Consider the following 230,686-nt stretch of genomic DNA (forward strand, 5'->3'; position numbering starts at 1 on the left):
CAGGCCCTCGCGCCGGTAGGTCTCCCGGAAGGCAGGCCGCGCCTTCATCCGCTGGGCATGCGCGTGCAAGGCGGGCCAGGTATCCGTGGGTTTGGGCATATTGCGCGACCAGCGCATCAGCATGGTCAGCAGGAAATCGGCCGCCGACAGCGTGTCGCCCAGCAGATACGGGCCGTGCGCCTGCAGGTGCGCGTCCACCTGCGCCCAGGCCGCCTCCAGCTTCTGCCGGGCCTGCGCTTGCGCCGCATCGACCTGCTCAGCGCCGGCCGGCTCGTCCGGGTAGAACCAGGCGCGATACGCCGGCTGCAAGGTGTTGGCGCAGAAGAACATCCACTGGTAGTACGCCGCACGTGCCGGCGTTCCCGGCGGCGGTGCCAAGCCCGCCTGCGGGTGCAGGTCGGCCAGGTGCAGCACGATGGCCGCCGCTTCGGTCAGCACCTGCCCCTCCAGCACCAGGGTCGGCACCACGCCGGCCGGGTTGAGCGCGAGATACGCGGGGGATTTCTGCTCGCACCGGTCGAAGTCCAGTGGATGCAGCACATGCGGCACCTGCAGTTCGATCAACATCCAGTGCACGACCAGGGCGGCGGTGCTGGGGGCGTGGTACAGCGTCGTGGTCATGCAGGCTCCCTCATTAGGTGGGACAGGACTAGTTGGTACAGGAACGCAAACAGGCAAGCTTGTGCGGTTCACAGCGATTGACATCGCTCTGCTGGGTGCAATCGAACACCTGCGCCATGCAATTGGCCCGCTGCGCCGGATTCTGGGTTGCGTCGCAGCTCTTTCCGCGCGGTGCAACCGCCATGCGGCAACTGCTTTCGCTTGGCCGGTCGGCGTTGCACTGCGCGGCGCTGCGGTTGCACTGCGCGATGCAGCGCTCCATCACCGAGGGGCCGTCAAAGCGCGTCGTGGTGTCGCTGGGCTTGAGCGGCTTTTTCTCGGCAAACGGCACCGGCGCGGTGGGCTGCGGCGCGTAGTTGCCGGAAGGAAACAGCACGGTGGGCTGGGTCTTTTGCTGCGCTGCCAGCGGCAGGCTGGCGCACACCAAGACGGCAAGGCAGATAAGGCGGAGCATTCCTGTTCTCCTGAGGGTGCTGGCATGTGCACCCCGAGCATAGCCCGTTCCTGTTGGGCCGTCCTGCCACGTAAGACACGCATGCAGGCATCTTTTTTCCAGCGCACAAACACCGCGTGCGAATGACAGATATACGCGGTGCCCAAACTGAAAACGGCGACGCAGTGGGTGTGCGTCGCCGTTCCAGGTTTGCTTATTCCACCACTACCGGAATCTTGCCGATGCGCGACTGCCATAGCCGCGGGCCGGTCTTGTGCACCGATTCGCCGGTGGAATCCACCGCCACCGTCACCGGCATGTCCTTGACCTCGAATTCGTAGATCGCCTCCATGCCGAGGTCTTCGAAGGCCAGCACGCGTGCGGCCTTGATCGCCTTGGACACCAGGTACGCCGAGCCGCCGACCGCCATCAGGTACACGGCCTTGTTGTCGCGGATGGCGTCGATCGCCGCATCGCCACGCTCGGACTTGCCGACCATGCCCAGCAGCCCGGTTTGTTCGAGCATCTGGCGGGTGAACTTGTCCATGCGCGTGGCGGTGGTCGGGCCGGCCGGGCCCACGACTTCGTCGCGCACCGGGTCGACCGGGCCAACGTAATAGATGAAGCGGTTGGTGAAGTCGACCGGCAAGGTCTCGCCGCGGTTGAGCATGTCGATCATGCGCTTGTGTGCAGCATCGCGGCCGGTGAGCAGCTTGCCGTTGAGCAGCACCACTTCGCCCGGCTTGAAGCTGGCCACTTCTTCGCGGGTGATGGTGTCCAGGTTGACCCGGCGCGCGTTGGTCGGGTTGTAGGTGAGCTTGGGCCAGTCTTCCAGCGACGGCGGGTCCAGCATCACCGGGCCGCTGCCATCCAGGGTGAAGTGCGCATGGCGGGTGGCCGCGCAGTTCGGGATCAGCGCCACCGGCAGGTTGGCGGCATGGGTCGGGTAGTCCTTGACCTTGATGTCCAGCACCGTGGTCAGGCCGCCCAGCCCCTGGGCGCCGATGCCCAGCGCGTTGACCTTTTCGTACAGCTCCAGGCGCAATTCTTCGGCGCGATTGGAGGCGCCACGGGCCTGCAGGTCGACGATGTCGATCGGCTCCATCAGCGCTTCCTTGGCCAGCAGCATGGCCTTTTCGGCGGTACCGCCAATGCCGATGCCGAGCATGCCCGGCGGGCACCAGCCGGCGCCCATGGTCGGCACGGTCTTGAGCACCCAATCGACGATGGAATCGGAGGGATTGAGCATGGCGAACTTGCTCTTGGCCTCCGAGCCGCCGCCCTTGGCCGCCACGATCACCTCAAGATGTTCGCCCGGCACGATCTTGGTGTTGACCACCGCCGGGGTGTTGTCCTTCGTGTTGGCGCGCTTGCCGGCCGGGTCGGCCAGCACGCTGGCGCGCAGCTTGTTGTCCGGGTGGTTGTAGGCGCGGCGCACGCCCTCGTTGACCATGTCTTCCACGCCCATCGTGGCGTCGTCCCAGCGCACGTTCATGCCGATTTCCAGGAACACGGTCACGATGCCGGTGTCCTGGCAGATCGGGCGGTGGCCTTCGGCGCACATGCGCGAGTTGATCAGGATCTGCGCGATGGCGTCCTTGGCGGCCGGCGATTCTTCGCGCTCATAGGCAGCGGACAGATTCTTGATGTAGTCGACCGGGTGGTAGTAGCTGATGTACTGCAGCGCATCGGCGACGGACTGGATGAGGTCTTCCTGCTTGATCGAGGTCACGGCTGGCTCTACGGCTGGCGGGGGTGCAATCCGGCCATTTTAGAGCAAACCGCCGGCCAGGCCGGCGCAGCCAGGAGAAGGCAGCGTTGCACGCGGCGATCACGTGGCGCGTGGCGCGTGGACGCGTGGGCACTCGCGGCGCCGCGCTTGATCGCGGGCACGGGCGGGCAACGTACAACCGCCCTGCTCCGCTGTGGCGCCCCAACACCCCCAGCGCACGCGGCCCCCGGCACACTATGCCCATGTCAGCATCCCGACCCGGCGCCAGCGCGCCCGCCCCCCGTACCGGCCCCACCCTGCGCGAGCGCTTCGACGCGCTGCGCAACCTGCCGCCCTTCCTGCGCCAGATCTGGCAGACCAGCCGCTGGTTGAGCGCCAGCAGCATCGGCCTGCGCGTGCTGCGCGCGCTGATGCCGATCGCCACGTTGTACATCGGCAAGCTGATCATCGACGAGGCGATCCACTTGGTGGGCCAACCGCCGGCATTCGATTCGTTGACCCAGGCATTGGCCAGCGGCCGGCTCAACCGGCTGCTGGAGTTGCTGGCGCTGGAACTGGCGCTGGCGATCGGCTCGGACCTGCTCGGCCGCCTGGTCGGCTACGCCGATGCCTTGCTGTCGGAGTTGTTCAACAACGCGGCCAGCGTGCGGCTGATGGAACACGCCGCGCAGCTGGATCTGGAGGATTTCGAAGACCCCGACCGGCAGGACAAGCTGGATCGCGCACGCCGCCAGACCATGAACCGCATGAACCTGATGAGCCAGTTGTTCGGCCAGGTGCAGGATGCGATCACCGTGGCCAGCCTGGCGGTTGGCCTGCTGGTGTATGCGCCCTGGTTGATCGTGCTGCTGGCCATTGCGTTGATTCCGGCCTTCATCGGCGAGGCGCATTTCAATGCGCTGGGCTATTCGCTCAACTTCCAGTGGACCCCGGAGCGCCGCCAGCTCGACTACCTGCGCCAGGTTGGTGCCAGCGTCGAAACCGCCAAGGAAGTGAAGATCCTCAACCTGCACCGGTTTCTGATTACGCGCTACCGCCGGCTGGCCGACAAGTTCTTCCAGGCCAATCGCGCGCTGGCGCGCAAGCGCGCGCTGTGGGGCGCGCTGCTGGCGGCACTGGGCACGCTGGGCTATTACGCGGCCTATGGCTACATCGCCTGGCGCACGGTGCGCGGCGATTTCAGCATCGGCGATCTGACCTTCCTGGCCGGCAGCTTCCTGCGCCTGCGGCAATTACTGGAGGGCCTGTTGATCGGGTTTTCGCAGGTCGCCGGGCAAGCCTTGTATCTGGACGATCTGTATTCGTTCTTCAACATTGTGCCGGAGATCCGCTCGCGCCCGAACGCGCTGCCGGTGCCGCGGCCGATCCGCCAGGGCTTCGTGTTCGAGGACGTGGGCTTCCGGCACCCGGAGGCCGAACACTGGACGATGCGGCATCTGAATTTCGAGCTGCGCGCCGGCGAAGTGCTGGCCCTGGTCGGCGAAAACGGCGCCGGCAAAACGACTTTGGTGAAACTGCTGGCGCGGCTGTACGACCCGGACGAAGGCCGCATCCTGCTCGACGGCCACGACCTGCGCGATTACGACCTGGACGATGTGCGCGCCAATCTGGGCGTGATCTTCCAGGACTTCGTGCGCTACCACCTGAGCATCGGCGAGAACATCGGTGTGGGCCAGGTGGATGCGATGGACGACACCGATCGCATCCGCACCGCCGCGCAACGCGCGATGGCCACCGAGCTGATCGACAGCCTGCCCGATGGCTACAACCAACTGGTGGGGCGGCGCTTCAAGAACAGCGTGGACCTGTCGGGCGGGCAGTGGCAGAAGATCGCCATCGCGCGCGCCTACATGCGCGATGCGCAGCTGATGATCCTGGACGAGCCCACCGCCGCACTGGATGCGCGCAGCGAGTTCGAGGTGTTCCAGCGTTTCAAGGAACTATCAGACAACCGCACCGCGGTGCTGATCTCGCACCGTTTTTCCAGCGTACGCATGGCCGACCGCATCCTGGTACTGGCCGATGGCCGCATCGAAGCAAGCGGGACCCACGCCGAACTGATGGCACAAGGCGGGCGCTATGCGGAGCTGTTCGAGCTGCAGGCGGCGGGGTATCGGTGATTGGGGCGGGAATCGGGAATGGGGATTCGGGAATGGGTAGACGCAGCTTCCCGCGGCTGAGAGGGACTGAGCGTGCTGATCCAACATGCCCGGCCCACTCGCTCACTGCACCGACTCCCGATTCCCGATTCCCAACTCCCGGCCAAATGAGAGTTCATCTCATTTGGCCAGCTTGAGGTAGAATCGGCGGGCACTCTTCACTACGACACTAAACGGCATGTCTTCCGCTTTCGGCGCCGAAATGGTGCTTGAGGTCCGCCACTGGACCGACGCCTACTTCAGCTTCACCACCACCCGCGATGCCGGCTTCCGGTTCGAGAATGGTCAGTTCGTGATGATCGGCCTGGAGACCGAGACGCGGCCGCTGCTGCGCGCCTACTCCATTGCCAGCGCCAACTGGGAAGAACACCTGGAATTCTTCAGCATCAAGGTGCAGGACGGCCCGCTCACCTCGCGCCTGCAGCACATCCAGCCGGGCGACAAGGTCCTGGTGGGCAAGAAGCCCACCGGCACGCTGCTGATCAGCGACCTGCATCCGGGCCGCAACCTGTACCTGTTGGGCACCGGCACCGGCCTGGCGCCGTGGCTGTCGATCATCAAGGACCCGGAAACCTACGAACGCTTCGACAAGGTGATCCTCACCCACGGCGTGCGCTTCGAAAAAGACCTGGCCTACCGCGATTATTTCGAGCGCGAGCTGCCGCAGCATGAATTTTTGGGCGAGCTCCTGCACGACAAGCTGCTGTATTACCCGGCAGTCACGCGTGAGGCGTTCGCCAACCAGGGCCGCCTGACCGAGCTGATGGCCGACGGCCGCATGCAGCAGACGCTGGGGTTGCCGGCGCTGGATCCGGCCAACGACCGCTTCATGATCTGCGGCAGCCCGCAGATGCTGGCCGACCTGCGCACCCTGCTCGACGCACGGGGTTTCGAAACTTCGCCACGCATCGGCACCCCCGGACATTACGTGTTCGAGCGCGCGTTCGTCGAGAAGTAAGGGCAACCACGCGAAGACCTCGCGCGGTGCGGCGTTTTATCTGGCTGCTGCGCGAGCAAGTCGCATCGTCACAGGAGCGCACCCGGGCGCGATGGGGCGTTCCCGGTAACGCTTCATCGCGCCCGAGGGCGCTCCTACGGTAGGCCGCAACTTACCGACTCACGCACCGAGCGCGCGCTCGATATCCGCCGCCAGCGCCTCCGGTTTGGTGGTCGGCGCATAGCGCTCCAAAACACCGCCGTCGCGGCCGATCAGGAATTTGGTGAAATTCCACTTGATCGCTTCCGAGCCCAGCACGCCGCGTTTTTCGTGTTTGAGCCATTGCCACAGTGGGTGGGCACCGCTGCCATTGACCTCGACCTTGGCCGCGAGCGGAAAATCCACCGCGTAGTCCAGCGAGCAGAACTGGCGGATGTCCGCCGCCTCTCCAGGCTCCTGATGACCGAACTGATCGCAGGGAAACCCGATCACCACCAGCCCGCGGTCGCGGTAGCGCTGCCACAGCGCCTGCAGGCCAGCGTACTGCGGCGTAAAACCGCATTTAGAGGCCACGTTGACCACGAGCACCACCTTGCCGGCGTACTCGGCCAGCGACTGGGGTTGACCGTCCAGGGCGGTGAACTGGTAGGTGGAGAGCGTGGTCATCGGCAGGTCCGCAACGGAAACCGCAAGCCTAACGCAGCGCAGCCCACAGCCAGGAAATGGCCCACCTCGATGTCTCGCCACGCTCGCGTCTGCCTGGCGGCCATGCCTTTTGTCACACGCCTGTCCCGGCCGGCTGCGCTAGCCTCGGCGGTTCGCACTTTGGAGTAACGCTCTTGACCACCCGTCTTGCCTTTGCCCTGGCCGCTTCCCTGGGACTTGCCATGCCGTCCTACAGCATCGCCGCACCCGCCGCCGCCCAGGCGACCGCGACCGCCAACCCGTTCTTTGCCGACAGCACGCTGCCGCTGCACTACCCGCAGTTCGACAAGATCAAGGACAGCGACTTTGCGCCTGCCTTCGATGCCGGCATGGCCGCGCAGTTGAAGGAAGTGGACGCGATCGCCAACCAGAAGGCCAAGCCGACCTTCGACAACACCATCATTGCGCTGGAAAAGAGCGGCGCCACGCTGGATCGCGCCACCACGGTGTTCTTCAACCTGGTAGGCGCCGACACCAACGATGCGCGCAAGAAACTGCAGGCCGACTACTCGGCCAAGTTTGCCGCGCACCGCGACGCAATCTCGCTCAACGGCAAGCTGTTCGCGCGCATCCAGACCCTGTACGACCAGCGCAGCAAGCTCGGCCTGGATGCGCAAGGCGTGCGCCTGGTCGAGAAGTACTACAGCGATTTCGTGCGCGATGGCGCCAAGCTGTCCGATGCCGACAAGACCACGCTCAAGGCCATGAACGCCGAGCTGGCCAACCTGGGCACCACCTTCAGCCAGAACGTGCTGGCCGAGGTCAACGCCGCGGCCGTGGTGGTGGATGACGTCAAGCAGCTCGATGGCCTGTCTGACGAACAGATCGCCGCCGCTGCCGAAGCCGCCAAGGCGCGCAAGCTCGACGGCAAATACGTGATCGCCCTGCTCAACACCACCGGCCAGCCGCCGCTGACCCAGCTCAAGAACCGCGAGCTGCGCAAGAAGATCTACGCCGCCTCGGTGTCGCGTGGCAGCCATGGTGGCCAGTACGACAACACCGCCCTGGTCTCGCGCATCATGACCCTGCGTGCCAACAAGGCCAAGCTGCTGGGATTCCCCACGTACGCTGCGTATTCGCTTGAAAACCAGACTGCCAAGACGCCTGAAGCGGTCAACGCGATGCTCGGCAAACTGGCACCGGCCGCGGTGGCCAACGCCAAGCGCGAAGCCGCCGACCTGCAGGCGATGATCGACAAGGAACAAAAGGCCGCACGCAAGCCGACCTTCAAGCTGGAAGCCTGGGATTGGGCGTACTACAGCGAGAAAGTGCGCCAGGCCAAGTACAACTTCGACGAGTCGCAGCTCAAGCCGTATTTCGAGCTGAAGAACGTGCTGGAAAACGGCGTGTTCTATGCGGCCAACCAGGAATACGGCCTGACCTTCAAGCAACGCACCGACCTGCCGACCTACCGCGACGACATCACCGTCTATGACGTGTTCGACGCCGACGGCAAGCAGCTGGCGATCTTCATTGCCGACATGTATGCGCGCGAATCCAAGCGCGGTGGCGCCTGGATGAACTCCTACGTTTCGCAGTCGGAGCTGACCGGTTTCAAGCCGGTGGTGGCCAACCACCTCAACATCCCCAAGCCGCCGGCCGGCCAGCCGACGCTGCTGACCTGGGATGAGGTGACCACCATGTTCCATGAGTTCGGCCATGCCTTGCACGGCATGTTCTCGGACGTGAAATACCCGTATTTCTCCGGCACCAGCGTGCCGCGTGACTTCGTCGAGTTTCCCTCGCAGGTCAACGAGATGTGGGCCGACGAGCCGTCGATCCTGAAGAACTACGCCAAGCATTATCAGAACGGCACGCCGATGCCGCAGGCATTGCTGGACAAGGTGATTGCCGCGTCCAAGTTCAACCAGGGCTTTGCCACTACCGAGTATCTGGGTGCGGCCATGCTCGACCAGAACTGGCACCAGATCAGCGCCAACCAGGTGCCGGACGCCGCAGGCGTGATGGCGTTCGAAGCCAAGGCGCTGGCCGATGACGGCATCGCCTACCCGCCGGTGCCGCCGCGCTACAAGACCCCGTATTTCAGCCACATCATGGGCGGCTATGCGGCCGGCTACTACGCCTATATCTGGTCCGAAGTGCTGGATGCCAACACGCAGCAGTGGTTCAAGCAGCACGGCGGATTGAGCCGCGCCAACGGCGACCGCTTCCGTCAGACCCTGCTTTCGCGCGGCGGTAGCGTGGATGCGATGGAGTTGTTCCAGAACTTCGCCGGGCATGCGCCGCAGATCGAGCCCTTGCTGGAGAAGCGCGGCCTCAGCGCACAGGGTGGCGACGGCGCCACGCCGGAAGCGCCGCAGTCCAAGCCGTAACGGCTTGAGATTCGGTTGAGAGCAACTATCAAAACGACTGCGCAGCCGCCAGGCGGGCGCGGCCGGTGCTCGGAATCGGCATGTGCCCACGTACACTCCGGTTCCTCCGCGCCGTCCGCACCCACCTGACGGCTGCTCGCTACGTTTTTGTTAGCCGCTCTAAAAACAATGCCGCCTGGTACTGCCAGGCGGCATTGTCGTTTGAAGCCCGCAAGCAGCGATTACTGTTCGACTGCGTCCACGCCGGCGAGCAATTTCTTCAGCAGTTTCTCAAGGCGCACCTGCTCGGCCTCGCTGATCTGCGCGGTCTCCGCATCCAGCAAGGTGCAGGCCTCCGGCAACAGCCGATCGATCAATGCCAGCCCAGCCGGCGAGAGCGTCAAGGTGATCTTGCGGCGGTCGTCCGGGCTGCTGGCGCGCGCAATCAGCCCTTTCTCGTGCAATTGATCGGTCAGCCGGGTGATGTTGGCCGGCTTCTCACTGGCCGCCTCTGCCACTTCGGTTGGCGTGATTGCCTGCCCCGGCGTCCCATACAACATCATCAGGATTTCGTACTCCGGCGGGCTGATGCCATGCGGCTTGAGCCGCACGCAGGCCTGGGTGTGCAGCCGCTTGTAGAGGTGCTTGATCAGCCGCACCAGGACGGCCGGCTCCCGGGGAAAAGGCGGGTAACGCTCGCAAGTGTGGTCGACGCGTTTAGCGGTTGGATCAAAGCTACTCATGGCACCGTTGATTACATTACTGAATGGCTAAACCATTCAAACACATCGTCGGCGCGTGCACGTATCAGCGTGCGAAGAGATGTGCATATTCCGGCGCTACCCATGTCAGCAATGTTGCGGCGGGAATCTCGGCCGTTTGCGTGCCGTCCGAATACGGGCCCACCTGATACGGCGGAAACACGAAGCGCAGTGCGCTGATCTTGCCGGCGGAATTCAACACCGGCACGAACTGCGCAAAGTTATCCGCCTGTGCAGCAGTGCCCTCGGCAATCATGCGATCGGCCGAGGCCACCTGTTCGGCTTGCTCTTCCGCCGGCACGCGGTCCGCTTCCACGCGTTGCTCGGCGGCCGCATGCAGGCGCTGCGCCACCGCCTGCCCGATCTGCTCCCAGCCGGCCGGATCCGGAATCAGGGCCTGCGCGGTGAGCTGCTTGCGCTCCTTGATCAGCCAGACGAAGCGCGCCACCAGCGGTTCGCCATGCGCGCCGCCGGTGTAGCGGCTGCCGTCGGCCGACACCACGATGAGATCGGCGCTCTGCAGCACCTTCTCAAATGCCAGCGATAGCTCGTACGGGGCAGCGGGCTTGTCGTTGCCCAGCCCCGACACTGCCTGCATGAGCTCGCTGCGTGCGTCCTGCGCATAGCCACGGATCAGCGCCTGCAATTCGGGATGCGCCTCCAGCCCGGGGGGGTAGCTGATACCAACCATGTAGGCGGGCGCGTGTTCGATCACATCCTGCAGCGGCCCTTCTGCCACCGGTTGCACTGCCGGCTCGGCGGCCGCGGCCGGTGCCTGCTCAGCCGCAGGTTGCGCGGCCTCCGGCGTTTGCTGATTGCAACCTGCCAACAGCGCCAGCACCAGCAAGCCCTGCACCCCACCACCTACGTTCGACCACCGCATTCCCACCTACTCCCCTGACGACACCCGGCTGCTGACGATCAGGCCAGCAGCGCTTGAAATTGCGGATGCCGGCGCATGTAGGCGTCGGCATAACTGCAGGCGGGGATGACCTTCAACCCCGCCTCACCTGCAAAACTCAATGCCGCCTCCACCAAGGCGGCAGCCACGCCGCGGCCACCGATGGCGTCCGGCACCCGCGTGTGCGTGATGGTCAGCACCGCGTCCTGTTGCTCGTAGGCCAACTCGGCGGTGTTGCCATCGAGCTCGACCGTGAACCGCTGATGGGCGGCGTCGTGCGTCACGTGCAGGTGTGCGGCATCCATCTGATCTTGATCCGGCGTTATTTCCTGTACCAATTCTGACCAGCGGCGCGCCGTGTCTGCGTGAAAGGCAAGCCACACCGTGACCTGCTGCCCAGCCTGCTGCGGCGGGGCTAAAGTTCGCCGCGACGACGCCGATAGCCAACGCGAAGGCGCTCGCAACAGCTGCTCGACAGCGACGCACCGGCGCCTTCGCCCTACCCGCCAGGAGCGACAGCATGAACAACGATTCGTCAGGACACGGCGCAGAGAGTGATAGCTCGTTGCTGGAAGGCCTGTTCCAGTTCGCCATCAACGGCAACACCCAGGGCCAGGAATTCGCCCAGCTCAACGACACCGTCTACGAGCGCCTGCAGCAGGCCTACGGCACCGTGTCCGGCAGCGGCAGCCTGATCGACCACGAGCGCAACGCGGCCTGAGGCCTTGCGCTGATCGCAACACTGCAGGGCCGCGCCCTGCCCAACGCAATCACGCTGCGGCAACCGTGCCGCAGCGAACGCCGCGCAGGCACATCATTCAATACGTGCACTTTTGGCGTGACGCAGGCCAGGCACATCGGCCAGCAAGCTCATCACGCCAGCCCATGTCACGTCCCGCAAGCACCTTGCGGCAAGACCCGCCTGCTCAACCGAAGCGCGGGTTCGACAATTGCTCCAGGAACACCTGCAGCACGCGCGGTTCCATGATCAGCATGAACATCACGCCGAACGCCGCGCCCGCCAGGTGCGCGCTGTGGTTGATGCGGTCGCCGCCGCGGCGGTCCATCCACAGGCTGTAGCCCACATAGAACACCGCATAGATGATCGCCGGCGCCGGAATGAACAGCACCAGGATGATCGTCCATGGCTTGAGCAGGATGAAGGCGAACAACACCGCCGACACCGCGCCCGATGCGCCCAGGCTGAGGTAGTTCGGGTTCTTCTGGTTCTTCAGATAGCTGGGCAGGATCGAGACGACCAACGCGCCCAGATAGAACAGCGGATAGGTCAGCACGCTGCCGGTCAGCCGTGTCATCACGTCTTCGATGTACCGGCCGAAGAAAAACAACGTGATCATGTTGAAGACCAGGTGCCCGAGATCGGCGTGGATGAAGCCGTAGGTGATCAGGCGGTCGTACTGCTTGTGCTTGTCCAGGGCGGGCGGCCACAACACCAGCCGGTCGGCCAGCTTGCGGTTGTTGAACGCCATCCACGAGACGATGCCGGTGATGGCGATCAGGATCAGGGTAATCATGCAGACCTCAGGCAGGACGGTAGTTGTCGACCATGCGATACCGGCGCGCGTACAGGCCGAAGGCCAGTGCTGCCAGGAACGCGAAGGCCGCGAAGAAGAACATCAAAAACGCCGCTTCGCTGAGCCCAGTATCGGCGATATGCGAGGTCACCGTATCGTTGCGAACCGCCACATTCGAGAGCAGCACCCACAGGTTGCCGACCGTGGTGGTCAGGTACCAGAAACTCATCACCACGCCCTTCATCGACGGCGGCGCCTGGCTGTAGGCAAACTCGATCCCGGTGGCCGACACCAGCACTTCGCCGAAGGTGAGCAAGGCGTAGGGCAGGATCTGCCAGGCGATGTGCATCGGCTCGCCGCCATCCATCGCCACCTGGATCGCACCGACCGCAATCCACGCCACGCCGCTGAAGGCGATGCCGCTGGTCATGCGCCGTAGCGAAGTGGGCTCCCAGCCCAGGCGACGCAGCAACGGATACAGCACCAGGTTGTTGAAGGGAATCAGCAGCATCACCAGCAGCGGATTCAGCGCCTGCATCTGCGAGGCAGTGAACCACGCCGGCATCGTCATCTCGCGCCCCTGCAGCACCCAGGTGGAGGCCTTCTGATCGAACAGCGAAAAGAACGGCGTCACCAGCGCGAAGATCACCAGCACCCGCAGCAACGCGCGTACGCCATCGACCGCCGCATCCGGATGCGTGCCGCGGGCACGTTCCAGCTGCCACCACGTACCGCCGCCGATGCCGGCCAGCAGCAGCACCAGCGCCATGCACAGGCAGATCACCAGGCCTAGCTGCTCGGTCAATCCCAAACAGGCCAGCGCCAGCAAGACGCTGATCGCCGCCAGTGCCAGGCCCGGCCGCCCCTGGCCCGGCGCATGCGCCAGCAACGCACTGCGCACCACGGCGCCGAATCCATGCGGGTCCTTGGGTGGCAACGGCACCCGAACGTAGCGCTTGCGGCCCAGCCAGAACACCGCCGTGGCGATGAACATCAAGATGCCGGGAATGCCGAATGCCCACGACGGGCCCAGGTGCTTGAGCGCCAACGGGATCAGCAACGAGGCAAACAGCGAACCGAAGTTGATGATCCAGTAGAAGGCGTCGAACACCACCTTGGCCCGATGCTTGTTGGACTGGTCGAACTGGTCGCCCATGAACGAGGCCACCAAGGGTTTGATGCCGCCGGCACCGAACGCGATCAGGCCCAGGCCGACAAAAAACCCGCTGCGGCTGTCTTCGAACAACGCCAGGCAGGCGTGGCCGGCGCAGTAGATCAGGCTGAACCAGATGATGGTGGTGTACTTGCCGAAGAAGCGATCGGCCAGCCAGCCGCCCAGCAGCGGGAAGAAGAACACCCCGATCATGAAACTGTGCAGGATGTGCTTGGCTTCGGCATCGCGCTCCGGCGCGCCCACCTCCTGCAGCAGCAGCGAGGTGATCAGGAACTGCACCAGGATGTTGCGCATCCCGTAGAAACTGAAACGCTCGCACGCCTCGTTGCCGATGATGAAGGGGATCTGGCGCGGCAGCCGCGCATCGGCGGCGGGCGCCGGCAAGGTGGAGGTCGTCAAAGGCAGTCCGGTCGAGCAGAAAACGTGCCCTATCGTACCGGCGGCGGCCTGTTGCCCGCCATCGCGCAGCACTGGGTTGCTGGTCCGGAACGGGCCACAGGCTGCAGCACTTGCGTGCGTGTGGCGGCGAGGCGACCGATGCGGCAGCAGGAGTGGCGTGCTGGGTGATGCAACCGCCGCAGTTGGCCGCACAGCGTTGCGCGCTGATCGCACAGCACCAGCATGTGGTCGACGGCCTGCAAGCGTGGCGGCCAGCCACTGCGCGTTTGGCAACCGCACCCCGTGGCGGCAGACCACATGCCAGATACCCGTTGCTGATTGAGCCGAATAACAGGCCAAAAAGCCCGAGCGAACGCGACCACGCCACTATGTCGCAGTTGCAGACTTTGACGCAGTGCAGATTGGCCTGCCAGGCTGGCTCGGCTACATTGCAAACGTTTTCCTGGAACACCGGACCGCTGGATGCCCCGCTTCACCCGCCTCGCCCTGAGCTTGCTGCTGCTCACCTCTGCCCCCGCCGCCCTGACTGCCGAGCCACTGACCACCCTGGCCGAGCGCAGCGGTTTTGTGCAGACCGGCCGCTTTGATGAGGTCATCGCCTTGTGCGATGCATTCGCGCAGCGCTACCCGCAGGCGGTGCGCTGCATCAGCTTCGGCACCACGCCTGAAGGGCGGCCGATGAAGGCGTTGGTGGTGTCCACCAGCGGCGCGCTGGATGCGGCGAGCGCGGCGCAGCGCACATTGCCGGTGGTGCTGGTGCAAGGCGGCATCCATGCCGGCGAGATCGATGGCAAGGACGCGGGCTTCCTGGCCCTGCGCGAGTTGCTTGATGGCACCGCCGGCAAAGGGGTGCTCGACAAGGTGGTGTGGATCTTCGTGCCGGTGTTCAATGTGGACGGCCATGAGCGCTTCGGCGCCTGGAACCGCCCCAACCAGCGCGGCCCCGAACAGATGGGTTGGCGCACCACCGCGCAGAACCTCAATCTCAACCGCGATTACGTCAAGGCCGACGCGCCGGAGATGCAGGCGATGCTGCGGCTGGTGCAGCAGTGGGACCCATTGATGTACGTGGACCTGCACGCCACCGATGGCGCGCAGTTCGAACACGATGTGTCGGTGCAGGTGGAACCGGTGCACGCGGGCGACGCGGCGTTGCGCAAGGACGGCACCCGCTGGCGCGATGCGGTGATTGCCGATCTGGCCAAGCAGGGTTCGTTGCCACTGCCGTACTACCCGTCGCTGGTGCGCGAGGACGACCCCAGCTCGGGCTTCGCCGACGACGTTTCGCCACCGCGGTTCTCGCACGGCTATTTCCTGCTGCGTAACCGCTTCGGCATGCTGGTGGAAACCCACTCGTGGAAGCAGTACCCGGTGCGCGTGCGGGTGACCCGCAACGCCATCGTCTCGGTATTGCAGCAGGCCGCACGGCACGGCACGCACTGGCTGGCCGACGCGCATGCCGCCGATCGGCGCGCCAGCGCATTGGCCGGTCATCGCGAGCCGTTGAGCTACGCGGCCGGCCCGGGCACGCGCACCGTCGCGTTCCGCGGTTATGCCTACACACGCACGCCCTCGCCGGTATCCGGTGCGTTGATGACCCGCTACGACGAGCGCACACCGCAGATCTGGAAGGTGCCGCTGCGCGACCAGATCGCCCCGGATGTCACCGTGGAGGCGCCGCGCGGTGGCTACCTGGTGCCGGCGGCGCAGGCCGCCCTGGTCGCCGACACACTGCGCCTGCACGGCATCACCTTCCAGACCCTCACACAGGCAGACAACCGCGCGGTGCAGAGCTTCCGCGCCGACACTGCCACCTTTGCGGCGCGCTCCAACGAGGGCCACCAGGGGCTCGCCGTCAGCGGCCAGTGGCGTGCTGAGACGCGCGCGGTGCCGGCAGGCTCCTTGTTCGTACCGATTACCCAACCCAAGGCGCGGCTGGTGATGGCGATCCTGGAGCCACAGGCACCGGATTCGCTGCTGCAGTGGGGCCTGTTCAATCTGGCCTTCGAGCGCAAGGAGTACATGGAAGACTACTTGGCCGAAGACGTGGCGCGCGAGATGCTCGCGCGCGACCCGGCCCTGAAGGCGCAGTTCGAACAACGCCTGGCCAGCGACCCGGCATTTGCCGCCGACCCGCAGGCGCGCCTGGAGTTTTTCTACCGGCTGCATCCGTCCTGGGACGAGCGCTACCGGCTCTACCCGGTGCTGCGTACCGACCAGAGCGCATTTTGAGCGCGCCGACGCAGACGCGCTGATTCAAGGCGCAGTCGGCGCCACCCATTCGGGCACCGCGGTGCCCTCTCCCGATCCGTTACCGCACCACAAGGACCACGACGTGCCACACCTCGATATGAAAACGTTTACACCCGCCGCTCCCCGACCGCGCCCACTGGCGCTGGCCCTCGCGCTGGGCCTGGGCATTGCCCTTAGCGCGCCGCTGGCCGCGCAGCAGGCCAGCGCCGCACAGCCGTGGATGGACACCGCGCTGAGCCCGGACCAGCGCGCCGCGCTGCTGCTGACGCAGATGACCGACGACGAAAAATTCCAGATGCTGCGCAGTTACTTTGGCCTGGGCACCGACAAGATTCCCAAGCCCGAAGGCGCACTCGGCTCGGCCGGGTATGTGCCGGGCATTGCGCGCCTGGGTATCCCGGCGCAGCAGCTGGCCGATGCCGGCGTGGGCGTGACCAATCCCGGCGGCATCCGCAAGGGCGACTTCGCTACTGCGATGCCGTCCGGCCCGTCCACGGCGTCGAGCTGGAATCCGCAACTGGCCTATGCCGGCGGCAAGACCATGGGCCGCGAATCCTGGCAGCAGGGCTTCAACGTGCTGCTGGCCGGCAGCGTCAACCTGCAGCGCGACCCACGCAACGGCCGTAACTTCGAATACGCCGGCGAAGACCCGCTGCTGGCCGGCGTGATGGTGGGCGAATCGATCCGCGGCGTGCAGAGCGAGCACGTGCTGTCGACGATGAAGCACTTCGCGCTCAACGACATGGAAACCCGGCGCAACTTCCATAGCGCGCAGATCGGCGAACAGGCGATGCACGAATCGGACCTGCTGGCCTTCGAGATCGCGCTGAAGATCGGCGACCCGGCATCGGTGATGTGTTCGTACAACAAGATCAACGGCATCTACGGCTGCGAGCACGACTACCTGCTCAACCAGGTGCTCAAGCAGGAATGGAAGTACCCCGGCTATGTGATGTCCGATTGGGGCGGCGTGCACAGCGGCTCCAAGGCCGCGCTGGCCGGGCTGGACCAACAGTCGGCCGGTGAAGTCTTCGATGCGGCGGTGTTCTTCGATGCACCGCTGCGCATGGCAGTCGGTGCCGGCGTGGTGCCGCGCGCGCGCTTCGACGACATGGTCACGCGCATCCTGCGCAGCCTGTTTGCGCATGGCGCATTCGACCACCCCACCCAGCGCCAGCCCATCGACGGCAAGGCCGGCCAACGCGCCGCGCAGCGCGTGGCCGAAGAAGGCAGCGTACTGCTGCGTAACGAACAGGCCACCTTGCCGCTGTCAAAGGACGTGCGCCGTATTGCGGTGATCGGCGGTTATGCCGACAAGGGCGTGATGTCCGGCGGTGGTTCGTCGCGGGTGGACTACACCATCAACGGCGGCAATGCGGTGCCCGGGCTCACCCCGACCACCTGGCCGGGCCCGGTGATCATTCATCCCTCCTCGCCGTTGCAGGCGCTGCGCGCGGCGTTGCCGAACGTGCAGATCGATTACGTGGACGGCAAGGACCGCGCGGCGGCCGCACGCGCAGCCAAGGCGGCAGATGTGGCGATCGTGTTCGCCACCCAGTGGGCCGCCGAGTCGGTGGACCTGCCGGACATGCAGTTGCCTGATCGCCAGGACGCCTTGATCGACGCGGTGGCCAAGGCCAACCCCAAGACCACCGTGGTGCTGGAAACCAACGGCCCGGTGCGCATGCCGTGGGCCGAGCGCGTGCCGGCGGTGTTGCAGACGTGGTACCCGGGGATTGGCGGTGGCGAGGCCATCGCCAACCTGTTGACCGGTGCGGTAAATCCCTCCGGCCATCTGCCGGTGACCTGGCCGGTGGATGAGTCGCAATTGCCGCGCCCGTCGATTCCGGGCCTGGGCTTCAAGCCGGCCAAGCCGGGCGAAGACACCATCGATTACGCCATTGAAGGCGCCAACGTTGGCTACAAGTGGTTTGCCGCGCGCAACCTGACCCCGCGCTATCCATTCGGGCATGGCCTGTCGTACACGCAGTTCCGCATGGGCGGCCTGCGTGTGGAGGCTGCCAACGGCCAACTGACTGCCAATTTCGAGGTGGAAAATACCGGCCAGCGCGACGGTGCCGCCGTGCCGCAGCTCTACGTCACCTTGCCCAATGGCCACGCCACACCGTTGCGCCTGATCGGCTGGCAGAAGGTCGCGCTCAAGCCCGGCGAGAAGCACACGGTGCAGGTCGTGGCCGAGCCCAAGACGCTGGCCGACTTCGACGCCAAGGCACGTCACTGGACGATTGCCGCCGGCACCTATCGCGTGCAGTTGGCACGCTCGGCCACTGACCCGGTGGAGAGCGTGGAGGTCGCGCTGCCGGCGATGCAGTTGCCGTAATGCGGCATGGCGGACGCACGCACCTGCGGCGTCCGCCACTGCGTGTTTGGGCATGCGCATCTACCCGCGCGCGCGCCCAACTTTTTTTGTGCAACTGCGTTGACAGCCGCGCCGCCAGCTTGCACAATTCGCCCCCTGAGTCGCCCAGGTGGCGGAATTGGTAGACGCACTAGCTTCAGGTGCTAGCGGGGGCAACTTCGTGGAGGTTCGAGTCCTCTCCTGGGCACCACGACTCACGGTAGATCGTAAAAAACCTCGCTTCGGCGGGGTTTTTTGCGTTTGGGCGATCGCAGTGTGTGCGGTGCCGATGGTGCCCACTGTCTGTGGCTGACGCTGCTTGGCGTCGCGCGTTGTCGCTGTCCGTGGCTGACCACCCGGGGCGCTGTGCTTTTAGGCAATCACGGTCGTCGCGATGCGTCACAGGCGATGCGAATGGCACGCCGTGCAGCCGGAGTCGCTAGCGGTGTGTTCGGCTGTGCACCGCCAAGCGATGGCCTGGCGTCGATGCAGATGACTTGGTCCGCGACGTTGGAGCTTGCACGTGACCGCAGACCGCGCAGAAGTCTCCACGGTGGTTAGCGCCAGATGAGCCACATCGCGACAGGCACTGTCGTCATTGCCTGTCGCGACACCACGCGCCCTACTTGGCGGCAGCCTGTTCCTGATAATCGGTCAGGTAATGCTAGGCGGTGATCTGCTCGGAGGCAGCAGCGTCGTATCCCACCTGTGCAGCCTTCTGTGCGCCAGGCAGGTACAACTCGCCAGTTCCGGCATTGAGGATCAGCAGCACGTACGGCCGCCCGCGCAGTTGCACCGTGTAGCGGGTGTCCTTCTGGGTCGCGGCGGTGCTGGCCAACAGGATCTTGTCGTCGATCTCGCTATCGGCACCGGTCACCTGGACCAGCGCCTGGTTCTTCTCGCGCGGGCCATAGCGCAAGGTCGATACCTTGATGCCATCCCTGGAACTGTAGGCCTTGGCCTGTTTGGCAACCTCCGGGCGTGCGGCAGCGGCCTGCGTCTGCGCAACGGCGACCAGCTACAGCAAGGGAACGAGTACAGCGGCCGCAGACAGGCGGCGCAACTGAGATCCAAACATCATGAAGCTTCCTTGTTGAGTGAGAACACGGGCAGCATGCCCATGCCATGCGCCACGCACTGCATTGTTCGAACACCTCAGCACGCGTCGCTGCGCCGCACGCTACTGCACGCGATTGCACGATCGGCAATGCCCGGCGCACTGACCTCGCTGGTAATTCACTAAAAGGCGTCAACACGACGATCGAGAGGCAACCAAGCTTCATGGATGTCCTCACACATGACCGCGCATCTCGGAGCGAATGCAGATCCTGCGCAGTGACTTTCGACACGCGACCGTGCATGGCAACGAAGCGGACCATGTGACATGACACCACCGCGCATGGCCCCGTCGATGCGAAGCTCCTTTGCGCTCGTTCTCTTGCTTATAGCTTCCAGCGTCCACGCTCGCGGCCAGGACGACGACGCTAGCGCGGGTGGGCACGGCCATCGCGTGCAGCTCTCGTCTTCGCGCTGCAGCCTCAGTACGCCATTCAATGTGCTCGCCGACAGCGGCGGCATCTGGCTGTATCGCGCAGACGGACTGCCGCGCGAGATCTTCTTCCATGCAGGCGAACTGAGTGTCGACCACCAGTTGCAACAGATCAGCGCGGACGATGCGCAGCGGCTGCAGGCGATGGAAACGCAAGCACGCCAGTTGATGCCACAGGTCGCAGCGATTGCGCATGACGTGATCGACCTTAGCTACGACGCGCTCGGGGGTGTGGTCGAGGTCATGACCGGTAGTTGGCTCAACGCCCGCAAAATCGAACGCCTGCGCAAGCGCGCTAGCGTCTACGTCGATGACACGCTCGGCAAGGGGCGCTGGGACCAACAGGCCTTCGATGGCAACTTCGAGCGCTACGTCGAGCAGGAAGCCGAGGCATTCAAAGGCAGCATCGGGCGGCACCTGATGTGGCAGATCATGACGGGGCGTGCGGATGGGATCGACCAACGTGCCCAAGCGATGGATGGCCAGCGGGATGCCAAGCTCGACGCGCGAGCGGCCACGATCGACGTCAAGGCCAATGCACTCTGCACTCAGGTGCAATCACTGCGTCGTCTACAGGACGCGCTGCAGTACCGCTATCAAGGCAAGCCGCTGCAGATGCTGACGCCGTTGCATGAGGACACCTCAGCCAAGGCCGCCGAAGCGGCCACAACGGCACCTTACACCGCGGATGCACCTGCCGGCACCGCGATCGAAGTGCAGCAGGCACACCACAACTGATGCGCGCTATCAGCTGCGCTCAGTGCCCCCCGGCCGCCGCTGCGCCGCCGGCACCGGCGCCGAACGGTGGCTTGGCCAGCCACAGGAAGAAGATGATGCCCAAGAAGGTCCAGCCGAGCAGATAGAAGATGTCGTTGAAGCCCATCTGCGAGGCCTGGTGATTGATCATGTTGTTGAGCGAGGCCGCGCCGCGTTGCAGGTCGCCCTGCCCCATTGCGGTGACCTGCTCCTGCATGCCGGGCGTGTACACCGAGATGTGTTCGGTGATGTGCGCATGGTGCACCTGGGTGCGGCGCGCCCACAGATACGTGGTCAGCGATGCAGCAAAACTGCCGCCCAATGTGCGCAGGAACGTGGCCAGGCCGGAGCCGGCCGCGATCTCGCGCCCATCCAGATCCGAGAGCAGGATCTGCAGCACCGGCATGAAGAACAAGGCCACGCCCACGCCCATCACCAGCTGGATCGTCGCCACGTGCGCGAAGTCCACCTGCAGGTTGAAGTTGGAACGGAAGAAGCTGGTGAACGACATGAAGATGAAGGCAATGGTGGCGAGCATGCGCAGATCGAAACGCAACGCGTACTTGCCCACGAACGGCGTCATCAACACCGGCAGGATGCCGATCGGTGCGGTGGCCAGGCCCGCCCAGATCGCGGTGTAGCCCATGTCGCGCTGCAACCACTGCGGGATCAGCAGACTGACGCTGAAGAACGCCGCGTAAGCCACCACCATGGCGAGCGTGCCGGCGCGGAAGTTGCGGTGCCGGAACAGCTTGAGGTCGACGATGGGGTCCTTGTCGGTGAGCTCCCAGATCACGAACACCACCAGCGCCACGGCCGCGACACAGGCCAGCACCACGATCTTGTCGGAAGAAAACCAGTCTTCGTCGTTGCCCAGGTCCAGCACCAGCTGCAGCGCGCCCACGCCGACCACCAGCAGGATCAGGCCGATGTAATCCATGCGCGGCCGTTCCAGCTGTTCCGGGCGATGCCGCAACTGCGAACCGACGATGCTGCTGGCGATGATGCCCAGCGGCACGTTGATCAAGAAGATCCATTCCCAGCTGTAGTTGTCGGTGATCCAGCCGCCCAGGATCGGGCCGGCGATCGGCGCCACCACCGTGATCATGGCCAGCAAGGCCAGCGCCTGCCCGCGTTTTTCGCGCGGATAGATCGACACCAGCAGACTCTGCGTGATCGGGTACATCGGCCCGGCCACGAAGCCCTGCAGCGCGCGCGCCACCACCAGCATGCCCATGCTCTGGGCGAGGCCACACAGCAGCGAGGCGATGGTGAAGGCCAGCGTGGACCACACGAACAGCTTGGTTTCGCCGAAGCGACGGCTCAGCCAGCCGGTCAGCGGCAACGCGATCGCGGTGCTCACCGCGAACGAGGTGATGACCCAGGTGGCCTGCTGCGAACTGGCGCCGAGATTGCCGGCGATGGTCGGCAACGAGACGTTGGCGATGGTGGTGTCCAGCACCTGCATGAACGAGGCCATCGCCAGGCCTACGGTGCACAGCGCCACGCTCGCCGGGCGAAAGCCCGCGGCGGGCGCCGGTGCCGAAGGGCCACCGGGCGCGGTGGGAGCTTGCGAAGACATGGTGGCTTAGCCCGCCTTGGTGGCAGCCTGCGTCGGCAGGTTGTCCTGGATGATGCGATGGATGTCGGCGTCGGCGGCCTTGAGCTGCTGCGCGTAGACATCGGTGGAGAACACCGCGCCGCTGGCAAACTTGGTCGGCAGCACACTGCCCTGCTGGTCGTGCAGGTTGACGTCGACCTTCATCGACAACCCCAGACGCAGCGGGTTGGCCGCCAGTTGCTTGGGTTCGATGGCGATACGCACCGGCACGCGCTGCACGATCTTGATCCAGTTGCCGCTGGCGTTCTGCGCCGGCAACAACGAGAACGCGCTGCCGGTGCCCAGGCCCAGGCTTTCGATCCGGCCGGTGTAATCCACGCCACCGCCGTACAGATCCGAATGCAGTTCCACGGTCTGGCCCAGACGCATGTGCTTGAGCTGGGTTTCCTTGAAATTGGCCTCCACCCACATCTGCTCCGGCGGCACCACCGCCATCAGCACGGTGCCAGGCTGCACCCGCTGGCCTACCTGCGCCGAACGCCGCGCGACATATCCGGACACCGGTGCTACCACGCCGGTACGCGCATGGTTGAGGAAGGCCTGGCGCAACTGCGCCGCGGCGGCCTGCACGTCGGGCTGGGTGGCCACTTCGGTATCGTCGATCAACGCGCGATTGCGCTCGAAGCTTTCGCGCGAGCCGCTCACCGCCGCTTCGGCGGCAGCGAGTTCATCGCGCGCATGGGCCAGTTCTTCGTTGGAAATCGCGCCGCTTGCAGCAAGGTCCTTGCGGCGTGCGAAGTCGGCACGTGCGCTGCGCAATGTCACTTCGCGTGCGGAGAGCTCGGCCTGCGCACCTTCCACGCTGCGGTACAGACCACGCACCTGGCGCACGGTCTTGGCGAGGTTGGCTTCGGCCTGCTGCAAGGCGACCGCGGTGTCGGACGGGTCCAGCTGCACCAGCAGCTGGCCGCGCTCCACACGCATGCCGTCTTCGGCGCCGATGCTCACCACGGTGCCACCCACCATCGGGGTGATCTGCACCTGGTTGCCCTGCACGTAGGCGTCGTCGGTGTCTTCAGCCCAGCGCCCGATCAGGAAGTACCACACCACCAGGCCGATGACCGCAAGGATCACCAGGATGGCGACGATGCGCAGCAGTGTACGGCGCTTGCTCGGTGCGCCCGGCGCGGGATGCGAAGATGTAGGAGTCGTCTGGCTCATCGTCGATGTCTCAGGAATGCGGTTGTGCGGAAGATGTCGCGGTGTGTGCGGTGTCGTGCGCTGGTTCCGGCGTAAAGCCGCCGCCCAGCGCACGGCGCAACTTCACCGAGGCCATGAGTTGTTGGGAGTGCAGCCCGGCCATGCGCTGGCGCGCGGTGAGCAATTGCTCCTGCACGCTCAGCACTTCCAGATAGCTGCCGATGCCGGCGCGGTAGCGCTGCTGGGCCAGGCCAAAGGCGGCGCTGGCGGTCTGCACTGCGTCGTTCTGTGCGCGTGCACGCTGCTCCAGCGAGCGCACCGCGTTGACCTGGTCGGCCACTTCACGCAGGGCGTCGAGCACCTTCTGGTTGTAATCGGCCACCGCCAGGTCGTACTGCGCATCGCTGCCGGCCAAGCCGGCGCGCAGCCGGCCGCCATCGAAGATGGGCAGGCTCAAGGCCGGGGCCACCACACCGAGGACCGAGCCGCTTTCCAGCAGCTTGCCGACATCGGAGTTGATCACCCCGCCCAACGCGGTGAGGTTGAGGCTGGGATAGAAGCGCGCCTTGGCGACGGCAATGTCCTTGTCAGCCGCTTCCACGCGCCAGCGCGCCGCCACCACATCGGGGCGACGGCCGAGCAGATCGGCTGGCAAGGCGCTGGGCAGTTGCGGCGGCAGGCTCTGGCTCAGCACCGGGCGCGCGATGTCCAGCCCGCGGTCCGGGCCCTGCCCGACCAGCGCGGCCAGGGCATTGCGTGCTTCGTCGATCTGCTGCTGCGCCGATTGCACCTGCTGCTGCGCGGCGGGCACGCGGGCCTGCGCCTGACGCACCTGCAATTCGCTGTCGATGCCGGCGCCGCGGCGGCGCTGGGTCAACTCCAGGGTTTTCTGCGCACGTGCCAGCTCATCGTTGGCCACGTCCTGCAGATCCCAGGCGTAGGCGAGCTGTGCGTAGCCTTCGGCGATGGCCGCCGACAGGTTGAGGCGTGCCGCCTGCGCGTCCACCTCGGCGGCATGCGCCTGGTCCACGGCTGCTTCCCACGCGGCGCGCTTGCCGCCCCACAGGTCCACGCCATAGCGGAAGTCCAGCACCACCTGCGCGCTGCCGGCATAGCTGCCGCCGCGCTCCTCGCCCACCATCGATTCGGGCAATTGCCAGCCGGCGTAGCCGCCGGAAACCGACAGGCTGGGGCCGCGATCGGCCTGGGCAGTGCCGGTGCGCGCCTGCGCCTGGCGCAGCCGTGCATCGGCAGCGGCCAGGCTGGGGCTGTGCTGCAGGCCTTCGGCGATCAGCGCGTCCAGCTGCGGGTCGCCCAAAGCGCGCCACCAGTCACTGGCCGGCCAGGCGGCCGGGCTCAGCTGCGCCTGCCCGAAGGTGCGCTCGGCATGCACGGCGCCGGGCTCCAGCACGGTGCCTTGCGGCGCCAGGCCGCGGCTGCTGGCACAGGCGGCCAGCGCCAGGGCCAGCGTGGTCACAAGGATCGGCCGCAGCCTGCGCACTGCGCGCGGGTGCCGCCTCTGAAGGAAGGAACTAGCAGCGTTCATGAGTTGAGTGCATCGCGGACACGGATGAGAAGAGAGGTGAGTTGCTCGCGCTCAGGCGCCGACAGGTCGCGCAGGCCATGCTCCATGGCGCGTTCGCCGCGCAGCCGCAGGCGCTCCCACAGCGCTACGCCCTGTTCGGTCATGACGATCTGCAGCGCGCGGCGGTCCTGCGCATGTGGCTCGCGCCGCACTGCGCCCAGCGCCTCGAGCTTGTCGAGCAGGCGCGTGACCGCGCTCGGGGTCTGGTCCAGCGCCTGGGCGAGCTCGTTGGCGGTACACGGCGAGCGCACTGCCAGCACTTTCAGGCCGACGTAATGGCTGAAGCCGAAGTCGGGCAGCTCGCCCTTCATCTCGGCATCGAGCTGGCGCATCAGCGCGTCGCGCACCTGGCGCAACAGCAAGCCGAAGGTCGGCGGCGTGGTGGCTGTGGAGTCGATCATGGGGCGTTATTTTGTTCCGAAAAATATATTTGTCAACGCAAATATGTCATCCGGGATAAAGCCAATTGCAAGGATCGAGGACGATACGCGCCCCGCCAGCTGGCCCGGTAATACAATCTGGCCAATGAATAACGAAAACCGGCCAACCGAGATCGATGCGCTGCCGCCTGGCGCGCGGGCCAGCTTCGAATGGGCGGATGGCCCGGTGGTGGTCGCCTTCCGCGCCGACCTGCGCGCGGTGTGGGCGCCGGAGACCGCCTGGCATGCGCATATGCGCGGCCAGCTGATGTATGTCGAACAGGGCGTCTTGACCGTGCACACCGAACACGGCACCTCCTCGCTGCCGCCCGGCTGTGCCGGCTGGATGCCGCCCGGCCAGCAGCACACCGTGGAGCTGGCCGGGCCGCTGCGTGGCTGGGGCGTGGTGGTGCGGCCGGATGCCTGCACCGGCCTGCCGGCGCGCAGCGGGGTGATCCGCCTGAGCGGGCTGGCCCGCGAGGTGATCATGCGGGCGGCCAGCTGGCCGCTGAGTGAGATGCTGGGCGAACCCGTCGATCCGGCCCGGCAGCGCCTGGCGGCGGTCCTGCTGGACGAGCTGTGCCAGGCGCCGATCGAGCACCTGCATCTGCCGATGCCGGCCGACCGGCGGCTGCTGCGCATCGCCCGGCAGCTGCTCGACACCCCCGCCGACCCGCGCCCGCTCGACGCCTGGGCCACCTGGGGCGGGCTGTCGCCGCGCAGCCTGAGCCGGCACTTCCGCGACGAGACCGGGCTCAGTTTTGCGCAATGGCGGCAGCAGGCGCGTCTGGCCGAGGGCCTGCGCCGGCTCAGCCAGGGCACCGCCGTGGCGCAGGTGGCCGACCAGCTCGGCTACAGCAGCCCCAGCGCCTTCGTCAGCGTCTTCCACCGGCATTTCGGTGCCCCGCCGGCCCGTTATCTGGCCGGCGGCCACGCGCGCGGCTTGGCATCCCCCGCCGCATCCGGATAATCGGCGCTCTTCGAGCCCGCGCGCTGGCGCGGGTTCTTCTTTCGTAGGACCTGGCTTCGCATGACCGATCTGACCCGCCCCACCTTCCATGGCTTCGAGCAGCTGCCGCTGCGCGAGTACGCCGAACGCGCCTATCTCGATTATTCGATGTACGTGGTGCTCGACCGCGCCCTGCCGTTCCTGGGCGACGGCCTGAAGCCGGTGCAGCGCCGCATCATCTTCGCGATGAGCGAGCTGGGGTTGAACGCGGCCGCCAAGCCCAAGAAGTCCGCGCGTACCGTGGGCGATGTGATCGGTAAGTACCACCCGCACGGCGACAGCGCCTGCTACGAAGCGCTGGTGTTGATGGCGCAGCCATTCTCCTACCGCTATCCGTTGATCGAAGGCCAGGGCAACTTCGGCTCCACCGACGACCCCAAGTCGTTCGCGGCGATGCGCTACACCGAATCCAAGCTCACCCCGATCGCCGAAGTGCTGCTGGGCGAAATCAGCCAGGGCACCACCGACTGGGCGGCCAACTTCGACGGCACCCTGGAAGAACCCACCTGGCTGCCGGCGCGCCTGCCGCACCTGTTGCTCAACGGCACCACCGGCATCGCAGTGGGCATGGCCACCGACGTGCCGCCGCACAACCTCAACGAGATCGTCAGCGCGCTGCTGCACTTGCTCGACGACCCGGACGCCACGGTGGCGCAGCTGTGCGAACACGTGCTGGGCCCGGACTACCCGACCAGCGCGGAAATCATCACCCCCGTTGCCGATCTACGTGCCATCTACGAGACCGGCCACGGCAGCGTGCGCGCCCGCGCCACGTACAAGAAAGAACACGCCAACATCGTCATCGACGCGTTGCCCTACCAGGTCTCCCCGTCCAAGGTGATCGAGCAGATCGCCCAGCAAATGCGCGCCAAGAAGCTGCCGTGGCTGGAAGACATCCGCGACGAATCCGACCACACCAGCCCGGTACGGGTAGTGCTGGTGCCGCGCTCCAACCGCGTGGATGCCGAGCAGCTGATGGGCCATCTGTTCGTCACCACCGATCTGGAACGCAGCTACCGCGTCAACCTCAATGTGATCGGCCTGGATGGCCGCCCGCAGGTCAAAAACCTCAAACATCTGCTGAGCGAATGGCTGACCTTCCGCAGCGACACCGTCACCCGCCGCCTCAACCATCGCCTGCAGAAGGTCGAGCGCCGCCTGCACCTGTTGGAAGGTTTGCTGATCGCCTTCCTCAACCTGGATGAAGTCATCCGCATCGTCCGCAGCGAGGACGAACCCAAGCCGGTGCTGATCGCCCGCTTTGCGCTCAGCGAAGAACAGGCCGAATACATCCTGGAAACCAAGCTGCGCCAGCTGGCGCGCCTGGAAGAAATGAAGATCCGCGGCGAGCAGGAAGCATTGGCCAAGGAACGCGCGCAGCTGATGGCGATCCTGGAAAGCAAGACCAAGCTGAAGAAGCTGATCAAGGACGAGCTCACCGCCGACGCCAAGAAGTTCGGCGATGCGCGCCGCTCGCCGCTGGTGCAGCGCGGTGCCGCCCAGGCGATCGACGAGACCGAGATGGTTGCCAGCGAACCGATGACGGTGGTGCTGTCGGAGAAGGGCTGGGTGCGTGCAGCCAAGGGCCACGAGGTGGATCCGGCCGGCATGTCGTACCGCGACGGCGACGGCCTGCTGGCCGCCGTGCGCAGCCGCAGCACCTACCACGTGGCGTTCCTGGATTCGGACGGCCGCGCCTATTCCACGCTGGTGCATACCCTGCCCTCGGCGCGCGGCAACGGCGAACCGCTGACCGGGCGTTTTTCACCGGCCTCCGGCGCCTCGTTCCAGGTGCTGGCCAGCGGCGAGAACAATGCCCGCTTCGTGCTGGCGTCCTCGCACGGCTACGGCTTCGTGACCCGTTTCGAAAACCTCACCGGCCGCAACAAGGCCGGCAAGGCAATGCTCAACCTGACCACCGGCGCGCATGTGCTGACGCCAGCGCAGGTGCTCAACCCGCAGACCGACCGCATCGTGGCGGTGACCAGCGCCGGCAACCTGCTGGCGATCACGGCCTCGGACCTGCCCGAACTGGACAAGGGCAAGGGCAACAAGCTCATCGAGATCCCCAAGGCCAAGCTCGGCACCGAGCGCGTGGTCGCCGTGGCCGCGGTCGCTCCGGGCAACACCTTGCTGGTGCGCAGCGGCGCACGCGTGATGAGCCTGTCGTTCAAGGATCTGGACACCTATGTGGGCGCGCGTGCAAGCCGTGGCGCGTTGTTGCCGCGCGGGTGGCAGAAAGTGGACGGGTTAGAAGTGCAGTAAGGATGATTCACGCATTCGGCGCGCGGCGGCGCGTTCGACACTGTCAGCGCCTTGGTTTGACTGAGGCGCGGCAGAAAGTGGATGGACTGGAAGTGCAGTAAGGATGATTCACGCATCCGGCGTGCGGCGGCGCGTTTGATGCTGTCGTCGCGCCCTCGGTTAGTTCGGCCTGAAATATGCAAACGAGGCTGAAGCTCAAGCTCTGTGTCTCATTGAGCGGTCATCGAACGGTGTGGATGCGTCGGTTGTAGAGCAGATGATCTGCGGCTTGGCTGCAGGGCCCTTGCCGGCCACCATCGCGGGACACGCTGCAAGTACGTCCTTGTAAGCTCTTACGCAGCATCCATGCCGCGTAAGGTCCCGCGACGGTAGGCCGGCAAGGACCAGTCGAGATGGTCGGTGTGCATGGTGCAAGCAGTGCATCGCGGCTGTCCGATGCGTTGCTGTTTGATCGGCTCCTTCTCGATCTGCAATGTCACTGCCATCCCCGACATCACCTCACTCGTCAATGCAAGGCAACAAGACAACATCATGGATACAGATTTCTGGTTGCAACGTTGGCAGGACGGTCAGACCGGCTTCCATCAGGACGAGGTGATGCCGCTGCTGCAAAAGCATTGGCCGGCACTGCAATTGCCAGCGCATGCCCGTGTACTGGTGCCGTTGTGCGGCAAGACGCTGGACCTGCATTGGCTGGCCGCGCAAGGCCACCGCGTGCTCGGTGTGGAGATATCGCCATTGGCCGTCACGCAATTCTTCGATGACGCAGGCCTGCAACCGCAGCGACACACCAGCCGCGCAGGCGAGCACTGTATCGCCGGCCCGATCGAAATCATCTGCGGCGACGCCTTTACGCTGGATGCGAGCGTGCTGGGCGACTGCACCGCCGTCTACGACCGCGCCGCACTGGTCGCCTTGCCTGCGGCGTTGCGCCAGCGCTATCTGGAAACCGTTTATGCACGTCTGCCTGCAGGGTGTCGCGGTCTGCTGATCACGCTGGACTATCCGCAAGCCGAAAAAGCCGGGCCGCCCTTCTCGGTGGATGCTGCCGAGGTACACGCATTGTTCGGCACGCAGTGGAAAGTGCAGGAACTGGAGCATCGCGACATTCTCGATCAGGAGCCGCGCTTCCGTGCCGATGGCGTCACTGCATTGTCGACCGGCGTGTATCGCTTGCAACGCGATTGACTACCGCGAGTGAACATTGCACGCCGCTCCAGCAGGCGGCGACCTGTTTCGCGCGAGTGGTGCGCCGCTAGTCGATCAAACCACGCGGCATTGCGCCGTGCGGTGGTTTTACAAAACTGCGTAACGCGTCAGGCAACCAGCCGCAACGAACAGCCGGCGGGCGATGCAGACCACGCGCAAAAACCGCAGTACAAAAAACCGCAGTACATCCGTGCAACCTGTCGATTCCAGGCACACGCTGCGCCAGCATGGCGGCGGCGCAGCGTTGAGTCGCCCGGCTTCAGCCGGCCACGTGGCCCTTGTCGATCTTCGAGGTCTGGTACAGCTCCAGACCAATGCGCTTGATCAGGCCAAGCTGCTGCTCCAGCCACCATGCATGATCTTCTTCAGTGTCCTGCAACTGCTTGAGCAGCATGTCGCGGCTGACGTAATCGCCGTGGTCTTCGCACAGCTTCATGCCAGCGGCGAGCGCAGCACGTACTTCGTATTCGACAACGAGGTCGCGCTCGAGCATCTCCACCACGGTCTTGCCGGGCGAAAATTCGGCCGGGCGCATGTCCGGGTCGCCTTCCAGGAACAGGATGCGCCGCAGCAGGGCGTCGGCATGCTCGGTTTCCTCTTGCATCTCGTGGTTGATGCGCTCGTACAGCGCCATCAGGCCCTGATCCTCGTAGCGACGCGAATGCAGGAAATACTGGTCGCGTGCCGCCAGCTCGCCGCGCAGCAGCTGCTTGAGGTAATCGACGACTTCGGGATGGCCTTTCATGGTGTGCTCCAGCAACGCAATGCGCGCATGGTGCCCGAAGCGGGCGGGCAATGATCTAATCGGAATCACTTTCAGTTGCGCTTGCAGGCGGACCGGCAACGGTCACGCACCGGCGCGACACTGGTCACAGATGAATCGCTCAAGGAATCGATGATGCGCAAATGGCTGCGCCGGCTGTTGCTGGCCCTGGTGGTGCTCACCCTGCTGGTCACGCTGGGGCTCTACCTGGCGGTGCGTGGCAGCCTGCCACGGCTGGACGGCGAGACTGCGCTACGTGGCCTGGGCGCGCCGGTCAGCGTGCTCCGCGATGCCGGCGGCGTGGTCACCATCGACGCCACCAGCCAACGCGATGCGCTGCGTGCGCTGGGGTACGTGCATGCGCAGGAGCGCTATTTCGAAATGGACCTGATGCGCCGCGCGCCAGCTGGCGAACTGTCCGAACTGTTCGGCCCTGCTGCGCTGGATCTGGACAAACGCAACCGCGTGCACCGCCTGCGCGCCCGTGTGCAAGCCAGCCTGGATGTGGCCGCCGGCAGCGAACGTGCGGCACTGCAGGCCTATACCGAGGGCGTAAACGCTGGGCTGGCGGCCTTGCGCGTGCGGCCATGGCCGTATCTGTTGCTGCGGCAGACCCCGCGCGCCTGGACCCTGGACGATTGCATCCTGACCGGCATGGCGATGTACGCCGACCTGCAGGACAACGACAACCAGACCGAACTGGCCGCTGCGCGCATCCGCGCGGTGGTACCGCCGGCACTGGCCGCCCTGCTCGATCATCAGGGCTCCAGCTGGGATGCACCGCTGTTCGGCCCGGCGCTCGGCGATGCGGTGTTGCCGGATGCTGACGCCGTCGACCTGCGCCGCCTCCCGCACCCGTCCACCGCGCCCGGCGCCGAGGCCCCCACGCCCGGCAGCAACAACTTTGCCGTGGATGGCAGCCTCACCGCCGATGGCCGCGCCATCGTCGCCGACGACATGCACCTGGGCCTGCGCGCACCCAATATCTGGTTCCGCGCGCGCCTGCGCTATCCGGATGCACGCGCGCCCGACGGCAAGGTGGACGCCACCGGCTTCACCCTGCCCGGCCTGCCGGCAATAGTCGTCGGCAGCAACGGGCATGTGGCCTGGGCGTTCACCAACAGCTATATCGACACGGCCGACTTTGCGCAGATTCCGCCCGCCACACCGGGACATCCGCAAGCGCTCACCACGCATGTCGAAACCATTCGCGTGGCCGGCGCCGCGCCGGTCAGTTTTCCTGTCCGCGAGACGGCCTGGGGGCCGATACTGCACGAGAATGCCGACGGCAGCTTGCTCGCACTGCGCTGGGCCGCGCAGCTGCCCGGCGCGATCCGGCTGGATTTCGCGCAGATGAGCAGCGCGGCCGATCTGCAGGCGGCATTTGCGGTGGCGGATCGCTCGGGCATTCCTGCGCAGAATCTGCTGCTGGCCGATCGCAGCGGGCGCATCGCCTGGCGGTTGATCGGCGCGCGCCCGCTGCGCAATGCCGGGTGCAGCCCCAGTGGCATTGCCGAACTTGCAACGTCGCCGCAGGCGTCGAACCAGGCGTTGCCTGCGGCTGCCGGAGCGGCGGCATCAGAACCGGCGCCGACCGGCTGTCTGCCATGGCCCGTGCGCAGCGACGAGGCGCCGGCCCTGATCGATCCCCCATCGCATCGACTCTGGACCGCCAATAGCCGCATCGTCGATGAACAGCAGCTGGCAACGCTGGGCAATGCCGGCTACGACCTGGGCGCACGCGCGCAGCAGATCCGCGACGATCTGTTCGCCAGACAGCGCTTCAACGAACGCGATCTGCTCGCCATCCAGCTCGACGATCGCGCCGTGCTGCTCACGCGGTGGTGGCAGTTGTTGCGTAGCGTGGTCGAACACAGCAATGACCCTGCGCTGCAGCAGATCGAGATCGCCACGCGGCAGTGGGACGGGCACGCCTCCACCGGCTCGGCGAGCTATCGCATCGTGCGCGGTTTTCGCAGCATGACCATCGATGCCGTGCAAGCCGGACTGCTGGCGCCGGCCAAAGCTGCGCTGGGCGAGGACTTCCTGCCGCCGCGTCGCGCACAGTTGGAAGGCATTGTATGGCCGATGCTGCAGCAACGCCCCGCCAATCTGTTGCCACCGAACGTGACAAGCTGGGAGCAACTGCTAGCCGATGCCGCACGCGATGCGCAGATGGATCTGGCCGCGCAAGGCGAGCAGCCTGCCGAACGCACCTGGGGCGCACGCAATACCGCCGCCATCTGTCATCCGATTGCGCGCGCCTTGCCCGCCCTCGCCAAGCACTGGCTGTGCATGCCGCCCGACCAACTCCCGGGCGATCGCGACATGCCACGCGTGCAAGGCCCCGCCTTCGGCGCCTCCGAACGCATGGTGGTCTCGCCCGGCCACGAGCGCGACGGCATCGTGCACATGCCGGGCGGCCAGAGCGGGCATCCGCTGTCGCCGTTCTGGGGCGCCGGGCATGACGATTGGGTGCATGGCCGGCCCACCCCGTTTTTGCCGACTGCTACGCGCTATACGCTGGAATTGCGCCCGGAGTAGGCACGCCGGCGTTGTCTGCTCTGTCGGGTACAGGCATTGAAGAATTCGCCCTTCGGGCGCCTTCTCCCGATGGAAGAAGGACAGCGAGCGCGGGATGCCTGAGAAGCCCCTCTCCCGCCGGGAGAGGGGTTGGGGTGAGGGTACGGGTATCGAGCAATGCTGGATTGCGCGCGGCACGGCTCCGGCTCCATCCATTCGAGTCCAACAGCGCTAGGCGCGGACGAACACGAGGCTTCGCCCGTACCCTCATCCGCCCTCCGGGCACCTTCTCCCGGTGGGAGAAGGGATGCTCTGCATTTCTGCACTTCTGCACTTCTGCACTTCTGCACATTTGCACGCGCATGCATCCATGCATCCGCAAGGCTGGCCATCCGTTCAACGACGCACGTATCGCATGCTAAGATGCATTTGATAACCATTCCCATTAGTAACCAATGCGCCCCACGCTTCTTGTCACCGCGCTCGCCGTTGCGCTCGCCCTCCCCGCGCCATCCGCTTTCGCTCAGCAGACCAGCACCTCGCCTGCCGTCACCGAACTCGATGGCGTCAATGTTGTGGGCCGTGCGCAGACGCTCTACAAGTCCGAAGACGCAGCAGTCGCCACGCGCACCGATACGCCGCTGGCGCTGGTGCCGCAGTCGGTGCAGGTGCTGCCGCGCGAATTGATCGACGACCAGGCGGCACGGCAGATCACCGATCTGTATCGCAGCATCAGCGGCATCAGTTTCTTCAGCTATGCCGGCGTCACCTTGCGTGGCTTCCGCCAGGAAAACGTGCTGTATGACGGGCTGCGTGGCGACCCGTACGCCGGGTTTTCGGTGCCGCAGCTGTTCAATATCGAACGCGTGGAAGTGCTCAAGGGCCCTGCCGGCGCGCTATATGGCGGCGGTGAGCCGGGCGGTGTCATCAACTACGTGACGCGTAAACCCAGCCATCAGGCGTTGCGGCGGGTGGAGCTGCAACTGGGCAACCAATCGTTTGGCGCGGCATCGTTCGAAGCCACCGGCCCGGCGCGCGAGGATGGCCGCATCCGTTACCGCATCGGCGCCTATGCCGACGGCGAGGACGGGTTCCGCTGGAACACCGACAGCGAAAGCCAGATCGGCGATGCGTCGGTGGCATTCGATATCGGCGAGACCGGCGAGCTCACGTTGCAATACACCGACATCACCCAGAACCTGGGCGGCAACCGCCTGCGCGGCGTGCCGGTGGACGATGACGGCAACTTCCTGACCAACCGGCGCTGGAATCACAACGAGTCCACCGACTTCCTGGACATGCGCGCCAAGGTCGCCTTCGCGCAGTACAAATTCGCCCCCTCCAGTGCGTGGGACGTGGACATGGCGCTGCGTTGGTTCAAGAACGACGAGCACCAGATCTACCACGAGCCCATGGGCCTGATCGACCGCGATGGCAACGGCATCGCCGAGTGGATGACCCGCCAGTTGCGTAACCAGTACCGCGACAACGACGCGCTTTCCAGCAACGTCAACGCGGTGTTCCGCACCAGCACCGGTGCGATCGGCCATAAGCTGCTGATGGGCGCGGACTACTACCGCCTGGATGCGGATTTCCGCGCACAAACCGCCAACACCGCCGACACCGGGCGCACGCGCGGGCCGGTGCCCGGCATAGATCTGTTCAATCCGGTCTACGGCCGCAGCGGCTTTTACGACTACGGCCTGGACACGCTGCCCTGGCGCGCCACCAGCACCCGCAGCCAACGCTATGGCGCCTACCTGCAGGACGAACTCACCCTCACCGAGCGCTGGTTCGCGATGGCCGGGCTGCGCTGGGATGGCTTCAAGGACGACAACCTTCTGGATGGCTCGCGCATCACCGGCAACGACCTCAGCTGGCGCGTCGGCAGCACCGTCGTGTTGCGCGAGGGCATCAACGCCTACGCCAGTTACGCCAGCGGCTTCCTGCCGCAGGATGCGGCCAACCAGGACAGCAGCGTCGGCGGCCCGTTCGATCCCGAGCGCAGCACGCAGTGGGAAGTGGGCCTGAAGACCGCGCTCAACGACGGCGGGCTCACGCTCAACACCGCGCTGTATCGCATCGAGCGCGCCAACATCGTGCAGGCCAACGGCAGCATCGTCGATGGCGTCAACCAGCTCTCGGCGCTGGGCCTGGTCCGCAGCGAAGGCCTGGAAGTGGATCTGCTGGCAGACCTCACCGAGCATTGGGTGCTCAACCTCACCTACGCCTACAACGATGCGCGCGTGCTGGATGCCGGCACCAACGGCATCACCAATGCCTCCGGTGATCGCTTTGCCAATGCACCGCGCAATACCTTCGGGTTGTGGACGCGCTATGAGCTACCGGCGTGGAACTCGGCCGTTGCGTTCGGCGCCGATTACGTCGGCGAGCGTCTGAGCCTGGAAGGTCAACGCGTCAAACCGTATGCCATCTTCGACATCAGCTGGCAGACCCAGTGGGATGCGTGGAAACTGCAGGTCAACGTCAAGAACCTGTTCGACAAGGTGTATGCGGCCAGCGGTTTCACCGAACGCACCGGCCACTTCCCCGGCGAGCCACGCCGCATCTATGCGCAGCTGGCCTACAGCTTCTGAGCATGCTGCACAGCGCTGCTGCGCGGCCACGGAGCCACGCAGCAGCGCGCTAGAATCAACATCGCAGATGCGCTGCATCGCACGGCGCTGCAAGCGCATCGTTGCGCTGCGTGATCATCAATCGCGACCCTGCCGCATCACAGCGCCAACGGCGCGGCAGCAGAGTGCGCATCCGCGCACAGTTGGCGCACCGCCACCTTGACCGCCATGAACCTGCGCCGACCATGCGGGCCGATGTCGGCTGGAACTTAACGCCTGGTGCGACACACTAGAGGCCGTCGCGATTGGACGCTGCATCGCACCTATCGCCCTCCTCCCCTCACTGACCGGAATCCGCATGCCTCTGCTTGCCCGCTCCGTTTCCGCCCTGTTGCCCCTGGTCTTTGCGACCGCTTGCTCGGCTGCACCGCCAGCGCCTGCCGGCCCCCCTGCGGCGCCTGTCGCCAGCTGCACCGCCAAGGTGCGGCCGGGCCAGGACCTGCAAAAAGCCATCGACAAGCTGCCGCAAAGCGATACGCCTGCCGTGCTGTGCCTGGAAAAAGGCGAGTTCCCGCTCAGCGGGCTGGTATCGATCCACCGCGGCAACCTCACTCTGCGCGGCAAAGGCCCGGCCACCGTGCTGCGCATGGCCGATGGCGTGCAACAGCCGGTGCTGGTGGTTGGCGATTACGAGAACCAGCAGCCCACCGGTGTGATCCGCAACGTCAGCATCGAAGACATGCAGATCGTGGCCAGTACCGGCGACAAGGAATTCATGCCGGAGCGCCCGTACCTGAGCAATAGCGCGGTGGTGGTGCGTTCGGGCCAAGGGATTCGCCTGGCCGGTCTGCAGGTCAACAAGTGCCGCAGCGCGTGCCTGCTCAGCGAATACGACACGCGCGAGATCACCATCGAACGCAATGATGTCTCCGGTGCCATCTGGGACGGCGTGTCGTTCAATCGCACCGCCAAGGTGACGATGATGAATAACTACATCCACGACAACGTGGCTGCCGGCCTCACCACCGAGCATCTGGAAGACAGCGAGATTCGCGACAACCGCTTCGAGCGCAATGGCAGCCAGGGCATCTATCTGTCGGATGCGCGGCGCAACCGCTTCACCAACAATCAGTTCGATGGCAACAAGGTGGCGGGCATCTTCCTGGCCTGCGCCATCCGCTATCGCACGCCGGAAATCCTGTGCTGGGACAACAGCATGAGCCAGGACAACCTGTTCGAGAACAACCGCTTCACCAGCAACCCGTTTACCTACACCATCGGCGTAGACCGTGCGGCCAACTGCAGTGCGGCCGACTTCAAGCCCAACGTGTGGCGCAACAACCAGGCCGATGTGGCCGGCGTGGATATCGAGCCGCAGCGCTACGGCTACTGCGTGCGCCACGAGTAAGCGCAGCGATCAAAACCGCTGCGCAGCCACCAGGCGGGCGTGGCCGGTGCTCGGAATCCGCATGTACACGTACGCTCTGGTTCCCCGCGCCGTCCGCACCTACCTGGCGATTGCCCGCTACGTTTTCTGATCGGCCCGAATCAACGCACTGGCATGGCCGGCACCCTTGGGCTGCCGGCCATGCTGTAGCGCAGTCGTTTGATCAGGACGCCAACGCCTGCGCGTGCACGCCGGCAATCGCACGGCCCGACGGATCGGCCATCGCCGCAAAGCTCGCGTCCCAGGCAATGGCCGTCGGCGACGAACACGCGATGGATTTACCGCCCGGCACCGTCTCCGCAGCGGCCTGGCTTGGGAAGAACTGCTCGAACAGACTGCGGTAGAAATACGCTTCCTTGGTCTGCGGCGGGTTCACCGGGAAGCGCCGATCGGCCGCCGCCAGTTCGCGATCGCTCACGTGCGCGGCGGCATGTGCCTTGAGGCCGTCGATCCAGCCATAACCAACGCCATCGCTGAATTGCTCCTTCTGCCGCCACAGGATCGATTCCGGCAGATAGCCGGCAAATGCCTCGCGCAAGATGCCTTTCTCGATGCGGGTGGCACCGGTGCTGGTCTTGTCGATCATCTTGAAGCGCGCGTCCATGCGCATCGCCACGTCCAGGAATTCGCGATCCAGGAACGGCACGCGCGGTTCCACGCCCCAGGCCATCATCGACTTGTTGGCGCGCAGGCAATCGTAGTTGTTGAGCGCATCGAGCTTGCGCACCAGTTCTTCGTGGAATTCGCGTGCGTTCGGTGCCTTGTGGAAGTACAGGTAGCCACCGAAGATCTCGTCGCTGCCTTCGCCGGACAGCACCATCTTGACGCCCATCGCCTTGATGCGCCGCGCCAGCAGGAACATCGGCGTGGACGCACGAATCGTGGTCACGTCATAGGTTTCGATATGGCGGATCACTTCCGGCAACGCATCCAGGCCTTCTTCAAAGCTGTATTCGAAGCCATGGTGCACGGTACCGAGCGCGGCGGCGGCCACTTCGGCAGCGGCCAGATCCGGCGAGCCGGTCAGGCCGATTGCGAACGAATGCAGACGCGGCCACCAGGCTTCGGTGGTGTCGTTCTCTTCGATGCGATGCCGCGCGTAGCGTGCGGCCACCGCTGCCACCAACGACGAATCCAGGCCACCGGACAGCAGCACACCGTAGGGCACGTCGGTCATCAGCTGGCGATGCACCGCGCGCTCGAACGCCTCGCGCAGTTCCTGCAGCGGCACCTGCACGTTTTCCACTTCGCTGTATTCGCGCCACGAGCGCTCGTAGTAGCGGCTCAATGCGCCGGTGGCGCTGTCGTACCAATGACCAGGCGGAAACTGCGCGGCATCGGCGCAATCGTCCACCAGCGACTTGAGTTCGGACGCCACGCGCAGGCGGCCTTCGCGGTCGTGTCCCCAGTACAACGGCACCACGCCAATCGGGTCGCGCGCGATGATCACCCGCCCCGCGGCCTTGTCCCACAACGCAAAGGCGAAGATGCCATTGAGGCGGTTGAGATAGGAGGCCGGCGCATCTTCGCGGTACAGCGCGTTGATCACTTCGCAGTCCGAGCCGGTCTGAAAAGCGTACGGCTGCAGTAGCTCGGCCTTGAGTTCGCGATGGTTATAGATCTCGCCGTTGACTGCCAACGCCAGGCTGCCGTCCTCCGACAACAGCGGCTGCGAACCGCCCGCCGGGTCGACGATGGCCAGGCGCTCGTGCACCAGGATGGCACCGGCATCGACGTACACGCCGCTCCAGTCCGGCCCGCGATGGCGTTGCCGCTGCGAACATTCCAGGGCCTGCCGGCGCAGGGCCTGCAGGTCGTCGCCGGGTTGCAGGCCGAAGATACCGAAGATGGAACACATGGAAACACTCCTGGAAAAGTCGTGATGGGCGGCCGAAGGATCAACGCGGTGCAAGACGTCACCCATAAAAAAACCCGCATCGGCCGATGCGGGTTTTCTGGAAACTGGGCGTGTGTGTTGGTACTTCGCCTAGTCGCAGACCCGCATCGGCCGCGCACGATTATTCGCGCGCAGATTGCTGCGGTGATTGGCGTTGGCGACGTTGGACAGAAACGATGTCATGGGCCGACCGTATCCCGCTTTCAGCGGCGACGCAACTGTTGCGATGGCAACCAAGCAGGGCCGGCAAGCCCGGCATTCAAAGGCCGCCGCGCGATCGCGGACGCGTTGCGCGGATAATGTCGCCCCCCCCGTCGTCGAAGGCCTCTGCAATGACCCCACGTATCGGACGCCTGGCGTTTGCGGCCCTTATCCCACTCTTGCTGCTGCAAGGGTGCAGCACGACGGCGCCGCGCACCGACCCTGCCAAACTGCGACAGCTGGAGCAGACGGCTGCCGATGGTAGTTTCGACAGCATCTGGGAGGTGGCCAGCCAACTGGAGAGCCGCAACGATCCGCGCGCCATCGGCTGGTATGAGCGTGCCGCCGCGACCACGCCGTGGACCTTCCGCAATGCCCTTGCCGAGCTGGCACTGGGGCGGATCTGGGCAAGCGGGACGCTCACGCATGCAGACAGCCCCTATATCGACCAGCGCGCGGCGTTGCGGGCATCGCCGCGCAAGGGCGAACGCTGGTATCTGGCGGCGGCCATGCACGGCAGCCCGTATGCCATTCGCGAGCTCGCCAAATTCCACCGTGACCGCGGCGAAGCGGCCGCCGCGTTGCGCTGGGATCTGCGCGTCGCGATCTACGAGCGCGCCGCCTCCGGACCGTCAGGGCTTCCCGCCACCATCGCGCCACGCAACGGTGACATCCATCCGCTGGTGCGCGACATCCAACGCCGTGCGCGTGGCGGTGACGCTGAGGCGCAGATGGATCTTGGCGCGCTCTACGAAAAGGGAATGGGCGGCGTGAACAGGGATGGTGCCGAAGCGCTGCGCTGGTATCGACGCGCGGCCGACCAGGGCAATGTGTATGGACAATATTTCTACGCCCTACTGCTGGGACGCGGCAGCAGTGGGGTAACGCGCGACGAGGAAACCGCGGCGATCTGGTTTGCCAAGGCGTCCGCACAGCGGTTCTACATCGCCGACGCATCGCATTGGCGCGAGGCGATCAAACCGCCGTTCTGGACCTTCGACTAGGCACTCTCGCTGGTGCATTCGTACGGCGCGACAGCATGGCGCGGTGTAACCGAGATGCCGCTGCAGCACCAAGTCCGCAGCGCACACTGCTTGACGCGCACACCGGGATCTAACTGCCACGCATCGCTGCCGGCAGTGACGAGCGTCGCGCACCGCGCGCGTCACAATGTCGGCCTGAAGCGTCTGCAACACCTCAGACCAGCAGACGCTCGACGAGCGTGCGGTACAGCGCCGGCAGCGCTTCCAGATCGGCCACGCGCACGTGCTCGTCCACCTGATGGATCGATGCATTGACCGGGCCGACCTCGATGCATTGCGCACCCAGCGGTGCGATGAAGCGCGCATCGGAGGTGCCGCCGCCGGTGCTCTCCTCCGGCGGTGCACCGACAAATGCGCCGAGCACTTCGCGGGCCACGCGCCGCAGCGTGCCTTCGGGCGTGTAGAACGGCTCGCCGCTGCGATGCCAGGCCAGCGTGTAAGTCAGCGCATGCCGCTCCAGCAGCGCGACGATCTCGCGCTCGAGCGTTTCGGCATTCCAGTGCGGCGTGTAGCGCAGATTGAAGGCCACCTGCAGCTCGCCGGGAATCACGTTATTGGCGCCAGTGCCGGCGTGGATATTTGAAATCTGCAGGCTGGTAGACGGGAAGCTTTCGAAGCCATCGTCCCATTGCCGCGCGATCAATTCGGCCAGCGCAGGCGCCGCCAGGTGGATCGGATTGCGCGCCTTGTGCGGGTACGCCACGTGGCCTTGCACGCCCTTGACGATCAGGTTGCCGGACAGGCTGCCACGGCGGCCCACCCGCAGCAGATCGCCCAGCCGCTCGGTGGACGATGGCTCACCGGTGATGCACCAGTCGATCTGCTGGCCGCGCTCGGCAAACAGCCGGGCCACATGGCGCACGCCGTCGATGGCGTCCCCTTCCTCGTCGCTGGTCAGCAGCACCGCCAGCGTGCCCGGATGCTCCGGATGGGCAGCCACAAACTGCTCGGCAGCCACCACGAACGCAGCCACGCTGCCTTTCATATCGGCCGCACCGCGTCCGTACAACACGCCATCGCGCACCTGCGGCGCGAATGGGTCGCTGGCCCAATCGCTCGCCGGCCCGGGGGGCACCACGTCGGTGTGCCCCAGCAACACCAGCACGGGCGCGCCACTGCCGTGCGTGGCCCACAGGTTATCGACGGCGCCCAGCCGCAGGTGTTCGCACGCGAAGCCGGCAGCGCTCAGGCGATCGGCGATGAGCGCCTGGCAGCCCGCATCGGCAGGCGTCACCGAGGCGCGTGCGATGAGGTCGCAGGTCAGTTGCAGGACGTCGCTGGTCATCAGGGTCTCTTGGCAAGGGACTGCATGCAGCGCATGCGTGGGAGTGCAGCATGCGGCAACGCGCACCACCGCGCGGGCCGCCAGGCGAAGCGATGTTGCCGCGCAGGTTCAACCCACGGCGAAGCGCGCCTTGAAGCCGTTGTCGGAGAACCCCTGGCTCAGCGTGCCATCGTCGGTCAGCACCACCGGCCGACGGATCAATTGCGGGTACTCGCGGAGCAGCAGCTTCCACTCTGCCTCCGAGCCGGGCGTTTTCTTGTTGTCGGGCAACTGCCGCCACGTGGTCGAGGACTTGTTGATCAAGGCATCGAATCCACCGGCTTTACCGGCCCATTCCAGCAAGGTGTCCGGTGCGGGCGTGTGCTCGCGGTAATCCACGAACGTGTAGGCAACGCCAAAGCGATCCAGCCACTTGGTGGCCTTTTTGCAGGTATCGCAGTTCTTCAATCCATATACCGTGGTCATGTCGTCATCTCTTCAACTGCCTGGCGCGCGTCTGCACGCGCCAGCAGGGTGGTAGCCAACGCGGCGGAGCCTCGCCCGTGCGCAGGCAGGAACACCACCGGTATGCGCTCACCGTGGAATTTCAATGCCAGCCGCGCCGGCGGCATCACCCAGGCGGGATCGACCGCACGCAACTGCGCAAGGTCCACACGCTGCGATCGTCCCTGCTGCACGATCTCCAGCGCATCGCCGGCATCGCGCACCTGCGCCCATCGCCTGCACAACACGAGGTACCGCACAGTCAGCCCCACCATCGCGACAGGCGCCAGCCAGCGCAACGCATCCAATTGCTGCGGGACGCCGTCGCGCACCAGCGAGCCCGCCACGTAGACCGCAACCCAACACAGCCACAGGGCCGGGATGCCCCATCGGATCCAGCCACTGGCCGGACGCGACAGCAGGGTGCCGGCGTGTGCGTGTGCTGTACTCAATCGGCAAGACCGCGCAGCAATTCATTCACGCTGGTCTTGCTGCGCGTGCGCGCATCCACCTGCTTGACGATCACTGCGCAATACAGCGAATGCGAGCCATCCTTGGATGGCAGCTGGCCGGACACCACCACGCTGTACGGCGGCACGTAGCCGTAGGAAATCTCGCCGGTCGCGCGGTTGTAGATGCGCGTGCTCTGGCTGATGAACACGCCCATGCCGATCACGCTGTGATGGCCGATCACCACGCCTTCCACCACTTCCGAACGCGCACCGATGAAACAATGGTCTTCGATGATGGTCGGGCTGGCCTGCAGCGGTTCGAGCACGCCACCGATGCCGGCACCGCCGGACAGGTGGCAGTGCTTGCCGATCTGCGCGCACGAGCCCACCGTGGCCCAGGTATCGACCATGGTGCCTTCGCCGACATACGCGCCGATATTGGTGAAGCTGGGCATCAGCACCACGTCCTTGCCGAAATAGCTGCCGCGCCGTGCGACCGCACCGGGCACCACGCGCACGCCGGCCTGGCGGAACTCGGCCTCATGGAAGCCGGCAAAGCGCGACTCCACCTTGTCCCAGAACGGCGCCGGCTGCGCATCGATCACGGCCATCTCGTTGACGCGGAAGTACAGCAGCACTGCCTTCTTCAACCACTCGTTGACGGTCCAGCCGCCCTGCCCGTCCGGCTCGGCAACACGGAACTCGCCGCTTTCCAGTCCATCGATGACACGATTGACGATTGCCCGCGTGGAGCCTTCGATCTCGTCGATGGTTAATGCCGCACGGCGTTCAAACGCGCTTTCGATACCGAACTTGAGTTCGTCACTGCTGACCTGCGCGGTGGGCTGCACGGCCTTCTTGGCGATCGGCAGCTTCTTGGCCGCTGCGGCCTTCTTGGCGGCCGGTGCAGCCACCACGGTGGTCGCCTTCTTGGCAACGCGCGGCGCCTTGGTGGCCGCTTGCTTCGGCTGCGCTGGCGCGGCGGTGGCGTTACGGCGCGCGCTCTGCTTGGCGACGGCAGCGGTGCTGGCGGCCGGCTTGGTTGCCGGCTTCTTGGGGGCTGCAGCCTTGGACGCGGCCGCGCGCTTGGGCGTTGCGGAAGATGCGCGCTTGGCGGCTGCGCTGGCGGGAGGCGCGCGCGGCGTGCGCGCAGGCTTCTTGGTGCTCATGGGGGCTCTCCGGGAGGAACTCAGGTGGGGTCGAGACAGGCGCACAGCGCATCGCGTAGCGCCTGCCGGGCAGCATCGGGCAACGGGCGATCGTGCTCGTCGGTGATCTGGAACTGGTCTTCGGCGCGCTCGCCGAAGGTGGCAATGCGGGCGTCGTGCACGCGCAGGTGCTGCATGCGTAACACGTGCGCCACGTCGGCCAGCAGGCCCGGGCGGTCAGGCGCCACCAGGCTGATGCGGGTGCGCCTGCCACCGGCACTTTCGCTGAATTCCACCCGCGGGGCGAAGCGGAAATGCCGCAACTGACGCGGCACCGCGCGCCGTGACGGGCGCACTTTGAGCAGATCGCCCGCCAGTACCTGGCGCAGGGCGGCGGCCAGGCGCTGCGGGTCGCCATCGGCGGAACTGTCCTGCGGCAGCACTTCGAACACGTCGAAGATCGCATCGTGTGGCGCGTCCAGCACGCGGGCGCGGTGGATGCCGTAGCCCTTGCGGTCCAGCGTGGCCACGATCGCCGAAAATAATCCATCGCGGTCGGGCGAATACACGAACACTTCCAGCGCGTCGTTGTCGGGCACCGCGCGGCGCGCCTTGACCAGCGTCTGGCCGATCTGCACCTCGATCAACGAGGCCGCTTGCCAGGCCAATTGCTCGGGCCGGAAACGCAGGAAATTCTCGTCCGGCATGCCCGCAAACTGGCGATCGATGGTGGCATCGTCATGGCCTTGCGCCTGCATCAGCGTGCGTGCGGATTCGCGCGCTTCGCGCAGGCGTTCCTCACGCGGCGGCGGGTGTTCCAGACCTTCGCGCAAGGCGCGGCGTGCGGCGAAATACAGATCCGCCAGCAACCGGTCCTTCCAGGCATTCCACAGTTTGGGGCTGGTGCCGGCGATGTCGGCACAGGTCAGCAGATACAGGTAATCCAGGCGCTCGCGCGTGCCCACCAACGTGGCAAAGCGGTGAATCACCTCCGGGTCGGAGATGTCCTGCTTCTGCGCGGTGACCGACATGCGCAGGTGCTGCTCCACCAGCCACGTGACGAGCTCGGTATCGCCTTCGCTCAACCGATGCGCCAGGCAGAACGCGCGCGCATCCACCGCGCCGAGTTCGGAATGATCGCCGCCGCGGCCCTTGGCAATGTCATGGAACAATCCCGCCAGCAACAACAGCTCCGGCTTGCGCAGGCGCGGCCAGACTTCATGAGTGATCGAAAATCGCTCGTCGGCGCGGCCGGCGGCAAACAGCGCGATGTTCCGCAGCACCATCAAGGTGTGCTGATCCACCGTGTAGACATGGAACAGGTCGAACTGCATGCGCCCGGACACACTGGCGAACGCGGGAATCCATTGACCAAGCACGCCCAGCCGCGCCATGCGGTTGAGCGTTTCCACCGCACGCGGGCCGCGCAGCAGCGCCATGAACCGGTCGCGCGCGATGGCGTCGGCAACGTCGTACGCAGGGAGATCGCGCAACACTTCGGCCAGCGCGCGCGCAGTCAACGAATGCAGCCCACGCACCTCGCGGTGGGCCGCCCATTGCGCGAACAACGCAAACACCTGCAGCACATCGCCATCCGGCCAGGTGTCGGCATCGGCGGTGAGATAGCCGCGGCGCAGGCTGAAACCGGCGTCCAGTTGCACCGGCACCGCTTCGCCATCGAACTGCTCTTCGAAGCGCTGCAGCAGGCGATCGCTGATCCGGCGAATCAACGCAGCGCTGCGATAAAAGCGCTGCATCATCTTTTCCACGCCCAGGCTTTCCGGGTCGTCGGCAAAGCCCAGCCGCTCGGCCAGGGTCTTCTGGTAATCGAAACGCAAGCGTTCTTCCGGCCGGTTGGCGACCAGGTGCAAGCCGTAGCGCAGGCGCGCGAGTTCTTCGCGTTCGCGCCGCAATGCGGCCGCTTCGTCCATGCCGACATGGCCCAGCCCGACCAGCGCTTCCAGGTCCTTGACCCCGAACGCGCGCAAGGCCATCCAGCCCAGCGTTTGCAGGTCGCGCAGGCCGCCGGGGCCGTCCTTGATGTCCGGTTCCAGGTTGTCGGCGGTGTCGCCGAAGCGCTGATGCCGCGCGTGTAGTTCCTCGCGCTTGGCCTGGAAGAATGCGCGCAGCGGCCACACCTGCTGCGGCGCGATCGCTGCGGCCAGCGCCGCACGCGCCTGCGCATCGGCCACCAGCGGGCGCGATTCGATCAGTGCGGTGAGCACGGTCTGGTCGGCGGCCGCACTTGTGCACTGTGCCGGCGAGCGCACCGCATGGCTGATCGGCAGGCCCACATCCCACAACAACGCAAACAAGCGCGCCAGCGCCTGCTCGTGGCGTTGTTGCGCAGCGGTTTCGCCCAGTACCAGCAGGTCCACATCCGAACGTGGAAACAGTTCACCGCGCCCGTAGCCTCCCACCGCATGCAAGGACAGCCCGGCGTCGGCAGGGATACAGCGCGTCCACGCATTGCGCATCAATTGATCGACGGCGCGCGCGCGCAAGGCGAGCAGGCGCTCGGTCGGCTCGCCCTGGTCGAAACGCTTGCACAGCCGCATGTCCGCATGCACCAGCAGCGGACGGGCCTCGGCGGCCCAGTCGGCGTCGCCGGCGACGCTCGGATCGGGTCGGTCCGCCGGCGTTGCGGTCATGCCGGCGCGGAGGCGTTGGGCGACAGCGTCAGCACATCCACGCCGTCTTCGGTCACCGCCACCATGTGTTCCCACTGCGCGGACAACTTGCGGTCCTTGGTCACCACGGTCCAGCCGTCCGGCAGGGTCTTATGGTGATAGGTGCCTTCGTTGATCATCGGCTCGATGGTGAAGGTCATGCCCGGCTTGAGCACCAGGCCCTCGCCCGGCCGGCCGTAATGCATCACCTGCGGTTCGTCGTGATAGACCTTGCCGATCCCGTGGCCGCAGTAATCGCGCACCACGCTGAAGCGCTCGGCCTCGGCGAATTTCTGGATGGCATGGCCGACATCGCCCAGCGTCGCGCCCGGCTTGACCGCACGGATGCCGCGCCACATTGCCTCGTAAGTGGTTTCCACCAGGCGCTTGGCCATCACCGACGGCGTGCCCACGTAATACATGCGGCTGGTATCGCCATGCCAGCCGTCCTTGATGACGGTGACATCGATATTGACGATGTCGCCTTCCTTCAGGACCTTGGCCGCGCTCGGGATGCCGTGGCAGATCACGTTGTTGACCGAGGTGCACACGCTCTTGGGAAAGCCGCGGTAGCCGACATTGGCCGGGATGGTGCCCTGCACATTGACGATGTGGTCGTGGCAGATGCGGTCCAGCTCGGCAGTGGTCACGCCTGGTTTCACATGCGGGGCCACCACGTCGAGCACCTCGGCGGCCAGACGGCCGGCGACGCGCATCAGTTCGATTTCTTCTTTGGTTTTCAGATTGACGCTCATGTGGCGGATTATCGCCGATTCCGAGCGAATCTGAATGACTCCACGCTTTGCGCGGCACGCTCGCGCTCGCCGGCGGAAATCCGGCGCAAGGGGGCCGGAATTGTGACGAAGGTCTTCACGCGTCAAAACTGCGTGAAACGGAGTCATCCGTAGGACATCGCATTTTTTGCTAAAGACCCAAAAAAAACAGCGGGATAGCTAACCGATTCATGGTTATCTTTGGCACGGCGGATGCATTACGAGGAGGGCGACGACTTGGTCGCGTCATCAATGACCTATTCGGTCAAGGAAATGTCCATGCGTAATGTCCGCCCTGTCTTACTCTCTCTCGGCCTGCTCTCGACCGTCGGCATCGCGACAGCAGCAGACACCACCACCTTCAACGTCAAGATTGCCGTGACCAAGGCCTGCACCATCACCGCGGCATCGGCCACGGACGTCGACTTCGGCTCGGTGCTATCCACCTCTACCGCCAATGCCGATGCAAACGGCAGCGTCACCGCTCAGTGCACCGCATTGACGCCTTACAACATCGCCCTGAGCGCGGGTAGCAATGCCGGGACGGCCAACGATGTGACCACCCGCCGCATGAAGAACACCGATGCACTGGTCACCACCAACAACTTCGTCGCTTATCAGCTCTACCAGGACCTGGGCCTCAGCACAGTGTGGGGCAGCACCAGCGGCACCAATACGCTGAGCCGCACCGCCACCGGCATCAATCAGATCTACCCGGTGTACGGCCGCGTGACCAACCCGTCCGCCGGCAACCCAGCCACTGGTACCTACCAAGACACCATCACCGCCACGATCATCTATTGAGCCCACGCATGCCGCTATCGCTGCTTTCGCCACTGCGTCCGTTGTTGTTGCTGGCTTTGTCCGGCCTTTGCCTGGCTACCCAGTCGACCACAGTGCGCGCCGCCAGCCTGCAATTGGCGCCCACCTCGCTCACGCTGACCGCCCAGCAGAGCGCCGATGGATTGTGGCTGAGCAACAGCGGCAGCGCGCCGGTGCAGGTGCAGACCCGCGCCTACCGCTGGACCCAGCGCGAAGGCCAGGATCAGCTCGATCCCACCCAGGAACTGCTGATCAGCCCACCCATGCGCACGCTGGCCGCTGGCGAGCGGCAGTTGATCCGCGTGATCCGCGCCGGGCCGCCGCCACGTGGTGAAGAGGTGTGCTACCGCATCATTGTCGACGAACTGCCCAGCGTCGACGCAGACCGCAACGGCATGCAGTTCGTGCTGCGTTACTCGGTGCCGATCTTCGTGCTACCGCCCGGCATCGCCGCGCCCACGCCGCGGCTGGACACGCAACTGGTGGCCGGCAGCGACGGCAACGCGCAGATCCAGATCCGCAACACCGGCAACGGCCATGCACAGGTGGCCGATCTGCGGCACCTGATCGATGGCAAGGCCAAGACGGAGTTGAACGGACTGGTGGGCTACGTCCTGCCCGGCCAGACCATGCGCTGGTCGCTCGGCGCGCCGCTGGCACAGTTTGGCCGCGGCGCCATCACCGCAAGGATCAATGGTGAGGCTGACGAACGCACCCTGCTGGCCGCGCCGTGATGTGGCGCGGCTGACGATGACGCTGCTTGCCGCCGCCATCGGTCTGCAGAACACGGCAGCCGCCGATCTGGCAGATGTGGCGTCCTTGCCGGATCCTGCACCGCAGACCGGTGTCTTGGCCGCGCAGACCTTGTATCTGGATGTCAGCGTCAACCAAGCCGATCGCGGCCTGGCACCGTTCGAGCTGGTGGATGGAAATTTGCGTGCGTCGGTGCAGACCTTGCGCAAACTCGGCTTCATCCTGGACGGTCAAGCGCCCGAGGCGCTGGTCGACCTGGACCGCATGCCCGACGTCGAAGTGCGTTATGACGCCGCCCTGCAGCGGCTGGCCCTGCAGGTCCCGCTGGCGCAGCTCTCGCTGTCCACCACGGTGTTGAAGAGTGAGGAAGTCGCTCCGCCCAGTGCCACCGCCTCGCCGGGCGCGCTGCTCAACTACGACCTGTATGCCAACCGCAACGCGGGGGCCAGCAGCGTCTCGCTGGCCACCGAACTGCGCGGCTTCGGTCTGGGCCGGGGCATGGTCGAAAGCACGGCCGTGTTCCAGACCTACAACCGCGCGCAAGACCGCGGCTGGCGCGGCGAAGCCGTACGCCTGGACAGCGCCTGGCAGATGGATTTCCCCGACACCGCCACCAGCCTGCGGGTGGGCGATTTCTATAGCGGCTTCGTCGACTGGAGCCGGTCGATCCGCCTGGGCGGCATCCAGATCGGCCGCAACTACGCCCTGCAGCCGTATCGCGTGCTGACCCCGACGCCCAGCTTTCTCGGCGAAGCCGCGGTGCCGTCGACGGTGGAGCTGTACGTCGATGGCCTGCGCCAATACAGCGGCCAGGTCCCGGCCGGCCCGTTCCAGCTCGCCGCACAGCCCGGCATCAGCGGCACCGGCCAGGCGCAGATCGTGGTGACCGATGCGTTCGGCCGCGTGCGCCGGCTGGATTTCGCGTTCTACGGCACTCCGCAGCTGCTGGCGCGCGGCATCTCCGAGTGGTCGGCTGGCATCGGCCACCTGCGTCGCGATTACGGCGTGCGCTCGTTTTCTTACGACAGCCGGCCGGTGGCCAGTGCCAGCCTGCGCAAGGGCGTGCGCGAGGATTTCACCATCGAGGCGCATGCCGAAGCCGGCGGCGGCCTGGTCAATGCCGGCGCCGGTGGCATCTGGTTGCTTGGTGTCGGCGGCGTGTTCAACGTGGCCTACGCGCACAGCCAGATGGGCGGCTTGCACGGTGGCCAATACGTGCTGGGCTACGCCTGGAACAACCGCCGCTTCAATCTCAACTTCGCCACCCAGCGCACCCATGGCGACTATCGTGACCTGGGCGCCCTGCAGGGCAGCCTGCCGGCGAGCGTCAGCGACCGCGCGGTGTTCGGTGTCAACGTCAACCCGCTCGGCTCGCTCGGCACCAGCTACGTCCGGCTGAGCTATCCGCAGGGCGACACCTCGCGCTACGCCAGCGTGTTCTGGTCGCGCAGCTTCGGCCGCAACTGGGCCGCCAACCTGTCCGGCAACCAGAACCTGGATCTGCGCCGCGACCGCAGCCTGTATCTGTCGCTCTCCACCACCTTCGGCGGAATCCGCCAGGCCAGCGCTTCGATGCAGCGCAACGGCAACCGCACCGGCTTTGTGGCCGATGTCAGCCAACCGCTGCCGGGTGACGGCGACCTGGGCGGTGTGGGCTGGCGCCTGCAGGCACGCGCCGGCGACGACGCCAGCGGCGGGCTGGCGGAACTGGGCTGGTTGAACCGCGTCGGTCGCTACAGCCTGGGCGCTGCCACGCAGGACGGCGACACCTTCGGCTATGCCAGCGCCAGCGGCAGCCTGGTCTGGATGAACGGGCGCGGTTTCGCCGCGCGTGACGTGCAGGATGCGTTCGCGGTGGTTTCCACCGATGGCCAGCCGGGCATCCCGGTGCGCCTGGAAAACCGCCTGATCGGCGTGACCGACGCCAAGGGCATGTTGCTGGTGACCCCGTTGCAGTCGTGGCAACGCAATCAGCTGTCGATCGATACGCTGGCACTGCCGGCCAACCTGCGCGTGGACCGGGTAGACACCGCAGTGACCCCGCGCCAGCAATCCGGCGTGGCGGTGCGCTTCGGCATTACGCCCGTGCGTGCAGCCATGATCGTGCTGCACGACGCGCAAGGTGTGCCGTTGCCGGTCGGCAGCGTGGTATGGCGCGAGGGCGATGCCGAACGCGTGGTGGTCGGGTACGACGGCGAAACCTATCTGGACAATCTGCAGCAGGAGAACCGCATCCTGGTCGACCTGCCCGACGGCCGCTGCAGCGCGCAGTTCACCTACCCGGTCAATCCCACCGACATCCCGCGCGTCGGCCCGCTGCCGTGCATCGCAGAGCCGGCGCCATGAGCCTGACAGGCCTTGGCCGTTTGTTGTTCGCGCTGGCGATTGCCACGCTGTGGCTGGCCCCAAGCCAGCGCGCGCACGCGGACACAAACTGCACCGTCACGCTCGGCACGCCGCTGGCGTTTGGCAACGTGGCCGCCAACGGCACCACCGACGCGGTGGCAACGCTCAACGTGTCTTGTGCAACTGCCGCGCTCAGCGTCCTGGGCTATGCGCACGTGAGCCTGTGCCTGGATCTGGGCCCCGGCAGCGCCAGTGCCGGACTGTATGCGCCGCGCCGCATGCTCAACCCCACCAGCGACAGCCTGGATTTCCAGATCTACTCCGAGGCGACCCGTACCCAGGTCTGGGGGGCCACTGGCTCGACGACGCCCTCGCCGCGCGTACTGACACTTTCGTACGGGGTACCGCTGATCACCGGCGGCTCGCAGACCACGTCGGTCACGCTGTACGGCCGCATTCCAGCCAATCAGACCCTGTCGGTGGGCAACCACACCAGCACTTTCAGTGGCGCCGACACCGTGCTGCGGTATGCCTATACCGAAAGCCTCATCGGCATTCCGCCGGCCCCCAGCAGTTGCACGGCCGGCGGCAGCGGCGCCAAGACCGCCAGCAACGCCTTCCCGTTCACCGCCTCGGCCAACGTGCCCGCCCGCTGCAATACCTACGTCACCACCGACCTGGACTTCGGCACCATCGCCGGCAGCATTACCAGCAACATCGACCGCACCTCCACCGTCAGCCTGTCGTGCACCAACCGGACCGCGTGGAACATCGGCCTGGGCAACGGCGTGAATGCCAGCGGCAGCACCCGCCGAATGCGCCAGGCCAGCAGCAGCAACTACATCACCTACGAGCTCTACCGCGATGCGGCGCGCAGCAACCGCTGGGGCACCACCATCGGCACCGACACCCTGAATGGCACCGGCAACGGCGTCGCCCAGACGGTCACCGTCTATGGGCGTGCGCCGTCGCCACAGCTACCGGCCGCTGGCGCCTATACCGATACGGTGACCGTCTCGATCACTTACTGATGGTTAATTAAGTTCGCATCGGGCACGTCGTTATTGGCTACGTCTCCAATGCAAACGATTGCCTTCATGACGCCGTTCAACCTTCTGAAGTGCTCTGCATTACTTGCGCTGGCCTGCGCCGCCTCCACTGCCGAGGCGGCCGGCACCAGCCAAGGCCTGGAAAATTCCACCCTGCATATCGGCTTGCGCGTGCTCAGCGGCTGCGAACTGCGCACCTCGCCGGCACGCGCCAACTGCTCCAAGGGCACCCCGGCGGCGATCGAACCGGCTGCCAGTGCTGCCCCCGGCACCGCTGGCACTGCCGCCAGCGCAACCGGCCAGGTCGCCAGCGCCTTGGCCGGCCCGGCGCCGACCGGTGCTGCCCGTATCACCACGGTGGCTTTCTGAGATGGCCGGCGCCTGGCCACTGACGCGTTGGCTTGCCACGGTTCTGGCCGCTGGCATGCTCCTGGTCATGTCCACCCCGGCCCTTGCTGCCGAGATCACAATCGCGCCGACCACGGCGCGCATCCCGGCCGATGCCGACCAAGCCACCGTGTGGCTCAACAACCAGGCCGGCAAACCGTGGCGTGCAGAAGCAAAGCTGTATCGCTGGCGTCAGGACGGCGAGCGCGAGGTGCTTGAACCGGCCATCACTGCCACTGTCAGCCCCAGCCAGTTCGAAATTCCCAGCCAGGGCCGCCAGCTGCTGCGGGTGATCCGGCTCGGCCCCAGCCCGGCCACCACCGAAGACAGCTATCGCTTGGTAGTGACACAGCAGGCGAGCGCCGAGGAGCCCGAACTGCTGCGCTATTCCATTCCCGTCTTCACCCTGCCCAGCCAGGCCAGTGAGGCAAAACCGAAGCTGCACGCTCACTTACTCCAGTCCGGCACCGAAAGGGCATTGACGCTGCACAATGCCGGCCTTGGCCACGCCCGCCTGGCCGACCTGGCCTACATCGGTGCCAGCGGCACCCGGCTGAACATCCGCAACGACCTGGCCGGCTATGTTCTGCCCGGGCAGACCCGACGCTGGACGCTGCCGGCCAGCCTGCCTGCCGGCAAGGGCCGCTTCGTGGCCCGTATCAATGGCGACACCGAGAGCACCCTGGTGCTGGAGCCATGATCCGGCGCTGCACGCACCGCGGCCCCTGAGTCACATTGCATCGCCCTGCCCCGGCGGCTATACTCCGCCGGCTGTCTTGCGTTTCATGCGCAGCGCGCCGTCCACGTCGGACGTCATCGACGAATTCACACCTGCCGCCGCCATCCGTGCCGGGGTGCCCCGCAAGGGGTTCGTCACGGAGGCGACAGGGAAGCCCAACCCCGGAATTACGTGCGTCCCCGCCAGGGCTCGCACAGTCATGCGCAGGTTTTCAAACCACAGCCGCGCACGGCAATTCCGCTATCAGGAGTTTTTTCAATGCCTCAGGTCACCATGCGTCAGATGCTGGAAGCCGGCGTCCATTTCGGCCACCAGACCCGCTACTGGAACCCCAAGATGGCGCCGTACATCTTCGGCGCGCGCGGCAAGATCCACATCATCAACCTCGAGAAGACCGTTCCGCTCTTCAATGACGCGATGAACTTCCTCTCCTCGATCGCGCAGAAGCGCGGCACCGTGCTGTTCCTGGGCACCAAGCGCAGCGCGCGCGAGTCCATCAAGGAAGAAGCCGAGCGCTGCAACATGCCGTTCATGACCCAGCGCTGGCTGGGCGGCACGCTGACCAACTTCCGCACCGTGAAGCAGTCGGTTGCCCGCCTGAAGGAACTGGAAGCCGCTGAAACCGACGGCACCTTCGAAAAGCTGGTCAAGCACGAAGTGCTGGGCCTGCGTCGCGAGCGCGAGAAGCTGGACGCGTCGCTGGGCGGCATCAAGGAAATGAACCGTCTGCCCGACGCGATCTTCGTGATCGATATCGGCCATGAAGACATCGCCATCAAGGAAGCCAAGAAGCTCGGCATCCCGGTGATCGCCGTGGTCGATACCAACTACGATCCGGCCCTGGTCGATTACGCCATCCCGGGCAACGACGACGCCATCCGCGCCGTGCAGCTGTACGCACGCGCCGCTGCCGACGCCGTGCTGGAAGGCAAGGCTGCTGCGCCGAATTCGGCGTCGGTTCGCGAAGAAGAGTTCTCGGCTGAAGCCGGCGACGAAGGCAAGGGCCGTCGCGCTCCGGCCAAGAAGGCCACCGAGAAGAAGGCCGACGCACCGGCCGCTGCACCTGAGGCACCGGCTGCCGAGTAATCGGCATGCAATGCGGCCGCACCATGCTGTGCGGCCGCAGCCCCGACGGGACCCTCGCGTCGCGTCGCTCGGGCCATTGAAGACACCCACGGGGGCGGCCAGCACGCTGCACCGTCTCCTCATTGGCGGAACACTTCCGCCGCACGTATTCGTCCATACGAGGTAATTCCATGGAAATCACTGCTTCCCTGGTTAAAGAACTGCGCGAGCGCACCGGCGCCGGCATGATGGAGTGCAAGAAGGCACTCGTCGAAAACGCAGGCGACATCGACGCCGCGGCCGAATGGCTGCGCAAGTCGGGTCTGGCCAAGGCTGACAAGAAGGCCGACCGCGTTGCCGCCGAAGGCCGCATCGCCACCGCACAGGCTGGCGGCAAGGCAGTGCTGGTCGAAGTCAACTCCGAGACCGACTTCGTCGCCAAGGACGAGAACTTCCTGGCCTTCACCGACGTCGTCGCCAACGCTGCGCTGAACTCTGACGCGGCCGATGCCGACGCCCTGAAGAGCGTCAAGCTGGACAGCGGCGAGACCATCGAAGAGCGTCGCGCTGCGGTCATCGCCAAGGTTGGCGAGAACCTGCAGGTACGTCGTCTGGTCCGCATCGACAGCGCCAACAACGTCGCGGCCTACGTGCACGGCGGCCGCATCGGCGTGCTGGTCGAGCTCAAGGGCGGCGACGCCGAGCTGGCCCGTGGCATCGCGATGCACATCGCTGCGATGAACCCGCCGCACGTCAAGGCCTCCGACGTCCCGGCCGAGTTCGTTGCCAAGGAAAAGGAAATCGAGCTGGCCAAGATGTCCGAGAAGGACAAGGCCAAGCCGGCCGAAATCCTGGAAAAGATCATCAGCGGCAAGATCAGCAAGATCGTCAACGAAGTCACCCTGTACGGCCAGCCGTACGTGCTGAACACCGAACAGACCGTCGAGCAGGCGGTCAAGGCCGCCGGCGCCGAAGTGATCGGCTTCCAGCGTCTGGCCGTTGGCGAAGGCATCGAGAAGGTGGTGGAAGACTACGCTGCCGAAGTGATGAAGCAGGCCGGACTGGCCTGATTCACCGCGTTCGATGACGAAAAAAGCCGCGGCATGCCGCGGCTTTTTTTTTGCCCGCACTACGCGCTGGCGCAGCGCTGTTTGCCGCCAGGCCGCCTGCATGCGCGGCGTATGCAACCGGCCGCAACGCTACAGATGCGCGTGCCGCTGCCGCTAAAAACGAGATGCCGACCAGGCTTTCCAGCGCCCATTGCGCCTGCGTTGCAGCGCGGCGACTGCACTGCGTGGCGTGCCCAACTCAACGACCGCGGCTGTATGCTTGCGATCACTGTCGGCGATGAACCATGCAACCAGACCTCCAGGCCGCCCTGCACTACTGCCGCAACCTGCCCTCGCCGCCGGGCGTGGCGCTGCGCATCATCGAGCTGGCGCAAGACCCCGACGTCGACATGACCACCACGGCCAACGTCATCGGCATGGACATGGCGTTGAGCGCACGCATGTTGCGCGTGGCCAATTCCCCGCTGTACGCCAGCCGGCGCCGCATCGACAACCTGGGCCAGGCACTGACCATGCTCGGCCTCAATGCGACCTTGAGCCTGGCGCTGGGCTTTTCGATGGTCCACGGCGTGCGCAGCACGTTCAAAACGCATCCGCTGCACGAGCGCATCTGGCGCCGCGCCGGCCTGTGTGCGCTGGCCAGCCGCATCCTTGGCCAGGCCTATGGCATCCGCAAGCCGGAAGAGCTGATGCTGGCCGGCCTGCTGCAGGACATCGGCAAGCTGGCGCTGCTGCAGGGCACGCCGGAGGTGTACGCCCCACTGCTGGAACAGGCCCCCGATAACGCCGCACTGCTGGACGCCGAACGCGAGCATCTTGGCGCCACGCATGCCGAGGTCGGCGCCTGGCTGGCGCATCAATGGCAGCTGCCGCCGTACCTGCAGAACGCCATCGCCCAGAGCGAAGAAGAGCCGGCAAGCCTGGAACCCTTCATGGCCTGCGTGGCGCTGTCCGGGCGGCTGGCCGATATCTGGCTGTCGGCCAGTGCGGCCACCGCTACCGAGCGCGCGCAACAGCAGGCGCAGGATGTGCTGGAGCTCGATGCCGAGCGCTTTGAAAAGGTGATCGAGCGCATTGCCGAATCGCTGCCCGAACTCGAAGCCCTGTTCGATATCCGTGTGCCGCAGCCCGAGCACATCCAGCTGATCTTCGAACAGGCACGCGAGCTGGCCATGCTGCGCAGCCTGCGCGAGCTGCAGGACGTGGCCGAGGCACGCCGGCATGCCGACGAATCGGAAAACCGCATGCGCCACCTGGCCGAACAGGCCAGCCGCGATGCACTGACCGGCGTGTTCAACCGCCACCAGCTCGGCACCGCGCTCGCGCATGAGTTCGAACTGGCCACCCGGCAGGCGTGGCCGCTGTCGATCGCCTTCATCGACCTGGACGACTTCAAGCGCGTCAACGATGCGCATGGCCACCTGGTCGGCGACGAGGTGCTGCGCAACTTCGCGCAGACCCTGCAGCGCATGGTGCGTACCAGCGACCTGGTGGCGCGCTACGGCGGCGAAGAATTCCTGGTGATCCTGCCCAACACCACCGCCGAGGCCGCGCTGATGGTGATCGAGCGCATCCTGGCCGAAACCGCACGCACACCGATGGCGCAATTGCCCGGCGGGCCGCTGCACATCACGTTTTCTGCGGGATTGGCCACGCACGGTGGCGGCGACCGCCAATTCGAAAGCATCGAGCATCTGTTGCAGGCCGCCGACACCACGCTGTATCGCTCCAAGCATCGCGGCCGCAACCGCGTCACCGCCTACGATGCGACCGAGGTGCCGGCGCAACCGACACCACGCGCGCACTGAGCAACACGGCACGCATCGCGCAACAAAAGAATTTTTACCACGCCCGGTGACAGGCTTCCGCTAGAATTGCCGGCGTTTGTCGATCCCCCACCCCCGAGGCCTGCCCCATGTCTGAACTTTCCTATCGCCGCATCCTTCTCAAACTTTCCGGGGAGGCGCTGATGGGGGATGGGGATTACGGCATCGACCCCAAGGTCATCAATCGCCTCGCGCATGAAGTGATCGAAGCCCAGCAGGCCGGCGCGCAGGTTGCGCTGGTGATCGGCGGCGGCAACATCTTCCGCGGCGCCGGCCTGGCTGCCAGCGGCATGGACCGCGTCACCGGCGACCACATGGGCATGCTGGCCACCGTGATCAACGCGCTGGCCATGCAGGACGCGCTGGAAAAGCTCGGCGCCAAGGTGCGCGTGATGAGCGCGATCAAGATCAACGACGTCTGCGAAGACTTCATCCGCCGCCGTGCGATCCGTCACCTGGAAAAGGGCCGCATCGCGATCTTCGCCGCCGGCACCGGCAACCCGTTCTTCACCACTGACTCGGGCGCCGCGCTTCGTGCGATCGAGATCGGCGCCGATCTGCTGCTGAAGGCGACCAAGGTCGATGGCGTGTACGACAAGGATCCGAAGAAGCACAGCGATGCGGTGCGTTACGACAGCCTGACCTACGACGAAGTGATCATGCAGGGCCTGGAAGTGATGGACACCGCCGCCTTCGCACTGGCCCGCGACAGCGACCTGCCGCTGCGCATCTTCGGCATGAGCGAGCCCGGCGTACTGCTGCGCATCCTGCACGGCGCGCAGATCGGCACGTTGGTACAGGGCCGCAGCTGAGCGACACGGTCGGGCCCGGCTGAGACACCGCGGCTCGCCAGACAGTGACCACACAGCCGCCTCCGGGCGGCTGTGCTGCATTTTCACGATGCACAGTGGGTAGCACCCGCCCGCCCGGGCCGTGCGCGCCCATGAATCCCGGCGGGCGCCTGCCGGGCTTTTTGCTGCGCTGCGCCGGCTGTCGGCGCCGCTGGCGGCTATAATCGATCAATTACGATTCACCAGGACGTTCGGCGATGCTCAACCAGATCAAACAAGACGCGCAGACGCGCATGACCAAGAGCATCGATGCTCTGCGCCATTCCCTGACCACCGTGCGCACCGGCCGCGCCTCGCCGGCGCTGCTGGACAACATCAAGGTCAAGGCTTACGGCACCGACACCCCCCTCAATCAGGTCGCCAGCATCAGCGTCTCCGAAGGCCGCTCGCTAGTCATCAGCCTGTTCGACAAGGGCATGATCAAGGACGTCGAGAAGGCAATTTACGCCTCCGACCTGGGCCTGACCCCGACCGTGGTCGGCACCGTGATCCGCCTGAACCTGCCGCCGCTCACCGAAGAGCGCCGCAAGGAGCTGAGCAAGTCGGTGCATGGCGAAGGCGAAGACGCCAAGGTCGCCATCCGCAACATCCGGCGCGATGCCAACCAGCAGGTCAAGGATCTGCTCAAGGACAAGCAGGTCACCGAGGACGAAGCGCGCGGCGCCGAAGACGATATCCAGAAGCTCACCGACAAGGCCATCAAGGACGTGGATGAGGTCGTCAAGGGCAAGGAACAGGAATTGATGACGGTCTGACCGTGGCGTCCACTGCCATGCATTCGGAGCCCTCCGCTGTCGCGGTGCCGCGCCATCTTGCCATCATCATGGATGGCAACGGGCGCTGGGCGCAGCGTCGGCGGCGTCCGCGCGTGATCGGCCACCGTGCCGGCGCGCGGGCGGTCAACCGCACCATCGATTTCTGTCTCGATAAGGGCGTGTCGGCACTGACCTTGTTCGCGTTTTCCAGCGAGAACTGGGGCCGCCCGCAGGACGAAGTCGACGCACTGATGAAGCTGTTCCTGCATGCACTCGATCGTGGGGTCGAAGAGTTGCAGCGGCGTGGCGTGCAGGTGCGTTTCATCGGCGACCGCAGCCGCTTTACCGCGCCACTGCGCGACCGCATGGCCGGTGCCGAGCGCATCACCGCGGCTAACACGCGGCTGGTGCTGAGCATCGCCGCCAGTTATGGCGGCCGCCAGGACATCGCCATGGCCGCGCGTGCGCTGGCCGTCGAGGTCGCGGCAGGCCGGTTGCAGCCGGAGCAGATCGACGAAGCCTTACTGGCCAGCCGGGTCGCGCTGGCCGACCTGCCGGCGCCGGATCTGTTCATCCGCACCGGCGGCGACACCCGGATCAGCAATTTCCTGTTGTGGCAGCTCGCCTACACCGAGCTGTGGTTCACCGAAACCCTGTGGCCGGAGTTCGACGCCGGCGTGCTGCAACAGGCTCTGGACGACTACGCCGGGCGCGAACGCCGCTTCGGCCTGACCAGCGCCCAGATCGCCGAGAAGGCGACGGAGACGTCTTCCGCATGACCCAGACCCGTGTGATTGCCGCGCTGATCATGGCGCCGCTCGCCATCTGCGCGATCGTGCTGCTGCCCACCCAGTGGCTGGCGGCGCTGGCGGCGATCCTGTTCCTGACCGGGCTGTGGGAGTGGCTCAAGCTGTCCGGCATCGACGACAGCCTGCCGCGCACCGTGCTGCTGATGCTCAACCTGCTGCTGATGGTGCTGATGGTCTGGGCATCGGTCGGCTCGATGGTGCTGTTCCAGATCGCTGCCCTGGTGGGCGTGGGCTGGTGGCTGGTGGCGCTGCTGTGGCTGCGGTTCTTCAACTTCGGCGCCGACCACGGCAATGGCCAGGCACGCGCGCTCAAGCTGGCCGCCGGCACGCTGGCGGTCCTGCCGGCCTGGGCGGCGCTGGTGCTGCTGCACGCCAATCCCGACAAGGGCAACCTGTGGCTGCTGACCGCGCTGACCATGGTCTGGGCGGCCGACTCGGGCGCGTATTTCGCCGGGCGGCGGTTCGGCAAGCACAAGCTGGCACCGCGGATCAGCCCCAACAAGACCATCGAAGGCCTGCTGGGCGGGCTGGTCGCCGGTATTGCAGTGGCCTGCGCCTTCGGCTGGCTGGCCGGGCTGACCCTGGCGCATGTGCCGCAGCTGGTGCTGGTGGCCGCAGTCGCAGTCCTGGCCTCGGTGCTGGGCGATCTGTTCGAAAGCCTGCTCAAGCGGCATGCCGGCGCCAAGGATTCGGGCACGGTGATTCCCGGCCACGGCGGCGTACTGGATCGGATCGACGGCGTGCTCGCCGCGCTGCCGGTGTTCGCGCTCGGCAAGGAAATTCTCGGATTCTAGGCATGTCAGGTTCTTCTCTTCGTCGGGTCGCCGTGTTTGGCGCAACCGGCTCCATCGGTGCCTCGGCACTGGACGTGATTGCCCGGCATCCGGAGCGGCTGCGTGCCAGCGTGCTGTCGGCCGGCAGCAAGGTCGATGCGCTGCTGGCGTTATGCGTGCGGCACCGCCCCGCCCATGCGGTGATCGCCGACGCCGCGTTGTATCCGGCATTGCGCGACGGTTTGCGCGCCGCCGGCCTGACCACCCAGGCGCATGCCGGTGATCAGGCGTTGGATGCGCTGGCGGCCAGCGATGCCTGCGACACCGTGGTGGCGGCGATCGTCGGCGCCGCCGGCCTGTCGTCCACCCTGGCAGCCGCGGCCGCCGGCAAACGCCTGTTGCTGGCCAACAAGGAATCCCTGGTGCTGGCCGGCGAGCTGCTGACCCGCACCGCGGCTGCGGCCGGCGCGGAGATCATTCCGATCGACAGCGAGCACAGTGCGATCTTTCAGTGCCTGCGCTCCTGCGACGCCAGCCGCGGGGTGCGGCGGGTGATCCTGACCGCCTCCGGCGGGCCGTTCCGCGGCCGCCAGCGTGCGCAATTGGCCGAAGTGACGCCCGCCCAAGCGGTGGCGCACCCGAAATGGTCGATGGGCCCGAAGATCTCGGTCGACTCGGCCACGCTGATGAACAAGGGCCTGGAAGTGATCGAGGCGCACCATCTGTTCGGCCTGCCCGGCGAGCAGATCGACGTGCTGGTGCACCCGCAGAGCCTGGTGCATTCGTTGGTGGAATTCGTCGACGGCTCCACCCTGGCCCAGCTCGGGCTGCCGGACATGCGCACCACCCTGGCGGTCGGCCTGGCCTGGCCGGAGCGCGTCGAGTCCGGCGTCGGCGGCCTGGATCTGCTGCAACAGGGCCGGCTGGACTTCGAAGCTCCCGACACCGGGGCGTTCCCGTGCCTGCGCCTGGCCTGGGACGCCTTGCGCGCCGGCGGCACCGCGCCGGCCATCCTGAACGCGGCCAACGAAGTGGCTGTTTCAGCGTTTCTTCAGGGCAAGGTGGGTTTCCTAGCCATCCCTGCGTTGGTCGAACACACGCTGACAACGCTTCAGCGGCAGAATGCCGATACCCTGAATACTCTCCTTTTCGCCGATGCCGAAGCACGGCGAACCACTGAACGCGCCCTCGCCCATCATTCCCTTCATGCCTGATCGAACCACGCTGCCGAGTTGCATCCATGGGTGATTTCATCGGTTCGGTCTGGTGGATGATCGTCAGCCTGGGCGTGTTGGTGACCTTCCACGAATTCGGGCACTTCTGGGTCGCGCGCCGCTGCGGCGTCAAGGTGCTGCGTTTTTCGGTCGGTTTCGGCAAGCCGCTGTGGATGCGCCGCGACCGCCACGGCACCGAGTTCGCGATCGCCGCGATCCCGCTGGGCGGCTACGTGAAGATGCTCGACGAGCGCGAAGGCGAGGTGCACCCGGCCGAGCGTGAGCAGGCCTTCAACCGCAAGACGGTGTGGCAGCGCATCGCGATCGTGGCCGCCGGGCCGATCGCCAACCTGCTGCTGTGCATGGTCATGCTGTGGGCGATGTTTGTGATCGGCAAGCAGGATTACTCGGCCACCGTCGGCCGCGCCGATGGGCTGGCCGCCGCCGCCGGGCTGGTGCCGGGCGAGCGCATCGTGCGCATCGATGGCCGCAGCGTCAGCAGCTGGAGCGATGCCAGCATGCAGCTGACCACCGCGGCCATGGACCGCCGCGACGTGCAGGTGCTGACCGCAGCGGAGGAAGGCGGCAACAGCGAGCACACGCTGCGCCTGTCGCAGCTGCCGGCGGGGTTCGACGAGCGCCGCGTGGCCACGCTGGCCGGCATCGGCTGGCAGTTCATGCTGCAGCCGCCGGTGGTGGACAAGGTGGTCGCCGGCTCGGCGGCCGACGGCGTTCTCAAGCCGGGCGACCGGATCGTGGCCATCGACGGCCAGCCGATCCGCTCGGCCGGCGAAGTGCCCGCCCAGCTCCAGGCGCTGGGCACGCAGGGCGGCACCGGCATGATCGAGGTCGCGCGCGAGGACGACCGGCTGGCGCTGGAAATTGCCCCGCGCAAGTCGCCCGAAGGCCAGTGGATGCTGGGCGTGGGGTTTGCGGCCACCGCGGCGCCGGCCTACGACAGCCGCCAGCAATACGGGGCGTTTGCCGCGGTACCCGCCGCGATCCGCGAAACCGGCAAGATGACCGCCGATTCGCTGGGCATGATGAAGCGCATGCTGACCGGCCAGGCCTCGGTGAAGAACATTTCCGGCCCGGTCACCATCGCCCGCGCCGCCAACGCCTCGGCCGAACGCGGCGTGGACTGGTTCCTGTATTTCCTGGGCCTGCTCTCGCTCAGCCTGGCCATCATCAACCTGATGCCCATCCCAATCTTGGACGGTGGGCACCTGCTGTATTACCTTATTGAGTTGGTCAAGGGCAGCCCGATCAGCGAACGGGCCATGATCGCCGGGCAATATGTCGGCCTCGCGGTCCTGGCAGGCTTGATGGGTCTGGCGTTCTACAACGACATCCTCGGCCTGGTTCCACGATGAAGCTGCTCCACTCTTTCCGCCTGTTGTCGTCGTCATACGCCGGCACCCAGCAACACCCGCAATCGACTCCAACCGGATGTGACATGACGCGTCTTCCCACTCGCCGCCTGCTTGCCCTCGCTCTTGCCGCCGGCCTCAGCCTGCCAGCCGCCGCAGCCCTGGCCGCCGAGCCGTTCGTCGCCAGCGACATTCGCGTGGACGGCCTGCAGCGCATTGCATCCGGCACCGTGTTCACCTACCTGCCGGTGAACCGTGGCGATACCGTGGACGATGGCAAGGTCGCCGACTCGATCCGCGCGCTGTACCGCACCGGCTTCTTCGAAGACGTGCAGCTGGATCGCCAGGGCAACATCCTGGTCATCACGGTCAAGGAACGCCCGGCGATCAACAAGCTCACCGTGACCGGCAACAAGGACATCAAGTCCGAAGAGCTGCTCAAGGGCCTGGGCGACATCGGCCTGACCGAAGGCGGCACCTTCGACCGTCTGAGCCTGGACCGCGTGACCCAGGAGCTGACCCGTCAGTACAACAACCGCGGCAAGTACAACGTCGAGATCACCCCGACGGTCAGCCCGCTGGACCGCAACCGCGTCGATGTAGCCATCGCGATCAAGGAAGGCAAGGCGGCCAAGATCCGCCACGTCAACCTGATTGGTACGGAAAAGTTCGCCAACGAAGACATCCTGGAAAACTGGGAATCCAAGGAGCACAACTGGGCCTCGTGGTACCGCCGCGACGACCAGTACTCCAAGGAAAAGATGTCCGGCGACCTGGAGAAGCTCAACTCCTGGTACCTGGACCGTGGCTATGTCGACTTCAGCGTCGACTCCACCCAGGTGTCGATCAGCCCGGACAAGCGCGACATGTTCGTCAGCGCCGGCGTGACCGAGGGTGAGCAGTACAAGATTTCCGAGATCAAGGTCACCGGCGACACTGTATTGCCGCAGGCCGACATCGAGCGCCTGGTGATCCCCAAGGCCGGCGACATCTTCTCGCGTGCCTTGCTGGAATACACCTCCGATGCCATCACCAACACGCTGAGCAACGTCGGCTACGCCTTTGCCAAGGTCAACCCGATCCCCACGCCGAACCGCGAAGACCGCACCGTTGCAGTGAACCTGCAGGTCGTGCCGGGGCCGCGCGTGTCGGTGCGCCGCATCCTCTACAAGGGCAACAGCCGCACCTCCGACGAGGTCTTGCGCCGCGAAATGCGCCAGTTCGAGAACACCTGGTACTCGCAGGCCGCGATCGACCGTTCCAAGATCCGTCTGCAACGCCTGGGCTACTTCGAGAGCGTGGACGTGGAAACCCCCGCGGTGCCGGGCAGCAACGACCAGGTGGACGTGGTCTACAACGTCAAGGAAACCACCTCAGGCAGCTTCGTCTTCGGCCTGGGCTTCTCGCAAGCGTTCGGCGTGACCACCTCGGTGCAGCTGTCGCAGAACAACTTCCTGGGCGGCGGTAACCGGGTGGCAGTGGAAGCCTCGCGCAGCACCTTCCAGCAGCGCTATGCATTCTCCTACACCAATCCGTTCTTTACCGACGACGGCGTGTCGCTGGGCTACAACCTGTCGTGGCGAGAGCTGGACTATTCTGACTTCAATACCGCCCAGTTCAACAGCACGAATGGGTCGGCACAGGTGGTGTTCGGCGTGCCGATCACCGAGAACGATACTGTCTCGGCGATGATCGGCGTCGATAGCAATCAGATCACTACCTTCCCGGGTACGACGCCGCAGGCAATTGTCGACTACATTCAAGCGATCGGCACCGATACTTTCAAGGCCGTGCGGACTGAGTTCGGTTGGGCGCGTGATACTCGCAACGACTTCTTTATGCCGACGCGCGGCATGTATCAGCGTGTTGGCCTGGAAACCACGCTTCCTGGTTCCACGGTGGAGTACTACAAGCTTAATTATCAGATTTCGAACTACTGGCCGATCATTCCTGCGATTGTTCTCAATACGCGGTTTGAGTTGGGCTATGGCGACAGCTACGGCAAGGACAGTTCTGGCGTAATCACCAACGCCGACGGCACCACGCGTCCGGTCACCGCCACCGGCCTGCCCTTCTACGAGAACTTCTACGCTGGCGGTACCAATTCGGTGCGCGGCTTCGAAGACAACACGCTGGGACCGCGCTCGGAGGCGATCAACGGATTCAACCGTGGTCAGCCACTCGGCGGCTCGTTGAAAACGGTGGGCTCGGTGGAAATGTATTTCCCGAAGTTGTTCGACAGCCCGTCGGCGCGCATCTCGGCGTTCTTCGACTTCGGCAACGTTTACAGCGACGTGGATGCTTTCAAGGCCAATGAGCTGCGTGCCTCAACCGGTGTCGCACTCCTGTGGCGCGCCCCGGTCGGCCCGATTTCGATCAGCTATGCGTTCCCGCTGAAGAAGGAAGACAACGACGAAATCGAGCGTCTGCAGTTCACCTTCGGCGGCCAGTTTTAAATCGTACGCAGCAAAACAATGGCGGCCCGACTACTCGGGCCGCCATTGTTTGTTTACACCAGGTCTGTTTTCGGCACTGACTCAGTAGGTGCTGAGGTAGTTGCTCCACACGGTGCCCAGGCAGTCGGCGGTGCCGCTCCAATCGGAGCTGTTGACGCACTGGACCTGCTGGTCCCACAGGCTCTGCGCATTGGCTTGCTGTTCCGAGAAGTCATACGCGGAGGCGGTGCTGACCGCACCCAGCAGGACCAGGCTTCCGAAGACGGAGAGGACAGTTTTCATATGCTTCTTCCTAGGTGTGCCGCACGATTGCGACCACGCAAGGGATACGCCCGGAGTTTTAGTCACTTGTTGGTTGCGTTTTCTTTTCGTAAAACCAGCGCCTTCATGTTTAGAAGAGGTTCACCTGATGCGTTTGACCGCCAGTGAGATTGCCGCGCAATTTGGTCTGACCGTTGTCGGCGATGGCGCCACCGAAGTCAGCGGTGTCGCCACCCTGGCGCACGCGGGACCAGGGCAGCTGAGCTTCCTGGCCAATCCGCGCTATCGCCCGCAGTTAGCCGAAACGCAGGCGTCAGTGGTGATCCTGCGCGCTGACGATGCCGAGTCTGCGCAGGGCACAGCCCTGGTTGCCAAGGACCCGTACACCGCATTCGCCAAGATCGCCGCGCTATTCGATGTCGCGCCGGTGCGTGCGCCCGGCATCCATGCCTCCGCGGTGATCGACCCGACCGCCACCGTGTCGCCAACTGCGCATGTCGGCCCGTTTGTGAGCATTGGCGCGGGCAGCCGCGTGGGCGATGGTTGCGTGATCGGCGCCGGCAGCATCATCGGCGAAGACTGCGTGGTCGATGACGGATGCGAACTGATTGCCCGCGTTACCCTGGTGACCCGTGTTCGCCTGGGCAAGCGCGTGCGCGTGCATCCCGGCGCGGTGCTCGGCGCCGACGGCTTTGGCCTGGCGATGGACGCTGGCCACTGGATCAAGGTGCCGCAGCTGGGCGGCGTGGTGATCGGCGACGATTGCGAAATTGGCGCCAACACCTGCATCGACCGCGGCGCGCTGGAAGACACCGTGCTGGAAGAAGACGTGCGCGTGGACAACCTGGTGCAGATTGCGCACAACTGCCGCATCGGCGCGCACAGTGCGATCGCCGGCTGCACCGGTATCGCCGGCAGCGCAAAGATCGGCCGCTATTGCCTGCTGGGCGGCCACGTTGGCGTGGTTGGCCATCTGGAGATCTGCGACAAGGTGGTCATCACCGGCAAGTCGGTGGTGCGCAATTCCATCCATGAGCCCGGCGAGTACTCGTCCGGCACCCCTCTCACCGACAATCGCACGTGGCGCAAGAATGCCGCGCGCTTCAAACAACTCGATGCGCTGGCAAGGCGCATTCTGGCTGTGGGCAAGGAGAACCAATGAGTCACCCCATTTACGAGCTGCCGATCGACGTCAATCAGATCCAGACGCTGATCCCGCACCGCTACCCGTTCCTGCTGATCGACCGCGTCATCGAGCTGGACCTGGAAGCCAAGCGCATCGTCGGGCAGAAGAACGTCACCATCAACGAGCCGTTCTTTCAGGGGCACTTCCCGACCCGTCCGGTGATGCCGGGTGTGCTGATCATCGAAGCGCTGGCGCAGGCCGGCGGCGTGATGACCCAGCTCGGCCTGGGCCGCGATGCGCTGTCCAAGCTGTTCTACATGGTCAAGGTCGACAACGCCCGCTTCAACAAGCAGGTGGTGCCGGGGGATGTGCTGATCCTGGAGGTGCAGATGAAGCGCCTGATCCGCAACATGGGATGCTATTACGGCGAAGCCAAGGTCAACGGCGAAATCGTGGCCAGTGCCGAAGTCATGTGCGCCGGCGCCAGGGAATAACCCGTTTTTGGAGGTGAGACGATGCGTGATCAGGCACCCTTGATTCATCCCACCGCTGTCATCGACCCTGCGGCGCGGCTGGCCAGCGATGTGCGCGTCGGCGCGTTTTCGCTGATCGGCGCAGACGTGGAGATCGGCGCCGGCACCGAGGTGGGGCCGCATTGTTCGATCCACGGGCCTACCCGGATCGGCAGCAACAACCGCTTCATCGGCCACGCCGCGATCGGCGGCGAACCGCAGGACAAGAAGTACGCCGGCGAGCGCACCGAACTGGTGATCGGCAACGGCAACGTGATCCGCGAGTTCGTCACCATCAACCGCGGCACCGGCGGCGGCGGCGGCATCACCGTGGTCGGCGACGACAACTGGATGCTGGCCTACACGCACGTGGCGCACGACTGCCACGTCGGCAATCACTGCGTGTTCTCCAACAACACCACGCTGGCCGGCCACGTCACCGTGGGCGACTACGTGATCATCAGCGGGTTTGCCGGCGCGCATCAGTTCTGCCGGATCGGCGCGCACGCCTTCCTGGGCATGGGCGCGCTGACCAATGGCGACGTGCCGCCCTTCACCATGGTGGGCAGCGACTCGCTGGGCCGCCCGCGCGGCATCAACAGCGAAGGGCTCAAGCGCCGCGGCTTCGATGCCGAGCGGATCTCCGCAATCAAGCGCGCCTACCGCACGCTGTATGTGGCCGGCCTGCCGCTGGCCGAAGCAAAGCTGCAGCTGGCCGAACAGGCCCGCGACAGCGACGACGTGCGAGGGCTGCTCGAGTTCATCGAGGCGGCGGAACGGCCGCTGCTGCGATGACCGGAATCGGGAATCGGGAACCGGAACACGGTGCAGGTGCGCACGTTGGCGCGGCCGTCTCCGTCCCGGATGCCGCATCGATTCCCCATTCCCCACTCCCGATTCCCGGCGCGCGCATGCGCGCTCCACGTATCGCCCTGATCGCCGGCGAAGCATCCGGCGACATCCTCGGTGCCGGCTTGATTGACGCACTGCGCCGCCGCTATCCCGATGCCGAATTCGTCGGTATCGGCGGCGATGCGATGCGCAGTGCCGGATGCCAGACCTGGTTCGACGCCAGCGAGCTGGCGGTGATGGGCCTGACCGAAGTGCTGCGGCATCTGCCGCGCCTGCTGAAATTGCGCAGCGCCTTTCGCGAGCGCGTGCTGGCGTGGAAGCCGGATGTCTTCATCGGCATCGACGCGCCCGACTTCAATCTGCCGGTGGAACGCTGGCTCAAGCAGCGCGGCGTGCGCACCGTGCATTACGTGAGCCCCTCGGTGTGGGCCTGGCGCGAGAAGCGTGCCGAGAAGATCGGCGTCAGCGCCGACCTGGTGTTGTGCCTGTTCCCGATGGAGCCGCCGATCTACGCCAGGCACGGCGTGGATGCGCGCTTCGTCGGCCACCCGATGGCCGATGCCATTGCCTACCAGGCCGACCGCGAGGCCGCACGCGCCAAGCTGGGGCTGTCGACCTCCAGCACCGTGCTGGCGGTGCTGCCAGGCAGCCGGCATGGCGAAATCAGCCGGCTGGGCGACACCTTCTTCCAGGCGGCCAGGCTGGTCTCCGAGCATTTGCCCAACCTGCACGTGCTGGTGCCGGCCGCCAATCCGGGCTGCAAGCAGTTGCTGGCCGAGCAGTTGTCGCGCAGTTCGTTGCCGGTGATGCGCTCGCACCTGCTCGATGGCCAGGCGCGCACCGCGATGCTGGCCGCCGACGTGGTGCTGCTGGCCTCCGGCACCGCCACCCTGGAAGCGATGCTGGTCAAGCGGCCGATGGTGGTGGGCTACAAGGTCGCGCCGCTCACCTACCGCATCGTCAAGACGCTGGGCCTGCTCAAGGTCAACCGCTATGCCCTGCCCAACATCCTGGCCAACGAAGACCTGGCGCCGGAGCTGATGCAGGACGACTGCACCCCGGAGCGCCTGTGCGTGGCCCTGCTGGACTGGTTCAAGCACCCGGAAAAAGTCGCCGGCCTGCAGTCACGCTATCTGGCCCTGCATGCGCAGCTGCGCCAGGACGCCTCGGCGCGCGCGGCCGAGGCGGTGGCTGAGCTGCTGACGCAGCGGGAATCGGGAATCGGGAATCGGGAATCGGGAGGAGCGGGGTCATGACGCGCTCAAGCTCCGACCGCGCGATCGTCGTTCCGGCGGCGCAGAACGCGCTGTTTACCGATTCCCCATTCCCGACTCCCGATTCCCGCCTCATTGCCGGCGTCGACGAAGCCGGCCGTGGTCCGCTGGCCGGGCCGGTGGCCGTGGCTGCGGTGGTGTTCGACCCGGCCAAGCCGCGCATCAACGGGCTGGACGATTCCAAGCAGCTCAGCGCCGAGCGCCGTGAGCAGCTGTATGCCCGCATCGTCGACCGCGCGCTGGCCTGGTCGGTGGTGCTGATCGACAGCGAAGAGATCGACCGCATCAACATCTACCAGGCCACCATGCTGGGCATGCGCCGTGCGGTAGAAGGCGTGGCACACGTGGCCGGGTTCGCGCGCATCGACGGCAACCGGGTGCCCAAAGGGCTGCCCTTCCCGGCCGAGGCATTGATCGGCGGCGATGCACTGGACCGCGCCATCATGGCGGCCTCGATCGTGGCCAAGGTCACCCGCGACCGGCTGATGCGCGAGCTGCATGCGCAGCACCCCGAATACCGCTTCGACCTGCACAAGGGCTATAGCACTCCGGCCCATCTGGCAGCCCTGCAGACCCACGGGCCGTGCCCGCAGCACCGGCGCAGCTTCGCCCCGGTGCGCCGCGCCCTGGGGCTGGAGACCGCCCAAACCGCCTGGGACGTGCCCTGCGCGCCTGCCGACGGACTGCTGCTGGCCGAGTAAGCCGATCCATTGCCGTCTGCCGGTCGCCGGTCGCCGGTCGCCGGTCGCCGGGTCGCCGGTCGCCGGGTCGCCACTACGAGGCTCTCGCGCTCGCCACGCAGCTTGCGCATCCACCCGCCTGCACACCGGCGCAACCCGCCGCCGCCTGAACCACCCGCGCCGCCCAGCCCCTGCCCCGCCTGGGCGCGGCGCGTGAACCATGCTGTCAAGCCTTGTTCCACCCGCCCGCCGTCGCTACCCTGACCGCGCATTATTCCGGTCTCGCATGTCCACTTCTCGCTTCGTCCATCTGCACGTCCACACCGAGTTCTCGTTGGCGGATTCCACCATCCGCGTGCCCGAGAAACCGGATCAGGCTGACCCGAAAAAAGCCAAGCAGGCCAACCTGCTGAGCCGCGCGGTCGAACTCGACCTGCCCGCGCTGGCGGTCACCGACCTGAACAACCTGTTCGCCCTGGTCAAGTTCTACAAGGCCGCCGAAGGCGTGGGCATCAAGCCCATCGCCGGCGCCGACGTGATGATCGCCACGCCGGACATGACGCCCTGGCGCATGACCCTGCTGTGCCGCGACCGCGAAGGCTACCTGAGCCTGTCGCGGCTGCTCACCCGCGCCTGGATGGAAGGCCACCGCCCTGAAGGCGGCGTGGCGATCCACCCCGAATGGCTGCAGGCCGGGCATGCCAACCTGTTCGCCCTGGCCGGCCGCGACAGCCTGGCCGGGCGGCTGTTCGCCGAAGGCCGCGCCGACCTGGCCGAGCAGCAGCTCGCCGACTGGCAGCGTGTGTTCGGCGACGGCCTGCACCTGGAACTGACCCGCACCGGCCGCGAGGGCGAGGAGCGTTTCAACCAGTTCGCGCTGCATGCGGCTGGCGTGCGCGGCCTGCCGGTGGTCGCCAGCAACGATGTGCGCTTTCTGTATGCCAGCGACTTTGCAGCGCACGAAGCGCGCGTGTGCATTTCCTCCGGCCGCGTGCTGGACGACCCCAAGCGCCCGCGCGACTACAGCGACCAGCAATACCTCAAGTCCAGCGAGGAAATGGCCGCGCTGTTCGCCGATGTGCCCGACGCCATCGACAACACGCTGGCGCTGGCGCAGCGCTGCAACATCGAAATGCGCCTGGGCACTTACTTCCTGCCCGCCTACCCGGTGCCGGAAGACGAAACCCTGGACAGCTGGATTCGCAGCCAGTCGCGCGACGGTCTGGCCGCGCGCCTGGAAAAGAATCCGATCGCGCCCGGCAAGACCCGCCAGGACTACGTTGACCGGCTCGAATTCGAGCTGGACACCATCATCAAGATGGGCTTCCCCGGCTACTTCCTGATCGTGGCCGACTTCATCCAGTGGGGAAAGAACCAGGGCATCCCGATCGGCCCGGGCCGCGGCTCCGGCGCTGGCTCGCTGGTGGCGTGGGCGCTGCAGATCACCGATCTGGACCCGCTGCCGTACAACCTGCTGTTCGAGCGCTTCTTGAATCCAGAGCGCGTGTCGATGCCCGACTTCGACATCGACTTCTGCATGGACCGCCGCGACGAGGTGATCGACTACGTCGCGCGCAAATACGGCCGCGAGCGGGTCAGCCAGATCATCACCTACGGCACCATGGCCGCCAAGGCGGTGGTGCGCGACGCCGGGCGCGTGCTTGGCTTCACTTACGGTCTGGTCGACAGCGTGGCCAAGCTGATTCCCAACATCCTGGGCATCACGCTCAAGGACGCGATGGGCGAAGGCAAGGACTCGGAGATGGCTTCGCCGGAGCTGATCCAGCGCTACCAGGTCGAGGACGATGTCCGCGACCTGATGGACCTGGCGCGCCAGCTCGAAGACCTCACCCGCAACGCCGGCAAGCACGCCGGCGGCGTGGTGATCGCGCCCGAACCGTTGAGCGAATTCTGCCCGCTGTTCGCCGAACACGACGAAGGCGGCCGCGGCAAGAATCCGGTCACCCAGTTCGACAAGAACGACGTGGAAGAAGTCGGCCTGGTGAAGTTCGACTTCCTGGGCCTGCGCACGCTGACCATCATCGATTGGGCGGTGAAGGCGATCAACGTGCGCCACGCACGTGCCGGCATCGACCCGGTCGACATCACCGCCATTCCGCTGGACGATGCGCCCACCTACAAGGGCGTGTTTGCCTCGGGTAACACCGGTGCGGTGTTCCAGTTCGAATCCTCGGGCATGCGCCGCCTGCTCAAGGACGCGCGCCCGGACCGCTTCGAAGACCTGATCGCGCTGGTGTCGCTGTACCGGCCCGGCCCGATGGACCTGATCCCGGACTTCAACGCGCGTAAGCACGGCCAGCAGGACATCATCTATCCCGATCCGCGCACCGAAGCGATCCTGAAAGACACCTACGGCATCATGGTGTATCAGGAGCAGGTGATGCAGATGGCGCAGATCGTCGGCGATTATTCGCTGGGCGGCGCCGACCTGTTGCGTCGTGCGATGGGCAAGAAGGTGCCGGCTGAAATGGCCAAGCACCGCGAAATTTTCCGCGAAGGCGCGGCCAAGGGCGGCGTAAGCGCGCAGAAGGCCGATGAAATCTTCGACCTGATGGAGAAGTTCGCCGGCTACGGCTTCAACAAGTCGCACGCCGCCGCCTATGCGCTGGTCAGTTACCAGACCGCCTGGCTCAAGCGTCACTATCCGGCCGAATTCATGGCGGCCACGTTGTCCTCGGATATGGACAACACCGACAAGGTGGTGGGCTTTCTCGATGAGGTGCGCAACCTCGGCCTCACCGTGCTGCCGCCGCGCGTCAATGAGTCGGCCTACATGTTCGAGGCCGCCAGCCCCGACACCATCCAGTACGGTCTGGGCGCGATCAAGGGCGTTGGCCAGGGCGCGTGCGAGGCCATCGTCGAAGAGCGCCTGCGCAACGGCCCCTACACCACGCTGCTGGATTTCTGCACGCGCGTGGGCACCGCAAAGCTCAATCGCCGCACGCTGGAAGCGATGATCAACGCCGGTGCGATGGACGGGCTGGGCAAGAACCGCGCCTCGCTGATGCTGCAATTGCCGGAAGTGATGAAGGCCACCGAGCAGATGGCACGCGAACGTGCCTCCGGCCAGAACTCGCTGTTCGGCGGGCCCGACCCGAGCGCGCCGGCGATGCGCCTGGACCTGCCCGAAAGCAAGGAATGGCCGCTGGGCCAGTTGCTCACCGGCGAGCGCGAAACACTGGGCTTCTACCTCAGCGGGCATCCGTTCGATCCGCATCGCGACGAAGTGCGCGAACTGGTCGGCTGCGACCTGAGCGCGCTCGACAAGATCCTGGCCTCGCAGCAGCGCGGCGGCGGCGGTGGAGGCGGCGATGGTGAAAAGCGCGCCTGGCGTCCTGAAGTCAGCGCCATCCTGGCCGGCCAGGTGGTGGGCGTGCGCCGCAAGGGCGACAGCCAGGTGTTCGTGCAACTCGAAGATGGCCGCGGCCGGGTGGAATGCAGCGCGTTTTCCGATGCGATGGCCGAGTTCGGCCACCTGCTCACCCGTGACCGCATCCTGATCATCAAGGGCGGCCTGCGCGAGGATGAGTTCAACGGCGGCTACAGCCTGCGCATCCGCCAATGCTGGGACTACGAGCAGATCTGCGCCGACCACGCGCAGCGGCTGTCATTGCGCCTGGATCTGCGCGAGAAACAAGCCTGGTCCCGTATCGACACGTTGCTGGCCAAGCACCGCCCCGGCAAGACGCCGCTGCGCCTGGACCTGCTGCTGCGCTCGCCGGCCGGCGGCGTGGCCGGCATGCTCGACCTCAACGGCAGCCACTCGGTGCGCATCGACCAGCAACTGATGGACAGCCTGCGCGCCGACCCGGCCGTGCGCACGTTGAAGGTCAAGTACAGCCCGCCGTGGGCGCAGTGAATCGGGAATCGAGAATGGGGAATCGCAACAGCAGAGCAGCCAGCCGCCCTGCTTTGATTCCCCATTCCCCATTCCCCATTCCCGATTCTCCCAACGCCCCCGTACGGGCCGCAGACACCGCTTCAGCTACACTCCCCGCCTTACGTTGACGACGCCATTGCATGAATCCTAACTACCTCGACTTCGAGCAACCCATCGCCGATCTGGAAGCCAAGATCCAGGAGCTGCGCAAGGCCAGCACCGGCCCTGCAGTGAATGTCGATGCGGAAGTGCGTGCCTTGCGCGACAAGCTGCGCGTGCGTACTGCGCAGATTTTTCGCGACCTGTCGGCCTGGCAGGTATCGCAGCTGGCGCGCCATCCGCAGCGCCCGTACACGCTGGACTACATCAACACCATGTGCGACGAATTCCAGGAACTGGCCGGCGACCGCGCCTATGCCGACGACAAGGCGATTGTCGGTGGCCTGGGCCGCATCGATGGCCGCCCGGTGGTCATCATCGGGCACCAGAAAGGCCGCGATACCAAGAGCAAGGTGGCGCGTAATTTCGGCATGCCGCGCCCGGAAGGCTATCGCAAGGCGCTGCGCCTGATGAAGCTGGCCGAACGCTTCCGCCTGCCGCTGCTGACCTTCATCGACACCCCCGGCGCCTACCCCGGCATCGGTGCGGAAGAGCGCGGCCAGTCCGAGGCGATCGCACGCAACCTGATGGAAATGGCCGAGCTGAAAGTGCCGGTGATCTGCACGGTGATCGGCGAAGGCGGCTCCGGCGGCGCGCTGGCGATCGGCGTGGGCGACCGCACCCTGATGCTGGAATACGGCACCTATTCGGTAATTTCGCCCGAAGGCTGCGCGTCCATCCTGTGGAAGGATGCCGCCAAGGCCAAGGACGCCGCCGAACAGCTCGGCCTCACCGCCAAGCGCTTGAAGGGCCTGGGCCTGGTCGACAAGGTGATCCGTGAACCCACCGGCGGCGCGCACCGCAATCCGGAACAGATGGGCAAGCGGCTCAAGGCCGTGTTGCTCAACGAACTGGACGCGCTGGAAAAAGTGCCGGTGGACGCGCTGATGCAGCAACGCTACGAGCGCCTGCGCAGCTACGGCGCCTACGAAGGGCATTGAGTCACAGGTCATGATCGCCGCGCGAATGCGCGGCCACGGAATGGAATCCTTGCACCGATGAGCCCTCTCCTGCTGCTGTCGCTGGTTCTGCAAGCCGCCTGCTGCGTACATGTCGTGCGCAGCGGCCGTCCGCTGTACTGGATCTTCCTGCTGCTGGCGTTTTCGTTGCTGGCGGTGCTGGTCTACGTGTTCGTGGCGGTGATTCCAGACCTGCGCAACGACCCGAACGCGCGTCGCAGCCTCGAACGCGTGCGTAGCAAACTGGACCCGCAACGCGAACAGCGCGACGCCTCGCGCCGCCTGGACGTGGCCGACACCCCGGAAAACCGCCGCCAGCTCGCCGAAACGCTGCTGGCCCAAGGCGATTACGCCCAGGCCGCCGAGCACTTCCAGGGCGCGCTGCGCGGCTTGTATCGCGACGATCCGCACCTGATGCTCGGGCTGGCCAAGGCGCAGTTCGGGCTCGGCCAGCCGGCCCAGACACGCCAGACCCTGGATGCGTTGATCGCAGCCAATCCCACCTTCCGCTCGCACGATGGGCACCTGCTGTATGCCCGTGCGGTAGAAGACAGCGGCGACATCGACGCCGCCCTGCACGAGTACGAAACGCTGGCGCAGGGCTACCCGGGCGAAGAAGCGCGCGTGCGGTATGCACAGCTGCTGCAGCGCACCGCGCGTACCGACCAGGCCAAGGCAATGTACGAGCAGGTGCTACGCCACGCTGGGGCCTCGCCCAAGCATTACCAGCGCGAACAACGCGGCTGGGTCGAGCTGGCGCGCAAGGGCTTGAGCGAGTTGGGCACTACGGCGTAAGCGCTGCGTTGCACTGTCCGCGTCAGTGCGGCAAGGCGATGCGTTGTGATCGCCCCACAGATCTGTCTTCTCGCAAGATCGATCACCAAGTCTGATGGCCAGGCGACGTCGCCGCCAGAGCCGCCCTCAGAACGGCTTGGCCAGCACCAGCCAGATCACGCCCACCAGCAACACCACCGGCACTTCGTTGAACAGGCGCAACGCGCGCCCGCTGGGCAGTGCCCGGCCCTGGTCCACGCCCTTCAACCAACGCCCGGCCACGATGTAGTGCGCCAGGATCAGCGCGACGGCAAACAGCTTGGCGTGCAACCAGCCGCCAGCCACCATCGTGGGGAAGTCCGGGATCACCCGGTAACCCAGCCACAGCACCGCGCCCAGCAACAGCGCCAGCCCAAGCATGCTGTGACCGAATTTGTAGAGCCGCCGCCCCATCAGCACCAGGCGCGCACGCACGGCGGTGTCGGTGCCGGCTTCGGCGATGTTGACCAGGATGCGGGGCAGATAGAACACCGCGGCCATCCAGGCGATGACGAACAACAGGTGGAAGGTCTTGATCCACAAATACAGGGTCATGCGCTGGCTCCGCTGGCTCGCGTAGGATGGCCCGCATTTTCACCTATCCGCTCGCGCGAAAGCGCATCTGCATGCACAAGCCCGACGACAAACCGTACGACGCTACCTACTTCACCCGCTGGTACCGCGATGCGGGGCTGGCAGACCCTGCGCGCCTGCGGCGAAAGGTCGCACTGGCCGTGGCCCAGGCCGAGTACTACCTGGAGCGCCCGATCCGCACCGTGCTCGATGTGGGCTGCGGCGAAGCCGCCTGGCGTGCACCACTGCTGGCGCTGCGCCCGAAGCTGCAGTACCTGGGGTTCGATAGCAGCGAGTACGCGGTGCAACGCTACGGGCGCAGCCGCCAGATCCACCCGGCCCGCTTCGGCGACTTTGCCTGGTTGCGTCCCTGCGCGCCGGTGGATCTGCTGATCTGCTCGGACGTGCTGCATTACGTGCCCACGCGCGAGTTCAACCAGGGCCTTCCCGGCCTGGCCGAGATGTGTGCCGGGGTGGCCTTTCTGGAAACCTTTGCCGAAGAGGACGCCTTCGAAGGCGACCATGAGGGCTTCCAGGCGCGGCCGGCACGCTGGTACCGGCGCCGCTTCGCCAGCGTGGGCTTCACTGCACTTGGCTCGCATTGCTGGCTGTCGCCGCAGTTGCGGGGCGAGGCGGCGGCGCTGGAGCACAGCTGAGCAGGGCCGCAGCGCACTCCACCCGACCGCACGCTGGCCGCGTCGCGTTAGCACAGTTGACTTGACGGCCTCTACCGTCCGCAGCCCCATTAAGGTGCAAATGCGCCAAACCGGGTATGCTGCGCGGCAGCAAAGAGCCGCACGGATGGGTGGAATGCTTTATCAACTGCATGAGCTGACCCGCAATCTGCTAGCCCCCTGGGTGTATCAGGCCCAGGCGAACGCCAAGATGTTTTCCGACCCCGACAGCCTGTGGGCCTCGCTCCCGGGCGCCGAGCGCATGGCGGCCAGCAACGAGCTGTTCCATCGTCTAGGCAAGGAATACGAAAAGCCCGCCTGGGCGCTCGACGATGTCGAGGTGGATGGCCACTCGCTGCCCATCATCGAACGCGAGGTGCTGAGCAAGCCGTTCTGCCGCCTGCTGCGCTTCAAGCGCTTCAGCGACCATGTCGAGCTGATCGGCACGATGAAGCAGCAGCCGGCCGTGCTGGTGGTGGCGCCGTTGTCTGGCCACCACGCCACGCTGCTGCGCGACACCGTGCGGACCCTGCTGCGTAACCACAAGGTCTACGTGACCGACTGGGTGGACGCGCGCATGGTGCCGCTGGAAGCCGGCGCGTTCCGGCTTGAGGACTACATCGCCTACATCCAGGAATTCATTCGCCACATCGGTGCCGAGCGCCTGCATGTAGTGAGCGTGTGCCAGCCCACCGTGCCGGTGCTGGCGGCGGTGTCGCTGATGGCGTCCAACGATGAGCCCACCCCGCGCTCGCTGGTGATGATGGGCGGGCCGATCGATGCGCGCCGCAGCCCGACCCAGGTCAACAACCTGGCGACCGAAAACGGCATCGAGTGGTTCCAGAACAACCTGATCCACACCGTGCCGTTCCCGTATCCGGGCCATGGCCGTCAGGTGTATCCAGGCTTCCTGCAGCACGCCGGCTTCCTGTCGATGAACCCTAACCGGCACGTGATGTCGCACTGGGATTTCTACACCGACCTGGTCAAGGGCGACCTGCAGGATGCACAGGCGCATCGCCAGTTCTATGACGAATACAACGCCGTGCTGGACATGCCGTCGGAGTACTACCTGGACACCATCCGCGTGGTGTTCCAGGAATTTCTGCTGCCGCAAGGCAAGTGGAAGGTGGATGGCCAGCTGGTGATGCCGTCGGCAATTCGCAACACTGCCTTGCTGAGTATCGAAGGCGAGCTGGACGACATCGCCGGCCTGGGCCAGACCGAAGCCGTGCATGATCTGTGCACCGGCATCGACGCGGCGCACCGTCGCCACTTGGTGGTGGAAGGCGCCGGCCATTACGGCATCTTCAGCGGCCGTCGCTGGCGCGAGGTGGTGTACCCGCAAGTGCGCGAGTTCATTGCCCGCTACGACGCCGACCCGGTTGGCAGCCGCGACCCGGCGACCGTCACGCCGATCCGCAAACGCGGCAAGCGCGCCTGATCGCCGCCATAGGCGCTCCCGGTCTTGCGATCGGGAGCGCTTTTTTATGCCTGTTTTCTAGCAACACTTCCGCGTGAGCGCGTTGATCTGCAGCATGCGTTTGGCTGCTGTCGATCGGGCTTCACAGTGCATGGTTGGTCGCGCATGGCCTGCAGACTGATCGCCTGGTTCTAGCGTCCATCAAACCATCGTAGCGGCGCTGGCTAAGAGCGGCTAACAAAACGTAGCGAGCAGTCGTCAGGTGGGTGCGCACGGCGCGGAGGAACCGGAATGTACTCGGGTACATGCCGATTCCGAGCACTGGCCGCGCCCGCCTGGCGGCTGCGCAGTCGTTTTGATAGCTGCTCTAAGTCGTCATTCGCGGCGCGTGCACTGTAGATCACTGCCCTGCACTGCAGGTCGCCCGTGGCCGTCGCTGCAAAAAACGTCAACAGCGACGCCAATCACCGCGGTGACCCAGGCATCGGCACTTCCGTCGCAAGCGCCATCGCACCTCTTCGCCGAATGCGAAACGACCTCACGCGCGAATGCACTCAGCCCTCGCCGCTCTTGACCAACAGATGCTTGGCCAGCATGCCGTGCAAGCTGCCAAGTCCACGCGCCAGGTGCAGCGTTGCGAACAACAGCAGGACGCCGAGCACGCACACCGGCACCGACAGCCATCCACTCGCATACGCCGTGTCGCCGAAGGAAAACAGCACGCCGGTATCCAGCAACGCCAGCAGCGGTGCTGCGGCAAAGCCCAGCGACAGTGACAACAAGGTCACGATCACGGTGAAGTAGAGGCTGCCCAGCGGCAGCATCAGCAGGAAGTACAGCATCGTGCTCCAGGTGCGCGCGTCGGTGAACATTGCGCCGATGCGCTGCAACCAGCTACCCGGGATGCCCGGATGTGGCGGCCGACGCGGCATGCGCACGCCCAACAGGGTTTCCACCACCCGCCCTTCCACCAGCGACAGCAGCCGCACCGAGCCGAAGAACAGCACCAGCAGCGGCACGCCAATGATCAAGATCAGCAACCCTGCCGACAGACTGGCACCGGTGACCACCCAGCTGAAATAGAACACGCCGGTGACCAGCGACAACAGCAGATAGAACAGCGCGCCATAGGTACGCGGATCGGCGGCCACGCCGAAGAAACTGCCGATCCACGAACTCCGCTTGGGCGGCAGTGGCGGGCGCAATGCACGTGTCACTGTGACTTCGGTTTCGCGGTAGATCTCGGCCACTTCGTCGGGCGCGCCGTAGCTGCCAGCCACACCGGCAATCACCTCGGCCTCGCTCTTGCCGGCTTGCTCGGCCAGTTCGGCGCGCAGGTATTCCTCGGCGTCGTAAAGCGCGTCCTGGAGCATCGCCGGGTCAGCGCCGGCCAACGCGTGACGCAACTGCGTGAGGTAATCGGGAATGGTGGTCGGCAGCGGACGCGGTGGCGTAATCGTGTTCATGAGTGGGTCCCTTCCAGCACAGAGTCGACGGAATCGCGGGTGGCACGCCAGGCGGCCGTCCACGCGCGCAGGCAATCACGCCCGGTTTCGGTAATGCGGTAATAACGACGTGGCGGGCCGGACGCCGATGGCTCGACATGGCTCTGCAACAGCCCGGCCCCTTCCAGGTTGCGCAGCACCGGATACAGCGCGCTCTGCTTGCCGCTGAGCACACCGTCCAGCCGCTCCAGCCGCTTGGCGATGAGGTAGCCGTACAGCGGCGCATCGGCCTGGGCCAGCACCGCCAGCAACGCCAACGACACCGTGCCGGCGCTGAGCTCCTTCTGAAATTTCTTCAGATAGGCATCCGGATCGTTCATTGCCACCTCCGCACTAGGTCGAAGGCAATGCTATGTAGAAGTTGGGTATAGCGAATGTGCCGGTAGTCATGTAGCCGGGAATTGGGAGTGGGGAATCGGGAATCGCAACGGCGGTGCACGTGATCTGCCAGTCGCGAGTCAAATCCACGCTTGTGATGTTCTGCCGCACACGCGCTTTATGTGCGTGAGCCCGCGTTCTTTTTAATCAGTCGACCTAGGCGACGACTGCACGCCTTTGCAATTCCCCATTCCCGATTCCCCATTCCCCATTCCCATCCCTGTCGCGCTCGCATTGCCAAACCCAAGTACGTTCATGAGCTTAGAACCTTTGGGTTACTGCCTTTCCTGTACGGCTCCACTACAGTCGGTGACCCCTGTGCCGATAAACCTCGCTCAGGTGGTTTTCACTTTTTGATGGGGTAACAAGATGCGATTTGCGCGTTCGGCACGGCCGTCCATGGCTGACACTTCCTTTGGCGCCACCAAGTGCCTGTGCCTGGCGATCGGGTTGTCGCTTTCGGGCGTGAGCATTGCGCAGCAGGCGCAGACAGCCGCGCCCGCGATCGAACAGCCGCAGGCCGAACCGGCCAAGACGCCGGCACCGCCCGCACCCACCGGTTATCCGCTGGAAGCGCAGGGCTGGGGGGCCAAGCAGGGCGGCAACATGTGGCAGGTGCGCTGGGCCGAAGACTGGTCGTATCTGAAAGATCCCTCCAAGCGAAAGAGCCCGTTTGATCCGCTCAAGTTCATTCCGTTGAGCGAGTCCGGCGATGTGTATCTGACGCTTAACAACGAACTGCGCGTGCGCAGCAATACCGTGACCAACCCCGGCCTGATTCCGGGCAGCCACTCGCAGCAGCAGTATCTGTTCCGTGCGTTCTTTGGCGCCGACCTGCACGTGGGCGAGCACTTCCGTCTTTACACGGAACTGGCCCATGGCAGCCTGGACGGGCGCAATGAAGGCGCCAAGACCGGCACGCAGGAAAACAACGCGATCCTGCAGCAGGTGTTCTTCGACGTGAAGGGCCAGGTTGCCGAAACCGACCTCGGCCTGCGCGTTGGCCGCCAGGTGTTTGTGGACGGGCCGACCACCTTGATGGCACTGCGCGACAACACCGACATCTTCGTGACCTTCAATGGCGTGCGCGCCTGGGCGATCGGCGAGAAGACACGTGTGGACGTGTTCGATTTCAACTTCAACCTGGATGGCACCGAGGGTTTGGGCGATGACCGCATCGACCGCTCGCGGCATTTCCGCGGCGTGGTGGGGGGCTATCGCCTGCCGACAGCCAAGCCGATGTATCTGGAGCCGTTCTTCTATCAATTTCGCAACGACAACCAGGTGTGGGGCCGCCAGACCGCCGAAGAAAACCGCAATTACTACGGCCTGCGGTTGTGGGGCAATGTGGGCAAGCTGCGCACCGATTCGTTCGTGACCGTGCAGCGCGGCAGCTTCGGCGGACGCGACCTGCGCGCCTACATGGCCAGCACCTCCAATGCCTGGACGTTGAGCGACAGCGGCTGGAAACCGCGCCTGGGCTTCCATAGCGAAATCGCCTCCGGCGGCGGTGGCACCTCCGGCACCGGCACCTTGCGCAACAACAATTTCCTCTACGGCAACACCATCTATTTCAGCTGGGCCACGTTCTTCGGCCCGGTCAATCTGGTGACCGCCGCGCCCACATTCACCTTCTCGCCCACCCCCAAGATCACCGTGAATCTGGAGTGGGAAACCCTGTGGCGGCAGACCACCAGCGATGCCATCTACAACAACCAGGCACGCGCCTACGCACGCACGCAGAACACCGGCGAGCGCCGTATCGGCACCATGCCGCGCATCAACGCCACCTGGAACATCGACCCGAACTGGTCGGTGACCTTCCGCGCCGAGCATCTGATGGCCGGCCCGGCACTGGAAAAAGCCGGCTACGGCGACTCCACTTTCGTGATGGGCTGGTTGAACTTCCGCTTCTAGGCAAGCGCGGCGCACCGCCGCACGATGCTGATCACACCGCGCAGCCGCCCGGAGCATTCCTGGCGGTTGTTGCGTGATCGGCAGCAGCGTTGTCTGGCGATGAGCAACACGGGCGCTGCGGTGATCGCCACGCAGTGCGCGTCAGCAGCGCGCTTGCACGCATCGATACCGAAGCCACGCAGTGCACGCACTGCCGCGATTCACTGCAGCGATACGGCCGGTGGATTCGCCAAGGCACTGCCGGCCATCGGGAACTGCAGGATCGCTTGCGTATGGCGCGCATAACGCGGCACCTGCACGGTCTGCCCTTGCGCTGCAATCGTGATGGCACGTGCTGGCCGCACCGGTTCGTCCGGGAGCTCCTGCAGGCGCTGCACGAGCGGGCGCGCATCAGGGTGCTCGCGTAGCCACAGCACCACGCCAATCAACCGCATCGCCGCGGCAGTGTCCTGCAACTGACGCTGATAATGCCACCATCGCTGTACTGGGCGTCCGCCAACACACACCCGACGGCGTTGGCCACGCAGGCAACATCCTTCGCAGGCGGCGGCGCCAGGGCACTGCCGTCAACCCGTGCATCCTGCACCAGCTGCTTGCGTACGGCATCGCTGCAGGCCCAGGTGTAGTTGGGCGCTGTCAGTGCACGCGTGCGCTCGGCATCGAAAAACAGCACAGCGCGGTCGTACCAACGCTGCGCGCGTTGGTCCATTTCGCCGTGCATTTGCGCATATACCGCATCGACGATCCTGGCCTCGCCATGCAGCGCGCCACACAGGCTGCTGTCCTCGACGCGCAACGGTGCAAACGCGCTGGCGCACTGCGTCGGCAGGGCCACGTTGACAGGCAGTTCGCTGAGCATGCTCGCAAACAGGTCGGCATTGCCGCGTAACATTGCCCCACCAATCATTGTGACGATCAAACTCTCGTCGCTGCGCAACAACACGCGCGCCACCTGTGCATCGCTGCAGACAGCGGCCACCGCCTGAACCTGGCGCCCCTGCACGAAGTCCAGCGCGTGCTGGGTCATCGACAACGTCAATCCCTGCAGTTCCGGCAGCGGCGAGTCGATGCGGCGCGGAAACGGATCGCGATAGTAGGCATGCTGCGAGAAACTCGCCATACGTGCCAGCAACGGCGCCTGTGGCGCCAGCGCAGCCGCATAGCTGCGCGATTGCGCTCGCACCTGGGCGAGGCATCCGGACGCGGCCCAACCGCATTGGGCGGCGCAGTCGCCGGCCATGCCGGCGCGCAGGGATAGCGGCTCAGTTCACTGCGAAATCCGCTTGCGACCGGGGTGCGCTGGAAGCGCTGCAGGTCGCGCGCCAGCACCGCTGCCTGTTCCTCATTCGGAATCGTGTACGGCGATGCCCACAGCGCGACAAACAGATTGGACCCCGCCGGCGGCGCGGGCCGTGGCTGACGCAGTTGCGCCAGCGCCTGCTGCTGGGCCTGCGGGATCGGCCAGCGCGCGGAGAGCGCATAGGCTCCCACCAGCAACGCAACCACCACACCCACCGACAGCAGGGCCCATTTCAAGCAAGAATGTTGCGAGCATGGCAGCCACCTTCCCTGGAGAAGGCTGGCATCTTGGCGGGGGCCATCTACCGGATGCGTTTGCCCGAATGGCGGCTGTACCGCACCACGCTGCCGACGCGAACGCGCCACGCGCTGGCCGAACCACACACCCACCGGCCGCAGGCGAATGCCTACAATGCGCGCATGTCTGAATCCTCTGCTCCGCATCGTCCCTCCGTGCAACGGGTCTTCCTGACCGGCCTGCTCACCTTGCTGCCGGTCTGGCTGACCTGGGTGGTGGTGAAGTTCGTGTTCTCGCTGCTGTCGGGCATCAGCAGCCCGTGGGTGGTGCCCTTGTCCGGACGCATCGCGGCCTCGTTCCCGCATTACCTGGGCTGGATCACGGCGCTGTGGGTGCAGAACACCATCGCGCTGATCGCCACGGTGGCGGTGATCCTGTTCGTGGGTGTCCTGAGCCGACGCGTGATCGGCCAGCGGCTGCTGCGCTGGTTCGAAGCGATCATGCGGCGCATTCCGTTGGCCAGCGTGGTCTACGACAGCGCGCGCAAGTTGCTGGACATCCTGCAGACGCAGCCTGGTAGCACGCAACGCGTGGTACTGATCGACTTCCCGCATCGCGATATGAAATCGGTCGGCTTGGTCACCCGCGTGATCAAGGAACAGGGCACCGGCCGCGAGCTGGCCGCCGTCTATGTGCCGACCACGCCGAACCCCACCTCTGGCTATCTGGAGATCGTGCCGGTGGAGCTGCTCACGCCCACCGACTGGACCGTGGACCAGGCGATGAGCTTCATCATTTCCGGCGGTGCCGTGTCGCCGGAGACCGTTCCATTTACCCGGACTGCGGACCGCTGACGCCATGACACACGTGCGTACCCTCGACGATCGTGCGGTACGGCTGTTCATCGCGCTGGCGGCGTTCTTTTGCGTCAACGCCGCGCTGGCGGAGTTCATCGGCGTCAAGATCTTTGCGCTGGAAGACACCCTCGGCATCGCGCCGTTGAACTGGAACCTGTTCGGGCAAACCGGCTCGCTCAGCTTCACCGCCGGCACCTTGCTGTGGCCGGTGGTGTTCATCATGACCGACACCATCAACGAGTTCTTCGGCAGCCGCGGGGTGCGTTTCATCTCTTGGGTGGCGGTGGGCCTGATCGGCTACGGCTTCGTGTTCGCGTTTGCGGCTATCGCGCTGGCACCGGCCGGCTGGTGGGTCACCGCCGCGCAGAGCCAGGGCGTGCCGGACTACCAGGCCGCCTTTGCGGCGGTGTTCGGGCAAGGCCTGTGGACCATCGGCGGCTCGCTGGTGGCGTTTCTGTTCGGGCAGTTGATCGATGTGGCGGTGTTCCACCGCATCCGCCGCGCCACCGGCGAAAAACACGTGTGGTTGCGCGCCACCGGCTCCACGGCGGTGTCGCAGCTGGTGGACAGCTTCGTGGTGATCTATATCGCCTTCGTGCTGGGCCCACAGCATTGGTCCATCGACCAGTTCCTGGCCGTGAGCACGCTCAACTACCTCTACAAGATGGGCTTTGCGATCGCGCTGATTCCGTTGCTGTATCTGGCGCGCCGCGCCATCGGCGCGTATCTCGGCGCCGAACGCGCCGAACAATTGCGCGAAGAAGCTGCCGCCGATTGAGCCAGGCGGCCGCGACGAGCGACCGAACCTGGTGCCGTCAACGCTTGCAGCACAAGCCGTGCGGCACGTTATCGCACCGCAGCATTTATTCCTCACGCGGCGCCCTGCCCGTGCCGTGCATGAATTGCACGCGCGGGCCATGACCCTGGTGGCTGGCCGTAACGGTGCGGATCGGGCAAGCTCCCCGCTCGCTTGTTTCCGGAGCCGGTAATGCCGCTTAGCTTTTCCCGCCTGCTGTCCCTGGCCATGGCCGCCGTGTTGAGCCTGTCGCTGGCCGCACCGGCCGATGCAGCCAAGAAGAAGACCGGCAAGGCACAGACCTCGCAAACGCGCGCGAAGGCGGGCAAGGCCAAGAAGTCCACCAAGCCGGCCAGGAGCACCAAGGCCAAGGCCAAGCCACGCGCGGTGGTGGCACCGGTGGTGCAGAGCAAGGCACAGCAACTCACGCTGCTGTACGACCAGTACTGGGATGCCTCGCTGAAGCTCAACCCGTTGCAGGCCACCTTCCAGGGCGAGAGCCGCTACAACGACCAGCTGCCCAACTTCCTGTCGCCTGCGTTCCGCCAGCAGTCGCACGACTTCACCACGCTGTGGCTGGCCAAGGTGGAGGCGATCGGCCCGGATGGGCTCAGCGGGCAGGACCTGCTCAGCTACCAGATCTTCGTGCGCGATGCGCGCAGCGCCCTGGCGGCCGAGCAATTCCCGAGCTGGATGTTGCCGATCAACCAGTTCTACAACATCGCCAGCATTGCGGTGGTCATGGGCTCGGGCACCGGCGCGCAGCCGTTCAACACCGTCAAGGACTACGACAACTGGTCGCGCCGCGCGCTCGGCATCCCGGACCTGTTCGACCAGGCCATCACTAACATGCGTGCGGGCATGCAGGCCGGGGTGGTGCAGCCCAAGGCCTTGATGGAAAAAGTGCTGCCGCAGCTGGACGCCATCATTGCGCGCAGTGCTGAAGAAAGCCTGTTCTGGGGGCCGATCCGCAACCTGCCCGCCGACATGCCCGAGGCCGACAAACAACGCATCACCGCCGAGTACAAGCGGATGATCGAGTTCCGCATCATGCCGGCCTACCGCGCACTGCGCGGCTTCATCGCCACCGAATACCTGCCGGCCTGCCGCGACACCGCGGGGCTGGCCGCGCTGCCCAACGGCGCCGCCTGGTACGCCTACGACGTGCGCCAGAGCACCACCTCCGACCTGACCCCGGCACAGATCCACCAGACCGGCCTGGACGAGGTGGCGCGCCTGCAGGGCGAGATCCAGAACGTGGCCAAGCAGGTCAAGTTCCGCGGCAACCTGCCCAAGTTCTACAAGTTCATGCAGACCGATAAGCGCTTCGTGTTCCGCAGCGAGTCCGAACTGCTGGACGCTTACCGCGGCCTGCAGAGCCGCGTGCAGGCCGCGGTCCCCCGCCTGTTCGCCACCCAGGGCATCCCGGCCCTGGACGTGCGCCCGGTGGAGCCACAGCGCGCGCAAGCGGCGGCCAGCGGCTCGTACATGCGCCCCAACCCGCACGACAACACGCCGGGCATCTTCTACGTCAATACCTCCAACCTGCCCGCGCGCCCGCGCTGGGAGGGCGAAAGCCTGTTCCTGCACGAAGGCGTGCCGGGCCATCACTACCAACTCGGCCTTCAGCAGCAATTGACCGACCTGCCCAAGTTCCGCCGCTTCGGTGGCGAGACCGCCTTCATCGAAGGCTGGGGCCTGTATGCCGAATCGCTGGGCCGCGAACTGGGGCTGTACCAGGACCCGTACAACTACTACGGCTACCTGCAGAACGCGCTGCTGCGCTCGATCCGGCTGGTGGTGGACACCGGCCTGCATAGCCAGGGCTGGACCCGCGCGCAGGCCATCGACTACATGTTGCAGAACTCGGCCGTCACCCGCGAAGACGCCGAGGCTGAGGTGGACCGCTACCTGGCCATTCCCGGCCAGGCGCTGGCCTACAAGGTCGGCGAGATGAAGATCAGCCAGTTGCGCGAACAGGCGCAACGCGAGCTGGGGCCGCGCTTCGATGTGCGTGCCTTCCACACCGAAGTGCTCAAGGACGGTTCGGTGCCGCTGGAGATCCTGCAGGACAAAGTGCAACGCTGGATCGCCACGCAGAAAGGCTGAGCACGCTCAGCCAGCCGTACGCGCCGCCACCAGTGCGGCGATGTCGGCCGGCGTGGTGCGGCAGCAGCCACCAATCAAACGCGCACCGGCCGCATGCCATTGCGCGCGTTGCGTCGCCAGTGAACACGCCACTGTGGTTCCCGCATGCCAGCGCTTGTCGCTGGCGTCGTAGTGCTCACCGGAATTCGGATACACCACCAGCGGCAAGCTGGTGAGCGCGGCCAGCGACTGCAGCGCGGCGGTGACCTGCTCGATCGCAATGCAATTGATGCCCACCGCGACCACCTGCGGGCACGCGTCCAGAGCCGGAATCACTTGCGCCAGTGGCGTGCCATCGCTCAGATGCGCGGCATCGCGCAGGGTGAACGAAAACCACGCATGCACCTGCGGGAACTCCTCCAGCAACAGGCGCAGCGCGGTGATCTCACTGGCCGAGGGCAAGGTTTCGCAGGCCAATAGGTCCACGCCGGCATCCACCAGCGCCGCGATGCGCGGGCGATGGAAGTCGAGCATCTGCGCCACCGGCAGCGCGTAGTCGCCGCGGTATTCGGAACCATCCGCCAGATAGGCACCATACGGCCCCACCGAGCCGGCCACCCACAGCGGCGCCGCCTGCGGATGCGCGGCCAGGTGGTCCGCGCGCGCCTGCGCCGCCAGCGCCACGCTGCGTGCAATCAACGCCTGCGACTGCGCCAGGCCCAGCCCGCGCGCGGCAAAGCCCTGCGGCGTGGCCTGGTAGCTGGCGGTGATCGCGCATTGCGCACCGGCGGCGAAGTAGTCGCGGTGCACCTGGTAGATCAGTTCCGGCTGCTCCATCAACACCTGTGCCGACCACAAGGCGTCGTTGAGATCACAGCCACGCTGTTCCAGCTCGGTGGCCAGCGCGCCGTCCAGCACCACCTCAGCGTCGCGCTGCAAGACATCACTGAAGGGCGCACCGACGCGCGGTTGGCGGGGAACAATAGTCATGGACGCACTCTCCGGGCTGCAAGCCGTTGGGTCACTGCATGGGCGCCGTAGCACAGCGCCACGAACGGAATCCCGCACCACAGCGCGATGCGCTGCTGCGGGTCAAACGCCAGCCCAGCGCAGGCCAGCACGCACAGCGCACCACCAATCAGCGGCGTCCACGGATACCACGGCGCGCGGTAGGCCAGGCTGTCCAATGAAATACCGTCACGCAGCAGCTGGCGGCGGAAACAGTAATGCGAGGCGCAGATGCTCAGCCACACCACCACCACCGCAAACCCGGAGACTGCAGAAATCGCCACGAACACGGTGTCGGCCGCGTACACACCGGTCAGCAGCGCCAGCAGCCCGCCAAGCATGCTCAGCACCAGCGCAGGCAGCGGGATGCCACGCCGGGTCAGCTGCGCAAAGCGGGCAGGCAAGGTGCCCTCGTTGGCCAACGACCACAGCATGCGGGCCGCCGCATACAACCCGGAGTTGGCCGCCGACAGGATCGCGGTGAGGATCACCGCGTTGAGCAGACCTGCGGCATACGGAATGCCCAGCAGCTCGAAGGCGCGCACGAACGGGCTGGTCTCCACCGCCGCCGCGTGCGCCGGCAGCAACGCGGCCAGCACCAGCACGGTGCCGACGAACAGCACCACCAGACGGATCAACGTGGTGCGGATCGCCAGCGGGATTGCGCGTGCAGGCTGTGCGGTTTCGCCGGCTGCGATGCCGATCAGCTCGGTCCCGGAGAAAGCGAAATTCACCGCCACCATTGTCATCAGGATCGGCACGGTGCCGTGCGCAAACCAGCCATCGGCGCGCAGATGGCGCACTCCCGGCGCCGGGCTGCCGTCGGCCAATGGCAGCCAGCCGACCACCGCCGCGGCGCCCAGCACGATGAACACCACAATGGTTACCACCTTGATCAGCGAAAACCAGAATTCGCCTTCGGCAAACCAGCGTGCCGACACCATGTTCAAACTGAAAATCAGCACGCAGAACAGCAGGCACCACGGCCACGCCGGGCTGTGCGGAAACCAGTACTGCATGCAGAACGCCGCAGCGGTGAGGCTGGACCCCAACGCCACCGTCCAGGTGAGCCAGTACAACCAGGCCACCACGTAGCCGGTGGCAGGCCCCAGATAGCGCGCGGCATGCACATGAAACGCACCGGTCTGCGGCATCGCCACCGCCAGCTCGCCCAGGCATTGCATCACCAGGTACACCACCAGCGCGCCGATCAGGTACGCCAGTACCGTACCCAGCGCGCCGGTGCTGGCGATGATGTAGCCGGTGTTGAAGAACAATCCCGTGCCGATCACGCCGCCCAGCGACAGCATCACCAGATGGCGCACCTGCATGCTGCGCTGGAACTGCGGTGCGTGGGTGGACGAGGGCTCGGACATGCGTGGTTCTGATCGGTGGCACCCCATCCTGCCACGCACGTGCAGGCGAGCACAGCCATGCGATGGTGAGCTGTGACGTGGCCCTGCCGCTCAGCGGCATGCGGGTATCCTGACGACTCGTTTTTGCCAGCTTGCCGCCATGCCCTCCTGTTATCGCACTTACCACGCGGGCTCCCGCATCATCGATGCCCTGCCGTTGCCGCGTGCAGTTGAATCTCGCAAAGTCTGCGCGCTCCGTGCTGCCGCTGCCGCGCGCTCCATCGAGCGCAAACGCCTGCGCACTGAACGCTGCGGCCTGTCGATTCTGTCGCCACTGGTTATCGCGCCGCAGGCCACCGCCAGGAGCGCCGCATGATGCTCGCCGGGATCCACCACGTTGCAATCATTGCCGGCGATTACGCACGTTCCAAGCAGTTCTATTGCGAGATCCTGGGCCTGCGGGTGCTCGATGAGCATTACCGGCAGGCGCGCGACTCCTGGAAGCTGGACCTGGCGCTGCCGGATGGCGGGCAGATCGAGCTGTTCTCCTTTCCGGGCGCACCCCTGCGCCCCAGCCGCCCGGAGGCGCGTGGCCTGCGCCACCTGGCCTTCCGCGTGCAGGATCTGGATGCGGCCGTCGCCCATCTCACCGCCCACGGCGTGGACACCGAGGCGGTCCGCGTGGACGAATACACCGGCCGCCGCTTCACCTTCTTTGCCGACCCGGACGACCTGCCGCTGGAGTTGTATGAGATGACGTGAGAGGAGTACTGATCGCTGCTGAAGCAGAACAACGGCAGGTAGTAAGCCCCGCCGGCCGGGTACGGTCGCGCCCGCCAGGCGCACCGACTTGGATGAATGCATGCCGCAGCGCGGCTTTCCGCCACCATACTCCACGGTATACATTCGCGATCAGGCTGCCGACGGTGGCCACTGCACTCCCTGGGAGGGGACACATGCGCAAGACCTTCAAGACCCTGATCATGGCCCTGCCGCTGGCCGCCGCCTCGCTGCTGGCCCAAGCCGCCGACTCGCCGGTGGGCCACTGGAAGACCATCGACGACGAAACCGGCAAGCCCAAGTCGGTGGTGCAGATCGAACAGCTCGCCAACGGCACGTTGAGCGGCAAGGTGGTCGAGATCCTGCAATCCAACCATGGGCCCAACCCCACCTGCGACAAGTGCGACGGTGCGCTCAAAGGCAAGCCGATCAAGGGCATGACCATCCTGTGGGGCCTCAAGCCCGACGGCACCGCCGTGTGGGGCGGCGGCTCGGTGCTCGACCCGGCCAAGGGCAAGACCTACAAGGCCAAGATCACCCTGACCGAAGGCGGCAAGAAGCTGCAGATGCGCGGCTATGTCGGCATCGAAGCCCTGGGCCGCACGCAGACCTGGGTGCGCGAGTAAGCCAGCGGACCTATGAATCCCGGTGGCGCGCAAGGCGCCACCGTTTGAATCGCAATGCGATCCAACAGCCGGAAGCGGTGCTGAGCCTGAAGACCGGCAGCCCTCCAGTAGACTCCCGCGAGCGCGAAGTACGCCTATCTTCTGCCACCCGCATATCTGGCGATCCGCCATCGGCGTGTCACTGCAGATGACTCCAACTGCTTGGCACCCAATCGCTTGGGACTGAACCGCTCGGACGCAAGACCTCCGCAGTTGTTCGCCTGCCAATCCTTCGCGCGCCACGCTTAGCCCCTGCTTTATGTCGCGCAGAAGGAACGAAGCAGCAGCCCGATATCCGAAGCAACCGCGTGATGCGCGCTTGCCAAGCGAGCGCAACAGTGAGATGAATTAACCGTGGGTTAACCAACCACTGAGGATTCATCGCGGTGGCGCAAAGCGCTCCCGCATCACTTTGTCACTTCGGAGAGAGAGAGCATGACCCATCACACCCGGCGGCTGACGCCGGCGCCGCTGAGCCTGGCCCTGGCTGCCGTGCTGTCCGCGTTTGCAGCCACGGCAACTGCGTCTTCGCCCGATCCACAGACCACCGCCGACCAAACCGCCCCAGATCAGGCTGGCGACGCGCCGGACGCCAAGCGGCTCGACAGCGTCATGGTGACTGGCTCGCGCATCGGCCGGGTTGGGTTTGATTCGCTGGAACCGGCCACCGTGGTGGGCGCCGAATATATCCAGGGGTACGGCTTTACCAATATTGCCGACGCACTGTTCATCCAGCCCAGCTTCGGGGCTGGCGCAACCTCCCGCGGCGACCAGTCAGGCTACGGCGCAGGTGTCAATTTCATCGGGCGCTTCGGGCTGGGCTCCAACCGCCAGCTAACGTTGGTCAACGGCAGGCGCTTTGTGACCTCCAACCCGCCAACCGTGTTCGGTCCATCTGGCGGCGGCACGCAGGTGGACCTGAATGTCATCCCGACCATCCTCATCGACCAGGTCGAGACGATCGGTGTTGGCGGTGCACCCACCTACGGCTCGGATGCAATTTCCGGCGTCAGTAATCTGATCTTGCGCAAAAATTTTGACGGCGCCGAAGTCCGTATGGGCTATGGGCTGACCGACCGTGGCGACAACGAGCGCTTCAATTATTCCGCCCTGCTTGGCAGCAATTTTGGCGGGGGCCGCGGCAACATCACCATTGCGCTGGATGCCGACAATAGCCAGGGCGTGCTCGGTACCGCACGCCGTTTCTACCGTGATGCCTACTCGACCCGCGCAAACCCGTCCGCCAGCGCGATCGCCAATTTCCAGCCCGGCCGCACGCCGGCTAACGACGGCCGCGTGAATCCTGGCATTGGCTTCAACACCGGCCCCAACGATGGCATCCCCGGACGCGTGTTGATCCGCAATCGCCGGATCAGCGACATGACGTGGGGTGGACTGTTGTTCCCGTCCGATGCGGGCACCGTGCGCGACGCCAGTGGTCAGCTACGCGGGTTTGGCGCCAATGAAGATCAATTCGTGCAGTTCGATCGCAACGGTAACCTGGTCAACTACAACCCTGGCACCAACTTCGGCATCAGTGATGCGTCAGGCGGCGACGGCGTGAACCTGCAGGAAACTACGCAGATCATTTCCGATCTGGATCGCAAGACGGTATTTGCACTCGGCAACTATGATTTCACTGACCAGGTCTCCGGTTTCTTCGAGGCCTCGTTCTATACCTCCACCGCACGCGAACTGGTGGACCAGAACGTTTACAACGCCACTGGATTCGGCGTTGGCTCCGTGGATGGCAGCGGCGATCAAAGCGGCTCGCTCAACTTCAACATCAACAACCCGTTCCTCACCGAACAGAATCGCCAGACGCTGCAAAACCTGGGCGTGGAGGACTTCGTTTTGTCGCGCTCCTCGCGCGACCTGGTGCAAAACCAGTCCAGCACCGACACCAACCTCTGGCGCGCTGTGGTTGGCTTGCAGGGCAGCTTCGATGCAGCAGGCCGCGGGTTCAACTGGGAAGCCAGTGTCAACCACGGCGAAGGCAACTTCGACTACTACAACGACAACCTGATCCAGCAGAACTTCATCAACGCGATCAATGTCACCCGCAATAGCGCCGGGCAGATCGTCTGCGACAGCAGCGCCGCAGGCACAACCGTCGATCCGAATTGCGCCCCCTTGAATTTGTTCGGCGAAGGCGTGGCCTCACGTGCCGCACGCAACTATGTGATTGCCCCGACCCACGCCGAAGCACAGATGAAGCAAACGGTCTTCAATGCCAACATCACTGGTGCAATCATCGACCTGCCCGGCGGCGAGTTGCGCTTCAATGCAGGGTACGAGCGCCGCAAGGAAGAAGGCAGCTTTACGCCCAGCACCTTCGAACGACTGGGCCAGGGCCGCTCGGTTCCCATCGCGGCCGCATCGGGTGAGTTCACCACCAATGAATACTTCGGCGAGATCCTCGCGCCGCTGGTGAATCCGGACGCCGGCATTCCCGGCCTGCACCGGCTGGACCTGACCGGCAAGATTCGCCGGGTCGAAAACACGGTCAACGGCTGGTTCAGCGCCTACACCTATGGGCTGCAGTACGAGCCTTTCCAGGGCGTCCAGTTGCGCGGCAACAAGACACGTTCGTTCCGGGCGCCATCCATCGCCGAGCTCTATACCAGCCAGCAGCCTGCGTATTACTTCATCCCCGAGCCCTGCAGTGCTGCACAGATTGGCAGTGGCCCTCGCCCAGGCGTACGCGCGCGCAACTGCCAAGCGTTCTTCGATTTCTACACCAATGCCGATCCTGCCTCGTTCGAAGAGGCGCCGAGCAGCCAGCTTGGTTCGGTCAGCGGCAATACACGCTTGCAGAACGAGCAAGCAGAATCGTGGACCGCCGGTATCGTGCTGCAGCCGGAATGGGTCAAGGGCCTGCGGATCGCGGCGGACTGGTACGACATCCAGATCACCAACTCGGTCACCACCCTGTCGGAGGAGGACATCACCTCAGGCTGCTTCGATAGCGACACCTTCAATGCCAATGACGTGCCCAACGCGAACAATTTCTGCAGCCTGATCACGCGCAATCCACAGACCGGGGTCGCCAACAGTATCCGGACCGAGTACACCAATGGCCCATACACCAATTTCCGCGGCTGGACCGCCGAAGTGAACTATCGCTTCGATCTGGCCGATGTGGACTGGGGCAAGGGCATCGTTGACCTGAGCTTCTACGGCTACTTCCCCAAGACCCTGGAAAGTGCCGCTGCGCCCGGGATCCCGCCGGACGAAGCGGTTGGCGAGATCGATAATCCCAAGCGTCAGTTCCAATGGAACGCGCGTTACATGACGAGCCACTGGAATCTCGGCCTCAGTGCCAATTACTCCAGCAGCGTGGTGTATGACCTCACCGATACCGTTGAGACACGCGCCCCACTGGGCGTCCCGAGCTATACGTCCTACGACGCAAACGTGGGCTACGCCTTCGATACGAACACCAGCGTCAATCTCGCAGCGCTGAACGTGACCGACAAGCTGGTCGCCTTCCCCAACGTCTACGACGGCCTGGGCCGGCGCTACATGTTCACGCTGAATCATCGTTTCTAGCAGTAGGGAGGCCCCAGCCACCCGGGGAATAACGCCCGGGTGGCTGGCGGTCGGGGCTGCTGCTCCCGGCAGTGGGCAACTGCGCCTGGACCCGTGCGCAGCCGTGCGATAATCACGTGTCCCCCGCATTACGCCCGCCATGACCCGCACCGCACTCGTCACTACCGCCCTGCCCTATGCCAATGGGCCGCTGCATCTTGGCCATCTGGTCGGTTATATCCAGGCCGACATCTGGGTGCGCGCGCGCCGGTTGCGCGGCGACAAGACCTGGTTCGTCTGCGCCGATGACACCCATGGCACGCCGATCATGCTTGCGGCCGAAAAGGCGGGCGTCACGCCAGAGGCCTTCATCGCCAACATCCAGGCCAGCCATGAGCGCGATTTCGCCGCGTTCGGGGTGACCTTCGATCACTACGATTCGACCAATTCGCCGGTCAATCGCGAACTCACCGAAGCCTTCTACACCAAGCTCGAGGCCGCCGGCCATATCAGCCGCCGCTCGGTGGCGCAGTTCTACGATCCGGCCAAGGGCATGTTCCTGCCGGACCGCTACATCAAGGGCATCTGTCCCAACTGCGGCAGCGCCGACCAGTACGGCGACAACTGCGAAGTCTGTGGCGCGACCTATGCGCCGACCGAGCTGAAAGAGCCCAAGTCGGTGATCTCCGGCGCCACGCCCGAGCTGCGCGATTCGGAGCACTTTTTCTTCGAAGTCGGCCATTTCGACGGCTTCCTGCGGGAGTGGCTGGATGGCGACGTGGCATTGCCGGGCGTCAAGGCCAAGCTCAAGGAATGGCTGGATGCCGAAGGCGGCCTGCGCGCGTGGGACATCTCGCGCGACGCGCCGTATTTCGGTTTCCAGATTCCCGGCCAGCCCGGCAAGTATTTCTACGTCTGGCTGGACGCGCCGATCGGCTACCTGTGCAGCTTCAAGACCCTGTGCGCGCAGATGGGCGAAGACTTCCAGGCGCATCTGGCGGCCGGCACGCAGACCGAACTGCACCACTTCATCGGCAAGGACATCGTCAATTTCCACGGCCTGTTCTGGCCGGCGGTGCTGCATGGCACCGGCCACCGCGCGCCAACCCGGCTGCACGTCAACGGCTACCTGATGGTGGACGGCGCCAAGATGTCCAAGTCGCGCGGCACCTTCGTGATGGCGCGGACGTTCCTGGATGTCGGCCTGGAGCCGGAGGCGCTGCGTTATTACTTCGCCGCCAAATCCTCCGGTGGCGTCGACGACCTGGACCTCAACCTGGGCGATTTCGTTGCGCGGGTGAACGCGGACCTGGTCGGCAAGTTCGTCAACCTGGCCAGCCGCTGCGCCGGCTTCATCGGCAAGCGCTTCGACGGCAAGCTGGCCGACGCGCTGCCCGATCCGGCGCAGTACGCGCGCTTTGTCGAGGCACTGGCGCCGATTCGCGAAGCCTACGAGCGCAACGACCCGGCCAGTGCAATCCGCCAGACCATGGCGCTGGCCGACGAGGCCAACAAGTACATCGACGACACCAAGCCGTGGGTGATCGCCAAGCAGGAAGGCGCCGACGCGCAACTGCAATCGGTGTGCACGCAGGGCCTGAACCTGTTCCGCCTGCTGGTGGCCGCGCTCAAGCCGATCCTGCCGCGTACCGCCGCCGAGGCCGAGGCCTTCCTGTCGGCACCGATGACCAGTTGGGAGGACGTGAGCCGCCCGCTCACTTGCCATGTCATCCAGCCCTACATCGCCCTGTTCACCCGCATTGACCCCAAATTGATCGACGCCATGACCGACGCTTCCAAAGACACGATGGCCGCACCTGCGGCACCGGCTGCGACCACCAAGCCCGCACCGAGCAAGGCCGACGCAGCGCCCGCCGCCGTTGCCAATCCCCAATCCCCAACCGCCAATCCCGGCTTCATCGGCATGGACGATTTCGCCAAGCTCGATCTGCGCATCGGCAAGGTGCTGGTGTGCGAAGCGGTGGAAGGCTCCGACAAGCTGCTGCGCTTCGAACTGGATGCCGGCGAGCTGGGCAAGCGCCAGATCTTCTCGGGCATCCGCGCCAGCTACGGCGAGCCGGAAACGCTGGTCGGCCGCAGCGTGGTGTTCATCGCCAACCTGGCCCCGCGCAAGATGCGCTTCGGCATCAGCGAAGGCATGATCCTCTCGGCCGGCTTCGACGGCGGCGCCCTCGCGCTGCTGGACGCCGATGCGGGCGCACAGCCGGGGATGCCGGTACGGTGAAGCAGGGAATCGGGAGTGGGGAATCGGGAATCGCAACGCACGCGGCCCTGTCCCTCACGCCTGCTCGGCTTCCACAGTGCAACGCAGCGCGAACGACGTTCTGACAGCAGACGACGCATTTCCCAATCCCGAATCCCCAATCCCCGCCCCAATGCAACTCGCCCTGTTCGATTTCGATCACACCGTGACCACCTGCGACACCTACGCGCGGTTCCTGCGCCAGGTGGCCAGCCCGGAACAGCGGGCGGCGGCACGGTGGCAGGTGGGTCCGTGGGTGGCGGGTTATCGGCTAGGGCTGGTGTCGGCGCCGCGCCTGCGCGCGCGGGTGACGCGGCTGGTGTTCACGGGCCGCGCCCTGGACGAGATGCAGACGCACGGCGCCAGCTATGCACGCACCGACCTGCCGGGCGTGTTGCACCCGGAGGTGATGCGACGCATCGACTGGCACCAGGCCCAAGGCCATGAGGTGGTGCTGGTCTCGGGATCGCTGGACCTGTACCTGCAGCCGTGGTGCACGCAGCATGGCCTCTCGCTGATCTGCAACCGGCTGGAGCACGCGGCCGGCCGGCTCACCGGCCGCTACGCCGATGGCGATTGCGGCCCGCACAAGGCTGCGCAGATTCGCCTGCGCTACACACTGGCGCAGTACGACTGCGTGCATGCCTATGGCGACAGCCGCGAAGACCGGCCCATGCTCGCACTGGCGCAGCAGCGCTGGTACCGCGGCCAGCAACTGCACTGACACGCCGCGTAATGCCCACCTCGCTCCCCACGCTGGTCGAACGTCTGGACCGCCTGTTGCCGCAGACCCAATGCGGCCAGTGCGGGTTCGACGGCTGTCGCCCCTATGCGCAGGCGATGGCCGAGGGCAAGGCCACGATCGACCACTGCCCGCCCGGCGGCGATGCGGGCGCGCGGGCGCTGGCACAGGTGCTGCAGGTGCCGGCGCGCCCATATGACCGCAGCCGCGGCACCCATCTGCCCCCGCAGGTGGCCTGGATCGTGGAAGCCGATTGCATCGGCTGCACCAAGTGCATCCAGGCCTGCCCGGTGGATGCCATCGTAGGTGGCGCCAAGCATATGCACACGGTGATCGCCCCGCTGTGCACCGGTTGCGAGCTATGCGTGCCGGCCTGCCCGGTGGATTGCATCGAGCTGCGTGTAGTCGGTTAAGCGCAGCGGTCGAAAACGGCTGCGCAGGTCCGCAGGCATAGTCCGCGCCTATTCGACGGTGTCCGCGCCCTGGCCGCCAACGGCGATGCCGAGCAGACGGAATGATGGCATCGCCCAAGCGCATGAACCACGCGCCCCAGGGCCCTCTGCGCCTTCGCCTCTACATGGCGACACGTCGTCAGATCCCCGAATGCCGAAGGGCACTGAGTGAAGCAGGGGGTGGCGAGGCGCACATCGTTGAACGCGGTTGTTCGCCCGCTCCAGGCATCAGTATCAGCACCAGCTCCCCACCCCCGCCAGCCAGCCCGCATCACCCCGACCGACACCCCGCACCGGCCACGTGCGCCGATCACTGTCACAGACGCTCGCCGCCCGCCCATCCTCCGACGTCAGGACCCCCCTGACGCCTCCCGCCGCATCCGTGCTGCGGACGCGCTCGTATGAGGTCAGGACTGTCATCGAGGAACGCGCCGATGCGCCTGCCCGCCGCCGTTACCAAGCTCGCCACGCTTTGCCGCCCCACACCGCCGTTGCTGCTATTGGTGCTGGCCTGCCTGCCGTTGGGCGCTGCCGCCGCGGTCACCCGCGTCGACGGCGATGCCTTCGATGGCGACAGCGGTGCGCTGCGCTACCGTGAGTCGCACTGGCTACTCGATGACGGCGGGCGGTTGGTGCTGTACCGCTGCAAGGACGGGCAGCCTTTCGCGCGCAAACAGGTCGATGGCGGCGGCAGTGCGCCCAATTTCAGCCTGGTCGATGGCCGCGATGGTTATCGCGAAGGGGTGCGGCAGCGCGACGGCGTGCGCGAGATGTACCAACAGCTCCCGGGCAAGCCGGAACGCCGCACCGCACTGCCGGCCACCGAGACGCCACGCGTGATCGATGCCGGCTTCGATGCGTATCTGCGCACGCACTGGGCCGCTCTTGGCAGCGCTGCGCAGCAGGTGGAATTCGTGTTGCCCAGCCTGCAGCGTCAACTGACGTTCCGCGTGCAACGCATCGGCGAGACCGCCGGGCAGCGCCGCTACAAGGTCAGCCTGGATGCCTGGTATGGCGCGGCGCTGCCGGCCCTGGAAGTCACCTACGCCATCGCCGACAAGCGCCTGCTGGAATTCCGTGGCGTGGGCAATCTGCGCGATGCCAATGGCCGCTATCCGCGCGTGCGCATCGTGTTTCCCGACACACCGGCGCAGCCGGCCAACGCCGAGTCGCTGCGCCAGGCCCGCGAGCAACCGCTGGTTGCGCGATGCGACGTGCCGTGAGCACCGCCGCGCTCTTCACACCCGCCCACACGCGCTTGCGTACAACGGCCCGGGCAGCCCTTTCCCCTGCAGGAGCATCGTCATGGCCAAGGCCTATCTCTGGATCAACGCAGTGCTCTATGTCGTCCTGGCGATCTGGTGCACCCTCTCGCCAAGCAAGACCGCCACGGCGGTGGGCTACACGCAGCTGTCGCCGGCTGGCCAGTCCGAATACCTGGTCATCTATGGCGGGCTGCAGTTGGGCATGGCCTTCCTGTTCGGCTATTTCGCCTGGATCGATCAACCGCGCACCGGCCTGCTGGTCGCACTGGCGTTCTACGTGCCCATCGTGCTGTTCCGCACCGTCTCGCTCTCGCGCCTGTGGCCGGTCTCCGCGCCAACGGTGGCACTGGCGGGTGTGGAAATCCTGCTGCTGCTCGCCGCCGTGCTGCTGTGGTTCAAGCACCGATGAAAGACTCTTTCGGCCCAGTCCGGTACGATCGGCGCCACCTCCGCCAACGCCCGACCGCATGAGTGCCATTCCTGGCCACGACGACGATGAGACCGGACGCCTGCTTACCGCAACGGCGGGCGGCGACCGCCACGCCTTCGAAGCGTTGTACCGGCAAACCTCGCCCAAACTGTTCGGGGTGTGCCTGCGCATGATCCCGCAGCGCGCCGAAGCCGAAGAAGTGCTGCAGGACGTGTTTACGCTGATCTGGCACAAGGCCGGGCAGTTCGACCCGAGCCGTGCGCGCGGGCTGACCTGGCTGGCGATGATTGCGCGCAACAAGGCCATCGACCATCTGCGCGCCACCGCGCCGCAGCGCCGTAACGTGGCGTTGGACGATGCCGGCGAACTGCGCTCGGCCGATGCCTCGCCGTTGGAGCGCGCAGAACGCCTCACCACGCGCCGCCGCATCGATCACTGCCTGGCCGAACTGGAACCGCCACGCAGCGAGCTGATCCGCACTGCGTTCTTCGAAGGCATTACCTACGAAGAACTGGCCGAGCGCACCGATACGCCGATTGGCACGGTCAAAAGCTGGATCCGCCGGGGTCTGGCCAAACTCAAGGCATGTCTGGAACGATGAGCACGCCCTTCCCCATCGACCAGGAACCACCCCGCGACGTGCTGGCCGGCGAGTATGTGCTGGGCCTGCTCAGCGCCGACGACCGTCTGGCCGTGGAGCAGCGCATCGCCACCGATGCGCAGTTCGCGCAGGCAGTGGCGCAATGGCAAGAACATCTGGCGCCGCTGCTGGAAGAAATCGCCGCGGTGACACCGGCCGACCAGGTCTGGACGCGTGTGCGCCAGGCACTGGGCTTCGATACACCGTTGCATGCGGTGCCCGCATCCGGCGTGCAGAGCCCGGCGCCACCGGCTGCGGTTCCGCTATGGAACAGCGTGCGCTTCTGGCGCTGGGCCAGTGCCGGTGGCCTGGCCACTGCAGCGGTCTGCGTGCTGGCCTTGCTGAGCGTGCGCACTCCGCCGACCGCGCCGCCATCTGGCCCGGTGCAGAACACGCCGATCGTGCAGACACCGCCGGCCAAGCCACCGGTCACTCCGCCGGCAACCGGCATTGCGATGACCTCCACACTGGCCACCGCCGATGGGCGCCCGGGCTATGTGGCGTTGATGGATGCCGACAAGCAGGTCATCACCGTGACGCCGCTGGATCGCACCGCCACTGCCGGCAAGGTGCCGGAATTGTGGCTGATCACCCCCGATGGCAAGGCGCACTCGATGGGCGTGTTCGACGACCAGCGTGCGCGGCGCGCGTCCATCCCGGCGCCGTTGATGCCGATGCTCAGCAACGAGGCGATCCTGGCCGTCACCCTGGAACCACCGGGTGGTGCGCCGGGCGGCGTGGCCACCGGCACCGTGGTGGCCAAGGGCGGCATCAGCACGTTGGCCATGGCGCCTTGATCGCCTGAGTGCAGCGGCATCCGTCAAAGGATGCCGCTGGCAGCGTCATTGGCAAACACCTCGCGCGCCGTCGTCCAGCAGCACGGACCATGCGCACGCACGGCATCGTTCGAGCGAGCTGCTGCACCTGCGCACCGTCAGCGCCTGCCGCGCAGCCGTGCAGCCGTTTTCTTCTTCTGGCAAAGCAGACTCGTCCGCGCGCACGCGCTTTGCGCGGATGTTTTTGTGTGCGCCGCCACGCGAATCGCTTGCGTTCCCAACCGTAGACGCCGGATGCGTGCGACGATCAAGCGGACTGGTGCATCTGTTTGTCGGCAGCATCCGTAAAGGGTCCCATCCACCACGGAGAACCATGCGTGCCGAGCTCTGGACTCGACCCCCGCGTCGCACCCACGCCCCACCCCGCCACCCCGCCACAGCGCGCGGGCAAGGCCCGGCGGTTCGGCAGCCTGCGTCGCTGGGTGGATTCGCAAACCGACGAACCGCTGGACGAAGCCCGCGCGGACCGCATCGACTGGCTGCGTGCGCTGCCGTTCATCGCCTTGCACCTGGCCTGCTTTGCGGTGTTCTGGGTCGGTGTGTCGTGGTTCGCAGTGAGCATGGCCGTGGCGCTGTACGCGCTGCGCATGTTCGCGCTGACCGGGTTCTATCACCGCTATTTCTCGCACCGCGCATTCAAGACCTCGCGCGTGGTGCAGTTCGTGTTCGCCGCGATCGCCGCCACCTGCGTGCAACGTGGGCCGCTGTGGTGGGCCGCACACCATCGCAACCATCACCGGCATACCGACACCGGCCGTGACCCGCATTCGCCGGCACAGCACGGCTTCTGGTGGAGCCATACCGGCTGGTTCCTGACCCCGCGCAATTTCCGCACCGATTGGGAAGTGATTCCGGATCTGCGCCGCTTCACCGAGCTGCGATTTCTGGACCGCTTCGACATCGTGATGCCGGTGCTGCTGGCACTGGGCCTGTACCTGCTGGGCGACTGGCTGGCGGCTGCAGCGCCTGGCCTGCACACCAGTGGCGCGCAGTTGCTGGTGTGGGGCTTCGTGCTGTCCACGGTGGCGTTGTTCCATGCCACCTTCACCATCAATTCGCTGGCGCACCGCTTCGGCAGCCGGCGCTTCGACACCCGCGACGACAGCCGCAACAACTGGTTGCTGGCGCTGCTCACCTTCGGCGAGGGCTGGCACAACAACCATCATTTCTTTCCCGGCTCGGCGCGCCAGGGCGTGCGTTGGTGGGAATACGACATGACCTGGTACGGGCTCACGGTGATGTCGTGGGTGGGCCTGGTGTGGGATCTCAAACCGATGCCCGCCATGCTGACGCGACGCGCCGGACGGGTGGCGCGATGAGCGGTGGCAGGATCGCGGTGGTCGGCAGTGGAATCGCTGGCCTGGGCGCCGCATGGCTGCTGTCGCGGCGTTACGAAGTGACGCTGTTCGAGGCCGCCGATTATCTCGGCGGCCACACGCACACGCATGACATCCAGCTGGAGGGCCAGCGTTACGCGGTGGACAGCGGCTTCATCGTGTTCAACCCGCAGCACTACCCCTTACTCACCCGGTTGTTTGCCGAAATCGACGTGGCGTCGCAGTCCACCACCATGAGTTTTTCGGTGCACGACGCGCGCAGCGGGCTCGAATACAACGCCGGCTCGCTCGGAGGGCTGTTCTGCCAGCGCCGCAACCTGCTCAGCCCACGCTTCTGGGGCATGCTGGCCAATCTGCGGCGTTTTTACCGGCAGGCGCCTGCGGTACTGACCAGCGACGAGCGTTTCAGCACGTTGGGCGAGTACCTGCACCGGCACGGCTATTCGGACACCTTTCGCGACCAGCACCTGGTGCCGATGGCCTCGGCGCTGTGGTCCTCGCCCTCGCAACGCATCCTCGAATTTCCGATGGGCCAGTTGATCGGCTTCATGGCCAATCACCACATGCTGCAGATCAGCGGACGGCCGCAGTGGCAGGTGGTGCGCGGTGGTTCGTCGAGCTATGTGCGCGCGTTGCGGCGGCGTTGGCAGGTGCAGGAACGCCTGTCCACGCCGGTGCACGCCGTCCGCCGGGCTGGCAACGGCGTGGTCGTGACCTCGTTGCGCGGCGACGAGCATTTCGACGAGGTGGTACTCGCCTGCCATGCCGACGATGCATTGGCCTTGCTCAGCGATGCCACGCCTGCCGAGCAGCAGATCCTGGGCGCCATCACCTACCAGAACAACGACACCGTGCTGCACACCGATGCCAGCGTGCTGCCGCGCGACCGCCGCGCCTGGGCGGCCTGGAATGCGCATGTGCCGGCCGACCCGCAGGCGCCGTGCACGGTGAGCTACTGGATGAACGCGCTGCAGTCGATCAACGCACCGCAGCCGTTCATCGTCAGCCTCAATCGCGACCAGGACATCGCACCGGAGAAAGTGCTGCGCCGCATGCGCTACCGCCACCCGGTGCAGAACGCCGCCGCACTCGATGCGCAGGCGCGCAAGGCGCAGATCCAGGGCCAGCGGCACACCTGGTTTGCCGGCGCGGCGTGGGGCTTCGGCTTCCACGAAGATGGCCTGCGCAGCGGCGTGGACGTGGCGCATGCACTGGGAGTGCCGTGGTGACCCAGCTGCTGCGCGAAGCGATCACCGATGCCGTTCCACTGCCGCCCACCGAGGGCGGTGGTACCGGACGGCTGCACGGCCCGTTGCGCAGCGCCATCTATACCGGCTGGGTGCGGCACCGCCGCTACGCCCCCAAGCCGCTGCAATTCCGCTACCGCCTGTTCCTGATGTATCTGGATCTGGCCGAGCTGGAGCACGTCTTTGCGCGCCGCTGGCTGTGGTCGGTGGGCCGCGCGAATCTGGCGCAGTTCCGCCGCAGCGACTACCTGGGCGACCCGCAGGTGCCGCTGGACCAGGCCGTGCGCGACTGCGTGCAGGCCCACACCGGCGACCGCCCGGACGGTGCGATCCGCCTGCTCACGCACCTGCGTTACTTCGGCCATGTATTCAATCCGGTCAGCTTCTACTACTGCTTCGACCGCCACGACGGGCTGCGCTGGATTGTGGCCGAAATCACCAATACGCCCTGGCAGCAGCGCCACACCTATGTGCTGCCGGTGGCGCAGGCGCGCAGCCATCGGGATGTGCATGCCTGGCGCTTCGATAAACGCTTCCACGTGTCGCCGTTCATGGGCATGCAGCACCACTACGACTGGCGCTTCAGCGTGCCCACCGAACACCTGCGCGTGCACATGGATGTGCTGGATGCCATCGACGCCACGCCGCAACCCCCTGCGCAGCAGGCGCGCCGCTTCGACGCCACGCTGGTGCTGCAGCGCCAGCCGCTGACCGCAGGCACGCTGGCGCGCACGCTGCTTGGCTACCCCTTGATGACCGTGCAGGTGGTGCTGGCCATCCATTGGCAGGCACTGCGCCTGTGGCTGCGCGGCAACCCCGTCCACGATCACCCCACTCCGCCTGTGCGAGAACGCTCATGAGTGCCACCTCCCTGCCCGACACTGCCGCGCCGCGCGCGGCCTCGTGGACCGATCGTCTGTTGCGCAAGCGGCTGCTGGCCACACTGGGCGACCTGCGCGATGGGCAGCTGCAGCTGCATGAAGCCGATCGCGTCACCACCCTCGGCAATGCCAGCGGCACGCAGGCGCTGCAGACCCAGTTGCGGGTGACCGACCCGCGCTTCTATCGGCAGGCCGCGCTCAACGGCAGTGTCGGCGCCGGCGAGGCCTACATGGATGGCGATTGGCAGTGCGACGATCTGGTGACGCTGATGCGCCTGCTGCTGCGCAACCGCGACCGACTGGACGCGATGGAGACCGGCACCGCCCGCCTGGGCGGCTGGGCCATGCGCAGCCTGCATACGCTGGCACGCAATACGCGCAGCGGCAGCCGGCGCAACATCGCGGCGCATTACGACCTGGGCAACCCGCTGTTCCGGTTGTTCCTGGATGCCAACCTGATGTACTCCTCGGCCATCTTCGTCGACGGCGAAGAAGCGCAGGGCGAGGCGGCGCTAGAGCGCGCAGCCACCCGCAAGCTGGAACGCATCTGCGAAAAACTGCGTCTTGGCCCGCAGCACCATGTGGTGGAAATCGGCACCGGCTGGGGCGGGTTTGCACTGCATGCCGCACGCGAACATGGCTGCCGCGTCACCACCACGACCATCTCGCGCGAACAGTTCGAACTGGCCACCCAGCGCATCGCTGCAGCCGGCTTGAGCGAGCGCGTGACGGTGCTGCTGCGCGACTACCGCGACCTGGAAGGCCACTACGACCGCGTGGTGTCGATCGAGATGATCGAGGCCATCGGGCACCAATACCTGGACACCTACTTCGCCAAGGTCGGCAGCCTGCTGACCGACGAGGGCGAGGCGCTGATCCAGGCGATCACCATCGAAGACCATCGCTATGCGCAGGCGTTGCGCTCGGTGGACTTCATCAAGCGGCACATCTTCCCGGGCAGCTTCATTCCCTCGGTGGCGGCGATGACCGGCGCCATCGGCCGCGCCAGCGATCTGCGCCTGTTCAATCTGGAAGACATCGGCCCCAGCTATGCACTGACCCTGCGTGCGTGGCGGCAGCGCTTCATGGCGCAACTGCCGCAGGTGCGCGCACTGGGCTACGACGAGCGCTTCATCCGCATGTGGGAGTTCTATCTGGCCTATTGCGAAGCCGGTTTTCTGGAACGCTCGATCGGCGATGTGCATCTGTGGTTGAGCAAGCCCGGCGCACGTCCGCCGCAGTTCGTGCCCGGGTTGAGCAGCGCCGCATGAGGCAGCTGGGCAACTACGTCGGCTTGCAGGTGCTGTGGCTGGTGGCGGTCAGCTCAGCCGCGCGTGGGCGGGTGTGGCCCACGCTGCTGGCGTTGGCGCTGTTTGCGCTCTACCAACTGTGGCCCACGCGGCGCGCGCCCGGCGACTGGCAGTTGCTGCTGGCCGCCGTGGCACTGGGGCTGTTGCTGGACACCACACTGGCCGCAGGCGACTGGGTGCGCTACGCCGCGCCGTGGCCGGGCAGCGTGCTCGCGCCTGCGTGGATCCTGGCGCTCTGGCTGGGATTTGCGCTCACGCTCAATCATTCACTGGCAACGGTCATGCAGCGCCCCTGGCTGGCGGTTGTGCTGGGCGCGGTCTTCGGGCCGCTGTCGTACTGGCTGGCCGAGCGCAGCTGGCAGGCCATCGAATTGCTGGCACCGCAGCGCAATGCGCTGCTGGCGCTGGCGATTGGCTGGGGCGCGGCCTGCGGCCTGCTCTCGCTGTATGCCCGCCGCCTGGCACGCCCCGCCTTTGAAACCATCAATGGAGACCCGCAATGACTGTCTGGCCGCTGCTGCATGTCGGCGTGTTCGCCGCCGTGGTGATGGTGTTGGGTTGGCTGTGGCAACGCCGCAGTGGCAACGCCGGCCCGGTGGACGTGTTGTGGGCGGGCTGCCTGGCGGTTGCTGCGCCTTACTGCGCGTGGATGTCCGATGGTGCGCTGCTGCCACGCGTGCTGGTGGCGGTGCTCGGCGGCGTGTGGGGCGCACGGCTTGCCTGGCACCTGGGCGTGCGCGTGTTCGGCGACCCCCACGAGGATGGCCGCTACCGCGCCCTGCGTGAGCACTGGAACGGCAATCAGCGCAAGTTCCTGGGCTTTTTCCTGGCCCAGGCGGTGGTGGTGGTGCTGTTCTCGGTGCCGTTCCTGGCCGCGGCCAGCAACCCGAACCCGGCATGGAGCATGTGGAGCAGCCTGGCGATTGTGGTGTGGTTGATCGCCGTCGGCGGCGAGGCGCTGGCTGACCGGCAGTTGTCTGCGCACAAGGCCAACCCGGCCAATCGCGGCAAGACGTGTCGCACCGGGCTCTGGCGCTATTCGCGGCATCCCAATTACTTCTTCGAATTCGTGCATTGGTTTGCGTACCTGGCTCTGGCGGTCGGTGCGGGGCCGTGGCTGCTGGCGCTGTGTGCGCTGGGCCCGGTGGTGATGTTCGTGTTCCTGTATCGCTTTACCGGCATCCCCTATACCGAGCAGCAGGCACTGCGCTCGCGTGGCGAGGACTACGCCCAGTATCAACGCAGCACCAGCGCATTTTTCCCGCTTCCCCCTTCGTCCTGATTCGCCTGGAGAGTCGCATGTCCACTGTCACCATCCCGCCCTCCGCGCATCCCGAAGAAGGCTTTGCCACCCGCCTGGCCGAATCCGGCGTGCTGCCCGATGCCGCGTTGCGTTACGGCATCCGCCGTCTATGCGCGCAGCGCCTGCTGGACGAACGCCGCGATGGCGCCGATGCCAGCGGCGAGCGCCAACGCACCTTCATCGACAGCCTGCGCGGCAGCGCCATCGCGATCGAAACCGATGCCGCCAATCGCCAGCATTACGAGCTGCCCCCGCAGTTCTTCACCCTATGCCTGGGGCGGCGCCTGAAATACAGCAGCTGCTACTGGGACGCGACCACGCCGGACCTGGACGCGGCCGAACTGCGCATGCTGGCGTTGTACGGCGAGCGCGCCGAACTGGCCGATGGCCAGCGCATCCTGGAGCTGGGCTGCGGTTGGGGCTCGCTCACCTTGTGGATGGCCGAGCGCTATCCGAATGCCAGCATCACCGCGGTGTCCAATTCGCGGCCGCAGCGCGCGCACATCCTGGAACAGTGCCGCGTGCGCGGGCTGAGCAACGTGCAGGTCATCACCGCCGACGTCAATGCGCTGGCACTGCCCACTGACAGCTTCGATCGCGTGGTCTCGGTGGAAATGTTCGAGCACATGCGCAACTACCGCGAGCTGCTGTCGCGGATCGGCAGCTGGCTGGCGCCGGGCGGCAAGCTGTTCGTGCATATCTTCTGCCACCGCGACCTGGCCTACCCGTTCGAAGTGGCCGGCGAAGACAACTGGATGGGGCGGCACTTCTTCACCGGCGGGCTGATGCCGGCGGCCGATACGCTGCTGCAGTTTCAGCAGGATGTGGTGATCGAACAACGCTGGGTGTTGTCCGGCGAGCATTACGAAAAGACCGCCAATGCCTGGCTGGAAAACCAGGACCGGCACCGCGAACAGATCATGCCGCTGTTGCGGCAGACCTACGGCGAGGATGCACAGCGCTGGTGGCAGCGCTGGCGCATGTTCTGGCTGGCCTGCGCGGAGCTGTTCGGCTATGACGAAGGCCGCGAATGGGGCGTGGCGCATTACCGCTTCGCCAAGCGCTGACCTGCGCCGGTTGACCAGCTCGGTCAGTCGGCAGCCACGCTGCCGACCGGCCCGCAGCGATGCCGCAGCACCGCGCGCAGTGATTGATCAGCAAATCAGCTCGTTGCTGCGGTGATCACGATCTCCACCTTCCACTCCGGGCGCGCCAGCTTGGCTTCCACGGTGGCGCGTGCCGGGGTGAAGCCGTGCGGCACCCACTCGTCCCAGGCCTTGTTCATGCCGTCGAAATCGGCGATGTCGGCAAGAAAGATTTCCGCACGCAGGATCTTGGTCTTGTCGCTGGCGGCCATCGCCAGCAGCTTGTCGATCTCGGCCAGCACCTGACGGGTCTGCCCAGTGATGTCTTCGCTGGTGTCGTCGGCAATCTGCCCGGCGAGGTAGCACACGCCGCCATGGACGGTCATTTCGGACATACGCGGGCCGGTATCGAATCGCTGCAGCATCTTCAGGCTTCCTACGGTTGGTTGACCCGGGCATTGTCACGCGAATGCGATGAACGTGCAGCGCGTGCCAGCCAACTGCCCACCAGCGTCAACCAGATCACGATCAGCACGATGGCGGTCTTCTGGCTGATGCCGCGTGGCGCGGTGTGCACGCTCACGTTGAACAGCAAGACCGCAAACGCCACCAGGCCCAGGCCGAAGGCCGGCACGAAGCGGCTGCGCCAGCGTGGGTCGTTGCGGAAATACCACGACTGCAGCAGCAGCCCGGCAATCACGCATAGAAACGCGGCCTGCGCGGACAACAGATGCACCATCAACGCCGCGTTCGGCGCCAGCGTCGGCATCCAGCTGTCGCCGATCGAGACTGCACTCAGGCCCAGTGCTGCGGCCCAGAACAAGCCCAGCACGGTGCGGCTGCGCGCAGTTGGCATCAGCGCGGCATGCAGGCCCAGCGCCAACCACGCCATGCTCGCGGCCAGCACGCAATAGGCGGTGCGCAGCACCAACCCGTAGGGCCCGTGCAGATACAGGCTCAGTTGCGCGCCCACCCAGTCCAGGTCGGCTCGCATCAGTTGCAGGGTCAGCACCAGCGCGACGAATGCCACGCCAACCACGGCGGCGGTGCTGCCGGCATGCGCGCTCCAGCGCGGCGGCGCGCCTGGCACGGCCTGTGCATCAGCTCCCCTGCCTTGCGCCACCTCACGTTTCAACATCCTGTCTGCACCTTCACTGCATCGCTTTGCATCGTTTCGTTCCAACCGCACGCATGCGCCCGTTTGGCCTATGATGCGCGCGGCCGTCCAGGGCCGACAATGTGTCGGCCCGATCGAACCCTGTGTTCACCCTCCACCGGCGCCCACGCGACCACGCTGCATGCATTCCCACGTTGTCCGGCCCATGCAGATCCTTCGCACTTGCTGCCTCCGCGGCGCGTGCGCACTCCCCTCCTTTCAGCAGATCCCGTTGCCCCCATGACGGATACCCCCGTGCCTTCCGAAGCGACCGCCAGCGGCTGGCGCCGTGCGCTGCCCGTGATCATCAGCCTGGCGATCCTGGCCATGGCGCTGCACGCGCTGTCCTCGCAATTCACCGATCACGGCTACCGCCAGATCCGGCAGGCGTTCCGCGCACTCGGCGCCGGCCAGATCGCGCTCACCTTGCTGCTTGGCCTGAGCAGCTATGCGTGCCTGGTGGGCTTTGACTGGGTGGGCCTCAAGCGCACCGGCAAGCGCCTGCATCCGGCGCGGGTGGGCATCACCGCCTTCATGGCGCACGCGGTGGGCCAGACACTGGGCTTTGCGGCACTCACCGGCGGCGCGGTGCGCTTGCGCGGCTACGGCAGCGTGGGGCTGACCCTGGCCGAGATCGGCCAGGTGGTGCTGATGAGCACGCTGGGCTTCATCTTCGGCGCCTGGGTGCTGCTCGGCATTGCGCTGATGCTGGAACCCGAAGCGGCCGCACGTGCACTGCCGATCGCCGCCGAAGGCATCCGCATCGCCGGCATCGCCTTGCTGGTGGGCTACGTGGCGATGCTGGTATTGGTGGGCAGGCACGGGCGCGAATTCGGCATCCGCAGCCATCGCTTCTGGCTGCCCGACCGCACCACCGTGCTGGGCGTGACCGCGCTCAGCGTGGTCGAACTGGGCCTGGCCGCGGCGGCGTTCTACGTGCTGCTGCCGCCCGATCCGGGCACCGGCTACTTCGGCTTCATCGGCATCTGGCTAGTGGCGGTGGTGGCCGGGCTGATCTCCACCGTGCCGGCCGGCCTGGGCGTGTTCGAGTGGAGCCTGCTCAAGCTGCTGCCGCATGTCACCCCGGCGGCGGTGCTGGCGGCCGCGCTGGCGTACCGGGTCACGTATTACATCGTGCCGTTGCTGATTTCGGTGGCCATGGCCGCGGCCACCGGCCTGCGTGCACCGGTGCGCGCCAGTGCCAGCACCGCACGCACGGTGTGGAAGACCTTGCGGCCGTGGCTGCCGCAGATCCTGGCCTTGGCGGTGTTCGCGGTAGGTGCGGCGCTGGTGATCGACGGCACCCTGCCCACGCCACGCGCACGTCAGGAGGTGGCGCCGCTGCCGCTGATCGAGACCTCGCACCTGCTGGTCAACCTGGGCGGCATGCTGCTGTTGCTGATCGGCCAGGGCCTGCAACGCCGCAGCCATTCGGCCTGGGTGCTGGCACTGGGCGTGTGCGTGTTGCTGCCGCCGCTGTCGCTGCTGCGCGGTAGCCATATCTCGGTGTCGCTGTCGGCCGCACTGGCCGCAGTGGCCTTGTGGGCGGCACGCCGGGAGTTCTATCGCCAGGGCGCGCTGCTGGACGAAGCCTGGTCGTGGCGCTGGCTGAGCAATCTGGGGCTGGTGCTGGTGGCCACGTTCTGGCTGTTGTTCTTCGTCTACAGCCATGTCGAATACAGCAACGACCTGTGGTGGCAGTTCGCCACCTCGGCCAATGCGCCGCGTGCGCTGCGTGCGCTGCTGATCCTGTGCGTGGGCGTGATCCTGTTCGGCACCGCACGCCTATTGCGCGGCGGTCGCCGGCCAATGCCGCCAGCCGATGCGCAAGCCTTGCAGGCCCTGGCACCGGTGCTGGCCAGCAGCGCCGACACCCAGGCCTGCCTGGCGCTCACCGGCGACAAGGCGTTCCTGCGTGATGAGAAGGGCCTGGGCTTTGTGATGATGCAGCGCTACGGCGGCTCGCTGATCTCGATGGGCGACCCGGTCGGGCCGCCGGAGGTGGCGCGTGCGCTGATCTGGCGCTTCCGCGAGGAAGCCGACCACATGGGCCTGCGCCCGGTGTTCTACCAGGTGGGCGAGAAATACTGGCAGACCTATCTGGACATGGGCCTGACCCTGGTCAAGCTGGGCGAAGAAGCGATCGTGCCGCTGGAGGGCTTCACCCTGGAAGGCCGCGACCGCGCCGACCTGCGCCAGGCCTGGAACCGCGGCAAGCGCGGCGGCCTGAGCTTCCGCATGCTGCAGCCCGAGCAGGTGGATGCGGTGATGGCAGAGCTGGGCGAGGTCTCCGAGCAATGGCTGGACGAAAAGGCCGGCGAAGAGAAAGGCTTCTCGCTGGGTAGTTTCGACCCGGACTACCTGCGCCGGTTTCCGATGGCGGTTGCCGAGGCGGAGGGCAAGATCGTGGCGTTCGCCAATGTGTGGTGCGCGCCTGCCGGCGGCGAGTTGTCGGTGGACCTGATGCGGCACAGCGCGCAGGCACCCAAGGGCACCATGGATTTCCTGTTTATCGAGCTGTTCCTGTGGGGCCATGCCAACGGCTACACGCGCTTCTCGCTGGGCATGGCACCGCTGTCGGGCCTGGCCGAGCATCGGCTGGCTGGCCGCTGGAATCGCTTCGCCAGCTTGGTGGCGCGGCATGGCGAACGCTTCTATGGCTTCAGCGGGCTGCGCCGCTTCAAATCCAAGTTCGCACCGACCTGGCGCCCACGCTATCTGGTCGCGCCCGGCGGCATGCATCTGCCCGCCGCGCTGCTGGATGTCACTCGGCTGATCTCGGTAGACCCGGGCCGGCAGGACTGACGCGATAACTGACCCGCGCACCGCGTGCGATCACGCGGTGCGCTGCCCTGCTCGTTACGGTTTCGACAGCGCGTGCAGCTGTTCCATGATCACCTTCGCCAAAGTCGCGTAATCGCCCTTGAAGTGATGATCGCCCGGCAGCACGACGCGCTTGGCCGTCTCCGCCGGCAGGCTTGGGCACAGCGCGTCTTCATCGTCCTGGCCGTAAATGCACACGGTGATGCCAGGCGGCAGGCGCTGCACTTCCGGGGCGATCGGCAAGCCGTCGTCGTCCGACCCCAGCCAGTTGCTGACATGGAACTCGTAGTCGGCCAGCTTGCCAACCGACAACAGCGCGGTCATGCGCAGGTTTTGCTTGGTGGGTGCGGGCAGCTTGTTGATGGCCGCCGGCAGCACGTCGGCACCTTGCGAGAAGCCGATCAGCACCACCCGCCGGCGCTGCCAACGCTGCGCATAGAACCGCGCGATGCGGTCCAGGTCGGTGGCGAATCCTTGCGGCGTGCGTTCGCTCCAGAAGTAGCGCAGCGAATCCAGTCCGACCACCGGAATGCCCTGCGCCACCAGCGCATCGGCAACCTCCTCGTCCAGCCCCGCCCAGCCGCCGTCACCGGAGACGAAGATGGCGAAGGTGTCGTCGTCGTTGTCGCCATCACCCCTGGCCGGCAATTCGACCACGGGCAGGTCTTCCAGGCCACCCGGCGGTGGCGGCAAGGCCACGCCTTTCTGCTCGCCCAGCGAGCGCGCCGCTGCGCGTAGCCCTGGCAAAATATCGCCCTGCTTGGAGCGCCGGAATGTCTGGGCCTGCGGAATCTGCTTGAGGAAGGCGTCTTCAGCAGCGGACGGGCAACGCGTGCCCTGGCTGCTGGCAAGCACCCACGGAATCTGCAACGGCGCCGGCACCAGGCTGTTGCTGCCCGGGCGCACGCCCGGCTGGCAGATCGCCTGATCCGACACCGCCGCCGGGCACAGGCCGTCGGTCAGCACGCCGGCGAGCGTGTGCGGCTTGGCCTGCGCAGCGATCGCGTAGGCCAGCGCGGCGCCTTCGCCATCGCCCACCAGCAGCGGCAGCCGATAGGTGGGGATGTGATAGAAGGCCTGCAGGTAGCGCGAGAAATTCTCCACATCGCCCACCGAGAACGCGCAGGCACCACCATCCTTGTGCACCACGCCATACAGATGTGCGGTGTCCACCAGCGCCACCATCGCACCGTCGGCACGCAGCGCTTCGGCCTGGGCCTTACGGGTGGCCGTATTGCCGTTGCCGGCCAGCCAGATCACCACGCGTTGTGGCTCGCCCTTGGGCATCAGCACCGGAATCTGCTCGAAACGCCCGTGGCTGGCCGCCTGCGGTGCCTGTGCGGCGGCCATGCCGGAGAGCGCCACTGCCGCCGCGCCGCAAAGCGCGCTCCACATCTCAAGTCGTCGCATGTCGCACCATCGGGAAGAGTGGGCCAAAGATAATCGTTCCACGTGCTGCCGCGAAGCGCGTTGCTTCGCTCACGGCGCAGCCGCAGGCTGGCGTGCTTGCCAGGCGGCCAGCGCGGCGCGGTAACGCGCCAGCTCCTCGGCGTACAGGTCATGCACGCACAGGGGGCAACCGCTCTCGCAGCACTCGTTGGGGCCCGGCGGTTGCGGCGGCTGCGGGCGTGGATCGTGGTGAGAAGAAGCGCCGTCGTGCATGTGGCAAGTGTACCGCGCACGCTGACTGGGCCTTGGAACGCTCATTCAACGGAGCGAGTAATCGTCAGGCAGGTGCGCACAGCGCGGCGGAAGCGAAGCATGCGGGGGAGTGAGGATTTTGAGTGCAGCCCGCGTCCGCCCGGAGGCTGCGCAATCGTGTTGATCGCTGCGCGTGGCCTAGCGGCCCAGCCGCCGGCGCAGGTTGGCCCGCGCGGCGGCATCGCAGCGCGCGTGGAAGTCATCGCTGAGGAAGATGCGCGGGCGCTTGAGCAGCCCGGCCAGGAAACGGCCGCGGTTGAGCCGGAACAGCAGGCTGGGCACCACCCCACGGTATTCCTCGGCAATTCCGCGGTCGTAGGCGTCGAACACCTCGGCCGGCGCAGCAAGAATGGCCATATCGCAATCCAGGAACAGCGCCGCGTCGGCATCCACGTCCTGCGGCTGCAGCTGGCCGTGCCGGGCGGTGAGCAGGATCAGCGCCTGGACCCGGGCCAGGTCCACCGGCGCCTGCGGCCACCATTGCGGAATACAGGCCAGCGCCCAGTCCGCCGAGCGGGCTTCGTTGTCGCTGCGGCCGGGCACGTACACCGCATCGTGGAACAGCACCGCCAGCCACACTTCCACCGGCTGCTGCCATCCTGGCCCTGCCGCAACTTCGGCGTAATGCTGCAGCACGGCCCGCACGTGGCCGAAGTGGTGGTAGGCGCGCGGCGGCGTGGCATAGGCCTGTTCCAGCGCGGCCAGATGGTCAGGCGATAACGGAAGCGGTGTGGAGTCCATGCGCGCAGGCTAACGCGTTGATGCCGGCGTGCACATCAGCGCAGTGACCAGCGCCCTTCGATCTGGTAACGCGACTGGCCAAGAAAGCTGCGCACCAGGGCGAAGTCGGTGACGGTCCAGCGCAACGGGTCGCAGCGGCGTTGCGGCAGGGACTGATTGCAGTAGAGCAAGGTCATGTGCGGGGTGTATTGCGCATCGCCGGCAATGCCCACGTGCGCCACTTGCCGGCCCAGCGCGCCTTGCAGGTCGTACAGCCCGCGCACCTGCTCTTCGCCACGCAATACGCACGGTAGTTGTGAGCGGCGTCCACCGAATGTGCCCACGCGGTCGAACTCCACCTCGAACGCTTGCTGCGCCACGCGTTCGGCGGCCTGGCTGGCACGCGCCACCAGCGATGGTGGCAGGCCGCCGGCGTAATCGCCCAGATGATGCAAGGTGACATGCAAGCGCTCCGGCGCCAGCGGCTTGCCTTCGACCAGCCCGGCCTGCAGCAGCGCACTGCCGATCTGTGCGGCATGCTTGGCAGTGGCGGCATCGGTCATCACCGCAAAAAACAGGCGCTCGGTGGTCTTTTCTTCGCCCAGGCCCAGCGACAGCTGCGCTTCGGCGGAGGACAGGTACAGGAACTGCTGCTGCATGGGATCAATCCACGACCGCGGGCGCCGGCCTGCCTGAACAAGGGCGGCGGATACTAGCAGAACCGCTCACGCTGCAGAACACAGGGCGTGTTGGTGCTTGCTGATGACAGCGCTGATGCTGGGTGACTGGGGTCGTCAACGCATCGACACGCGCAACGTAGATGACGCGACGTGCCACATCGCCTGCGTCACCCAAGGCGAGCGACGTGCGCGCTGCGCATCGACAAAGTGCTGCCGGCCATACGCGACACATGCCCGTAGCACTGCTCGTACCACGCAACAACTCAGGACAACTCGCCAGCACCCACACAAAAAGAAACGGGCAGCTCGCGCTACCCGTTTCCGCCTCTATCGTTGACTTCCCGAAGCTGCACCATGCGGTGCATCCGGTCACGCTGTCGTGTTACGCAGCGCTCTTCATCGCGTGCTTGCGATTGCGCATGACGTCATGGCAGGCGCGCACTTCCGGCAGCAGGCGCAGCGCGGCGTCGCGTGCGGCAGCCGGGGTGTCCTGGTCGGCGATGGTTTCGTCGAACGCCTTCAGCAGGCGGTCTTCGGACTCTTCCAGCTCGGCCACGTAGCCGTACTTGGTGTCGCCCAGCGTGGCGCGCACCTTGCCGTAGAACTGCTGCATGCTGCCGACCATGGTGCCGTGGGTTTCCGGCTTGCCGCCAACCGACGCAACCACGCTGCTCAGGTTGCTGACGATGTCGGACTTCACGCCTGCAATGCGGCGGAACAGCGTTGCCAGTTCGGCATCGCCCACCTTGCTTGCGGCTTCTTCGTAGAAGTCCTTGCCGTCGCGGGAAATGGCGATCAGGTCGTTGAGGCTATGCTCGGTCTTGCTCTGGATGCTCATATGTCACTCCTGTGTTGCAGGTGGTCCAGCGCTGCGCACGCTCGTTACTGTCATGCGCTGCGGCGGAAGAAAGGGGTTTCAATCATTCCGTGTCACTGCGGTGTCGCTGTGTGCGGCCTCATCCTGGTCTTGCCGCCATAAGCCGTGTGTGAGTGATTGCCCCGCTGTCCTCACGCGGCCGTGCCTGCCATGAACATCGATTCATTCAATGCAAGCGGCCTGGACTGAAGTGATATGCATCAGCCGTCCTTGGGCAATTTGCTGGCCCACATGTTGTCGACCAGATTCGGATAGCGCCGCCCCGCCGCATCGGCGCGCGCCTTGGCTGCAGCCTTCTGTGCATCGCTCAACGGCGTGCTGCCGGTACGACGCTTGGGCGCTGCACGCGTCCAGGGTGGTGGAGTTGGAGTGGTCACCGCGGCACGCTCACTGTGTTGGAAAGCAGCAGTCTCGGCAGCGTGCCGTGAGCTAGCCGTGCAGCGCTGCAAGCGCACGCTTGCAACTGCGGCGCCATATCGCATGCAGTGCCGCTGCGACTTAGAGCAGCTATCAAAACTACTGCGCAGCCGCCAGGTTTTGTTAGACGCTCTTAGTAGCTGGCTGCCAGCGCGCGCTGGCGACGTTCCTGCCACACCGCGCAGCTGTAGACCAACAAGCCGCCCAGTGCGGTGGCCGCACCGACATAGCCGGTGGAGGTCCAGCCCCACCCCGCCGTGATCGCCATGCCCCCCAGCCACGGCCCCAAGGCGTTGGCGGTGTTGAACGCGGCATGATTGGACGCGGCGGCCAGGGTTTGCGCTTCTGCGGCCACGTCCATCAACCGGGTCTGCAGGGCCGGCGCGAGTGCGCCCATGGTGCCGACCGCCACGATTGACACGAACACCCAACTGCTCGACAACGCCGCCAACGGGAAGGTCAACATCACCACGATCGACCACACCAGCAACACCGGCACCGCGCGGAACTGCATGCGGTCGAACAACCACCCGCCAAGAATGCTGCCGAGCACGCCGCCCACGCCGAAGGCCGCCATGGCCAGCGGAATGCGCGCAGGCGCCACACCGGTCACGGCGGTGAGCGTGGGCGCCAGATAACTGAAGACGCAGAACATGCCGGAAAAACCTACTGCGCCAATTGCCAGCGCAAACCACACCTGCGGCTGATTGAACGCGCGCATCTCGCGCAGGGGTTGTTGGCGCGGTTCGTCCGGTGCCGGCGGCAGCAACACCGCAACTGCAGCGACCGTGCCCAACGCAATCACCGACACCGCCGCATACGCCCAACGCCAGCTCAGGCTCTGGCCAAGCCAGGTGGCCAACGGGTTGCCGACCAGCAGCGCCACGCTCAGGCCCAGCAACACACGCCCCACCGCAGTGGCGCGCTGGTTGGGCGGGCTGATCGACGCCGCCACCAACGAGGCCACACCGAAATACGCCCCATGCGGCAGGCCGGCAATGAAGCGGCATAGCAACATGGTGTGGTAACTCGGCGCCAACGCGCTGGCCAGGTTGCCCAGCGCATAGAACACCATCAGCAGCAGCAACAAGGTGCGTCGCGGCCAGCGCGCGCCCAGGATCGCCAGCAGCGGCGCGCCCACCACCACGCCCAGTGCGTACGCGCTGATCACATGCCCCACCTGCGGCTCGCTGATCTGCAGCCCATTCGCAATCTGCGTCATCAGGCCCATCGTGGAGAACTCACTGATGCCGATGGCAAACCCGCCCATCGCCAGTGCCAGCAGGATCAGCACGTAGTCGCGGCGAGGCACGCGCGGCGTTGAAGCATCGTTGGAAGACATGCCCGGGTCCACAATGGCGAGCCGCCCATTATTGTGCAATGCAGCATCTGGCGAAAGGCGCGCCGTCGCCTTGGTTCAGCACACGCCTCGTGACACATCACAGAATGCGCTGAAACACGTTACAAAAGACGCACTGTCCCATCGATGCAGCCTCGAATACAGATCAGTCCGCCACCATCGCTGGGAGGCCTACGTCATTGGCAAGATCGCGACGTACGCATTTTCTCCTTCAACCTGGCGACCGATGTCCACTTCCACTCCTTCCCCGTTGTTTTCGCCGGTGCGCCTGGGCGCGCTGGATCTATCCAACCGCGTGATCATGGCGCCGCTGACGCGCAACCGCGCCGTTGCTGGCGCAGTGCCGTCGCCGCTGGCGGTGGAGTACTACGCCCAGCGCGCCACTGCCGGCCTGATCATCGCCGAAGGCACCCAGATCAGCCCGCTCGGTCAAGGCTACCTGGATACCCCCGGCATCCACACGCCCGCGCAGGTCGAAGGCTGGCGCGCGGTCACCGATGCTGTGCACCGGCAGGGCGGCAAGATCGCGCTGCAGCTGTGGCACGTGGGCCGCGTCTCGCACACCAGCCTGTTGCCGCCGGGCGAAGTGCCGGTGGCCCCTAGCGCCATCCGCTCCACCGGCAAGACCTTCACCGCGCAGGGCTTTTCTGATGTCTCCGAGCCGCGTGCACTGGCGCTGGAGGAAATTCCCGCGCTGATCGAGGACTACCGCGCAGCCGCGCGTAACGCCATCGACGCCGGCTTCGACGGCGTGGAAGTGCACGCGGCCAACGGCTACCTGATCGACCAGTTCCTGCGCGACGGTTCCAACCAGCGCACCGATGCCTACGGCGGCGATATCGAAAACCGCACGCGCCTGCTCACCGAAGTGGTGCAGGCCATTGCCGACGAGATCGGCGCCGAGCGCACCGGTGTGCGGCTCTCGCCGGTGACGCCGGTGTATGACATGCACGACTCCGACCCGCAGGCCTTGTTCGAGCGCGCGGTGGAGCGGCTGAACCTGATCGGCGGGCTGGCTTTCGTGCACGTGATCGAAGGCGCCACCGGCGGCCCGCGCGACAACATCGCCTTCGACTACACCGCACTGCGGGCCAAGTTCGATGGCGCATGGATCAGCAATAACGGCTATGACAAGGCGATGGCCGAACAGGCGATCAGCCGTGGCGACACCGATGCGGTCTCCTTCGGCCGTGCCTACATTGCCAACCCGGACCTGGTACGCCGCCTGCGCGAGGACGCGCCGCTGGCGGAACCGAACCAGGCCACGCTGTACGGCGGCGGCGCCGAAGGCTACACCGACTACCCGGCACTGCCGGCGTAACCGCACCGCTGCCCGGTCGCCACGAGTGGTGATCGGGTAGCGGCGTTTTTTCTTTGAGCAGCCGCAGCCGAGTGTTGCCGCTGCAAACAAACGCAGCAAGTCACAAGCACACACGCACGTGGCTCATCGACACAGATGACTGCGATAGCGCTGATCGCGCGCAGATGCCGTTGCACATGCACGACAACACCGAGCGGCAACGCCGGTGCCACGCCCAACCTGCACACGCTGCGTCGCAACGCGCACAGTGGACACCGACAGCGCATGGCAGACCGCAGCTGGCTCCCGCGCCCTTCAACCGTCGTCTTCGGACCGGCATCAGCAACCAACAGCGCATCGCCTACCGCGCCACCACAAGCTGCGCGAACATGACGCACACGCGCAGCCCGGCTAGGATCGTGCGACATGATTTTCGGGAATGCCCATGCGCCGCCTGCTCCCTGCCCTGCTGTTGTGTGCACTGCTGTTCTGCGACCAGGCAGCTGCGGTGCCGTTCTGGGGCGCGCGCCAATCCAGCCCTGCCGAAACCCCGCCGGACCAGCTCAAGCCCGGTGAATGGATCTGGGGCGGCGTGAGCAAGGGCTGGGGGCCGATGGCAGTGATCGTCAGCCTCACCGAGCAACGCGCCTATGCGTATCGCAACGGCATCCTGATCGGCGTGTCCACCATCAGCTCCGGCAAGCCCGGGCACGAGACGCCTACCGGCGTATTCACCATCCTGCAAAAGGACAAGGACCACCGTTCCAGCATCTACAACGCCGCGCCGATGCCCTACCAGCAGCGGCTCACCTGGGATGGCGTGGCGCTGCATGCCGGCGGCCTGCCCGGCTATCCGGAATCGCATGGCTGCGTGCATCTGCCGTCCGAGTTCGCCCGCCTGCTGTTCGACAACTCCAACATGGGCATGGTGGTGGTTGTGGCGCAGGCCGGCGTGGATGCCGATGCGGTGGTGCACCCGCGCGCGCTCAGCCCGATCGACCCCTCCACCGGTGCGCAGCGCCCGCTGTTGCCGCTGCCCAGCGGGCAGACCTATGCCTGGCAGCCCGAGCTCGCACCCACCGGCCCGATCTCGATGCTGGTCAGCAGCAGCGACCAGCAACTGGCGGTGTATCGCAACGGGGTGGAAATCGGCCGCGCCCGCGCGGTGCTGCACGCAGCTGCCGATGCCGCGCCCCTGGGCACGCAGGCCTTCATCGTTGGCCAGGGCTTCTTGCCCGGCGAGGTGCCTGGGCTGCCCGGCGTGCGCATGCCCAACTGGATGCGCATCGGCATTCCCGGCAGCGCGGCGGCCGCTGGGCAGGCGCTGGATGCGAACACCATCGCGCGGCTGCAGGTGCCGCCGGCGTTTCTCGCCAACCTGCTGCCGCTGCTGACGCCGGGCGTGGTGCTGGTGGCCACCGATCAACACATCCTGCCGGAGACCACTGGCGGCAAACTGCAGGTGCTGGATTCGGATCCGCCGGAAGCGCCGTAGCGCGGGCAATGGCCGGTGAGAATCGCAGGGATACGTCGACCTTCGCCGTACCGAAGCGACGCACGGCATGACCGAAGCGACGTCGGTCCGGGTGCGCAGGTAGTCGCCTTCGACGAAGTTGCAGCAGAGCACACCGAGCGGCGTGGCGGTGACCTCGCCTACGGCAGTGAGCGGCTTATCGACTGCCCCGATGACGCACAAGCGGCGTGCCGTCCGACCAACCGAATGGTTGGAACTTCAGTAAGAGCGGCTAACAAAACGTAGCGAGCAGTCGTCAGGTGGGTGCGGACGGCGCGGAGGAACCGGAATGTACGTGGGTACATGCCGATTCCGAGCACCGGCTGCGCCCGCCTGGCGGCTGCGCAGTCGTTTTGATAGCTGCTCTAAGTCGTTGCGCGTGCCACCCTGCAGCTCAAGGCCGCGATCACTGCCACGGTCGCCGCGCTCAACGCCGGCTTGGCCGCCGCGAACGATCCAACCTGACTCTGCACAGCGCGCCACCGCATGCGCCAAGCAGCACGCTCCCACGTGGTGGTCAGGCAGCGGATGCGCAGCGGCGCACGCACGCTTCGCCGTGCCTCCAGACCGCTAAATACGCCACCGTTCTCCTTCCCAACCAACGCTGCAGTCGTGATTGCCACACCGGCGCCGCGCGGTGATGATGCAGCTACCTCATTGCCAAGGATGTGCGTGATGCGCCAACGATTGCTCGCCCTGTTGTGTGCCGCGTTGTACGCCGCCGCGTCGCCATCGCGCGCCGATGAGATGCGCCCGGCTGCGCCCGACGCCACTTGCCTGGATGCACGCCAGGTGGCCGAACTGCAGCAGGCCGATGCCCGCACGTTGGCGGTGACCGGCCAGCAAGGCCGCCTGTTCCGCCTGCGCCTGGCCGAGGACTGCCCCGACATTGCCAACCAGACCGGCGCGTCGTTACTGGCTGCGCATGGCTGGGTCTGCAACGGCGCGGCCGCGTTTGTGGGCACCGGCACGCAGCGCTGCGCCATTACCCAGGTGGAACCGATCGATGCACGGACATACGCCAGCATCGCGCGTTACCGCGCAACCGATGGCACCGCCACGCTGGATCCGGTGACCGTCCGGCAGAGCCGCCGCCGCAACTTCGCCGGTTCTTCCAGCTATTGTTTCAATCCCAGCATGCTGCGCTCGTGGTCGGAGGACCCCGATGGCCTGCTGGTCGAAGTCTCCGCGCGCCATCCCGGCACACACCGGTACTACCGTGTGGAGCTCCTGGACAGTTGCCGTGAGCTCAGCGGCGCGCCGCCCATCCAGTTTGTTTCCGGCATGGGCATCAATACCATCTGCGGCAATCCAGGCGACAAGGTGACCGTGCTCGACGAGCTCAGCCTGGCCGGCGCGGCGGCCGGCTCCGGCCAGCAAGGCGAGTTCGCCACCAGCCGCGGCGGGATGCTCGCCCGCCTGCGCCAGAGCTGCACCATCGCAGCGGTGTATCCGCGCGATTGAGTCGTCCGACGTCGCGATATACACCTGGCTTTGTGGGAGCGCGCTTGCGCGCGATGGGGCGTCACCGATAACGCTCTATCGCGCGCAAGCGCGCTCCTACAACGTGTTCCAGATCCACCAAGCGCTCTAGATCGCGGCTCAGGCCTTGCGCAGGAAGCAGGTCTTCAGCACCAGGCCCTTGATCTTGTCGGAGTTGCCTTCGATGTGCTCGGCATCGTCCTCGACCAGGCGGATATTGCGGATCACCGTGCCCTGCTTGAGCGGAATCGACGAGCCCTTGACCTTGAGGTCCTTGATCACGGTGACGGTGTCGCCGGCGTTGAGCACATTGCCGTTGCTGTCGCGCACGACCACCGCGTTAGCCGGCGCCTCGGCGGCGCTCCACTCGAAACCGCAATCGGCGCAGATCCACAGCGCGCCATCGGCATAGGTGTTGTCCAGACTGCATTGCGGACAGGCGGGCGCGGTGGACATGGGCTTCCTTACGAACACAAAGAGGGCGTGGATTGTAGCCGCAGCCTGCCGCGATCACGCATCGGCCACGGCAGCGGCGCGATAGTGCGTCGCCTCCCCCGGTAGTCGCAGGTTGCCCGTGTCCAACAAGCCCAGTGGTTCGCATCTGGTCGTCTACGTGGCGTTGGCAGGCAATCTGGCCATCGCCGTGGCCAAATTCATCGCCGCCGGCATCTCCGGCAGCTCGGCCATGCTGAGCGAAGGCGTGCACTCGCTGGTGGACACCATCAATGAAGTGCTGTTGCTGTACGGCCTGCGCCGCGCGGCACGTGCGCCCACGCCCACGCATCCGTTCGGCTACGGGCGTGAGCTGTATTTCTGGAGTTTCATCGTGGCGCTGCTGGTGTTCGCGATGGGTGCCGGCGTTTCGCTGTACGAAGGCATCGTGCATCTGCGCAATCCCGAACCGGCCAGCAGCCATTGGCTGGCGTACAGCGTGCTGGGTGTGTCGATCGTGTTCGAGGGCATCTCGTGGGTGGTGGCGTTTCGCGAGTTCCGCGCCAAGAAGGGGCGCATGGGCTATTTCCAGGCGTTTCGGCAGAGCAAGGATCCCAGCACCTTCACCGTGCTGCTGGAAGACAGCGCCGCGCTGGTCGGTCTGTTCATGGCGCTGCTGGGCGTTGCCGGCGCGCAGCTGTTCAACATGCCCCAGCTCGATGGCATCGCCTCCATCGGCATCGCCTGCGTGCTGGCGTTCACGGCGTTTCTGCTCGCACGTGAGACCAAGGGCCTGTTGATCGGCGAACCTGCGCATGCGCACGTGACCGACTCATTGCTGGCCATCGCCGCGGCCGATCCAGACGTGCGCGCGGCCAATGGCGTGCTCACCATGCAGATGGGCCCCAACCAGGTGGTTGCAGCGCTCAGCGCCGAATTCGAAGACACCCGCACCACGCCGCAGATCGAAGCCTGCATCGGCCGCATCGAAGCGGCGGCCAAGCAGAAACATCCCGAAGTCACCGCCCTGTTCGTCAAGCCGCAGACGCCGGAAACCTGGCGTGCACGGCGTGCGCAGATCGAGCGCGGCGCGCAAGCCGAGTAGCGCAGGCGCGTGTGCACCAAGCTGATCCTGCCGTAACCCGCACGCGCGGTCGCGGTTGCATCGGCTGTATCGATTGCCTACCGTTGTGGTGCGCCATCGTCTCGCATCGTGATCTGACCGATGCACTCCCCTTGTACTCAATCAATGGAGGTTTCCCATGGAAATCACCCAGGGTCGCGTTGCGACCATTCACTACACCCTCTCCGATGACAGCGGCCAGGTGCTCGATCGCTCCACGCCCGACACCCCGCTGAGCTATCTGCACGGTGCCGGCAACATCGTGCCGGGCCTGGAACAGGCACTGGACGGCAAGCGCACCGGCGACACGCTCACCGCCGATGTCGCGCCGGAACAGGGCTACGGCCCGCGCCATGCGCAACTCATCCAGCACGTGCCGCGCGAAGCCTTCCCGAGCGACGTTGAGGTGGTTCCGGGCGCGCAGTTCGAAGCGCGCACCCAGCAGGGGCCGGTGATGGTCACCGTCACCGAGGTCGGCCCGGAGCAGGTCACCGTGGACGGCAATCACCCGCTGGCCGGGCAAACCCTGCATTTCGCCGTGGAAGTGACCGCGGTGCGCGAGGCCACCACCGAAGAACTCGACCAGGGCCACGTCACCGACATCGCCGCCTGAGGCGCTGCGCCGCGCGCCAGGGGTGCGCGGCGCTCCCGCCAGCGCAGGCCGCAGACCGGCCCTGAGGCCTGCCGCAACGGCAGGCAGGCAGCCGTAGTAAAGTGCGCGGCCCGCTCACAGGCGCGCCCGCATGAAACTCGGCATCGACTTCGGTACCAGCAACTCCGCCGCGGCGGCCATCGTCGACGGCAAGGTGGTCCCGGTGCGCTTTGGCGAGGCATTGCAGTTCCGCACCACCGTGTATTTCCCGGAGATCATGCGTGACCCGGATGATTTCAGCCTGACGCCGGCGCTGGAATACGAACTCGAACGCCTGATCGATGCCGGACGCCGCGACGCGGCCGCCGCCGGGCGCAGCCCCAGCCAGGACAGCCTGCGCCGCGACGCCCTGCGGGTGGTGCGCCGGCAATGGATGGAAGAACAAATACGTGCGCCGCGCAGTTCCGCAGCATTGCTGCAGAACGCGGTCTATGGCGACGAGGCGCTGGATGCGTATTTCCTGGAAGGCGAAGGCAACCTGGTGCAGAGCCCAAAGTCGATGCTGGGCTACAACCTGCATCCGCGCGCGCGCCAGACCATTACCGGCATTGCCACGCATGTACTGGAACACATTCGGCTGACCGCCTCGCAGCAATTCGATCACAACATCCGCAGTGCCACGCTGGGCCGCCCGGTGCAGTTCCGCAGCTCCATCGGCGAGGCCGGCAACGCACAGGCGCTGGAGATCCTGCAGACCGCAGCGATCGCCGCCGGCTTCGACCAGGTGGATTTCCTCGAAGAACCTGCGGCCGCAGCAATGCATTACCACGTCAGCCATGCCACCTGGCACGACACGGTGGTGGTGGATATTGGCGGCGGCACTACGGATGTCGCGCATGCCAGCGTGGGCGGCAGCGCGCCCCCGCAGGTGCACCGCGCGTGGGGCATTGCGCGCGGCGGTACCGACATCGACCTGGCCTTGAGCTTGGCCGCCTACATGCCGTTGTTCGGGCGTGGCATCACGCGTGTCCCGGCGCACCACTACGTCGAGGCGGCGATGGTGCAGGACATGACGCGCCAGCGCGAATTCCGGCTGCACAAGTATCAGGACGTGCCGGCACCGTTCGATCGTCGCCTGCAGGCCCTGCAGGAGACCGGCAATACCGCACGCCTGTACCGCGGGGTGGAAGCCTGCAAGATTGCGTTGAGCGAGCACGACCGGCACAGCGCAGTGCTGGACTTCATCGAGCGCGACCTGACGGTGGACGTCGACGCGGCCGCCCTGGTCGGGGCCGCTTCCAATTACCTGCGCGAACTGGAAGGCCTGTTGGCCCAGGTCAACGCAGACCTGAGCGCCGCGCCGGAAACGGTGTTCCTGACCGGCGGCATGTCGCGCGCCGGCTATATCCGCGACACCGTGGCAGCGGCGTTCCCGGCCTCGCGCCTGGTCCATGGCGACCCGTCGTTCGGCGTGGTGCAAGGCTTGGCCTGGGCCACCGCGGGTGCCGGCGAGGCCCAGCCCGCGGTCGTTTAACGAAACTCTACATCGCCCCGACTAGACTGCGCGGTTGCTGCCGGACGCCCCGCCGTCTTGCCTGCAAGGCACGCTCCGCCGTGCCGCCGTGACCACGCACCGAACGTGATCGCACTCTTCGACACCGCTTCCGCGCGCGCACCCTAGCCGCACGCGGTGTCCTTGCACTTCCCCGCTACAGGAGGCCACATGGCACGTCCCGCGACCAAGCAGAAATCCCAGCCCAGCATCGCTCGCAGCGAAGGTAAGTCGCAGCCGCTCAGCCGTGAGCGTATCGCTGCCGACATCGCCGCGTTTCGCAAGACCGGCGGCCGGATCGAAGTGCTCACCACCAACTTCGGCCCCGCCCGCAACGACGGCGACAAGAGCGCCTGAGTTCGACCGACGTGCTGCCCTACGGGGCGGCACGTCGTGCTGCACTGTCATGGCTGGTTGCCGGTGACACAGGCAGCTGCCCTCAGCGGATCTGCAACGCCTCAGTTGCCGTAATCGACCCGCACCGAGCCGGAATGCGACTCCAGTTTGATGTCGCCATTGCCTGCGCCCAACGTCGTTTTCAGGCTCTTGCCTGGGCCGTACTCCGGCCGTTCGACCCGCCCGGCCACCGCGCGGATGTCGCCGCTGAAGACCTCTAGGTTCAACGCCGCCGATACAGTGCGCGGCACGCCCAGCGCGATGTCTCCGCTCACACTTTCCGCCGCGATACTGCCGCCTGGCGCCAGGCCTGCCACCTTGAGCCCGGTTGTGCCGGATACGCTCTGCGCACGCAGCTGCGCCACCTGCCCGGTGCTGAGGCTGATATCGCCAGACACCGACTCGGCACTCACCTGGCCACTGGCACCGCTCGGCGCCGCGATCTCGCCGCTGACAGTGCTCAGGTTCAAACGCGTGGTGGCCACGGTGCTGCGCACATCGCCGCTGACCGACTCCAGACGCGCCTCCTTGGCGCGCCCGGCGGCGACCACCTCGCCGCTGACCGACTTGAGCTGCAGCCGCGCCAGATCGATCTGGTCCACATCCAGATCGGCGCTGACCACCTCTGCCTGCAACACCGCGCCGCGCGGCACCCGCAGTTCGAGCTGCGCCCCGTTGCCGTTGCGGCTACTGCGCGGATAGACCACCTCGAACTGCAGCCGGTCGGCACTTTCATTGACATCCAGCCGCTGGCCCGGCCCAAGCGTGCCGGTCAACGACACCTCGTCGCGGTCCCAGCCACGCACGCGCACCTGCCCGGCGATGTTTTCAATCTCCACGCGCCCACCGCGTGCCAGTGGATGGGTCTGCTTCACCGCAGTCTGGGCCGCGGCGGGCAGTGCGCAGACGGCGCTCAACAACAACAGGGATAACGTGGCGTAGCGCATGGGTGGCTTCCTCAGCTGGGGACGTAGGCCTCGCCCTGTGCGGCGAGACGGGTCAATTGCAGGCGCTTTGCATAGGTGCGCTGCAACTGCGACAACAAAAACGCAGAGCGCGGGCTCTGCACGATGGCGGTGTGGATCGACTGCGCGCTGCGGTCCAGCTCGTTCAGTGCCGGCAACAATGCAGCCGGCGCCTGCTCCACGGGAACCGCCGCGATGGCCTGCTGGTATTGCCCGGCCAGGGCCTGCGCCTGCATCACCAGCGCTGGCGGCGCAGCTGCATGGGCTGGCGCGGTCGGCAGAGGCTTAAGCCCAGGCGCGATGGCGATCACTCCCAGCGCAGCCGCGAGCGCAAGGCCGGCCGCTGGCCACTGCCATGCGCGGCGCTGCCGGCGTGGTGCCAGCGCCGCGACCGTGTCGCGCGGCGGCAGTGCGGCGGCAATGTTTTCCCACAGCTGCGGCGCCGGCTGGCGCTGCGTGGGCAGGGCCTGCAGGCGCGCGACCAAGGCCGCATCGTCGGTGCCGGATGGAGGAAGGGATTGGGTCATACGGTTCTCCCAGCCGCGCACGCAACAGGCCGCGTGCGCGATGCAGTTGCGCCTTGGAACTGCCGACCGCCATCTGCAGTTCTTCGGCGATTTCATGATGTTTCCAGCCCTCGATGTCGTGCAGCACCAGCACCGCACGCGCGCGTGGCGGCAGGGTCTCCAGCGCGCGCTCCAGATCCATTTGGGTGGCCTGGCAGGACGAAGCACCAGGAATTGCCGCGAGCAGTTCGCCATCGGCATCGTCAAGCTCGTGATCGCGCGAATGTGCGCGGCGACGCAGCTCCATCAAGGCGGTATTGACCGCCAGCCGATGCAGCCAGGTGCCCAGGGCACTTTGAAAGCGGAACTGCGGCAAGGCCTTCCAGGCGGCGATGAAGGTCTCCTGCAAGGCATCGTCGGCGCGTGCGGCGTTGCCGCCGCACAGCCGCCACACCACCGCATACAGGCGTGGCGCATGGCGGCGGTAGATCGTCTCGTACGCCGAGCGGCTGCCTGCCGCGGCTGCACGCGCCAATGCCGCATCGTCGCGGTCGGCGGAGCTGTCGCAAGCGGGGGCATCGGGGGGCACGGTGGTATCGAGCATAGCCAGTTCGATGCGCCGGGCAGCAAAAAGGTTTAAGCGCAGGCATCAATGCGACTGCGAAATCGCCAGACAAGCGCGGCAGACGCCCGAAATCGGCATATCTGCCCGTACACGCCAGTTCCTCCGCACCGCCCCCAACCGCCTGGCGATTGCTCACTACGTTGGTTCACCGCTCTACGCCCGACGCAGCCATTTTTCTACCGGAGTTCTAAACCTTTCTGGCGCAGGGCGCATCGAAGGCTTCGATTGCACAGCGTCGCGCCGCTGTCCTGGGCGGCCCCGCCCTGGCGTTATCCGCATGACCCTCATCGTTGGCTTGCTGCTGAGCCTGTGCCCGACCCACTGCCCTGGCCCGCTGCCCACGGCCGCCTTACGCCTATCGCTCAGCCCACAGCGCGTGGAAGCCTGCGTGCTGCCCGCAAGCAGCGCTGCGACACCGCGCTGTGTGCACGTGCCGTCGCCCAGTCACTGGGGCGCCGTGCGTACCCTGCGCGACAGTTGGCAGGCCGTGTTCGATCTCCGGGAATATCAGGCGATGCATCTACAGCGACGGTAATGCACTGCCAAGACCCGACACCCATAACGAAGGGCACTCCTGCCGCATGACAGCGATTGCAGCGGCCATCCCAGGCCCACGACCGCAGCGCTTCACGCGTTTGACCATGGATCACTGCACCACACAGCACACGCAGATGAGCGCGCATTTAGAGCGGCTGACAAAACGTAGCGAGCAGTCGTCAGGTGGGTGCGGACGGCGCGGAGGAACCGGAATGTACGTGGGTACATGAGGATTCCGAGCACCGGCCGCGCCCGCCTGGCGGCTGCGCAGTAGTTTTGATAGCTGCTCTTAGCCCACGCACCCATTGCGCAGGGAGTAGCCCGTTACACTAGGCTCCCCCACGTATCCGCTTGAGCTGATGGCTGCACCCGACCCCCTTCCCGCGATGATCCGTAGTCTGTTGCCGCACTGGAACCCGCAGTGGCTGGATGTCGCAGTGCCCGCCGTCAAGATCGTCGTGATCCTCGCCGTCGCGGGCCTGATCCGGCTGCTCTTGCGCCAACTGCTCAAACGCCTGTGCACGCGCTACAGCGTGCCGGCCGAAATGATGATTGGCATTCGGCGAACGGGCGGCTTCATCATTTCGGTAAGCGCGCTATTGATGGTGCTGCACGTGATTGGCGTCTCCGCCGGCACGTTGTGGACGGCGTTCACAGGATTTGCGGCGGTGGGTGCGGTGGCGTTCTTCGCTGCGTGGAGCGTGCTGTCCAACATCTTCTGCACGTTCCTCATCATCACCACGCGGCCGTTCCGGCTGCACGACCACATCGAATTGCTCGAAGGCGGCGACAAGCCGGGCCTCAAGGGCCGCGTCATCGACATCAATGTGATCTACACCACACTGGAAGAAACCGGCGACCACGCTGGCAGCGTCCTGCAGGTGCCCAACAGCCTGTTCTTCCAGCGCACCACCCGGCGGTGGCGCGAGACCAGCGGGTTCCATTCGCCTTAAACAGCGGCGCCTGTCAGCGCAGCTGGCTGTCCTTGCTGCCGCGCCGGTTGTAGCCGCCTTGCGCGGCTTGCGCATGGTCATGCGCCTCCTGGCAGGTGACGCATAGATGCACACCCGGCACAGCGTTGCGCCGCGCCTCGGGAATACGTGCATCACAGTCTTCGCAGTGCGTCAGGCTCGGGCCCTGGTGCAGCTGGCTGCGCGCCCGCTGGATCGCCTCGTCCACCGTGGCATCGATCTGGTCCTGCACCGCCCCATCACCCGCCCATCCGGTCGCCATGTCTGCATCACCTTGTTGGTCTGTTTCTGAAATGGGCACGCACAGCGCAAAATCCAAGCCGGCTCTGCACAGCGCCCTCAAACCGGGTGCTCTAGCATTCACCGATTCGCCGCCCACAGGAACCCCACCATGGAACAACCCGTCCACCCGTTCTCCGAACTGTTTGCACAGCTCGGCCTGCCCTCCGACGAAGCCAGCATTCGCCGTTTCATCGCCGAACATTCCCCGCTTCCGGGCGATGTGCGACTGGAAGAAGCACCGTTCTGGACACCGGCCCAGGCGCAGCTGCTGCGCGAAGAGCGCATCGACGATGCCGACTGGATCGTCAACATCGACCAGCTCAATATCGCCCTGCATACCGAAGCAGAAGACACCGGCGTGTCGGCAGGCTGAAGTACGGCTCCAGTAAAGCTAGAGCTCGTTTGCGCACTTGCCTGGCGATGGCTTGCAAGGCGCACAAAACAGCACGCACAAAAAAAGGAGCGGCATTGCCGCTCCTTTTGTATCTCTAACGCCTGCTAGCAGCGCTCGAAAGCGCTACTGCAGGCGATGGCAATCAGGTCACCTTTTTGGCAATCGTCATGCCCAGCACGAACAGCACAATGGCGATGATGATGCCGGCCCAGAACAGGAACTTGGCGATTCCCATCGCCGCACCTGCCATGCCACCGAAGCCCAATGCACCGGCAATCAGGCCGATGATGGCGAAAATAATGGCCCACTTGATCATGATGTCTCCTATCGGCAAAGCCGTTGCGTCAGTCGAGTGCTTTCAGCGGCGCAGTGCCGGAAAACATGCCGTGCACGCTACCCACCACCCTGTGCCGCACTCGTGAATAAGCGTGACACACGACGACACAGTTGCCCGGCCGTTTAGCTGTGCGAACGCCTCTTCACATCGCTCGCAGACACACCGCGCATCGGCGATCATGCGGCCTGGGCAACGTTTGGATCACATGGACACGCTTCGCTATCTCACCGGTTACCCACCTGCAGTGCTGGAGCAGGTGCGCGCATTGATTGCGCAGGACAAGCTCGGCGCCGTCCTGGCGCAGCGGTATCCCGAGCGCCACACCGTGCGCACCGACCGGCAGTTGTACGACTACGTCAAAGAAATGAAGGAGCGCTACATGCGCTCTTCGCCCACGCTGCACAAAGCCATCTACGACAATCATCTGCAGGTGGTGAAGCATGCGCTTGGCACGCACACCGCCATCTCGCGCGTGCATGGCAGCCGCCTGAAAGCCAGCCGCGAGATCCGCATCGCCGCGATCTTCCGCGACGCACCCGCGCCCTTCCTGCAGATGATCGTGGCGCACGAACTGGCGCACCTCAAAGAGCCCGAGCACGACAAGGCCTTCTACCAGCTGTGCCACCACATGGCCCCGGATTACCACCAGCTCGAATTCGACCTGCGCCTGTATCTGACCCAGCTCGCGCTGAGCCCGCGCGACTGATTGCAAGCTTGGCCGGAACCTTGATCGTCCCGCTGCCGCTCCCGCCTGCTTCCCAACGTGGCACCGGCTCAGCACGATCCGCGTCTAGTTCAGTACCTTCAGGCCGGTGGTGCGGATTTGCGATACCACGCGCAGGTGCGGTGGTGTGCTTCGACAATCTGCTGGCCGACGGCACGCCTGATCCGGATTCGTTGCACGCGGGTCTGCCGGTGGATGCGGGCAGCAAATGGCTGGGCACGCTGTGGTTTCGGCAGCGCCGCTACCGGGATTGGTGAACGGGTTCATACACATCCACCGGCCAGCGTGGTTTAAAATGTTGCGGCGCGACGTGATCGGACAGGGTCTGGAGACGTCGCGTTTTTTGTTTCCCATTGCGCCGGCTGCAGGCCGGGCGTCAGGGAAGGCACATCACGCAGCCCCGCGGAGCCTTCGATGCTTTTCGAAACCCTCGATACCACCGGCCATGAGCAGGTGATTTTCTGCCACAACCGCGACGCCGGCCTCAAGGCCATCATCGCGTTGCACAGCACCCGTCTGGGGCCGGCACTGGGTGGGGTGCGCATGCGGCCGTATGCCAACAGCGAAGCCGCGCTCAACGACGCGCTACGGCTCAGCCGCACCATGACCTACAAGAACGCGGTGGCCGGCCTCAATGTCGGTGGCGGCAAGGCCGTGATCATCGGCGACCCGAAGACCGACAAGAGCGAGGCGCTATTCCGCGCCTTTGGCCGCTTTGTCGACACCCTGGGAGGCCGCTACATCACCTCCGAGGATGTGGGTACCGATGTCAACGACATGGAGCAGATCTACCTGGAGAGCGAGTACGTCACCGGCGTGCATCAGGTGCATCGCGGCTCCGGCGATCCCGCGCCGTTCACCGCCTACGGCGCGCTGCAGGCGCTGATGGCCTCGCTCAATCGCAAGCTCGGCCATGAAGAAGTCGGCAAGGCCAGCATCGCGATCCAGGGCCTGGGCCATATCGGCATGGAACTGGTGAAGTTGCTCAAGGAACGCGGCGCCAAGCTTTATGTAGCCGATCTCAATCCGGCGCTGGTGGATCGCGCAGTGTCCGAATACGGCGCCGAGGCCGTGCGCCCGAACGAAATCCACCAAGTGCCTGCCGACGTGTTCGCACCATGCGCGCTGGAAGGTGCGATCAACGAAAACACCTTGCCGCAGCTCAAGGCCAAGATCATCTGCGGAACAGCCAACAATCAGCTCTCCAGTGCAGCGATCGGCGAAGAGCTGCACAAGCGCGGCATTCTGTATGCGCCCGACTATGTAGTGAATGCCGGCGGCGTCATGAATGTGTCGCTGGAGATCGACGGCTACAACCGCGAACGTGCGATGCGCCTGATCCGCAGCATCTACCACAACCTGGAAAAGGTGTTCGACCTGTCCACCCAGCTCGGCATCCCGCCGCAGCAGGCGGCCGACCAGATTGCCGAAACGCGCATCGAAGCGATCAGCAAGCTCAAGCTGCCGCTGGGCCGCACCGCACCGCGCTTCCTGCACAAGTTACGCGGCGAGTAAGCGCGCAAACGGGCGGGCCGCGGTTGAGGACTGGTGCGATGACGCAATCCCCACCGCACACCTAACGCCCGGGCATTGCACGCGGGCGTCAGGCACACCGATCAGAAATCGGCGCTGTACTTCAGGCTCAACGCGCGGGCATCGCCACGCTCGCCCACCCGCTGGTCGTAGCCGAAACGCAGCGCGCCGCGCTCACCGAGCGGCGCGGACGCCGCAACCCCGAGCAGCCCGCCAGACCGCGCCGGCTGCATGCCGCGTAACGGAGCCCACGCATCCACGCCGATAAAGCTGGCATCCAGGCTCAGGCCCTCGCTGCTGAGCGCTTGCTGCCACTCGGCATAACCGCCCAGCTGCAGGCCGCGCCAGCGGTACGCCGAACGCAAACCAGCCAACAGCTGCGTCCGCGCAGAGGTGCTGGCATCGGCACGCAGACCGAACCCTTCACCACCCTGTTCGCGGAAGCCTTCGCTGGCCAGACGCACGTAGTCCACGCCCAGGTACGGCGTCAGCGAAGCAGCGACATCACCGAAGCGATAGCCGGTTTCCAGGTTGCCGCTGAGATAGCTGCCGCTGTAATCGCTAAAGGCGGCACTGCGGTCCAGGCCAAACTGCAGGCTGCGCTCGATCTGCCGACGCACATTGCCAAAGCCCATCTGGCCCAGCGCATACCCCGGCCCGCGCGTGGTGCCCCAATACAGTTGGGCATGCACCTGGCGATCGCGCCCACGCGCGCCATCCAGATCGCCCAGGCTGTTGGAGCGCGTTTCGCCGAAGGCAAACCCTGCCACCGCACCGGATGCCATGCGCAGATCGTTGCCCATCATCCAGCCCGAGGTGGCGAATCCATTGCTGGTCGCACCACCCTCGCCCGGCCCGCCCAATGCACGCTGCCAGACACCAAGCAGGCGCGGTTGTTGCGAGACGCCATCGAAATGCGTGGCCAGCGCGCGTCTACTCAGATCAATCGTGTCGAAGATCATCGCCGCCGATTCGGCATGCGCGCGGCCGGACAGGCTGCGCAGCGAATCCGCAGCCGTCTCACCGGTTGGCGACTGCTGCAGCGCGGCCGCAGCCTGGACAAACCCGCTACTGATCGCGCCGCTGCCCTGCAACAGCTGCACGTCCACTTGTTGAAATGCCTGTTCAACGCGCACGGCAGAGTCCATTGCCGTCGTGCCGGACAAGCCGAGCGTGCTGGCAACGGCAGTGGCTGTCAGACCGCGCAGCGCCAAGTACGCATTGTTGCTGTCGTAGGTCACGCTTGCATCGAGAAAGGTCACCGCCGGGCCGCGCGTAACCGTCCCGAACGTGCCCTGCAAGCCACCGGCCGCCTGCAACAAGGTGTAAGTGGCGTTGTCGACCACGTAATCGCGGCGCCCCAACAATTGCAGCTCTCCCGCGATGCTCGCCGTACCGGTGACGTTCAAGCGGTCGCCCACGTTCAAGGCCAAACGGCCGGTGCTGTCCTGGATGTAATTACCCGCGACCGCCAGCGTTGCGCCGTTGACCTGCACGGTGCCTGCATTGTTGAGGGTTCCGGCGATCCGGCCACTGCCAATCAAGCTGGCGCCGCTGGCCACGCCCACGCGCGCACTTTGCAGACTGGCGGTCTGCAAGGTACCGCCCAGGACCTGGGTGTCGCCAACAAAGGTATTGGCGGTGCTACTCAACACCAATGTGCCGCTACCGCGCTTGGTCAACCCACCGTTGCCACTGATGTCGTTGGCCCAGGTCGATCGCAGCGTGTTGACAGTGACATCCACCGTGCCCCAGTCAAACCGCGCCGGCCCCAACACCGCCTTGCCCACGTTGAGCAGACCATATCCGAACGTTGGATCGACGCCTGCGGCGCCGAGGTCGGTCGCCGTGCCCAACAAGGTCTGGCGCACCAGGTCGTTGTTGAAATACGGGTACGCCTGCCACACCAGCGCGGCGGCGCCGGACACCAACGGCGCGGCAAACGAAGTACCGCTGCCATAGAAGTAGCTCAGGTTACCGGCGGTACTGTCGGGGCCGACATACACCGACGTGCCCGGTGCCACCAGGCAATACCGCATCGTTACACCGCAGGCATTCGAATACGACGCCAGCTGGGTCGGATTGGCGGTATCCACTGCACCAACGACCAGCCAGCCGCGCTCTAGATCGGCAGCCGGCCGCGTGCCATTGGCGCCGAGCTGGCTGGGCAATGCAGCAGTATCGGATGGCTCGGTCCGCGATTCATTGCCGGAGGCGAACACAACCAAACCATCGTTGCCGATCACGAACGCACGGTATTCCTGTGCGACCGGGTTGGTCACATTGGGGTCGGTCCAGTACAGCCCGCCCCAGGAGTTATTCATGATGCGCGTGCCTGCGCGGATCAGGTCCGCATGCACGGCCTCCAATCCAAGCGGCCCGTCGATCTCATTGCCCTGCCCGCTGCCGTCATCCGCAGGCGCCTTGTCGGCAATGATGCGCGCCGAGACCAGCGTCGCACCGGGCGCGATACCGCCCGGCCATTGCCCCACCGCGCCTCCAGCCGCCAACTCAGCCACGACTGTTCCATGTCCGACCACGTCACCCACCGCGATATTGTTTTCGCGCGGATCCACATAGATGAAGCTGTCGGATAACCGCCCCTGCAACGCGGGATGATTGCCGTTGATGCCGCTGTCGACCACGCCGATGCGGTAACCGGCGCCGGTGAAGCCGAGCGCCTGCGCGGCAGGCGTATTGGTCAGCGCCAGGTGCGCATCGAACGCGGGCTGCGGGGTCGGTACGGTCGTGGGGGGCGGCGGCGTGGGGCGGTCGTGGGCGGCGGCGGCGGTGAGGTGGGCGGTGGCGGAGGTGGTGGCGAGGTCGGTGGCGGTGCAGTCGGCGTGCTCGGACGAATACCGCCCCCACCCCCACCACCGCCACACGCGGTCAATGCCACGGCCAGCGCCGAGGCCAGGACAGTCCTGGCGACGTCTGTCTTCTTCATCTTGAGTTTTCCCCAAACCAATCCATGGATCGGGCCCAACCCCGGGCCCGAATATCGCTTTTATACGTCACGTGAAGCCACCACTCCAGCACGGTGCGCGCTGGCGCGAATCGGCCACGAGGCAGATAATCGTTTCACTTTAAACGGTATCCACTCATGTCCGACATCGTCATCGTTGCCGCAAAACGCACTGCCATCGGATCGTTCCTTGGCCAGTTCAATGGCGTCCCCGCCCCCACGCTTGCTGCCGCCGCCATTGAAGGCGCGCTGGCGCAGTCGGGCGTTGCCGCGGCCGATGTCTCCGAAGTGATCGTCGGCTGCGTATTGCCCGCCAACCTGGGCCAGGCGCCTGCGCGCCAGGCCGCCATTGCGGCCGGCATCCCGACCTCGACCGGCGCCACCACCATCAACAAGGTGTGCGGTTCGGGCATGAAGGCCATCATGTTCGGCCACGACCTGATCAAGGCCGGTTCGGCCAGCATCGTGGTGGCCGGCGGCATGGAGTCGATGAGCAACGCGCCGCATCTGCTGCCGAACTCGCGCACCGGCAACCGCTACGGCAATTTCCAGGCGGTGGACCACATGGCGTGGGACGGCCTGACCAATCCCTACGATGGTCAGGCGATGGGCGTGTTCGGCGAAGCCACTGCAGAGAAGTTCGGCTTCTCGCGCGCCGATCAGGATGCCTATGCCATCGCCTCGGTGGAACGTGCGCAGGCTGCGCAGCGCAACGGCGCATTTGCCGATGAAATCGTGCCGGTGAAGGTCGCCACCCGCAAAGGCGAGATCGTGGTGGATAGCGACGAGCAGCCCGGCAAATCCGACGTGGCCAAGATCCCCACCTTGAAGGCGGCCTTCAAGAAGGACGGCACCGTCACCGCCGCCAGCTCGTCGAGCATTTCCGACGGCGCCGCAATCACCGTGCTGATGGCGGCCGATGAGGCGCAGCGCCGCGGGATCACGCCGCTGGCGCGCATCGTGGGCCATGTCACCCATTCGCAGGCACCGGAATGGTTCACCACCGCGCCAGTGGCCGCGATCCAGTCGCTGGTCGGCAAGATCGGCTGGACGCTGGACGACGTGGACCTGTTTGAAATCAATGAAGCGTTCGCCGTGGTGGCGATGACACCGATCAAGGAATTGGGAATTGCACACGAGAAGGTCAACGTGCACGGTGGTGCCTGCGCGCTCGGCCACCCGATCGGCGCATCCGGTGCACGCTTAGTGGTGACATTGGTGAATGCGTTGCGCAGCCGCGGCGGCAAGCGCGGAATCGCGACGCTGTGCATCGGCGGCGGCGAAGCAACTGCCATTGCTATCGAATTGATTTGATTGGCATTAACAGCGAATTTGCAAAGCTGAATGCGCGCGCGCTTGACACTAGTCTTCGGGCCGTCATCATGTCGGGGGCGCGCAATAGCGCGTTGCCTAATCTAATCGACGAGGATTGAAACAATGACCATCAACAAGCTGCTGATCGCAATGGCTCTGGGCCTGGCCCTGACCGCTTGCTCGAAGCCGGAACAGGCTCAGGACGCTGCTGCTTCGGCTAACGAAGCTGCAACCGACGCTCAGACCGCTGCTGACCAGGCTGCTGCCTCGGGCTCGCAGTCGGCTGACGCCGCTCAGGCTGCTGCCAACACCGCCGCTGCTTCGGCTGACACCGCTGCTGACGCTGCCCAGGCTGCTTCCGGCGCCGCCACCGACGCTGCTGCTGACCAGGCTGCTGACGCTGCCAAGACGGCTGAAGACACCGCCGAAGCTGCTAAGGACACCGCTGAAGAAGCCAAGAAGTAATCACTTCTTAGCTCCAAGCGCGTTCGGAGAAAGCCGCTGGTTTCCAGCGGCTTTTTCTTTGCCTGGGTGTTGAGTGTTGCCTACCTCACATCCACGCGTACTGCCTAACGCGTATCTATGCGCGCATAACCGCACTGCACCTCACCACCTCTGTCCGCGCAGCTGAATGCGGCCTCGCGGCATTGACGCCGGCTGCATCCGGGTCTGCATAAGCTCCGCTTTCCAATGGGAACCGGAACAGGACCCACCCATGAACAAGATCCGCATGCTGTCGCTGAGCGCCGTTGCTGTTGCTGTGGTCACCCTCGCCGCCTGCCAGGGCCCGGATGCCGAACAGGCACGCCGCGATGCCGCTTCTGCCGCAAAGCACGCTGCCGCCGCGACCGAGCAGGCGGCCGACCGCGCTGCCGTGCAGGCCAAGGAAGCCACTGCCGATGCACGCGTCGCCGCACGCGACCTGGCCGCCGACGCCAGCCGCGCTACCGCCAACGCCGCCGATGCCACTGCCGACAAGACCCGCGAGATGGCCAACAAGGCCGAACAGAATGCGGCCGAAAAGAATGCCGAGCACGACGCGCAGCATTGAGTGCAACCGCGATGCCTGAGCGCGCACGCAATCCGCGACGCGCTTCGCAACTCCTGCATGCACCGGTGATATCTGCCCGGTGCATGCAGCTCCGGACGAGCAGCCGGCTCGTGTTGTCGAGCCTGGCACGCTAGGATCTGCGGATGCCTTCTTCCTTTACCTCGCGGCGCCGCAATCAGCTGGCGCTGGCCTTCTCTGCGCTCATCTTTATCGCGATCGGGATCGGCATCTTCGTCGGTGCGCGCCGCTCCCTCGCCGATGCCGCGCTCGTCTCGCATACGCATGAAGTCATTGGCCGCGTCGATGAGATCCAGGCGCGCGTGCTCGATGCCGAATCGGCCGAGCGCGGTTACCTGCTCACCGGTAATGACGCGTACCTGCTGGACTATCAGACCAGCGTGGAGCGGCTGCCGATCCTGATCGGCAACTTGCGCCGCAAGATCGCCGACAACCCTTCGCAGGTGGCGCATCTGGATCAACTGCAGCACTTGGTCGACACGCGGCTCAAGCAGATCCAGCACGTGCTCGACGTCTACGCCGACAGCGGCCTGGAGGCGGCGCGTACCAGCATTCGCCAGACCGCGTTTCGCACCACCAGCGCCATCCGCGAACAGGCCCTGACCATGGTGCAGCGCGAGCAGGAGCTGCTGGCATTGCGTGCGGAAAGCAGCCGCCAAAGTGCGTTGTTGTTGCTGATCCTGGCGCTGGCCGGCATCCCATTTGGGCTGGCCGTGGTCGGCACGGTGTACGGCCTGCTGATGCGCGAACTGCGGCATCGCGCGCAGGCCGAGCGGCATGCCGCACGTGCCAACCAGGAACTGGGCGAGAGCATCGGCGCCCTGCAGCGCAGCGCGGCCGATCTCAATTTGCTCAGCCGCTACACCGGCCTGCTGCAGAGTTGCGTCAGTGCCGAAGAAGCACTGGATGTCACCAGCCGCACGCTCGCGCATTTGCTGCCCGGCATTGCCGGCAGCGTGTATCTGCTGCGCGCCTCGCAGGACCGCGCCGAGGTGATCAGCCACTGGGGCACGCCGTTGGTGCACAGCGCCTCGCACCTGCTGCCCGAAGAGTGCTGGGCACTGCGCCGCGGCCAGCCCCACCTGATCGAAGACCTGGCGCGCGATGCGCCGTGCGCGCACATCGACCTGCCCGATGCGAGCGTGGCAATCACCACCGCGTGCCTGCCGATGTCGGCACAGGGCACGCAGCTGGGTTTTCTGTTCCTGTCCGCGCCCGGCCCGGCGCCGATGCCCCGCCTGGAGATCGCTGAAGCGGCCGCCGAGCAGTTGTCGCTGGCCTTGAGCAATTTGCGTCTGCGCGAATCGCTGCGCCGTCAGTCCATCCGCGATGCGCTGACGGGGTTGTACAACCGCCGTTACCTGGAAGAAGCGCTCAGCCATGAACTGGCGCGCTGCGCACGCCGTGATCTGCCGCTGTCGGTACTGATGCTGGATGTGGACCACTTCAAGCAGTTCAACGACGGCCAGGGCCATGCCGGCGGCGATCTATTGCTGGCCGCAGTCGGTGAATTGCTGCTCACCCGCCTGCGCGCCGAAGACGTGGCCTGCCGCTACGGTGGCGAGGAATTCACCGTGATCCTGCCGGAAACCGACGGCGAGGAAGCGATGCGCGTGGCCGAACAGATCCGCGGCCACATTGCTGCGCTGGCGGTCAGCGACGGCCAGCGCGCGCTGCCACGGGTCACCGCGTCGATCGGCGTGGCCAGCTTCCCGGCCGATGGCGAGCTGGGATCGGCCTTGATCCAGAAGGCCGATGCCGCGCTGTACGTGGCCAAGCGCCAGGGCCGCAACCGGGTGGAACGGCACGGGGCGGTGGCGGTGAATGCCGAACCGGGTGGCACAAACGGCGCGATTGTTTGAGATTCGTCACACAAAAGATGCTCTAGCGCAGCGATAGTCGGCGTGACCCATCCAAGCGAGGCAGTCCCGATGTCGATGTGGCGCGATCAAGGTCCCAACAAGAAAGACGGCGTTCCCGCAGCGCCCGAGGTTCCGCCGGCCGACGGCCGCTTGTTCAATGCAGAACCCACCCCACCCCCGCCCCGGCCGCTGCAGCGGCGGTGACGCCAACTCCGCCGGTGGCGGCGACGCCGGCGCCAACCCGGCAGAGTGAGGCGAAGGAATCCCTGATCGCCGCCGACATCAGCATCGAAGGCAAGATCGAAGGTGCCGGACATGTCCGCTTGGCCGGCCGGTTCAAGGGCGACGTCAACGTCAAGGGCGATCTCACCATCGAACGTGGCGCCAAGCTCAACGGCGGCGTGCGCGCCAACAAGGTGATCATTGCCGGGGAACTGGAAGGCAATATCGAATCGGCTGCGCAGGTGGAGTTGCAGACCTCCGGCGTGCTGGTCGGCGACGTCAAGGCCGGTAGCCTCACTGTCGCCTCCGGCGCGCGCATGCGTGGCCAGGCCGACTTTGGCTGGGGCGAGGACACCGGCAGCAAGCCGCCGGCCAAACCGGTGGTTGCGGCCGGAGACAGCGACGCCACATGAGTGCACCCCGCCCGGGCACGCCCGGCGCCACGCGCAGCTGCCCGCATTGCAAGGCGACGATCCTGGAAAGCGCGGTCGTCTGCCCTGCCTGCCGGCACCATCTGCGCTTCGATTCGGCGGCGGCGCAGCACACCCAGCCGGCGCCGATCGTGCCGCTCAAGGTCGACGGCACGATTCGCCACCCGGCCGATGGCGATGCCTGGGAATACACGGTGGTGGTGGTGGTGCGCAACGGCAAGGGCGAGGAAATCCGCCGCCAGGTGGTGGACGTGGGCGCCATGCAGGGTGGTGAGGAACGCGGCTTCACCCTGGCGGTGGAAGCAACTGCGGTGCGAACGACTGGGCGGCGTACGCGGCATTAGCTGCGCTGCGTAATTGCGGTGTGGCGTGGCCCGCAGTCGGCGCCGTGCGCCTCCTGGGTCGGCAGTTGCATCGGCCTGTTGCGGTTTCCGGCGATCAGTCCGGACACAACGTTGGTAGCCCATCGCGCGCAAGAAATGGTTGATCCTGTCCCACGTGCACCTGGATCGCGCTGGTGGTACCGGCGCCTTGTTGCAGCACCTGCCCAATGCGTGCGTGCTCGTGGAGCAGTCGCCGCGCGCAGCTTCGTGACGCGGCTGCATCGTTGCCCACTGGCGACCAGCGCAACCTCCACCGCGCGGGGCTCTGTGCTCCCCATCGCGGCCTTCCACACCCAGGCACCTGACACCGCCGCGCACGCCGCATCTGCGCAACACAGGCAGCATCTCGCACGCACCGCCCCCATTCTCAGGATCTGCACATCGGCTTGGCCAGAGTTGCCGCATGCACAACGGCAATGACACACGCGGCGATCTGGTGGTGCTTGGGCCCGAAGGGCTGTACTGCCCACAAGGCGATTTCCATATCGATCCATGGCGGCCGGTGCCGCGCGCGGTGATCACGCATGGTCATGGCGACCACGCACGCGGCGGCATGGGCGAGTACCACTGCACGCGCGAAAGCCTGCCGATCCTGCAATGGCGGCTGGGCGAGCAGGTCTATCACCCGCATGCCAATGGCGAGGCCTTCACCCTGGGACGCGCGCGAGTGTCCTTGCATCCGGCCGGTCATGTGCTGGGCTCGGCGCAGGTGCGCATCGAAGTCGATGGCCAGGTGTGGGTAGCCTCCGGCGACTACAAGCGCCAACACGACCCCACCTGCGCGCCGTTCGAAGTGGTGCCGTGCGACACCTTCATCACCGAGGCAACCTTCGGGCTGCCCGTGTACCGCTGGCCGGACACCGCGCAGGTGGCGGCCGATATCGTGGCCTGGCGCCATGAGTGCGCCGCGCGCGGCGAGGCGGCGATCCTGTATTGCTATGCGCTGGGCAAGGCGCAGCGCGTGCTTGCTGAGTTACGCGCCTGGGACACGCAGCCAGCGCTGTTGCATGGCGCAATCGCCGCTGGCGTGGAGGTGTACCGGCACGCCGGCATCGCCATGCTGGAGACGCAACCGGTGAGCGAACACGCACGCGGCGCCGACTACGCCGGGCAATTGGTGCTGGCGCCGCCATCGGCGGCCGGCAGCCCGTGGATTCGCCGCTTCCGGCATGCACAGCAGGGCTTTGCCTCGGGCTGGATGCGCATCCGCGGCAACCGGCGCCGGCGCAATTACGACCGCGGGTTTGTGGTGTCCGATCATGCCGACTGGCCCGACCTGCTGCGCACCATTGCCGACACCGGCGCGCGCCGGGTCATCGCCACGCATGGCAACACCGATGCGTTGATCCAGCACCTGCGCGAGCACGGCGTGGCCGCCGAAGCCTTCCGCACCGACTTCGGAGCCGAGGAATGAATCCGTTGCCTGCACGCCGCTATGTTCGCGCGCGGCCGCGGATCCGGCTCAGTGGCGCACTGGCGTTTCGCCGGCATGCGCTGGCCTTCTGCGTGCATCGCGCCACCCCCGCCGCCACGCTGGGGCCACCGCGCCCGCAACGTCGCCCACGCGCGTTGAGTGCGTTCACCCGCGCTGCCTTGCGGCTGCGCGCGACACCGCTGCTGGCCAGCGCGGAAACAACGCCGTGAATCGGTTTGCGGCGTTGTACCGCACCCTGGACCGCAGCACCGGCACGCTCGACAAGCGCGCCGCCCTGGTGGCGTATTTCCGCGCAGCGCCGCCGCTGGATGCGGCCTGGGCGCTGTATCTGCTGGCAGGTGGCAAGGTGGCCAGTGCGCGCATGCGCATCGCCGCCAGCGGCGAGTTGCGCGAGTGGATTGCCGAGGCCGCCGGGATCGCCGACTGGCTGGTAGCCGACAGCTACGATCATGTAGGCGATCTGGCAGAGACACTGGCATTGCTGCTGGATGATCCAGCCAGCGAGGCGGCGGATGTGTCACTGGCCGAGTGGATCGAACAGCGCCTGCTGCCGATCGCCAATCAAGACGTGGCGGTGCGCAAGCACTGCATCGTGCAGGCGTGGCGCACGCTGGCCTTCGACGAACGCCTGGTCTTCAACAAGTTGCTGACCGGCGCATTGCGTGTGGGTGTGTCGCAACGGTTGGTGCAGCAGGCCCTGGCCGAACTGTCGGGCGTGGATATCGCACGCATTGCCCAGCGCATGCTCGGCAGCTGGCGCCCGCATGCCACGTATGTGGCCGACCTGCTCACGCATGAGGAGCTGCCAGGCGACCGCCAGCAGCCCTACCCGTTTTTTCTGGCGTCGCCGCTGGAGGCCGATGTCGAGAGCCTGGGCGCCATCGACGACTGGCTGCTGGAATGGAAGTGGGATGGCATCCGGCTGCAGCTGTTGCGTCGTGCTGGTGAAGTCGCGCTGTGGTCGCGTGGCGAAGAACGCCTGGATGGCCGCTTTCCAGAGATCGAACAGGCTGCCATGGGCTTGCCAGACGGCACCGTGATCGACGGCGAGCTGCTGGCCTGGCAACCGGAACAACCATTGCCGATGCCTTTCACTGCGCTGCAGACGCGTATCCAACGGCTCAAGCCCGGGCCCAAGACGCTGGCGGCCGCGCCAGCGCGCGTGGTCGCCTACGACCTGCTCGAACTGGACGGCGAAGACCTGCGCGAGCGCCCGCTGCACGCACGCCGTGCGCTACTGGAGCGCGTGCTCGCCACCCTCGCCGACCCACGCATCATCGCCTCGCCGCTGGTGCAACCCACCGATTGGCAGGCTGCCGCGCAGGTGCGATTGGATGCACGTGCGCGCGGCGTTGAAGGGCTGATGCTCAAGCGCGCGCGTTCGCCCTACCAATCCGGCCGCCGCCGTGGCGACTGGTGGAAGTGGAAGATCGACCCACTGACCATCGATGCGGTGCTGCTGTACGCACAGGCCGGCCATGGCCGGCGCAGCACGCTGTACACCGACTACACCTTCGGGCTCTGGCACGACGGCGCGCTGGTGCCCATCGCCAAGGCGTATTCGGGACTGGACGATACCGAGATCCTGCAACTGGATCGCTGGATCCGCGCCAACACCACCGAGCGCTTCGGGCCAGTGCGCGCGGTCACGCCGCACCATGTGTTCGAACTGGGCTTTGAAGGCGTGAATCGCAGCACGCGGCACAAGTCCGGCATTGCGGTGCGCTTCCCGCGCATCCTGCGCTGGCGCCACGACAAACCCTTCGCCGAGGCCGACCACCTGAGCAGCCTTCAGGCACTGGCGCGGTGAGCCCGGCACAGCCACAGCGCGGCACGCCGTTGCAGCAATGGCGGGCCTGGTTTGCGCAGCGCGGCTGGGCGCCGTTGCCGTTTCAACGCGATGTCTGGAAGCGCTACCTGGATGGCGAATCCGGCCTGCTGCACACCCCAACCGGCAGCGGCAAGACCCTGGCGGCATTCGGTGGCCCGCTGCTGGAAGCGCTGGCCGCACGCGGACGCACGCCGCCGGCCACGGCGGTTGCACGTGGCCGGCGGCAGCCGCAGCGTAGCCTGCAGGTGCTGTGGATCACCCCGCTGCGCGCGCTCGCCGCCGATACCGCGCGTGCCCTGCGCGAACCGGTGGAGGCCTTGGGCCTGGATTGGCAGGTGGGCCTGCGCACCGGCGACGCCAGCGCGCGCGACAAACGCCTGGCCCGCAGCGGCAAGCTCGATGTCCTGGTCACTACGCCCGAATCGCTGGCCTTGCTGCTGTCGTATCCAGATACCGCGCCGCAGTTGGCGGCGCTGCGCTGCGTGATCGTCGACGAGTGGCACGAGCTGCTCGGCAACAAGCGCGGCGTGCTGTTGCAACTGTGCCTGGCGCGCCTGCGCGGGTGGTCACCGGCGCTGCGCATCTGGGGGTTGTCGGCCACGCTGGGCAACCTGGCGCAGGCACGCGATGTGCTGCTGCCGCATCAACCAGACGCGGCCTTGGTGTCGGGGGTCAAGCCACGCGCCATGAGCCTGGAAACGCTGCTGCCCGAGACCGGCGAGCGCTTCCCGTGGGCCGGCCATCTCGGTCTGGCGCAACTGGCGCGCGTGCTGCACAAACTGATGGAACAACGCACCAGCCTGGTGTTCACCAACACGCGCGCGCAGGCCGAACTCTGGCACCAGGCGCTGAGCGCAGTGTGGCCAGAGGATGTGGCCACGCTGGCGCTGCACCATGGCTCGCTGGATCCGGCGCTGCGCACCGCGGCCGAGCGCGGCCTGCGCGATGGCAGCCTGCGCTGCGTGGTGGCCACCTCCAGCCTGGACCTGGGCGTGGACTTTCCGGCGGTGGATCAGGTGCTGCAAGTCGGCAGCCCCAAGGGCATCGCACGCCTGCTGCAACGCGCCGGCCGCGCGCGGCACCGCCCGGGCGAATCCGGCCATGTGGTGTGCGTGCCCTCGCATGCGCTGGAATTGCTGGAATATGCGGCTGCGCGGCGTGCGATTGCACATGGGCAGATCGAAGCACGCCCGCCACCGCGGCTTTCATTGGACGTGCTGGCCCAGCATTGCGTGACCCTGGCACTGGGCGGCGGTTTCCAGGCCGATGCGTTGTTGCGCGAAGTCCGCGGCACCGACGCCTTCGCCGCACTCGATGAGGCCACCTGGCAGGCCGTACTCGACTTCATCGTGCAAGGCGGCAGTGCGCTCGCGCACTACCCCGATTTCCACAAGGTGGTGCGCGACGACGCCGGCAGCTACCGCGTCACCGACCGGCGCGTGGCGCTGCGGCATCGCCTGTCGATCGGCACCATCACCAGCGATGGCAGCGTGCGCGTGCAGTTCTTGCGCGGCGGCCGGCTGGGCGCGGTGGAAGAACAGTTCGTCGGTCGCCTCAAGCGCGGCGACCGCTTCCAGTTCGCGGGGCGCTTGCTGGAACTGGTGCGGCTGGAAGACATGACCGCCTACGTGCGCATCGCCAAGGGCGGCAGCGGCGTAGTGCCCAAGTGGATGGGCGGGCGGATGCCGTTGTCCTCGGCGTTGGGGCGCGAGGTGGAAGCAGTGTTCGCCGATCCCGGCGACGCGCCGGAAATGCAGACCCTGGCACCGTTGCTGCACTTGCAGTCCAGCCTGTCCGCACTGCCCGGCCCGGGCCATCTGCTGGTGGAAACCATCAAGGCGCGCGATGGCCGCCACCTGTTCGTGTATCCGTTCGCCGGGCGCCAGGTCAACGAAGGTCTGGCCGCATTGCTGGCTGCACGCTGGGGCCGGCGGCAGCGCAACACCTTTAGCTTTGCAGCCAACGATTACGGGTTTGTGCTGTCGCCGGCGCAGGATGTGCCGGTGGATGCCGCACTGCTGCAGGAATTGCTGTCGCCGGCACGGCTGTTCGAGGATCTGCGCGACAGCCTCAATCTGGGCGAGCTGGCACGCCGGCAGTTTCGTGAGATTGCGCGCGTCGCCGGGCTGCTCTCGCCATCGCTGCCTGGGCGCGCGCCGCGCAGCCTGCGCCAGCTGCAGGCCTCCAGTGGCCTGCTGTACGACGTGCTGCAGCGCTTCGACCCGGACCACCTGCTGCTGGCCCAGGCCGAGCGCGAAGTCTTCGAAGGCCAGCTGGAATTCGCGCGCCTGGCCCATGCGCTGGAAGACTGCGCAGCGCGCGTCTTGCGCCTGTGCACGCCGCGCAGCCTGACGCCGCTGTCGTTCCCGCTGTGGGCCGAGCGCGTGCGCGGGCAACTCAGTACCGAAGACTGGAAAGCACGCGTGCTGCGTGCAGCCGCGCAACTGGAACGCAAGCATGGCCGATAGCGTGCAGCTCACTCTGGCAGGCGAGCCGGTAGAGCTGCTCGGCGAGCGTGCGCTGTATCGGCCCGCGCAGCGCGCATTCCTGATCGCCGATCTGCATCTGGGCAAGGCCGATGTGTTCCGGCGTGCCGGCATCGGCTTGCCTGCGGGCGGCACCGAACACGATCTGGAGCGGCTGGACGCGTTGCTGGCATCGCGCCCGGTGGACGCGCTCTGGATTCTGGGCGACCTGCTGCATGGGCCGGCACCGCGCGCGGCCTGGCACCGCCGCTGGAGCGCCTGGCGCGAGCGCCATTGCGCCCTGCAGGTGATTGCAATCCGCGGCAATCACGACCGCGCATTGGCAGGGGCCGATCTGCACATCGAAGCGGCCGGCGAACAGGTGGAAGATGGCCCGTTCCTGCTGCGCCATGACCCGCTCCCGCATCCCAGCCGCCACGTGCTGTGCGGCCACCTGCATCCGTTGGCGGCGCTGCCCGGCCTGTCGCGCCGCTGGCCAGCATTCTGGTTGCGCGACGGCGTGACCATCCTGCCGGCGTTCTCGCACTTCACTGCCGGCATCGTGCCGACCCTGGTCGAAGGCGAACGCCTGGTTGCCTGCGTCGAAGGCGATGCGATGGCGCTGCCGGTCCGGTGACAACGCGCATCGCGTTGATGCAACGGTGCGCGTGCGGCGCACCAACTTCACGTCATCAGTGAAGCCAACCGCACGGCGACTGCCGCTGCACGTCACTACGCAGCCATGCCATCTCCTGCATTACTCGAACGCGGCGCCGGCACCGGTTGCGCCAATGCATCGACGAACGCCGGGTCCAGCGCGAGCTTGCCGAACCAGCCGTGCTGGGTGCCGCTGAGCACGCGCAGCATGTGGCCGCGCCCACCCGGCACGCGGCCCATCGGCTGCAGCAACAGATCGCGTCCGCGCGCCCACACATCGCGCTCGGACTGGAACAGCGGCGTGAGCCAGCGACTCCAGCGGTGATAGATCGCCACATGCGCCTGGCGTTCGCGTTGGTAGCCCTGCAATGCGGCATCCAGATCCGCGCCGGCGCGCAAGGCATCGCGCATCGCCAGTGCATCCAGCAGCGCCATGTTCACGCCCTGCCCCAGCTGCGGGCTCATCGCGTGCGCGGCATCGCCGGCCAGCGCAAAGCGGCCGCGGTGCCAGCGCGACACCACCGCGTCGCGGTAGCTGGCGCGCGCCAAGGCGCCATGCACCTGCACGGTCTGCAGGCGCGCAAGCGCGTCCGGCCACATCTGCGCCACTTCTTCGCGCCAGGCGTCCATGCCGCGGGTTTCCCATGCAGCGAAATCGCTGCAGGGCAGGCTCCAGAAAAAGCTCAGCCGCGGCGTGTCATCGCCCGGCCGCGTGCCAACCGGCAGCAGCCCGATCATCTTGCGTGCGCCGATGTAGCGCTGCCGCAACTCGTCCACGTACGGCCAGTCTTCGCGCGGCAACAAACACCACAGCGCGCCCCATGGATACACCCGATCCAGCTGGGTGCCCTGGGCCTGTGCGCGCAAGGTCGATGCCGAGCCATCGGCGGCGATGATCAGATCGTAGGGGCCATGCCATTGCCCGCGCTGGTCCTGCACACGCACGCCGTCATGATCGATCGCAGTGATCTGCGTGCCGATGTGCAGGTTGGCGTACTCGGGCCAGGCATCGCGCAGCAACGCGAACAACGCGCCGCGCTGCATGCCCAGGCCCATCAGGCGCGCATCCAGGTCGCGGTAGCGCATGTCCATCACCGCACGCCCGCAGGGCGTCTCGCCATACAGCCGCCGCACCGGTGCACCGTGCTGCAAGGCCTGCTCCAGCAGCCCCATCTTCCACAGCACCTGCAGCCCGCTCGGCTGCAACAGAAATCCCGCACCAACCGGCCCGGGCGCGGGCGCACGCTCGAACACGTCCAGCCGATGCCCATCGGCACCGAGCAGCACGGCCAGTGCCTGCCCCGCCGTACCGTATCCCACTACCGCAATTCGCAATGTCTGCTGCATCGTCCGTGCTCTGTCTGCGTCCTCACCGGCCCGACATGGACCGGCGCAAAAAAAACCCCGCCGAAGCGGGGTTCTTCAATCGCACAATCGAGTGAATCACTCAACCGGCGTGATGTTCGAAGCCTGGGCACCCTTGGGGCCCTGGGTCACGTCATAACTGACGCGCTGGCCTTCCTGCAGGCTGCGAAAGCCCTTGGAGTTGATCGCGGAGAAGTGCGCGAAGACATCGGCGCTGCCGTCCTCCGGTGAGATGAAGCCAAATCCCTTGGCGTCGTTGAACCACTTGACGGTACCGTTCGGCATGGTGATGCGAGACCTTTGCAAAATTAATGGGTGGTGTACGGCGGAGCGTACGCGCCGAGTATGCAAAGCTTATGCCCCGATGACAATCACCCGCGTGCAAGTTCGCCAATCAGCTCCGGCAGTCCGGACGAGGCCGCATCCACGTTCGACAGCACCTCGGCCATGGTGATTTCCTGCGCGTCGCCACAGCCCGCCGCCCAGTTGGCCACGATCGCCAAACACGCATATTCCAGGCCTTTTTCGCGTGCCAACGCCGCTTCGGGCATGCCGGTCATGCCGACCAGATTGCAGCCGTCGCGACGCATCCGCGCGATCTCTGCAATCGTTTCCAATCGCGGTCCCTGGGTGGCGCCATAGCATCCACCCGCTACCAGCGTGACGCCGGTCACCTTGGCCGCGGCGATCACCTTGCTGCGGAACATCGGCGAATACGGGTGGCCAAAGTCCACATGCTGCACCTCGCTGCCGGCCTCCTCGCAAAAGGTGGAGATGCGGCCCCAGGTGTAGTCGATCAACTGGTCCGGGCAGGCCAGCACACGCGGGCCGAAGGACTCGGTGATACCGCCGACAGTGTTGAGCGCCAGCACGCGGGTGGCACCAATCTGCTGCAGCGCAGCGATGTTTGCGCGGTAGTTGACCTTGTGCGGCGGCAGCGAATGGCCTTCGCCATGCCGGGCCAGAAATGCCACGCGATGGCCGAGCAGCATGCCCACGCGGATCGGGCCGGACGGCGCGCCGTATGGGGTGTCGACGGCGTGCGTCTGCACCTGGTCGAGCTGGGCCAGCTTGTACACGCCGGTGCCGCCGATGACGGCCAATGCGATGGAATTGGAAGACACACAGACCTCTGCATCGAAAGACGAAAGAAGAACGCTGCACCGGCAATGGCGCAGTGCTGTACCCACCGGGGTGGGTAGGTGCGCTGGCTTACTGCTTCATCGCATAGATGGCAGGAATGCCGCGCAGCTGCTCGTTGACGTCCATGCCGAAGCCGAACACGTAGCGGTCGGCCACTTCCACGCCCACGTAGTCGGCGGTAACGCCCGGCACGCAGCGGTCATGGCGCTTGACGGTCAACACCGCCACGCGCACATCGGTGGCGCCCTGCTCCAGGCACCACTGGCGCACGCCCTGCAGGGTGTAGCCCTCATCCAGGATGTCGTCGACCAGGATCACCCGGCGGCCGAACAGCGCAGTGGCCGGGCGGTGCTTCCAGACCAGCTCGCCGCCGGTGGTTTCGCCGCGGTAGCGGGTGGCGTGCAGATAGTCGAACTGCAGGTCCTGGCCGCGCGCGCCCAGCTCCAGCGCCAACTGGCCGGAGAACGGCAGCGCGCCGTGCATGATGGTGAGATACACCGGCACTTCGCCAGCGTAGTCGCGCGCGATCGCATCGGCGATGGTGGCGACGGCGGCGTCGATGGCAGGGCGGTCGACCAACAGATCGGCTTGGGCCAGGGCCTGGGAAATGGTGAGCGTGGACATCAGGCAAGTGTTCCGAAAGAGGCGGAAAGGGAGGTGGTGGGAGCATCGGCGAGCAGGCCATCCCAGCCCAGCGCGCCACGGCCGATCAGGCCGATCAGTGCGGCAGTGTTGAGCGTACGGCCGGCCACCGCCTGCAAGGACTCGGCGACCAGTTCGGGGTGACAGACCAGCACCACGTCGCAGCCGGCATCCAGGTGCGCGTGCACCCGTCCGGCGACGCCGCCGGCACTGAACGAGGCGGCCATGCCGATGTCGTCGGAGAAGACCACGCCGCGGAAGCCCAGTTGCCCGCGCAGGATCTGCTCGATCCAGCGCGACGCGTAGCCGGCCGGCTCCGGCGCCACCTGCGGGTAGACCACGTGGGCCATCATCACCGCGTCGGCACCGGCGTCGATCCCGGCCACGAACGGCACCAGGTCCTCGGCCAGCAGGACGTCCAGCGGCCGTGGGTCGCTGGCGTGGTCGACATGGGTGTCTTCCAGCACGGTGCCGTGGCCGGGGAAATGCTTGAGCGTGGCGCCCATGCCGGCGGCGTGCAGCGCCTGCACGTAGGCACGGGTGAAGCTGGCCACCACCTGCGGGTCGTCGCTGAAGGCGCGGTCGCCGATGGCGCGGTTGCCGCGTGCCAGGTCCACCACCGGGGCAAAACTGAGATCAACACCACTGGCGCGCACTTCGCTGGCCATCAGCTGCGCATGCGCGCGGGCCTGGGCAAGCGCGCCTTCCGGGTCGGTGGCATACAGCGCGCCAAAGCTCTGCAGCGGCGCCAAGGCGCTGTAACCCTCGCGAAAGCGCTGCACCCGGCCGCCTTCCTGGTCCACGCAGATCAATTGCGGGCGCGGCGCCGCGGCGCGGATGGCGGCCGACAACTCGGCCACCTGCGTGCGCGAGGCGAAGTTGCGCTTGAACAGCACCACGCCGGCGACGGCGTCGTGCTGCAGCCAGTCGCGTTCCTGTGCGCTGAGTTCGGTACCGGCAACGCCGATCAGAAGCATGTTGGGGACTCCCGGGCCAGGCGCCACGATGGCGCAGCGCGGCATTGTCGCAGATGCGCGCAGCAGCGTCAGACCGCGCATTCAGGCAAGGGCGGCCGTGGCTGGCGGTTGCGCGGGTGCTGGGAATGGGGCCGGCGACCTCGTTGGGTGCCGGAGCTAGCCCTTCTCAGCGATTTTTTATTGGGTTTGCTTGCAGGCGCTGTCGGCTGACTGGCTGCTGCGCTCTGCAGACCCGTGCCGGTGTGATTGCTTGTGCCGGTGTGGCGCGCGGTAACGCTTCCGCGTGACCAGCCAGATCGCGTGTCCATGCAGCCGAGAATTCCCCTCAGGCTGAAAAAGGATCCAGCTACCAACGGCACCGAACTCACCCCGACGATGCCCACTGCCATGCTGCAGAGGCGCCTACAGCACCTCCAAGAGCGCGCGCCAATGCTCCGCCTGCGCCTGCAGCTGCGCCAGCGCCTCCGGCGCCATGTCGTCCAGTTGCCGGTACGGCAACGCCAGCCGCTCATTGCTTCCCAACAGCGCGCGCTGGCGGGCCAGAAAATCCCAGTACAGCGCGTTGTACGGGCATGCGCGCGGGCCCACCCGCTGCCTGCGCTGATAGGCGCAGCCAGTGCAGTAGTCGCTCATGCGATCGATATACGCCGCGCCGCTGATATAGGGCTTGCTGCCGAGAAAGCCGCCGTCGGCGAACTGACTCATGCCAACCGTATTGGGCAACTCCACCCATTCGAACGCATCGATGTAGACGCCCAGATACCAGCGATGCAGGGCCTGCGGATCCAGCCCCGCCAACAACGCAAAGTTGCCGATCACCATCAGCCGCTGGATGTGGTGGGCATGCGCGTTATTCAACGAATTGCCGATCGCATCGGCCAGGCAACGCATGCCGATCTGCCCATCCCAGAACCAGTGTGGCAGCGGCGCGTGCTGGCCCAGCTGATTGGATTGCGCGTAACCGGGCATCTGCGACCAGTACACACCGCGCACATACTCGCGCCAGCCCAGGATCTGGCGGATGAAGCCTTCCACCGACGCCAGCGGCGCGTGCCCGTCGCGCCACGCCGCCTCCGCACGTGCAATCACTTCGGCCGGGTGCAACATCTTGACGTTCAGTGCAAACGACAGCAGCGAATGAAACAACCGCGGGCTGCGCGTGCTCATCGCATCTTCGTAGCGGCCGAAGTGCGGCAGCGCGTGGGTGATGAAGTCGTCCAGCTGCTGCAGCGCTTCGTCGCGGTGCAGCGGCCAGGGCAAGGCATCGGCCTGCGGCGCTCCGAAACTGCGCACGCCGGCTGCTTCGATGGTCTGCCAGAGCGCGGCATGGTCGTGGGTCATGCGCCAGTCCGCCGGTGCCGGCGGCTCGCCCGGCCACGGCGCGCGATTGTCATGGTCGAAGTTCCAACGCCCGCCTTCCGGGGCGCCCGCGTGATCCAGCAGGATGCGATGCCGTCGCCGCATGTGGCGATAGAACACCTCCATGCGCCAGGCTGCACGCGCATCGAAGCACCCGGCCACGTCCTCGCGCTCGGTCAGGAAATGTTCGCTGCCCACAATGCGGCTCGCAAACGGCTGGGCTGCGCACCACTGCTCCAGCAGTTCATCCAGGCGCCACTCGTCCGGCGCCTGGTATTCCAGCCACTTGGCACGGTAGTGCACCATCAACGCTTCCAGATTGGCGGTGATCGACTGGCGATTGCTGGGCGTGTCGATGCTGACGTAACGCACGCGGTGCCCGGCCTGCCGCAAGCGCGCGGCGAACGCGCGCATCGCCGCGAAAATCGCCAGGATCTTCTGCGCGTGATGCAACACGTAGTCGGTTTCCGCACGCACCTCCATCAGCACGTAGACCACACTGGCGTTGGGCGTCTCGAACCAGCTGTGCAGCGGATTGAGCTGGTCGCCCAGCACCAGGCGCAGCGTATGCGCCGGCACCCAGCGCTGCGGTTCGGCGCCGGTGTCTGCACCGCCTGCGTCGTGCTCACGCATCGGCGGCACGCGACTCGTATCGGATGCGGGACGCGCACGCTGCTTGCTCCATCACGCAGTGCGTGCGGCTTCGCATTCCGTCATCGCGATAAGCCCGCTCAACCTGATCCGCCATGCGGCTGTGCTCCTAAACCTCTTCCCTGCAATACGCGCACTTGCAGCAGATGGATTCAGTCGCGACCGCCTGCGTCATACGCGCAGATGCGTTGCGCCAGCGCGGTTCCGCTACACCAGGCGCCCTCGACCTTGCCGCCTGCCAACCAATCGCCGCACAGCCCCGCCGCCGATGCGGCCTCCCACACGCACGCGTCCGCCACGGCCGGGGATTCGGTACTGGCCGCTTCCCAGAACAAGGCCTCACACGCCAGCGGCGCGGGGAGGCCGAGCGCCGGTAATTCCGGCAGCAGCTGGTCGATCACCTCTGCTGGCGTGGCATCCCGATGGGCGTGGCTCCACGCCGCGGTGGCGTGCAGCAGCCAGGTCTCCGCACCGGCGCGGCCAGGCTTGCTGGAATTGCGGGCGATCCAGCGCAGTGGGCCGGCATTGACGAACAACCCGTCGTAACCCGCCTCCACCGGCGCTGTAAAACGTGCTACCACGGCCCAGGCCGGTTGCATGCGGACGCGGGCAGCAATGCGCGACAGATCGCTCGCAGCCGTCTCCAGCAACGCAGCGGCCTGCGGCGCGGCCAATGCCAGCACCAGCAGTTCGGCATGCACTGCTTCTGGCAGACCAGCGCCGCGCAGTGCCCAGCCGGGTTCGGTGCGTTGCAGCGCATCGATGCGCGTTTCGGTACGCAGGTCCAGCCCAACCGCCAGCGCACGCGCTGGTGCTGCCATATCCGGCACTCCGACGAAGCGTTGCAAGGTGCCAAGTGAGGGCTGCAGGGTGGTGCCATCCCAACTGGCCAGACGCGCAGGCCAGGGCGCAGCGCAGTCATTTGCTATCCACGCCCCTACCGCCGCCATGAAGTCCGGATCACGCGCAGTGAAGTACTGCGCGCCGTGATCGCAGTGCCACTGCTGGCCTGCAAGTGCGCGCATGCGTCCACCGGGCGCCGGCGCCTGCTCGAAGACCGTGACGGCGTAGCCGGCCGCCTGTAGCACGCTGGCGCAGCGCAGGCCGGCCAGCCCGGCGCCGATCACCGCCACCGTGCGCCGCGTGCGGGGCACGCGCATCAGGGTGCGACGACCGCGGCCGCGCGCATCAGATCGCGCAACCGTCCGGGCCGCAGGCATCGCCGGTTGCGGCGGCCGACGCGGATTCGGCGGCCAACTGCAGCAACGCCTGTGCCATGACATCGGCCGGTTGCGCACCCTGGAGCAGGCTGCGCCCATCGATGACGAAACTGGGCACCGCGCGGATACCGATCTGCGCGGCCTGCTGCAGTTGCGCCTGGACCTGCGCACTGCCCTCGTCGGACGCCAGCAGCGCCTGCACGCGTGCCGGCGCCAACCCGCCAGCCGCACCGGCAGCGATCAAGGTGTCGGCCGCCGCAAGATTCCTGCCTTCGGCAAAGTGCGCATGGAACAGCGCTTCGATCACTGGCTCGACATCACCCTCGCGCGCCGCCAACCAGATCAGCCGGTGCGCGGGCAAGGTGGTGACCTGTACCTGCCCACGCGAAAAATCAAACGGCAGGCCTTCGGCGCGCGCGGTTTGCTGGGTCTGCGCCAGCAATTGTTCGGTACGTTCGGCGCTGCCGAACTTCGGCAGCAAGGCCTCGCGCAAGGGCGCCGGCTGCAGGCCACTGTCTGGATCCAGCTGGAAGGCGTGGTAGTGGATTTCCAGCGCCGGCAAGCGCTCGCCGAGCGTGGCCACGGCCTGCTCGAAGCGGCGTTTGCCGATCCAGCACCACGGGCACACCACATCGGACCAGATATCGATTCTCATGACAGGTGTGTGCATCGCATGGTTGAGTTGGGTTGCAGCATAGACGCTGCGCCGCGCGAACAGATCCCCCACGCCTTGCGGCCGGTGGAACTCAGCGTACCGACCACTGCGAAAATGGCTGCGATGCCAACGCCAGGTTGTAGTAGCGCGCATCGTCGGTGACTTCCGCGCCGATCCAGTCTGGCAATTGCAGCGCTTCGTCGGCGTGCTCCAGCTCGACCTCCGCCACCACCAGCCCGGCGTTGTCACCCAGGAATTCGTCCACTTCCCACACATGCCCGGCGTACTCAACCAGATGCCGGCGCTTGTCGATCAGCCCACCCACACACAACGCCAACAACGCACGCGCATCGTCGAGCGGAATCGGATATTCGAACTCCTGACGGGTATGCCCGAGCTCGCGCGACTTGAGGTTGAGGAATGCCGCATCGCCCTGGATGCGCACACGCACCGAGGCATTCTGCGCACCACTGCGCAGCGACGCCTGGTCGTTGATATAGCCCTGCGCCATCGGGATGACCGCATGCGTGGCGGTACGCCAGCCGTCGCCGGTCACCAGAAATTTGCGTTCGATTTCGATACCCATGAAGGCAAGTATGGCCGGCCGCGCTGAAAAATGCCTGGCTATTGTGGGAGCCACCCACCTACACTCCGCGCCCCCACTGAAAGGATGCACGCCATGACAGGCCGTCGCCGTTACACACCGCAGATCGTTCTTGCCACCGCACTGCTGCTCGCCGCCAGCGGTGCCAGCGCCGCGGCCGCAGCGCCCTCGCTCGCACAGGCCCAAGCCGCGCTGGACACAGCGATGCAGAAGGACGCGGCAGGCAACCCCGACCAGGGCGATGACGTGATGGGTGAGCTGTTTCGCCCACGTTTGACGGCTCTAGTTGGCTGCCTGCCCGCCGCGGAGCAGACGACCCCAGGCGCAGTCGATTGCCTCGTCACCGGACAGGCCGGGCCCAGCGAAAAGCACATGGCACTGCGATTCCTGCCAACCGCCAACGGCTGGCAGTTGCAGCACAGCGACACCGAGATGGAAGTCGCCGCACCGGTGCCCGACAACGCGCGCGTGCAGGTGCTGCTACGTGAAGATTTTTCCAAGAAACTGGTGACCGAACGCAATGCAGCTGTGCGCAAGAGTCTCGAACAGGCGGTCAGCACGGCGCAGGTCCTTGCGGTGGAGCGCTGCGCCGTCTCCGAGCACGCACCGGTGGTTGCCTGCACTGTCCAGGCCAGTGCTGCCAACGAGCGCGGCGAATTGCAGATGCAGTTCGCCCTGGTCGATGGGCAGTGGCAGAACGCCACCCCGCACACCGACTGACTGCGGCGTACGCGCCTCGCTGCAGTAGTTCCGACGCGCTCACCACCACTGGGTGCGCGGTTGAAAGCAGCCCACACACATCCCGACCGGGATGCGTGCAGCATCAGCTGCCAGTGCACGTACGCTTCGGATCAGCACACGTGACGCGTGACGAAAACGCGCAAGCCTCGCGCTAGCGCTTCTCGAACACCGCGATGCTTTCCACATGGGCGGTGTGCGGGAACATGTCCATCGCACCGGCACTGAGCAGGCTGAAGCCCTGCTCGTTCACCAGATAGCCGGCATCGCGTGCCAATGACCCTGGGTGGCAGCTCACATAGACGATGCGCTTGAACTGCTTCAGCGGCAGCTGCTGCAGCACGTCGATGGCGCCGGAGCGTGGTGGATCGAGCAACAGCTTGTCGAAGCCCTGGCGCATCCACGCAGTCTGCCGCTGATCTTGGGTGAGGTCCGCTGCGTAGAACTGCGCATTGTCCAGCCCGTTACGCTGTGCATTTTCGCGTGCGCGCGCCACCAAACCGGCGTCGCCCTCCACGCCGACGACTTCGCGCACGGTACGCGCCAGCGGCAGGGTGAAATTGCCCAGACCACAGAACAGGTCCAGTACCCGGTCATCGGGCTTGGCATCGAGCAATGCCAAGGCGTGGGCAATCATCTTCTGATTGAGCGAGGCATTGACCTGGATGAAGTCCAACGGACGAAACGCCAGCTCCACATCCCACTGCGGCAACCGGAACGACAAGGGCACCTCTTGCGGCCACAACGGATGCACGCTGTCTACGCCGCCAGGCTGCAGGAAGATCGCAAAATCGTGCGCCTGGGCGAACTCCACCAAGGCCTGCTCGTCACGTGCGCTGAGCGGCTGCAGGTGGCGGATGGTCAGCGCCACGGCATCGTCGCCGGCGATGAATTCAATCTGCGGAATGTCGCGCTTGCCGTCCATGCCTTCGACCAGCGCCGCCAGCTGCGGAATCTTCTCGCCAATCTGCGGAATCACCGTGTAGCAGACCGACAGGTCGGCCACGAAGCGCGGGTCCAGTTCGCGGAAGCCGACCAGGGTCTTGTCCTTCTTCTCGACCCGGCGCACCGAAAAGCGGCCCTTGCGGCGATAGCCCCAGGTATCGCCCACCAGGGCCGGCAGCACCGTCTGCGGCGTGACGTGGCCGATGCGCTCCAGGTTGTCCATCAGCACGCGCTGCTTGGCCACGATCTGCTGCGATTCTTCCAGATGCTGCAGCACGCAACCGGCGCACACACCAAAATGCGGGCAGCGCGGCGCCACCCGCTGCGGCGATGCCTGCAGCACTTCCACCGTTTTGGCCTCATCGAAATGGCGGCTGCGTGCGGTGGGCTCGGCGACAACCACCTCACCCGGCAGCGCGCCACTGATGAAGGTGACCTTGCCGCCCTCGCCATCGCGGCGCGCCACACCGCGGCCGTCATGGCTCAGGTCGGTGATCGCGGTCTGGAACGGGGTACGGTCGAAACGGTTTCTGGATCTGGCCACGTGGCGAAAGCTGCGGGCAAAAAGGGTGCGTATTGTCGCAGATGCGATTGCCGCCGGTCGCCATACGGGTGCGAGCAATTGTCGCGCCCCGCAAACCAGGGCACACTTCGGGAGCTCGCGCTACACGCAGTACGCGGCACGCTGACAAGGAGGCAGCATGAACATGGCAACACGTCAGGAACCCCAGCCGCGCGTTCTGTTGGTCGAGGACGACCCGATCAGCCGTGGCTTTCTGCAGGCCGTGCTCGAAAGCCTGCCCGCCCAGGTCGACTGGGCCGACTCCCTGTCTTCGGCACTGGACCGCGCGCGCGCGCGCCGGCATGACCTGTGGCTGATCGACGTCAACCTCCCAGACGGCACCGGCAGTGACCTGTTGCGCGCCCTGCGCCTGCTGCACCCGGATGTCCCCGCGCTGGCGCATACCGCCGACGGCAACGCGGCCATGCAACGCGGGCTGCAATCAGACGGCTTTCTGGAAATGCTGGTCAAGCCACTGACCTCCGAACAGCTGCTGCAGGCGGTACGGCGGGGCCTGGCACGTGGGCGCTACAGCGTGGCCCCGGTGGGCGTGGTGGATATCGCCGCCAGCGACTGGGACGAGGCCGCCGCACTGAGTGCGCTCAACGGCCAGCAACATCACCTCAATGCCTTGCGTGAACTGTTCCTGGCAGAGCTGCCTGGCACCCGCGATGCTGTGGATTCGGCGCTGCTGGTCAGCGACGAGCTGGCGCTGCGCAATCACCTGCACCGGCTGCAGGCAGGCTGTGGGTTCGTTGGTGCCGCCCGGCTTGCCGGCGCGGTACGGTTGCTGCGTGGCGATCCGCAGTCGCGCATTGCACAGAACCAGTTCCATGCCGCAGTAGCCGCGCTGCTGCACTGACCCACTGGCCGGCACCTCCGGAGCACCCCGGCATCGACCGGGCGCAACGCCGTCTACGCGCCGCGTCGCGCCAATTCTTCCAGCATCTCCCAGGACTTGAGTCCGCGCCCGCTCAGGTGGTGCAGCAAGACTCCGCGCATGCTGCGGCGCAGCCCCGGCATATCCTCAGTGGCCGGTACCCGGTCCTCGCCCAGCGCCAGCAACGCCGCACCAGTCACGGTCTCGCGGCGATCCTGCGCCAGCCGCTCGCTCAATACCCGCCGCGCGCCATCCTGCGGATCGAGCCGGTAACGGGCGGCCGGATCGATCGGCTGGCCGTCACTATCGTGTTGCAGATCGAAGCCGAACCCCAGCCCGTCGAGCACGTCGCGCTCGAACTGCCGCAACCCCCACGCCAACGCGGCACCGGAGGCCAAGTGCGCACGCGCCTGCGCATAGCAGTCGAATAGTTCCGGCACTGGCGCATGGCGCGGTGCAAGCCGCAGCAACAGTTCGCTGATATAGAAACCCGCCAGCATCGCTTCGCCAAGCAACCGCGGCGCGGTATCGATGGCCTCGGCCTGGCGCAGCTGTGCCAACTCGCCGCGCTGCACCGCGGTGAACTGGATCAATTGCAGCGGCTGCAGCGCAGCGCGCAACGCCTGCTTGCGTGGCCCGTGCACGCCCCGCGCCAGCAATCCCACGCGCCCGTGCTGCTCGGTCAGCACTTCCACCAGCATGCTGGTCTCGCGCCAGGCGCGTACATGCAGGACAAAGCCGCGCTCGTGTTCGATCAGCATGACAGTGTGCTCGGCCTGTGACCGGCGTGGCGGCCGCTGACCGCCGCGCGCCGGGACAGCGAAATTGCAGACGCCTGTCGCGTGAACTGACACATCAGCACAGGTCGGAACCTCTCACACAAGCACCGGTATGGGCGCACACCTGTTAACCGTGGACACTGGAAGCATCGGCCTCAAACAGAATCAGCCCCATGCACACGCGCGTCTGGCGCTTGCGCGCTCGACTACCCTGCCTCTGCTCAGTCGTAACCGAAGGCCTTCAGCGCAGCCTCGTCATCCGACCAGCCTTCGCGCACGCGCACCCAGGTTTCCAGGAACACTTTTGCACCGAACAAGCGCTCCATCTGCAGGCGCGCCTTGCCGCCGATGTCCTTCAGGCGAGTGCCGCCCTTGCCGATCACGATGGCCTTCTGGCCCTCGCGCTCGACCCAGATCACCGCGCCGATGCGCAGCAGCGCACCATCCTCGGCAAAGCGTTCGATCTCCACGGTGGTGGCATACGGCAGTTCTTCGCCCAGTTGGCGCATCAGCTGCTCGCGCACCAGTTCGCCGGCCAGAAAACGCTGGCTGCGATCGGTGATTTCGTCTTCGCCGTACATCGCCTCGGCTTCGGGCACCAGCTTGAGCAGGTCGCTCACCAATGCCTCCAGGCCCTTGCGCTTGAGCGCCGAGACCGGATGCACGGCGGCGAACGTGCGCCCTTCGCTGACCTGCGCCAGGAACGGGAACAGCGCGGTCTTGTCCTTGAGCCGGTCCACTTTATTGACCACCAGCACTACCGGCACGTCAGCGTCGCTGAGCACGCGGAATGCCAGGGTGTCTTCTTCGTCCCAGCGGCCTGCCTCGATCACCAGCACCGCGGCATCCACGCCTTCCAGCGAACCGCGTGCGGCGCGGTTCATCACCCGATTCATCGCGCGCTTCTGCTCGCGGTGCAGCCCGGGTGTATCGACCAGCATCAGCTGGCCTTCCGGGAAGGTGGCAATGCCCAACAGACGGTGGCGCGTGGTCTGCGGACGATTGGAGACGATGCTGACCTTGGCGCCAACCAGCGCATTGGTCAGGGTGGACTTGCCGACATTGGGACGGCCGATCACGGCAACGCTGCCGCTGCGGTGGGGAGAGGTTTCGCTCACGTGTTCGAATCCAGTTGTGCGATGACGGTGGCTGCGGCCTGTTGCTCGGCAAGCCGACGAGACGTGCCCTGCCCCTCGGCGCGGGCGGCTGGCTGCTCAAGGATGCAGGCGACATGGAACTGCTTGGCGTGTTCGTCGCCGCTTTCGCTGATCAGGGCGTACTGCGGCAATGGCAATTGCCGTGCCTGCAGCCATTCCTGCAGCCGGGTCTTGGGATCTTTCTCGGCCTTGCCGACCGGCAACGCGGCCAGCGACGGTTCGAACCAGGGCAGCACCACCGCGCGGCAACGCTCGAACCCGCAGTCCAGATAGATCGCCGCGACGATCGCTTCGACCGCGTCGGCCAGGATCGAATCGCGGCGATGCCCGCCGGATTTCAATTCGCCCGGGCCCAGCGTCAAGCGCTCGCCCAGGTTGAGGGTGCGCCCAATGACGGCCAGCGCGCCCTCGCGCACCAGCTCGGCGCGCGCACGGGTCAAGGCGCCTTCATCGGCCTTGGGCCAGCGCTGATACAACGCCTCGGCGATCAGCAGATTGACGATGCCATCGCCCAGGAATTCCAGACGCTCGTTATGCGGCGTCCCGGCGCTGCGATGACGCAGCGCCTGGGCGAGCAGACCCGGATCGGCAAACGCATGTCCGATCGGATCACCGCGCTGGAAAGTTCTATTCGACACCACGCCTCGTCAGATCCTGCTCGGTGTCGAACTTGCCGACAACATCGAGATTGCCGACCAGCTCACGCCGCACTTCGTAGTTGACCTTCATCCGCCAGCCGCCTTCGATGCGCTCGAACTTGACGTCCCCTGGCTTGACGCTTTCGGAGGAGTTGATATCGAGCCGCTTGAAGAACATGTCCTGCAATTTGGACGGGTCCATGTCGGCACTGCCCGCTTCATTCGCAAGGCCCTTCATCGACGTACGGACTGCGTAATATTCCTGATACATCGGGAACAACTTCATCCCCAGATACAACGCAAACCCCACCACCGCCAGCACCACCACGAACGACGTCAACGTCATACCGCTTTGCTTGCGCTTCATTGTGTGTCCCCCGGCACGCACCGCGTGCATTTACTGGATTCCAGTCCCGATCCGCGATGGATCGAAACTCCCCTTGCAGAACCACCCTTCACAATTGAGCCAGATCAGGAACGCCTTGCCGCGGAGATTGGCCTCCGGCAGGAAGTGCGTCTGCGTCCAGAATCGGCTGTCCTCGCTATTGTCGCGATTGTCCCCCATCACGAAATAGCTGTCTGCCGGCACCGTCCAGTCACCCTGGCCAGCCGGCATGTTGCGGTCTACCCACTCCAGCACGGTGTGGGTCCGCCCGGGCAGGTCTTCCACCAGCAGCGTGGTACCGGTCATCTCGGCGCCCTTGCCCTTGCCGATGTACTCGCCCTTGACGGTGTAGCGCATCGGCTTGTCGTTGATGTACAGCGTGTCACCGTGGAAGCCGATCTTGTCGCCCGGCAGGCCGACCACGCGCTTGATCCAATTCTGGTCCGGCGCATGCGGCGGCTTGAACACCACCACGTCGCCGCGCTTGGGTTCACCGGTCGGGATGAACTTGGTGTTGGTGATCGGCAACCGGAAGCCGTAAGCGAACTTGTTGACCAGGATGAAATCACCGATGAGCAGGTTGGGCATCATCGAGCTGGACGGAATCTTGTACGGCTCGGCCACGAAGCTGCGCAGGATCAGCACCACCGCCAGCACCGGAAAGAACGCACGCGAGTAGTCGATGATCGCCGGCTCGCTGTCCAGCAGACCGGCGCGCGCCGCGCGGCGCTTGGCCAGGAACAGCTTGTCCAGTAGCCAGATGAAGCCGGTGCCCAGCGTCAACACAACCAGGGCGATTTCAAACCATTTCATTGATGTTCCTTCGGAAAGGGAATCGGGAATCGGGAATCGAGAATCGGAACAGCAGGAGCGCGCACGCCCTGACGATTCCCGATTCCCGATTGACCATTCCCAGCTACTTATCCATCTGCAGAACGGCCAGGAAGGCCTCCTGCGGAATCTCCACGCGGCCGACCTGCTTCATGCGCTTCTTGCCTTCTTTCTGCTTTTCCAGCAGCTTTTTCTTGCGCGAAACGTCGCCACCATAGCATTTGGCCAACACGTTCTTGCGCATCGCCTTGACCGTAGAACGCGAGATGATCTGCGAGCCGACGGCGGCTTGAATTGCCACGTCGAACATCTGCCGCGGGATCAGCTCCTTCATCTTTTCGCACAGCTCGCGGCCGCGCCGATCGGCGTAGCTGCGGTGCACGATGATGCTCAGCGCATCGACCTTGTCGCCGTTGATCAGCGTGTCCACGCGCACGAACGGGCCGGCATCGAAACGCAGGAAGTGATAATCCAGAGAGGCGTAACCACGCGAGACCGACTTGAGCTTGTCGAAGAAGTCCAGCACCACTTCGGCCATCGGCAGCTCGTAGCTGATTTGCACCTGGCTACCGAGGTAGTTGATGCCGATCTGGCTGCCGCGCTTTTCTTCGCACAGCGTGATGATGTTGCCGACGTAATCGGGCGGCGTGAGGATATTGGCGCGGATGATCGGCTCGCGGATCTCTTCCACGTGGTTGAGCGGCGGCAGCTTGGACGGATTGTCCATCGGGATGATGGTGCCGTCGGTCTTGAGCACCTCATAGACCACCGTCGGCGCGGTCGAAATCAGATTGAGGTTGTACTCGCGCTCCAGCCGTTCCTGCACGATTTCCATGTGCAGCATGCCAAGGAAGCCGCAACGGAAGCCGAAGCCCATCGCCTCGGAGCTTTCCGGCTCGAAGCGCAACGCGGCATCGTTCAGACGCAGCTTGTCCAGCGCTTCGCGCAGGTCCGGATAGTCCTCGGCATCGACCGGAAACAGGCCGGCGAACACGCGCGGCTGCATTTCCTGGAAACCGGGCAATGCGTGCGGCGCCGGGTCGGCCGCCAGGGTGAGGGTGTCGCCGACCGGCGCGCCGTGCACGTCCTTGATCGAGGCATTGATCCAGCCCACTTCGCCGGCGCCCAGTGCCACCAGTTCCTTGCGCTTGGGTGTGAACACGCCGACCTTGTCGACCAGATGCGTACGACCGGTGGACATCACCTGGATCTTGCTGCCCGGCTTGATCTCGCCCTGCATCACGCGCACCAGCGACACCACACCTAAGTAGTTGTCGAACCACGAGTCGATGATCAACGCCTGCAGCTTGTCGGTATCGCGCGGCTTGGGCGGCGGAATCCGGTGCACGATCGCTTCGAGCACCAGATCGATATTGAGGCCGGTCTTGGCACTGACCGCCACCGCATCCTCGGCGTCGATGCCGATCACCGCCTCGATTTCGGCCTTGGCCCGCTCGATATCGGCGGTGGGCAGGTCGATCTTGTTGAGCACCGGCACCACTTCCAGGCCCTGCTCCACGGCGGTGTAGCAGTTGGCGACCGACTGCGCTTCCACGCCTTGCGCCGCATCCACCACCAGCAATGCACCTTCGCAGGCCGCCAGCGAGCGGCTGACTTCATAGGAGAAGTCCACATGCCCGGGGGTGTCGATGAAGTTCAGGAAATAGGTCTGCCCGTCTTTTGCCGTGTACGGCAAGGACACCGACTGCGCCTTGATCGTGATGCCACGTTCGCGCTCAATCGGGTTGGAGTCGAGCACCTGGGCTTCCATCTCGCGCGCCTGCAAACCGCCGCACAGTTGGATGATCCGGTCGGCCAGGGTGGATTTCCCGTGGTCGACGTGGGCAATGATGGAGAAGTTGCGGATATTCCGCATTGAATCAGAGGACATTGAGGTGGGCGCCGGCGGTGCCGTCGTCAGGGTAACGCCACATTATCGCACGGCTTGGCCTGCCAGGCCGGGATTGGGGAATCGGGAATGGAGAATCGTAAAAGCAGACGGCATGACCTGCCGCTGTTTCCGATTCCCCACTCCCAACTCCCGATTCCCTGCGTCTCAGCCGCCCGCCTTCAACGCCACATAGCTGGTGGCCTTGCCATCGGTGACCAGCAGCATCACCACGTCGCCCTTCTTGTAGCTGGCCAGCGCACGGTTCAGCTCGGCAACGCTGCCGACCTTGGTGCGGCCGACCCGGGCGATCACCAGGCCCGGAGCTAGTGGCGGCTGGGTACTGCGTGCAGCCGAGCCGGTGACCGAGGCAATGCGCACACCCTCACCCGCTTCCAGACCCATGCGGCTGCGCTCGGCGGCGGTCAGGTCCGCAACCTGCAGGCCCAGCAGCTCCACACTGGCCGGCGCGGACGGCTTGCTATCGTCGGCCGCAGTGCGCGGGGCGCTGCTGCCAGACTCGTTTTCCAGCGTGCCCAGGGTGACGGTGACCTGGCGCGGCTTGCCGTCGCGCAGCACGTTCAAGCTGACCTTGGTGCCCGGCGGCATCAGGCCGATCATCGGCGGCAGATCGCTGGCCACCGCGATTTCCTTGCCGTTGACCGAGCGGATCACATCGCCCACCTCGATGCCGGCCTTGCCAGCCGGGCTGCCGGCGGGGATGTCGTTGACCAGCGCGCCGCGCGTATCCGGCAGGCCCAGACCCTGCGCTTTCAGCGTATCGATCGGACCGACGGCCACGCCCAGCATGCCGCGGCTGACATGCCCGCTGGCCTTGATCTGCTCGGCCGCACTGAAGGCCAGGTCGATCGGGATCGCGAAGCTGATCCCCATGTAGCCACCCGAAGCGGAGAAGATCTGCGAATTGATGCCGACCACCTCACCACGCGTATTAAGTAGCGGACCACCGGAGTTGCCCTGGTTGATCGCCACGTCGGTCTGGATGAACGGCACGTAGCGCTGGTCGGCGTATGGATTGCTGCGACCGGTGGCGCTGACGATGCCGGCAGTGACCGAATGATCCAGCCCGAACGGCGAACCGATCGCCACCACCCACTGGCCCGGCTTGAGCGTGTTGGAATCGCCGATGCGCACGGTCGGCAGGCCCTTGGCCTCGATCTTCAGCAGGGCCACGTCGAACTGCTCGTCGCTGCCAACCACCTTGGCCTTGAACTCGCGACGGTCGGTGAGCTTGACGGTCACCTCGCTGGCGCCATCCACCACGTGATGATTGGTCAGCACATAGCCGTCGGCGGAAATGATGAAGCCCGAACCCATCGACTTGCCGGCGATGCCGCCATCATCATCGCCCTGCCCCGGCCCCTGACGCGGGCCGCCCGGCATCTGGAAATCCGGGCCGAAGAAGCGCTTGAAAAACTCCGGCATCTGCTCGTCGTCGGGCATCGCGCCGCCGCCACGTCCGCCCGGACCGCCGCGCTGCGAGCGCGCCATGGCGTCCTTGCGGGTGATGGTGGTTTCGATATTGACCACGCCCGGGCCGACCTGCTCGACCAGATTGGTGAAATCCGGCAAGCCCGCCACCAGCTGCGGCGCCGGCGTGGTGCTGCGGTTGGCCGCGATCGGCGCGCTGGTCTTGGCTGGCGCTTCGGGTTGCTGCGCGCAGGCAGCCAACGGCAGGGTCATGGCCAACAGGCCGAACATCTGGGTGCGGATGCGGGGATTCATCAGGTTGCCTCCGATGGCAGGGCGACAAGGGCCCAGACCCGAGCAGTTGCAAGGGCCGGACACGGTAACGGGAGCATGGATGCCGAACGGGTGAGAAACGGCGAGAACATCAGTCCTGCGGCGGCGGAGCTGGCTGTGCTCGGCCTGCCGCAGCGGCCGCCTGCGGGGCGGGCTCGAACGGATAGAACGCTGGCGCCTGCCGGCTTTGACTGAAGCTGGCGTTGAGCGGGCTTTCGCCCGACCCCGCCAGTGCGGCGCGTGGCCACGGGCGGGCCTGCAGCGTGGCTTCAGGATGCGTGAACGGGTTTGCTGCCGCCGGCGAGGCGACCGCGGGCGTTGCAGCCGGGGCCGCAGCCGAGGCCACCATCCGGGCCGGTGCCTGCTGGTTGCGCGCCGCCACGCTGCGAGCGACCTGCTGATTGCGGGTCGCCGCGCCACGCCGGGCCGAGGCCAGCGCCGCCGCGGGCACGGCCGCCGCCAGGGCAACCACGTCGTCCGGCGCATCCGGGGCCTTCGGCGCCTGTGGGGCGGGAGTGGATGCGGGCAGCCGTGCAGTGGTGGCGAACACCTGCTCGGCGGGCGCGGGCGCGGCCACCTCAGGCAGCCGTTCGCGGGACACGAACAAGGCGATCGCGGCGACCGATGCCGCCAACGCAGCACCGCCCCCCCAACGCCAGCGCGCCGCAGGGCGTGCAGCGGGCGCCGCGGCAGGTGCCGGTTCTTCGGCCACGGCAGCGCGCACCTTGGCGGCGAAATCCAGCGGCGCCGGGGCACTTGCCGCGCCGCGCAGCACATCGCCGCAGAGCTGCCAGCGCTCCTGGCAGCCGGCCAACTCTTCGTCATGGGCCAGGCGCCGCAGCAAAAAGCGCGACTCCTCGGCACTCAGCTCACCATCCACCAGCGCGGACAGCTGCTGGCGGTAATGACGTTCGAACTTGTCGGTGGTGGACATGTCAGGATTATTGGTCATACACGGTGTCGCTCACGGGTAGCGCTTTCGGTCTCCAGCAGAGGCCGTAGCTCGATGTCGATGGCCTCGCGCGCCCGGAAGATGCGCGAGCGCACCGTTCCGATCGGGCAATCCATCTTTCGCGCGATCTCCTCGTAACTCAGCCCTTCCACCTCGCGCAGGGTGATGGCCGACCGGAGTTCTTCCGGCAAGGCTTGGACCGCACGCATCACCGTTTGTTCCAGCTCCTGTCGCATCAATTCGCGCTCCGGGGTGTCGGTGTCGCGCAAGCGGGTCGCACCATCGAATTGTTCGGCGTCGCTGACGTCGATGTCATCGGTGGGCGGGCGGCGATTGTGCGCAACCAGGTGGTTCTTGGCAGTGTTCACGGCAATGCGGTGCAGCCACGTATAGAACTGGGCGTCGCCACGAAAACTGTTGATCGCGCGGTAAGCGCGCACAAACGTATCCTGGGCCACGTCCTGGCATTCGCTCCAGTCGGCGATGTAGCGCCCGATCAGGGCGACGATCCGGTGCTGGTACTTGCGCACCAACACATCGAACGCCGCGCTCTCGCCGCGCTGCACACGCCGGACCAGTTCCAGATCCAGCTCCTGAGGTGTATCGACTTCGGCCATGTCGGGCCGCACTCCTGTCTGCCCACCGAAGTCGGGCAATGAGACCGCCATTGAAAAGAAAAGTTCCTACCGATCCAAACGATCGCAGCGCTGCCGCAAACAGCGGCGCCGACGTGTCGCTGGCGACGCCTTGCACTGGGCCGGCACGGTCCTGCGACAGGTATGGGTATTTGACGTGAAGGAAACAACCTCTGGATGATAACGGCCTTTCCTTATATCGCCGGATGGCCAACCGCATGCTTCCAGGTTTCGACGGGCTCCGATTCAGCCATTGGCAGGCAGACCTGCGCGAGGACGGCGTGCTCGTGCTCAGCCTCGACCGCCAAGGCGCGGCGGTCAATGCCTTCTCGCAGGACGTGCTGCTCGAACTGGGCGATGTCATCGAACGCCTGGCACTGGATCCGCCCAAGGGCGTGGTGCTGCGCTCGGCCAAGGCCAATGGCTTCATCGCCGGCGCCGATCTGAAGGAATTCCAGGAGTTCGACCGCCGCGGCACCGTCAACGACGCAATTCGGCGCGGCCAGCAGGTGTTCCAGAAACTGGCCGAACTGCCCTGCCCCACGGTGGCGGCCATCCATGGCTTCTGCATGGGCGGCGGCACCGAGATTGCACTGGCCTGCCGCTACCGGGTGGCCTCCGACGATGGCAGCACGCGCATCGGGCTGCCGGAAACCAAGCTCGGCATCTTTCCCGGCTGGGGCGGCAGCGCCCGCTTGCCGCGCCTGATCGGGGCACCGGCGGCAATGGACCTGATGCTCACCGGGCGCACGGTGTCGGCCAAGGCTGCGCGGGCGATGGGCCTGGTCGACAAGGTTGCCGCACCGGCGGTGCTGGTGGATGTGGCTGCGGCGCTGGCATTGGCCGGCACCACGCGCCCGTTCAAGCAACGCGCCACCGCCTGGGCGACCAACACCCTGCTTGCACGCAAGCTGCTGGCACCGCAGATGCGCAAGCAGGTCGCGCGCAAGGCCCGCAAGGAACACTACCCCGCGCCGTATGCGTTGATCACCACCTGGGAACGCGCCGGTGGCGGTGGCATCCAGGCCCGCCTGGCGGCCGAGCGCAAGGCAGTGGTCAAGCTTGCCAGCACGCCGGCAGCGCGCAATCTGATCCGCATCTTCTTCCTGACCGAGCGGCTCAAGGCCCTTGGCGGCAAGGACACCGGCTTGCCGGCCATCCGCCACGTGCATGTCGTCGGTGCCGGCGTGATGGGTGGTGATATCGCCGCGTGGGCCGCCTACAAGGGCTTCGAGGTCACGCTGCAGGACCGCGAACAGCGCTTCATCGATACCGCACTGGCGCGCGGCGGCGAACTGTTTGGCAAGCGCGTGAAGGACGAGACCAAGCGCCCCGCCGTGGCCGCGCGTCTGCGCGGCGATCTGGCCGGCAGCGGCGTGGCGCAGGCGGATCTGGTCATTGAAGCGATCATCGAAAACCCGCAAGCCAAGCGCGACCTCTACCAGAGCATCGAGCCGCAACTCAAGCCGGATGCGCTACTCACCACCAACACCTCCTCGATTCCATTGACCGAGTTGCGTGGACACATCCAGCGCCCGGCACAGTTTGCCGGCCTGCACTACTTCAACCCGGTGGCGATGATGCCGCTGGTGGAAATCGTGCAGCACGACGGGCTGGATCCGGCCAACGTGGCGCGGCTGGCCGCGTTCTGCAAGGCGCTGGACAAATTCCCGGTGCCGGTCGCCGGCACGCCGGGGTTCCTGGTCAACCGCGTGCTGTTCCCGTACTTGCTGGAAGCGTCCACCGCGTATGCCGAGGGCATTCCCGGGCCGGTGCTGGACAAGACCGCGGTGAAGTTCGGCATGCCGATGGGGCCGATCGAATTGATCGACACCGTGGGCCTGGACGTGGCCGCCGGCGTCGGTGCGGAGCTCGCCCCGTTCCTGGGCCTGCCGATCCCGGCAGCACTGGCCACGGTGGAGGCCGGCAAGCGCGGCAAGAAGGACGGCCAGGGCTTGTACAAATGGGAAAACGGCCGCGCGGTCAAACCCGAAGTTGCCAGCGGCTACGAGGTGCCGACAGACCTGGAAGACCGCCTGATCCTGCCATTGCTCAACGAAGCGGTGGCCTGCCTGCACGAAGGCGTGGTGGCCGATGCGGACCTGCTCGATGCCGGCGTGATCTTCGGCACCGGCTTTGCGCCCTTCCGCGGCGGCCCGATCCAGCACATCCGCAGCGTCGGTGCAGACGCGCTGCTGGCCCGCCTGCATGCCTTGCAGGCGCGGTATGGCGAGCGGTTTGTACCGCGGCCGGGTTGGGAGTCGCCAGTGTTGCGGGAGCCGGTGGCATAAAAGATCTCAACCCAAAACGCCACTACGCAGTGGCGTTTTTTTTAACCGCCGCGCAGGATCGGTTGAGTGAGCGTATTGCGAGCGCACAGCTGCCTGGCTGCAAAGCAATCGTGCTTTCCTGCGCGGCACGGCATTCGTCGTTATTTGTTGGCTAACTGCGTGTGCTGTGCGCAGGAGGCATGCTAGTGGGAATGATGATGCGCGCCCTGGCCATGCGCATGACTATGCGCCTCGCCCGCAGCAGCCGGCGTGGAAGGCGTGCCGCACGGATCGGCTCCGCAATCGCCGCTCTCCACCTGCAAGGTGACGTGCGCGATGTCGAAGCGGTCGTGCAGCAGTTCGCCCAGCGTTTGACGCAGGCGGTCGCGGTCGATCGTTTCGCCAACCACCACGTGGGCCGTCAAGGCCGGGGTGCTGGAGGCCAGGGCCCAGACGTGCAGATCATGCACGTCGTCCACGTCCGGGTGCCCGGTCAGGGCTTGGCGTACCTGGGCGAGATCCACGCCTTTCGGCACGCCTTCCAGCAGCACATTGATGGCTTCGCGCAGCAACACCCAGGTGCGCGGCAATACCCATAGGCCGATCAGCACCGCCAGCACTGGGTCGATCCACTGCCAGCCAGTCCACCGGATCAGCAAGGCGCCGATGATCACCGCGACCGAGCCGAGCATGTCGCTCCAGACTTCCAGATACGCGCCCTTGACGTTGAGGCTTTCGCCACTGCCGGCGTGCAGCAGCTTCATCGCGATCAGGTTGATCACCAGGCCCAGCCCGGCGATCAGCAGCATGCCGTTGGAGGAAATATCCTGCGGTGCGCGAAACCGTTGCGCGGCTTCCCAGAGGATATAGGCGCCCACGCCGAACAGCAGCGCGCCATTGACCAATGCACCCAGCGCTTCAAGGCGCACGTAACCGTAGGTACGACGCGCGTCTGCCGGGCGCCGGCTGAGCCGGACCGCGACCAGTGCGATCATCAATCCCAAGGTGTCGGTCGCCATGTGCGCCGCATCCGACAACAGCGCCAGACTGTTGGACACGAACGCGCCGATGACTTCGGCAACGAGGAAGGTGGCGGTGAGAGCCAGCGCCCACCAGAGCGGTGTTTCGTGGCGGATTTCGCTGGGTGCGTGGCTGTGATCGTGTCCCATGGGGTGTCGGCCTTGTGCAATGCGCGCACCTTAGGGCCACGCGGTTGCGGAGACTATTACACCGGCGCGTGATGAGATCACATCACGTGAGGGCGGCGCTGCTCCTTATTGCCCAGGCCGGATAGCAACCTGGGGCGGCTAACGAAAGCTCTCGCACACCGTCGCAATGGCGGCACGTGCTGACCACGCTGCCTTCATTGGCGGGTGGAGTGATGTCGTATCAACAGTGACATTGCTCGGATGAAGAGGCTGACCAGACCGCCCGTCCTCAGACGGCTGCACTGCTTGCAAGCATGCGTACCGACCATCTCGACAGGTCCTTGCACGCACCGTCGCGTGACCTCATGCGGCATGGATGGCGCATAAGAACCTACAGGGAGGGACTTGCGGCGTGTCCCGCGATGGTGGGCGGGCAAGAGCCTCGCAGCCAGGCCGCAGATCGTCGCTCTGCCCCCTACGCCGCTCCGTTCGATCACCTACAAGACGGATGCCGGTGACAGGGCCAGCAACGCACACTTGGCGGTGGGCGTACCAGCTTTATCAGCTGCCCTCACACCTTGGCCACCAGCTTGACCACGCTGGAGAAATCCAGCGCGCCATTGCCAGCCCGGCTGTTCATGGCGTAGAGGTTGCGCGCCAGCTCACCCAGCGGAATCGATGCGCCCGCCTGCACCGCGGCCTCGGCGACCAGGCCCAGGTCCTTGAGCATGAGGTCATTGCCAAAACCGCCGCTGTAGCCGCGCGAGGCGGGTGCGTTCTCCAGCACACCGGGCCACGGGTTGCAGACCTCGGTGGCCCAGCTGCGCCCGGTGCTGACCGCCATCATCTGCGACAACACCGCCGGGTCGAGCCCCTGCGCCACGCCCAGCGCGATGGCTTCGCCGGTGGCGGCCATGATCACACCCAACGCCATGTTGTTGCACAGCTTGGCCACCTGCCCGGCGCCGTTGTCGCCGACGTGGAAGAGGTTCTTGCCCATCGCCTGCAGCACCGGACGCGCGCGTTCCAGCGCCTGTGCAGCGCCGCCCACGATGAAGGTGAGTGTGCCGGCTGCCGCGCCAGCAGTGCCGCCGGACACCGGCGCATCCAGCATGTCCAGGCCGCGCGCATGCGCAGCAGTGGCCACCGTGCGTGCCATTGCCGGCGCAATGGTGCTGCAATCGATCACCAACGCGCCGGCGGGAATGTGCGCAAGGATGCCGGCATCGCCCAGATACAGCCCTTCCACGTGCTTGCTGGCAGGCAACATGGAGATGACGACCTCCGCGCCGTGCAGGGTGTCGCTTGCGGAACTGGCCACCTGCGCGCCGGCGGCATGTGCGGTATCCAATGCACTGTGCACCAGGTCGAACACACGCAGCTCGTGCCCGGCCTTGATCAGGTTGGCGACCATCGGCCCGCCCATGTTGCCCAGGCCGATAAAAGCGATCTTGCTCATGCAGTTGCTCTCCGGATTAACGCGCGCCAAGGTCGGCCAGTGGGTGCTGTCCCGCCGGCCACGGCGCAGTGAAGAAGGTGGCTGCCCAGGCCGCATCGGCCTGTTCCAGCGTTGGCGGTTGCCATGCGGGCTGGCGATCCTTGTCGATCAACAACGCACGGATGCCTTCGGCGAAATCGCCATGCGCGGCTGCGTGCAACGCCACCATGTATTCGGTGCGAAACGCGTCCGCCAGCGTGGTGGTGCCGGGATGGCGCTGCAGCTCCCACGCCAGCCGTGCAGAACCCGGCGCGCCAGCGGCAAAGGTGGCGCGCGCGGCCTGCAGCCAGGCGTCTTCGCTTTGCAGTGCCAGTAGCGCGTCGGCAACCTGCTGCAGCGTGCCGGCCGAGACGATGCTCGCGATCAGCGCAGCGTGCAGTTGCAAGGGGCCGGGTTCCACTGGCTGCGCCAGGCCCTGCAGGAAAGCGCCCAGCTGCGCGCGATCGTGAGCGGCATCACCGGTCCAGGCATGCGCGCTCAGCGCATCCAGCACCGCATCATATTGCACATGTTCCAGGCGCACGTCGGCCAGTCCGGCGTAGATGGCGTCGCTGGCGTTGAGCGGTGCGCCGCTGAGCGCGAGAAACAGACCGCTGCCGTGGGGCACGCGGCGCAGCAACCAGCTGCCGCCCACGTCCGGAAACAATCCCACGCTGATCTCCGGCATTGCCAGCCGCGAGCGCTCGGTGACCACGCGATGGCTGGCACCCGACATCAAGCCGATGCCGCCGCCCATCACAATGCCGTGCCCCCAGCACAACACCGGCTTGGGAAAGGTGTGGATGCGATGGTCGAGGCGGTATTCCTCTTCGAAAAACGCAGCGGCATGCGCGTTGGCCTGTGGCTGCGCAGCGCGCCGCGCGATCTCGGGCACCGCCTCCGCATGCGCACGCATGCTCTGGTACAGCCCATGCAGATCGCCACCGGCGCAGAACGCCTTTTCACCGGCGCCACGCAAGACCACGCAGGCAATCTGCGCATCATCGGCCCAGGCACGTAGTTGCGCGTCCAGCAGTCGCGTCATCTCCAACGACAGACCGTTGAGGGTCTTGGGCGCGTTCAAGGTGGCGATGCCGATGGAGTGACCATCGGCGCAGGCACGTTGCTCGAACAGCACCGGTGAATGATCGGAGGCGTTTATTTCCACCATCAGTGATCGCTCCACTGCGGCGCGCGTTTTTCCAGGAACGCGGCCACACCTTCGCGCTGGTCGGGATGTTCGAACAGGTCCACAAAAGCTTCGCGCTCTGCCACCAAGGCGGCCGCGTGCGTGCCATGGCGTGTGGCTTGCACCAGGCGCTTGCACGCCGCCACGCTCTGCGGGCTTTGCTTGCCGGCGCGTTGCGCCCAGGCGATGGCGTGCGCGCGTGCTTCGCCGGGGCCGACCACCTCTTCCACCAGGCCGATGCGCTGCGCGGTGGCGGCATCGATGCGTTCGCCCAGCAGGATCATGCGCTTGGCCCAGCCCTCGCCTACCAGCCGCGCCAGGTTTTGCGTCCCACCGGCGCACGGCAGCAAGCCGACGCTGGCTTCCGGCAATGCCAGGTGCGCCTGTTGTTCGGCAATGCGCAGGTCGCAGGCCAGTGCGCATTCCAGGCCGCCGCCCATGGCGTAGCCATTGATCGCCGCGACCGACACGCCGCGGAATGCGCTCAGGGCTTCGAAGGCCTCGCCGAAGCGGCGCGCTGCCTCGCGTGCCAGCGCCTTGTCGCCCTCGGCAAACTGCTTGAGGTCAGCGCCGGCACTGAAGAACTTGTCGCCGGCGCCGGTGATCACCAAGGCATAGATGCTGCGGTCGGCATCCAGCGTCAGCACCAGGTCGCGCAAGGCGGCCAGGCTGTGCACGGTCCAGGTATTGGCTGGCGGGTTGCTCAACGTCACGATGGCGACGTGGCCATCGCGCTCGAGCTGCAAACCGGTATGCGCGCGTCCTTCCCAGTCGCTCATCGCAACTGCTCCTCGCTGTTGAGCAGGTGGCGCGCGATGATCATGCGCATCACCTCGTTGGTGCCTTCCAGGATGCGATGCACGCGGCTGTCGCGCAGCAGGCGCTCGATCGGGTATTCGCGGATATAGCCATAGCCGCCGTGGATCTGCAGCGCCTCGTCGCAGATCGCAAAGCCGGCGTCGGTGGCAAAGCGCTTGGCCATGGCGCACCACACCGTTGCGTCGTGGCTGCCGGCGTCGAGCTTGCGCGCCGCGGTGTGCACCATCTGGCGTGCGGCCACCAGTTGCGTGGCCATGTCGGCCAGCTTGAATTGCAGCGCCTGGAAATCGGCCAACTTTTTGCCGAACTGCCGGCGCTCGCCCATGTAGCGGCGCGCCGCATCCAGTGCGCCTTGCGCGGCGCCCAGCGAGCAGGCGGCGATATTGATCCGGCCACCGTCCAGCGCCTTCATCGCCATCTTGAACCCCTCGCCTTCCTTGCCGAGCAGGTTGCCGGCGGGAATGCGCACATCGGTGAAGGTGATGCCACGTGTGGGCTGGCTATTCCAGCCCATCTTTTCTTCCTTGCGGCCGTAGCTGATGCCCGGTGCATCGGCCGCCACCACGAATGCACTGATGCCGCGTGCGCCGTCTTCACCGGTGCGTGCCATCACCACCAGCACATCGGTGGCGCCCGCGCCGGAAATGAAGGCCTTGCTGCCGTTGAGCACGTAGTCGTCGCCGTCGCGCTGGGCGCGGGTCTTCAACGAGGCCGCGTCCGAGCCACTCCCCGGCTCGGTCAGGCAGTACGAGCCCAGCTTGGCACCGCTGGTCATCGCCTCGCCCCACTGCGCACGCACGCCGTCATTGCCGTAGCTGGCAATCAACCAGGTGGCCATGTTGTGGATGGTGATGAAGGCCGAAGTGGACGGATCGACCGTGGCCAGCTCCTCGAACACGATGGCCGCGTCCAGGCGCCGCATGCCCAGGCCGCCAACGCCTTCGTCGGTGTACAGGCCGCAGAAGCCCAGCTCGGCCGCCTTGCCGATGGCTTCGCGCGGGAAGTGGCTTTCCGCGTCCCAGCGCGCGGCGTGCGGTGCCAGTTCCTTGTCGGCGAAGTCGCGCGCGGCGGCGCGGAAGGCCTGCTGTTCGTCGTTCAAATCCACCGGGTCAGTGGGCAGTTGGATCGCTGCGTTCATGGCTGTGGGCTAGGCTTATTTGAGGGAAATGGTGGTGTTGACGCCATGCCCCAGCGTCTCGTCGTCGAACCAGCGCGCGGTGATGGTCTTGGTCTGCGTGTAGAACATCACCACCTGCTTGCCGTACGGCCCCAGGTCGCCGAGCTTGGAAGCACGCGAGCCGGTAAAGGAGAACAGCGGCACCGGCACCGGGATCGGCACGTTGATGCCGACCTGGCCCACGTCGATATCTTCCTGGAAGCGCCGCGCGGCCGCACCGGACTGCGTAAACAGCGCGGTGCCGTTGCCATTGGGGTTGGCATTGACCAGCGCGATGGCCTCTTCCAGCGTGGCCGCTTCCAGGATCACCAGCACCGGCCCGAAGATTTCTTCGTCATAGATGCGCATGCCCGGGGTGACGCCGGAGAAAATGGTGGGGCCGACAAAATTGCCGTGCTCAAGACCAGGCACTTGCGGCGTGCGTCCATCCAGTTCCAGGGTGGCGCCCTGCGCCACGCCCGAGGCGATCAGGCCTTCGACGCGCTCGCGCGCCGCGCAGGAAATCAGCGGCCCCACATCGGTGCCCGGCGTGCTGCCGGCGCCCAGTTTCAAGCCCCTGGCCTTGGCCACCAGCGCCGGAATCCACTGCCGTGCCTCGCCCACCAGCACCAGCGTGGAGGCGGCCATGCAGCGCTGGCCGGCCGCACCGAAGGCCGCGCCGACCATCGCATTGAGGGTCTGCTCCTGATTGGCGTCCGGCAGCACCACCGCGTGATTCTTGGCGCCCATCATGCATTGCACGCGTTTGCCGGCCAGCGAGGCACGTCGATACACATGCGTGCCCACCTTGGTGGAGCCCACGAACGACAGCGCCTTGATGTCGGGGTGGTCGCACAGGGCGTTGACCACTTCTTCGCCGCCGTGCACCACGTTGAGCACGCCCTTGGGAATGCCTGCTTCCAGCGCAAGCTCAACCAGGCGCATGGTCACCATCGGGTCTTGCTCGGAAGGCTTGAGCACGAAGGTATTGCCGGTGGCGATGGCCATCGGAAACATCCACAGCGGAATCATGGCCGGGAAGTTGAACGGGGTAATGCCGGCGCACACACCTAGCGGCTGCAGCAAGGTGTAGGTGTCCACGCCATTGGCGACGTTGTTGGCCAGCTCGCCCAGCTGCAGGTTGCCGATCGCCGCGGCGTGTTCCACCACTTCCAGGCCGCGGAACACATCGCCTTCGGCATCGGCCAGGGTCTTGCCCTGCTCGGCGCTGAGGATGGCGGCCAGCTCAGGCATGTGTTCGCGAATCAGCTGCTGGTATTTGAGAAAGATGCGCGCGCGGGTTCCGATCGGCGTCTTGCGCCAGCCCACGAAGGCCTGCTGCGCGGCGGCCACGGCCGCGTCCACCTCGGCCGGTGTGGCAAAGGGCACCTGGGCCAGCACGCTCTGGTCGGCCGGGTTGACCACGTCCTGCCAGTGCGTGGTGGCAGAGACAACCAGGGCGCCATCGATCAACAGGGAAACGCGTGGGACGGATTCGCTCATTGCAGGGCTCGCTTACAAAGGGGGCTGATCAGCTGCTTCGCATTGTTCGCATCCAACCAGCGCCTTCCCAGTCTGGAACTGCTTAATCGCGCTAAGCTGCGGGCAGTCTTTTGCGAAGCTTGCGAATGCCCCAGTCCAGCGCTCTCCTCCGCCATCAGCTCGGCCTGCGCCTGCAGCGCCTGCGCCAGCGGCACGGGCTGACCCAGGCCGAACTGGCACGTCGGCTCGGCCTCTCCCCGAGCTATCTCAACCAGATCGAACGCAACCAGCGCCCGCTGACGCTGGCGATCCAGCAACGCCTCAAAACCGCGCTGGGCGACCTGGACGGCCTGCTGAGCGCGGACGACCCGGCGGCACTGGTCGAGCCGCTGGATGAGGCGTTACGTGCGCTCGGGCATGGCCTGTCGGCGGCGGAACTGCGCATGCTCACCGGCAACCTGCCGCAGGTGGCACAGGCGCTGCTGGACCTGCAGCGCGCGCATACGCATCTGCAAGAGCGCACTGCCGCGCTGGAAGTGCAGGTGGGCGCCGAACACGCCGCGTTGCCGTCGCTGTCGCCGGGCGAGCAGGTGCGCGACTACTTCAACCGCGCGCACAACTACCTGCCCGAGCTCGACGAACGCGCCGAGGCGCTCTACACCGAACTTGGGCTGACCCCGGAAAACCTGCGTCTGCGTCTGCGCCAGCGCCTGGCCGACCGCCACGGGCTGCTTGTGCAGGAAGCACCTGACCTGCACAGCGACAAACGCAGCGTGGATGTGCAGGCGCGCGTGCTGTGGCTGCCCGCCCATCTGCGCCCTGGCCAGCAAGCGTTCCAGATGGCGGCGCAATTGGCCTTGCTGGAATGTGGGCCGCTACTCGATGCGCGCATCGCCGATGCCGGGTTTGAGGATGCCGAACGCATTGCGTTGTCGCGGATCGGCTTGTCGAACTATTTCGCCGGCGCGCTGGTGATGCCGTACACGCCGTTCCTGCACAGCGCGCAGGCATCGCGCTACGACATCGAGTGGCTGGCCGACCGCTTCGGCGTCGGCTTCGAGGCGGTCTGTCATCGCCTGAGCACCTTGCAGCGGCGCGGTGCGGCAGGCCTGCCGATCTTTTTCATGCGCGTGGACCGTGCCGGCAATGTGTCCAAACGCCACTCCGCCACCGACTTCCATTTTTCGCACGTCGGCGGCGCCTGCCCGTTGTGGATCGTCTACGAAGCCTTCAACCAGCCCGACCGCATCCTCACCCAGATCGCACGTATGCCCGATGGCCGTCGCTATTTCTGGCTGGCCCGGCAGGTGACCAGCGGGCCGCCCGGCTATGGGCGGCCACGCAAGACCTTCGCGCTGGCGATGGGCTGCGACCTGCGCCATGCCGATCAACTGGTCTACGCACGTGGCTGGGATCTGGGCGCAGTGGACGATGCAGTAAGGATCGGCCCGGGCTGCCTGACCTGCGAACGCAGCGACTGTGTGCAGCGCGCATTCCCGGCGCTGCCACGGCTGCCGGCCACGCGTTAGTCCGCCGACGTGTGCGGCGCGACTACCTCATACGGATGCGATGCGGCGCGTTACGCCAGCGTGACGCAAGCGGGCGCTAGCGCTGCACTGCAGCATTCCAACGCGAGATAGCTCCCGCAAAATGCTTCATTGGAATGGAATGTCATGCGCTTCTACCCTGAAGCGGACACATGCAGTACAGGGGGCGCGCCATCGGGTCATGCGATGACGCGGCACGCATACCGCAGGTGCACCACTAGCGCATTCGCAACACCGTCATTCCGCGTAGAAACACGCTAGCCGCGCGTTTCGCGCCACCCGGCCACACCGTGGCCGGCCTCATTCCGATTCGGTCATTTTGTCCTGGGAGGGATCAAAAGATGCCTGTTCACCACTCCGCCCGCCCGGTCAGCCGGCACGCGCGCCCGCTGCCTGCCCGTGCAGTGCTGTGCACCACCATCGCCTGCGTGCTCGCCACCGCCTTCAGTGCCCAGGCCCAGGACAGCGCGCCGCCCGCGCAGCCGCCGGCCACTGGCACGACCACCGCCCAGGCGCCGGTCACGCTGGACAACATCACCGTGATCGGACAGCGCGCCAGCCTCAACCAGGCCGTGCAAGCCAAGCAGATGTCCGACCATGTGATGGAGGTGATCTCCGCCGACAACATGGGCCAGATGCCCAATGTCACCGTCGCCGAGGCGCTGGTGCGCCTGCCCGGCGTCAACGGCACCCGCGACCGCGGCAACGAGAGCCTGGCCACCGTGCGTGGCCTGGGCCCACGCATGACCATGGGCACCGTCAACGGGCGCGAAATCGCCTCGTCCGAACCCAATCGTGCCGTGCGCTGGGAAGTGTTCCCCACCGAGATCGTCTCCACGGTCAAGGTGTACAAGACGCAGTCGGCAGACCTGGTGGCCGGCGGTCTGGCAGCCACCGTGGACATCTCCACCATCAGCCCGCTGGACTATACCGGCGCAGGCTTTGTCGGCACCGTCGGCCCGGTGTTCTACGACCATGCCAAGGACGTGGACGGCTACAGCCCATGGGGTAACCGCTTCGGCGCCAGCCTGGTGCACAAATTCAACGACAACCTGGCCGTGGCGTTTGGCGCCACCTACCAGAAGCAGAAGAACTCCAACTCGTCGATCGGCAGCTGGGGCTATACCGACGCCACCACCTCGCGCGATGTGGATGGCGATGGCACCGTGGATCCCACCCCGTTCGGCGCCGCCGACCAGCTCAAGCTGACCGAACAGACCCGCACCGGCGCGATGGGCACGGTGCAATGGCGCTCGGGCAACTTCGAGATGAAGTTCGACGGGCTGTATTCGCGCATCGAAATCGACGAGGACCAGCTGCAGAACTGGTTCAACGGCCTGGCCTTCAGCACGTTCTCGACCGGCGCCAACCCGTACACCACACCCGGCTCGTCCTACACCATCGTCGATGGCGACGTGGTGGCCGGCACGCTGGCCAACTCGAACCTGCAGGTCGACCATGTGGTCAGCCACTACAACGAGGTCAAGACACTCACCGCGGGCGGTTTGAACGCCAAGTGGAACGGCGATGTGTGGACACTGGCCAGCGACCTGTCGTTCTCGCAGGCCAAGCGCGACAACACCTGGCAGGCGGTGCGCTTCGGCAGCAACCCAGACACGGTGTCGTTCGATTTCCGCCGCAGCGTCACGCCCACCATCCGCACCAGTTCGGACACGCCCGAATACGGCATCGCCGGCCAGACCGAGCCGCAGGCATTGCGCGACAAGATCGCCGCGCTGGCGCTCGACGCCGGCCGCCAGATCGACATGGCCGCGTTCACCTCGGTGGAATTCGGCGTGCGCGCCGCGCGCCGCGAAAAACAGAACCGCCGCTTCATCAGCAACCAATCCGGCTACGACCAGCCGATTTCGGCGTACCAGAACCTGATCTACCCGGTGACCATGCCGGACTTGAACGTGCCCACGCTCACTGGTGGCAACATGGATGCCATTGCCGATGTCGGCTTCGGTGGGTTTGATCCGGCCACGCTCGACGAACAACTGCTCGACCACTGGAACGTCAAGGAAGACGTGCGCGAAGCCTTCGCCAAGGCGGTCTTCAGCTCGCAACTGTTCGGCACCGATGTCACCGGCAACATCGGCGTGCGCCTGGTCAACACCAAGACCACCAGCGACGGCTTCGATTCGGTTGGCACCACCGTGCAGGCCAGCAGCGACAGCAAGGAATACACCGACGTCCTGCCCAGCGCCACGCTCAACTTCCTGATCGACGACCAGCGCATCCTGCGCTTTGCGGTGGCCAAGGTCATCGCGCGCCCGCCGCTGGACGAATTGCGCACCGGCCGCCGCCTGGACGACCCCACCGTGACCGTCGGCCAGCTCACCGGCAGCGGCGGCAACCCGCAGCTGGACCCGTTCAAGGCCACCCAGGTCGATGTGTCGTATGAGTGGTACTTCCACAAGGAAGCGCTGGCCGCGCTGGCCGTGTATCGCAAGGAAGTGGACTCCAGCATCGGCTACCGCACCGACCGCGAAGTGATCAACGGCCTCGATTACCTGGTCAGCGCGCCGTTCAATGGCGGCGGCGGGCATATCAACGGCGTGGAGCTCACCTTGCAGACGCCGTTCTACTTCATCCCGCACATGGAAAACTTCGGCGTCTACTCCAACTTCTCGCTGGTGGATTCCAACCTCAAGGAATTCTCGCCGGCAGACAACCCGTTGCCGCTGAGCGGCCTGGCGCGCAAGACCGGCACCTTCGACCTGTGGTACAGCAACGGCACCTTCGAAGCGCGCGTGGGCTACAAGTACCACAGCCCCTACACGGTGGTGTACGGCTGGAATGCGGCGCGGCTTGCGCGTCTGCAGAGCGAAGGCACGGTGGACTTAAGCTTGAACTGGCAGTACAGCAAGCAGCTGGGCTTCCGCTTCCAGGCCGGCAACCTCACCAACGAACCGCTGCGCGCCTACACCGACAACAAGCCCAACCGTCTGGCCAACCAGGACGACGGCGGCTACCAGGTGTTCGGCCGCCGCTACGCGCTGGAAGCCACCTACAAGTTCTGAGCACCACCGACAGCCTGGCTGCGCAGTCGCACAGGGCGCGCAGCCGCAGCCGCAGGTGGGATGTACGCCGTGCATTCCACTTCGCGTGACCGGCCGCGCCCAGGCGCGATGACCTGCGGCATGCTGTCGGCCGCTTCATGTTTTCGATCTGCCGAGGAATTGCATGCGCTCCACTCACCGCCTCTGGGCGCCGGCGCTGCTCGCGCTGGCACTGTCCACCGCCGCTTACGCCGCACCCGCCCCGAAAACGCTGTATCTGGGCGCGGACCTGTCCTACGTCAACGAGATGGAGGAATGCGGCGTGCAGTACCGCGAGAACGGGGTGGTGAAAGACCCGTTCGAACTCTTCCATACACATGGCGCCAACCTGGTGCGTGTGCGGCTGTGGAATGACGCACGCTGGACCAAATACAGCGACCTGTCCGACGTCAAGAAGACCATCCGCCGCGCGCGCGCGCAGGGCATGCAGGTGCTGCTGGACCTGCACTACTCCGATGATTGGGCCGATGGCGAAAAACAGCTGATTCCCAAGGCCTGGGCCAGCATCACCGACACCGACGAGCTGGCGCGCACGCTCTACGGGTTTACCTACGACACGCTGAGCGCGCTCGATCGCGCCGGGCTGATGCCCGAGCTGGTGCAGGTGGGCAACGAAAGCAATTCCGATCTGATGGACAGCATCCCCTGGGACAAGAAGCGCCCCATCGACTGGCAACGCAATGCCAAGCTGTTCAATGCAGGCATCAAGGCGGTGCGCGACATCAGCGCACGCTCGGCCATCAAACCACGCGTGATGCTGCATATCGCCCAGCCGGAAAATGTAGAGCCGTGGTTCGCCGCCGCGACCAAGGCCGGCGTCACTGACTTCGATTTGATCGGCATCAGCTACTACCGCAAGTGGTCCAGCCAGTCGATGGCCGAACTGGGCAAGACCATCAAGCGCCTGCGCGGCCGCTTTGATGCCGACGTGGTGGTGGTGGAAACCGCCTACCCGTGGACGCTGGCATCGGGCGACACCTCGCACAACCTGCTCGGCGAAGACTCGCTGATTGCCGGTTACCCCGCCACGCCGCAAGGCCAGGCGCGCTACATGGTGGATCTCACCCAACTGGTGATCGATACCGGCGGCGCCGGCGTGGTGTATTGGGAGCCGGCATGGACCAGCAGCAGCTGCAAGACGCGCTGGGGCACCGGCTCGTCGTGGGAGAACGCCAGCTTCTTCGATTTCCAGCACAACAACGAAGTGCTGCCAGCGATCGACTTCATGCGCCATCCGTACACCGGCGTGCCTGCATCGCATCAGCCCGAGGCAGGCAAGCCTGCTATCGACACGCAAGGCGACGCTGCCGACAACAAGAGGGCGCAGCCATGACCGGCATCAATCGCCGCGAATTACTGCGCGGCATGTTGGCAAGTGGCGTGCGTGCCGCACTCCCGGCCGGTGCAGCCGGTGCGCTGTTGCCCGGCAGTGCGGATGCAGCGCCAGCCGCGGCGAAAGATGCCACGCCGCTCGCCCCGCTCGGCGATGCAAGCCTGGCACCACGCGAACGGCTGCTGTTCGATTTCGGTTGGCGGTTCCATCCCGGCCATGCCAGCGACCCGGCACGCGACTTCGAGTTCGGCACCTTCCAGCGCACCTTCGCCAAGGCAGGCAAGGACACCGCCACCGCCGCGCAACTGGCCTTCGACGACAGCAGCTGGCAACAGGTGGACCTGCCGCACGACTGGGCCGTGACCCTGCCCTTCCGTCCGGAGCCGATCTCCGCCTCGCTGACCGAAGAAGACCCGGCGGCCGCGCATGGCTACAAGGCGCTGGGCACGAGCTTTCCGGAAAACAGCGTGGGCTGGTATCGGCGCACGCTGCAGATTCCGGCCAGCGATCTGGGCAAGCGCATCTGCCTGGTGTTCGACGGCGTGTTCCGCGATTGCGTGGTGTTTTGCAACGGCCACATCGTCGGGCGCAATGCCAGCGGCTATTGCGGCTTCGAGGTCGACCTGAGCGAAGTGCTCGACTACGGCAAACCCAACCTCATCGCGGTGCGTGTGGATGCCACGCTCGGCGAAGGCTGGTTCTACGAAGGCGCCGGCATCTACCGGCATCTGTGGCTGCAGAAGACCGACCCGCTGCATGTGCCGCAGCATGGCGTGTTTGTGCGCAGCAGCCTGCAAGGCGACAACGCCACCGCGCAGCTTTCCACCGAAGTGCGCAACGACGGCACCGCGTCACGTCAATGCGCGGTGCAGGCCCGCATCACCGCACCGGATGGACGCATCGTGGCGCAAGCGGCTAGCGCAGCGGTCACGGTTGCGCCCGGTCAGGTACAGGTCGTCGAACAGACCGTGCCGCTCGGGCAGGCCGCGCTGTGGTCGATCGATGCCCCGCAGCTCTACACCCTCACCACCAGCGTGCACAGCGCAGGGGTTGCGGTCGATGCGCTTGCAACACCGTTCGGCGTGCGCAGCATCGCTTTCGATGCGCAACGCGGCTTTCTATTGAATGGCGAGCCGTTGAAATTGCACGGCACCAATAATCACCAGGACCATGCCGGCGTTGGCACGGCCATTCCCGATGCCTTGCACGCATGGCGCCTGCGCCAGCTCAAGTCGATGGGCTGCAACGCATATCGCAGCTCGCACAATCCGGCCACCCCCGAACTGCTCGCGCTGTGCGACCGCCTGGGCATGTTCGTGATCGAAGAAACCCGCCGCATGTCCACCGACCCTGAAGCAATGGGCGAACTGGAGACGATGGTGCGGCGCGGGCGCAATCACCCGAGCGTGATCCTGTGGTCGCTCGGCAACGAAGAGCCGCAGCAGGTCACCGAGCGCGGCGTACGGATCGTGAGCCGCATGCAGCAACGCGTGCGCCAGCTCGATCCCACCCGTCCTACGACGTTCGCCATGGACAAGGGCTTTGGCGATGGCGTCGGTCAAGTGGTCGATGTGGTCGGCTTCAACTACCGCACCAGCCAGATGGACGGCTTCCATGCGCAATACCCCAACATTCCGATCTACGGCAGCGAAACCGGCAGCACCGTCTCGGTGCGCGGCAACTACCAGCGCGACGATACCCGCGGCTACACCCGCGCCTACGACACCGACCACCCGTGGTGGGCCAGCACTGCCGAAGCCTGGTGGAGCTACGTCGCGCAACGCCCGTACATCGCCGGCGGCTTTATCTGGACCGGTTTCGATTACCGCGGCGAACCCACACCCTACAACCGCTGGCCGAATGTCGGCTCGCAATTCGGCGTATTGGATAGTTGCGGCTTTCCCAAGGACAACTACTGGTACTACCGCGCGCAGTGGACCAGCGAACCGGTGCTGCATCTGTTTCCGCACTGGAACTGGGACGGTCTGCTGCAGCCCGATGACAAAGGCCGCGTCGAGGTCTGGTGTCACAGCAATCTCGAAGCGGTGGAACTACTGGTCAACGGCGTCAGCCAGGGCCTGCAGCAGGTGCCTGCCTACGGCCATGTCGAATGGCGCGTGGCATACGCACCGGGCGTGATCGAAGCGCGCGGCTATCGCGGCGGCAAACTGGTGCTCACCGAACGCCGTGAAACCGTCGGCAAGCCGGCAGCGATCCGCCTGAGTTGCGATCGCAGCGCACTGCGCGCCGATGCCGAAGATGTGGCGGTGGTGAAAGTGGAGATCGTCGATGCGCAAGGCCGGCTTGTACCGAATGCCGACCACCTGGTGCACCTCGTCCTGCGTGGACCTGCACGTCTGATCGGCGTGGGCAACGGCGACCCCAGCAGCCACGAAGACGACAAGGCGCCGCAGCGCAAGGCATTTAACGGCTTGTGTATGGCGTTGCTGCAAAGCACGCGCAGCAGCGGCCAGATCCTGCTGCAGGCCACCGCGCCAGGCCTGACCTCGGCAGCGCTGCATCTGCAGGCTGCCACGTCGGCCTTGCGGCCGTCGGTCGACTGAACGTCGACCACCAGGCGCAGTTCGCCCCTGCACAGCCCGCGTGTCTGATCGGCGCGGGCTGTGGCGACTCCGGGCACCCCGGAGACGACAAGATACGGCAGCACAGGGCGTTCAACGGTTTGTGTCCGGCCGTACTGCAAACCGAATGGACTTCCGTCGAAGTGATGTCGGACGTTGATGTATCCGGCCTGACATCCCGGAAACCGCGCCTGACTGCGCCGCGTGAATCGTTGTGGCTTGAGTCGCCTGCGATCTTCTCCAGCGACACTAACGATCATCGCTCACTGCTGGCAGCACTTCCTGCCCAACGGCAAGCCGGGAAGCAATAACGCTGACGGACGCGCTTGCCGAGAGACAACCTCAGTGGCAAAGCAGTACTGGGCCGTTCTTGCACATGTCTTCGCTCCGACAACCAATCGAGCAGATGACCGCTTGTCCTCACGCGCCGATTTTGCACAAGGTCACGTTTCTCGGTCTGGACATCAACGCACATGGCGTTCTCCAGCCTCGTGCGTATTGCCGCCAAACGAGCCAACTCACAAGGCTATTCCGAGAGCGGGGCGCTGCGATCGTCAATACGTGTGCATCCCGGTGCGCGGCGGCACTGAACTTAGCGGCGCAAATATCGGGCAGAAAGGCGATATCCCTTGGCCGAAAGCGACACGATACAAATTTATTTTCTTGACTGCTGCAAATCGCTTGACGCGCCACTCTGTCAACGCCGGATGAGCCTCAGCTATTCCACAGCCTCATAAGACACACCTGGATTCGTCATGAGCGTCAAAAAAAACCAGCATAGGCCATCACATAATACATCGCTTAAATCAAACCATCTTCGCAATTCGAGGTCACTTTCCCCCGCAAGGATCTGGTTATCTTTTGAGATCAACGAACGCCTTTTAGTCGCAATGGTTAACTGATTTCTGCATGCGATAGTTTACGTAAAGATAGTAACCGACTTTTGACCTGCCCCCACCGGCCATACCAGTGATTACTGATAAAGCCCGGGGTTGAAGGGTACTGCGTTGTTGCCGGTTTGTGCTCGGTGGTTGGAGGCAAACTGCGCTGGCGGGATGCGACCACAGCTGCTGTGCGGACGTACCTCGTTGAAGTCACGCCGCCAATCGGCGATGACCTCGCGAGCCTGGATCAGCGACGTGAACCAGTGTTCGTTGAGACATTCGTCGCGGAACTTGCCGTTGAAGCTCTCGATGTAGCCGTTCTGCATGGGTTTGCCGGGTTCGATCAGGATGTGTTCGATGTCACGCTGCTGTGCCCAAGTGATGAAGGCGCGGCTGGTGAACTCCGGGCCGTTGTCCGTGCGCACCGCGCGGGGATAGCCGCGGAAGCAGGCGATCTGCTCCAGCACACGCACCACGTAAGCCCCGCTGATGCCATGGTCCACCGCGATGTCCACGCATTCATGGGTGAAGTCGTCGGCGACGGTCAGGCATTTGATGCGGCGGCCACTGGCCAACTGATCAAAGACGAAGTCCATGCTGATTACCTCGTTGGGATGCCGCGCTGGCCGTAACGGCTGCCGCTGTGCCGCCGGGAACTTGGCCTTCTTGCGCCGGCGCACGCTCAGCTTCGCCTCGCGGTACAGACGGTAGATCTTCTTATGGTTCACCTGCGGAAACTCCGGGCGCAGCAGGTCGTGCAGGCGGCGATAGCCGAAGCGGCGACGCGCCTGCGCCAGTTCCACCAGTCTGGCCGACAGGGTTTGCGTCGCCGGCGTGGGTGTCGGCGCGTGGCGGAAAGCATCGCGGGAGATCCCCGCAAGGCGACAAGCCCGGCGCTCGCTGATCGACGTCAGCTCGCACATGCGCCGGATTGCCTCGCGCTTGCGTTGCGGGGCTAGCGTTTTACCCCGAACCCGACCTTCAGCGCCTCGATGTCCAGGTGCGCCTCGGCCAGCAACCGCTTCAGGCGGTTGTTCTCCTGCTCCAGCTCCTTCAGGCGCTTCGCGTCTTCGGCCTCCATGCCGCCGTACTTGGCCCGCCACTGGTAGAAGCTGGCCGGGCTGAAACCGTGCTGGCGGCACAGCTCAGCCACCGCCATCCCGGCATCCGCCTGCTTGATGAATCCGATGATCTGCTCGGTGGTGAAACGACTCTTCTTCATGTCCGTCCTCGTGGTTGACGGACTTTACAGCTTCACGTGGTACGGCTCAGCGGGGGCAGGTCACTTTATCGCACCGCGTGGTGATTCGTGGCAATAGCTGACACAGATAACGTTGCTTGAACATATACGTTAATCGCAGGCAACAACAGTTCGAACCTGATTTGGATAAGCCATTACCAACTCGATCCAAACTATGCGAAGTCTCTGAACCGCACTAGCGGAGTCATGCCTTACAAATTAAAGGGGATCTAGCCACACAGTCCCACGTCGGGGATGCATTTGCGCCCCCTCAATGGATGCGCTTGACACGCATGCAAACGGCAATGTTCGTCGCTTTAATTTTCAAAAATCATTAAATATCCAGCGAATTATCCGCCCTAGGAAAATCAATGACTGAAAATACTAGATTGGCCCACCCCAGAAAGTCCGCCACGCCATTCATCATCGCAGGAGTCGTGGCGGTCATTGGGGCGTACTCACTGATGCATCTTGCAGTTCAATCAGGCAGCCACAAAACTGTTGACGCAAGCCGTATCACCCAAACGCCCCGTCCCGTCGAAGTTGGCCATGCAACGCATGCGCAGCATGCGAAGATGAATCGGGTTGAATTCAACGACCTCACAAATTCTGAAACTGGCAAGCCCTTCGAGGCGGGCGAGGTCCAGCAACGCCTACAGGATTTTTTTGATCGTTGGGATTCAGGCCATGCCATGTCCCTGGCAGAACGAGACATCTTCATGTCCCGCTTACTCAGCACAATCGATTCCAGCCCGGAGGCGCGAAAGGACGTGGCTGACTATTACGCGAGAATACCCGCAAAAGACGCTGCGAACCGGGAAATTGTTCAGAACATGATCGTTCGCAGCGAGTCCGGCATAAAGATGATGGTAGACGAAGCGAATCGCATCTGGAAAAGCAAGGACTCCAGCCTCTAAACCGCAATGTATAAAACGTATGCAAACTTTCCTGGTACAGCTTCCAGGGAGGCACTATCTGAAGCGATGTCCACTCTCAATAGCCACGCGAGCGACGTACCTACATCGGTCGCTGCCTTGAACTTTATTGGCACGATCGAAGAAGACACATCCAAGGATGCAATGTCGCTCAGAAGCAATGCACTTTCCCAGCTGAACTCGGTTGCGACCGGAAACGGCGACGACCTGGTGAAAGCACTGGCTGCGCAGAAGGTTTACCGACTCTCCGCCCCCGATGCCGCAGCAGATGCCGCAGTCAACTACCTGAGAGGCGGTGCAACCGAACAGCTGGTGAGACAGACGCTCAATGCGATCGCAAGCGGCGAAGTTGAGCTCACTCCCCCGCTAAGGTCGACCCTGCTGACCGCAGTCGCACGCCCCTCTGCGGCGCCTCAAGAACGGGAAGTTCTGGAATCTCTGCTACAGGGTCACAGCTGAGAGCACGCGTCCAACTCCAGCCACCACACACCCGCATTACCTAGCCATCTGTGCTGCGAGTCATGCGATAAATAATTTCAAATACCAAAATTCACCCGTTGATTTTTTCAAATCACATTGATCTGGACCAACCTGATCAATTGATAGCGCAGCAATGCACGTAACGCTTGAAAATAAGCCACACACACGAACAATAAAAATGCACCACTACTGGTTGCGCACCTGAAAATTATTGATACCTGGCAACACTTAACCCCCACTGGGTCGAGTCATCCAGAAATAAAATCCACCTCTAAAATCAAACAACCGCACGGAGACAATCGTGATTAAAAAGTTGAATAATTATCTCTACCCCGCTCTCTTGGTGTTGACCATGGTGGGAACCGCCCAGGCATCGCCGGAAAAACACATGTTCACCACCTTCGGAGGATAGTTAGGAAAAACTCAAAAGTCCTTCTACGAAGATGCCGCCGATCTTTCGGTATGTTACGGGGACGAAGCACATTGCCCCACCTCCACGAAGTCCACAACGCGCGGCGCATGCCGAACCGACGGCTTCGACATAGGCGGGAGCTGGGATTTGCCGATCAAGATTCCCGGATTATCCCTAGCGGGGAATTACAATTATAGCTAGACAGAATGCAATGAAAAAGCCGACGAGAACTCCTGCCCTCCGAAAGCGAACTCGAAATACGCTCCTGCGATCCTGGTCGGCGAACGTTGGGGCCGCGAACATGTCACAGGAGCCAATTCCGCATGGTTCCAGAATGGTGGTTGCGAGGCTGGCTACACAAAGAAATGGATGGGTGGCGCCAACTTTCGGTGCGAATACACTGGTGCGCCGTACTACAGGGACGGCTATCTTCCTGAATTTCGTTACGTCGGTTGCGAATATATCCCGATCTGAGGGGGCATATTAAGCAGCAACCAGCTCGTTTACACAAAGTCACGACCGCATTCGTGCCTGCTCTGTTGAGTAGGCACGAATGTCAGGAGAGGCCGTGACCAATAACACGCAGGCAGTGCTTATGACGGGCGCAGGCCGGAGCATTTAGCGGTTGACGGTGCTAGCGAGCGTAATAACACCTGCACGGCGAGTGCTTAATTCAGATTATGTCCGGAGCCACGGTAACGGTTACGCAAGCTGCACTGCCCGCTCCAAGCGCGGCTTCGCTTGTGGATCCCGACATAGTGCGACGCCTGGAGTGCCGACCTAAGGCGTATCAACGTCGCGCGGAAAATAGCGGTTGAGTTTTTCTTCCCATGCCTGGAATTGCTCCAGCGTGTAGGCATCCATCGGGCGCGGGTCGTCCGCCAGCGCTTTCTTCTGCGCAACGTAGGCGATGCGCTGGGACGACAGCTCATCCCACGCCTTTCTGAGCATGCCCGGATCCGGATGCGAGACCAGCATCGCTTCCAGCAACGTGGCCTGTGCCACGCGTGCGGCCAGCAGATCGCTGAGCGCCTCGGTCACCGCCTGCATCCACTCGTGCTGTTTCTGTTCCATACCCAACCACGTCGCTTGCGTCATGCGCCGCACACCATAGCGCGTCATCCGGAACGGCGGTGTGCAGGCACGGTTCAAGAGTCAGTTCACCACGTGATGCGAAGACGCGGTTTCTCTCTCCATCGCTTCGCCTGATGCATCTCAAGCCCGCGAAACGACCTCACGGCAACGGCGCGCCCCCGCACGGCGCATGGCCGCGCGGGCGCACAAGCGCTCATCGCAAGCGCGAGAACGCGCCGATACCCGCGATCGCCAACCGGTCGGCGGGCACCGCCGTTTCCGCGAACGACAGCCGCAGGTAGCGAATCTGGCGGACCTCGGGAAAATTCAGGCGCTGGGTCGAGAGCGCATAGGCGATATTGGACAGCTCACCACTACCGGCCGGCTGCCAGTGCTGCCCATCTTCGCTGGTTTCAGCGCGATAGCCCTTCGGCGGTGCCGCACCGGCCATCACCGTGCGCGAGGGCGTGAGGCTGAAGCCGGCAACCTGATGCAGCGCACCGAGGTCGATGGTGGCCTGCACGGGATGGCCCGGCGTCGGCGCGGGCGTACTCCAGACCGTGCTGGCATCGTCGTCGAGCAATTTTTCCGCCCCTGGCGCGCTCGCCTCGACCACTCGCCAGCCGGCGGTGGACAGCACATCTGGTGCGTTCGCTGTAGGCCGCGCGACCGGCACTGGCGCAACGGCGCGGAACAGCGCGAATTCGCTGATTGCCGGGCACACCGGCGCCTCAAGCACCACCAGGCGCACCCGGCGCGCGGCGACCGGGCGATCCAGCCGCACGATGCGCTGGGCACCGATGCACTGCGCTTCGGCCAGCCGACGCCATTGCCCATCGACCTCGGCTTCGACCGCAAAGCGGGTGACGCGCACGCCCAGCGGCAGATATTCGCGCAGCCGGATCAGGTCGAAACTGTGCAGCGCCGACAGCTCCAGCGTCAGCGTCGGCGTGGTGACATCGTCCGGAGCGGACCAGTAGCTGTCCGGCTGGCGGTCGAGGACGCGCGCCGGCTCGAACCCAGGGCCACGCGATGCGCTGGCACTGGCCTTGGCACCCCTGGCCAGATCGATGGCGAAGCTGGCGCGGATCGCGTCGCCGAAACTCTTCAGCACCGCCACGTCGTGGTCGGGGATGCGGCCGCGTCGGTCGGGCGGAAGATTGAGGTTCATGTTGGTGCCGCGCGCGACGGAGGTGTCGAAATAGCGCACCAGATTCTCCGGGCTACGCACCTTGCCGTCTTCATCGGCATGGTAGAACCAGCCCGGGCGGATCGAGGTGTTGGTTTCGGCCGGCCACCACAGCGCCGCGCCGCGCACGCCGGAATTACCGTTTTCCTGGGTATACGGCGCATTGGGCATGGTCGGCCAGGATGGATCCCCGGCAATACCATCCTCGTTGCCGCCCCAGCGGATATCGGCGCCGAGCGGGTCGAAGGTACAGGCCATCGGCTGATGTTGATGCACCAGCTCGATCATCCGTGGCCAGTTGTAGTACGCGGGCGCATCGATCTTGCGCGATTCGCGCGCTCCACCGTAGTAGCCGTCGCCGCCATTGGCGCCGTCAAACCAGAACTCGAACAGGTCGCCATAGCCTGTGCAGAGCTCGACGATCTGCTTGCGGAAATAGTCGAGATAGCCGGGGCGACCATATTCGGCGTGATTGCGATCCCAGGGCGAGAGGTAGATGCCGAACGCCAGGCCGGCGCGTCGACACGCCGCTGCCATTTCGCCGACGATGTCACCCTTGCCGCTCTTGTAGGGCGAGTTCCGGATGCAATGCTCGGTCAAGCGCGTCGGCCAAAGACAGAACCCATCGTGGTGCTTGGCCGTGAAAATAAGCCCTTTCAGATTGCCAGCCTTGGCAGCAGCAACGATTTGATCGGGTAAAAAATCGCTGGGATCGAATTTGCGCGGATCCTCGTCGCCGTAGCCCCATTCCTTGTCGGTGAAGGTGTTCATCGCAAAATGCACGAAGGCGTATTGCTCCCACCGATGCCAGCGCAGTTGTCGCTTGCTGGGCAGCGCACCCCACGGCGCCGGCCCGTTGGCACGCGGCGTCTGCACGATCCGAGCCGCCGATGCACTGAAGCTGGCGGTAGCGGCAACCACCCCCGTGGCAAGAAAGGTACGACGATCGATCATGAGCGCTTCCGGCTTTGCACAGGCTTCAATCTTAGCTTTTCCAAAGCCGAAAGAGTCCTAACCCCGGAGCAACAGGACGGTTGCGCAAGGCACCGCGCGCGCGCAAACCCCTGTGCGGCTGGCGTTGAGAGCGTGCGAAGCAAGCAGCGAACGTTCGTGGCTTGACGTCTGATTGCCCTGCCAAACGATGCCTTATCGGCGCGCGCACGGCATCGCAGGCGGCGTCCGGATCGGCCCCGGTTCCGGCGCAGAGGATCCTGGCAGGTTGTTCAGAGCTTCCTTAGCAACACCACCGATTTGCATGCGGCCTCTCGCGCCAGTGCCAACGTTTCCCTGCTGCGCTGAGATGACTGCGCCCGTGCCGGCCGGATACGCCGGAATGGGTCGTCGAACAGCCCCAACGCCGCCTTGAATGCCAGCATGCGTCTTACTGCGGCATCCAGCCCTGCCATCGGCACCTCACCTGCGGCAACCAATGCAGGCAGGTGGCGCAAATACAAGCCACTTTCCATACTGATATCCACCCCGGCCAGGAACGCCAACCTTGCCGCATCACGCTCATCGGCCGCCACGCCGTGCGCAATCAATTCCTGGTCGGCCTTGAAGTCGGATACGACCAAGCCGGGATAGCCCCATTCCTGGCGCAACAGCCCATCCAGCAGCCATGCATTGGCTGTGGCCGGAATGCCCGATAGTTCGTTGAATGCAGCCATGGTCGTCACCGCGCCCGCGGCAAAAGCGGCCTGGAACCGCGGGAAATACACTTCGCGCAGCGTGCGTTCGGATACATCCACGCGGTTGTAATCCAGCCCACCCTCGGCCGCGCCATGGGCAGCGAAGTGTTCGTGGCAGGCGGCCATTGCTTCGGGATGGGCGAGCCCGGCACCACCCTGGAAGCCGTGCACCCGCGGCTGCGAAAACAGCCGCGCCAGCTGCACGTCTTCGCCAGCGGCTTCCACGCCACGCCACCGGCGTGCATCGCGGGCGATATCCACCATGGGCGCAAAGGTCCAGTCGAGACCCACTGCACTGGCCTCCCTCGCCGCTGCACGCGCCATGCGCCGCGCCAGCTCTTGCTCGAAGCTAGCCGCTTCACCTAGCGGCACAGGGAACACAGTGGTGTCGCCATGGACCACATCGGCAGCGAACAGCATCGGAATCCGTAACCGGCTTTGCAGCGCTGCATTATTGACGTGCAGCCGCACTGCGCCCATGTGCGAACCTGATTGGCGGAAGTTCTAATCCTTCCGCATACGCAAATGTATTCGGCCAGGCGAAGGCATGCCACACGGCACACATACTTCATCCGCACACGAATTGACAGATTCCGTTGCGGAATGATCATTTCGCAATTGAAGCGCCCCGGATCTCCGGCTTGATGTCATTTTCGAATCACTGACGACGATGACGTATGCCACGCAAGGTGGCCGTGAATGCCAGGGCACGCCTGAGCACTTCGATTGCACGCCGAGAAGTTCGCACTGTATTTGCCCGGACCGTGGATGACGGCACGTGCGCCAGACCGTGTCTGCATGCCGCACGTCGGCCGCGGTGACGCGTCGATCGACGCGTCATCCGACCACCAGCGACCCCGGCGCTGCAATCGAGGCTGGCACCGCATGCGGCCGTCGAATGGTGTGCCGGCTGTCAACGCCGCACGTCAGCAACCCAGCTAGCCCAGGCGGCAGCACGCCGCCGCCACTCCACCCCACAGCGAGGACATGCCGTGACGAAGATCCCTTCAGCCAATGCTTCCCAGCCAACGCGATCGACACACGCAGACGTCGTGATCGAAATGCCGCCGTTACAACAGCGCAACGAGACGCCGACACCTGCAGCGGACCCGGCGCTGTCGGGCCTGGCTCGCAGGCCTTCTGGACGACGCAGCAACGCGAAAAGCGACCACGGATCTGGCAGCGCTGATGAGAGAAACCAGCACGCCGGTGAGAGCCCGCTGCTGCATGCCTCGGGTGCGTCGATGCTGCATGGCAACGAGAGTACCAGCGAGCACTTCTTCGATGCCGAAGACTCCTTCGCCTCATCAGATCTGTCGTCCATTCGCCACGAACAACCTGCACCACCCGATCCGCCAGCGCACACCCCGGCAGTCACCACAGCAACCGCCGCACCCACACGCGCCGAGCGTCTGGGTGCGCTGGCTGCATCGATCGGAACCGGCGCAGCGCGTGGCGTGCACACCGTGCTTGGTCCGACCGCCAATGCGGTGAAGGCCGCGGCGCGCGGTGCACTGCCGATCAGTTTCGACAAGCAATACCTGGGTGCGATGCTGGGGCACCTGGTGCACCAGGCCACTTCCGTGGGGCCGACCACGTTCGCACGCGAGTTGCTGGGCGAAGGATTGTTTGCCGCCCTTCGCCAGCTGCCGCCCGAAGCGGTGGTCGCCATGCAGGCCGTCTCCGGCACGCTGCAGATGGCGCTGCATACGCTGCGAGCCAGCCGCGAGAGCCGCAATCCCGACGCGGCCGCACGAGGTTTCCACAATCTCAGTCTCGAACAGTGGGATGCATTATCCGTCGACGAACAGCAAGCTAAGGAAGGTCTGAACAATGAGGCCTGAGAGTGCGGGATGTCGCATCGCTCTGGAGAGTCGCGTTTGGATCTTCGGATTTTTCGCAATTTCTGGAGCTTTCCTTGGGAATTCCCCGGGTTACAGGCGCACGCTCCCCATGGCAGGCAGTAACTGCTTTCGCTTCATCCAAAGGTTTGACAGCGCAAACAAGGTCAGCACCTGCGCGGTGTTCTTGGCCAGGCCGCGATAGCGGACCTTGGTGTAACCGAATTGGCGCTTGATCACCCGGAATGGATGCTCCACCTTCGCGCGCACGCTGGCCTTAAAGTGTTCCCAACGCTGTTCCCGAGCACGCTCGCGTCTGTTGCCGATGGCTTGCAGCGTCGAACGCTTGGCAGCAATGAAAAATGCAGCCTTGCAGGTCTGCAGTTCTTCGCGGTTGTCCGCACCGGTGTAGCCGCTGTCGCCGAACACGCTGTCTTCTTTGCCATGCAGTAATGCGTGCGTCACCGTGACGTCGGCGACATTGGCGGCTGTGCAATGGACGTGGTGCACCAGCCCGGAAAATTCATCCACGCCGATGTGCGCCTTCATCCCGAAATACCACTGATTACCTTTCTTGGTCTGATGCATCTCAGGGTCGCGCGCATGGTCGGCATTCTTGGTCGAACTGGGTGCAGCGATCAGCGTCGCATCGACGATCGTGCCCGACCGCAGGCTCTGCCCCTTGCGTGCCAGATGCGCGTTGACCGCTTCCAGCATCCGCGCGGCAAGGCCATGGGTCTCCAGCAGGCGCCGAAAGTTGAGAATCGTGGTCTCGTCCGGAACGTTGTCCAAGCCACCGAGCTGGGCAAAGCGCCGCAAGGTCGGAATCTCGTGCAGCGCTTCTTCCATCGCCGGATCGCTCAGCGCATACCACTGCTGCAGCAGATGAATCCGCAACATCGTCGCCAGTGCGTATGGCTGCCGACCTGGCCGGCCCGACACGGGATAGTGCGGCGCGATCAGCCCGAGCAGTTGCTGCCACGGAACCACCTGCTCCATCTCGGCCAGAAAGATCTCGCGCCGGGTCTGCTTGCGCTTGCCCAGGCCCTCAGCGTCACCGAACGTCAGTTGCATGGATCACTCCTCAACATGAGGCGGGTAGTGTCGCGTATCTGTGGTGCGTTGTTCAGAGTTCCCCTAACTCAAACTGGATCAATCTTACGGGAGGCTGATACAGGCGCCACTACTGGTCTGAGAACTATCCGAATGTGGCTTCACACCACTTCGCATGTGCAACAACGAGGCGAGCAGCGCCGAATCGATCGTGGAGCGGTGTACCTTCGCATCGGCATGACCGAGCGCTCGCATGAGCATCTCCCAGCGCTTCCCTAGATTTTTCTCTCTTGCCGTTTTCAGATGGACGGCGTTAAAAGCCTTGTAGCCTAGGGTAGGCAACGCGTCCGCCGTCACCGGCTCGGCAGTATGCAGGTGTACGAACCATGGCGCAGGGCGCTTGCCGTTGGACAACGGTGCGTGGTCGATACGTATCTCAAACAGCGTGCCGCGATCTCCATTGTCGTGGTCGGAGGGTAATCGAATTGGTGAAGTTACGCGGGCAACCTCGCTCATCTTCAGCAAGCGCGAAAGATGCGGCGAACGGGGCTGCGGGTCGCTCTTCAGCGCATCTGCTTCGCGGATCCGCACACGCTGCTCGATCATGTCCACCAGCTGCAAACGCTCGGTGAGTTGGGCAACCCGATCGTCTTCTGGCGACAGTTTCGCCTTTGTCTGCAGCAACCGATCCCTTGCGAACCAGTCCCGGACCGACGCGCGTACGAACGTGAAAGCAATCGCCGCATCTTGCCCGGAGCGATGCATCATACTGCCGACGCTGCTGGTGTCCCTTCCCAGCATTTTCGCAATCAGCATGAAGTCCGCGTCCAGTTCGTTCACCATGGATCGTTCCAGCGGAATGCTCTTCAACAGCGCATCCGCTTGTTTTTGTGCAAGCGTCCGTTTATCGCTCAAGATGGCAGGAGGTGCAGGGACTAGGCTAGACTCTTCGGCCGCTCGATTGACCGGCTTGCGATGCTTACGGGCCGGTCTCGGCGACGCCCTCGGCACGGGCAGCTGCTCGATCGTTGCAGATGGCGACGTGACGACCTCGCGCTTTCCGGCGACAACGGAACTGGTGAGGTCAAGCACACACTGTCGATAATCGGTCAGTGCCTGCGCCAAATCGAGCATCGATCTCCAGATATGATCGTCACAATCATTCTCAATGAGAGCAGCGACATCCACGCATAGCTTCAGACCGATGCGCCCAAAGTGCTCTGCATAGTCCTCAAGAACGTCTTTGTGTTGTGCCACCACCTGCGGAGTCAATGCAACGCCGGCTTCCGAGGGACATATCGATTCGATCACGACTTGGCTCAGCGCCGAAAACGCCGCTGCTACGTCATCGCCGCGGTAGTTCTTGGCCTCGTCCAATTCGTGCAATCTAGCCATGACTTCCGGCATGCCCTTGGCCTCGACCTGACGCTCCAGCTGCAGACGATGGATATCGACGAGCAGACTCCGGATTGACTGCATCGTTTCATGGCAAAAACCCAGATTGGTCCTGATCAACGGCACCATGGCTGAGACATTTTCGCGTATTTTCTTGTGTGTATCCGGCGCCTTCATGCGTCTCAGCAACTCATCCATTGCTCCCCGGTACTGTTCGATTTCGCTCAAATACCCCTGCCACTCTTCGGTTTGCTGACGCTCAACATCACTATTGTGCAGCTCCGCCTGCACAATAGTGGCGCCGATCGCGGGCTCAATCGGCTGAATGATGTCAAATTGCTGCATCCACTTGTCTTCCAGCAGTTCGTCACGTGCTGCATAACCGACTGCAGCGGACGTTCCGAGAAGCGTCAACAATGCATGTTCGTGCTCCACTGCGGCTTTAGACTGCAACCGCCCCTGCACCTTCAAATCGGCGACTGCCTGCAATCCTTCGCGGGCAGACTTCATGGCAGCCAGCGATAGCTTGACCTTCTGTTCCGGGACCACTTTTGACGTAGCCCCTCGTTGTCCCTGCGGGCCTTCGTTACTGCCGATCACATCTCTAAAGATCTTGGCCTTGCTAAGCGCTTTTCTCAGCATTTCGCCTGGGTCAATGCGCTGAAGCTGCATGGCAGCCGCGGGTAATAACACAGGGCTTGATGGCCCCGGCAACACATCAGACGAACCCACAACGGTCTGCCTTACCGGCTTGGGGGGCCTGGCGGCAAGTCCGTGTAGTTGCGGCGACTGCTTAGCAGGGCGGCCGCCAGTAGTGTTTGTTGCCGTCGCGGAGTCTGTCGGCACAATGGCAAGGTTCGTCGACTCAGCCAACTCTATAGAGCGCTGCTTGATCATTTCGACACGATGCATGATTTCTTCCTTTTCTTCTGGCGTTCGTAACGCCGTCACTGATTAACTGTTCGCTGCGCTCTATTGACAATTATTAATCACGTCGCCAGCAACTGAAAATAATTGCTGAATACTGCCGATTGCCCTGCCAGCGCACAATTAGTCAATCGAAGGATTAGGAATAGCCCCAATTTTCTGCCAGCTTCCGCGATTAAAGGTGGCGCTTTCGTCCCTTCGAAAAGATCTCGAAGAGGATCCTTCTGAAGCATGTGGTCGGGCTGCCAATGAGTATGAGTGCGCTCGCCCTGTCTAGTTTTGTGTAAATGAATGTCCGCATATTCGTCGACAAAAGCGCGGGGACAACAAGTAAGTCAGAACCGATCCGGCTCTGCGCAAAAAGATGCGAACGGATGGTTAGTGCTCCGAATCTCCGCACTGCTCCCCAGCGTGCATCGGCGATGCGGCGGTGGATCCGATTTTTCCTTGTCCTTGAGTGGCACTGATTAGCCCACCCTTATGCTCCATCGCGCGTTAGACGACGTCCAGAACGACGGTCGATTAACTCGCTTATTTCGCACATGAAAATAAAGGTTCGCTCTTCGAGAAATCTTAAAGTGCCAAGAGGATCAGACTTGCCGTCCCGTATCCAGGACGTTGACATGCCAAAGATCCATCGTTCCAATGGCTTACACGAATCCCATTCACCCAATGGCTTGGCAGGCTTCGATCAAGAGTCCATTGTCAAACTTCATGAATATACAGCTCCTGAGTTCCTCGGGTTGAGTAAGTTCAGTTCGAAAAAGAAGAAAGTAAACGCCTCCACTATGCAAAACTTGAAGCTCGCTGAAGATGCAGTGCTGAAAGTGAAGTACTTGCTATCTTATGGTGCAGGTAACCAGAAAACTGACATCAGTTACACCCAAGGAGAGTCATGGGCAAGGCGGGCGATGCTGCGAGACAATGAGTATAACCAGGATCCCATTCAGAATGCGGGTAGGGCTGTAGCTTACCAAGCCGGAAACTGCAACGAACATGCAAATGTGGGTTATACGCTATTGGCGGCCAGCTCACTCAATGCGCCTCTACTTCGAGTAAGCGACGCAGATGAAGACCATGCTTACGTGCTGATCGGTGATCCCCGTGACCCCACGTGAGGCGAGAAAGATACGGTCGTTGTGGATGCGTGGGTGACACATCCAACAGCAATGACGTTAGACCAATCAAAAGGCTTAAATCCGCAGCCTACTCCCTTGTTCCAACGGCCTCCACGGGCTCAGCCAGATGCCAGAGCGACCGCTGCACTTGCCAACGTAAGCCCAGTATCGACTGAGAATGTCAATAAATATCTTCTTGAGCAGAGAGACGCACCTGAAATTGGGCAGCCGCTCCTAAGGCATATTGATGCCTATGTGGATACAAGCAAATTTTTCAACGAACGCGTTTCGGTTGGCGACCCAAGCACCAGATATCAATCCTCAGCACTATCCTCAAAGTCGTTCGATAAGATTATGTACTGCACAATCGAGAAAGAAAATTATGCAGATGCTGCCTGGCGTGGCAACGGGTTTAGGTGGTAGGTCGATGGAGGAGCCCGCCATCCGCCCGCGCAAGTGAACCCGACATCCCCCCGATTCGACTAGCGACCCGGTTTGGAGTCTGATTTCCTACTCCGAGGAAGTTGACGTGAAGAAGCGTTTTCCCCGTAGAACAGATCATCAGGCTTCTGCGCGAAGCCGACGCGGGCGTCGCGATCAAGGACCTATGCGGGCGCCATGGCTTCAGTGGGGCGTCTTTGCTCCCCGTCGCGTAGCAAGGCTCGCCGTAATGAGCGTGCCCGATGCCAAGCGATTCAACGTTCTGGTCAAGGATGCGCGACGAGAAAAGTCGTGAGCGCATTGGCGCACCGTGCGCCGGTGCACGCGTGGATCGGGGGTGGTGCCAGCGAGCGCCGCACCTTGGCAGCGATCGGCATTGGCACCAGTGCGCTGAGCTATTGCCTGCGCGACGACAATAATTTCGAACTGCGCTGGCGCCAAGGCGCCTTGGCGCCTTGGCGCACCGCCGTCGCCGTTATGGCGTTGGGATGATCGATCCCAAGTTGCGACGGCAAAAACGCATCGTGAAATACAAGCGTGGGGCGTGGTTGTACCCAATAGGGCTGCCGCCTCAATGGAAGAGAGAGAATCGTCGTGCTGAGAAAATTGTTCTGGAGTGCTCCGAAAGCCCATTCCGATGCTGCAAGCACAGACCATGGCGGCCCGCCGGCCGCGCCAGTGGTACCGGGGGAATGGTCAGGACTAGGTCGTGCGCCAAAGCGGCCTGACGGCACAGCTAAGCGGCGTTCCCCAGTCCGTATCCCTGTGCTCCCGGTGCCAGCGGCTAGGGCAGATCGGTTGCCAGGGACCTCCGCGGTGGAAAGCCTTCCTTCAGCCCATTGGTCACGGGGCGAGACCCAGTTCCATCCTTCCGTAAGCAACCCGCTGCCTTTGCAGCAGCCCCCGCCGACTCGTCGCCAGACGCTGGGTGCATTGTTAGCCGAGGAGCTAAGCCAGGAAGAAGCCGCCAGGCTGGGCAAGCAAGCCCGGCGCGACGCACTGACGCAACTACTGCAGGCCGCCTTGCCCAACGGGGGGCGAACCATGAAGCGGCTGAAGGCGCTGGCGGCCAGAAAGCAACCTGTCAGCGTGGCCGATCGATGGAGCGTGATCCGCAATGGAGCTCCCAAACCGATGCAAGGGGAGCGAAGGGAGTCGTTCGAGGCACTGGTGCGCAGTGATCTGCTGGCGATCGCACGCGCCGGCGAGATCGATCCATTGGTTGCAGTCAAAAAAATGGCCGAAGCCCTGGAAGAGGCAATTCTGGGCCAGGGCATTTTGATGAGCGATCGGCAACTGCTGGATGAAGTATTGGACAGCCTGTCGATTGATCGCCTGTACACGCGGCTGAATCTGAAGATGACGGACGACACCATGCCTGCCTTCACCAACGCGCAGGTGCTGCAGGCGCCGAGGGAGCTAGGAGAAGGCCGCTCCAACACGGTGTACGAGGTCGAGATCCGGAACGCGGATGGAGCTGCGATGAGCGCGGTTTTCAAGCCGCTTATCCACGAGCCACCCTCTCCGGATAAGTGGAGTGTGGTTGCCAGATTGACGGGCATTTCCAGGGAAGAACCGCAAACAGCGATGCGCAATCTCGCAACCGTGGCCTATGCAAGGAGGCTCGGGTTCCACGTGGTTGCCGACACGCGCGTGGCGCTGATGAATTTGGGACAAGATCCCTTTGAGCCAGCTCTGGGTCTGATCATGGAACGCGCCCAAGGAAAACCAGCCGAAGAGGTCGATGCGTCCACCCTGGTCCAGGCGAACGTGTGCGCCGAAGTGATGAAGCTGCAGCTGCTCGACCATCTGACGGGCGAAGCTGATCGCCACGACAAAAACTATTTCATTCACGTCAAGCCGGATGGTCGAGCCAAGGTTATGGGCATCGACAACGACAACTGTTTTGGTGCGGAACTTACCGCCCCAGACGGTGCCCAGCCGGACCTGGAAGACCCGCAACGCAGGGCGTTTCATGGGACTGCGCTTCCCCCGGTGGTAGATACCGACATGGAGCGCGCCATCCTTGCACTCACGGAAGAAGACATTCGGTCGATGCTGAAAGACAAGCTCAACGATTCCGAGATCGCTGCCGCCATCCAGCGTTATCAAGGCGTCCGGCAGCATCTCCTTGCCCTGCGGAATTCCGGCCTGGTTATCGAGCCGCACGAATGGGGCCGGGCGGATGTACAACAACGCCTGACCCCGACAAACAGCTATTTGGGCCGCGAACTCGAATTTGCTTAGCTTCTCGGCCCGGCCATCCCAGGCCGCGATGCCACTCCTGCCAACGATAGCCAGCGAGCAACATCCCTGGGACCCTCTTGCAGGCGATGCGGACCAGGGCACCATCGCACCCACAGCCTAGTTCCAGTTTGGCCGGGAGCGGCCTCGCACGCAGGGTGCCCGTCTCCGTTACGCGCAGTCCGGCGGGCCGTGTCACCTCACGCGCTTTGGCAGGCACATGCCTGCCGGTAGAAGGCGACCGCAGGTAGAGCAGTCCCGGGGCGGGCGGCACAGGCCCGTGGGAGGTGCATGCCCGATGCCGTGCTGTGTGACGAGCGCCTAGCGAGGCTCTGGTGCCCAGTCTGGATCTTCGAAGTTCAAACGACATCGATGGGTAGAGGATCTTGCTGCGGACAACTTCCCGTCCTCGGGTAGCGTTGATCAGACCATCCCTAAGAGAATCGAGCAGCAACATTACTCGGATCTGGTCAGCCGGCTCGCGCTGGGTGGCATTCTGAGCAACATCGCCGTGGGTGCGGCCGGCAAGTCAGCGGGCCAACCGGAGATGGCGGCGAGGCTGCTGGCCAGCGATCTAAAGATCGCCGCTTATGCCGCAGCCCGCGACACCATCCAGGCGACATTTCGCATGGTGGGAATGCGTGGCCCCACCAATGGCGGCATCAGCGACCCGCGCATCACCAGCGCCGGCAGGTTCTATGGCATGGCCAACGTGCTGGCCAACCTGGCATCGAACGAGCTGGCATCGCCGGACTTTGCAGCGGCCGAGCAGCGCTGGGCCGGGCTGAACTCGCCTTTCACCAAAGGCGAGGCGACCAGCGTCATCTTTCGTCAATCGGCAGTGAACACCGCCTTGAATGTCGGCCTGGAAACGTTGGACTGTATCAACGTCACGCAGCACGAAGCCGACGAAGCCGGGACCAAGCAAATCTGGGAACCCGCGTGGAAGGGCAAGCGCGGGGATTACGAGCGGGTGATGATCACTCGGTCGCACGCACGGCCGCCATCAACTCCAATATCGCGCTCGGTACCGCCATCAACATGATTGGCGCCTGGGTCGGGTTGTCGCCTGCACGCAGCGGATTGCTCGCCAACACGGTGTCCGGCGTGGTCGCCGGCATGCAATACAAGACCATCGGTGCCACCTGGCAGGCCGAGGCCGCGGTTCGCGGCGCCGAAGCATCTCGCGCGCAGTCTGAGTAAGCACAGCGCTCAAACCACCGCCCCCGGTGGGCGCGGCGATGTACTGCACTACACGCGCCACTGCGGTCGCAACAGTGTCATTCGACAACCACACCGCGCCTGATCAGAATCGCATGAATGGCGTGCGCATATTTATCGCGCTCCGCGGGCGTTTCGGAATGATAGGCACCCACAGCGGCCCAGGTATTCCCGTATTTATTGATCATCTCGCGCAGCCGCCAGGCGGCGACATACACGCTGACGCACGGCTGCATCAACGCATCCCTGGAGATACCGTAGCTGGAAAGACGTCGCAGATGGATCGAATTGATCTGCATCTTTCCATAATCGATCGTGCCGTTGTTGTTGCGATGGATCGCGTCGGCACGACCACGTGATTCCTGCCACGCAATGGCGCGTAGCACCCATGGATTGACATGTTGATAGCCGGCGGCTTCTTCAAAACAGTCTGCGCGTGCGAGCGGCGCGGCGCACAGCAACGCCGCCGCAATCAATACGCGTCGCAGAGGGGCAGCAGCCTGCCCGGGCTGAAGCGCACAGCGTCGCTGGTCTGCTCGCATGTTGCTGCAGAGCGTGGCCCAGCACTGTGGACGCCAAGCACCCGTGCCGTGCACGGACGCACACGTGGTCGGCGTATCGGTCTCTTTCATGCCTGTCACCTGATCGTCGTTGATTCGAGCAACGCAGCGGCGTGGACGCACACCTCGATTGATCCAACGCTTCGCTCGATCGCAGCACCATAACGGTGCTGCGCACACGCATGCGCACGCTGGACGAAGCGTCTATGACGTAAACGAAATCACAGCGCGCACCGTTGCAACGCAGCTGTTTTTCAGTGTGTTTCCGATGTTTTGCGCAATCACGTTCGCAAGCAAAAGCGCGCCTTCGCGTCCTGGAAGATGCACCGCCGTTGCCTCTTCTACTTTGCGCTCGGGGGCAGCACAGCGCCCCGGTTGCGATCTTGCCGTTGCAACTTCCCCGGCAATCAGCGATGCATCCAGTTCAACCACATGAGACGAGAATCACCATGGACTCATCTATCGGAAACAAATTTTCCAACTTCATCAACCTGCAGACGATGGGCATCGGGCCCCAGCAAACCCAGAACTCCAGTCAGCGCTCGCCTTCGGCTGACTCCGAGCAGCAGCTGGATCAGCTGCTCGCCATGTTCATCATGATGATGCTCCAACAGAGCCAGGGCAGCGATGCCGATCAGGAGTGCGGAGACGAACAACCGCAGAGCGGTCAACAGGACGGTGTGAGTCCGTTGACGCAGATGCTGATGCAGATCGTGATGCAGCTGATGCAGAACCAAGGCGGCGCCGGCATGGGCGGCACCAGCTTGGGTGGCGGCTTCAATGCCAACCTGTCGAGCATCACCGGCCAAGCCTGATTGACCATGCGTGCAGGCTGCCGCGCCGTGCGGCAGCCTGCACGTTGTACCCGTATCGCGTGCAGCCCGACGCGTTGCTCAGGGCGAGACGATATGCGGGGTCAGCAGGAACAACCGCTGCAACCGCGACCCGCTCTGCTGGCGATGCTTGAACAGGTTGCCGACCAATGGAATCCTGGACAGCCCGGGGACGTTGTTCAGATCTGTCTGATCGGTGTCGGAAGCATAACCGGCGATCAGCAGGCTCTGGCCCTCGTTGACGAAGGCCTGCGTGGTGATCTCGCTGGAGGTGATGACGGGAATGCCATCGACGGTATTGGCGCCCAACTGCCCGTCTTCGATACGCACATCCAGGCGCATCTGACCATTTGGCGACCCCGGCACCACACTTGGCAATACGCGTAGCGATACACCCGCGGACAGGTTGTAGAGGTCGGCGGATGCATAACCGCTGACACGCACGAATGCCTGTTGCTTGTGGTCCATCACCGCTTCCACGTTGTCCAGCGTCGCCACCTGCGGGGTGGAGACGATCTTGGCCTTGTTGGTCTGCTCGAGCGCCGAGACGCGCGTCATCAGGTAACGCCCTGCATCGCCCAGGACAGCGGTCAACGTCCCGCCCAACGGCGCGGCTGCACCTGCGGCTGCTGCACCGCTCAAGCTGCCATCGTAGCCAAGCTGGCCACCACGCCCGTCGCCGGTCTGCACATCCACACGCCGGCTGTGGAACCGCCAGTCCACGCCGAGATCCTGCAGGGCGCCGTCGCGGATCTCGATGATGGTGGCATCGATCTGCAGCAGCTTGGGACGGTTGTCGAGCTGCTGGATCAACGTGCCATAGGCGGCCATCCGCTCGGGGCGGTCGCGAATGAGAATGCCGTTGGTGCGCGGGTCGGCTTCGATCACCGGCGCGTCGGATGCCAGCTCACCGCCGCTGCCGGCGTCCACCGCCAGCGGCGCATCGCGTCTGGCCTGGCTCATCTCCGGCCACACGCTGGCCGGCGCATTGGCGCTATTGCCACTGCCCGGCAACGGCGGACTGACCGGCACCCGCTCGGACGGCGACCCAGCGCCGAACCACGACGCAGGCAAACCGAGAATGCCGCTGCCGCCACTCTGGCGCTGACCGCTGTTGCCGAAGGTATTGGACGAGCCACCGCCGATCGGTTGCACACGCCCGAAATTCGCGCCTGGCCCGGGCAGCGCCGCAGTGGGCGCGCCACGCACGCCGTATATGTTGCGCAACAGGCTGGCCATGCCCGGCACCTGGATGTCTTGACCACCGATGCGGGTGGTGTGGTCGGCCGCCTGCGCATAATGCAGCTGAAACACCTGCACTTCGGTGGCGTCGCGTTGGCGCGCGACCTGCTCGACCTGCTTGGCGATCGCCGCGACGGTATCCACATAACCCGGCGGGCCCGACACCACCGCCAGGTGCGCGGTCTCGTCATAACGGACCGGAAAGCGCGGATCGTCCAGCCGCATGCGCGCAAGCGCATCGCGCAGCGCACTCGTCGATGCAGCGCCCAAACTCAAGGTCGCATTCTTGGTCTCGTTCGCGCCCCAGATTCTGAGCACCGAGCCATCGTAATACCAGACAAAACCGAACGTGCCCGATAGATCGTCGAGAAACTTCTGCGGAGTGGCTTCGAATTTGCCACTGAGCGTGCCGGTCACCTCCGGTGAAATCCAGGTGGTGATGGATTGGCTGGCGGACAGGTCGCGCAGCACCTCCTTGAGATCCTTGCGGTCGGCAACGTATTTGAAGCTGCGCGAGTGCCACGGCACCGACGCGGCGTTGGCATGCGGCGGCAGCAGCGGCAGCAAGCCAAGCAACAAGGCAGCGGCCAACGGCGCGCGTCGATGGCGGTGAACTGGAGGACAGGCGTATGCCATTGCGTTCCCTCTGCGAGGAAGTGAAAGAACATCGGAAAGGCAGCGCGCCTGGCGTGCACGCGTCTGCAGTGAATTGCGTGCCGGATGAGCCGGACTGGGACCGCAACGTTGCGCAGCACGTTGGCACTCCTGCAATCAGCGCCGGCAGCACACGGCCGTTGGTGTCTCAACAAGGATCAGTGCGATGCGCCTCCTTTTGCACTTGCGTTGGCGGCATCGTGCAACTGCTGCTGGAAGTGGAGGAAGCCGAGTGCGTCACCGGATTGCGCAATGAACACGCTGGTCAGCAAGGCCAGCAGCAGCAGCGCCAGCACCCCACGGATCGGTTGACTCAGATTGGAGGGGTCCAGCTTGTCGGCGGCGCGCGCCACAAAGCCGATGGCCAGATCCACCAGCACCAGCACCAACATCACTGGTGCGGACAGCTTGACGATGGCGGCCATCATGCCGTCGGTCTGCTGGATGACGAACGACTCGCCGATCGCTCCCATGTCCGGCATGAGCTGGCTCAGCGGCCACCAGCGAAACGATTCGAACAGCGCGCCGAGCAGCATCAGCATGCCGCCCAGCGCGTAGAACGACACGATCGCCAACTGCATCAACACGGTGGAGACCGGCGTGCTCTGCTCACCGCTCAACGGGTTGATCATCTGCACGTTGTTGTAGCCGGACACATCGTCGATGAGCAGGCCCACACTTTCGGCAACCCAGAACACCGTAGATGCGGCAAACCCGATCAGCAGGCCGATAAAGGCTTCCTTGAACACCAGCCCCACCAGGCCGGCCGCTTCGATCCTGGCCAGCGCATCGGCCGGTTGTCCGTAGGCGATGAACGAACTCAGCACATAGATCACGCCGTTGCGCGTCATTCCGGGAAGACTGTCCTGCGCGGTTGCCGGCAGCACGAAGAACAACACGAACACGCGCACACCGCACAGCGCCAGCAGGGTCAGCAGCGACACGCCCTGGGATGACAGCGCCAGCAGCGCGGTGGCGGTGTCGCTCATGGCCCCACTCCGCGGGCGGCACGATGCAGACGCAGCCCGATCAAGGCTTCGATCGCGTCTTCCTCCTCGGCCGCTTCGCGTTGGGCTTGCCAGGCACGGCGCGCGCGGGCGGCTTTTTCCGCATACACCTGCGCCTGCGCCTCCAGCCTGCTCACTGTCTGTTGCACAGTCGCCACCTCATCGTGCGCGCGCTGCAACGCCTGCGTCGCTGCGACCAGCGCCTGCTCTGCGGCGCCGCAGCGCTCTTCCAGCACTGCGCGGAAGCGCTGGTGCTGCAGGATCGCCTCGATGCCGATCGGCTCACCCGCGCCGGCCGTGTCGGCCAGCGCGGCATCGAACGCGGCCAGGCGCGTGGTGCAGGCGTCGGCCTGCTGACTGCAACTGGCGCGCTCGCCATCGCACTGCTCCAGCGCACGCCTGCAGTCGCTCAGGTGGTCCTGCATCCGCTGGTAACGGCGCGTCTTCAGCTGCTGCAACGTCCTCCAGGTGCTGACACGCTCACGCATCGTCGATCACGCCGGCAAGCTGTTCCAGGATGGTGTCATAGTCGCTGAGCTGATCGGTGGGCTGGCTCAGGAAGTCGCGTATCGCATCGATCCTGGCGATCGCTTCGTCGGCGACCGCATCGCTGCCGTGGCGGTATTCGCCGACCTGCAGCAAGGTCTCCACCTCGTTGTGCTTGGCCAGCAAACGCCGCAGCTGGCCGGCGTACTGGCGTTGTTCGGCAGAGACGATCTGGCTCATCACCCGGCTCAGGCTTCCCAGCACATCGATCGCCGGGTACTGGTTCCTGGCGGCGATCTCGCGCGACAGAATCAGATGGCCATCCAGGATGCCGCGCACTTCTTCGGCGATCGGATCGCTGCCGGTGTCGTCTTCGGCCAGCACCGTGTAGAACGCGGTGATCGAGCCCGTCTCGCCCATGCCGGCACGTTCGAGCAGGCGCGGCAACTCGGCGAACACCGACGGCGGGAAGCCGCGACGCGTGGGCGGCTCGCCGGCAGCCAGACCAATCTCGCGTTGTGCGCGGGCAAAGCGCGTCAGCGAGTCCATCATCAGCAGAACCCGCATGCCCCGATCGCGAAAATATTCGGCGATGGCGGTGCCGACATAAGCCGCCTTGGCGCGCTCGATGGAGGAGCGATCGGAGGTCGCGCACACCACCACGCTGCGTGCCAGACCGTCCGGGCCAAGAATCATCTCGATGAATTCACGCACTTCGCGCCCGCGCTCGCCGATCAGCACGATCACGTTGACATCGCACTGCGTGCCCCGCGCGAACATCCCCATCAAGGTGCTCTTGCCGACGCCAGCTGCGGCGAAAATGCCCATGCGCTGGCCTTCGCCCAGCGTCATCAGGCCATCGACGATGCGCACACCGGTCGGTAGCGGCTGTTCGATCAGGCGCCGGCGCATCGGATCCGGCGCCTGCGCCTGGATCTGCACCCAATCGTCGCCTGCAAGCGGCCCCTGGCCGTCCGCCGGCTCGCCCAGTCCATCGAGAACGCGCCCCAGCAGCGCCGATCCGACCGGCACCGCCAAGGGACGCCCCAATCCGATCACGCGCGTCTGGCGCGACAACCCCACCAGCTCGCCAAACGGCGCCAGCAAGGCGAGAGTGCGGCTGAAGCCCACCACCTCGGCGCGCTGCAACAGCGTGCCGTCGCGCTGGCGCAACTCGCACACCTCGCCCAGGCTGACCTGCACACCAGCCACCTTGAGCATGGTGCCGATCACTTCGACCACCTTGCCGTAGCGGCGGCCGAACGCGAGCGCGGCCAGTTCGCGCTCGAGCGTCGTCTGCAGCAGCGGCATCTCAGCAAGCATCCGGCACCGCCTGCGGCGTGGCCAACACGCGGCGAATGACGCGCCGGAGACTGCGCAGCTGATCACGCAGATCGGTCTCGAACACGCCGGTATCCCATTCGCACACGCAGGCACCCAAGGCCAGAGTCGTATCACCGCACAGTTCCACCGGCATGCTCCATCCGCCGGCCGCTGCGGCCGCATCGAAGGCGCGCCGTGCATCGTCCAGCGCATCGGGATGCACGCTCACCTGCAGGGCGTTCGCCTCGTCCAGGGCGCCGTCCAGCGCCTGTGCGGCGCGCGCGTACAGCGCCGCAGGATCGTGCCCGTGCAGAACCTGCTCGCAGGCGTGCGCGACGATCTCGGCCAGGCGCTCGCGGGCGCGCCGTGCGGCGTCCTGGGCCGCGAAGGCATGCCGCACGCCGCGCTCGTTCCACGCGTCGAGCTGACGGCGCAGCCCGGCGGCATAGCCCAGGCGTGCACTGCGCTCGGCCCTGTCGTGGGCATCCTGAAGGATGGCCTCGGCCTGCCGTTGGGCAGCGTCGAGCAGCGCCTGCGCACGCGCCTGGGCGTCCGCCAGCGCCTGCGCGCAACGCGCGTGCACCTGTGCACCCGCTGCGTCCAGTTCCAGCACACAGGCCAATGCCTCGCGTGGGATGACCTCGCAATCAAGGCCGACCGCTTCCGGTGTGGACCTCAGCCAAAGACGCATGGCAGCTCCGGCAACAGGGTGGGCAGCGCCCGCAGGAATGCATCGCTCGCGCCATCTGCCGCGATGGGCACCACACGGGCAGCGCCCAGCGGCAAGCACAGCGCCAGCACCTTGGCGATGCAGGGGTCGGGCCAGACACCATCGGCCTGCATTCGACGCCAGCCATCGCCGATCCATGCCGCCTGGTCGGCATCGTGCGGCAACAGCGGCGCTGTCATGCCGGTGCCTGCGCAATGGCGCACATAGTCAAGCACCGCCGGCCCCACCCGCTGCTCGAACCAGCTCAGGCGCTCGCGCTCGATACAGCGGCGCAGCGCCAGTGCGCGCGAAAACAACGCGCGGCTCATCAACACCCTGGCGAGCAGATCGGGCGCGAGCACGACCAGCCGATTGGCCAGCGGATCCAGTGCGCCGACCTGCATGCTCGCCCATCCCGACCAGGCCTGGATCACGCGCATACGGCGCTGCGCCGCTGCACGTTCCCAGCCCAGCACAGCGACCGGACCCAGCCAGTGCGCCACCCGCTCTGCATCCAGCGATTGCGCCAGCACGGACACGGCCGCCGTCCATCGCTGAAGCCACAGTGCTGCGTTGTCGATGCGTGCCTTGTCCATCCGCCGGCCTCACCCCGCATGTTTTCTGGACAACGCGCGCAGGCGCTGCCAGCCGCCCCAGCGGCGTGCATCGGCGCTCGGCCACCAATACAGCGCTGCCGCACCGACCGCCACGCACAGCGCCAGCGCGCATCCGGCCAGCCACGGCCACAGCCATGCGCGCGCAGGTGCCGATACAGAAAGCTGCGCATCGCTCTCCGCCCCGCCCGGCACCAGCGTGACGCTGACGTTCTCGTAGGTCAGTCCTTCCACGCTGTGCATCACCAGGGTCTTGATGCTGGGCACCAGGCTGGTCAGATCGCTACCGACGCGAAACTTGATGAACACCGCAGCGCTGGAGGGTTTGACCGAGGTGGACAGCGGGTCGTTGTTGGGAAGCACGATCTGCACATCGGCCGCGATCACGCCATCGATATTCGACAGGGTCTGCGACAGCTGCTGCGACACGCCATAGATGAAGCGCACGCGTTCTTCGGTGGGTGTGGAGATCAGGCCGTCTTTCTTGAACATCTCGCCGAGATTGGCGTGTCGCTCATGCGGCATGCCATGCGTGCGCAGCACGTTCAATGCGTACGCCACCTGATCGTGCGGCGCGTTGACCGCCCAGGTCTTGCCGTCATCGGGCGTGAGCTTTTCTGCATCCACACCGGCCGTCAGCAGCACGGCCAGCATGTCGTTGGCGTCGTTCTCGGTCAGCCCGGAATACAGCTGCTGGTCGCAGCCGGACAGCAGCAGTGCGAGCAGCAACACCACCAGATATCTGAGCGTTCGCATGCTATTGGTTCTTGAACAGTGTCTGCACGGCGTTCTTGCCGGACTGTGCCAGGCTGACGCTGACGTTGAGGTTGAAACCGACCATCGTCAGCTCGTTAATCAACTTCATTTCCTCAGCCGCAATTTCCTCCAGCCCCATCTTTGGCGCATTGGCGCCGAACGCATCAACATGCTCGGTCATGGCCCGCACGCCATCGTTCTGCACGTCGACCATGCGGCTGATCATGCTCGGCTCTCCCACGCGCTGCATGGCAGGCGGCAGCGGGCAGGAGGACTGCATCAGCGCCTGGAAGCGATTGACAAGCGCCTGGTTCGGCGCCGCCGTCGGCGACACCGCTGGCGTGGACAGGCCGGTACTTGCAGTGATCGGTACAACAGGAGGAATGAGCGCCATGGCATGTTCCGCAGGCTGGGTAAAGTTCGGGTCAGGCGCGCAGATACTGGGCGTTGGGAACGTCCATCGGCACGGCGGATTCGGCCGCCGATTCCAGTTGCGCAGGTGCCGGGGTGTAACGTCCTGACAGCGCCTTGACCAGCCCAACCGCATCGGCATCGGCGTCCTCTTCGATCAGGCCCTCTGCAATGCCATGCCAGGACGGGTCGCCCACCGCAAACAGGCAACACGCGTACAAGGCCTTGCACAACGGCTCGGAGCCCGCATCGGCCTCCAGCTCACGCAGCAGGCGCGCGCCCTCCAGATAACTGCCGCGCTTGATCGCAATCCAGGCATCGAAGGTATCCAGCGCCTTCAACTCTGGCCGCAGTACTCGCACGGCGGCCAGCACCGCTGCGGCCTCTTCGATTTTTTCGTGGGTCAGCCCGACCGTGATCAGTTCGATCAGCCCGCTCACGACCGAACCGGGACATTCAATCTTTTCCATACCGCACCTCTTCATTCAATGGCCGTGGACAGCATGCGTGCGTAACGTACGCTTCGGCGCCAACGAAGACTTTTCAGAAGCGAACATCGGAATGCCATCGCGAACAAACACGTCGTGCTTCGTACACCCATGCACACGTTCGCCTTGGAAGCGGATCGTCCGGCGACGGCTCGCTCAGAATGGGGGTGCAGCAATAGCGGCCGGAGATCGCCATGTCGGATGAGAAGACCGAGAAGCCGACAGAAAAGAAACTGCAGGATGCGCGCAGGGATGGGGAAGTCCCGATCAGCCCGGACGTCACTGCCGCCGCAGTGCTGCTGGCCGCGCTGCTGGTGATGAAGCTGGCAGGCAGCTATTTTGTCGAACATCTGCGTGCATTGATGTCGATCGGTTTCGACTTCACCGCCAATACGCGCGATGCCACCGCCTTGCACCGTGCGCTCGGTCGCATCGGCATCCAGGGTGTCTTGCTGACGCTGCCCTTCGTGACGGCCTGCCTGGCCGCAGGATTGATCGGCACCTTTGTGCAGACCGGGCTTAATGCCTCGCTCAAACCGGTCACGCCCAAATTCGATTCGCTCAACCCCGTCAACGGCGTCAAGAAACTTTTTTCGTTACGCAGTCTCATCAACCTGCTGAAGCTGGGCATCAAGGCGGCCGTGATCGGCGTGGTGCTGTGGTACGGCCTTCGTGCACTCATGCCGACCATCATCGGGCTCGCCTACCAGCCACCGGCCGACATCGCCCAGATCGGCTGGCGCGCACTGGGCATTTTGTGCGCCCTGGCGGTCCTGGTGTTCGTGCTGGTCGGCGCGGCGGACTGGAGCGTGCAGCATTGGTTGTTCATTCGCGACAAGCGCATGAGCAAGGACGAGCAGAAGCGCGAACACAAGGAGAGCGAAGGCGACCCGGAAGTGAAGGGAAAGCGCAAGGAATTCGCCAAGGAACTGGTCTTCGGCGACCCGCGCGAGCGCGTTGCCAAGGCCAAGGTGATGGTGGTCAACCCGACCCATTACGCCGTCGCGCTCGCCTACGAACCGGACGGCTTCGGTCTGCCGCAGGTGGTTGCCAAGGGCGTGGACGAGGGCGCACTGGAACTGCGTGCCTATGCGCACAACCAGGGCATTCCGATCGTGGCGAACCCGCCGTTGGCACGTGCGCTGCATGAGGTCGAACTGGGCGAGGCGGTTCCCGAATCGCTGTTCGAAACGGTGGCGGTGGTGCTGCGCTGGGTCGATGAACTGGGCCGCGACAACGATGAAGGCAGCGGTCCGCTGCCCTGCTAGGAGATGGCATGCGCGTAACACGGTATTTTGCATACACCGGTGAAGTGGCGATCGCCGCCTTGGTGGTGGCGGTCATCGGCTTGATGATCCTGCCGCTGCCTACCCCGCTGATCGATACGCTGCTGGGCATCAACATCACGCTGAGCGTGGTGTTGCTGATGGTCACGATGTATGTGCCCGACTCGATCTCGCTGTCGTCGTTTCCCTCGTTGCTGCTGTTCACCACGCTGCTGCGGCTGTCGTTGAACATCGCATCGACGAAATCGATCCTGCTGCACGCCGAAGCCGGCCACATCATCGAGAGCTTCGGCGAGCTGGTGGTGGGCGGCAATCTGGTGGTGGGCCTGGTGGTGTTCCTGATCATCACCACGGTGCAATTCATCGTGATCGCCAAAGGTTCCGAGCGCGTTGCGGAAGTCGGCGCGCGCTTCACCCTGGATGCGATGCCGGGCAAGCAGATGAGCATCGACGCCGACCTGCGCGGCGGCAATCTGACTGCAGACGAAGCACGCCGCAAACGCGCCCGGCTGGCCATCGAGAGTCAACTGCACGGCGGCATGGATGGCGCCATGAAATTCGTCAAGGGCGATGCGATCGCCGGCCTGGTGATCACCATGGTCAACATCTTGGCCGGCATCGTGGTAGGCGTGACCTACCACGGCATGAGCGCGGGCGAGGCCGCCAACCGCTTTGCGATCCTGTCGGTAGGCGATGCGATGGTGTCGCAGATCGCCTCGCTGCTGATCTCGGTGGCGGCCGGCGTCATGATCACCCGCGTCGCCAACGAGAATGAAACCAAGATCAGCTCGCTCGGGCTCGACATCGGCCGCCAGCTCACCAGCAACGCACGTGCCTTGATGGCAGCGAGTGTGCTGCTGGCCTGCTTTGCGTTCGTGCCGGGATTTCCGGCGCTGCTGTTCCTGCTGCTGGCAGCGGCGGTCGGTGCCGGGGGCTATACGATCTGGCGCAAGCAACGCGACACCAGCGGGAGCGATCAGCCCGCACTGCCATCAACCAGCCGCAAAGGTGCCAAAGGCGATGCGCCGCACATCCGCAAGAGCGCCCCGGATTTCGCCTCGCCCTTGTCGATGCGGCTTTCGCCGCAACTGGCTGCACGGCTCGACCCGGCGCTGCTGGATCAGGCGATCGAAAGCGAGCGGAGGCAATTGGTCGAGCTGCTGGGATTGCCGTTCCCGGGGATCGCGATATGGCAGAGCGAATCCCTGCAGGGCCTGCAGTACGAAGTGTTGATCCACGATGTGCCGGAAACCCGCAGCGCGTTGAGCGATACGGCGGACATGCAGAAAGCGCTGGCCCAACAAGCCATCGCACCGTTGCATGCACGCGCGCATCTGTTCGTCGGCATCCAGGAGACGCAGTGGATGCTGGAACAGGTGGGCGCGGACTATCCCGGGCTGGTTGCAGAGGTCAACAAGGCCATGCCAGCCCAACGCATCGCCGATGTGTTGCGGCGACTGCTGGAAGAACGCATCCCGGTGCGCAACATCAAGAGCATCCTGGAGAGCCTGGTGGTGTGGGGACCGAAGGAAAAGGATCTGCTGATGCTGACCGAGTATGTGCGCTGCGATCTCGGCCGCTATCTTGCGCACACCGCGACCGCAGGCACCGGACAGCTGCCTGCGGTGATGCTCGACCACGCCGTGGAACAGTTGATCCGGCAGTCGATTCGCGCCACACCGGCCGGCAATTTCCTGGCGCTGCCACCGGAGCAGGCCAATCAGCTGGTCGAGCAGGTGGAACGCATCGTCGAAGATCAGGCGCGGCATCCACTGGCAGTGGTCGCCTCGATGGACGTGCGGCGTTATGTGCGCCGCATGATCGAGGCACGCCTGAACTGGCTGGAGGTGTATTCGTTCCAGGAACTGGGCGCAGAGGTGCAGCTGCAGCCGATCGGCAGAGTGGTGGCCTGATGCGCAAGCCACCGGTCCGCCATGTGCGCATCCTGCCCATTGCCGGCGCACCGCTGCAGCCGCACGCAGCGGCAGCACCGGCGCGTGCGACGCAACGTGTCAGCTTCATGCAACTGCGCCGACGCCTGAGCAGCGTGCTGGCCGGATTGCCGGACACGGTGGTGCCGGAGGACGGCGACGACGATCCGACGCTGGCCGAAGTGGTGGATGCTGCCAGCGACGATCACGGACCCGCAGCGCTGCCAACCGCACCGCCCTGCCTGGATGACGGCAATCGTCGACAGATCGCCCGAGGCGATGACGGCGACGCACTGGGTCGGCAGATCGCCACCGAGTGGATCCGCACCCAACGCGCGCAGCTGGCCATCAACCACATCGCGCTGCGGGTTGCCGAGTTTTGCAACGCCACGCCGGTACGCGGCGCAGGTACCTGGGAAGCGTGGCTGGAGATCAACCACGACATCCTGCCGCAGACCACGCTGTTCTTGCGGCTTTCGCCAGACCAGCTATCGCTTCGCTTCGACAGCGGCTCGCCGGAGACGCGCGAGGTACTTTTGAATGGAAGAAAACGTTTGGATACTGCATTGAAGGCTGCGCTCAGCGACACGCTTCAGATCAGCATCGAGGTCGTCTAGCGCTGCATCTGCAGCAAACCAGCCATAGCGAGGGACGCCGTGTTGTCAACAGAGCCGAGCCTGACGTCGCCGGCACGCGACTTGTCGCAGGCGCTGACCCACGTGCCCGCCGTGCGCGCGCAGCTGGGCAGAGTGCTCTGCGATCCGCGTGCGGCACAGCGTTGCGGCTACACCGCGCAACGCCGCGGCATTCGGGCTGCGGATGCAGCGCGCCTGCAGCTGCAGTTCGATAGCGGCAGTCTGGAGTTGCGGATCGCGGCACGCGACGGCCTGGCGCTGCTGTTGAACGAAGCCGATGACGCACTGCGCGTGGCGATCGCCGGTGTGCTGTTGAGCGATGATCTGCGCACCCTGGAACCACTGGGACTAGGCGCTGCCGAGGTGGTCGCCTTCGAGCGCTGTGCGGATGCGGTCGATCGCCTCGATATCGGCATCACGCTGGGCGGCATCGACGCAATCGCAGAGACCGCCAGCCCGCTGCTGCTTGCCGCGCTGCAAACGGCTAGCGCTGCGCTGGCTCAGCCATCGCCACTGCCGGCCTGGCTGAGCGCACTGCGGGTGACTACGCGCCTGCGTATCGGCCAGCGCACGGCAACGGCGGCGTTGCTGCAATCGCTGCGCCCGGGCGATGTCCTGTTGCACGCGCTCGCCACGGCTCCCGTGCGCAGCGGCGAGCTGCTCTGGGGCATCCCTGGAGGTGCAGTGTTGCGCGCTCCGGTACGCCTGACCCTGCAACAGATGATTCTGGAGACTGCCCCCACCATGCAGCACGATATGCCCGCGTCCGACTCCTCATCGTCCGCCACCGATGTGGCGGCACTGGAACTGCCCGTACAGCTGGAAGTGGACCAGCTTGCGCTGTCTCTATCCGTGCTGTCGGGCTTGCAGCCCGGCCAGATCCTCGAGCTGTCGGTGCCGGTGGACCAGGCCGACATCCGCCTGGTCGTCTACGGCCAGACCATCGGCATCGGCAGATTGCTGGCGGTGGGCGAACATCTCGGCGTGCAGATCCTCAGCATGTCGGAGACTGCGCATGCAGATGCCTGATGTCGGCTCGCTGCTGCTGGTGGTCATCATGCTGGGGCTGCTGCCCTTCGCAGCGATGGTAGTCACCTCCTACACCAAGATCGTGGTCGTGCTCGGCTTGCTGCGCAATGCCATCGGCGTGCAGCAGGTGCCGCCGAACATGGTGCTCAACGGCGTCGCGTTGCTGGTGTCGTGCTTTGTGATGGCGCCGGTGGGCATGGAGGCGTTCAAGGCCGCGCAGAATTACAGTCCCGGTGCCGACAACAGCCGTGTGGTGGTGCTGCTCGACGCCTGCCGCGAACCGTTCCGGCAGTTCCTGCTCAAGCACACCCGCGAGCGCGAGAAAGCCTTTTTCATTCGCTCGGCGCAGCAGATCTGGCCCAAGGACAAGGCCGATACGCTCAAGCCTGACGATCTTCTGGTGCTGGCACCGGCATTCACGCTGAGCGAGCTGACCGAGGCATTCCGCATCGGATTTCTGCTGTATCTGGTCTTCATCGTGATCGATCTGGTGGTGGCCAATGCGTTGATGGCGATGGGCCTTTCGCAGGTGACGCCAACCAACGTGGCCATTCCGTTCAAACTGCTGTTGTTCGTGGCGCTGGATGGCTGGTCCATGCTGATCCATGGCCTGGTCCTGAGTTATCGGTGACGCCATGGACCATGACGATCTGGTGCGATTCACTTCCGAAGCCTTGTTGCTGTGCCTCAAGGTGTCGTTGCCGGTGGTCGGCGTTGCCGCAGTGGCCGGGCTGCTGATCGCCTTCATCCAGGCAGTGATGTCGCTGCAGGATGCCTCGATTTCGTTCGCGCTCAAGCTGGTGGTGGTGGTGGCTGCCATCGCAGTCACTGCGCCCTGGGGCGCCTCGGCAATCATGCAGTTCGGTCAGGCGCTGATGCAGGCGGCGTTTCCATGATCCGGCGCATTTCGCCAGGCGCTGTGCCTCCGTCGCTGCCGAGCGCGCCCGGCGCATCGCACCACCACGCAGATGCGCCGCAGGCTGGCGTGCAGCCGCCGGCGGACACGGCACATCATGCACCCCGTCTGCGCCCCGCCCCGCCGCGAAAGCGGCGACGCGGCATGCGCTCGCTGGATGGCATGGACGACGAACTCGACGCCACCGAACTGGAAGAAGCCGAAGCGGCACGCGTCTCGGCGCTGCGCGGCCGGGTCAGCATCGCAGTCGCTCAGCCACAGGGCCAGGGACAACGCCAGGATGATCAGCACGGCGAGGGCGGCAACGCGCAGGCCGGCGATCCGCAGGCCGGTACGTGGCCGATCGCCGCGCCATCGCAGGTAGACGACAGCGCCCGTGCCAGCGTCCAGGAAGTGCTCGACCGCTACGCGGCGACCCCTGCCGCCGACCAGACGATCCGGCGACGCGCGCTTGCCGTTGCGCTGGTTGAGTTGCGTGCGATCGGTGTCGCCCATCCTGCCGCAGCACAGTTGACGACCATGGTCTGGAGGTTGATGCGCGAGCATCTGCACTCGGGCAGCGCAGGCGCAGCTGCCGAAACCCTGCAGGCCTTGCGCAAGCGCCTGCTGGATCTGGTGCCGGCGCAACCGGATACATCGCCTGCACTGCGCAGTTTCCATCTGCTGCTGCCGTTGATGCTGCTCAACGCAGAAAAACCGCGTAAACGCCTCGATCGCGCGCGTGCCATCACGCGTTTGAACACGCTATTGATTGAACACCACGATGGGACCGCTCAGGAGATTCGCGCATGACCATGCAACTTCGCGTGCTGACGGGAATCCATGCCGGCGCACGATTAGATTTGCAGCCAGGCAGCTATACGTTAGGCGCCGATCCCCAAGCCGAAATCCGGATCGAAGATTGGCCTGATTGTTCGCTCATCATCGAGGTGGATGCAGATGGTCAAGTGTGTTATCGCAGCGAAGCGTTGCCAACGACAGCCTTTGTTGCGCTGCATCCGGTGCGCTTTGGTCCGTTGGTGCTCTGCATCGGCGACGCTGCGGCCGATTGGCCGGACGATGTTGCGCTGCTGGAGCAGCTACTGTCGCCCGCCGCGACACCGGCAGCGCCTTCGCCACGCAGGTCCAGGCGCACTGCATTGCGTGCAGTGGTGGGCGCCATGCTAGCGCTGGCCGCCGCGGCACTGCTGCCCTCCCTGCTCCCGGCGTTTCTCTCCGATGCGGCTCCCCCGCGCAGCCAGGACAACCAGCTTAATCAGGTGCGATTCGTGCTGAAACGGCTGGGCTTGCGCGAAGCGCGCGTGGAGCAGGTCGGGTCGCGCGTGCGGGTCGAGGGCCTGGTGACAAGCAGCGCGGATGCGGCACGCCTGCGCGCACAACTGCATCGGGATCAACATGCGGTCACGGTCGATGTGGTGGTGGTGGATGAGGTATTGGCAACCCTGCGCGATACCTTGGCCGACCGCGACCTGAGCGTGCGTTACGACGGCCAGGGTGTTTTTTCGATTGCCGGCAGCAGCGACAACGCCGAGCGTGCGACCCGACGCATCGCCGATCTACGCAGCGATCTGGGCCCGGAAATCCGCACACTGCATGTGGAGATCACCCAGCAGGACCCGTCCGTGAAACCGCCCGCCAATTACGACGCCGCCCTGCTCGCCGACGGGCTGCATTACGTCGAGACGCCGGACGGTACCAAGCACCTGACTTCCCTGCCGCAGCAAGCGGCGCCATGAGAGCCGCACCATGTTCGATGCCATGACCGACACGCTCACCCAGGATATGAGCAAGATCTTGCAGACCAAGGCGCAGGATCTCTCCGGCGAGCGACTGCGCAACATCGAGGCAGCGCTGCACGCGACAGCGCAACAACTCCGTGTGCATTGGTCCGCCGCGAGCGATCAGGCTGCGCGCAACGATTTCATTGTCTTGCACGACGGCATCAACGCTGCACAAGACATCGTCGCGCACATCGCCAGCATGCCTTGATCATCGATTTCCTTGGCCACGTTGGTCAAGCAAAACGCGCCGACAAGCGCTCCACGTTACTTCTCTTCAGCTAAGGAGTATTTATATGCCAAATTTACAATCGATATTGCCGCGATTGGGCCAGGCCAGGGATCTGCTTGGATCTGACCTTTCAAGCAGATTTGACAATCACACTGCCACTCAGACCTCGGACAATCAGATGGATAGTCTGATGGGTGGCATTGGTAAATCAGCCGCAGCACAGGAGCGCATGAACAACTACCTGACCGCGAAGAAGAACGAACTTGACTTCAACGTGGCGCTCAACAAATTCATCGGCAAGGCAGGCGACAACGCGAAGCAGCTGGTTGGCCAGTAATAGGCCCTGACATGACGCAGGGCCGGTGCATGGCCCTGCGCATGTCGTACGACAGATGAGCAGCACCCGATTCGAAGCGATCGTTCAGCAGATGTGCGAAGCATTGGACCTGCCGGATGTGCAGGCGGTGCTCAGCAGTCGTGTGCTCTGGGTGGAAGGGTTTGAAGTCTATCTGCACATGCCTGCAGCCCAGACCGACGATGAAGCACAGCAAGTTCCGGAAGAAGAAGCGCTGTACCTACGCATCTCCTATGGCCTAGCACCTGCAGGACGCACCTTGACGGTCTTCCGGCTGTTGCTGGAAGCGAATTTGTCGGTGTACGCACAGGACCAGGCGCAACTCGGATTGAACGATGCCGGCGTGATCGTGCTGGTCGTACGTGTTCCACTGGACGACGACGTCGACGGCGCATGGATCTGCGATCTGCTCGCCCACTATGCCGAGCATGGCCGTTACTGGAACAACAACATCTTCATTGCACACGACGAAATGTTCGAAGGAATCGCAACCGGAAATTATCTGTGGCTACGCGCGTGAGGTGCTCGGTCTTGCCTGCCTGCCGATGGTGCTAGAGAGAGACATGCACGCCTCCATAGCACGCTGACGCAGCCTTGCGTCTCCGCTGTGCTGTAGGACATCGCCACGCTGTGTCGCGGTTATTTCCCGCCGCAGGACTTCGTCCACCATTCATCTCTTGCAAGGACACTCGCCAATGAATCTTGCGATCCCCTCACAGACCAATGCGAGCTTACCGCCGTCCTCATTCTCCCTTTCGCAGCAGCAAGCCCTGACCGCGGTGATCATGAGCATGCTGACGTACTGCATGCAACGCATGCTCAGGGACATGCTGCAGCCACAGGATCAGCCATTCAGCGACGGTCAGCCACCGACCAACCCGAATCCGACACCACCGATGCCGCCCTCGCGCCCGCCCTGTTCCACCAACCCCGGCGGACAACACGGTAGCGGTACTGGCAATGGCAGCGGCGGCAATGGCGGCAACCACAACAGAGGCAACGGCGGCACCTGCGGAACGGGAGCCGATCACCGCGCATCGCCCACCAACCCGGGTCAGGCGGTGAGGCCCTGCCCCGATGGTCCGCAGGCCCCACTTCCTCCCGGCAAGGTCGTCACCGCGCCACCCGGCCTCCAGAACAAGACCATCGTGGTGCATAAGGGCGAGGTATTCGACGGCAAGGGTCAGACCTACATCGGTGGCCCTGGTCTGGGCGATGGCTCCCAGAACGAACACCAGCAGCCGCTGTTCGTCGTCGAGGACGGCGGTAGCCTGTGCAACGTCAACATGAAGGGCGGCGGCGACGGCGTGCATTTCATGGGCAGCGGCAAGATGGTCAACTGCGTCAACGACGATGTCAGCGAGGATGCGGTCACCATCGATGGCCAGGGCAACCGCGAGCATGATGCGCGCATTGCCGGTTGTCGCCCGGAGGTCAGCGGCCGGCCGAAGGTCGACATCATCAATTGCACGTTCAAGAATGCCGCAGACAAGGTCGTGCAGGACAATGGTGCTGCCGACGTGGTGATGTCGGGTTGCACCGTCAACGGCGCCGGCAAGGTCTTTCGTACCAACGGTGGACACGCTGATATCGACACGCATCTTCAGGTCGAAAATTGCGATTTCCAACAGGTCAAGGAAGCGGTGTTCCGTACCGATGCGCCGGGCGCGACGGTGAAGCTGGCAAACCTGAGGACCGATGCGCCCGACGAGGTGATTGCCCCCAGCGCTTTCCAGGCCACCGGAGCGACCCGAATCGGGCATCAGCCCTACAGCGGCTGATTGCCTCCTGCGTAAGCGGTGCCGGGCGCCGATCGCGCCCGGCAGATGCACCGCTTCGCCCCATCTTCCGGGCGTCGTCGCTGGGTGGTGTCCCTGATCGACGACCACCGACACATCGGTGGGCCGGTTGGCCTGCACATCGCGTACTACGTCGCAGGGTGCAAGAAGGCATGCGCACGCCCGGTCAATGGCCGGCATACGAAGCGGTGCCGTGTGCCGCCCCCCCGTTCCACACCCACTGCCCGCACCTCAGCCGCGCACCCGCCTGGCACCGGGACCGCCAACACGCGACAGACGCCGGCGCGGCTGCGTCTGTCGTTGCGGCCGGCAAGACGCCACCGGATCAACGGTGGGATCGATCGCTCACGGCCGGCCATTCTCCCACTGACGAAGTTCCTCGCTCTCGTGCAGTGCACGCCTGAGCGTGCGTAACTCGGTGTCCAGTGTCTTGGTCACGTCGTCACGTGGCACACCGCTGAACATCGCCGCCGAGCCGGCATGCAGCTGATCGCGCACCGCGTCGATGGTCGCAATCGAGATGCACTGCGTGTCGATTTCCGTACGCAATCGCTCAAGCGTTTCACGCAACATCCTCGCCAGCGGCCCCGGTGCAGGCGCAAGCCGTACCCCCTCTTCCAGGGCGTGTGCAATCTCCGCCGGCGTCGGCGCCGAAAACAGCGCGATCGCCTCGTCGATGGGCTCGGCCAGCGCCTGAAGCGTGCGTTCGATGGTGCGTTGATGATTGGCCGCGGTGACGGCACGTTCCTGATCCAGTCGCGTCGCCTGGGTGGTGTTGGCGCCGTTCTTGGCCTTGAGCGCATTCCAGACCGTATCGTTGAACAGGGTCTGTACCGCCTGCTGCACGACCGTGGCGGTGGAATTGGCGGCTTCGCCTGCAACGCTGCCGTTCTCGTTGCCGCCGCGCAACGGCGCAGCGATCAGGCGGCCGGCCCCGAGCGAGGCAAAATTGGCCAGCACGTTGCTGAGCATGTGACGGCCCAGCACATCGCGTAGCGCAGTGGTAATCGCGTTGGTGGTGCTCAAGGCCTGCCTGGCCAACGCCAGGCCTTCTTTCCCGGTCTCCAGCAGATAATTGGGAGGAAAATACACAGCGTCGGACCATTGCGCAGGCCGACGCGTCTTGTCCGGCACTGCCAGCGAAAACAGATTCAACCGCTGCTGTCCGCCAAGCAGGTCGGGGACGCTGCGGAGCTGTCCCAGTCCGATCATGCAGCACGGCGCAGCGAGTGACCAGCGTTGCCTGGTGGTGAAACGTTCTCGGTTCGTCTTTTCCTGGCTGATCGAGCGATTCCGTTGCTTGCATTTCCATCGGTCACGATTGTCGCTCAAGCAAGATCGTTACTTGCGGCGCCCCCTCACATGCCTGAGGTTTTCTTTCGTGTCTGCCTCGAAGTTGTCGGCAATTGCTTTTGGAATAAACTGTTTCCCCAATGGCACCCCGCCCGCCGCTTCCAGATTCTTGCGAATCTCGCCCTTTTTCTTCTCCTTATCCAGCCGCACTTCTTCATAGTGCAAGCCTGCCAACACGGGAGTTTTCAACATTTCAGTCGGCCTGTTGATGGTAGTACCTATTATGTAGCCTTTAGCAATATCAAGGGGTTTTTCCCGCTCGGCTACTCCCTTGCCGCCTCCTTTGGCCGCGCCCTTGGTTGTACCCTGGGTCGCTCCCTTGGCTGCGCCCTCGGCGACCCCCTTGGCTGCTCCCTTGGCTGCGAGTCTGGCCGTGGGTCCGCCAACGGCGCCAACCACCGCTCCAGCCATATTGATGCCGGCGAGTTTCCACGCGAGTGACAGGTTGCCACCTTGCAGTGCGGTATCAATTACCTGTGCTGCCTGCGCTTCGCTCTCAAATGCTAGCGCTGCTGCATCGGCAACCTCGCCGATCAGGGGAATGCCGTTCATTGCACTAAGTGCTACGGAAATCCCATCCATGATCTTGCTGTCCCACTTGAGAAACTCATGCAATCCCTTGCTGAAGGTACCGACATCGTGTTTTTTCCTCTTGATCTCGGGCTGATCGGCTTTTCCCATCAGCATGTCCGCGACGGCCTTCTTTTGCTCGGGCGATGTGGCTGCATGCGTGGGCGGTGTATCCAGGGTTTTGTTGACCGCCGTCATGTGCTCGTAGAACTGCTGAAAATCTTTGTTGCTGATCTTTCCCGAGTCGACGACATGGCCACCACCGAAGAAGCTGTGGGGCTTCTTGTAGCCGGTGATCGCGTTGTTCAACAAGCCGAACAGTAGCGGGTCGCCCAAAAGTTGCTTGGCCGCGTCGCGCACTGCGGGGTCGGCTTTATCATCCTTGACAATCGTGTCGAGCTTGTCGCGCGTTACCTCTTTGCCGTCGCCGAAGAACGCTTCCTGGTGGCTATTGATGGTGTCCAGCGTTTTCAGTTCGGGCACGGTCAGGTGCATCTCTGATGTAGATTTCTGCAGGAAATCTGCCGTGCTCATCGACTCTTTGTCGCCAGCCAGCGCTTTCCACTGGTCGGGATGCTCACGAAAATACTGTGCGGCGGCAATGACCTGCGGCGGGCTCTTCTTGGTCGTGCTGTCGCCTTCGACCAATTGCTTGAACGCGTCCTGGTTTAGATCCTTGGGCAGATTGTCCGAGTAGCGGTAGAGTTCACGCATCGCGTCACTCTCGGTCATGACCGTCGGCTCGGTCTTGTCGGGGCTGTCAGACGCCACATAGTTTTGCGTGTAGCCCTTTGCTTGCTGCTCGGCATATTGAGCGATCTGTGCGTGTTTTTCGGGCACTGAAAAGCGTGTGAGATCCTTTTCAGTGAATTTTCCATCGCAACTTCCTTTGCTACCCTGCGCACCAATTGCATGAAAAAGAGCTGGATCTTGCTGTAGATCTGCAAACGCTTTTTGCAGATCCGGCGGGATGGCGGGATCCTTCGACTTTGCATCGAGATCTGTCCACTTGACTGGGCACTTGTCCTTGTGGCGATTGAGTGTGGCGACGATCTCCAATTCGTTCTGGGTGAGCGTCCCGCCATCCCACGTGACCGAAGAGCCGTCCACCGGCGGCGGCAGGTCGCGCCCCTTCATTTTTTCGGGATTGTAGGTCGCGTTCTTGCCGCCCTGCGCCGTCACCTGCGGATGGCGGTCGGCGAAGTCGTAAAGATTGTCGGCGATGAGCTTGCCGTTGCACTTGCCCTGGTCGTCGTGGTGGTGCTTGCCGTGACCCTGAGACGCCATCGCAAAGAACAGGCCAGGATCCTGTTGCAGGCCCTGCAGCGCTTTTTTCAGGTCGGGCGGAGTGGCTGGGTCGTTGATCTTTTCATCGAGCTTGGCGAACTCGATCGGCATCATGTCGCGATGCTGATTGAGCGTAGAGACGATCTCAAGCTGGGATTGCGTCAGCGTGCCGCCGTCCCAGGTTACCGACGAACCTTCTGCGGCAGGAGGCGGTGTCGCTCCCTTGATGTTTTTAGGATTGAACTCGGCATTCTTCCCGCCCAGAGCGGTCACCTGTTGATGGTGGTCTGCAAAATCCCACAAATCACCCGCCTTGATCTTGCCGCCGCATTTGCCGTCGCCCTGCGAACCGATGGCGAAGAAAAGACGCGGATCTTTCTGCAAGCCTTGCAGCGCACTCTTCAGATCCGGAGGTGTAGATGGATCATTGATCTTGTCGTCGAGTTTTGCGAACTCCAGCGGCGTCTTGTCTTTGTGCTGATTGAGTGTCGAAACAATCTGAAGCTCCGATGGGGTGAGCGTGCCGCCCTCCCAGGTCACCGATGACCCATCCACCGCAGGCGGCAACCTGGATCCCTTGATGTCCTTGGCATTGAACGGAGCCGATAGCGTCGGCCAGGAGGTCCGTTTCTCAATCGGCTGGCTGGCTTGAAGGTCGTCTGCTGAAGGCGTGTCAAGCCCCGGAATACCACTGCCTGGCCCATTGAGCGACGTATTGCCGTAGGTGGCGGCAATCAAACGGTAAATCTGCTGCAGAAACAGGTTGTCCATCGCCAGCAACAGATCGGAGTCATTCATGGCCGAATCGGATCCGAGCAGCCCCGGGGACGACGCGTCATCCGTCAGAGGTAGAAACAGACCGGCGGTACTCCCGGTCGAAAGCGTGTTGAGCGACATGTGCGGCCTCGCAGTGACAGAGCAGTGGCGGAGCTGCTGCATATGAGTACATGCTCATACGGTCACACGGGCATGTCTCATGCAGCGAGCTCTAATGTTGCCACTCCCGGTACGGGATGCATGCGCCGATGAACTATTTTGGCGAAAAAAGCGCAAAAACGAATGTGCGGGCGACACCCCTGCCGCACAACGGATCCTACGGGGCACCTTCACTCGGCGCGAAAACTTGTACCAGATACATACCGCGCCGCCATTGTTACGCTCGACTTAAAATGGTCACTTCAGTCGCACGCAGCGCCTTGCACTCGCGTGCAATTGAGGCTGAAATCATGGTCCAGAGCAGAATCGCCGAAAAGTGCGCGAGTTGTACGATACCCCAAGGCATGCCGCAACCGTGGAGCAACTGTGTTGATCAGGACCTCGATCCACGACCTACGCGACGCCAGAGGCGCGTCGCTTGGTAGAGGTAACATAGGTTTGAAATGACTTCATCGATGTACGAGCGCTGCAAGGGGCAGCGCGATTCCTGCTTTGCCACCATCAGCCGCGTATGCGGCTTGGATTGGACCCCGAACAATTCGAGCAAGTTGTGGTGGGCAGCGATGTGCCGCTGCAGTGGCGGGGCCGCCTGGCTGCCGCGCACGCTGGTGGAAGGACGTGGCCAAAAGGCGGCTGGTCCATGCAGCGCCCAGACACACGCACTGGGATATCAGCATGGAGATCTGTTTGATACGCCATATCGGCGGCTTGTCTCAGAACCTGTTCACGATCTTCTGAGTAATAGTGCCAAGAAGGCCAAATGGATGAACTGCAGGCTGGTGTTGAGTTTGCGCTCGCAGTTCTTCCATAGCCTTCGGTTCTTCTCCAGCCAAGCAAAACTACGCTCGACGATCCATCGCTTGGGCATGACCTTGAAGGTGTGCAGTTCGCTGCGCTTGGCAATCTGCACCGTGAGCTGCTCGCCTAAAATCTCTCGCGCGCCGTCGGCAAACCGTACGCCGGTGTAACCGCTGTCGCACAGTAAGCTTTGTACATGCGTCAAGTTTGACTGGCAGCGCTCCAACGCCTGCAGCGCACCTTTGCGGTCGGTCACCTCCGCCGTCGTCACCGCGATTGCGTGGGGCAATCCCTGAGTATCAACAGCGATATGCCGCTTGATGCCCGACACCTTCTTGCCCGCGTCATATCCCTTTTGCCCCGCTGTGTCCGTGTTCTTTACGCTCTGCGCGTCCACGATCAAGAACCTGGTGCAGGCGTTGCGCTCCTGTCTGGCGCGGGCCACGCCAACCTGATTTTTTAAGTGCCTGCTCCAGCAGGCTCACTCCCTCATCGTCGCACTCGCTCCACTTGGCAAAGTACGAGTGCACGGTCCGCCACTTCGGAAAGTCGCTGGGGAGCGCTCGCCATTGGCAACCGGTTCGCAGCACGTACAACACTGCGCACCACACCTCATACATATCCACACGGCGTGGCTTGGTGCGCTTACGCGCTTGTTCCAGGATCGGCAGCACGTGTTCGAACTGCTCCCGGCTCATGTCACTCGGATAGATCTTTTGGCGCATCCGCATAGTCTGCACTGATCAGGAAAGATCGTGAACAGGTTCTCAGCAAGCCGAAGACACGTGGGAGAAACTCAAGCAGGGCAAGTTGAAGCACTAGCGACGCAATGGCCGACGGCAGCTACGACGAGATGCTGAAAATGCTGTCTACCGTCAAGTTTTATGGCTTAGGGATGGTCTGATCAACGGCGTCGGAGGATGAGCCCAACTACATCGGCCAGGCTGACGGCGCTCAGATCCTCGATTTTTTTGCCGTTTCCGGCGCGTTTGCAGGGTGTTGCCTGCGTTACAGGCGCACGCTCCCCATAGCAGGCAATAACTGCTTTCGCTTCATCCACAGGTTTGACAGCGCAAACAGCGTCAGCACCTGCGCGGTGTTCTTCGCCAGGCCGCGATAGCGGACCTTGGTGTAACCGAACTGGCGCTTGATCACCCGGAACGGATGCTCCACCTTCGCGCGCACGCTGGCCTTGAAGTGTTCCCAACGCTGTTCCCGAGCACGCTCCCGCTTGTTGCCGATGGCTTGAAGCACCGAACGCCTGGCGGCAATGAAAAATGCAGCCTTGCAGG

General features: G+C 65.1%; 194 protein-coding genes, 1 tRNA gene, 5 other RNA genes and 9 pseudogenes (2 of these 209 running past the window's edge). 116 read left to right on the top strand and 93 right to left on the bottom strand.

The features are described 5' to 3' along the window. The 3 genes from ACCQ09_RS14215 to ACCQ09_RS14225 all read right to left on the bottom strand — a co-directional run. Positions 1-621, bottom strand: the 5' portion of a protein-coding gene (locus ACCQ09_RS14215; protein WP_228428009.1) for a glutathione S-transferase family protein. The gene continues 15 nt to the left of window position 1, outside the view; the window shows 621 of its 636 coding nt (coding positions 1-621); it begins with the start codon at positions 619-621; its stop codon lies off the left edge, out of view. A gap of 28 nt (positions 622-649) precedes the next feature. Next, positions 650-1,075 carry a hypothetical protein gene (locus tag ACCQ09_RS14220; RefSeq protein WP_228428011.1) on the bottom strand — a complete coding sequence of 142 codons (426 nt, stop codon included), beginning with the start codon at positions 1,073-1,075 and terminating at the stop codon, positions 650-652. A 193-nt stretch (positions 1,076-1,268) separates the two neighbouring features. After that, a complete protein-coding gene (locus ACCQ09_RS14225) occupies positions 1,269-2,786 on the bottom strand; it encodes a fumarate hydratase (protein WP_228428013.1) in 1,518 nt (505 codons plus the stop codon). 242 nt (positions 2,787-3,028) lie between these two features. Here ACCQ09_RS14225 and ACCQ09_RS14230 point away from each other — a divergent pair, with 242 nt between their 5' ends. Both ACCQ09_RS14230 and ACCQ09_RS14235 read left to right on the top strand, forming a co-directional pair. Further along, the gene (locus ACCQ09_RS14230) at positions 3,029-4,906 is read left to right on the top strand and encodes an ABC transporter ATP-binding protein (protein WP_228428015.1); all 1,878 of its coding nucleotides are present in this window, start codon (positions 3,029-3,031) and stop codon (positions 4,904-4,906) included. Positions 4,907-5,123: 217 nt separating this feature from the next. Next, entirely contained in the window at positions 5,124-5,903 is a 780-nt protein-coding gene (locus ACCQ09_RS14235; protein ID WP_040941537.1) for a ferredoxin--NADP reductase, read from the top strand. Between the two features lie 159 nt (positions 5,904-6,062). On the opposite strand, the gene ACCQ09_RS14240 is transcribed toward ACCQ09_RS14235, so the two are convergent. Beyond that, on the bottom strand, positions 6,063-6,548 hold the full coding sequence (locus tag ACCQ09_RS14240) for a glutathione peroxidase (RefSeq protein ID WP_040941538.1): 486 nt from the start codon (positions 6,546-6,548) through the stop codon (positions 6,063-6,065). 173 nt (positions 6,549-6,721) lie between these two features. On the opposite strand from ACCQ09_RS14240, the gene ACCQ09_RS14245 reads away from it, so the two are divergent. Both ACCQ09_RS14245 and ACCQ09_RS14250 read left to right on the top strand, forming a co-directional pair. Further along, the gene (locus ACCQ09_RS14245; protein WP_200902593.1) at positions 6,722-8,920 is read left to right on the top strand and encodes a M3 family metallopeptidase; all 2,199 of its coding nucleotides are present in this window, start codon (positions 6,722-6,724) and stop codon (positions 8,918-8,920) included. 80 nt (positions 8,921-9,000) lie between these two features. After that, positions 9,001-9,076: non-coding RNA, sX9 sRNA (locus ACCQ09_RS14250), on the top strand. Between the two features lie 65 nt (positions 9,077-9,141). Here the strand turns inward: ACCQ09_RS14250 and ACCQ09_RS14255 are convergent. The 3 genes from ACCQ09_RS14255 to ACCQ09_RS14265 form a co-directional block, all read right to left on the bottom strand. Further along, positions 9,142-9,642, bottom strand: a complete 501-nt coding sequence (locus ACCQ09_RS14255) for a MarR family winged helix-turn-helix transcriptional regulator (RefSeq protein WP_011036602.1) — start codon at positions 9,640-9,642, stop codon at positions 9,142-9,144. A 64-nt stretch (positions 9,643-9,706) separates the two neighbouring features. Continuing rightward, positions 9,707-10,543, bottom strand: coding sequence for a DUF3298 and DUF4163 domain-containing protein (locus tag ACCQ09_RS14260; protein ID WP_050912330.1), 837 nt, complete (start codon positions 10,541-10,543; stop codon positions 9,707-9,709). A 38-nt stretch (positions 10,544-10,581) separates the two neighbouring features. Then, positions 10,582-10,866: a GNAT family N-acetyltransferase gene (locus tag ACCQ09_RS14265; protein ID WP_075285834.1), complete on the bottom strand. Its 285-nt coding sequence runs from the start codon at positions 10,864-10,866 to the stop codon at positions 10,582-10,584. A 215-nt stretch (positions 10,867-11,081) separates the two neighbouring features. Here ACCQ09_RS14265 and ACCQ09_RS14270 point away from each other — a divergent pair, with 215 nt between their 5' ends. Then, the gene (locus tag ACCQ09_RS14270) at positions 11,082-11,282 is read left to right on the top strand and encodes a hypothetical protein (protein ID WP_012438794.1); all 201 of its coding nucleotides are present in this window, start codon (positions 11,082-11,084) and stop codon (positions 11,280-11,282) included. Positions 11,283-11,487: 205 nt separating this feature from the next. Here ACCQ09_RS14270 and ACCQ09_RS14275 read toward each other — a convergent pair whose 3' ends face one another. Beyond that, the gene (locus tag ACCQ09_RS14275) at positions 11,488-12,096 is read right to left on the bottom strand and encodes a rhomboid family intramembrane serine protease (protein ID WP_050911595.1); all 609 of its coding nucleotides are present in this window, start codon (positions 12,094-12,096) and stop codon (positions 11,488-11,490) included. 7 nt (positions 12,097-12,103) lie between these two features. Then, on the bottom strand, positions 12,104-13,669 hold the full coding sequence (locus ACCQ09_RS14280) for a POT-type proton-dependent oligopeptide transporter (protein WP_223647747.1): 1,566 nt from the start codon (positions 13,667-13,669) through the stop codon (positions 12,104-12,106). Positions 13,670-14,131: 462 nt separating this feature from the next. On the opposite strand from ACCQ09_RS14280, the gene ACCQ09_RS14285 reads away from it, so the two are divergent. From ACCQ09_RS14285 to ACCQ09_RS14295, 3 genes are all read left to right on the top strand, one after another. Continuing rightward, positions 14,132-15,901 carry a M14 family metallopeptidase gene (locus ACCQ09_RS14285; RefSeq protein WP_228428017.1) on the top strand — a complete coding sequence of 590 codons (1,770 nt, stop codon included), beginning with the start codon at positions 14,132-14,134 and terminating at the stop codon, positions 15,899-15,901. 118 nt (positions 15,902-16,019) lie between these two features. Continuing rightward, positions 16,020-18,263: a beta-glucosidase family protein gene (locus ACCQ09_RS14290; RefSeq protein WP_040941545.1), complete on the top strand. Its 2,244-nt coding sequence runs from the start codon at positions 16,020-16,022 to the stop codon at positions 18,261-18,263. A gap of 142 nt (positions 18,264-18,405) precedes the next feature. Next, a tRNA-Leu gene (locus ACCQ09_RS14295) sits at positions 18,406-18,492 on the top strand. A 453-nt stretch (positions 18,493-18,945) separates the two neighbouring features. Here ACCQ09_RS14295 and ACCQ09_RS14300 read toward each other — a convergent pair. Continuing rightward, positions 18,946-19,299: a hypothetical protein gene (locus ACCQ09_RS14300; RefSeq protein WP_043877927.1), complete on the bottom strand. Its 354-nt coding sequence runs from the start codon at positions 19,297-19,299 to the stop codon at positions 18,946-18,948. Between the two features lie 492 nt (positions 19,300-19,791). Between ACCQ09_RS14300 and ACCQ09_RS14305 the strand changes: the two genes are divergently transcribed. Further along, positions 19,792-20,568, top strand: coding sequence for a DUF2884 family protein (locus tag ACCQ09_RS14305; protein ID WP_187305942.1), 777 nt, complete (start codon positions 19,792-19,794; stop codon positions 20,566-20,568). 19 nt (positions 20,569-20,587) lie between these two features. On the opposite strand, the gene ACCQ09_RS14310 is transcribed toward ACCQ09_RS14305, so the two are convergent. Genes ACCQ09_RS14310 through ACCQ09_RS14325 form a run of 4 tightly spaced genes read right to left on the bottom strand, consistent with a single transcriptional unit; the run spans position 20,588 to position 25,333 of the window. Then, positions 20,588-22,168, bottom strand: a complete 1,581-nt coding sequence (locus tag ACCQ09_RS14310) for a DHA2 family efflux MFS transporter permease subunit (RefSeq protein WP_011036592.1) — start codon at positions 22,166-22,168, stop codon at positions 20,588-20,590. Positions 22,169-22,174: 6 nt separating this feature from the next. Then, positions 22,175-23,368, bottom strand: coding sequence for an HlyD family secretion protein (locus ACCQ09_RS14315; RefSeq protein ID WP_075285835.1), 1,194 nt, complete (start codon positions 23,366-23,368; stop codon positions 22,175-22,177). Positions 23,369-23,378: 10 nt separating this feature from the next. After that, positions 23,379-24,893: an AdeC/AdeK/OprM family multidrug efflux complex outer membrane factor gene (locus ACCQ09_RS14320; protein ID WP_075285836.1), complete on the bottom strand. Its 1,515-nt coding sequence runs from the start codon at positions 24,891-24,893 to the stop codon at positions 23,379-23,381. After that, complete coding sequence (locus ACCQ09_RS14325) at positions 24,890-25,333, bottom strand: MarR family winged helix-turn-helix transcriptional regulator (RefSeq protein WP_011036589.1); 444 nt, start codon at positions 25,331-25,333, stop codon at positions 24,890-24,892. Before ACCQ09_RS14325 ends, ACCQ09_RS14320 begins: the two co-directional genes overlap by 4 nt. A gap of 124 nt (positions 25,334-25,457) precedes the next feature. Between ACCQ09_RS14325 and ACCQ09_RS14330 the strand changes: the two genes are divergently transcribed. From ACCQ09_RS14330 to ACCQ09_RS14340, 3 genes are all read left to right on the top strand, one after another. Next, the gene (locus ACCQ09_RS14330) at positions 25,458-26,321 is read left to right on the top strand and encodes an AraC family transcriptional regulator (RefSeq protein WP_040941549.1); all 864 of its coding nucleotides are present in this window, start codon (positions 25,458-25,460) and stop codon (positions 26,319-26,321) included. Between the two features lie 60 nt (positions 26,322-26,381). Then, on the top strand, positions 26,382-28,625 hold the full coding sequence (gene parC / locus ACCQ09_RS14335) for a DNA topoisomerase IV subunit A (protein ID WP_012438801.1): 2,244 nt from the start codon (positions 26,382-26,384) through the stop codon (positions 28,623-28,625). Positions 28,626-29,156: 531 nt separating this feature from the next. Continuing rightward, on the top strand, positions 29,157-29,813 hold the full coding sequence (locus ACCQ09_RS14340) for a thiopurine S-methyltransferase (protein ID WP_011036586.1): 657 nt from the start codon (positions 29,157-29,159) through the stop codon (positions 29,811-29,813). A gap of 280 nt (positions 29,814-30,093) precedes the next feature. Here the strand turns inward: ACCQ09_RS14340 and bfr are convergent, their stop codons facing one another. Then, positions 30,094-30,579: a bacterioferritin gene (gene bfr, locus ACCQ09_RS14345; RefSeq protein WP_011036585.1), complete on the bottom strand. Its 486-nt coding sequence runs from the start codon at positions 30,577-30,579 to the stop codon at positions 30,094-30,096. A 153-nt stretch (positions 30,580-30,732) separates the two neighbouring features. Here bfr and ACCQ09_RS14350 point away from each other — a divergent pair, with 153 nt between their 5' ends. The 4 genes from ACCQ09_RS14350 to ACCQ09_RS14365 all read left to right on the top strand — a co-directional run bounded on the left by ACCQ09_RS14350 (position 30,733) and on the right by ACCQ09_RS14365 (position 37,236). Further along, complete coding sequence (locus ACCQ09_RS14350; protein ID WP_228428019.1) at positions 30,733-33,141, top strand: penicillin acylase family protein; 2,409 nt, start codon at positions 30,733-30,735, stop codon at positions 33,139-33,141. A gap of 434 nt (positions 33,142-33,575) precedes the next feature. Further along, positions 33,576-35,717, top strand: coding sequence for a TonB-dependent siderophore receptor (locus tag ACCQ09_RS14355; protein ID WP_075285839.1), 2,142 nt, complete (start codon positions 33,576-33,578; stop codon positions 35,715-35,717). Positions 35,718-36,054: 337 nt separating this feature from the next. Next, positions 36,055-37,104 carry a type III secretion-associated outer membrane-bound protein HpaM gene (hpaM, locus tag ACCQ09_RS14360; RefSeq protein ID WP_228428021.1) on the top strand — a complete coding sequence of 350 codons (1,050 nt, stop codon included), beginning with the start codon at positions 36,055-36,057 and terminating at the stop codon, positions 37,102-37,104. 61 nt (positions 37,105-37,165) lie between these two features. After that, positions 37,166-37,236: non-coding RNA, sX9 sRNA (locus ACCQ09_RS14365), on the top strand. Between the two features lie 70 nt (positions 37,237-37,306). Here ACCQ09_RS14365 and asnB read toward each other — a convergent pair. Continuing rightward, complete coding sequence (asnB, locus tag ACCQ09_RS14370) at positions 37,307-39,001, bottom strand: asparagine synthase B (RefSeq protein WP_011036581.1); 1,695 nt, start codon at positions 38,999-39,001, stop codon at positions 37,307-37,309. A gap of 371 nt (positions 39,002-39,372) precedes the next feature. On the opposite strand from asnB, the gene ACCQ09_RS14375 reads away from it, so the two are divergent. Further along, on the top strand, positions 39,373-40,245 hold the full coding sequence (locus tag ACCQ09_RS14375; protein WP_040941551.1) for a tetratricopeptide repeat protein: 873 nt from the start codon (positions 39,373-39,375) through the stop codon (positions 40,243-40,245). A gap of 193 nt (positions 40,246-40,438) precedes the next feature. On the opposite strand, the gene dapE is transcribed toward ACCQ09_RS14375, so the two are convergent. The 6 genes from dapE to map all read right to left on the bottom strand — a co-directional run bounded on the left by dapE (position 40,439) and on the right by map (position 47,076). Further along, positions 40,439-41,569 carry a succinyl-diaminopimelate desuccinylase gene (dapE, locus tag ACCQ09_RS14380; RefSeq protein ID WP_228428024.1) on the bottom strand — a complete coding sequence of 377 codons (1,131 nt, stop codon included), beginning with the start codon at positions 41,567-41,569 and terminating at the stop codon, positions 40,439-40,441. A 108-nt stretch (positions 41,570-41,677) separates the two neighbouring features. Further along, positions 41,678-42,034 carry an arsenate reductase gene (locus tag ACCQ09_RS14385; protein ID WP_011036578.1) on the bottom strand — a complete coding sequence of 119 codons (357 nt, stop codon included), beginning with the start codon at positions 42,032-42,034 and terminating at the stop codon, positions 41,678-41,680. Then, positions 42,031-42,504, bottom strand: coding sequence for a hypothetical protein (locus tag ACCQ09_RS14390; RefSeq protein WP_012438808.1), 474 nt, complete (start codon positions 42,502-42,504; stop codon positions 42,031-42,033). The genes ACCQ09_RS14385 and ACCQ09_RS14390 overlap by 4 nt, the downstream gene beginning before the upstream one ends. Then, entirely contained in the window at positions 42,501-43,673 is a 1,173-nt protein-coding gene (dapD, locus tag ACCQ09_RS14395) for a 2,3,4,5-tetrahydropyridine-2,6-dicarboxylate N-succinyltransferase (protein ID WP_228428026.1), read from the bottom strand. Before dapD ends, ACCQ09_RS14390 begins: the two co-directional genes overlap by 4 nt. A 20-nt stretch (positions 43,674-43,693) precedes the next feature. Beyond that, positions 43,694-46,303, bottom strand: a complete 2,610-nt coding sequence (locus ACCQ09_RS14400) for a [protein-PII] uridylyltransferase (protein WP_228428028.1) — start codon at positions 46,301-46,303, stop codon at positions 43,694-43,696. Beyond that, positions 46,300-47,076: a type I methionyl aminopeptidase gene (map, locus tag ACCQ09_RS14405; protein WP_011036574.1), complete on the bottom strand. Its 777-nt coding sequence runs from the start codon at positions 47,074-47,076 to the stop codon at positions 46,300-46,302. The genes ACCQ09_RS14400 and map overlap by 4 nt, the downstream gene beginning before the upstream one ends. Positions 47,077-47,373: 297 nt before the next feature. Between map and ACCQ09_RS14410 the strand changes: the two genes are divergently transcribed. The 16 genes from ACCQ09_RS14410 (at position 47,374) to bamA (ending at position 65,379) form a co-directional block, all read left to right on the top strand. Further along, positions 47,374-47,898 (top strand): Csu type fimbrial protein, encoded by a 525-nt coding sequence (locus tag ACCQ09_RS14410; protein WP_425533192.1) that lies wholly within the window; start codon positions 47,374-47,376, stop codon positions 47,896-47,898. Between the two features lie 8 nt (positions 47,899-47,906). Next, complete coding sequence (locus ACCQ09_RS14415) at positions 47,907-48,650, top strand: fimbrial biogenesis chaperone (RefSeq protein WP_014507246.1); 744 nt, start codon at positions 47,907-47,909, stop codon at positions 48,648-48,650. A gap of 16 nt (positions 48,651-48,666) precedes the next feature. After that, complete coding sequence (locus ACCQ09_RS14420; RefSeq protein ID WP_228428030.1) at positions 48,667-51,015, top strand: fimbria/pilus outer membrane usher protein; 2,349 nt, start codon at positions 48,667-48,669, stop codon at positions 51,013-51,015. Beyond that, the gene (locus ACCQ09_RS14425) at positions 51,012-52,046 is read left to right on the top strand and encodes a Csu type fimbrial protein (RefSeq protein WP_016944178.1); all 1,035 of its coding nucleotides are present in this window, start codon (positions 51,012-51,014) and stop codon (positions 52,044-52,046) included. Before ACCQ09_RS14420 ends, ACCQ09_RS14425 begins: the two co-directional genes overlap by 4 nt. A gap of 48 nt (positions 52,047-52,094) precedes the next feature. Then, positions 52,095-52,433, top strand: coding sequence for a hypothetical protein (locus tag ACCQ09_RS14430; RefSeq protein ID WP_016944177.1), 339 nt, complete (start codon positions 52,095-52,097; stop codon positions 52,431-52,433). 1 nt (position 52,434) lies between these two features. Then, complete coding sequence (locus ACCQ09_RS14435; RefSeq protein ID WP_075285844.1) at positions 52,435-53,151, top strand: fimbrial biogenesis chaperone; 717 nt, start codon at positions 52,435-52,437, stop codon at positions 53,149-53,151. Between the two features lie 297 nt (positions 53,152-53,448). Beyond that, the gene (gene rpsB / locus ACCQ09_RS14440) at positions 53,449-54,276 is read left to right on the top strand and encodes a 30S ribosomal protein S2 (protein ID WP_011269915.1); all 828 of its coding nucleotides are present in this window, start codon (positions 53,449-53,451) and stop codon (positions 54,274-54,276) included. Between the two features lie 170 nt (positions 54,277-54,446). Continuing rightward, the gene (gene tsf, locus ACCQ09_RS14445) at positions 54,447-55,325 is read left to right on the top strand and encodes a translation elongation factor Ts (protein WP_040941555.1); all 879 of its coding nucleotides are present in this window, start codon (positions 54,447-54,449) and stop codon (positions 55,323-55,325) included. Between the two features lie 284 nt (positions 55,326-55,609). Further along, positions 55,610-57,133: a sensor domain-containing diguanylate cyclase gene (locus tag ACCQ09_RS14450; RefSeq protein ID WP_012438815.1), complete on the top strand. Its 1,524-nt coding sequence runs from the start codon at positions 55,610-55,612 to the stop codon at positions 57,131-57,133. A gap of 107 nt (positions 57,134-57,240) precedes the next feature. Continuing rightward, on the top strand, positions 57,241-57,963 hold the full coding sequence (pyrH, locus tag ACCQ09_RS14455; protein WP_011036563.1) for a UMP kinase: 723 nt from the start codon (positions 57,241-57,243) through the stop codon (positions 57,961-57,963). Between the two features lie 236 nt (positions 57,964-58,199). Continuing rightward, the gene (gene frr / locus ACCQ09_RS14460; RefSeq protein WP_011036562.1) at positions 58,200-58,757 is read left to right on the top strand and encodes a ribosome recycling factor; all 558 of its coding nucleotides are present in this window, start codon (positions 58,200-58,202) and stop codon (positions 58,755-58,757) included. A 17-nt stretch (positions 58,758-58,774) separates the two neighbouring features. Continuing rightward, positions 58,775-59,536 (top strand): polyprenyl diphosphate synthase, encoded by a 762-nt coding sequence (uppS, locus tag ACCQ09_RS14465; RefSeq protein ID WP_029216853.1) that lies wholly within the window; start codon positions 58,775-58,777, stop codon positions 59,534-59,536. Next, positions 59,533-60,360 (top strand): phosphatidate cytidylyltransferase, encoded by an 828-nt coding sequence (locus tag ACCQ09_RS14470; RefSeq protein ID WP_011036560.1) that lies wholly within the window; start codon positions 59,533-59,535, stop codon positions 60,358-60,360. The genes uppS and ACCQ09_RS14470 overlap by 4 nt, the downstream gene beginning before the upstream one ends. Before the next feature lie 2 nt (positions 60,361-60,362). Next, on the top strand, positions 60,363-61,553 hold the full coding sequence (locus tag ACCQ09_RS14475; RefSeq protein ID WP_040941556.1) for a 1-deoxy-D-xylulose-5-phosphate reductoisomerase: 1,191 nt from the start codon (positions 60,363-60,365) through the stop codon (positions 61,551-61,553). A gap of 26 nt (positions 61,554-61,579) precedes the next feature. Then, entirely contained in the window at positions 61,580-62,926 is a 1,347-nt protein-coding gene (gene rseP / locus ACCQ09_RS14480) for an RIP metalloprotease RseP (protein ID WP_011036558.1), read from the top strand. Between the two features lie 83 nt (positions 62,927-63,009). Continuing rightward, positions 63,010-65,379 carry an outer membrane protein assembly factor BamA gene (gene bamA / locus ACCQ09_RS14485; protein WP_019237827.1) on the top strand — a complete coding sequence of 790 codons (2,370 nt, stop codon included), beginning with the start codon at positions 63,010-63,012 and terminating at the stop codon, positions 65,377-65,379. A gap of 81 nt (positions 65,380-65,460) precedes the next feature. On the opposite strand, the gene ACCQ09_RS14490 is transcribed toward bamA, so the two are convergent. Then, positions 65,461-65,661, bottom strand: coding sequence for a hypothetical protein (locus ACCQ09_RS14490; protein ID WP_011269917.1), 201 nt, complete (start codon positions 65,659-65,661; stop codon positions 65,461-65,463). A gap of 127 nt (positions 65,662-65,788) precedes the next feature. Between ACCQ09_RS14490 and lpxD the strand changes: the two genes are divergently transcribed. From lpxD to ACCQ09_RS14530, 8 genes are all read left to right on the top strand, one after another. Next, a complete protein-coding gene (gene lpxD, locus ACCQ09_RS14495; RefSeq protein ID WP_040941557.1) occupies positions 65,789-66,802 on the top strand; it encodes a UDP-3-O-(3-hydroxymyristoyl)glucosamine N-acyltransferase in 1,014 nt (337 codons plus the stop codon). Continuing rightward, positions 66,799-67,260 (top strand): 3-hydroxyacyl-ACP dehydratase FabZ, encoded by a 462-nt coding sequence (fabZ, locus tag ACCQ09_RS14500; protein ID WP_011036554.1) that lies wholly within the window; start codon positions 66,799-66,801, stop codon positions 67,258-67,260. The genes lpxD and fabZ overlap by 4 nt, the downstream gene beginning before the upstream one ends. Positions 67,261-67,281: 21 nt before the next feature. Then, on the top strand, positions 67,282-68,073 hold the full coding sequence (gene lpxA / locus ACCQ09_RS14505) for an acyl-ACP--UDP-N-acetylglucosamine O-acyltransferase (RefSeq protein ID WP_011036553.1): 792 nt from the start codon (positions 67,282-67,284) through the stop codon (positions 68,071-68,073). Beyond that, complete coding sequence (gene lpxB / locus ACCQ09_RS14510; protein WP_228428034.1) at positions 68,070-69,386, top strand: lipid-A-disaccharide synthase; 1,317 nt, start codon at positions 68,070-68,072, stop codon at positions 69,384-69,386. The genes lpxA and lpxB overlap by 4 nt, the downstream gene beginning before the upstream one ends. Beyond that, positions 69,383-70,105 (top strand): ribonuclease HII, encoded by a 723-nt coding sequence (gene rnhB / locus ACCQ09_RS14515; RefSeq protein WP_012438820.1) that lies wholly within the window; start codon positions 69,383-69,385, stop codon positions 70,103-70,105. The genes lpxB and rnhB overlap by 4 nt, the downstream gene beginning before the upstream one ends. A 265-nt stretch (positions 70,106-70,370) precedes the next feature. After that, positions 70,371-73,964 (top strand): DNA polymerase III subunit alpha, encoded by a 3,594-nt coding sequence (gene dnaE, locus ACCQ09_RS14520; protein ID WP_040941559.1) that lies wholly within the window; start codon positions 70,371-70,373, stop codon positions 73,962-73,964. A gap of 161 nt (positions 73,965-74,125) precedes the next feature. Further along, positions 74,126-75,085, top strand: a complete 960-nt coding sequence (locus ACCQ09_RS14525) for an acetyl-CoA carboxylase carboxyltransferase subunit alpha (RefSeq protein ID WP_011036549.1) — start codon at positions 74,126-74,128, stop codon at positions 75,083-75,085. Between the two features lie 57 nt (positions 75,086-75,142). After that, a complete protein-coding gene (locus ACCQ09_RS14530) occupies positions 75,143-75,898 on the top strand; it encodes a tetratricopeptide repeat protein (RefSeq protein ID WP_228428036.1) in 756 nt (251 codons plus the stop codon). 126 nt (positions 75,899-76,024) lie between these two features. On the opposite strand, the gene ACCQ09_RS14535 is transcribed toward ACCQ09_RS14530, so the two are convergent. Then, complete coding sequence (locus ACCQ09_RS14535) at positions 76,025-76,471, bottom strand: CopD family protein (RefSeq protein ID WP_011036547.1); 447 nt, start codon at positions 76,469-76,471, stop codon at positions 76,025-76,027. 26 nt (positions 76,472-76,497) lie between these two features. Between ACCQ09_RS14535 and ACCQ09_RS14540 the strand changes: the two genes are divergently transcribed. Further along, a complete protein-coding gene (locus ACCQ09_RS14540; protein WP_115572751.1) occupies positions 76,498-77,145 on the top strand; it encodes a methyltransferase in 648 nt (215 codons plus the stop codon). Positions 77,146-77,299: 154 nt separating this feature from the next. Then, complete coding sequence (locus tag ACCQ09_RS14545) at positions 77,300-78,607, top strand: polyhydroxyalkanoate depolymerase (protein ID WP_228428038.1); 1,308 nt, start codon at positions 77,300-77,302, stop codon at positions 78,605-78,607. 211 nt (positions 78,608-78,818) lie between these two features. Here ACCQ09_RS14545 and ACCQ09_RS14550 read toward each other — a convergent pair. The 3 genes from ACCQ09_RS14550 to ACCQ09_RS14560 all read right to left on the bottom strand — a co-directional run bounded on the left by ACCQ09_RS14550 (position 78,819) and on the right by ACCQ09_RS14560 (position 80,411). Further along, positions 78,819-78,893: non-coding RNA, sX9 sRNA (locus tag ACCQ09_RS14550), on the bottom strand. 247 nt (positions 78,894-79,140) lie between these two features. After that, on the bottom strand, positions 79,141-80,052 hold the full coding sequence (locus ACCQ09_RS14555; RefSeq protein ID WP_228428040.1) for a sensor domain-containing protein: 912 nt from the start codon (positions 80,050-80,052) through the stop codon (positions 79,141-79,143). Then, positions 80,049-80,411, bottom strand: a complete 363-nt coding sequence (locus tag ACCQ09_RS14560) for a PadR family transcriptional regulator (protein ID WP_016944172.1) — start codon at positions 80,409-80,411, stop codon at positions 80,049-80,051. Before ACCQ09_RS14560 ends, ACCQ09_RS14555 begins: the two co-directional genes overlap by 4 nt. A gap of 427 nt (positions 80,412-80,838) precedes the next feature. On the opposite strand from ACCQ09_RS14560, the gene ACCQ09_RS14565 reads away from it, so the two are divergent. Further along, entirely contained in the window at positions 80,839-82,386 is a 1,548-nt protein-coding gene (locus tag ACCQ09_RS14565; RefSeq protein WP_040941563.1) for an alginate export family protein, read from the top strand. A 200-nt stretch (positions 82,387-82,586) separates the two neighbouring features. Here the strand turns inward: ACCQ09_RS14565 and ACCQ09_RS14570 are convergent. Then, positions 82,587-83,946 (bottom strand): annotated as a pseudogene (locus ACCQ09_RS14570) (hypothetical protein). Between the two features lie 159 nt (positions 83,947-84,105). Between ACCQ09_RS14570 and ACCQ09_RS14575 the strand changes: the two are divergent. The 3 genes from ACCQ09_RS14575 to ACCQ09_RS14585 all read left to right on the top strand — a co-directional run bounded on the left by ACCQ09_RS14575 (position 84,106) and on the right by ACCQ09_RS14585 (position 87,685). Further along, a complete protein-coding gene (locus ACCQ09_RS14575; protein ID WP_011036539.1) occupies positions 84,106-84,777 on the top strand; it encodes a DUF502 domain-containing protein in 672 nt (223 codons plus the stop codon). Positions 84,778-84,781: 4 nt separating this feature from the next. Beyond that, positions 84,782-85,558, top strand: a complete 777-nt coding sequence (locus tag ACCQ09_RS14580; RefSeq protein ID WP_228428044.1) for a queuosine precursor transporter — start codon at positions 84,782-84,784, stop codon at positions 85,556-85,558. A 210-nt stretch (positions 85,559-85,768) separates the two neighbouring features. Then, positions 85,769-87,685 carry a DUF885 domain-containing protein gene (locus tag ACCQ09_RS14585; RefSeq protein WP_011269918.1) on the top strand — a complete coding sequence of 639 codons (1,917 nt, stop codon included), beginning with the start codon at positions 85,769-85,771 and terminating at the stop codon, positions 87,683-87,685. A 6-nt stretch (positions 87,686-87,691) separates the two neighbouring features. Here the strand turns inward: ACCQ09_RS14585 and mmuM are convergent, their stop codons facing one another. Together mmuM and mmuP are read right to left on the bottom strand one after the other, a co-directional pair. Further along, positions 87,692-88,654, bottom strand: coding sequence for a homocysteine S-methyltransferase (gene mmuM / locus ACCQ09_RS14590; protein ID WP_040941565.1), 963 nt, complete (start codon positions 88,652-88,654; stop codon positions 87,692-87,694). Next, complete coding sequence (gene mmuP / locus ACCQ09_RS14595) at positions 88,651-90,048, bottom strand: S-methylmethionine permease (protein ID WP_040941566.1); 1,398 nt, start codon at positions 90,046-90,048, stop codon at positions 88,651-88,653. The genes mmuM and mmuP overlap by 4 nt, the downstream gene beginning before the upstream one ends. Positions 90,049-90,399: 351 nt before the next feature. Here mmuP and gloA2 point away from each other — a divergent pair, with 351 nt between their 5' ends. The 17 genes from gloA2 (at position 90,400) to ACCQ09_RS14680 (ending at position 108,776) form a co-directional block, all read left to right on the top strand. After that, complete coding sequence (gloA2, locus tag ACCQ09_RS14600; RefSeq protein ID WP_040941568.1) at positions 90,400-90,789, top strand: SMU1112c/YaeR family gloxylase I-like metalloprotein; 390 nt, start codon at positions 90,400-90,402, stop codon at positions 90,787-90,789. Between the two features lie 194 nt (positions 90,790-90,983). Beyond that, positions 90,984-91,433 carry a DUF2147 domain-containing protein gene (locus ACCQ09_RS14605; protein WP_019237831.1) on the top strand — a complete coding sequence of 150 codons (450 nt, stop codon included), beginning with the start codon at positions 90,984-90,986 and terminating at the stop codon, positions 91,431-91,433. A 474-nt stretch (positions 91,434-91,907) separates the two neighbouring features. Beyond that, positions 91,908-95,024 carry a TonB-dependent receptor domain-containing protein gene (locus tag ACCQ09_RS14610; protein WP_047677241.1) on the top strand — a complete coding sequence of 1,039 codons (3,117 nt, stop codon included), beginning with the start codon at positions 91,908-91,910 and terminating at the stop codon, positions 95,022-95,024. 139 nt (positions 95,025-95,163) lie between these two features. Then, on the top strand, positions 95,164-97,248 hold the full coding sequence (gene metG / locus ACCQ09_RS14615; RefSeq protein WP_040941570.1) for a methionine--tRNA ligase: 2,085 nt from the start codon (positions 95,164-95,166) through the stop codon (positions 97,246-97,248). Positions 97,249-97,399: 151 nt separating this feature from the next. Beyond that, positions 97,400-97,990 (top strand): HAD family hydrolase, encoded by a 591-nt coding sequence (locus ACCQ09_RS14620; protein WP_228428045.1) that lies wholly within the window; start codon positions 97,400-97,402, stop codon positions 97,988-97,990. 11 nt (positions 97,991-98,001) lie between these two features. After that, positions 98,002-98,421: an Rnf electron transport complex subunit RnfB gene (gene rnfB / locus ACCQ09_RS14625; protein WP_011036529.1), complete on the top strand. Its 420-nt coding sequence runs from the start codon at positions 98,002-98,004 to the stop codon at positions 98,419-98,421. Positions 98,422-98,894: 473 nt separating this feature from the next. After that, on the top strand, positions 98,895-99,683 hold the full coding sequence (locus tag ACCQ09_RS14630; RefSeq protein WP_012438840.1) for a hypothetical protein: 789 nt from the start codon (positions 98,895-98,897) through the stop codon (positions 99,681-99,683). Positions 99,684-99,765: 82 nt separating this feature from the next. Next, positions 99,766-100,134, top strand: coding sequence for a DUF4345 family protein (locus ACCQ09_RS14635; RefSeq protein WP_014507208.1), 369 nt, complete (start codon positions 99,766-99,768; stop codon positions 100,132-100,134). Positions 100,135-100,192: 58 nt separating this feature from the next. Beyond that, a complete protein-coding gene (locus tag ACCQ09_RS14640; RefSeq protein WP_011036526.1) occupies positions 100,193-100,756 on the top strand; it encodes a sigma-70 family RNA polymerase sigma factor in 564 nt (187 codons plus the stop codon). Next, entirely contained in the window at positions 100,753-101,592 is an 840-nt protein-coding gene (locus ACCQ09_RS14645; protein WP_040941572.1) for an anti-sigma factor, read from the top strand. The genes ACCQ09_RS14640 and ACCQ09_RS14645 overlap by 4 nt, the downstream gene beginning before the upstream one ends. A 356-nt stretch (positions 101,593-101,948) precedes the next feature. Next, entirely contained in the window at positions 101,949-102,950 is a 1,002-nt protein-coding gene (locus ACCQ09_RS14650; RefSeq protein ID WP_012438843.1) for an acyl-CoA desaturase, read from the top strand. Continuing rightward, on the top strand, positions 102,947-104,197 hold the full coding sequence (locus ACCQ09_RS14655) for an NAD(P)/FAD-dependent oxidoreductase (protein WP_011036523.1): 1,251 nt from the start codon (positions 102,947-102,949) through the stop codon (positions 104,195-104,197). Before ACCQ09_RS14650 ends, ACCQ09_RS14655 begins: the two co-directional genes overlap by 4 nt. Continuing rightward, on the top strand, positions 104,191-105,075 hold the full coding sequence (locus tag ACCQ09_RS14660; protein WP_014507203.1) for a DUF1365 domain-containing protein: 885 nt from the start codon (positions 104,191-104,193) through the stop codon (positions 105,073-105,075). Before ACCQ09_RS14655 ends, ACCQ09_RS14660 begins: the two co-directional genes overlap by 7 nt. Further along, positions 105,072-106,367, top strand: a complete 1,296-nt coding sequence (locus tag ACCQ09_RS14665; protein WP_011036521.1) for an SAM-dependent methyltransferase — start codon at positions 105,072-105,074, stop codon at positions 106,365-106,367. The genes ACCQ09_RS14660 and ACCQ09_RS14665 overlap by 4 nt, the downstream gene beginning before the upstream one ends. Then, positions 106,364-106,909, top strand: coding sequence for a DUF2878 domain-containing protein (locus ACCQ09_RS14670; RefSeq protein ID WP_228428046.1), 546 nt, complete (start codon positions 106,364-106,366; stop codon positions 106,907-106,909). The genes ACCQ09_RS14665 and ACCQ09_RS14670 overlap by 4 nt, the downstream gene beginning before the upstream one ends. Continuing rightward, positions 106,906-107,688: a DUF1295 domain-containing protein gene (locus ACCQ09_RS14675; protein ID WP_228428047.1), complete on the top strand. Its 783-nt coding sequence runs from the start codon at positions 106,906-106,908 to the stop codon at positions 107,686-107,688. The genes ACCQ09_RS14670 and ACCQ09_RS14675 overlap by 4 nt, the downstream gene beginning before the upstream one ends. A gap of 17 nt (positions 107,689-107,705) precedes the next feature. Beyond that, on the top strand, positions 107,706-108,776 hold the full coding sequence (locus tag ACCQ09_RS14680; protein WP_011036518.1) for an SAM-dependent methyltransferase: 1,071 nt from the start codon (positions 107,706-107,708) through the stop codon (positions 108,774-108,776). Between the two features lie 95 nt (positions 108,777-108,871). Here the strand turns inward: ACCQ09_RS14680 and ACCQ09_RS14685 are convergent, their stop codons facing one another. Together ACCQ09_RS14685 and ACCQ09_RS14690 are read right to left on the bottom strand one after the other, a co-directional pair. Then, positions 108,872-109,219: a RidA family protein gene (locus tag ACCQ09_RS14685; RefSeq protein ID WP_011036517.1), complete on the bottom strand. Its 348-nt coding sequence runs from the start codon at positions 109,217-109,219 to the stop codon at positions 108,872-108,874. Positions 109,220-109,230: 11 nt separating this feature from the next. Beyond that, positions 109,231-109,932 carry a DUF998 domain-containing protein gene (locus tag ACCQ09_RS14690; RefSeq protein ID WP_070692640.1) on the bottom strand — a complete coding sequence of 234 codons (702 nt, stop codon included), beginning with the start codon at positions 109,930-109,932 and terminating at the stop codon, positions 109,231-109,233. A 258-nt stretch (positions 109,933-110,190) separates the two neighbouring features. On the opposite strand from ACCQ09_RS14690, the gene mprF reads away from it, so the two are divergent. Further along, positions 110,191-112,755 (top strand): bifunctional lysylphosphatidylglycerol flippase/synthetase MprF, encoded by a 2,565-nt coding sequence (mprF, locus tag ACCQ09_RS14695; protein ID WP_228428049.1) that lies wholly within the window; start codon positions 110,191-110,193, stop codon positions 112,753-112,755. 54 nt (positions 112,756-112,809) lie between these two features. On the opposite strand, the gene ACCQ09_RS14700 is transcribed toward mprF, so the two are convergent. From ACCQ09_RS14700 to ACCQ09_RS14730, 7 genes are all read right to left on the bottom strand, one after another. Further along, positions 112,810-114,183 (bottom strand): virulence factor, encoded by a 1,374-nt coding sequence (locus tag ACCQ09_RS14700; RefSeq protein ID WP_040941576.1) that lies wholly within the window; start codon positions 114,181-114,183, stop codon positions 112,810-112,812. A gap of 69 nt (positions 114,184-114,252) precedes the next feature. Then, the gene (locus tag ACCQ09_RS14705) at positions 114,253-114,435 is read right to left on the bottom strand and encodes an oxidoreductase-like domain-containing protein (protein ID WP_012438846.1); all 183 of its coding nucleotides are present in this window, start codon (positions 114,433-114,435) and stop codon (positions 114,253-114,255) included. Between the two features lie 177 nt (positions 114,436-114,612). Further along, positions 114,613-115,215: an HD domain-containing protein gene (locus tag ACCQ09_RS14710; protein WP_040941577.1), complete on the bottom strand. Its 603-nt coding sequence runs from the start codon at positions 115,213-115,215 to the stop codon at positions 114,613-114,615. 35 nt (positions 115,216-115,250) lie between these two features. Further along, positions 115,251-115,853 (bottom strand): RNA 2',3'-cyclic phosphodiesterase, encoded by a 603-nt coding sequence (thpR, locus tag ACCQ09_RS14715; RefSeq protein WP_228428051.1) that lies wholly within the window; start codon positions 115,851-115,853, stop codon positions 115,251-115,253. Between the two features lie 403 nt (positions 115,854-116,256). Beyond that, positions 116,257-116,712, bottom strand: a complete 456-nt coding sequence (locus ACCQ09_RS14720; RefSeq protein WP_011036511.1) for a PA2169 family four-helix-bundle protein — start codon at positions 116,710-116,712, stop codon at positions 116,257-116,259. Positions 116,713-116,951: 239 nt separating this feature from the next. Beyond that, complete coding sequence (locus ACCQ09_RS14725; protein ID WP_011036510.1) at positions 116,952-117,128, bottom strand: hypothetical protein; 177 nt, start codon at positions 117,126-117,128, stop codon at positions 116,952-116,954. A gap of 173 nt (positions 117,129-117,301) precedes the next feature. After that, the gene (locus tag ACCQ09_RS14730; RefSeq protein ID WP_228428053.1) at positions 117,302-118,510 is read right to left on the bottom strand and encodes an MFS transporter; all 1,209 of its coding nucleotides are present in this window, start codon (positions 118,508-118,510) and stop codon (positions 117,302-117,304) included. Positions 118,511-118,754: 244 nt separating this feature from the next. Here ACCQ09_RS14730 and ACCQ09_RS14735 point away from each other — a divergent pair, with 244 nt between their 5' ends. Together ACCQ09_RS14735 and ACCQ09_RS14740 are read left to right on the top strand one after the other, a co-directional pair. Continuing rightward, a complete protein-coding gene (locus ACCQ09_RS14735) occupies positions 118,755-119,849 on the top strand; it encodes an alkene reductase (protein WP_040941578.1) in 1,095 nt (364 codons plus the stop codon). Positions 119,850-120,267: 418 nt separating this feature from the next. After that, positions 120,268-121,323 carry a L,D-transpeptidase gene (locus tag ACCQ09_RS14740; RefSeq protein ID WP_012438851.1) on the top strand — a complete coding sequence of 352 codons (1,056 nt, stop codon included), beginning with the start codon at positions 120,268-120,270 and terminating at the stop codon, positions 121,321-121,323. 248 nt (positions 121,324-121,571) lie between these two features. Here the strand turns inward: ACCQ09_RS14740 and ACCQ09_RS14745 are convergent. After that, positions 121,572-121,646: non-coding RNA, sX9 sRNA (locus ACCQ09_RS14745), on the bottom strand. Between the two features lie 361 nt (positions 121,647-122,007). On the opposite strand from ACCQ09_RS14745, the gene ACCQ09_RS14750 reads away from it, so the two are divergent. Next, positions 122,008-122,805 (top strand): DUF6491 family protein, encoded by a 798-nt coding sequence (locus tag ACCQ09_RS14750; RefSeq protein WP_162866391.1) that lies wholly within the window; start codon positions 122,008-122,010, stop codon positions 122,803-122,805. Between the two features lie 138 nt (positions 122,806-122,943). On the opposite strand, the gene ACCQ09_RS14755 is transcribed toward ACCQ09_RS14750, so the two are convergent. After that, positions 122,944-123,279 (bottom strand): zinc ribbon domain-containing protein YjdM, encoded by a 336-nt coding sequence (locus ACCQ09_RS14755; RefSeq protein ID WP_014507187.1) that lies wholly within the window; start codon positions 123,277-123,279, stop codon positions 122,944-122,946. Positions 123,280-123,397: 118 nt separating this feature from the next. On the opposite strand from ACCQ09_RS14755, the gene ACCQ09_RS14760 reads away from it, so the two are divergent. From ACCQ09_RS14760 to ACCQ09_RS14775, 4 genes are all read left to right on the top strand, one after another. Then, on the top strand, positions 123,398-124,360 hold the full coding sequence (locus tag ACCQ09_RS14760; protein ID WP_197708507.1) for a cation diffusion facilitator family transporter: 963 nt from the start codon (positions 123,398-123,400) through the stop codon (positions 124,358-124,360). A gap of 157 nt (positions 124,361-124,517) precedes the next feature. Then, complete coding sequence (locus ACCQ09_RS14765; RefSeq protein WP_040941580.1) at positions 124,518-124,991, top strand: FKBP-type peptidyl-prolyl cis-trans isomerase; 474 nt, start codon at positions 124,518-124,520, stop codon at positions 124,989-124,991. Positions 124,992-125,121: 130 nt separating this feature from the next. Then, the gene (locus ACCQ09_RS14770; protein ID WP_228428056.1) at positions 125,122-126,504 is read left to right on the top strand and encodes an Hsp70 family protein; all 1,383 of its coding nucleotides are present in this window, start codon (positions 125,122-125,124) and stop codon (positions 126,502-126,504) included. 189 nt (positions 126,505-126,693) lie between these two features. Beyond that, positions 126,694-126,879, top strand: coding sequence for a hypothetical protein (locus tag ACCQ09_RS14775; protein ID WP_008578219.1), 186 nt, complete (start codon positions 126,694-126,696; stop codon positions 126,877-126,879). 101 nt (positions 126,880-126,980) lie between these two features. On the opposite strand, the gene ACCQ09_RS14780 is transcribed toward ACCQ09_RS14775, so the two are convergent. The 4 genes and pseudogenes from ACCQ09_RS14780 to ACCQ09_RS14795 form a co-directional block, all read right to left on the bottom strand. Continuing rightward, positions 126,981-127,865 (bottom strand): DUF4097 family beta strand repeat-containing protein, encoded by an 885-nt coding sequence (locus tag ACCQ09_RS14780; RefSeq protein ID WP_040941582.1) that lies wholly within the window; start codon positions 127,863-127,865, stop codon positions 126,981-126,983. Between the two features lie 11 nt (positions 127,866-127,876). After that, entirely contained in the window at positions 127,877-128,410 is a 534-nt protein-coding gene (locus tag ACCQ09_RS14785; RefSeq protein WP_011036500.1) for a hypothetical protein, read from the bottom strand. 4 nt (positions 128,411-128,414) lie between these two features. Continuing rightward, positions 128,415-128,993: pseudogene (locus ACCQ09_RS14790) on the bottom strand (RNA polymerase sigma factor); the annotation flags it as partial. Between the two features lie 711 nt (positions 128,994-129,704). Then, positions 129,705-129,779: non-coding RNA, sX9 sRNA (locus ACCQ09_RS14795), on the bottom strand. A 131-nt stretch (positions 129,780-129,910) separates the two neighbouring features. On the opposite strand from ACCQ09_RS14795, the gene ACCQ09_RS14800 reads away from it, so the two are divergent. Next, a complete protein-coding gene (locus tag ACCQ09_RS14800; RefSeq protein ID WP_029629005.1) occupies positions 129,911-130,504 on the top strand; it encodes a mechanosensitive ion channel domain-containing protein in 594 nt (197 codons plus the stop codon). Between the two features lie 13 nt (positions 130,505-130,517). Here ACCQ09_RS14800 and ACCQ09_RS14805 read toward each other — a convergent pair whose 3' ends face one another. Continuing rightward, positions 130,518-130,784, bottom strand: coding sequence for a DksA/TraR family C4-type zinc finger protein (locus ACCQ09_RS14805; protein WP_011036497.1), 267 nt, complete (start codon positions 130,782-130,784; stop codon positions 130,518-130,520). A 129-nt stretch (positions 130,785-130,913) separates the two neighbouring features. On the opposite strand from ACCQ09_RS14805, the gene ACCQ09_RS14810 reads away from it, so the two are divergent. Then, complete coding sequence (locus ACCQ09_RS14810; RefSeq protein WP_228428378.1) at positions 130,914-131,177, top strand: DUF2789 domain-containing protein; 264 nt, start codon at positions 130,914-130,916, stop codon at positions 131,175-131,177. A 163-nt stretch (positions 131,178-131,340) separates the two neighbouring features. On the opposite strand, the gene ACCQ09_RS14815 is transcribed toward ACCQ09_RS14810, so the two are convergent. Continuing rightward, positions 131,341-131,514, bottom strand: coding sequence for a DUF1328 domain-containing protein (locus tag ACCQ09_RS14815; RefSeq protein WP_003489471.1), 174 nt, complete (start codon positions 131,512-131,514; stop codon positions 131,341-131,343). A 199-nt stretch (positions 131,515-131,713) separates the two neighbouring features. Here ACCQ09_RS14815 and ACCQ09_RS14820 point away from each other — a divergent pair, with 199 nt between their 5' ends. From ACCQ09_RS14820 to ACCQ09_RS14830, 3 genes and pseudogenes are all read left to right on the top strand, one after another. Further along, on the top strand, positions 131,714-132,241 hold the full coding sequence (locus ACCQ09_RS14820; RefSeq protein ID WP_029629006.1) for a YgjP-like metallopeptidase domain-containing protein: 528 nt from the start codon (positions 131,714-131,716) through the stop codon (positions 132,239-132,241). A gap of 125 nt (positions 132,242-132,366) precedes the next feature. Beyond that, positions 132,367-132,516 (top strand): annotated as a pseudogene (locus ACCQ09_RS14825) (2OG-Fe(II) oxygenase); the annotation flags it as partial. 157 nt (positions 132,517-132,673) lie between these two features. Further along, entirely contained in the window at positions 132,674-133,774 is a 1,101-nt protein-coding gene (locus ACCQ09_RS14830) for a Glu/Leu/Phe/Val dehydrogenase dimerization domain-containing protein (protein ID WP_228428377.1), read from the top strand. 101 nt (positions 133,775-133,875) lie between these two features. Here ACCQ09_RS14830 and ACCQ09_RS14835 read toward each other — a convergent pair. Further along, positions 133,876-136,739: pseudogene (locus tag ACCQ09_RS14835) on the bottom strand (S8 family serine peptidase). Positions 136,740-136,895: 156 nt separating this feature from the next. Between ACCQ09_RS14835 and ACCQ09_RS14840 the strand changes: the two are divergent. The 12 genes and pseudogenes from ACCQ09_RS14840 (at position 136,896) to pdeM (ending at position 148,406) form a co-directional block, all read left to right on the top strand. Then, the gene (locus ACCQ09_RS14840) at positions 136,896-138,071 is read left to right on the top strand and encodes a thiolase family protein (RefSeq protein ID WP_012438862.1); all 1,176 of its coding nucleotides are present in this window, start codon (positions 136,896-136,898) and stop codon (positions 138,069-138,071) included. Between the two features lie 123 nt (positions 138,072-138,194). Next, positions 138,195-138,536, top strand: a complete 342-nt coding sequence (locus ACCQ09_RS14845; protein WP_011036489.1) for a hypothetical protein — start codon at positions 138,195-138,197, stop codon at positions 138,534-138,536. 250 nt (positions 138,537-138,786) lie between these two features. Continuing rightward, the gene (locus tag ACCQ09_RS14850) at positions 138,787-139,122 is read left to right on the top strand and encodes an XAC1346 family secretion chaperone (protein WP_011036488.1); all 336 of its coding nucleotides are present in this window, start codon (positions 138,787-138,789) and stop codon (positions 139,120-139,122) included. Between the two features lie 143 nt (positions 139,123-139,265). Next, a complete protein-coding gene (locus ACCQ09_RS14855; RefSeq protein WP_228428376.1) occupies positions 139,266-141,002 on the top strand; it encodes a diguanylate cyclase in 1,737 nt (578 codons plus the stop codon). Positions 141,003-141,071: 69 nt separating this feature from the next. Then, positions 141,072-141,637: pseudogene (locus tag ACCQ09_RS14860) on the top strand (bactofilin family protein). After that, positions 141,634-141,999 carry a hypothetical protein gene (locus tag ACCQ09_RS14865; RefSeq protein ID WP_012438863.1) on the top strand — a complete coding sequence of 122 codons (366 nt, stop codon included), beginning with the start codon at positions 141,634-141,636 and terminating at the stop codon, positions 141,997-141,999. Before ACCQ09_RS14860 ends, ACCQ09_RS14865 begins: the two are co-directional and overlap by 4 nt. A gap of 124 nt (positions 142,000-142,123) precedes the next feature. After that, positions 142,124-142,243 (top strand): annotated as a pseudogene (locus ACCQ09_RS14870) (MBL fold metallo-hydrolase); the annotation flags it as partial. A gap of 198 nt (positions 142,244-142,441) precedes the next feature. Next, positions 142,442-143,452, top strand: a complete 1,011-nt coding sequence (locus ACCQ09_RS14875; RefSeq protein ID WP_011036484.1) for a ligase-associated DNA damage response exonuclease — start codon at positions 142,442-142,444, stop codon at positions 143,450-143,452. Next, positions 143,449-143,682, top strand: coding sequence for a hypothetical protein (locus ACCQ09_RS14880; protein WP_040941587.1), 234 nt, complete (start codon positions 143,449-143,451; stop codon positions 143,680-143,682). Before ACCQ09_RS14875 ends, ACCQ09_RS14880 begins: the two co-directional genes overlap by 4 nt. Continuing rightward, on the top strand, positions 143,679-145,283 hold the full coding sequence (locus tag ACCQ09_RS14885) for an ATP-dependent DNA ligase (RefSeq protein ID WP_228428375.1): 1,605 nt from the start codon (positions 143,679-143,681) through the stop codon (positions 145,281-145,283). The genes ACCQ09_RS14880 and ACCQ09_RS14885 overlap by 4 nt, the downstream gene beginning before the upstream one ends. Then, positions 145,280-147,772: a ligase-associated DNA damage response DEXH box helicase gene (locus ACCQ09_RS14890; RefSeq protein ID WP_228428374.1), complete on the top strand. Its 2,493-nt coding sequence runs from the start codon at positions 145,280-145,282 to the stop codon at positions 147,770-147,772. The genes ACCQ09_RS14885 and ACCQ09_RS14890 overlap by 4 nt, the downstream gene beginning before the upstream one ends. Next, positions 147,762-148,406 (top strand): ligase-associated DNA damage response endonuclease PdeM, encoded by a 645-nt coding sequence (pdeM, locus tag ACCQ09_RS14895; RefSeq protein ID WP_040941590.1) that lies wholly within the window; start codon positions 147,762-147,764, stop codon positions 148,404-148,406. Before ACCQ09_RS14890 ends, pdeM begins: the two co-directional genes overlap by 11 nt. A gap of 95 nt (positions 148,407-148,501) precedes the next feature. Here the strand turns inward: pdeM and ACCQ09_RS14900 are convergent, their stop codons facing one another. From ACCQ09_RS14900 to ACCQ09_RS14940, 9 genes are all read right to left on the bottom strand, one after another. Then, positions 148,502-149,773: an FAD-dependent oxidoreductase gene (locus ACCQ09_RS14900; protein WP_228428373.1), complete on the bottom strand. Its 1,272-nt coding sequence runs from the start codon at positions 149,771-149,773 to the stop codon at positions 148,502-148,504. Between the two features lie 96 nt (positions 149,774-149,869). Then, complete coding sequence (gene cspE, locus ACCQ09_RS14905; RefSeq protein WP_003488188.1) at positions 149,870-150,076, bottom strand: transcription antiterminator/RNA stability regulator CspE; 207 nt, start codon at positions 150,074-150,076, stop codon at positions 149,870-149,872. A gap of 86 nt (positions 150,077-150,162) precedes the next feature. Further along, entirely contained in the window at positions 150,163-150,915 is a 753-nt protein-coding gene (locus tag ACCQ09_RS14910) for an S-methyl-5'-thioinosine phosphorylase (protein ID WP_040941591.1), read from the bottom strand. An 88-nt stretch (positions 150,916-151,003) separates the two neighbouring features. Next, the gene (locus tag ACCQ09_RS14915; protein ID WP_011036478.1) at positions 151,004-151,558 is read right to left on the bottom strand and encodes a hypoxanthine-guanine phosphoribosyltransferase; all 555 of its coding nucleotides are present in this window, start codon (positions 151,556-151,558) and stop codon (positions 151,004-151,006) included. Further along, positions 151,558-152,553, bottom strand: coding sequence for a beta-N-acetylhexosaminidase (nagZ, locus tag ACCQ09_RS14920; RefSeq protein ID WP_011036477.1), 996 nt, complete (start codon positions 152,551-152,553; stop codon positions 151,558-151,560). The genes ACCQ09_RS14915 and nagZ overlap by 1 nt, the downstream gene beginning before the upstream one ends. Before the next feature lie 402 nt (positions 152,554-152,955). Next, the gene (locus ACCQ09_RS14925) at positions 152,956-154,545 is read right to left on the bottom strand and encodes a cryptochrome/photolyase family protein (protein ID WP_228422372.1); all 1,590 of its coding nucleotides are present in this window, start codon (positions 154,543-154,545) and stop codon (positions 152,956-152,958) included. Between the two features lie 170 nt (positions 154,546-154,715). Beyond that, complete coding sequence (locus ACCQ09_RS14930; RefSeq protein ID WP_228428372.1) at positions 154,716-155,723, bottom strand: NAD(P)/FAD-dependent oxidoreductase; 1,008 nt, start codon at positions 155,721-155,723, stop codon at positions 154,716-154,718. A gap of 28 nt (positions 155,724-155,751) precedes the next feature. Continuing rightward, positions 155,752-156,438, bottom strand: coding sequence for a DsbA family oxidoreductase (locus ACCQ09_RS14935; protein ID WP_162808653.1), 687 nt, complete (start codon positions 156,436-156,438; stop codon positions 155,752-155,754). Between the two features lie 91 nt (positions 156,439-156,529). Beyond that, positions 156,530-157,024: a CYTH domain-containing protein gene (locus ACCQ09_RS14940; RefSeq protein WP_040941594.1), complete on the bottom strand. Its 495-nt coding sequence runs from the start codon at positions 157,022-157,024 to the stop codon at positions 156,530-156,532. Between the two features lie 93 nt (positions 157,025-157,117). On the opposite strand from ACCQ09_RS14940, the gene ACCQ09_RS14945 reads away from it, so the two are divergent. Continuing rightward, the gene (locus ACCQ09_RS14945; protein ID WP_228428371.1) at positions 157,118-157,762 is read left to right on the top strand and encodes a hypothetical protein; all 645 of its coding nucleotides are present in this window, start codon (positions 157,118-157,120) and stop codon (positions 157,760-157,762) included. A gap of 172 nt (positions 157,763-157,934) precedes the next feature. Here ACCQ09_RS14945 and rlmD read toward each other — a convergent pair whose 3' ends face one another. After that, the gene (gene rlmD, locus ACCQ09_RS14950; protein WP_040941596.1) at positions 157,935-159,269 is read right to left on the bottom strand and encodes a 23S rRNA (uracil(1939)-C(5))-methyltransferase RlmD; all 1,335 of its coding nucleotides are present in this window, start codon (positions 159,267-159,269) and stop codon (positions 157,935-157,937) included. A 157-nt stretch (positions 159,270-159,426) separates the two neighbouring features. On the opposite strand from rlmD, the gene ACCQ09_RS14955 reads away from it, so the two are divergent. Next, positions 159,427-160,149 (top strand): response regulator, encoded by a 723-nt coding sequence (locus ACCQ09_RS14955; protein ID WP_228428370.1) that lies wholly within the window; start codon positions 159,427-159,429, stop codon positions 160,147-160,149. 53 nt (positions 160,150-160,202) lie between these two features. Here ACCQ09_RS14955 and recO read toward each other — a convergent pair whose 3' ends face one another. From recO to rpoE, 9 genes are all read right to left on the bottom strand, one after another. Then, positions 160,203-160,928: a DNA repair protein RecO gene (gene recO, locus ACCQ09_RS14960; protein WP_040941598.1), complete on the bottom strand. Its 726-nt coding sequence runs from the start codon at positions 160,926-160,928 to the stop codon at positions 160,203-160,205. Positions 160,929-161,167: 239 nt separating this feature from the next. Beyond that, positions 161,168-162,064, bottom strand: a complete 897-nt coding sequence (era, locus tag ACCQ09_RS14965; RefSeq protein WP_011036468.1) for a GTPase Era — start codon at positions 162,062-162,064, stop codon at positions 161,168-161,170. Further along, positions 162,061-162,741 carry a ribonuclease III gene (gene rnc / locus ACCQ09_RS14970; protein ID WP_011036467.1) on the bottom strand — a complete coding sequence of 227 codons (681 nt, stop codon included), beginning with the start codon at positions 162,739-162,741 and terminating at the stop codon, positions 162,061-162,063. Before rnc ends, era begins: the two co-directional genes overlap by 4 nt. Continuing rightward, on the bottom strand, positions 162,731-163,138 hold the full coding sequence (locus ACCQ09_RS14975; RefSeq protein ID WP_011036466.1) for a DUF4845 domain-containing protein: 408 nt from the start codon (positions 163,136-163,138) through the stop codon (positions 162,731-162,733). Before ACCQ09_RS14975 ends, rnc begins: the two co-directional genes overlap by 11 nt. Further along, positions 163,139-163,939, bottom strand: coding sequence for a signal peptidase I (gene lepB, locus ACCQ09_RS14980; protein WP_011036465.1), 801 nt, complete (start codon positions 163,937-163,939; stop codon positions 163,139-163,141). A gap of 103 nt (positions 163,940-164,042) precedes the next feature. Beyond that, on the bottom strand, positions 164,043-165,833 hold the full coding sequence (gene lepA / locus ACCQ09_RS14985; RefSeq protein ID WP_016944375.1) for a translation elongation factor 4: 1,791 nt from the start codon (positions 165,831-165,833) through the stop codon (positions 164,043-164,045). Between the two features lie 180 nt (positions 165,834-166,013). Further along, complete coding sequence (locus ACCQ09_RS14990) at positions 166,014-167,591, bottom strand: DegQ family serine endoprotease (RefSeq protein ID WP_011036463.1); 1,578 nt, start codon at positions 167,589-167,591, stop codon at positions 166,014-166,016. A gap of 109 nt (positions 167,592-167,700) precedes the next feature. After that, the gene (locus tag ACCQ09_RS14995; RefSeq protein WP_014507147.1) at positions 167,701-168,561 is read right to left on the bottom strand and encodes a sigma-E factor negative regulatory protein; all 861 of its coding nucleotides are present in this window, start codon (positions 168,559-168,561) and stop codon (positions 167,701-167,703) included. Then, positions 168,558-169,178, bottom strand: a complete 621-nt coding sequence (rpoE, locus tag ACCQ09_RS15000) for an RNA polymerase sigma factor RpoE (RefSeq protein WP_011036461.1) — start codon at positions 169,176-169,178, stop codon at positions 168,558-168,560. The genes ACCQ09_RS14995 and rpoE overlap by 4 nt, the downstream gene beginning before the upstream one ends. A 236-nt stretch (positions 169,179-169,414) precedes the next feature. On the opposite strand from rpoE, the gene ACCQ09_RS15005 reads away from it, so the two are divergent. Beyond that, positions 169,415-171,487, top strand: a complete 2,073-nt coding sequence (locus ACCQ09_RS15005) for a 3-hydroxyacyl-CoA dehydrogenase NAD-binding domain-containing protein (protein WP_040942365.1) — start codon at positions 169,415-169,417, stop codon at positions 171,485-171,487. A gap of 182 nt (positions 171,488-171,669) precedes the next feature. Here the strand turns inward: ACCQ09_RS15005 and ACCQ09_RS15010 are convergent, their stop codons facing one another. The 6 genes from ACCQ09_RS15010 to ACCQ09_RS15035 all read right to left on the bottom strand — a co-directional run bounded on the left by ACCQ09_RS15010 (position 171,670) and on the right by ACCQ09_RS15035 (position 178,758). Continuing rightward, positions 171,670-172,635 (bottom strand): cation diffusion facilitator family transporter, encoded by a 966-nt coding sequence (locus ACCQ09_RS15010; protein WP_011036459.1) that lies wholly within the window; start codon positions 172,633-172,635, stop codon positions 171,670-171,672. Positions 172,636-173,185: 550 nt separating this feature from the next. Beyond that, positions 173,186-174,073, bottom strand: a complete 888-nt coding sequence (mmsB, locus tag ACCQ09_RS15015; RefSeq protein ID WP_011036458.1) for a 3-hydroxyisobutyrate dehydrogenase — start codon at positions 174,071-174,073, stop codon at positions 173,186-173,188. A gap of 16 nt (positions 174,074-174,089) precedes the next feature. Then, entirely contained in the window at positions 174,090-175,277 is a 1,188-nt protein-coding gene (locus ACCQ09_RS15020) for an enoyl-CoA hydratase/isomerase family protein (protein WP_372357254.1), read from the bottom strand. After that, entirely contained in the window at positions 175,262-176,059 is a 798-nt protein-coding gene (locus ACCQ09_RS15025; protein ID WP_011036456.1) for an enoyl-CoA hydratase, read from the bottom strand. Before ACCQ09_RS15025 ends, ACCQ09_RS15020 begins: the two co-directional genes overlap by 16 nt. Beyond that, entirely contained in the window at positions 176,056-177,237 is a 1,182-nt protein-coding gene (locus tag ACCQ09_RS15030; RefSeq protein WP_011036455.1) for an acyl-CoA dehydrogenase family protein, read from the bottom strand. The genes ACCQ09_RS15025 and ACCQ09_RS15030 overlap by 4 nt, the downstream gene beginning before the upstream one ends. A gap of 15 nt (positions 177,238-177,252) precedes the next feature. After that, positions 177,253-178,758: a CoA-acylating methylmalonate-semialdehyde dehydrogenase gene (locus ACCQ09_RS15035; RefSeq protein ID WP_011036454.1), complete on the bottom strand. Its 1,506-nt coding sequence runs from the start codon at positions 178,756-178,758 to the stop codon at positions 177,253-177,255. Positions 178,759-178,883: 125 nt separating this feature from the next. Between ACCQ09_RS15035 and ACCQ09_RS15040 the strand changes: the two genes are divergently transcribed. The 4 genes from ACCQ09_RS15040 to galA all read left to right on the top strand — a co-directional run bounded on the left by ACCQ09_RS15040 (position 178,884) and on the right by galA (position 187,246). Continuing rightward, positions 178,884-180,266: a helix-turn-helix domain-containing protein gene (locus ACCQ09_RS15040; RefSeq protein ID WP_011269925.1), complete on the top strand. Its 1,383-nt coding sequence runs from the start codon at positions 178,884-178,886 to the stop codon at positions 180,264-180,266. A 359-nt stretch (positions 180,267-180,625) separates the two neighbouring features. Next, complete coding sequence (locus ACCQ09_RS15045; RefSeq protein ID WP_075285874.1) at positions 180,626-183,310, top strand: TonB-dependent receptor; 2,685 nt, start codon at positions 180,626-180,628, stop codon at positions 183,308-183,310. A gap of 163 nt (positions 183,311-183,473) precedes the next feature. Beyond that, complete coding sequence (locus tag ACCQ09_RS15050; protein ID WP_040941602.1) at positions 183,474-184,682, top strand: glycoside hydrolase family 53 protein; 1,209 nt, start codon at positions 183,474-183,476, stop codon at positions 184,680-184,682. Beyond that, positions 184,679-187,246, top strand: coding sequence for a beta-galactosidase GalA (gene galA, locus ACCQ09_RS15055; protein WP_228428369.1), 2,568 nt, complete (start codon positions 184,679-184,681; stop codon positions 187,244-187,246). Before ACCQ09_RS15050 ends, galA begins: the two co-directional genes overlap by 4 nt. A gap of 991 nt (positions 187,247-188,237) precedes the next feature. Here galA and ACCQ09_RS15060 read toward each other — a convergent pair. After that, positions 188,238-189,370, bottom strand: a protein-coding gene (locus tag ACCQ09_RS15060; protein WP_506182621.1) for an IS3-like element ISXca1 family transposase whose coding sequence is annotated in 2 segments (ribosomal slippage) — positions 188,238-189,115 and positions 189,115-189,370 — 1,134 coding nt in all. Because the reading frame shifts where the segments join, the coding sequence is not laid out codon by codon here. Positions 189,371-189,759: 389 nt separating this feature from the next. Between ACCQ09_RS15060 and ACCQ09_RS15065 the strand changes: the two genes are divergently transcribed. After that, a complete protein-coding gene (locus tag ACCQ09_RS15065) occupies positions 189,760-190,305 on the top strand; it encodes a hypothetical protein (protein WP_040941604.1) in 546 nt (181 codons plus the stop codon). Positions 190,306-190,371: 66 nt separating this feature from the next. Then, the gene (locus tag ACCQ09_RS15070) at positions 190,372-190,782 is read left to right on the top strand and encodes a hypothetical protein (RefSeq protein ID WP_011036448.1); all 411 of its coding nucleotides are present in this window, start codon (positions 190,372-190,374) and stop codon (positions 190,780-190,782) included. Positions 190,783-191,995: 1,213 nt separating this feature from the next. Here ACCQ09_RS15070 and ACCQ09_RS15075 read toward each other — a convergent pair. From ACCQ09_RS15075 to ACCQ09_RS15085, 3 genes are all read right to left on the bottom strand, one after another. Beyond that, positions 191,996-192,337 carry a hypothetical protein gene (locus tag ACCQ09_RS15075; protein ID WP_016944372.1) on the bottom strand — a complete coding sequence of 114 codons (342 nt, stop codon included), beginning with the start codon at positions 192,335-192,337 and terminating at the stop codon, positions 191,996-191,998. A 166-nt stretch (positions 192,338-192,503) separates the two neighbouring features. After that, complete coding sequence (locus ACCQ09_RS15080; protein WP_012438875.1) at positions 192,504-194,432, bottom strand: alpha-L-fucosidase; 1,929 nt, start codon at positions 194,430-194,432, stop codon at positions 192,504-192,506. 269 nt (positions 194,433-194,701) lie between these two features. Then, positions 194,702-195,646, bottom strand: a complete 945-nt coding sequence (locus ACCQ09_RS15085) for a glycoside hydrolase family 3 N-terminal domain-containing protein (protein WP_040941605.1) — start codon at positions 195,644-195,646, stop codon at positions 194,702-194,704. Positions 195,647-196,158: 512 nt separating this feature from the next. Here ACCQ09_RS15085 and ACCQ09_RS15090 point away from each other — a divergent pair. After that, positions 196,159-197,010, top strand: coding sequence for a hypothetical protein (locus ACCQ09_RS15090; protein WP_225443823.1), 852 nt, complete (start codon positions 196,159-196,161; stop codon positions 197,008-197,010). Positions 197,011-197,100: 90 nt separating this feature from the next. On the opposite strand, the gene ACCQ09_RS15095 is transcribed toward ACCQ09_RS15090, so the two are convergent. Together ACCQ09_RS15095 and xopP are read right to left on the bottom strand one after the other, a co-directional pair. Further along, the gene (locus ACCQ09_RS15095) at positions 197,101-198,081 is read right to left on the bottom strand and encodes an IS5-like element IS1646 family transposase (protein ID WP_323475555.1); all 981 of its coding nucleotides are present in this window, start codon (positions 198,079-198,081) and stop codon (positions 197,101-197,103) included. Positions 198,082-198,165: 84 nt separating this feature from the next. After that, positions 198,166-200,367, bottom strand: coding sequence for a type III secretion system effector XopP (gene xopP, locus ACCQ09_RS15100; RefSeq protein WP_040941606.1), 2,202 nt, complete (start codon positions 200,365-200,367; stop codon positions 198,166-198,168). A gap of 638 nt (positions 200,368-201,005) precedes the next feature. Here xopP and ACCQ09_RS15105 point away from each other — a divergent pair. The 4 genes and pseudogenes from ACCQ09_RS15105 to ACCQ09_RS15120 form a co-directional block, all read left to right on the top strand. Continuing rightward, positions 201,006-201,500 carry a hypothetical protein gene (locus ACCQ09_RS15105; protein WP_228428436.1) on the top strand — a complete coding sequence of 165 codons (495 nt, stop codon included), beginning with the start codon at positions 201,006-201,008 and terminating at the stop codon, positions 201,498-201,500. A gap of 557 nt (positions 201,501-202,057) precedes the next feature. Then, positions 202,058-202,495 (top strand): annotated as a pseudogene (locus ACCQ09_RS15110) (transposase family protein); the annotation flags it as partial. 262 nt (positions 202,496-202,757) lie between these two features. Then, on the top strand, positions 202,758-204,188 hold the full coding sequence (locus tag ACCQ09_RS15115; protein WP_228428435.1) for a hypothetical protein: 1,431 nt from the start codon (positions 202,758-202,760) through the stop codon (positions 204,186-204,188). Positions 204,189-204,621: 433 nt separating this feature from the next. Next, a pseudogene (locus ACCQ09_RS15120) lies at positions 204,622-205,388 on the top strand (hypothetical protein); the annotation flags it as partial. Positions 205,389-205,465: 77 nt separating this feature from the next. Here the strand turns inward: ACCQ09_RS15120 and ACCQ09_RS15125 are convergent. Next, a complete protein-coding gene (locus ACCQ09_RS15125) occupies positions 205,466-205,948 on the bottom strand; it encodes a lytic transglycosylase domain-containing protein (protein ID WP_223648109.1) in 483 nt (160 codons plus the stop codon). A gap of 467 nt (positions 205,949-206,415) precedes the next feature. Here ACCQ09_RS15125 and xopA point away from each other — a divergent pair, with 467 nt between their 5' ends. Next, entirely contained in the window at positions 206,416-206,781 is a 366-nt protein-coding gene (xopA, locus tag ACCQ09_RS15130) for a XopA/Hpa1 family type III secretion system protein (RefSeq protein WP_011036435.1), read from the top strand. A 78-nt stretch (positions 206,782-206,859) separates the two neighbouring features. On the opposite strand, the gene sctC is transcribed toward xopA, so the two are convergent. The 9 genes from sctC to ACCQ09_RS15175 all read right to left on the bottom strand — a co-directional run bounded on the left by sctC (position 206,860) and on the right by ACCQ09_RS15175 (position 214,471). Continuing rightward, positions 206,860-208,677 carry a type III secretion system outer membrane ring subunit SctC gene (sctC, locus tag ACCQ09_RS15135; RefSeq protein WP_011036434.1) on the bottom strand — a complete coding sequence of 606 codons (1,818 nt, stop codon included), beginning with the start codon at positions 208,675-208,677 and terminating at the stop codon, positions 206,860-206,862. A gap of 176 nt (positions 208,678-208,853) precedes the next feature. Next, positions 208,854-209,684 (bottom strand): type III secretion system export apparatus subunit SctT, encoded by an 831-nt coding sequence (gene sctT, locus ACCQ09_RS15140; RefSeq protein ID WP_011036433.1) that lies wholly within the window; start codon positions 209,682-209,684, stop codon positions 208,854-208,856. Next, complete coding sequence (locus tag ACCQ09_RS15145; RefSeq protein WP_011036432.1) at positions 209,681-210,190, bottom strand: type III secretion protein HrpB7; 510 nt, start codon at positions 210,188-210,190, stop codon at positions 209,681-209,683. The genes sctT and ACCQ09_RS15145 overlap by 4 nt, the downstream gene beginning before the upstream one ends. Further along, complete coding sequence (sctN, locus tag ACCQ09_RS15150; protein WP_016944049.1) at positions 210,183-211,511, bottom strand: type III secretion system ATPase SctN; 1,329 nt, start codon at positions 211,509-211,511, stop codon at positions 210,183-210,185. Before sctN ends, ACCQ09_RS15145 begins: the two co-directional genes overlap by 8 nt. Beyond that, positions 211,501-212,202: a type III secretion system stator protein SctL gene (gene sctL, locus ACCQ09_RS15155; RefSeq protein WP_040941608.1), complete on the bottom strand. Its 702-nt coding sequence runs from the start codon at positions 212,200-212,202 to the stop codon at positions 211,501-211,503. The genes sctN and sctL overlap by 11 nt, the downstream gene beginning before the upstream one ends. After that, complete coding sequence (locus tag ACCQ09_RS15160) at positions 212,187-212,816, bottom strand: type III secretion protein HrpB4 (RefSeq protein ID WP_228428434.1); 630 nt, start codon at positions 212,814-212,816, stop codon at positions 212,187-212,189. The genes sctL and ACCQ09_RS15160 overlap by 16 nt, the downstream gene beginning before the upstream one ends. A 9-nt stretch (positions 212,817-212,825) precedes the next feature. Next, positions 212,826-213,590 carry a type III secretion system inner membrane ring lipoprotein SctJ gene (sctJ, locus tag ACCQ09_RS15165; protein ID WP_040941610.1) on the bottom strand — a complete coding sequence of 255 codons (765 nt, stop codon included), beginning with the start codon at positions 213,588-213,590 and terminating at the stop codon, positions 212,826-212,828. Position 213,591: 1 nt separating this feature from the next. Beyond that, on the bottom strand, positions 213,592-213,984 hold the full coding sequence (locus ACCQ09_RS15170; protein ID WP_040941611.1) for a type III secretion protein HrpB2: 393 nt from the start codon (positions 213,982-213,984) through the stop codon (positions 213,592-213,594). Positions 213,985-214,015: 31 nt separating this feature from the next. After that, complete coding sequence (locus ACCQ09_RS15175) at positions 214,016-214,471, bottom strand: HrpB1 family type III secretion system apparatus protein (protein ID WP_040941612.1); 456 nt, start codon at positions 214,469-214,471, stop codon at positions 214,016-214,018. A gap of 212 nt (positions 214,472-214,683) precedes the next feature. On the opposite strand from ACCQ09_RS15175, the gene sctU reads away from it, so the two are divergent. The 12 genes from sctU (at position 214,684) to ACCQ09_RS15235 (ending at position 224,432) form a co-directional block, all read left to right on the top strand. Next, the gene (sctU, locus tag ACCQ09_RS15180; protein ID WP_040941613.1) at positions 214,684-215,757 is read left to right on the top strand and encodes a type III secretion system export apparatus subunit SctU; all 1,074 of its coding nucleotides are present in this window, start codon (positions 214,684-214,686) and stop codon (positions 215,755-215,757) included. Between the two features lie 8 nt (positions 215,758-215,765). Continuing rightward, positions 215,766-217,688 (top strand): FHIPEP family type III secretion protein, encoded by a 1,923-nt coding sequence (locus ACCQ09_RS15185; protein ID WP_011036424.1) that lies wholly within the window; start codon positions 215,766-215,768, stop codon positions 217,686-217,688. Further along, positions 217,688-218,323, top strand: a complete 636-nt coding sequence (sctP, locus tag ACCQ09_RS15190) for a type III secretion system protein SctP (RefSeq protein WP_014507111.1) — start codon at positions 217,688-217,690, stop codon at positions 218,321-218,323. The genes ACCQ09_RS15185 and sctP overlap by 1 nt, the downstream gene beginning before the upstream one ends. A gap of 93 nt (positions 218,324-218,416) precedes the next feature. After that, a complete protein-coding gene (sctQ, locus tag ACCQ09_RS15195; RefSeq protein ID WP_040942366.1) occupies positions 218,417-219,370 on the top strand; it encodes a type III secretion system cytoplasmic ring protein SctQ in 954 nt (317 codons plus the stop codon). Then, entirely contained in the window at positions 219,357-220,001 is a 645-nt protein-coding gene (gene sctR / locus ACCQ09_RS15200; protein ID WP_006451038.1) for a type III secretion system export apparatus subunit SctR, read from the top strand. The genes sctQ and sctR overlap by 14 nt, the downstream gene beginning before the upstream one ends. 4 nt (positions 220,002-220,005) lie before the next feature. Then, positions 220,006-220,266 (top strand): type III secretion system export apparatus subunit SctS, encoded by a 261-nt coding sequence (gene sctS, locus ACCQ09_RS15205; protein ID WP_005994479.1) that lies wholly within the window; start codon positions 220,006-220,008, stop codon positions 220,264-220,266. Next, a complete protein-coding gene (locus ACCQ09_RS15210) occupies positions 220,263-221,078 on the top strand; it encodes an HpaA protein (protein ID WP_011036420.1) in 816 nt (271 codons plus the stop codon). The genes sctS and ACCQ09_RS15210 overlap by 4 nt, the downstream gene beginning before the upstream one ends. Then, positions 221,075-222,022: an HrpD5 family protein gene (hrpD5, locus tag ACCQ09_RS15215; RefSeq protein WP_040941614.1), complete on the top strand. Its 948-nt coding sequence runs from the start codon at positions 221,075-221,077 to the stop codon at positions 222,020-222,022. The genes ACCQ09_RS15210 and hrpD5 overlap by 4 nt, the downstream gene beginning before the upstream one ends. A 10-nt stretch (positions 222,023-222,032) precedes the next feature. After that, positions 222,033-222,275: an Hrp regulator HrpD6 gene (gene hrpD6 / locus ACCQ09_RS15220; RefSeq protein ID WP_011036418.1), complete on the top strand. Its 243-nt coding sequence runs from the start codon at positions 222,033-222,035 to the stop codon at positions 222,273-222,275. A gap of 85 nt (positions 222,276-222,360) precedes the next feature. Further along, positions 222,361-222,633 carry an HrpE family protein gene (hrpE, locus tag ACCQ09_RS15225; protein WP_080640137.1) on the top strand — a complete coding sequence of 91 codons (273 nt, stop codon included), beginning with the start codon at positions 222,361-222,363 and terminating at the stop codon, positions 222,631-222,633. A gap of 55 nt (positions 222,634-222,688) precedes the next feature. Beyond that, entirely contained in the window at positions 222,689-223,171 is a 483-nt protein-coding gene (locus ACCQ09_RS15230; RefSeq protein ID WP_011036416.1) for a CesT family type III secretion system chaperone, read from the top strand. A 175-nt stretch (positions 223,172-223,346) separates the two neighbouring features. Then, on the top strand, positions 223,347-224,432 hold the full coding sequence (locus tag ACCQ09_RS15235; RefSeq protein WP_228428433.1) for a pectate lyase: 1,086 nt from the start codon (positions 223,347-223,349) through the stop codon (positions 224,430-224,432). Positions 224,433-224,795: 363 nt separating this feature from the next. Here the strand turns inward: ACCQ09_RS15235 and ACCQ09_RS15240 are convergent. The 4 genes and pseudogenes from ACCQ09_RS15240 to ACCQ09_RS15255 form a co-directional block, all read right to left on the bottom strand. Next, positions 224,796-225,650 (bottom strand): annotated as a pseudogene (locus ACCQ09_RS15240) (hypothetical protein); the annotation flags it as partial. A 141-nt stretch (positions 225,651-225,791) separates the two neighbouring features. Next, positions 225,792-228,557 carry an HrpF/NolX family T3SS translocon protein gene (locus tag ACCQ09_RS15245; protein WP_029629011.1) on the bottom strand — a complete coding sequence of 922 codons (2,766 nt, stop codon included), beginning with the start codon at positions 228,555-228,557 and terminating at the stop codon, positions 225,792-225,794. A 763-nt stretch (positions 228,558-229,320) separates the two neighbouring features. Then, positions 229,321-230,119 (bottom strand): IS5 family transposase gene (locus tag ACCQ09_RS15250; RefSeq protein ID WP_108133939.1). Its coding sequence is split into 2 segments (ribosomal slippage): positions 229,321-229,849 and positions 229,848-230,119, totalling 801 coding nucleotides; the frame shifts between segments, so codons are not numbered across the junction. A gap of 283 nt (positions 230,120-230,402) precedes the next feature. Further along, positions 230,403-230,686, bottom strand: the 3' portion of a protein-coding gene (locus tag ACCQ09_RS15255) for an IS5-like element IS1646 family transposase (RefSeq protein WP_108133919.1). It continues 697 nt past the right edge of the window; the window shows 284 of its 981 coding nt (coding positions 698-981); the start codon falls outside the window, past its right edge; it ends in the stop codon at positions 230,403-230,405.

The organism is Xanthomonas sp. NCPPB 2586, assembly GCF_041475775.2.
In the GTDB taxonomy this organism is placed as follows: Bacteria; Pseudomonadota; Gammaproteobacteria; order Xanthomonadales; family Xanthomonadaceae; genus Xanthomonas; species Xanthomonas campestris.

Excerpts from the sequence above, each read along its gene's own strand:
- frr (WP_011036562.1), top strand. The coding sequence starts at position 58,200 with ATGCTCAACCAGATCAAACAAGACGCGCAGACGCGCATGACCAAGAGC.
- ACCQ09_RS14220 (WP_228428011.1), bottom strand. The coding sequence starts at position 1,075 with ATGCTCCGCCTTATCTGCCTTGCCGTCTTGGTGTGCGCCAGCCTGCCG.
- ACCQ09_RS15210 (WP_011036420.1), top strand. The coding sequence starts at position 220,263 with ATGATCCGGCGCATTTCGCCAGGCGCTGTGCCTCCGTCGCTGCCGAGC.
- ACCQ09_RS14555 (WP_228428040.1), bottom strand. The coding sequence starts at position 80,052 with ATGAACACGATTACGCCACCGCGTCCGCTGCCGACCACCATTCCCGAT.
- hrpD6 (WP_011036418.1), top strand. The coding sequence starts at position 222,033 with ATGTTCGATGCCATGACCGACACGCTCACCCAGGATATGAGCAAGATC.
- ACCQ09_RS15160 (WP_228428434.1), bottom strand. The coding sequence starts at position 212,816 with ATGGACAAGGCACGCATCGACAACGCAGCACTGTGGCTTCAGCGATGG.
- ACCQ09_RS14815 (WP_003489471.1), bottom strand. The coding sequence starts at position 131,514 with ATGATCAAGTGGGCCATTATTTTCGCCATCATCGGCCTGATTGCCGGT.
- ACCQ09_RS15230 (WP_011036416.1), top strand. The coding sequence starts at position 222,689 with ATGAGCAGCACCCGATTCGAAGCGATCGTTCAGCAGATGTGCGAAGCA.
- ACCQ09_RS14735 (WP_040941578.1), top strand. The coding sequence starts at position 118,755 with ATGTCCACTTCCACTCCTTCCCCGTTGTTTTCGCCGGTGCGCCTGGGC.
- nagZ (WP_011036477.1), bottom strand. The coding sequence starts at position 152,553 with ATGCTTCTGATCGGCGTTGCCGGTACCGAACTCAGCGCACAGGAACGC.
- pdeM (WP_040941590.1), top strand. The coding sequence starts at position 147,762 with ATGGCCGATAGCGTGCAGCTCACTCTGGCAGGCGAGCCGGTAGAGCTG.
- ACCQ09_RS14670 (WP_228428046.1), top strand. The coding sequence starts at position 106,364 with ATGAGGCAGCTGGGCAACTACGTCGGCTTGCAGGTGCTGTGGCTGGTG.
- ACCQ09_RS14575 (WP_011036539.1), top strand. The coding sequence starts at position 84,106 with ATGTCTGAATCCTCTGCTCCGCATCGTCCCTCCGTGCAACGGGTCTTC.
- ACCQ09_RS14705 (WP_012438846.1), bottom strand. The coding sequence starts at position 114,435 with ATGCACGACGGCGCTTCTTCTCACCACGATCCACGCCCGCAGCCGCCG.
- ACCQ09_RS14830 (WP_228428377.1), top strand. The coding sequence starts at position 132,674 with ATGCTTTTCGAAACCCTCGATACCACCGGCCATGAGCAGGTGATTTTC.
- ACCQ09_RS14325 (WP_011036589.1), bottom strand. The coding sequence starts at position 25,333 with ATGATCGACTCCACAGCCACCACGCCGCCGACCTTCGGCTTGCTGTTG.
- ACCQ09_RS14355 (WP_075285839.1), top strand. The coding sequence starts at position 33,576 with ATGCGCCCCACGCTTCTTGTCACCGCGCTCGCCGTTGCGCTCGCCCTC.
- ACCQ09_RS14560 (WP_016944172.1), bottom strand. The coding sequence starts at position 80,411 with ATGAACGATCCGGATGCCTATCTGAAGAAATTTCAGAAGGAGCTCAGC.
- ACCQ09_RS14235 (WP_040941537.1), top strand. The coding sequence starts at position 5,124 with ATGTCTTCCGCTTTCGGCGCCGAAATGGTGCTTGAGGTCCGCCACTGG.
- ACCQ09_RS14925 (WP_228422372.1), bottom strand. The coding sequence starts at position 154,545 with ATGCGTGAGCACGACGCAGGCGGTGCAGACACCGGCGCCGAACCGCAG.
- ACCQ09_RS14375 (WP_040941551.1), top strand. The coding sequence starts at position 39,373 with ATGACCCCACGTATCGGACGCCTGGCGTTTGCGGCCCTTATCCCACTC.
- ACCQ09_RS14285 (WP_228428017.1), top strand. The coding sequence starts at position 14,132 with ATGCCCCGCTTCACCCGCCTCGCCCTGAGCTTGCTGCTGCTCACCTCT.
- parC (WP_012438801.1), top strand. The coding sequence starts at position 26,382 with ATGACCGATCTGACCCGCCCCACCTTCCATGGCTTCGAGCAGCTGCCG.
- rpsB (WP_011269915.1), top strand. The coding sequence starts at position 53,449 with ATGCCTCAGGTCACCATGCGTCAGATGCTGGAAGCCGGCGTCCATTTC.
- ACCQ09_RS14805 (WP_011036497.1), bottom strand. The coding sequence starts at position 130,784 with ATGGCGACCGGATGGGCGGGTGATGGGGCGGTGCAGGACCAGATCGAT.
- recO (WP_040941598.1), bottom strand. The coding sequence starts at position 160,928 with ATGCTGATCGAACACGAGCGCGGCTTTGTCCTGCATGTACGCGCCTGG.
- ACCQ09_RS14535 (WP_011036547.1), bottom strand. The coding sequence starts at position 76,471 with ATGACCCTGTATTTGTGGATCAAGACCTTCCACCTGTTGTTCGTCATC.
- fabZ (WP_011036554.1), top strand. The coding sequence starts at position 66,799 with ATGAGTCACCCCATTTACGAGCTGCCGATCGACGTCAATCAGATCCAG.
- sctR (WP_006451038.1), top strand. The coding sequence starts at position 219,357 with ATGCAGATGCCTGATGTCGGCTCGCTGCTGCTGGTGGTCATCATGCTG.
- ACCQ09_RS15050 (WP_040941602.1), top strand. The coding sequence starts at position 183,474 with ATGCGCTCCACTCACCGCCTCTGGGCGCCGGCGCTGCTCGCGCTGGCA.
- ACCQ09_RS15170 (WP_040941611.1), bottom strand. The coding sequence starts at position 213,984 with ATGGCGCTCATTCCTCCTGTTGTACCGATCACTGCAAGTACCGGCCTG.
- ACCQ09_RS14750 (WP_162866391.1), top strand. The coding sequence starts at position 122,008 with ATGTGCGTGATGCGCCAACGATTGCTCGCCCTGTTGTGTGCCGCGTTG.
- ACCQ09_RS15235 (WP_228428433.1), top strand. The coding sequence starts at position 223,347 with ATGAATCTTGCGATCCCCTCACAGACCAATGCGAGCTTACCGCCGTCC.
- ACCQ09_RS14490 (WP_011269917.1), bottom strand. The coding sequence starts at position 65,661 with ATGAAAACTGTCCTCTCCGTCTTCGGAAGCCTGGTCCTGCTGGGTGCG.
- ACCQ09_RS14400 (WP_228428028.1), bottom strand. The coding sequence starts at position 46,303 with ATGACCGCAACGCCGGCGGACCGACCCGATCCGAGCGTCGCCGGCGAC.
- ACCQ09_RS14450 (WP_012438815.1), top strand. The coding sequence starts at position 55,610 with ATGCAACCAGACCTCCAGGCCGCCCTGCACTACTGCCGCAACCTGCCC.
- sctN (WP_016944049.1), bottom strand. The coding sequence starts at position 211,511 with ATGCTTGCTGAGATGCCGCTGCTGCAGACGACGCTCGAGCGCGAACTG.
- ACCQ09_RS14875 (WP_011036484.1), top strand. The coding sequence starts at position 142,442 with ATGCACAACGGCAATGACACACGCGGCGATCTGGTGGTGCTTGGGCCC.
- ACCQ09_RS14415 (WP_014507246.1), top strand. The coding sequence starts at position 47,907 with ATGCCGCTATCGCTGCTTTCGCCACTGCGTCCGTTGTTGTTGCTGGCT.
- ACCQ09_RS14730 (WP_228428053.1), bottom strand. The coding sequence starts at position 118,510 with ATGTCTTCCAACGATGCTTCAACGCCGCGCGTGCCTCGCCGCGACTAC.
- hpaM (WP_228428021.1), top strand. The coding sequence starts at position 36,055 with ATGCCTCTGCTTGCCCGCTCCGTTTCCGCCCTGTTGCCCCTGGTCTTT.
- hrpE (WP_080640137.1), top strand. The coding sequence starts at position 222,361 with ATGCCAAATTTACAATCGATATTGCCGCGATTGGGCCAGGCCAGGGAT.
- rnfB (WP_011036529.1), top strand. The coding sequence starts at position 98,002 with ATGCCCACCTCGCTCCCCACGCTGGTCGAACGTCTGGACCGCCTGTTG.
- ACCQ09_RS15185 (WP_011036424.1), top strand. The coding sequence starts at position 215,766 with ATGCGCGTAACACGGTATTTTGCATACACCGGTGAAGTGGCGATCGCC.
- ACCQ09_RS15095 (WP_323475555.1), bottom strand. The coding sequence starts at position 198,081 with ATGCAACTGACGTTCGGTGACGCTGAGGGCCTGGGCAAGCGCAAGCAG.
- ACCQ09_RS14675 (WP_228428047.1), top strand. The coding sequence starts at position 106,906 with ATGACTGTCTGGCCGCTGCTGCATGTCGGCGTGTTCGCCGCCGTGGTG.
- ACCQ09_RS14385 (WP_011036578.1), bottom strand. The coding sequence starts at position 42,034 with ATGACCACGGTATATGGATTGAAGAACTGCGATACCTGCAAAAAGGCC.
- ACCQ09_RS14240 (WP_040941538.1), bottom strand. The coding sequence starts at position 6,548 with ATGACCACGCTCTCCACCTACCAGTTCACCGCCCTGGACGGTCAACCC.
- ACCQ09_RS15025 (WP_011036456.1), bottom strand. The coding sequence starts at position 176,059 with ATGAGCGACTGGGAAGGACGCGCGCATACCGGTTTGCAGCTCGAGCGC.
- ACCQ09_RS15105 (WP_228428436.1), top strand. The coding sequence starts at position 201,006 with ATGCCAAAGATCCATCGTTCCAATGGCTTACACGAATCCCATTCACCC.
- lepB (WP_011036465.1), bottom strand. The coding sequence starts at position 163,939 with ATGAAATGGTTTGAAATCGCCCTGGTTGTGTTGACGCTGGGCACCGGC.
- ACCQ09_RS14430 (WP_016944177.1), top strand. The coding sequence starts at position 52,095 with ATGCAAACGATTGCCTTCATGACGCCGTTCAACCTTCTGAAGTGCTCT.
- ACCQ09_RS14350 (WP_228428019.1), top strand. The coding sequence starts at position 30,733 with ATGCGCAAATGGCTGCGCCGGCTGTTGCTGGCCCTGGTGGTGCTCACC.
- ACCQ09_RS14820 (WP_029629006.1), top strand. The coding sequence starts at position 131,714 with ATGCGGCCTGGGCAACGTTTGGATCACATGGACACGCTTCGCTATCTC.
- thpR (WP_228428051.1), bottom strand. The coding sequence starts at position 115,853 with ATGCAGCAGCAGTTCCTGTACCTGTCCTCCGCCGAAGCGCAGCTGTCG.
- ACCQ09_RS14230 (WP_228428015.1), top strand. The coding sequence starts at position 3,029 with ATGTCAGCATCCCGACCCGGCGCCAGCGCGCCCGCCCCCCGTACCGGC.
- ACCQ09_RS14435 (WP_075285844.1), top strand. The coding sequence starts at position 52,435 with ATGGCCGGCGCCTGGCCACTGACGCGTTGGCTTGCCACGGTTCTGGCC.
- ACCQ09_RS15175 (WP_040941612.1), bottom strand. The coding sequence starts at position 214,471 with ATGGAAAAGATTGAATGTCCCGGTTCGGTCGTGAGCGGGCTGATCGAA.
- ACCQ09_RS14810 (WP_228428378.1), top strand. The coding sequence starts at position 130,914 with ATGGAACAACCCGTCCACCCGTTCTCCGAACTGTTTGCACAGCTCGGC.
- lepA (WP_016944375.1), bottom strand. The coding sequence starts at position 165,833 with ATGCGGAATATCCGCAACTTCTCCATCATTGCCCACGTCGACCACGGG.
- ACCQ09_RS14940 (WP_040941594.1), bottom strand. The coding sequence starts at position 157,024 with ATGGGTATCGAAATCGAACGCAAATTTCTGGTGACCGGCGACGGCTGG.
- lpxA (WP_011036553.1), top strand. The coding sequence starts at position 67,282 with ATGCGTGATCAGGCACCCTTGATTCATCCCACCGCTGTCATCGACCCT.
- ACCQ09_RS14770 (WP_228428056.1), top strand. The coding sequence starts at position 125,122 with ATGAAACTCGGCATCGACTTCGGTACCAGCAACTCCGCCGCGGCGGCC.
- bamA (WP_019237827.1), top strand. The coding sequence starts at position 63,010 with ATGACGCGTCTTCCCACTCGCCGCCTGCTTGCCCTCGCTCTTGCCGCC.
- ACCQ09_RS14955 (WP_228428370.1), top strand. The coding sequence starts at position 159,427 with ATGAACATGGCAACACGTCAGGAACCCCAGCCGCGCGTTCTGTTGGTC.
- ACCQ09_RS14635 (WP_014507208.1), top strand. The coding sequence starts at position 99,766 with ATGGCCAAGGCCTATCTCTGGATCAACGCAGTGCTCTATGTCGTCCTG.
- ACCQ09_RS14530 (WP_228428036.1), top strand. The coding sequence starts at position 75,143 with ATGAGCCCTCTCCTGCTGCTGTCGCTGGTTCTGCAAGCCGCCTGCTGC.
- ACCQ09_RS14720 (WP_011036511.1), bottom strand. The coding sequence starts at position 116,712 with ATGAGCATCCAGAGCAAGACCGAGCATAGCCTCAACGACCTGATCGCC.
- ACCQ09_RS14930 (WP_228428372.1), bottom strand. The coding sequence starts at position 155,723 with ATGCGCGTGCCCCGCACGCGGCGCACGGTGGCGGTGATCGGCGCCGGG.
- metG (WP_040941570.1), top strand. The coding sequence starts at position 95,164 with ATGACCCGCACCGCACTCGTCACTACCGCCCTGCCCTATGCCAATGGG.
- galA (WP_228428369.1), top strand. The coding sequence starts at position 184,679 with ATGACCGGCATCAATCGCCGCGAATTACTGCGCGGCATGTTGGCAAGT.
- rpoE (WP_011036461.1), bottom strand. The coding sequence starts at position 169,178 with ATGGCCGAAGTCGATACACCTCAGGAGCTGGATCTGGAACTGGTCCGG.
- ACCQ09_RS15080 (WP_012438875.1), bottom strand. The coding sequence starts at position 194,432 with ATGATCGATCGTCGTACCTTTCTTGCCACGGGGGTGGTTGCCGCTACC.
- ACCQ09_RS14270 (WP_012438794.1), top strand. The coding sequence starts at position 11,082 with ATGAACAACGATTCGTCAGGACACGGCGCAGAGAGTGATAGCTCGTTG.
- ACCQ09_RS14865 (WP_012438863.1), top strand. The coding sequence starts at position 141,634 with ATGAGTGCACCCCGCCCGGGCACGCCCGGCGCCACGCGCAGCTGCCCG.
- uppS (WP_029216853.1), top strand. The coding sequence starts at position 58,775 with ATGCATTCGGAGCCCTCCGCTGTCGCGGTGCCGCGCCATCTTGCCATC.
- ACCQ09_RS14320 (WP_075285836.1), bottom strand. The coding sequence starts at position 24,893 with ATGAACGCTGCTAGTTCCTTCCTTCAGAGGCGGCACCCGCGCGCAGTG.
- ACCQ09_RS14315 (WP_075285835.1), bottom strand. The coding sequence starts at position 23,368 with ATGAGCCAGACGACTCCTACATCTTCGCATCCCGCGCCGGGCGCACCG.
- ACCQ09_RS14645 (WP_040941572.1), top strand. The coding sequence starts at position 100,753 with ATGAGCACGCCCTTCCCCATCGACCAGGAACCACCCCGCGACGTGCTG.
- ACCQ09_RS14640 (WP_011036526.1), top strand. The coding sequence starts at position 100,193 with ATGAGTGCCATTCCTGGCCACGACGACGATGAGACCGGACGCCTGCTT.
- ACCQ09_RS14475 (WP_040941556.1), top strand. The coding sequence starts at position 60,363 with ATGTCAGGTTCTTCTCTTCGTCGGGTCGCCGTGTTTGGCGCAACCGGC.
- ACCQ09_RS15010 (WP_011036459.1), bottom strand. The coding sequence starts at position 172,635 with ATGGGACACGATCACAGCCACGCACCCAGCGAAATCCGCCACGAAACA.
- ACCQ09_RS14800 (WP_029629005.1), top strand. The coding sequence starts at position 129,911 with ATGGCTGCACCCGACCCCCTTCCCGCGATGATCCGTAGTCTGTTGCCG.
- ACCQ09_RS14255 (WP_011036602.1), bottom strand. The coding sequence starts at position 9,642 with ATGAGTAGCTTTGATCCAACCGCTAAACGCGTCGACCACACTTGCGAG.
- sctP (WP_014507111.1), top strand. The coding sequence starts at position 217,688 with ATGCGCAAGCCACCGGTCCGCCATGTGCGCATCCTGCCCATTGCCGGC.
- ACCQ09_RS15045 (WP_075285874.1), top strand. The coding sequence starts at position 180,626 with ATGCCTGTTCACCACTCCGCCCGCCCGGTCAGCCGGCACGCGCGCCCG.
- ACCQ09_RS14935 (WP_162808653.1), bottom strand. The coding sequence starts at position 156,438 with ATGAGAATCGATATCTGGTCCGATGTGGTGTGCCCGTGGTGCTGGATC.
- map (WP_011036574.1), bottom strand. The coding sequence starts at position 47,076 with ATGAGCGTCAATCTGAAAACCAAAGAAGAAATCGAACTGATGCGCGTC.
- ACCQ09_RS14775 (WP_008578219.1), top strand. The coding sequence starts at position 126,694 with ATGGCACGTCCCGCGACCAAGCAGAAATCCCAGCCCAGCATCGCTCGC.
- ACCQ09_RS14765 (WP_040941580.1), top strand. The coding sequence starts at position 124,518 with ATGGAAATCACCCAGGGTCGCGTTGCGACCATTCACTACACCCTCTCC.
- ACCQ09_RS14755 (WP_014507187.1), bottom strand. The coding sequence starts at position 123,279 with ATGTCCACCGCGCCCGCCTGTCCGCAATGCAGTCTGGACAACACCTAT.
- ACCQ09_RS14585 (WP_011269918.1), top strand. The coding sequence starts at position 85,769 with ATGCCGCTTAGCTTTTCCCGCCTGCTGTCCCTGGCCATGGCCGCCGTG.
- ACCQ09_RS14470 (WP_011036560.1), top strand. The coding sequence starts at position 59,533 with ATGACCCAGACCCGTGTGATTGCCGCGCTGATCATGGCGCCGCTCGCC.
- ACCQ09_RS14605 (WP_019237831.1), top strand. The coding sequence starts at position 90,984 with ATGCGCAAGACCTTCAAGACCCTGATCATGGCCCTGCCGCTGGCCGCC.
- ACCQ09_RS14710 (WP_040941577.1), bottom strand. The coding sequence starts at position 115,215 with ATGGACTCCACACCGCTTCCGTTATCGCCTGACCATCTGGCCGCGCTG.
- dapE (WP_228428024.1), bottom strand. The coding sequence starts at position 41,569 with ATGACCAGCGACGTCCTGCAACTGACCTGCGACCTCATCGCACGCGCC.
- ACCQ09_RS14915 (WP_011036478.1), bottom strand. The coding sequence starts at position 151,558 with ATGTCCACGCTCACCATTTCCCAGGCCCTGGCCCAAGCCGATCTGTTG.
- ACCQ09_RS14565 (WP_040941563.1), top strand. The coding sequence starts at position 80,839 with ATGCGATTTGCGCGTTCGGCACGGCCGTCCATGGCTGACACTTCCTTT.
- ACCQ09_RS14420 (WP_228428030.1), top strand. The coding sequence starts at position 48,667 with ATGACGCTGCTTGCCGCCGCCATCGGTCTGCAGAACACGGCAGCCGCC.
- xopP (WP_040941606.1), bottom strand. The coding sequence starts at position 200,367 with ATGCATCGTGTCGAAATGATCAAGCAGCGCTCTATAGAGTTGGCTGAG.
- ACCQ09_RS14680 (WP_011036518.1), top strand. The coding sequence starts at position 107,706 with ATGTCCACTGTCACCATCCCGCCCTCCGCGCATCCCGAAGAAGGCTTT.
- ACCQ09_RS15125 (WP_223648109.1), bottom strand. The coding sequence starts at position 205,948 with ATGCGAGCAGACCAGCGACGCTGTGCGCTTCAGCCCGGGCAGGCTGCT.
- sctS (WP_005994479.1), top strand. The coding sequence starts at position 220,006 with ATGGACCATGACGATCTGGTGCGATTCACTTCCGAAGCCTTGTTGCTG.
- sctJ (WP_040941610.1), bottom strand. The coding sequence starts at position 213,590 with ATGCGAACGCTCAGATATCTGGTGGTGTTGCTGCTCGCACTGCTGCTG.
- ACCQ09_RS14290 (WP_040941545.1), top strand. The coding sequence starts at position 16,020 with ATGAAAACGTTTACACCCGCCGCTCCCCGACCGCGCCCACTGGCGCTG.
- ACCQ09_RS14855 (WP_228428376.1), top strand. The coding sequence starts at position 139,266 with ATGCCTTCTTCCTTTACCTCGCGGCGCCGCAATCAGCTGGCGCTGGCC.
- pyrH (WP_011036563.1), top strand. The coding sequence starts at position 57,241 with ATGTCTGAACTTTCCTATCGCCGCATCCTTCTCAAACTTTCCGGGGAG.
- asnB (WP_011036581.1), bottom strand. The coding sequence starts at position 39,001 with ATGTGTTCCATCTTCGGTATCTTCGGCCTGCAACCCGGCGACGACCTG.
- rseP (WP_011036558.1), top strand. The coding sequence starts at position 61,580 with ATGGGTGATTTCATCGGTTCGGTCTGGTGGATGATCGTCAGCCTGGGC.
- xopA (WP_011036435.1), top strand. The coding sequence starts at position 206,416 with ATGGACTCATCTATCGGAAACAAATTTTCCAACTTCATCAACCTGCAG.
- tsf (WP_040941555.1), top strand. The coding sequence starts at position 54,447 with ATGGAAATCACTGCTTCCCTGGTTAAAGAACTGCGCGAGCGCACCGGC.
- ACCQ09_RS15075 (WP_016944372.1), bottom strand. The coding sequence starts at position 192,337 with ATGACGCGCTATGGTGTGCGGCGCATGACGCAAGCGACGTGGTTGGGT.
- ACCQ09_RS14845 (WP_011036489.1), top strand. The coding sequence starts at position 138,195 with ATGACCATCAACAAGCTGCTGATCGCAATGGCTCTGGGCCTGGCCCTG.
- mmuP (WP_040941566.1), bottom strand. The coding sequence starts at position 90,048 with ATGTCCGAGCCCTCGTCCACCCACGCACCGCAGTTCCAGCGCAGCATG.
- ACCQ09_RS14880 (WP_040941587.1), top strand. The coding sequence starts at position 143,449 with ATGAATCCGTTGCCTGCACGCCGCTATGTTCGCGCGCGGCCGCGGATC.
- ACCQ09_RS15040 (WP_011269925.1), top strand. The coding sequence starts at position 178,884 with ATGCCCCAGTCCAGCGCTCTCCTCCGCCATCAGCTCGGCCTGCGCCTG.
- ACCQ09_RS14700 (WP_040941576.1), bottom strand. The coding sequence starts at position 114,183 with ATGCGACGACTTGAGATGTGGAGCGCGCTTTGCGGCGCGGCGGCAGTG.
- mmuM (WP_040941565.1), bottom strand. The coding sequence starts at position 88,654 with ATGACTATTGTTCCCCGCCAACCGCGCGTCGGTGCGCCCTTCAGTGAT.
- ACCQ09_RS14975 (WP_011036466.1), bottom strand. The coding sequence starts at position 163,138 with ATGCACGCGGTGCGTGCCGGGGGACACACAATGAAGCGCAAGCAAAGC.
- sctT (WP_011036433.1), bottom strand. The coding sequence starts at position 209,684 with ATGAGCGACACCGCCACCGCGCTGCTGGCGCTGTCATCCCAGGGCGTG.
- hrpD5 (WP_040941614.1), top strand. The coding sequence starts at position 221,075 with ATGACCATGCAACTTCGCGTGCTGACGGGAATCCATGCCGGCGCACGA.
- sctC (WP_011036434.1), bottom strand. The coding sequence starts at position 208,677 with ATGGCATACGCCTGTCCTCCAGTTCACCGCCATCGACGCGCGCCGTTG.
- ACCQ09_RS14945 (WP_228428371.1), top strand. The coding sequence starts at position 157,118 with ATGACAGGCCGTCGCCGTTACACACCGCAGATCGTTCTTGCCACCGCA.
- ACCQ09_RS15065 (WP_040941604.1), top strand. The coding sequence starts at position 189,760 with ATGACTGAAAATACTAGATTGGCCCACCCCAGAAAGTCCGCCACGCCA.
- ACCQ09_RS15245 (WP_029629011.1), bottom strand. The coding sequence starts at position 228,557 with ATGTCGCTCAACACGCTTTCGACCGGGAGTACCGCCGGTCTGTTTCTA.
- ACCQ09_RS15085 (WP_040941605.1), bottom strand. The coding sequence starts at position 195,646 with ATGGGCGCAGTGCGGCTGCACGTCAATAATGCAGCGCTGCAAAGCCGG.
- ACCQ09_RS14630 (WP_012438840.1), top strand. The coding sequence starts at position 98,895 with ATGCGCCTGCCCGCCGCCGTTACCAAGCTCGCCACGCTTTGCCGCCCC.
- ACCQ09_RS14580 (WP_228428044.1), top strand. The coding sequence starts at position 84,782 with ATGACACACGTGCGTACCCTCGACGATCGTGCGGTACGGCTGTTCATC.
- ACCQ09_RS14780 (WP_040941582.1), bottom strand. The coding sequence starts at position 127,865 with ATGCGCTACGCCACGTTATCCCTGTTGTTGTTGAGCGCCGTCTGCGCA.
- ACCQ09_RS14275 (WP_050911595.1), bottom strand. The coding sequence starts at position 12,096 with ATGATTACCCTGATCCTGATCGCCATCACCGGCATCGTCTCGTGGATG.
- ACCQ09_RS14655 (WP_011036523.1), top strand. The coding sequence starts at position 102,947 with ATGAGCGGTGGCAGGATCGCGGTGGTCGGCAGTGGAATCGCTGGCCTG.
- ACCQ09_RS14330 (WP_040941549.1), top strand. The coding sequence starts at position 25,458 with ATGAATAACGAAAACCGGCCAACCGAGATCGATGCGCTGCCGCCTGGC.
- ACCQ09_RS14610 (WP_047677241.1), top strand. The coding sequence starts at position 91,908 with ATGACCCATCACACCCGGCGGCTGACGCCGGCGCCGCTGAGCCTGGCC.
- ACCQ09_RS14990 (WP_011036463.1), bottom strand. The coding sequence starts at position 167,591 with ATGAATCCCCGCATCCGCACCCAGATGTTCGGCCTGTTGGCCATGACC.
- ACCQ09_RS14785 (WP_011036500.1), bottom strand. The coding sequence starts at position 128,410 with ATGACCCAATCCCTTCCTCCATCCGGCACCGACGATGCGGCCTTGGTC.
- ACCQ09_RS14840 (WP_012438862.1), top strand. The coding sequence starts at position 136,896 with ATGTCCGACATCGTCATCGTTGCCGCAAAACGCACTGCCATCGGATCG.
- ACCQ09_RS14620 (WP_228428045.1), top strand. The coding sequence starts at position 97,400 with ATGCAACTCGCCCTGTTCGATTTCGATCACACCGTGACCACCTGCGAC.
- ACCQ09_RS14310 (WP_011036592.1), bottom strand. The coding sequence starts at position 22,168 with ATGTCTTCGCAAGCTCCCACCGCGCCCGGTGGCCCTTCGGCACCGGCG.
- ACCQ09_RS14340 (WP_011036586.1), top strand. The coding sequence starts at position 29,157 with ATGGATACAGATTTCTGGTTGCAACGTTGGCAGGACGGTCAGACCGGC.
- lpxD (WP_040941557.1), top strand. The coding sequence starts at position 65,789 with ATGCGTTTGACCGCCAGTGAGATTGCCGCGCAATTTGGTCTGACCGTT.
- sctL (WP_040941608.1), bottom strand. The coding sequence starts at position 212,202 with ATGCGTCTTTGGCTGAGGTCCACACCGGAAGCGGTCGGCCTTGATTGC.
- ACCQ09_RS14545 (WP_228428038.1), top strand. The coding sequence starts at position 77,300 with ATGCTTTATCAACTGCATGAGCTGACCCGCAATCTGCTAGCCCCCTGG.
- ACCQ09_RS14900 (WP_228428373.1), bottom strand. The coding sequence starts at position 149,773 with ATGCAGCAGACATTGCGAATTGCGGTAGTGGGATACGGTACGGCGGGG.
- ACCQ09_RS14850 (WP_011036488.1), top strand. The coding sequence starts at position 138,787 with ATGAACAAGATCCGCATGCTGTCGCTGAGCGCCGTTGCTGTTGCTGTG.
- rnhB (WP_012438820.1), top strand. The coding sequence starts at position 69,383 with ATGACGCGCTCAAGCTCCGACCGCGCGATCGTCGTTCCGGCGGCGCAG.
- ACCQ09_RS14685 (WP_011036517.1), bottom strand. The coding sequence starts at position 109,219 with ATGCTGCAGCGATTCGATACCGGCCCGCGTATGTCCGAAATGACCGTC.
- ACCQ09_RS15145 (WP_011036432.1), bottom strand. The coding sequence starts at position 210,190 with ATGCGTGAGCGTGTCAGCACCTGGAGGACGTTGCAGCAGCTGAAGACG.
- ACCQ09_RS15005 (WP_040942365.1), top strand. The coding sequence starts at position 169,415 with ATGCTTCCAGGTTTCGACGGGCTCCGATTCAGCCATTGGCAGGCAGAC.
- dnaE (WP_040941559.1), top strand. The coding sequence starts at position 70,371 with ATGTCCACTTCTCGCTTCGTCCATCTGCACGTCCACACCGAGTTCTCG.
- mmsB (WP_011036458.1), bottom strand. The coding sequence starts at position 174,073 with ATGAGCAAGATCGCTTTTATCGGCCTGGGCAACATGGGCGGGCCGATG.
- ACCQ09_RS14995 (WP_014507147.1), bottom strand. The coding sequence starts at position 168,561 with ATGACCAATAATCCTGACATGTCCACCACCGACAAGTTCGAACGTCAT.
- ACCQ09_RS14525 (WP_011036549.1), top strand. The coding sequence starts at position 74,126 with ATGAATCCTAACTACCTCGACTTCGAGCAACCCATCGCCGATCTGGAA.
- gloA2 (WP_040941568.1), top strand. The coding sequence starts at position 90,400 with ATGATGCTCGCCGGGATCCACCACGTTGCAATCATTGCCGGCGATTAC.
- ACCQ09_RS14265 (WP_075285834.1), bottom strand. The coding sequence starts at position 10,866 with ATGGATGCCGCACACCTGCACGTGACGCACGACGCCGCCCATCAGCGG.
- ACCQ09_RS14540 (WP_115572751.1), top strand. The coding sequence starts at position 76,498 with ATGGCCCGCATTTTCACCTATCCGCTCGCGCGAAAGCGCATCTGCATG.
- ACCQ09_RS14425 (WP_016944178.1), top strand. The coding sequence starts at position 51,012 with ATGAGCCTGACAGGCCTTGGCCGTTTGTTGTTCGCGCTGGCGATTGCC.
- ACCQ09_RS15030 (WP_011036455.1), bottom strand. The coding sequence starts at position 177,237 with ATGAACGCAGCGATCCAACTGCCCACTGACCCGGTGGATTTGAACGAC.
- ACCQ09_RS15070 (WP_011036448.1), top strand. The coding sequence starts at position 190,372 with ATGTCCACTCTCAATAGCCACGCGAGCGACGTACCTACATCGGTCGCT.
- ACCQ09_RS15035 (WP_011036454.1), bottom strand. The coding sequence starts at position 178,758 with ATGAGCGAATCCGTCCCACGCGTTTCCCTGTTGATCGATGGCGCCCTG.
- cspE (WP_003488188.1), bottom strand. The coding sequence starts at position 150,076 with ATGCCGAACGGTACCGTCAAGTGGTTCAACGACGCCAAGGGATTTGGC.
- dapD (WP_228428026.1), bottom strand. The coding sequence starts at position 43,673 with ATGAGCACCAAGAAGCCTGCGCGCACGCCGCGCGCGCCTCCCGCCAGC.
- ACCQ09_RS14410 (WP_425533192.1), top strand. The coding sequence starts at position 47,374 with ATGCGTAATGTCCGCCCTGTCTTACTCTCTCTCGGCCTGCTCTCGACC.
- ACCQ09_RS14665 (WP_011036521.1), top strand. The coding sequence starts at position 105,072 with ATGAGTGCCACCTCCCTGCCCGACACTGCCGCGCCGCGCGCGGCCTCG.
- ACCQ09_RS14690 (WP_070692640.1), bottom strand. The coding sequence starts at position 109,932 with ATGTTGAAACGTGAGGTGGCGCAAGGCAGGGGAGCTGATGCACAGGCC.
- sctU (WP_040941613.1), top strand. The coding sequence starts at position 214,684 with ATGTCGGATGAGAAGACCGAGAAGCCGACAGAAAAGAAACTGCAGGAT.
- ACCQ09_RS14740 (WP_012438851.1), top strand. The coding sequence starts at position 120,268 with ATGCCCATGCGCCGCCTGCTCCCTGCCCTGCTGTTGTGTGCACTGCTG.
- bfr (WP_011036585.1), bottom strand. The coding sequence starts at position 30,579 with ATGAAAGGCCATCCCGAAGTCGTCGATTACCTCAAGCAGCTGCTGCGC.
- ACCQ09_RS14260 (WP_050912330.1), bottom strand. The coding sequence starts at position 10,543 with ATGCGGTGGTCGAACGTAGGTGGTGGGGTGCAGGGCTTGCTGGTGCTG.
- lpxB (WP_228428034.1), top strand. The coding sequence starts at position 68,070 with ATGACCGGAATCGGGAATCGGGAACCGGAACACGGTGCAGGTGCGCAC.
- mprF (WP_228428049.1), top strand. The coding sequence starts at position 110,191 with ATGACGGATACCCCCGTGCCTTCCGAAGCGACCGCCAGCGGCTGGCGC.